Source organism: Streptomyces sp. NPDC034049 (genome assembly GCF_055575575.1).
The window spans coordinates 1-229,400 of the sequence record NZ_JBVISJ010000012.1; the positions used below are offsets into that span (position 1 = coordinate 1).

Below are 229,400 nucleotides of genomic sequence, written 5' to 3' on the forward strand. Positions count from 1 at the left end.
AACTGCGGCGGATAGTTCTTCATGACCACGAGATGTCCGTTCTCAGATCCTCAGGATCCAGTGTCTCGCGTGTCCAGGATCAAGGGTCAAGGCCCGTTGTCGGAGACGACGAGAATGTTGTAACGCGCTTCAGACACCGATTCCCCCGTATTCCTCAGTCATCCGTCCAGTCAGAAGCCGTATGTCTCTCTGAGTTCCCGGCCGATTCCCTGGGCGATGAAGTCCGTCAGGTCGTAGGACGAGAGGTGCATGACGCCGCATTGCGCACCCGGGTGGATCCTCGCCGCGTATTCGTCCAGAAGCTCCGCCAGGATCCCCGCACGGACGGCGGAGATGGCGACGTTCTCCGGGTTGCCCTTCTCCCGGAAGATGCGGCGCTCGTTCGCGTGCGGAGCCCTCGGCTTCCGCCCCAGCGTCGCGCTGCGCACGAAGTCCTCGGCCTCGGTCGCGATCGAGTCGGGGACCGGCTGCCCTTCGGGCCAGTCCACCCCCAGCAGCGTGTGCACCCGCGGATCGATCGTCTCGTGCCGCTCCCGCCAGTACAGCCCCGACCGGCCGGCCAGCAGGTTCTGCAGATCGTCGGCCGCGATCGTCGTCGCCGGATTCACCGAGAAGTCCCCGTGGTCCCGCATGTCCTTCAGGGACGGCAGGTTCTCCGACGCCCGCCAGGCCGCCCGGGACATGGTCTCGTACCGCGTCCGCAGGTCGTCCACGTCGGACGGCCGGTGGAACACCCGCGCCACGTCGACCGTGCCGACCGGGTGCGGGGTCGGTGTGGGCGTACCGATCGCGGCCCGCAGCTCGTCGGCCGCCTCGTGCAGAAGACGGCTCAACTCCGCTGTGTCCGCGCCGATGGTCACCGCGGGACGTCCCGCCGCCAGCCGGTGGACCAGCTCGTCGAGCGGGCGGGTCAGCACCATCATGTGGCCCTCGGGGATCACCACGGCCCGGCCCGGCACCAAGTACTCGTCCCGATAGGGCTGTTCCCGCAGCTCGTGGGGGCCGGGATCCTCTGCCAGCCGGGCCGTCCACTCGGCGACCGCCTCGGCGAAGGTGATCGGCCGGTCGACGGGACCCGCCGCCCGACGGGAAATCAGATGACGTACGGGATCGGACGGTTCACCGGGCTGCGGCGCAGGTGCCTCGGAGGCGCTGAGGGCCGCCTCCAGTTCCCGCCAGGCCTGCCGGCGCTCCTCCGGCCAACCGCCACCCGGGCTGTCCGAGCGCCACACACGGGTCTCTTCCACCCACATCATCCGTGCCGCCGCCGAGTACACGAGGTCGTAGGCGTCGGCAAGCTGCATCTGGCCGCTCATCCCGGCTCTCCTTCACGACTGATCAAGTAACTCACATTCTCACACTGCGCTTCAGCGAACCCGTGAAGGCCGAATCGGTACGAGCGGGGGCCTGTTGAACGTCCTCGGCCGCTGAACCGTTTGCCGTGGGGTGGCGTCTCACCAGGCGAAACGCGTAAGTAGCCGGTTGGGGAGGCACTCATGGCCATGGTCGGACTGTTCTGGATCGCCGAGGACGGTGGCGTGTACGTCGGGGCGCAGCCGGAGGGGTTCGGGCCCGGGGTGCGGCTGACGCGGGACTGGGTGGAAGGGCTGGGGACCGGGCAGAGCGCGGTGTGGGGCTGGTCGGAGATCCGGTCGGCCACCGTGCGGTACGTACGGATCCGGTCCAGCGCCCGGCTGCTCGCCACCACGGCCGTCGACCTCGTGACCAACGCCGTCGCGGGCGGCGGGGAGGCCGCGGCCGCGTTCGAGGTGCACCTGGAGACCGCCGACCGGACCGTCGAGCTCGACACGCGGTCGGCCGCGGCCCTCGGCGGTTACGTGCAGTCCGAGTACGACCTCTCCGTCGCCCTGCTGGACCGCCTCGTGGCGGGCACGGCGGACGTCGAGACCCTCGCGCGCTGGGGCCGCGCCCACGCCGCCGAGGGCACCCCACGACGTGAGCAGCGGGAGGCGCTGCTGCGGGAGTGGGCGGCCGGTGGCTGAGCCGCCGGCCGCGCTCCACCGTTCCACGGGCCTCGCTTCGCCCGTCCCGCCCGCCGCTTCCGACTTCCCGGGAACCCCGTTCCCCCCGCCCGCCGTCCCCCGCAACGACAGCTGGACACCGGGACACCGGAGGGACACATGACCGCACGGGAGACACCGTCAACCACCCCGCAGGGCGCTCCACGAGACACCGCACACGGCACCGCGCGGAGCAGCGGTGTCTCGGTCACCCACGACCTCGAACCGCACGACTGGTCGAACGAGGAGACCGCGGCGTACGAGGCGGCGATCGAGGCCGTGAACGGCGCGGTCGGCGCCTACAGCGCGACGATCGCGGCGGAGGAGGCCAAGGACGCCCCCGACCCCGCCGTCATCGAGGCCGCGCGCGCCGCGCAGGCACGGCTGGCGCGGGAGCGCGAGGAGCTGCGGTCGGCCGACCGGGAGCAGATCGCCGAGGCCCGCTCGCACTACGCCCGGCTGGCCCGCGAGGTCATGGCGGGCCTCACGTGACCGTCCCGGCCGAACACCAGCGGCACCGGCTGCCCGACGCCGAGAACCGGCGGATCGTCCCCGACCTCCTCGCGGGCCGCGTCGGGCAGGAGACGCCCCCGTGGTCTGCCTGGTCGGCCGGCCCGGCGCCCGCAGGAGCCGGTCACCGAGATGGTCGCCGGCGCCCTGAACCGGCACGGCGGTTTCGCGGACGTCGACAACGACACCCCTTCGACACCGGCGACGCCGTCACGGCCCAGGGCCGTAAGCACCGTAAGCACCTCCACCACCGAGCCCGCTGAGGCCGACTCCCCTCGGGAATCCGCGATGGCCGCAGAGATGAGCAGCCCAGGGCATCCGCGATGGCCGCAGAGATGAGCAGCCCAGGGAATCCGCGATGGCCGCAGAGATGAGCAGCCCAGGTCATGGACGGTCCTCACCTCGTGCGGCCACCTGGGGGTCAGCGCTGGTTCGGTTTGGGTCCTCGTTGCTCGTCTCCGCCGCGACGCAGATGTCCGGCCTGCTCCCCCTTGCCGGGGAACGACGGTCTCGTCGGCTTCCCGGCCGCGGTCGATCGGCTCCGTGCCGCGGCCGCGGACGTCCGTGGGGCATTGGCCCGATCATCGGCGATGACGATCCTGGAGGTCGGCGTGCGCCAGGCCATGGGGTTCTGAGGACTGTGGATGACCCAGTCGCTTTCGCGGAAATGGGAGGACAGGGTGCGCCCGATCCGGGTCGCGTCGAACGGACCGCTGGATTCGAAGACTCCGAGTGACAAAGGTCTGCCCAGGTCGCGTTCCCACCTGCTCGCCCACTGAGCCAGAGAGGGGAGGGCGCCCGTCACGGCCTGCTTGTCGAGATATCCGTGGCCGCCCATGAAATCGCCCGAGTAGCGGTCGGAATGGTTGGCTCTCCAATGCGCGCGTGCGGCCCGGACCATGGCAGTGCTGTTGAAGTCGAGGTCGACATCACTGGGCAGAGGGTCCAGACCGAGGCGCCACATGGAGTCGTACGGACGTCGCAGGGGTCGATCCTGGCTGTCGCCGAACCACTCCCGCAGGCGCCGTGCCGCCTCCGGATGGGCGGCCAGATCCTCCTCGCGCGGCAGCGTCTTGTGGATTCCGGCGAAGAATTCGGCGCCGGTCCCTTTGAGACGTACGTCGACCTGAGTCCATTCGATGCCGTCCTGCCCCAGCGCCTCGACCATTTCCGTACCGAACCGCTGGTAGAGCTCCGGGGTCATGCCCATGGGGGCCTCTCCGGTGAGCATCCACTTGATTTGGATCGGGTCGATGCCGAGAAAGTCCAAGTCGCGTCCGGTGACGGCGTAACCGGAGTCGTCGCGCGGCCACCAATTCGGGAGTTCCTCCTCGCCGGCGAGGATCCTGCGGATGCGGCTGTCCAGCGGATCGGCGGCATCGAACGAGGAAGTGATCGTGAGAGGGAGCCAGAGGTTGCCGCCTTCCTGGGATGCGGGCAGCCCGGCCGAGGGCGTTTCTTCCTGAGCTGTGACCGGCACGGCACCCTGAGGCGATGCGCCAGTGCTCGTCGACACCGCCGCTGTGGCGTCGGCGCCCTCCGCTCGACTCGGCTCGGTACCGAGGTCAGGGGCTCCCAAGGAGACGCTGCTCGCCGCAGTCTGTTCCAGCCCGGCTGTCGAACCTCTGCCGGTGTAGACGCCGTCCAGCGTCACCAGCCGGTCGCCCGGCAGCGTCACCCACTCCCGCTGAGCGAAGAAGCCCATGCCGGTCGTGGGCATGGACAGGATGTCCTGAGCGGGTTTGCGGTCGACCAGGATCACGGCGTCACCGCCTCGCTGTTCCAGCCAGTCGGCGACGATCCGGCGATCCGCCGCCCAACTCGCCAGAGGCCTGTGACGAGCCTCGAAGGCATCACCCACGTTCAGGCCGACCCAATCGGGCTGAGCCGCTTCCTCGTGCCAGGTGAGCGCTCGGTAGGCGATCACTTCGGTCACACCACGTGCGGCGAGAGTCTCCTGGGTGAGCGTGTACTGGGTGCGCAGAAAGTCACGCAGCGCGTCCCTGTTGTAGTCGAGTTCCAGGTCCACAGCGCCGCGTGTCCGGGCATCCATCCGCCACTCCAGCACTCCGGTGAGTCCGAACTCCTCCTTGGTTGCTTCCTGGAGTGCCAATACACGCACGTTGTTGTTGGAGCCGTACGCCCACGCTCCCATGACCTCGCTGACGGCGATCTGGCGGACGACGGCCTCGGCGCGCGGATCGTCCATGCGCAGTACTTTCCCCGGGGCGTGCCGGGGGTTGTCAGGCACGAGTTCGTCGACACGGAGGATGTCGGCGCCCATCGAGGGGTATTTCTCGTTGTGCGGTACGAGGACGTAGCGGTCGTCTCCCAGATGCTGAGCCATGTCCGTGCCGACGACCAGGCCGAACGCCGCCAGGGCGATCTCGGGTGTCGAGGACCTCATCCGGTTGGCGAGGGCCTCGATGGCGATGGTCTTGGCCTGGCTGGTGTCGGTGATCCGGCCGTCGTCCGTCAGCAACGCCTCGCTGATGCGCTGCTGGTCGGCCCGCTCCTGTGAGCCCGGTGGCGGGGGCAGGGGGTGGTGACGCGCGGGTGTCTGCTCGGGCAGTGCGATCTGGGCGCCAGGCGGTTGGGGCAGTAGCGGGGCGGTACCGCGCGCGTGGTCTGCCACCTGGTCGAATCGCTCCATGACGACGTGGTGCAGGTCCGTACGGGCGAGCCGCTCGAAGAGGGGGAGGAGCCCGTCGAGTTGCCGCCGCATGATCGCGATGTCGCCGGGGGGAATCGGGTTGTCCACCCAGGAGAAGACATGTGGCTCGGTCTGCCGGTAGAAGGTGTGTACGAACGGGTTCGCGGCGTCCGGGAGAGGGCCATGGGTCGGGGCACCGTCGCCGACCACGATCAGGCTCTGTCGTTCACCGAGGACGAGGTGGTGCGCGGTGACGTCGTGGGCGGCGGTCAGCGCGTGGTGCAGACCGAGGAGGACACCGTCGCGGGTCGTGGGCAGTCCCTGGTCCGCCAGTGCGTCCAGGCCCCCGCCTAGGCCGGAGGCCGGTTCGCCCGGCATGTGGTCGGTGTAGACCTCGTGCAGTCCCACCGGGTGCGACAACGGGACGCGGGCGCCCACCGCCCGGCCGACATAGCCGTCGAGCACCTTCGTGGTGACATCCCCCGGACGTGCGTACTTCTCGTACACGGCTCGGGTCCCGTCGGCGAAGGTGGTCAGTTCCCGGTTCGTGATGCCCTCACCGTGTTCGAGCGGCTCCCGAGCTATCACACGGCTGCCGGTGACGGGGTGCGGAGGCAACGGCAGCGCGCTGGTGGGGGGTGTGGGAGTGACGATCACGGTGGACGGCCCGCCGTTCAGCACGGCGTCGAGTTCGGCCCGTACGACCGGCCAGCTCGCGGCGAAACCGGGATGCAGGTTCAGGCCTTCCACCTCGGCCAGGGGAATCCAGGCCAGTGCGGCGGACTCGCTCCCGACGGGCCGGACCTCTGTCGCCCGGTCCACCGAAGCGAGCACGGTGTCGTACGACCAGCCACCGTGGTCGTCCCGGACGACCCGCTCGATACGGAGGTGGCTGGGATCGAGGGTGCTCTCCTCGACAGCCTCGCGAACGGCGGCCCGTGCCGCGGACTCGTGGCTCTCGCGCGCGCCGCCGAGCAGCGCCCACGTCCCGCCTTGGTCGGTGTCCGCTCCCCGTTGTTGCATGAGTACGTACGTCCGGCCGTCATCGGCGCGGTGGACGGGCAACAGCCCGGCCCCGCCGAACCGTCCCCAGTGCGCGTGGCCCTGGGAGCAGTTCGCCCAGCCGTCCCCCGTCATCGCCGGCAGCTCGGGTGCGTCAGGACGCCGGGCACGGCGGTCCGGCATGGCCTGGATCGCGGCGACCAGGGAATCGGCCGCACCCACCCAGGTGGTGTTGGCCTCGCTCAGATGTCGCTGCAGGGCGAGGGCGTTCGCCCGCGCCGTGGGGATGTCGAGCACGATGTTCCGCAGCTTGTCGGTCCAGCGCCCGACGTCCACCTCGTCCTCGAAGCCCTGCTCGACCAGGCTGTTCCGGGTGATCTCGGAGGGGAACCGGTTCGGGTCGCCGAAGAAGGCTCCTACGCCACTGGTGCGGGGCAGCAGCACGGGGAGTCCCGCGCCCGCCGCCTCCAGCCCCACCAGTCCGAAGCCTTCCGCCCGCGAGGGCATCACCAGGACGTCGGCCTGCCGTATGTCGGCCAGGATCTCCTCGCGGTCGATGGAGAACGGCTTCACCACGACTTCCCGGCCGACGATGTTCGACAGCCGCTCCCGAACCTCTTCCACGGTCTCCGGGGCCGCACCGCGGACGGTGAGCCGGACGTCGATGCCTTCCTCGTTCAGCCGGCGGACCATGAGGGCGGCGTGCTGAGCCCCCTTCTGCGGGGCGTCGGCGCGGCCGACGAGCAGGACGTGGCGGGTCCGCTCTCCGTCCCAGGGCAACAGCTGTTGCTGCTCGAACGGCACTCCGGGAATGATCTGGTGGACGGCGGGACTGTGATCGCCCGGATTGGTGGCGGCGAGCCGCCGGGCCTCGTCCGCCAGCACCGGGCCGACGCCCGCGACCATGTCGGCGGCGGCGACCATGCGGCGTTCAGTGCCCTCGAACTCCACTTCCAGATCAGGTCGGTTCGCCACCCGGGCCAGCGCTCCGGTCACCATATGGATGACCTGGACATAGGGCGTGTCCTGATACAGCTGGTCACGTACCTGGAGTGCTTCCGGGCCGGAGTAGCGGCTGTGCCCGATGACGGCGTCCACGTTCTGCGGCAGGTCCTCGCCGCCGTAGACGAGTTGTTCCTGCTCGCCACGCGTCGGGTCGAACTGGCGGGGCCCGATGAGCCGGATGCGTTCGCCGGGAGGCTCCGGCGGGACCTCGTGACCGACGCGGACGAAGACTTCGTGGCCGGCGGCCGCAAGTCCCTCGACGAGGTTCCGGTTGACGGCCACGATGCCGCCCTTGTGGGGGTCCCACTCGGTGCAGTACGCGAGGATGCGCATGCTGAACCGGCTGGCGTCGTGCCGCCGGGACAGTTCCGCCCACTGTGCGACGAACTCCTGGTGCGCCTCCTCTCGCCCGGCCGGCGGTGTCACCGCCAGCCGCCGCTGGTGGTCCCGGAGCAGCCGCTCGCGTTCCTCTGTGTACGCGGCGCGCAGTTCCTCGAGCCCGGCATCCGTGTACTGCCTGCGCAGGGCTTCGCCGGCACGGTGGGTCGAGCCGGGGGCGACAGCGACGCCGGGGCGGACGGGTGTCTCGCGGAACCGGCCTGCCCGTCCGTCGCCGAACTGCCATTGGCCGGGGCCGCCCTCGGCGACTCGGAAGATCCACTCATCGTGCTGAGAGGCGCCACTCGCCGGAGTGTCCGCCCACGGCGGCGGCGACGGGGTGTGTCCCCGGGCCACGATGTCCCGAGCCGTTCCGGCCAACTCGGTTTCCCATCGGGACTGTTCGCCACTGTCGCCGGCCTCTTCCCATTTGCGCGACAGCCACGCGTACTCGCGGGTTCGGGCGGGAACACAGTGGTCGCCGCCGGCCCGCCGCTCCGGAGCGAGTGGCTCCCGCGCGACGCCGTTTCGTGCGGCTTCCTGCGCCTCGGCTAGCTCCCGTACGGTGTCCGTGATCTCGTGGAGCCAGGTTCGCGCGAGCATGTCGGTGGGAGCGAGCCGAACCAGATGCGGGTCCGTGTCCGTGCCCGAGCGCACGTCTGTCTGGCCCATGAGCCCGGACGCCGGGGGCGCCTCCACGGGGTGGAAGTGTTGCGGCCCGAACGCCCGTGTCTCCACTCGCAACACTGTCCCGCCCGACACCCAGGCGAAGCCGTTCACCTCCGGGCCGAGGTCGGATATCCGGAGATCGTCGGTGCCGGCTCGGGCGGCCGACAGAGGTACGGGCCGGGAATCGGTGACGACGTACGCGGTGCCGGCGATCTCCGGCGAGGTGACGATCACTCCTGGCCCGGCGCCCCAGGACAACAGGTCCTGAAGACGGGTCTCGTCTCTGTCGTGCTCGGCCGCGAACAGCACGGGCTTCCTCCCTGAATGGTGGTGCTGGCCGGTCCCGGGTGAGGAAGATGCCAGGAGCATCAACGGGGTTCTGACTGTTGCGGCATCATACGCAGAAAGATCGTTTGAATTCGGGGTTATCCGACCCCGCCTTGCGGTGAACTTCTTGTTTCCGTCGCCCTGTTGGAGACAACGAGAACGGGGACCAGGAGGTCGCTTGCGCAGGGATACCGATGGCGAGCCAGGGAATCAGGGAGCATTTGTGCACGATGACGTGGTCCAGGCCGAGTACGCGCAGTTGCGGAGCGCCGCGATCGAAGTGCTCGACGCGATGCCGGAGGCGGCGGACTCGTCGCCGCAATTCGATGACGCGCTCAAGAGTCTGCGTGCGGCATTGCAGGGCGAGACGCCGCGGCGGTCCCTCCCCACGCGTAGTTCGCTTGATCCGTTCGAGCACTCGCTGGTGGCGAGGAGCTATGTGGGGCAGCGGGCCGAACCGATTTCTCTCGCGGAACGGGCGGTGGAGCTGCGACGGCGACTGGAAGGGGATCGCGACCTGGAGGACCGACTACCCGGTGAGCCGTCTCGCAATGTCGCCATCACAGAACTGCGCGCGATGATCGTCGCGGGCCTGCTGGAAGAACTGGCGGCCAGGCTCTCACCGGGAGCGGCCTTCGGGCCGGGACGCGGTGGCGAGGAACTGGCACGCCTCGCCAAGGACTTGGCCGACGAACTCCTGGCCCAGACGTTCGTCGGCGAGTAGCGGCGGGAGCCCGAATCTTCCTCGCTCTCAGACGCCGCGCAGGAAGTCGTCGGCTTGGCGGCGGAGGGACAGGGGGGCTGCGGACCACGCCGGAGTGCGCATGACCTCACGCAGCTTGATCTCCTTCACCTCGCGGGGGGCGTCCTTGCGCAGACCGATGTGGGGCCACATGTGGTCCAAGTCGTCGTAGGGCAGATCCCAGGTCACTCCGACGCCGGTCTCGGAAGCACCGGGGTGCGGGGGTGGGACATGGACCTCGTCGGCGGTCGCGGCGGGGGTGATCTCGACGAGGGTGAGGCCGACCTGTTCGATCGCGTCGCGGAGCAGCACCCGGTGGCCTTCCACGGTGTCGGCGGAAGGCGGTTCCCCGTCGAAGAACAGAGCGAGCACCCAGCCGGACTCGCCGGAGCGGGCGAGGTCCAGGACGAGAACGGTGCCCGTGTCGTCGGTGAAGGAGCGGTGTGCGAGGCTCTTCGCCGCTCCAGGGCCTTCGGGGCGGGGGATCTCTTCGAGCCGGAGCCTGCTGAGCAACCCCTGTAGCTGATCGGGTGTCAGTTCTCCCTGGGAGAGCACCCGGAGAGCGGGCCAGAGCATGAGGAGTTCCCTTCTTCGACTTACATCGGGCTGGGGGCGGGCGAAGTGTGTGTGCCTGAGCCGCTTTCCCCCATGGCACGGTAGTCGATCATTCGCGAGACCCCTGTGGTATCGGTGCATCGGCGACCGGCCGGACATCGCCGGCCAGGGAACGGTGAGGGTGTTGTCCCTGACTCGGGACGTGAAGTGATCAGGTTCTCTCGCGTCGCTCTTGCGGGACGGGCGTTTCCCCGGACTGTACGGGGTGAGCTCCGCCACCTGCCGGAGTTCCGGCTGTCGGGTGGAATGGGATACCCGGGTGTCGTTCTGGAGGAGTAACCTGGCTTTTCGCCCGGCCTCTCTCCGGCCGGGCCGGCCGGCCATTTCGGCAGCTGACGCGTAAACCCATGGGCGATGTGCGGGGCCGCGAGGGCGCGGGGATCGATTGATCACCGACGGCGTTCATAGGGTGACCCACGCATTCGGACACCCTCCTGCTTCAGCCGTGGCCTCGGTCACGTGAAGGCCGCGCGGCGACACCGGGGGCCCTTTGCTTTACCCTCTTCACACCGAGACCACACAAGGCTGTTGTCATCTCGTTAAGTGATTGGTCCTTGACGCTGAGGTGATCACCGCGTTGGCTTTCAGCCACCTGGGTCGCAGTGCTGCGCGCCCACGCCCGGAAGGCCCTTGATGTGAACGCCCGTACCACCAGCACCACCCCCAGCACCCGTATACGTCGTCGCACCACTGTTCTGCGCCGTACCGCCACCGCCCTCGTCGCCTCGGCGGCGGCCGTCTCCCTCGCCTCCTGCGGGGTCGCGGACATCGGCGACAGCGCGGAGGCGAGTCCCACCAAGGGCGACGACATCACGGTGGGTGTGCTGTTCCCCGACAAGGACACCAAGCGGTACGAGCAGTTCGACTACCCCAACATCAAGAAGAAGATCGCCGAGCTGACCGACAACAGGGGCGTGACCAAGTACGCCAACGCGGAGAAGGACCCGGAGACCCAGAACAGCCAGATCGAGCAGATGGTCGCGGACAAGGTCGACATCCTCATCGTCGACGCCGTGGACTCCAAGGCCGTCGCGCCCGCCGTGCAGACGGCGCACGACGCGGGCATCCCGGTGATCGCGTACGACCGGCTGGCCGAGGGCCCGATCGACGGCTATGTCTCCTTCGACAACGAGCTCGTCGGGCAGGTGCAGGGACGCTCGCTGGTCGAGAACCTCGGTGACAGCGCCGCCAACAAGATCGTCATGATGAACGGGTCGCCCTCGGACCCGAACGCCGCCATGTTCAAGGAGGGCGCGCTCTCCGAGCTCCAGGACAAGGTGACGATCTCCGAGACGTTCGACACCAAGGACTGGGACCCCAAGGTCGCCAAGGTCAACATGGAGCAGGCGGTCGCCAAGCTCGGTGTCGACAACATCGACGCGGTCTACGCGGCCAACGACGGCATCGCCGGCGCCGTGATCGACGTGCTGAAGACCGCGGGCGTCTCCAAGGTGCCGCCGGTCACCGGGCAGGACGCCGACCTGGACGCGGTGCAGCGGATCCTCTCGGGCGACCAGTACATGACCGTGTACAAGTCGTTCCCGACACAGGCGAGCGCCGCCGCCGAGATGGCCGTCGCCAAGGTCCAGGGCCGCTCCATCGAGTTCGACGCCCTCGCCAAGGACAGCGTCGACTCCCCGACCACCAAGAAGATCCCGGCCCAGCTGGTGCCCCCGGTCGCCCTCACCAAGAACAACATCGCGGACACGGTCATCGCCGACGGCATCTACACCGTCAAGCAGATCTGCACCGCCGAGTTCAAGTCCGACTGCGACGCGGTCAACCTGAAGTGACCTCCGAGCCCTCCGGGGCTCCCCTCCGTTCCCGCCTCCCGCCTCCCGCCTCCCGCATCCGCTCCCCTCACGCCACCCGCGTGAACTCGATCGTCACCTCCGGGGGGCCTCCCGCCACGCCTCGGTAGATGCCCTTGTGGGGGGTCACGTCGTCGTAGTCGCGGCCCCGGCCGACGATCACGTGGGACTCGTCGGCGGGGACGCGGTTGGTGGGGTCGTAGCCGGTCCAGTCGCCCGCCCAGTACTCGACCCAGGCGTGGCTCTGGCCGGCGACGGGGCGGTGGAGTTCGGCCTCGCGTTCCGGGTGGAGGTAGCCGGAGACATAGCGGGCGGGCAGGCCGAGGGCGCGGAGCATGCCGAGGGTGAGGTGGGCGATGTCCTGGCAGACGCCGGCCCCCTGCTCCCACGCCTCGGCCGCGCTGGTGTGCACACCGGTCGCGCCCGGCACGTACGCGACACGGTCGGCGACCAGGGCCGAGACCGCGACCGCCGTCCCGTGCGCGGAGAGCCCCTCCGACGCCTCCCGGGCCCGGTCCACCAGGTCCTGCGGCAGCGTCGTACGGCCCGTCGCCGTCAGGTACTCCAGGAGGCGGGAGTCGGCGCTCGCCCGGCGGATCTCCGCCCGGTCCGGCGCGTCCGGCAGCGGCTCGGGCGGGCTCGTCTCCACCAGGCTCGTCGCGGTGATCGTCAGATCGGAGTGCGGCTCGATGAGGTCGAAACCGGTGACCTGGGTGCCCCAGTAGTCCCAGTACGACCAGGTGGGCGTGGAGGGGTTGACCAGGACCCGGGCGTCCAGCGTGGTCTGGCCGGGCAGCGTCAGCGGCGTCATGCGGACCTCGTTGTGCGAGGAGGCCGCGGGCTGGGCGTACGCGACGCGGGTCGTGTGCCGGATGCGCAGACGCCGGGTCGCCCGAGGAGCCGTTACGGCCGTTGCGGGCAGGTTCATCGTGCTCACGCGCCTTCCTGGGCCCATTCGACGGGCCCCTGGTACGGGAAGAACTTCTCGGCGACCGCCTCCGCCGAGGCCATGCACGCCTGCTGGAGGTCGCGCAGCAGCGCCGGCAGCCCGGCCTCCAGCGCCTCGGAGTCGAGGTATTCGAGGTGGGTGCGCAGGGCGCCGATCGGACGCCGGGCCGGGTCCTGGCGGGGGCGGCCGAGCGCCGCCAGGCACTCCTCCGCCGTGGTGAGGGCGTGCAGCGCCGAGCGCGGGAAGTCGCGGTCCAGGAGCAGGAACTCCGCCACCTTGGGGCTGTCGCCGAAGCCGCCGTGCACCCGCGCGTACGCCTCGTCGGCGCCGCTCGCGCTCAGCAGCGTCGGCCAGTCCGGCGCGTGCGCCGCGTCCAGCACCCGTACCGACAGCAGCCGCACCGTCATGTCCACCCGCTCCAGGCTGCGGCCCAGCACCACGAAACGCCAGCTGTCGTCCCGGCTCATCGTGGAGTCCGCGAGCCCGAAGAAGAGCGCCGCGCGACGCCGTACCAGCTCCAGGTACGCGTACGGGCCGCCCGTGCGGCGCGCGGCCGTGCGCTGGTCGGCGAGCGCGTGCCAGGTGGAGTTCAGGCACTCCCACATCTCCGACGACACCGCCTCGCGGGCGCTGCGGGCGTTCAGCCGGGCCGCCCCGAGCGCGCCCTCGATCGACCCCGTCGAGCGGGCGTCGAAGGCCAGCCGGTCCAGCACCTGCTGCATGTCGCAGTGCCGGTCGGGCGCGTCGACGCCGAGGATCGCGTAGAGCGAGCGGCAGGCCGCGTCCTCGTCGCGCCAGGGGTCCTCCAGGAGGCGGTGGAGGTAGGCGTCGAGGATACGGCCGGTCGCGTCGGCCCGTTCCACGTACCGTCCCGTCCAGGTCAGGGCCTCGGCTATCCGGGAGAGGATCACGTCGTTCACTGCTGCTGCGCTCCTTCCTGGACGACCGCGCGCGTGCCGTCGGGGCCGAGCTGGCGCGGCGCCTTCTGCGGCAGCGGGCCGCCGGGCTCCTCGGGGCGCTGCTCGGCGGGGCCCTCGGCGAGCACCCAGGTGTCCTTGGAGCCGCCGCCCTGGCTGGAGTTGACGATGAGGTTGCCCTCCTGGAGGGCGACGCGGGTCAGCCCGCCGGGCAGGACCCAGACATCGCTGCCGTCGTTCACGGCGAAGGGCCGCAGGTCGATGTGACGCGGGGCCATCCGCTCACCGGCGAGGGTGGGAGAGGTGGACAGGGCGACCGGCCGCTGCGCGATCCAGCCGCGCGGGTCGGCCGCCACGGCCTGCCGGGTGCGCTCCAGCGTCTCCCGGTCCGCCTTCGGCCCGATGACGATGCCCTGCCCGCCGGCCCCGTCGACCGGCTTGATCACCAGCTGGTCGAGCTGGTCGAGGACCGCCTCCAGCTGTCCGGGCTCGTCCGGCCGGAAGGACTCCACGTTCGGCAGAATCGGTTCCTCGGAGAGGTAGTAGCGGATGAGGTCGGGGACGTAGGTGTAGAGGAGCTTGTCGTCCGCGATGCCGTTGCCGACCGCGTTCGCCAGCGTCACGTTGCCCGCCATCGCGGCGCTCATGATGCCGGGGCAGCCGATCACCGAGTCGGGCCGGAAGTGGAGGGGATCGAGGAAGTCGTCGTCGAGCCGCCGGTATACGACATGGACCGGCATCTCCCCGCGCGTCGTCCGCATCCACACCCGGTTGGCCCGGCAGACGAGGTCGTGTCCCTCCACCAGCTGCACGCCCATCAGCCGGGCCAGCAGGGCGTGTTCGAAGTAGGCGGCGTTGCTGGGGCCGGGGGTGAGGACGACGACGCGCGGATCGCCGATCCCGCCGGGCGCGGCGGCCCGCAGCGCGGCGAGCAGCCGCTGCGCGTACCCGTCCACCGGCACCACGTGCTGCTCGGCGAAGAGGGACGGGAACACCCGGGTCATCGCGCGCCGGTTCTCGATGACGTACGACACCCCCGACGGCACCCGGACGTTGTCCTCCAGCACCCGGAAGTCACCCGCCTCGTCCCGTACGAGGTCGATGCCGGCGACATGGATACGGACCCCTCCCGGGGGCTCCACCCCGTGCGCGGCCCGGTGGAAATGGGCGGAGTTGAGAAGCAGCCGCCAGGGCACCACCCCGTCCTCGAAGGCCCGGCAGGGCCCGTACGCGTCGGCGAGGTACGCCTCCAGCGCACGGACGCGCTGGGCCACTCCGCGCTGGATCAGGTCCCACTCCAGGGCGTCCAGGATGCGTGGCACCAGGTCCAGCGGCCAGGGTCTCTCCTCCCCCGCGAAGGCGTAGGTCACGCCCCGGTCCGTGAACGCGCGGGCCATCTGGTCCGCCCTGAACCGCAGTTCGGCCGGCTCGATCGGCTGGAGCGCCGCGAGCACCGGCTCATAGGCGGCCCTGACCTCACCCGGCCGCTCGAACATCTCGTCCCACGCGTCGGCCAACGCGTACGCGTCAAATATGTCCGCCATGGCCCGACGGTAAGCGCGCTCCGTAACGCCCTGATCACCGGTGCGTTTCCGCCATCTTGCGGGGATGGCCACGACCTGCGGAAACGGAGGGTTTGAAGTACGGCTGGGTGGGGGAGACGGGGTGCGGCCGCGCGCGGGGAACAGTCACCGGGATCTCCGTCCGACGACCTGCCGTTCGCGCGGGCGTGCGGGGGCGCAACAGGCCCGACGCAGCGAGGGCGCAACGGACCCGGCGCAACGCGGGCGCAACGGACCCGGCGCAACGCGGGCGTGCCGGACCGAGGCGTGCGCGGGGCGCTTCCGTCGTTGACTTCAGCGAGATTCACGCGAGGAACCCCAGCGTTTACGCCTGGGAGGAATCGCAGCGTGTGGTGGCGACGCGGAGGATCGCAGTGTCCGGGAGTTCAGGTGCGGAGCGCCCGCAGGGCTGCGGCGAAGCCGGGGCAATGCCGAACGTATGGCTGGTGGGTCGCTGGATGGTGGGACAGGTGTGCGGAAGTGGTCTGTGTGTGCGGGTGGCTGTGTAGGTTCGGGTGTCATGAAGCTGGTGGTGCAGGTCAAGCTGTTGCCGACGCCCGTACAGGCGGCGGCGCTTGAGGCGACCCTGCACGCCTGCAACGAGGCGGCGTCCTGGGTGTCCGGGGTGGCCTTCGCCCAGGATGTGAAGCGGAACTTCGCGCTGCGCGAGCACACCTACCGCGAGATCAAGCAGCGGTGGGGCCTGGGGGCGCAGGCTGCCCAGCACGTCATCAAGAAGACCTGCGACGCCTACCGCACGCTGGCGGCGAATGCGAAGGCCGGGAACCTGGGCAAGCCGTGGTCCGAGCGGTACCGGCGGGCCACCGAGAAACCGATCACGTTCCGGCCCGAGGGTGCGCAGCCCTATGACGACCGGATGCTGTCCTGGCAGATCACCGACCGGACCGTCTCCCTCTGGACCCTGTCCGGACGGGTGAAGGGGGTGGCGTTCATCGCCTCCCCGGAGCAGCTGGCCCGTCTGGCCCTGTATCGCAAGGGCGAGTCCGACCTGCTGTACCGGGACGGCATGTGGTTTTTGAACGCGACCTGCGAGATCCCCGAAGCCGAACCGAACGCGGATCCGGACGGCTTTCTCGGTATCGACCTGGGGATCGTGAACATCGCCACCACCTCGGACGGTCAGATCGTGGCCGGGCGCGAACTCAACCGGGACGGCTGCGCGAACGCACCCTGCGGACCAAGCTGCAGAAGAAGAACACCCCGTCCGCCGAACGCCGGCTGAAGAAGCGGCGGCGCAAGGAGGCCCGGCGGGCCAGGGACATCAACCACAAGATCGCGAAGCATGTGGTGGCCGAGGCAGAACGCACCGGTCGCGGAATCGCCCTGGAGGACTTGGGCGGTATTCGTGAGCGGGTACGGCTTCGCAAGCCCCAACGGGCCACCCACTCCAGCTGGTCCTTTGCTCAGCTGGGGGCGTTCATCGCGTACAAGGCCAAGAAGGCCGGGGTGCCGGTGGTGTACGTCGATCCGGCGTACACCTCCCGCACCTGCGCCGAGTGCGGCCACATCGACAGAGCGAACCGGGTCTCCCAGGCCTGGTTCGCGTGCCGGTCCTGCGGATTCGTTGATCACGCGGATCGATGGGGGCACCTCCCGCTCGAGCGAAGCCGAGAGTGGGGGAGGCTCCCGCAACATCCGTGCTCGCGCGGAAGAGTTGTGGCGACGCGGGGCGCAGTCCACCGCCCCAGACCCACCCCCGACATCCGGGAGCGGGACAGGACGCAAGCGCAGCACCACAGCCAGTGGCGCCCGGTGTGCAGGCCCGGGCTCTAGTCCCGGGTCGTTGACCTTGTTGCAGAGCGCACTGCCTGAGGGGTGGAGAAACGCAAACACAACCCCTCCTATGGGGGCATAACCATGGCGCAGTCGTGTTGCGGAGCCGGTGCGGGCCGCGCATAGTGGCGCTGCGAGGGGGCTGGAACCGGGGGTGAAGTGGGCGATGGCCGGGCACGCGACCGAGGAGCATCCGCACGGTGCCGACCGGCTCTGCGCCGCCGGGGACCGCGTGTACTCCCGAGCCGTACGACGGGGCCGTGTCCCGCGCGCGGACGCCGACGCCGTGCCCTGTCTGCTCGAACTCGCCCTGCTGCACCCCGACCCCGACGACATGGGCTGGCTGGTGCCCACCTCGCCGCAGGAGGTCATGACCCGGCTGCTGCGCAGTGTCCACGCCGAGGTCAGCGCCAGCCAGGCCAGGATGGGCGCGGCGGTGGACGCCGTCGAGTGGTACGCGGGCCTCGGCGGCTCGCGGGCCCGGCAGGCGGCGGAGAGCACGGCGATCCGGGTGCTTGACGGGCTGTCCCGGATCCGGGCTGCGATCGACGAGGCCACCGAGCGCTGTACGACCGAGGTGCTGACCGTGCAGCCCGGCGGCATCCGGCGCGAGGACGAGCTGCGCGAGGGGCTGCACCGGGCGCTGGCGATGTGCCGACGGGGTGTGCGGATGCGGGACCTGTACACGCATGTGGCCCGGCACGGGCAGGGCCTGCACAACTACATGGAGCTGATGGGGGAGTCGGCGGAGGCCCGCACCCTGGACGAGGTGGTGGAACGCCTCATCGTCTTCGACCGCACGGTCGCCTTCATCCCCGCGAACTCCGACCGCACCATGGCCCTGGAGATCCGCCACCCCGCGCTGGTGGAGTACCTGGTCACCGTCTTCGAACGCCTCTGGCGCCTCGGCGTCCCGCTGGCCGAGTCCCTCCCCTCGACCGGCGTCGCGGGCATCACCCACCGGGAACGGTCCATCGCGGCGCTGCTGGCGGAGGGTCACCAGGACGCGGTGGTCGCGGAGCGGCTCGGCATCAGCGTGCGCACCTGCCGGGCCCACATCGCCCGCCTCTCCGAACGCCTCGGCGCGGCCAGCCGCACGCAACTGGGCGTCCGCATCGCGGAGGCGGGCCTGGACGGCCCGCCCCGTTCCTCCCCGGCCGATCTCCCCGCCGCCCTGCCGACCCCGGCTCCCGCGACTCCTACGGCCTCCACAGCCCCAACTGCCCCTACGGCTCCTGCTCCAGGATCCCCGACCGTCCGATGAGATAGCCGAGCTGAGCCCGGCTCTCACTGCCGAGCTGGGCGGCGAGCTTGGCGATGTGGAGGCGGGCGGTGCGGACGTTGAGGCCGAGCCGGTCGGCGATGGACGTGTCGGTGTGGCCCTGCACCAAGAGGCGGGCGATGGCGCGTTGGCGCGGGGTGATGCCGTCGATCACGGGCAGCTGGACGGTCTCGGGGTACATGGGTGTGGCCAGGTGCCAGAGGCGGTCGAAGGTGGTGGCGAGGAAGGAGATCAGGGCGGGATGCCGGATCTCCAGGGCCATGGTCAGGTCGCTGCTGGCGGGGATGAAGGCCACCGAGCGATCGATGAGAATGAGGCGGTCGGTGACCTCGTCGAGCGTGCGGGCCTCGACGTCGCCCCGTAATTGTTCGTAGCGGGCCATGGCCATGGGGGCGTGGCGGAGCGTGTGCGGGTAGAGGGTGCGGATACGGGCACCCCGGTCCAGCAGGGACTGGTCACGCTCGAAGGCGACGACGTGCGGGGCGTGTTGCCCGTGGTAGTTGGTGTGCGGCTGGATGCAGAGGAGTTCCTGCGAGGCTCCTGCCATGGCCTCGGTGATGGCGGTGTTGATCCGTTCCTTGCTGCTGAGCACGGTGATCGCAGGGGGGCTGCCACCCGCCGGGGCGGTCTGGCGCTCCGCGATCCGCAGCAGCGGCTCGAAGGCTGCCGCCAACCGCTCCTCACGGCGCCGTTCCTCGGCAACCCTGTCCTCGATGTCGCGCACCAGTCTGTGCAGGGCCCTCGCCGGGGCCGCCGGCTCCAGCCAGGACGGGTCCTCTGTCGCCGGGTGCAGCAGTCCGGCCCGGACCAGACAGGGCGCTGCTGTCGCTTCCTCGCCTCGCACCCGCCCGTCCCGCAGCGCTCGCGCGTACAACTCAAGGCCGGCTGCGCACAGTTCGTCGACCCGATGCCCGTGGACCTCGCTGGTCACCTGTACTCGCCTCCCTCGCCCGTCAGTGGCTCTGCCCCTGCTCCAGGATCCCCGACTGCGCGATCAGATAGCCGAGTTGGGCCCTGCTGCCGCTGCCCAACGCCGTCGCCAGTTTGGCTATGTGGGCGCGGCAGGTGCGGACGTTCATGCCCAGGCGGCGGGCTATGGCCTCGTCCACGTGGCCTTCGACGAGGAGCTTGGCGATGGAGTGCTGGATGTCGGTGATGCCGTCTGGGGCCGTCTCGTAGGGGGCGCCGGCGGTCAGGGGGACGGCGCGGCCCCACATGAACTCGAAGACCTTGACCAGGTAGCGCACGAGGCCCGGATGTCTGAGTTCCAGGGCGACCTGCTGGTCGTCGCGGGTGGGGATGAAGGCCACGGTGTCGTCGCAGATGATGAGGCGCTCGACCAACTCGTCGATGGTGCGGTATTCCACCTTGCCGTCGGACAGCCGCGCCACGTAGGCCAGCTTCTCCGGGTTGTGCCGGGCCGTGTGTTGATACAGGGTGCGGATCCGCACACCACGTTCGATCAACGGTCTGTCACGTTCCAGCCCCTGGAGCAGGTTGCGCTCCGATATGCGGTTGCTCGGCTGGACCGTCAGCACCTCGATCTGGCACTCGGCGGTGGCCAGGTTCAGAGCCGTCTGGATCTGCTCGCCGCCTTCCAGCACTCTGATCGCGTGCGTCGGGGCCGACACCTGGGCGCTGAGCGCCATGAAGGGTTCGAAGGCGTCGCTGAGCTCGATCGACCGGCGCCGCTGTTCGGCGATCTCGCGCTCTATCGGGTTGAGTCGCTGGGCCAGTGCGACCGAAGGGGGAACGGGACGAAGCCAGTTCGCGTCATCAGGGTCGGGATGGAGCAGGGGGAACTCCATGAGGCAGGGGGCGGACTCCGCCTCCTCGCGTGCGATGCGTCCCGTCCGCAGTGCGTGTGCGTAGAGACGTGCTCCCTCGTCGCACAGATCAGCCACCGTGTGGGGATGTATCGCTTCAACCCGATTTTCCACCAAATCTCCACCCCCCAGGGTCCTGAACATGCAGGAACATGATGCATCGATTATGTGGCCATGACGTGCCCGAATGAGCCATCGTCGTACTCGACGGGGGAAGAGGGACCTTCAAGTGAGGACGAAGCCGACTATGCGCAAGAGAATGCTTCGCTCGGTGCTTGTCGCCGCCTTCTCCACCGTTGTCGTTTTCGGAGCGTTGAGCGGTCTCTCCGATACGAAGGGTGACTATCGCGCGGACACCAGTTGGCCAGCGGTGGTGGAGTCGACGACACTGGCGCGGGCCGCGGACACGAGTTGGCCGGTGCCCCCGGCTGACGACGGAGCAGGGAGCTGATGTGACGACTCCTCCCGACGACCGTTCCTTCCGGCGCGAGATGGCCACCGCCTATCGCTCCGGCTGGCACTTCATCGACCTGGCCACCGCCATCCCCCACAGCGGTGACTCGTTGATGGTGACCGTGTTCGGCGAACCGGTGGTGGTGACCCGGGACGAGGACGAGGACATCCGGGCGTACCGGTGTCTGCGGCGACCGCGCGGCGCGCCGCAGCCAGTACGGTGTGCCGTTCGGTACGGGATGGTCTTCGTCAATCTCGACCAGCGCGACCACCGGCTCGCCGAGCCGGAGACCCAGGCCTCCACGGCCGTCTCAGCCACCCCCCGCAGTGCCTGAAGCGATTCCCCCGTCGTTTCAAATCGCTCAGGCGCTTCCCCCCAGCAGCGGCGTCACCGTGACCTGAACACGGTGACGCCGCTGCAGGTTTACGGCGACATTTCGGGATGTACCCAGGTATCGGAACCACCCCACCCGCCCGCCCATCTGTCCGAAAAAAGGTCAACCGGAAGCGGGCGGTCACCATCCGCGTCCAGGTCCAGGTCCAGGCCCCGGCCGCACCCCCGCGTCAGCCCCGCCCCAGCGCTCCGGTCAGTTCGATCTCGATCACCACGCGCTGCGGGTTCGGCCGGGGCTCCCTGCCGTACCGCTCGGCGTAGCGCCGCTCGGCGTCCGTGATCCGCTCCCGGTCCGTACGGACGAACGCGCGCCCCTCCAGCGTCGCCCAACGCTTGCCCTCCATCTGGCAGACGGCGACCCGGGCGCCCTCCTCCCCGGCCAGGCGTACGTGCCGCGCCTTCGCACTCGTCGAACTGGTGATCACCCGAGCGAGACGTGCCTCGGGTTCGTATGTCACTCCGACCGGCACCACATGGGGGCTGCCGTCGGCGCGGAGGGTGGTCAGGGTGCAGATATGGCGCTCCCGCCAGAAGGCGAGGTACGCGGCGTCCGGGGCACCCGGATCCACTCGGTAGGTACTCACGGTCCTGGAATCTAGCGGTCTCGGCTCCCGGTCCGTCGGCGGTATCGCTCCCGACTCCACCTTGAGTGGAATAGACTCAACTTTATGCACGTTGCCCAAGTCACTGCGGCCGACGGCTGACGCAAGGAGGGAAACGCGAACGTGGACGCCGAGCTGACCAACAGGAGCCGGGACGCGATCAACGCGGCCAGCAACCGGGCCGTGTCCGAGGGACACCCCGACTTCACCCCCGCCCACCTGCTGCTGGCTCTGCTCCAGGGCCAGGACAACGAGAACATCACCGACCTGCTCGCCGCCGTCGACGCCGATCAGGCGGCCGTGCGCGCGGGCGCCGAGAAGATCCTCGCCGGTCTGCCCAGCGTGACCGGCTCCACCGTCTCGCCGCCCCAGCCCAACCGCGAGCTGCTGAGCGTCGTCGCCGAGGCCCAGGCCAAGGCGAAGGAACTCGGCGACGAGTACGTCTCCACCGAGCACCTCCTGATCGGGATCGCGGAGAAGGGCGGCCAGGCCGGGGACGTACTCTCCCGGCAGGGGGCGAACGCCAGGAAGTTGCAGGAGGCGTTCCAGAAGGCAAGGGGAGGACGCCGCGTGACCACCGCCGATCCGGAGGGCCAGTACAAGGCCCTGGAGAAGTTCGGGACCGACTTCACCGCCGCCGCGCGGGAGGGCAAGCTCGATCCCGTCATCGGCCGGGACCAGGAGATCCGACGGGTCGTGCAGGTGCTCAGCCGCCGTACGAAGAACAACCCCGTCCTCATCGGTGAGCCGGGCGTCGGCAAGACCGCCGTCGTCGAGGGGCTCGCCCAGCGGATCGTCAAGGGCGACGTGCCCGAGTCGCTGAAGAACAAGCGGCTGGTCGCGCTCGACCTGGGCGCCATGGTCGCCGGAGCGAAGTACCGGGGCGAGTTCGAGGAGCGGCTGAAGACCGTGCTCGCGGAGATCAAGGACTCCGACGGGCAGATCATCACCTTCATCGACGAGCTGCACACCGTCGTCGGCGCGGGCGCCGGCGGGGACTCCGCCATGGACGCCGGCAACATGCTGAAGCCGATGCTGGCCCGTGGTGAGCTGCGCATGGTCGGCGCCACCACCCTCGACGAGTACCGGGAGCGGATCGAGAAGGACCCCGCCCTGGAGCGCCGCTTCCAGCAGGTGCTGGTCGCCGAGCCGACCGTCGAGGACACCATCGCGATCCTGCGCGGACTCAAGGGCCGCTACGAGGCCCACCACAAGGTGGTCATCGCGGACGCGGCGCTCGTCGCCGCCGCCACCCTCTCCGACCGCTACATCACCTCCCGCTTCCTGCCCGACAAGGCCATCGACCTCGTCGACGAGTCCGCCTCCCGGCTCCGGATGGAGATCGACTCCTCGCCCGTCGAGATCGACGAGCTCCAGCGGTCCGTGGACCGGCTGCGCATGGAGGAGATGGCCCTCGACAAGGAGACCGACGCCGCCTCCCGCGATCGCCTGGAGCGGCTGCGCCGTGACCTCGCCGACAAGGAGGAGGAGCTGCGCGGCCTCACCGCCCGCTGGGAGAAGGAGAAGCAGTCCCTCAACGCCGTCGGTGAACTGAAGGAGAAACTGGACGAGTTGCGCGGCCAGGCCGAACGCGCCCAGCGCGACGGCGACTTCGACACCGCCTCCAAGCTCCTCTACGGCGAGATCCCCACGCTGGAGCGGGCGTTGGAGGAGGCCTCCGAGGCCGAGGAGGAGGCCGCCGCCTCCAAGAACACCATGGTCAAGGACGAGGTCGGCTCCGACGACATCGCCGACGTCGTCGCCTCCTGGACCGGCATCCCGGCCGGCCGGCTGCTGGAGGGCGAGACCCAGAAGCTGCTGCGCATGGAGGACGAGCTGGGCCGCCGTCTCATCGGCCAGACCGAGGCCGTACGGGCGGTGTCCGACGCCGTACGCCGCAGCCGGGCCGGTATCGCCGACCCGGACCGCCCGACCGGCTCCTTCCTCTTCCTGGGCCCCACGGGCGTCGGCAAGACGGAACTCGCCAAGGCCCTCGCCGACTTCCTCTTCGACGACGAGCGGGCCATGATCCGCATCGACATGTCGGAGTACAGCGAGAAGCACAGCGTGGCCCGGCTGGTCGGCGCGCCCCCCGGCTACATCGGCTACGAGGAGGGCGGCCAGCTGACCGAGGCCGTCCGCAGGCGCCCGTACTCCGTGGTCCTGCTCGACGAGGTGGAGAAGGCCCACCCGGAGGTCTTCGACATCCTCCTCCAGGTGCTGGACGACGGCCGCCTCACCGACGGACAGGGCCGCACAGTCGACTTCCGCAACACGATCCTGATCCTGACCTCGAACCTGGGCAGCCAGTACCTGGTCGACCCGCTCACCACCGAGGTGGTGAAGAAGCAGCAGGTCATGGACGTGGTGCGGGCCTCCTTCAAGCCGGAGTTCCTCAACCGCCTCGACGACCTGGTCGTCTTCTCCGCGCTGGACAAAGCGGAGCTGGAGCGCATCGCCAAGCTCCAGATCGACCGGCTCGCCAAGCGGCTCGCCGAACGCCGCCTCACCCTGGAGATCACCCCCGAGGCCCTGACCTGGCTCGCCGACGAGGGCAACGATCCGGCCTACGGCGCCCGCCCCCTGCGCCGCCTCGTCCAGACCGCCATCGGCGACCGTCTCGCGAAGGAGATCCTCGCCGGCGAGGTCAAGGACGGCGACACGGTCCGGGTGGACGCGTTCGGGGAGGGAGAGGGCCTGATCGTGGGGCCGGTCCCGGCGGAGACTCCGGGCAAGACGCTGTAGCCGCCCGCGCCGAAGCAGGCCCGTCACCCTCGTGGGCGGCGGGCCTGTCTCCGTTCGCGAAGGGGGACTAGCATGGAAACACAGGGCCTATCGCGCGAATCACTTGTTCACAAGCGCGGAAGTGAGGTGTACCCGCCGTGCTGCTCAGTTTCCGGGTGGCCAATCACGGCTCACTGCGCGAGCCGCAGGAGCTGAATCTCGTACCCGTCTACGAGGACGAGCGGCCCGCGCTGACGGTGGCGGCGATCTACGGGGCGAACGCGTCGGGGAAGTCGACGGTGCTGGACGCCTACCGGTTCTTTCTGGCCGCCGTGGAAAAATCGCAGGCCCAGTGGCTCCCCGATGCTCCCGTCGAGCGGCGGCCCTTCCTCCTGGACCACGACAGCAGGCGCGAACCCTCCATGTACGCCGTGGATGTGCTGGTGGACCAGGTCCGCTACGTGTACGGGTTCGCGGTCTCGGACCGAGCCGTCGAGGAGGAGTGGCTCTACTCCTATCCCCGGGGACGCAAACGCGTCCTCTTCGAGCGCCGGGCGATGGACGTGACCTTCGGGACGACGCTGTCCGGTGAGCGGGTCGCCGCCGAGCGCGTGATGCGACCGAACAGCCTGTACCTCTCCGCCGCCGCGCAGAACGCGCACGTGGAGCTGAGCAGGGTCTGGCAGGCCATCAAGGGTGCCTCGGTCATCTCGGACGACATGCGGCACGCGATCACTCAGGGGGGCGCCTTCCTCACCAGGGTTCTCACGTTCTTCGAGAGTGTGGGACTCGCGCGGGGGGCCGACGTGCTCACGGCGGCCGACCTGGGGGTGCAGGGGGTCCGCGAGAGCACCGACGAGGACCCGGGCAGCAAGATCTTCCAGCGCCATCAGGGCTGGGGGGAGCTGCCCACCGACATCAGGGCGGCCCTCGGCAAGAAGATGGAGTTCGTGCACAAGGTGGGGGACGAGGAGTTCCTGCTCCCGGCGAAGGACGAGTCGGCGGGCACCAAGACGTGGTTGAACTTGATGAGCTGGGCGTTGATGGCGGTCTACAAAGGCCAGCCTCTGTGGATCGACGAGGTGGACGTCAGCCTGCATCCCCTCCTCACCGCCAAGCTCCTGAAGCTCTTCCAGAACCCGGAACTCAACCCCCGCGGCGCACAACTGATCTTCACCACGCACAGCGCCACACTCCTCGGCACCATGCTCGGCGAGGAGGTCATGCGCCGGGACCAGATCTGGTTCGTCGAGAAGAGCGCGGAGAGCGGCGCGTCCGAGCTGTATCCGCTCAGCGACTTCAAGCCCCGCAAGGGCGAGAACTTCGAGCGCCGGTATCTGGCAGGCAGCTACGGCGCGGTGCCCGTCCTGCCGGACACGGCGCTGGAGGACGTGGTCAGGGCGTACTGGGGGGCTCATGGCAAGGTCGTTTCCGCGTGAGGGGTCGGGCCGCAGGCGTGGCCCCACCCGCAGGTCCGCGCGGACGATGCTCGTCGTCTGCGGCAGCAAGGAGACCGAGCGGCAGTACCTCCAGGGGCTGAGGGAACACCTCCGCAACCCCGCCGTCTCCGTCGTCGTCCGCGGCAAGGCCTGCTCACCGACCCAGCTCGTCGACTACGCCAAGAAGCAGCGCGGCCTCAGCAAGGGCAGCTTCGACGAGGTGTGGTGCGTCTTCGACGTGGATCAGTTCGTGGACGTCGCAGAGGCGGCCGTGGCCGCGCGCAAGGCGGGCATCATGGTGGCGGTCTCCAACCCGTGCTTCGAATTGTGGCTGCTGCTGCACTTCGCATCGCAGACGGCACACGTGGCGACGTACAAGAAGCTGTTGCCGCTGCTCCAGAAACACGTGCCGGGATACGACAAGACACGCGTCGACTTCGCGGTCTACCGCGACGGTCGCGCCCATGCGGTGGAGCAGGCGCGGAAGCTCGATCCGACCGGTGAAGCACACCTGCGGAACCCGTCGACGGGCGTATGGCGGCTGGTGGCGCGTATGGAGGAAGGCTGACCGCGCCACACCCGCCGATTCTCCTCATGCGGGGCAGAAAGCAATGGACCGGGGGTACCCGAAAGGTTCCCGGCCACGCTCGTAGCTGAATCCCCTCCCGGATCCGGCCAAGGGCGACGAACCACGCGGGGCGGGGGTTGCCACTCCCGCCCCCGCATGGGGGAGGATGGCGGAATCCGTACGAAGGGAAAATCACGGTGAGCATCGACCCGTCCTCGATTCCGAACTTCGGGGGCCAGCCCGAGCCGCAGCCCGGCCCGCCGCCCGGCCCCGTGGTCCCGGATCAGGACCTCGTGAAGCAGCTCCTGGACCAGATGGAGCTGAAGTACGTCGTCGACGACGAGGGTGACCTCGCGGCGCCGTGGGAGGAATTCCGTACGTACTTCATGTTCCGTGGCGAGGGTGACCAGCAGGTCTTCTCGGTGCGCACGTTCTACGACCGCCCGCACCAGATCGACGAGAAGCCGGCCCTGCTGGAGAGCATCGACGACTGGAACCGCCGCACCCTGTGGCCCAAGGTGTACAGCCACACCCATGACGACGGCACGGTCCGTCTCATCGGTGAGGCCCAGCTCCTGATCGGCACCGGCGTCAGCCTGGAGCACTTCGTCTCGTCGACGGTGAGCTGGGTGCGCGCGGCCATCGAGTTCGACAAGTGGCTCGTCGAGCAGCTCGGCTTGGCCGAGGACGTCGACGAGGCCGAGAAGCCCAAGGGCGACGAGGGCGACCAGGGCGACGAGTAGCCGCCCCGCACCTCTCCGCGGCCACCGGCGGCCGGCGATCATCGGCCCCCGGCGGTGAGGGGAGGCCTGGCCCACGACGGCCGGAACCGCCTCGCGGACAGACCGCGGACAGACCGCGGACAGACCTACAAGAGCCCGGCCGAAGCGCCCGCCACCACGGCGACGCACTCCGGCCGGGCTCTCGTCGTCCGGGACCGCGAGGACGCCGCGACGCAGGGTGGCGCGGGAACCGGGCCCCGGCCGCCGTCCGTCCTCCGGGCTCACCGGGCCCTTGTCCACGAGGGTCCGGCGGGCCGCTGACCTCCTGAAAGAACCGGGGGAAAGAACTACCCGCCCACCCACCCTCCCCGGCCGCGAGGGGCGCGTCACCCGTCCGGGTGACCGGCTTGCAGGCGTGGGATGCGGGCGGTTACGTTCGCCGCGACAACCGCACACAGACATCGGCCCCCGGCCGGGACGGCAATCCCGAACGAGGGCCTGACCAACCAGGAAGACAACACCTTCCCGATGGCTGATTCGCAGTCTAACGCGCCCCTGCGCGCCGACGCCGGAGCTGCTCCGACCTCCGGCGTGATCCACGTCCGCACCCGCCTCACGGCCGACTTCACCGTGATCTCCAACGCCCTCGCCCAGCGGCGCGGCAGCGCGGTCACGGTCGGCGTCGCGGCATACATCTCCTCACTTCCCTCAGGCACATGCGTGAGCATCGCCGCCCTGTGCGCCCACTTCGACGAGGGCGAGATCCTCGTCTCGCGAGCGCTGAGGGAACTGGAAGCGGCCGGATACCTGGAACGCCGCCGCGAACGGACGCCCACCGGCCAGGTCCGCACCCGGACGTACTTCTACGACGTACCCGGCGGCGAACCGGGCCCGGCGCCGGACGGACCTCCCAGGCCGCCCGGACCTCGTCGCCCCCGTCAGCAGACCACTGCTGCCGTACCCGCGACCGGGGCCGGGCGGGACACGACGGAGACGCCCTCACCGCCGGAGGGGAAGACGGAGGCGACAGCCGAGCCGGAACCGGAACCGGCATCGGAGGCCGAGGCCGTGGCCGTGGCCGAGGTACCGGTTGCGCTCGCCCACTCCGACCCCCGAGCCATCGGCCTGCTCGCCGGGCTCCGCCGGGTCGATCCCCGCCTCGTCCTGTCCGAGCGGGAAGCCGCCCGCCTCGCCCCGGCCGTCACCCGATGGCTCGGCGCCGGCCTGCTGCCCACCCAGATCACCGACCACCTCACCGCACGTCTCCCGGCGGACCTCCTCGTCCGCCCGGTCGGCATCCTCGCCTACCGGCTCAAGGAGACCCCACTGACCGCACCGGAGACCGGCGGCCCCGAGACCCCGGAGCGCCCGGCGATCCTGAGAATGCGGAACTGCGACGGCTGCGACCGTGGCTTCCGCTCCGCGGGACACAGCCACTGCCGGGACTGCCGAACCCGGGACCAACTCCCCGCTACCGGCTGAGCAGGTCGCGCGTGGCCGGCATGTCCGCACAGAGCCCGTCCGCCGTATCCTGACCGCACGAGGGAAGGAGCCGTCCATGAGCGTCGACGCGATCGTGCACACCGAGTTCCCCAAGGGGTACACGGTCCTGTTCGGGGCCGACGGAAAGGTGATCATGACCCCGCAGAGCGAGGAGCACTCCAGCACCATCCGGTCGATGCAGATCGACTCCGCTCACGCCCTCGGCCGTCACGCGAAGGTCACCTCCGATGTCTATATCGACTTCCCCGCAGACGAGAACTCCGCCCCCGACCTGGCGATCCTGCGCGAGGACGCACGCAAGGAAGGCATGCGGTACAGCTTCGAGGACGTCCTGCTGATCTCCGAGGTCGTCTCGACCCCCTCCGCGCGCAAGGACTACGACGACTGCGCGGCCAAGTACGGCCGCTACGGCATCCCGGTCTACCTGGTCGTGGACCCTTACGCCCAGGAAGTCGTCCTCCACACCCAGCCGACCGCCATGGGTTACATCGCGGCACACACTCACAAGTACGGCACGGGCAAGCTCCCCATCCCCTTGGCTGACGGCCGCACCTTCACCCTCGACCTCGACGAGCTCCCGCGCCCGGAGTGATCGGCGACCGGAGGAGCCGAACGACGGTGGTCAGCGCGCGAATGCCGAGCTGAGCCGTTTCGCGGCCTCCCCCAGCACATCCGTGCGCTTGCAGAACGCGAAGCGGACGTAGGGTGCCCCCGTCTCCTTGTGGTCGTAGAAGACCGCGTTCGGGATGGCCACCACTCCCGCCCGCTCGGGCAGGGCGCGGCAGAAGGCGAAGCCGTCGGTCTCGCCGAGGGGGCGGATGTCGGTGGTGATGAAGTACGTGCCCGCCGTGCGGAAGACCCCGAAGCCGGCGTCCTTCAGGCCCGTCGCCAGCAGGTCCCGCTTGGCCAGCATGTCCGCGCGGAACGCCTCGAAGTAGCTGTCCGGCAGCGCGAGGGCCTCGGCGACGGCGTACTGGAACGGCCCAGAGGCCACATAGGTGAGGTACTGCTTCGCCGAGCGCACCGCCGTCACCAGCGCGGGCGCGGCCGTCACCCAGCCCACCTTCCACCCGGTGAACGAGAACGTCTTGCCCGCCGAACTGATGGTGACCGTCCGCTCCCGCATCCCCGGGAACGACGCCAGCGGCAGATGCTCGGCGTCGTCGAAGACCAGGTGCTCGTAGACCTCGTCCGTCACCACCAGCAGGTCCCGCTCCACCGCCAGCTCGGCGATCGCCGTCAGCTCCTCGCGGGTGAGGACCGTGCCGGTCGGGTTGTGCGGCGTGTTGATCAGCAGCAGCCGCGTCCGGTCGGTGACCGCGTCCCGCAGCTCGTCCAGGTCCAGCCGGAACCGCCGGTCCCCGCCCGCGTCGCCCGAACCCTCGGACGGCTCCTCCGACGGCCGCAGCGTCACCGGTACGCGCGTGCCGCCCGCCATCGCGATGCAGGCCGCGTACGAGTCGTAGTACGGCTCCAGGGCCACCACCTCGTCGCCCGGCTCCAGCAGCCCCAGCAGGGCGGCCGCGATGGCCTCCGTGGCACCGGCGGTGACCAGCACCTCGGTGTCCGGGTCGAACTCCAGTCCGTACCGTCGCCGCTGGTGCTCGACGATCGCGGCACGCAGCTCGGGCACGCCGGGCCCCGGCGGGTACTGGTTGCCCCGGCCGTCCCGCAGCGCCCGTACGGCCGCCTCGCGGATCTCCTCGGGGCCGTCCGTGTCCGGGAAGCCCTGTCCGAGGTTGATCGATCCGGTCTGCAGGGCGAGCGCCGACATCTCGGCGAAGATCGTCGTCCCGAACTCGGCGAGCCGCCGGTTGAGCGGAGGACGAGGGGTACGGGCGGGGCTTGAGCTGGAGGTCATGGGCGTCATCCTGCGCCGAAGCTCCGGAGTTCCTCAACCCGCGTTCGGAGTGTGGCGGCCGAGGCGCCGCCCCACGCGCCGCCCGGCCGGGAAACCCCGGCCGGGCGGCGTGCTCCCCGACGTCAGGCGGGCGGACCGTCGAAGGAGGACCACTCGGACCAGGCGTCGTCGGGGTGGGTGCTCACCTTCCACGAGGACACCGAACCGTTGTCGGTGCCGACCACGATCTGCGGGCGGCCGTCCGTCAGGGTCGCCACACCCACACTGCGCGCCGATCCCGGCAGGCCGTTGAACTTCGTCCAGTCGGCCCAGGCGGCGCTGGCGTCGGTGGTCACCTTCCAGGTGCTCCACAGCTCGCCGCCTTCGGACACGGCGAAGATCTGCGGCCGTTCGTCCGTGAGCGGGGCCGCGGCGAGCGACACCACGCGGCCGTGGTCGAAGTCGAACTGTTGCCAGTCGGTCCAGCCGGCGTCCGGGTGCTCGCTGACCTTCCATCGGGTGAACAACCCGTGGTCGCTCCCCGCGAACACCTGCGGGCGACCGTCCGTGAGCCGCGCCGATGCCATGCTTCGAACAGACATATGATCCGTCTCCTTCTTCAACGCCCACGCAGGCGTTCACGTCCCTCCCCTCGGCTCCAGCGTTCGTGCGGCCCCACGGAACCGCAAGTCGGGTGTGGGTTTCGAGCGGCCGTCGACCTGAATATCCGCGCAGGTCAGAAGGTGTTGACCGCAGAGAACCCTCTGAAGTTGCTCAACTCCGCTTTGACCCGCGAGAGGCGAGGGCATCCCCCCGTCACGCACGGCCCACGGGGGGTCTGCACGGGGGAACGAAAGGCGGGTGTCGTAATGGACGTCCTCTTCATCTGCTTCATGGGCGCGGTAGCCCTGTTCGGTGTGGTGTCGTCGCTCGGCCGAGGTGCGCGGCGCAGCCGCCGGCGCAGCTGGTGGGCGGACGACGGGTCGTCCCACAGGTCGTCCCACGGGGGCGGCGGTTGGTTCTCCTGCGGTGGTGGCTCGTCGTGCGGCGGCGGGTCCTCCTGCGGTGGGGGAGGCGGCGGTGGCGGCGGTTGCGGTGGCGGCAGCTGAGCAGGTCCGCCCGCGGACGAAGCTCTGGACTTGCTCAACTCGGCTTTGAGCGGTCGTCGGCGGGGGCATCCCCGCCACACGCAGGTGAGCGAGGCGCCCACGGGGGGTCGCTTCGGGGGACACATGCAGGGGAGAGGGGAGGGTGGCCATGGCGGAAGTCGGTTCCATCCTGTTGGTCAGCGCCATCGGTCTGGCCATCGTCATCGGGGTCGTCAGGAACTCCAGGCGACGCGCCCGCCGCGGCAGCTGGTGGGCGGGCGGGGGCTCGTCCGGAGGCTCGTCCGGGGGTTCGTCGTGCGGCGGCGGCTCGTCGTGCGGAGGCGGGTCCTCCTGCGGCGGTGGGGGTGGCTGCGGCGGCGGCAGCTGACCGCGCCATACAGACCTGCTCGACCCGGTTCGAGCGGTCACCCGCGGGGGGCACCCCCGCGACAGGCACATGAACGAGGCACCCACGGGGGGTCGCTTCGGGGGACCAAGAACAAGAGGGGAGGGGTGACGCCATGAACGCGATCGCGGTGATCGGCATCATTCTGGCGGTGGTCTTCGTGGGGACGGTGGCCGTTGTCGCCGCCAACAACCGCCGGAGGAGGCACGCGGCGCGGCGCCGTCCGTCGGCGGCCCGGGGCGGCAGCGCGTACCGCGGCAGCCGGAGCGACAGCGGTTCCCACAGCAGCAGCTCGGACAACAGCTGGTGGGTGCTCGGGGCGGCGACCGTCGGCGACTCGGGATCGTCGCACTCCTCGTCGCACGACGACCGCGGTTCGTCGTCCGGCGGCGGTGGCTCGTCCTGCGGCAGCAGCGGGTCCTCGTGCGGCAGCAGCAGTGGATCCTCGTGCGGCAGCAGTAGTGGCTCGTCCTGCGGTGGCGGGTCCTCCTGCGGTGGCGGGGGCGGATGCGGTGGAGGCAGCTGACACGGGGCAGCCGAGCTCCACGACACGAGCGCCCGCCGGGACGAACCTCCCGGCGGGCGCTCGCGTGTGTAGTTCCGTCAGAACGGGGCAGGCGCACCGGTGTGGTGTCACTTCACGCCTGAGTACGCCGGGTGGGCCCGGTTGTCCGGCAGGCGCTCCCGGGAGTTCGCGCGCCCGGCTCGGTGGGCGCGCGGGGAGCGTGTCGATCGATGGGGCGCACGCCCGGTTGAACAGTTGAGCTGGGCAGCCCTCGGGGGGATGGAAAGCACGTCAAGTTGGGTAAAAACGCTGTGGTTACACCACAGTTCATGATTCCCTATAAATCGCCAACGCAGCCCCCGGACGTCCCTCCCGGCAGGCCTGACCTGGCTGACCGGACCGACCGGGACGTCGTCCTCACCCGACCTGTCTGACCGGGCCACAGCTCCCGGCGCCGACCGGGTGCGCCGGACCCACCCCTCTTCTCTTTCTCTTTGCGTCGCTGCGGAGCCGATCCATGCTCACGACCCTGAACACCGCCTACACCGACACGCGCGCGGCAGACCTCGCCTGGGCGCTGGGACGCGAGCCGCTGCCCGCGCTCGCCACGCTCGACCTGGAACTCACCGGTGCGAAGCTGCAGTTGAGACTGCTCGGCGCGTCCCACCAGGTACTCCTGGAGGAGGAGCGGGGGAGCCACTGTTCGGAGACGGTCGCGTGCATCCCGGGATCCAGCACACCGCTACCGCTCGGTGTGGCCAAACGTGTGGGCGACTGGGAGTACGAATTCGCCGCCCGGGTCGAGGTCCTGTCGCCGGGGTCCTTCGCGGGGCGCGCGCAGGAACTGCTGGCGCTCGTCTCCGATCATCCGCACGGGCTGGCCGGTGTCTTCCCCGGCAGCCCGCACGCCTTCACGGCGATGCTCGCGCAGCGGTACGAGGGGCAAGTGCACTGGCGTACCTGGCACGCGTATCCCCAGGACGGGCAACTGGTGGCCACGAGAACGAGGGTGGGGGTGCGGGTGTCGGTGCCCGCCGCGCTGTGACGGGTGCCTGAGAGCTCGGGGGTTCGGGTGGTTGGGCGGCTCCGGGTGCGTGGAGCGTCTCGCGCAGTTCCCCGCGCCCCTGAAAAGCAGGGGCTGCGCCCCATGCTTTTCAGGCCCGCAGGGCCTGGCTTCTAGGGGCGCGGGGAACTGCGCGAGAAGCCCCACCGGAGCCGCACCCGCCCCACCCACCCGAACTCCCGAGCGATTACGCACCCGGCCAAGCGTCGCAGACCACCCGTGTGGGTGACACAGCGCAGCGTGACCGTGACGGTAGCGTGCCAGGAGTGATCGAGCCGCACGCCCCCGCACCCCCCGGCGCCCCTCCCCCCTGGCGCGGTCCCGGCGGTCCCGGCGGCCATGGCGGCCCCGGCGCCCACGCGTTGCTCCCGGTCCGCCCGGGCATCGGCCGGTTCCTCGTCCTCGCCGGCGTGTTCGTCTGTGCCGCCTGCGGACTCGTGTACGAACTCGAACTCGTCGCCCTCGCCTCGTACTTGATCGGCGACTCCGTCACCCAGGCCTCCGTGGTCCTCTCGGTCATGGTCTTCGCCATGGGCATCGGCTCCCTCGCCGCCAAACGCCTCCGCCCCCGCGCGGCCCTCGGTTTCGGCGCCATCGAGGCCGCCCTCGCCCTCGTCGGCGGCTGCAGCGCCCTCGCGCTGTACGCGGCGTTCGCCTGGACCGGCGACTGGGGCGGCATGTGGGCCGGCGGCTCCCGCTATCTCCTCGTCGCCTTCTCCCTGGCCATCGGCCTGCTCATCGGCGCCGAGGTCCCGCTGCTGATGGAGCTGATCCAGCGCATCCGCCGCCAGGACGCGGGCGGCGCGGTCGCCGACCTCTTCGCGGCCGACTACGTGGGCGCGCTCGTCGGCGGCCTCGCCTTCCCCTTCCTCCTGCTGCCCTGGCTCGGCCAGCTGACCGGCGCCCTGCTCACCGGCACGGTCAACGCCCTGGTCGGCGGCGCGCTCGTGCTCGGCCTGTTCCACCGGGACCTCACCCGCCGCGCCCGCTGGCTCCTGCTCGTCACCAACCTCGCCGTCCTCGGTCTCCTCGCCACCGCCGCCGTACACGTCGACGACTTCGAGCGCGCCGCCCGGCGCGCGGTGTACGGCAAGGACGTACGGGTCGCGCTGCAGACCGGCCGGCAGGAGGTCGTCCTCACCGGCGGCCGGGACGGCCGCCCACTCTCCCTCTACCTCGACGGCCGGCTCCGGATCAGCGGCACCGACGAGCGGCGCTACCACCGGGCCCTCGTCCACCCCGCCATGGCCGCCGGACCGCACGCCCGCGTCCTCGTCCTCGGCGGGGGCGACGGCCTCGCCGCCCGCGAAGTGCTCCGCCACGACGGCGTACGCCACGTGGACATCGTCGAGATCGACCCGGCCGTGGTGCGCCTGGCCCGCACGGACCCGGCCCTCTCCGCGCTCAACCAGCACGCCTACGCCGACGACCGGGTCCGCGTCCACACGGAGGACTCCTTCGCCTGGCTGCGCGGCGCCCGGCCGACCGAGCGGTACGACGTCGTCGTCTCGGACCTCCCCGATCCCGGGATCACCGCCAGCACCAAGCTGTACTCGCAGGAGTTCTACGGGCTGGCCCGCGAGGTCCTGGCGGCCGACGGGCGCATGGTGGTGCACGCCGGGCCGGTGGCCTCCCGGCAGCAGGTGTTCTGGACGGTCGACGCGACCGTCCGCGCCGCCGGGCTGCGCACCACGCCCTACGGTGTCGCCGCCGCCGACCCCGGTTTCGTCACCGGCCCCGACCGTACGGCCCACACCTTCCGCACGCCCCACGACTGGGGCTTCGTCCTGGCGACCAGCCTCGACGACGGCCGGCGCCCACGCCTCGCCCTCGGCACCGGCATCACCCGGCTCGCCGCCGCCGACGGGGTGCGGGACCTGCCCCCGTCGACGCTGGTGCACCCGAGGTACGCGGGCTAGCGGTGGCCGGACGTGTTTCGCTTCGCGTAGGTGGCGAGGTGGGGCGTGTGGGGCCGCGTGGGCGGAACACGAGCAATAACGCGTATGTACGGGTGCGGTGCGGGGCCTCGTGGGTAGGCTCGACTGCCATGGAGCATGAGGTGTTCGTTCCGGTTCCCGTCGGCCGCCTCCGGGAGGCGCTGTCCGACCCCGAGCGGGTGGCCCGAGCGGTCCCCGGGCTCCAGCAGGACGCGGGCACGCCGCCGGTCGCGGGGCGCCTGAAGGTACGGGTCGCGGGGCACACCATCACCTATCGCGGCACCCTGCGCGTGAACCCCCAGGACGACGGCTCCTACGTCGTGGAGGGGGACGCGGCCGAGGTCCGGGGCTCCGGCACGGTGAAACTCACGCTCACCCTCCGCCTGGTCCCGACCGCCGAGGGCACCACCCTGACCTGCTCCGCGAGCGCCGACGCCACCGGCCGCATCACCGACCTCCCACCCGACGCGGTGACCTCGGCGGCCACCCGCCTGCTGGAGAGGTTCACGGAGAACCTGACGACCCGCCCGGAACCCGAGCCACACGAGGCCACCGCCGACGAGGACAAACGGGCCAAGCCCCCGGCTTCGGCCGAGGAGGAGCCCAAGGTCTCTGTCGAGGGCGAGTCCGGGACTGCCGCCGACGAGGATCCCTCGGCTGCCGCCGACGAGGAACCCTTGGCTGCCGCCGAGGACGAGTCGTCCGCCTCCGTCTTCGAGACCGACGTCCCGCCGCCGGCACCGGACCCCTTCGGGGAGGGCGGCTTCGTCGCCGGGGACGAACCACCGGCCGAGGCCGCGCACGCCCGCCGGACGATGATCGGCCGCAGCGCGGAGGAGGTCGACCACGCCCCACCACGCGGCCGGTACGCCCCGGTCCCGGCCCCCGAAACGGTCTCCGCGAGCGCGACACTCCGCTGGGCGGCCCCGGCGGCGGCCCTGGCCGTGGCCTCGGCCATCATCGTGAGCCGAGCCCTGCGCAAACGCCGCTGAGCGCCCGGGCCGACGACCACGCTGAGCACCGCGCTCTGCCGAGCACCGCGCTCTCGCCGTTGGCCCCGCCTCAGGCTCCGGCGCCGGGGAAGCCGCCGCGAGCGCCGTACTCCGCAGTTCCCCCCCGTCGGCTCCCCCGACCCACCCCCGTCCCCTAACTCCCCCGTCCTGTCGACCAGTAGGGTCGAGGGGTGAGTAGTGAAGAGATCACGTTGGCCGCGGGTGACGCGGAGGTCGTGCTGGTGCCGGGGAACGGTGGCCGGGTGGCGGGGCTGCGGGTCGGTGGGGTCGAGCTGCTGCGGCAGGGCGAGCGGTTCGGCTGCTTCCCGATGGTGCCGTGGTGCGGACGGATCCGGGAGGGACGTTTCCTCAGCGGTGGCAGCGTGCGGCAGATGCCCCTCAACGCCCCGCCCCACGCCATCCACGGCACCACCCGCGAGGGTGCCTGGCGCGTCGCCCGCCACGACGCCGGCGAAGCCGTCCTCACGTACGACCTGGTCGACCCCTGGCCCTACCCCGGCCGCGTCACCCAGATGTTCACCCTCACCCCGGACACCCTCACCCTCGCCATGTCCGTGGAGACGTACGACTCCTCCTTCCCGGCGCAGATCGGCTGGCACCCCTGGTTCAACCGGAGTCTGGCCGACGGCGGCGAGGACGTGCGGATCGACTTCCGGCCCGCCTGGCAGGAGGAGCGCGGTGCGGACCACCTGCCCACCGGCAACCGCGTCGACCCCCGCCCCGGCCCCTGGGACGACTGCTTCGGCATGCCCGACGGCGTCGACGTCACCCTCACCTGGCCGGACCGGCTGGAGCTGAAGGTGGCCTCGCGCGAGGAGTGGGTCGTGGTCTACGACGAGCAGGCGGAGGCCGTGTGCGTCGAACCCCAGACCGGCCCGCCCAACGGCCTCAACACGCACCCCCGTCTGGTCACCCCCATCGACCCGCTGGAGGCCACCACGACCTGGACCTGGCGTCGCCTGTAAGCGGACACGCCTGTAAGCGGACATAAGGGCCCCCTTAAGCTGACTGCCATGACTGACGTGGACGTACGTGGATCTCTGCTGCGGCAGATCAAGGACAAGGCCGTGGTGCACGGCAAGGTGACCCTGTCGTCGGGTCTGGAGGCGGACTACTACGTCGACCTGCGCCGCGTCACCCTCGACGGCGAGGCCGCCCCGCTGGTCGGACAGGTGCTCCTCGACCTGACCGCCGACCTCGACTTCGACGCGGTCGGCGGTCTCACCATGGGCGCCGACCCGGTCGCCGGCGCGATGCTGCACGCGGCCGCCGCGCGCGGCCGCAGGCTGGACGCGTTCGTCGTGCGGAAGGCGGCCAAGGCGCACGGGATGCAGCGCCGGGTGGAGGGGCCGGACATCAGCGGCCGTCGGGTCCTCGTCGTCGAGGACACCTCCACCACCGGCGGCTCCCCGCTCACCGCCGTCGAGGCCGTCCGCGAGGCCGGCGCCGAGGTCGTCGCCGTCGCCACCATCGTCGACCGCGCCACCGGTGCCGCCGAGAAGATCGAGGCGGGCGCCGGCGTCCCGTACCGGTTCGCGTTCTCGAAGGACGAGTTGGGCCTCGACTGAGGTCCCGGCCGACGTTCGTACGACTGTCGGCACGGTCGAGAACACCAAGGTCAGCGGTTACCGACCAGTTCCGGACACCCTGGCCGGAGCATCGGGTCCCGTCTGGAAGGATGGGGCCGACGATGACGTCGCAACCCTAGGTCAGGGACCGTAAGCACAACGCCACCCGCACATACAAGGAGCGGACCATGCCCATCGCAACCCCCGAGGTCTACAACGAGATGCTCGACCGGGCGAAGGCAGGCAAGTTCGCCTACCCGGCCATCAACGTGACCTCGACCCAGACGCTGCACGCCGCGCTGCGGGGCTTCGCGGAGGCGGAGAGCGACGGCATCGTCCAGATCTCGACCGGCGGAGCCGAGTTCCTGGGCGGTCAGTACAGCAAGGACATGGTGACGGGTTCCGTCGCCCTCGCCGAGTTCGCGCACATCGTGGCCGAGAAGTACCCCGTCACGGTCGCCCTGCACACCGACCACTGCCCGAAGGACAAGCTCGACGGCTACGTACGTCCGCTGCTGGCCGTGTCGGAGGAGCGGGTCAAGGCCGGCCGCAACCCGCTGTTCCAGTCCCACATGTGGGACGGCTCGGCGGAGACCCTCGCCGACAACCTCTCCATCGCCCAGGAACTCCTCGCCCGCGCCGCCGCCGCGAAGATCATCCTGGAGGTCGAGATCACCCCGACCGGTGGCGAGGAGGACGGCGTCTCCCACGAGATCAACGACTCCCTCTACACCACGGTCGACGACGCGATCCGCACCGCCGAGGCGCTGGGTCTCGGCGAGAAGGGCCGCTACCTGCTGGCCGCGTCCTTCGGCAACGTCCACGGCGTCTACAAGCCGGGCAACGTCGTGCTGCGCCCCGACCTCCTCAAGGAGCTGAACGAGGGCGTGGCCTCCCGCTTCGGCAAGGAGTCCCCGTTCGACTTCGTCTTCCACGGCGGCTCGGGCTCGACGGAGGACGAGATCCGCACGGCCCTGGAGAACGGCGTCGTCAAGATGAACATCGACACCGACACCCAGTACGCCTTCACGCGTCCGGTGGCGGCCCACATGTTCCAGAACTACGACGGCGTCCTGAAGGTCGACGGCGAGGTCGGCGACAAGAAGACCTACGACCCCCGCACCTGGGGCAAGCTGGCCGAGGCGAGCATGGCCGCGCGTGTCGTCGAGGCCACGCAGAACCTGCGCTCGGCGGGCCAGAAGATCAAGTAGCCCCCCCCGCGTACGTCACTGTCGTACGACGAGCCCGGTGCCACCACGGCGCCGGGCTCGCCGTGGGTGCGAGGGCCGCTGTATACCTGACCCATGCCCGACATCCGGCTCGCCTCGCCCCAGGGCAAGTGGATCCTGTTCACCACGATCCTCGGCTCCAGCATGGCGCTGCTGGACTCCACGGTCGTCAACGTCGCCCTGCCCCGGATGGGCGAGGACCTCGACGCCGATCTCGCGGCCCTCCAGTGGACCGTCAACGCGTACATGCTCACCCTCGCCGGGCTGATCCTGCTGGGCGGCGCACTCGGCGACCGCTTCGGCCGGCGCAAGGTGTTCGTGATCGGGGTGGTGTGGTTCGCCGTGGCGTCCCTGCTGTGCGGTCTCGCCCCGAACGTCGGCGTCCTGATCGCGGCCCGCGCGTTGCAGGGCGTGGGCGGGGCGCTGCTCACCCCGGGCTCGCTGGCCCTCATCCAGGCCTCGTTCCACCCCGACGACCGCGCGCGGGCCGTCGGCCTGTGGTCCGGCTTCGGCGGCATCGGCGCGGCCGTCGGCCCGTTCCTCGGCGGGTGGCTGGTGGACGGGCCCGGCTGGCGCTGGGTCTTCCTGCTGAACGTCCCGCTGGCGCTCGTCTGCGTGCCCGTGGCCACCCGGCACGTCCCCGAGTCGGGCGACGGCCGGGCCCACGAGAACCGCTTCGACGTGCTCGGCGCGTTCCTCGGCGCGTCGTCGCTGGCGCTGGTGACGTACGCCCTGATCGAGGCGGCGGAGGGCTCGGTGGTGGTGACCGTCTCGGCCGTCGCCGGTGTCGCGGCGGGCGTCGCCTTCGTGTACGTCGAACGAGCTCGCCCGGACCCGATGATGCCGCCGGAGATCTTCGCCTCCCGCCAGTTCACGACGGTCAACCTGGTCACGCTGTGCGTGTACGCGGCCTTCGGCGGCTTCTTCTTCCTCGCCGCGCTCCAGCTCCAGGTGGTGTCGGGATACTCCGCACTGGGCGCGGGCACGGCCCTGCTCCCCATCACGGTCCTGATGCTCCTGCTCTCCTCCCGCGCGGGCGCGCTCGGCGAACGGATCGGCCCCCGGATCCCGCTCACCGTCGGCCCGCTGCTGTGCGCGGCGGGCATGCTGCTGGCCCTGCGGGTGGGTCCGGACGCGTCGTACGTCCTCGACGTCCTGCCCGCGCTGCTCGTGCTCGGCCTGGGCATGGTCACCCTGGTCGCGCCCCTGACCGCGACGGTCCTGGCCTCCGTGGACACCGAGCACGCGGGCCTGGCGAGCGGCATCAACAACGCGGCGGCCCGCGCGGCCGGTCTGGTAGCCGTGGCCGCGTTGCCGCTGATCGCGGGGATGGGCCCGGAGTCGTACCGGTCGGCGACCCAGTTCGACGAGGCGTTCGGCACGGCGATGATCGTCTGCGCCGCGACGCTGGTGGTGGGCGCGGTGCTGTCGTACACCACGGTCCGCCGCCCGCAGCCGGACTGCCGTCATCCCGAGTGCCGGACCCACTGCGGGGTGGTGTCGCCGCCGCTGGAGGCGGGGGAGAGAGGGGCGGGCGACAGGGGATCGGGCGGCCTCGGACCGGGTGACTGAACCGTCCCCGGCCCGTGCCACCGGCCGCGCCCGTATGAGCCAGACTGGAACCCATGACGATTCACGAGAACCTCCTCGGGGGCCCGCCCCCGACGCACCTCCCCGACGACCCGGAGCCCCGCGAGCTGCTCGCGAACGGCACGCCCCCGGCCGACGTCGCCGCCAAGTACCCCACCTCCTCCCTCGCCTGGGCCCAGCTCGCCGACGAGGCCTACGAGCGGGGCAGTGTCGTGGAGTCGTACGCCTATGCCCGTACGGGCTACCACCGCGGCCTGGACGCCCTGCGCCGCAACGGCTGGAAGGGCCACGGCCCCGTCCCGTGGGAGCACGAGCCGAACCGCGGCTTCCTGCGCGCCCTGCACGCCCTGGCCCGTGCCGCCGGGGACATCGGCGAGCAGGAGGAGTACGAGCGCTGCTCCCAGTTCCTGAAGGACTCCTCCCCGACGGCGGCGCAGACGCTCGGCTGACGGCAGGGTCGTTCGTGCAGGTCCGCCTGGTGTGACCAGGCGGACCTTGCGGTGCGGGGGTGGTATCGCCGACCATGCCGGTGGGGACCGGGGCCCCCGTGTCGGAATCGGCAGGGGCGGACCGCTACCCGGAGTACACAACAGGAGACAGCGATGTCCCTTCAGGCTCAGCCCCATGAGGCTTCGGAGCCCGAGACCCCGCATCTCGACTTCCAGGGCACGACCCCGTACGAGGACTACGTCCAGGCGGACGTCCTCACCCATCTCCAGCACCCTCGCTCCGACGACCCCGGCGAGATGGTCTTCCTGGTGACGACCCAGGTCATGGAGTTGTGGTTCACCGTCATCGTCCACGAGTGGGAGACCGCGACCGCCGCGCTCCGGGGCGACGACGTGGCACGGGCCAAGGACGCGCTGAAGCGTTCCGTGCGCGAGCTGGAGGCCCTGAACGCCTCCTGGCGCCCGCTCGCCCAGCTCACCCCCGCCCAGTTCAACTCCTACCGCGCCGCCCTCGGCGAGGGCTCCGGCTTCCAGTCGGCGATGTACCGGCGGATGGAGTTCCTGCTCGGCGAGAAGTCCGCCTCCATGCTCGTCCCGCACCGGGGTGCCCCGCGCGTCCACGCCGAGCTGGAGAAGGCGCTGCACGAGCCGAGCCTCTACGACGAGGTGCTGCGGCTGCTGGCCCGGCGCGGCCACGCGATCCCCGAGTCCGTCGTACGCCGTGACGTCTCCCAGCGCTACGAGCCGTCCCCCGAGGTCGAGGAGGTGTGGACCGCGCTGTACTCCGGCGACCCGGACCACGAACTCGCCCGCCTCGGCGAGGCGTTGACCGATGTCGCCGAATTGGTGTGGCGCTGGCGCAACGACCACCTCGTCGCCACACGCCGCGCGATGGGTTCCAAGGCCGGCACGGGTGGCTCCGCCGGTGTGGCCTGGCTGGAGAAGCGTGCCCGCAAGAACGTCTTCCCCGAGCTGTGGACGGCGCGCTCCCATGTCTGAACTCATAGCGGAAGCACGGGAGTCGGACGCGGCGGACGAACTGTCCGGGCTGCGCACCCGCTTCGTCCTGGACGACGCGGTGTACCTCGACGGCAACTCGCTCGGCGCGCTGCCGGTGTCGGTCCCCGGCCGGCTCGCGGACGTCGTGTACCGCGAGTGGGGCGAGCTGCGCATCCGGTCCTGGGACGAGAGCGGCTGGTGGACCGCGCCCGAGCGGATCGGCGACCGTATCGCCCCGCTGGTGGGCGCGGCGCCCGGCCAGATCGTGGTCGGCGACTCCACCAGCGTCAACGTCTTCAAGGCGGTCGTGGCGGCGGTGCGGATGGCCGAGGAGGACGGCTCGGGGCGGCGCGACGAGATCCTGGTCGACGCGACGACGTTCCCCACGGACGGCTACCTGGCCGAGTCCGCGGCCCGGATGACTGGCCGTACGCTCCGCCCGGTGACCCCGGCGGAGGTCCCGGCCGCCCTGAGCGACCGCACGGCCGCCGTCCTGCTCAACCACGTCGACTACCGCACGGGCCGTCTGCACGACCTCCCCGGTCTGACGGCGGCTGTCCACGAGGCCGGTGCCTACGCCGTCTGGGACCTCTGCCACAGCGCGGGCGCGCTGCCCGTCGGCCTCGACGCCCACGGGGTGGACCTGGCGGTCGGCTGCACCTACAAGTACCTCAACGGCGGCCCCGGCTCCCCGGCGTACCTGTACGTCCGCCGGGATCTCCAGCCCCGCTTCGACTCGCCGCTCCCCGGCTGGACGTCCCACACCGCCCCGTTCGCCATGCGCCCGACGTACGAGCCCGCGCCGGGCGCGGTACGGGGCCGGGTCGGCACGCCGGACATCCTGTCGATGCTGGCCCTGGAGGCGGCGCTCGACGTCTGGTACGGCTGGGGCGGCGGGGGCGAGGCGGGTCCGGCCGGTGAGGCCGCGGCGATGATCGAGTCGGTCCGCGCGAAGTCCCTCGCCCTGACGGACTTCTTCCTGCGCTGCGTGGCGGCGTACGTCCCCGAGGGCCGCGTCGAGTCCCTCACGCCGACCGCCCATGCGGAACGCGGCAGCCAGGTCGCCCTCCGCTGCGACGACGCGGGCGACATCATGAAGCGCCTCATCGCCCAGGGCGTCATAGGCGACTTCCGCCACCCCGACGTCCTCCGCTTCGGTTTCACCCCGCTCTACGTCAGCTTCAAGGACGTGGAACGCGCGGCGCGGGTGCTGGCGGAGACGCTTCAGGGGTCGGGTTAGGCCGGGGGAGGAGCCGGGGGGCGGTAGCCGAGCCAGTCGTGCGGCCCGGGGGAGCGCGGTCCCCTTGGCCGTACTCGGTCGCGGACCCTGACCCCCCGTCACATCCCCGTGTCCGCGCACGTCATCGGCCTGATACCGTCCCCGCCAACGGAGCAGGCGCCCCTTCCCCGGCACCCGCCCGCCCAAACCCTTCCAAATCCGTTTCACCCGAGAGGTTGGCGCATGCCGGACGACGACGCCGCAGCCCGCGATGCCGCCGAAGAGGCATCCGCCTTCTCGCACCCCCCGGTCACCCCGGACGCCACCGCCCCCTACGGCGACCACCCCGACCAGGTGATCGACTTCTACGCCCCCCGCACGCCCACCGACCCCGGCGGCGCGGCCACGGCCACCGCCCCCCTCGTCGTGGTCCTGCACGGCGGCGCGTGGCGGGCCCCGTACGACCGCCGGCACATCACGCCCTTCGCGGACTTCCTCGCCCGCCACGGCTTCGCGGTGGCCAACGTCGAGTACCGCAGGGGCAGTTCACTCCCCGCCCAGACCGGTCCCACCGGCACCCCCGGCCCGGTCGCGGGCCGCTGGCCGGAGACGTTCGACGACATCGCCGCCGCCCTCGACGCGCTCCCGGACCTCGTGCGCGCGGTCCTGCCCCGGGCCGACCCCCGCCGCACGGTCCTCACCGGCCACTCCGCGGGCGGCCACCTCGCCCTGTGGGCCGCCGGCCGCCACGTACTGCCGCCCGGCACCCCCTGGCGCACCGACCGCCCCGCCCCCCTGCGCGGCGTCGTCGCCCTCGCCCCCATCGCCGACTTCGCGATGGCCGAGAAGCTCGACGTCTGCGGCGGCGCGGCCGTCCAACTCCTCGGCGGACAGGACAAGTTCACGGACCGACGCCCTTGCGCCGACCCCGCCCTCCTCCTTCCGACGGGCATCGCCACCGCCCTCGTACAGGGCCGCTCCGACATCGTCGTCCCCCAGGCCGTCGCCGAGGCGTACGCCGACGCCGCGGCCAAGGCGGGCGAGGTCGTGGGCCTGACCCTGCTGGAGGACGTGGGCCACTTCCCCCTCATCGACCCGGCGGCGGACGCCTGCGCGGTCGTGGTGGAGGAGATCGCGCAGCTGGCCTGGTGAGAGCCGCCCCGACGGGTCCGGCGGGGCCCCGCACCCGCCCGTAGTACCTGAGACGGACCCGGACAGACCCTCCTCACTGGTGACGACGGCGCTCCCGCCCTCCGCCTACCGTTTTCCACGTGACCGAGACGACCCAGACGCAGACGATGCCCTCGCGCGGCGGGGGCAGGCAGAGCAGCCCGGAGTTCCGGGTGGCGATGGACGCGTGGCAGAGGCTGCGACACGACCTGATCCACGATGCCTCCGCCTACCGGCCGATGCCGCCCATGAAGATGGACGGCCTGTTCACCAGCAGGCTCTCCGGCCGCCTCCGTGACTACGTGTCCTGGGCCCCGCACGCGGCGGTGGTGTCGGCGGGCCTGCTCTCGATGACCATCGCCGCTGCCGCCATCGACGGCGACGGCCTCACCGCCATGATCGCGGCCGCCTTCGCCCTGATCCCGATCCTGCTGACCATGATCCGGCCCGTGGCCGCCTTCTGGGCATCCATGATCGCCATCCCGCTGACCTCGGTCTTCAGCGACGCGTGGGACGACTGGCCGTGGACGGCCGGCAGCTTCGCCACCCACCTCGTGGTGATGACGGTGGTGGCCCTGCGCAGTCGGCCGCGCATAGCCGCCTGGATGTGGGGCCTGACCGCGGCCTACGGGATGGTGGTGGAAAGCACCCTCGGCGGCGGTCACTACGCGTCCAACACGGGCCCCCTGCTCGTCGTCTCCGCGATGTCCCTGCTGGCCGTCTCCGCCCTGACCATCCGCCGTACGGCCCAGCGGGAGGTGACCGCCCAGCAGACGGTGACGGCCCACGAGCGTTCCCGGCGCACCCTCCTGGAGGAGCGCACCACGATCGCCCGGGAGCTGCACGACGTGGTGGCCCACCACATGTCGGTGGTCGCCATCCAGGCCGAGGCCGCGCCCTACCGTGTGGAGAACCCGCCGCCGGAGCTGGAGCAGGCCTTCGCCACCATCCGGGAGAACGCGGTGGCCGCGCTCACCGAGCTGCGCCGCGTCCTCGGGGTGGTCCGCGCCGAGGACTACGAGGCCCCGGACGCCCCCCAGCCCACCCTCGCCGACCTCGACCACCTGCTCGCCAATGTGCGGGAGGCCGGTCTCACGGTCGACAAGGCGGTCACCGGAGCGGTCCGTGAGCTTCCGCAGGGCGTGGAGCTGTCGGCGTACCGCATCGTGCAGGAGGCCCTCAGCAACACCCTGCGGCACGCGCCGGGCGCGACGGCCCGCGTGGAGATCGGCTATGTCCTGGGCGGCCTGGGCCTGCGCGTGGTCAACGGCCCGTCCCCCGAGGTGACCCTGGTGAAGTCCACCCATGGCACGGGCCACGGCCTCACCGGCATGCGGGAGCGCGTCACCATGCTGAACGGCGAGATGACGACGGGCGAGACGGAGGACGGAGGCTACGAGGTGACGGTGTTCCTGCCGGTGGCAGGCGTGAGCGAGGCCGGCGTATGACGATCCGCGTGCTGATCGCCGACGACCAGATGATGGTCCGCGAGGGCTTCTCCGTGCTGCTCGGCGCGATGCCGGACATCGAGGTGGTCGGCGAGGCGGTGAACGGCCGGGACGCGGTCGACCGGGTCCGGGAGCTGTCGCCGGACGTCGTCCTGATGGACATCCGGATGCCCGAACTGAACGGCATCGAGGCCACCCGGGAGATCGTCGCGTCGGACGGCGGGGCGAGGGTGCTGGTGCTGACCACGTTCGACCTGGACGAGTACGTGTACCAGGCGCTGCGCGCGGGCGCCTCCGGCTTCCTCCTCAAGGACGCCTCGGCCCGCCAACTGGCCGACGGGGTACGGGTGGTGGCCGCCGGTGAGGCCCTGCTCGCGCCGTCCGTCACCAGGCGGCTGATCACGGAGTTCTCCAAGCTGGCCCAGGCTCCCCGTCCCTCGGCGGCCACCCAGCTGGCGTACGGCGAACTCACCGACCGCGAGACCGAGGTCCTGGTCCTGATCGCCCAGGGTCTGTCGAACGCGGAGATCGCGGAGCGCCTGGTGGTCGCCGAGTCCACGATCAAGACCCATGTGAGCCGGGTCCTGGTCAAGCTGGGCCTGCGCGACCGGACGCAGGCGGCGGTGTTCGCGTACGAGGCCCGGCTGGTCACGCCGGGCTGAGCGGCCCCTGGCCGGCAGGACACCCCTGGTCAGAACGGGGGAACCGGGCTAGCGTCGCTCCATGGCAGCTGCTCTTGACCTCCTCTTCGACCCGTGGGACCCCGAATTCCTGGCCGACCCGTACCCGGCGTACGCGGAGCTGCGGGCCCTCGGCAGGGTGCGGTACTACGAGCCCACGAACCAGTGGATCGTCCCGCACCACGCGGACGTCTCGGCGCTGCTGCGGGACCGGCGGCTCGGGCGGACGTACCAGCACAGGTTCACGCACGAGGACTTCGGCCGCACCGCCCCGCCGGCGGAGCACGAGCCGTTCCACACCCTGAACGACCACGGGATGCTCGACCTGGAGCCCCCGGACCACACCCGCATCCGGCGGCTGGTCTCGAAGGCGTTCACCCCGCGCACGGTGGAGCAGCTGAAGCCGTACGTGCGGGACCTGGCCGGCGAGCTGGTGGCCGGACTGGTGGAGGCCGGCGGGGGTGACCTGCTGGCGGATGTCGCCGAGCCGCTGCCGGTGGCGGTGATCGCCGAGATGCTGGGCATCCCCGAGTCGGACCGGGCGCAGCTGCGGCCCTGGTCGGCGGACATCTGCGGGATGTACGAGCTGAGCCCGTCGGAGGAGACGGCGAAGCGGGCGGTACGGGCGTCGGTGGAGTTCTCGGAGTATCTGCGGGAGCTGATCGCGCACCGCAGGGCGGAGCCGGGCGAGGACCTGATCTCGGGCCTGATCGCCGCGTACGACGAGGGCGACCGGCTCACCGAGCAGGAGATGATCTCGACCTGTGTGCTGCTGCTGAACGCGGGCCACGAGGCGACGGTGAACGCCACGGTGAACGGCTGGTGGGCGCTGTTCCGGCACCCGGAGCAGCTGGCGGCCCTGCGCGCGGACCGCTCGCTGGTGCCGACGGCGGTGGAGGAGCTGATGCGCTACGACACCCCGTTGCAGCTGTTCGAGCGCTGGGTGCTGGACGACATCGAGATCGACGGGACGACGGTCCCCCGGGGCGCGGAGATCGCGATGCTGTTCGGCTCGGCCAACCACGACCCGGCCGTGTTCGCCGATCCGGAGAAGCTGGACCTCACCCGCCGGGAGAACCCGCACATCTCGTTCAGCGCGGGTATCCACTACTGCATCGGCGCGCCGCTCGCCCGTATCGAACTGGCGGCCTCGATGACGGCCCTCCTGGAGAAGGCCCCGACCCTCGCCCTCGCCACCGAGCCGACCCGCAAGCCGAACTTCGTGATCCGGGGCCTGGACGCCCTAGCCGTCGAGATCTGAGGCCGCCCCGGCGCCGGACTCCGGCCTCGCCCCGGACTCCGGTTCCGGCCCGGGCCTCGTTTGCGAGCCGGCCTTCGGTTGCGACCCTTGCCCCGTCCCGGCCCCAGATCCCCGTCGTCGTCGGGCCGCCAGGAGGGCGATCACCAGGCAGACGGCGGCGGGGAGGGCGGCGCCGGCCAGGGCGACGAAGGGGAGTTCGGTGGCGAGGACGGTGTAGTCCATGCCCTCGCCCTCGAAACCGCCCCGCAGATGCCGCCGCGTCCGGTCCGAGGTACCCCAGGCGAGGGTCGCGGCCACCGCCCCCACCGCCGACACCGCGCACCCGCCACACCCGAAAACACTCTGCCGATCCAACCTCTGGCCCCCTCGGCTGACACGTCCCGGGCCCCGGTCCCGGCTCCGGCCCGGGTCCCGGCTCCGGCCCGGGTCCCGGCTCCGGCCCGGGGCCCGGTCCCGGCCCCGGTCGCGGCTGGGGCGCTGGCTCTGGCTCCGGCCTCGGCTGGGGCACCGGCACTGGCTCCGGCCAAGGCAACGGCTCCGGCTCCGGCACCTGGCTCCGGCACCCGACCGCTCCGGTCGACCTCTGCCCCGCAGGACGCGTTCCGCTCCGCGACGGTTCTGTCGGGCCGGAGCCACGCGCGGCGGCAACGGCACCCCGGCACCCTCATCGGCGCGGTCCGCCTCCGACACGCGGGCCCGGCCCGCCCCGCCGCCCGGCCCCTCAGCCGCCGCTCGCGCCGCCCCCTCAGCCGCTCACGTCCCGCCGCCGCAGCCCCGCCAGGCCCCCCGCGACCAGCGCCACCGCGAGGCCGGTCAAGGTCAGTACCGGTGTCCAGTCCATCGCGCCGCCCGGCAGCTTCGGGAGATGGCCGAAGGGCGAGAGGTCGAGGAGGGCGGCGGGGGCGTTGAGGGCGGGGCCGATCCAGCCGATGAGCAGGACGGCACCGGCGAGGCCCCAGGCCCCCGTCGCCGCCCGGGGAGTGAGCCCGAGGAGCAGGACGGCGGCGCCGCCGACGACCCAGACCCCGGCGACCTGGACGAGGCAGGCGCCCAGGATCGGACCGGCCTCCTTGCCATAGCCGAGGGTGAAGCCGAGACCGGCGAGGAGCATGATCCAGACGGTGCCGCCGAAGGCCACGGCCAGATGCCCGGCGGCCCAGCGGAGCCGGCTCACCGGGGTCGCGAGGAGCGGCTCGGCGCGCCCGGAGGTCTCCTCGCCGTGCAGGCGGAGCACCGCGCCGACGATGTACAGCGCGGCGATCAGACCGAGCATGCCGATCATCGACGCGAGGAAGGCGTTGGTCAGGCCGGACTGCCCACCCATGCGTTCGAAGATCTCGCGGGCGCCCTTGTTGTCGCCGACGAAGTCGGCCGTGCCCTCGGTCAGCCCGCCGTAGACGACTCCGGCGAGGAAGAAACCGATGCTCCAGCCGAGGACGCTGCCGCGCTGGAGCCGCCAGGCGAGCGCTCCGGCCGTGCCCAGTCGGCCGTTCGCCGGTCCCGGCCGGGTCGGCAGGAAGCTCATGCCGACGTCGCGGCGCCCGGCGAGCCCGTACGCCACCGCGCCCTGGACGACCGTCGCCGCGACGAACAGCAGCAGCACCCACCAGCGCTCGTCCGCGAACGAACGCTCGTTTTCCAGCCAGCCCAGCGGCGAAACCCACGTCAAGAAAGACGAACCTTCGTTCTCGGAAGCGTCGCCCGCCGCCCGCAGCACGAACGCCGCGCCCAGCACACCCGCCGTCAGCCCCCGAGCCAGTCGCGCGCTCTCCGTCAGCTGCGCCACGACCGCCGCCATCGTCGCGAACACCATCCCGACGCCCGCGATCCCCAGCCCGAAGGCCAGCGCGCCCGCCGCGCCCTGCCCGGCCAGCCCGAGCACGACGAGCAGCGCGAGCCCGCCGTTGGCGACGGCCGCCGTGAGCAGGGCGGCGGTCAGCGAGGCGCGCCGGCCGACCGTGCCGGACGCGATCAGCTCCTGGCGGCCGCTCTCCTCCTCGTCGCGCGTGTGGCGGATGACGACGAGGAGGCTCATGACGGCGGCGAGGAGACCGGCGTAGACGCCGACGCGCCAGGCGGTCAGGGCGCCGAGGGAGTCGTCGAAGACCGGGCCGACCAGGGCGCGCAGTGAGGAGTTGGTGGTCAACTGGCGCATGAGGTCGGCGCGTTCGGCGACGGTGCCGTACAGGGCGGCCAGGCTGTTCGGCATGGAGAGGACCATCAGCCCCGTCACCGCGACCCAGACCGGCACCATCACCCGGTCGCGACGCACGGCGAACCTCAACAGGGTCCCCGTACCGGCGAGTTGACGGCCACTGCGGGACGGTACGGCGAGCGGCCCGGCGAGAGCGGTGTCGGCGCCGCCCGCGCTGTCGGCGGTCGTGGTCATCGCGCGGCCACCTCCTCCGCCTGGTAGTGCCGCAGGAACAGCTCCTCCAGCGTCGGCGGTGTCGAGGTCAGGGACCGTACGCCGGACGCGGTCAGGGAGCGGAGGACGGTGTTGAGTTCGGCGGTGTCGACCTGGAGGCGGACGCGGTTGCCCTGGACGTCGAGGCCGTGGACGCCGGGGAGACGGGCCAGGCCGTCGGGCGGGCCCGCCAGTTCGGCGGTGACGGTGGTCCGGGTCAGATGGCGCAGCTCGGCGAGGGAGCCGCTCTCGACGGTGACGCCCTTGCGGATGATGCTCACCCGGTCGCACAACTCCTCGACCTCGCTGAGGATGTGGGACGACAGCAGGACCGTACGGCCCCGGTCGCGCTCCTCCCGTACACAGCGCTGGAAGACCTCCTCCATCAGGGGGTCCAGGCCCGACGTCGGCTCGTCCAGGATGAGGAGGTCGACGTCGGAGGCGAAGGCGGCGACGAGGGCGACCTTCTGCCGGTTGCCCTTGGAGTACGTGCGCCCCTTCTTCGTGGGGTCGAGTTCGAACCGTTCGACGAGGTCGGCGCGGCGGCGGGCGTCCAGTCCGCCCCGGAGCCGCCCGTAGAGGTCGATGACCTCGCCGCCGGACAGGTTGCGCCAGAGGGTCACGTCACCCGGCACGTACGCGATCCGGCGGTGCACCTCCACCGCGTCCGCCCACGGGTCGCGGCCCAGCACGCGTGCGATGCCCGAGTCCGCGCGCAGCAGGCCGAGCAGGACGCGGATGGTGGTGGACTTTCCGGCGCCGTTGGGGCCGAGGAAGCCGTGGACCTCGCCGGTCGCGACGGTCAGGTCGAGGCCGGCCAGGGCGTGGGTGCGCCCGAAGGACTTGTGCAGTCCGGAGACCTCCAAGGCGGGAACGGCGGGGTTGGCGGGGTCGGCGGAGTTGGCCTTCGTCATGCTTCAGAACGTACGCTTACTTCAGAAATTTGTGAAGTTAAGGAAGCGTATGAAGCGCCGGTAGGCTGGGAGCAGTGTCCGACCAGGGGAGATGATCCAGGGATGGTGGAGCCGAAGGCCGAGGTGGATGTGCCGGAGCGGGATCCGGAGTCGGTCTCCCGCTTCGTCGAACACTTCGCGGCGCAGCTCGTCGAGGCGGGGATGCAGCGTATGCCGGCCCGGGTCTTCGCCGCGCTCCTGGCCTCCGACACCGGCGCGCTGACCTCGGTCGAGCTGGGCGAACAGCTGCGGATCAGCCCCGCCGCCGTCTCCGGCGCGGTCCGCTATCTCGCCCAGGTGCACCTGGTCTCACGCGAACGCGAGCCTGGTTCGCGCCGGGAGCGCTACCGCGTCCACAGCGAGCAGTGGTACGAGGCCCTCACCAACCGCGAGGCCATCATCAAGCGGTGGGAGGAGGCGTTGCGCGAAGGTGTCGCCAGCCTGGGGGCCGACAGCCCGGCGGGCCGCCGGCTCGCCGAGACCCTCGCGTTCTTCGAGTTCATCGAGACCGAGGTCGAGGCGATGATGGGCCGCTGGCGCACCCACCGCGACGAACTCTTCGGCCGGGACTGACCGCCGAGCCCTTCTGCTCCTCCTGGCTGATCAATTGCAGGGGATGCGTGCGGAGGGTGCGGGGTGGGCGGCCGAAGCCACCGTGAGACGGGTGAGACGGGTGAGACGGGCAGGTGGCAGGTTGCCGGCCCTGGTCGCTGAAGTGGCAGCGGGCGGTCAGGCGTCAGGGTCGACTTCGGGGTGCGTGAACCGCACGGGCTTGCCCAGCGACCGGGCGTAGGAGATTTCGGCTCGGGTGCTGTGTCCGATGTAGTCGCCGACCACGAGCACCTCATCGGCGAGCCGGATCTTCGCCCGGTGCAGATCGTCGAGTCGATCCTTCAGCGCCTCGGCCTCGACAGGATCGGACCAGAGATCGTGCGGCGCCTTCATGTCGCAGCCCGGTTTGACGACGATCTTTCCGGCTGTGGTCTCGCGTAGATCGGCCTCGTTCATCTCGGCCATGAAACGGGTGGAGCCGCAGATCGCGACGATAGGCGGGAGGCTCAACACCCTCTTCGCATCGACGAGTTGCTCCTCGGGGGTGAGCGGATGCGGGGATGGCACTGATTCCTCCTGAAGGGCATCCGCCGGGGCGGGCGCCCCCTCGTCATCGCGACTTGAGCAGCCTGCTGCGATGTTCCGCGTGGTCACACACTCATGCTGTAGCCCAGTTCCTCAGCTCCGGTGTGCCAGAAGGAGTTCTCGTCGGCGACGGCAGCGGCGTCAAGCATCTCGAACCGTTCCAGCAACGCTTCGGTGAGCGCGTCGGCGGCCTCCTCGGCCAGGTCCACGGCCTCGTCCTCGCTCAGACCGTCACCGGGCCCCTCGTACGCGGCGGCCCCGGCGGCGGCCTCCTCGTAGGCGCGGTTGAAGGCGACGAACGCCTCGACGCTGGAGTTCACCAGTTGAGGAACGCCGCCCTCCGGCAGACACCACAGGGAGCCGTCATCACGCCGTACGGTGAGCGCGCTCAGCCCCGGATCGACCGCGACCAGGGCGTGCCGCGCACCGCCGACCGTGCGTTCCGCGAAAGGGGAGTCCTGCCACACCCCGGGGTACGGGCAGCGAGCGCATCCGGCCAGGAGCGCGGCGACTTCGGCGTCGTTCATGCCGGCAACATAGCCCGCCTCTCCGACGCTTCACCAGGTCGGTGAACCCATGCGCGGGGACAGGCCCTAGGGGTCCATCCTCTCCGTACGGCTCGCCAGGCGTTCGTAGCGCTGCCGTGCCGCCTGGGGGGTCTGGAGGCCCAGTCCGAAGGCGATCTCGGGCCAGGTCATGCCCCTGCCCCGGGCCATCTCCAGCAGGCCGACCTCCAGTTCGTCCATCTCCCCACGGGCGAGGGGGATCAGGCTGAGCGCGGCGGTGATGTCCGCGCGGTCGACCTCCTCCTCCCCGTCGTCGAGGAGCGCGGCGCCGCTGAGCAGGAACGACACCAGCCGGATCGCCTCGTGGGGTCCCAGCACATGCGGATGGGTCTGGCGCCGGCGCTGCGCGTCCGTCGCCGCGTGTCGCTCGGCGATACGGAACAGGGAGGTGGGGACCCGCCGCGCCCGCGCCTCGTCCGCGCTCGGCGGCGTGAACGGGTCGGCGGTGTCGGCGGGTTGAGGAGTGCTCGACGAGGTCATACGGCCAGCGTCGAGGGTGAACAACTTGTTGTCAACGTTTTATTGTCTGACACGACCTCCGGTGCCTCGAAATAAAACACATGCGCGAATGTCGGATCGTTGATCTGATGGCTTGCGCGACCAACAAGGCTCAACCACGGGGGAATTACATGCGTACACGTACGGCGGCGGCTTCCGCCGCCCTCGCCGGTCTGCTCGCGCTCGGCGCGACGGTCCCGGCGCACGCCGACGACAGCGGCTCGGCGGAGTCCGCCCACACCTACAGCCACGAGGCCACTCGCACGGCCGCCGCGGGCGTGGGCGCCTTCCAGACGGGCGGCGACAACGTCCACTTCTCGCACACGGTGCCCGGGGCGGTCAACGCGCACGGCTGGTGGAAGCGGATCAGCGGCCCGGCGACCAAGGCCAAGGTCACCGTGGACATCCAGGTGAAGTCCGGAACCGGCTGGCGCACGCTGAACACGGGCACCAAGACGGTGTACTCCGGCGGCGGCAGCGCCAAGCGGGCGTCGGCCGCCTGGAAGTGCACGAATCTGATCCAGCGGAACTCCTTCCGCAGCGTCGTCGACGTCGATCTGGTCGGCTACCCGGACGACTCGAACAAGAAGATCACCGCCACACAGACGCTGTACTGTGGCACGTGATGAAGAGCTGACAGCGGCGCCGGAGGAGAAATCCTCCGGCGCCGCGTGTTTCTGGGAGCGCTCGTGATGTCCCCGACCGAGATCCCGCCGACCGTCGTCATCGGTCTGCACGGCATCCTCCAGCGGCACCCATGGCTGGACCGCGTGGTGGAGCGGGATCCCGAGAGTTCCGTCGAGGAGGACGTCCTCGGACTCGTGATCGACCGGGCGGGTGCCTACGGCTGGCAGACCGTGAGCAGCTGGCTGAGCCAGAACGGCCAGGTCACGGCCCACCATGAGCCCACCGCGTGGGCCCATGAGGAGGTCGGCGGCAACTGGACCGACGACGGCCGGGTTCACCAACTGGGCTGGGTGCAGGCCGGAGTTCTCGACGACTCCGTCCTTCCGGGGCTCCCGGTCCGGCCGATCGCCCTGGTCCTGTCCGAGACGCTGGCCCGGGTGGGCAAGGTGACGTTCACCGGCCTGCACGCCTTGGTGCCGCTGCGGGCCGGCGAGCGGAACACCGCCTTCCATCAGACCGAGTTGACACCGTGGTTCGGCCTGGCCGATCCGGACGCCCGGCACGAGGTGGTGGTGACCGTCTCCGGCCTCCCCTCCGCGTGCGCGCTGGACGAGGACGGCAGTGTGGCCGTGTGCGACGCGGTGCGGGACATGGCGCAGGACACCGTGACGGACTTCGCCGCGTCCGTGGCGGAGGCCGGCCTGCCGCCGGGACTGGAACTTGATCTCGATCGTGTCCTGCACACACAGGGGATGCGCGAGGTGGCCCGGTTCGGTTGCCGTACCCGTGAATGGTCACCGGACGTCGCCGTCTGGCTGCTGGAGATGGTCGCCGACGGGCTGCGCGGGGCGGGCCTGTCGACCCAGCTCGTGATCACGGTTTCCCTGGCGACCCCCTCCCCGGCGCCCTCGTCCCCGACCTCTCCGATGGCGTAGCTCCGGATCCGGCGCGCGGAGCCACTCCGGAGCCACGCCCGGCTCCGGCTCAGTCCGAGCTGTTCCGCCGCGCCGCTCCCGCCGCCTTCCTCGCCGCGCGGTGCCGTTTGGCCAGCCGCATCGAGTGCAGGCACGAGACACCGTCCCTCCGGCACGCGTCCACGCAGGCCACGGCATGGTCCAGCCAGTCGCTGAACGTGGCCAGGACAGGGTCGGAGGGCGGGGCGGCGCCCCCTGCTCGTTTCGTCGTTCCGTCGGTCATGCCGTACGCCCCTCAGTCAGGTACGCCGTGACATACGCCCGCACGAGGCCTCCCTCGTCTTCTTCGCCCGCATATGGACCACCCATGAGTACGGCGCGCACGGGCGCCGCTCTCATCAGTCTTCGGTTTTGTGCGTCCTACCTCACCAGGCGGGTGATCGGATGGCGCGCCTTTGTCGGCGTCGTCTCCGGAACGGTCGTGTCGCGCTGACTAACATGGCGAAGGTCATCCCGTAGGGATACCCCCGTGCCGGAACCCCGGCTCGATTACGGCGAGCCGGGGCTTCCGATACTGGGTATTCCGGGGTGAGCGCTTGCCCTCTCGGTTATCACGAGTGGTGGCCGTTTCCGAAGACGCGGAAGCTGCCGATGATGAGGTTGCCCGCCTGGTCCCCTTCGATCGCGCTGCTGGAGCTGTGCGGGCCGACCGTGGCGATGGGCGCCCCGTTGTCGCAGGTGATCCCGTTGAAGAATTCGACGGTCTTGTCGCTGTCGTTGCGGATGTTGAAGGTGTCGGCGCCCGACGGCGTGGCGCGCACGTTGACCACGGCGATGCAGGACCCCGGCTCGGCTCCGTACACGCGTTCGTTGACCTGGATCTGACCCTCGTCGTCCCGGCGGTGGTCACCGCGGCCCTCGCCGCGCCCTTCGCCCCGGCCCTCGGTGCGGCCTTCGTTGCCCTTCCGGGGACCGTTGAGGTTGTCCGCCGCACCCGCGTCGGCCGGCGCGGTGGCCGCGTTCGAGCCGGTGTTGGTGCCCGTGCCGTTGCCGCCGCGGGGCGCCGGGGCGGCGTCGGTGACGGCCGAGGCGGTCTTGGGGGCCGACTCCAGGGCGGAGCTGGCGTAGGTGACACCGGTGGCGGCCGCGACGGCCACGCCGACGGAGGCGGCGATCACTGTGATCTTACGAGTGCGCAATGCACTTCCCCTTCTCTTCGTTCTCGTCGACAGGACCTGCCGACGAGAACGAACGTAATGACGGCCATTTCGGCTGTCATGTCGAGGAGGGTCGGGGGGAGGCCCAAAAAGAGGCTGAACGGCCGCATGGATTGTCGCTCTGACGGGTGACGATCGGCGTGCCTGACGCACCATCAAAATATGGCAATGAGCTGGTATTTCGAATCCGGGTGCGATCTACACCCATGTGCGCTGACGCATCGTCACCCTCTTGGAGGCCCCGTTATGCACCTCGCTCTCTGATTTCACGTCAGGAAAGCCCGTGGCTCGTACCTGACGGCTTCTCAAAAGCGCCTTGTCGCAGGGCGAAAGGTGGTGCGCCCTGCCGTGTGAAAATCGGCGCCGAGAATTGATCGCGGCGGCGTGTCGCGTGCTCGCACGGGCCTCACGGCGCATATCGTCGTCCGCCCTCCGGCGAGAGGCGTGACGTCGGCAACTCGCGCCCCCGTGCGCTCGCCGGTACGGGTGGGAACGGGCATATCGGTGTGCGCGGTGGGCAGGTCGCCGTGTCAGCTGTGGCTGGCCCCTGTCGACCGAACGACCGTTTCCGGAAAACCCCTCCCATGCGCCGACCCGGCATCCCCCTCGCCATTCGCGTCCCCGCCGCGCCCCTCGCCGCGCTCCTCGTCTGTGGGCTGCTCCTCACCTCAGGTACCGCCTGTACGACCACCCCGGCGCCCGCCCCGCCCCCGCTCTCCCCGGACGACGTCATCAGGGCCGCGACCCAGCGGCTGACCGACGACTGCCTGACCCGGCACGGGCTCACCCCGCCGCGCCCGGGGCGGAGCGAACCGGCCGGCGCCCAGCGGACGCGGGTCGCCGAGGCGATGTTCGGCGCGGGGCGCACGGAGCTGTCGTTGCGGCTGCCCACCGGGCACGTCGTCCGCGCCCACACCGACGGTTGTCTGGCCGAGGCCCAGCGGCGGCTCTACGGCGACCAGCGCCGCTGGTTCCGTACGTCGACCATCGTCAACAACCTCGCGCCCGAGGCCGCCCACACCGACCGCACCCTCGCCCAGGTCCGCGCGGACCGCCGTACGGAACTCGCCGAGTGGCGGCGGCTGCGGTCCCGCGCCCTCACCGAAGCCACCTCTCTGATCGGCAGTACCAACCCCCCACCCCCGAAGGGAAACACAGCACAATGAAGCGCTTCACCGCCCTGTTCTCCGCCCTGCTCTTCTCCGCCGGACTGGTTCTCGTGTCGTCGGGCCCCGCTCAGGCCGCCGCCTGCGGCAGCGGCAACTTCTGCGTCTGGACGGACGCCAATTTCGGCGGCATGAAGGTCGAGTGGCCCGGCGACGACCGCTGGTGGGAGAGCAACATCGCCGACGAGGACTCGTCCTGGGCCAACCACGGCGTCTCCGGCCCCGGCGTCAAGGACCACGTCAAGGTGTACTCCCGCGCCCAGCTCGGCGGTCACATGACCATCTGCCTCGCCCCCGGCCAGGAGGTCGGCTACAACAGCGCCGCCAACGACAACGGCGACTCCCACACCTGGGCGATGAGCTGCTGACCCGCTGACGGGGGGCGCCCGGCACCCACCGGGCGCCCCTCCAGGACCTCAACCCGGCAGCGTCAGCCCCCACGCCGCCTCCCGGACCGTCCACGTCCGTGTCCGTACCGGGCCCGCCACCAGGGAGTCCGCCCGGTACCGGAAGTCCGCGCCGGACACGGTCACCCGGTGGCCGACAACGTGCAGCGGGGCCGCCTCGGCGCCCACCGACACCGGCCGGATCTCGATGTCGGCGCCACCCTGGGCGTTCGGCGTGATGGACACGGCCTCCACCGGCTGGTCCAGGTCGACGAGGATCACCCCGTCCACCTCCACCCGCAGCCGCGACGGCCCGGCTCCGCCCCCGGCGGCGACCCGTATGCGCGAGGGCCGCAGCGGACGGGGCATCCGGGCGGGTATCGCAGGCCGCGTCGACAACGTACGGGCGAGGGACTGCGGCCAGGCGCGCAGCCAGGAGTGATGGCCGGACGGCTGCGACGTACAGCCGTCGGCCGACGCGTCCTCGGCCCGTGACACCCCGGCCGGCCCCGTGCCGCTGTCCGCCTCCCGACCCGTCTCCGCATCCGTCCCCGAGCCGGTCCCTGTCCTGGAGGCCGCCCCGGCCGCCCCCGTCGCCGCGTCCCGGTCGGGCCCCGGGGCCGTTCCCCTGGCAGGTCCCGGCGGGGACGGACGCACGGCCGGGCCGCCCACCGCCGGCGGCTCCCGTGGCGGAACGCCCGGCAGGGCCGGGATGCGCAGGGTGCCCAGGACCACGCCGTCGCTGTCGTCGACGAGCAGATCCAGCCGCCGCTCGACACCGTCGAGGGCGGCGCGGGCCGCCGCGACCGCGCCGGCGGGCACGCCCAGGGAGTGGGCGAGACCCAGGGCGGAGCCCACGGGAATCAGGGCGAGGGCGCACGCCGCCAGCTCCCGCTGGCGATGCAGATGAGCCACCGTCCGCAGCAGCGCGCGGTCGTCGCCGACCACCACCGGGCGCCGGGAACCGCGTCGCGAGAGCGCTCGCGTGAATTCCTCGGGCCCCTCCGGAAGGCACACCTTCGTGCTCGCCGCACCCGCGCTGAGCACGTCTTTCGCGATCCGTACGGCCTCGCCGTCCGTGCGACGGGCGAGAGGGTCGATGACCACGAGGAGCTGGTCGTCAGTCGCCACCTCGGTCATGCCTCGCTTCCTCGGGTAGCATCTTTGTGCAAGAGCCCCTTGCGCTATTGCGCCAGGGGCTTCGTCTATTCCGGGGCATCCGGGTCCACAGTGTGCGGCCAACGACGGTCGCGGCGCACGCGACGGTAATGAGCCATCGCGTACGCCCCCGACCTTGGACATGCCCCGCCCGGAAGGGGTGTACGCGCGTGCCCGCACTTGTGCTGCTCGGTGCTCAGTGGGGTGACGAAGGCAAGGGAAAGGCGACGGACCTGCTAGGCGGATCCGTCGACTATGTGGTGCGCTATCAGGGCGGCAACAACGCCGGCCACACGGTAGTCGTGGGTGACCAGAAGTACGCCCTCCACCTTCTCCCTTCCGGGATTCTCTCCCCCGGCTGTACGCCGGTCATCGGCAACGGAGTCGTCGTCGACCCGTCGGTCCTGCTCTCCGAGCTGAGCGGTCTGAACGAGCGCGGCGTCGACACGTCCAAGCTCCTGATCAGCGGCAACGCTCACATCATCACGCCGTACAACGTGACGGTGGACAAGGTCACGGAACGTTTCCTCGGTAAGCGCAAGATCGGCACGACGGGCCGGGGCATCGGCCCGACCTACGCCGACAAGATCAACCGCGTGGGCATCCGGGTCCAGGACCTGTACGACGAGTCGATCCTGACGCAGAAGGTCGAGGCGGCCCTCGACGTCAAGAACCAGCTCCTCACCAAGCTCTACAACCGCCGCGCGATCGCCGTGGACCAGGTCGTCGAGGAACTGCTGGTCTACGCCGACAAGCTCGCGCCCTACGTCGCCGACACGGTCCTGGTCCTGAACCAGGCCCTGGAGGAGGACAAGGTCGTCCTGTTCGAGGGCGGCCAGGGCACGCTCCTCGACATCGACCACGGCACGTACCCCTTCGTGACCTCGTCGAACCCGACCGCCGGCGGCGCCTGCACGGGCGCGGGCGTGGGTCCGACGAAGATCAGCCGGGTCATCGGCATCCTCAAGGCGTACACCACGCGGGTCGGCGCCGGTCCGTTCCCCACCGAGCTGTTCGACGAGGACGGCGAGGCGCTGCGCCGCATCGGCCACGAGCGGGGTGTGACCACCGGCCGTGACCGCCGCTGCGGCTGGTTCGACGCGGTCATCGCCCGCTACGCGACCCGCGTGAACGGCCTCACGGACTTCTTCCTCACCAAGCTCGACGTCCTCACGGGCTGGGAGCAGATCCCGGTCTGCGTCGCCTACGAGATCGACGGCAAGCGCGTCGAGGAACTCCCGTACTCGCAGTCCGACTTCCACCACGCGAAGCCGATCTACGAGACCCTGCCGGGGTGGTCCGAGGACATCACCTCGGCCAAGTCCTTCTCCGACCTGCCCAAGAACGCCCAGGCGTACGTCAAGGCACTGGAGGAGATGTCCGGCGCCCCGATCTCCGCGATCGGCGTCGGCCCGGGCCGCGACGAGACGATCGAGATCAACTCGTTCATCTAGCCGCACCCGTCCTCGCACAGGGGCGCCTCACACCGGCCGGGCACGCGCAGGCGTGTCCGGCCGGGCCTATTCTGGAAAGGTGCGCAACTTACGCATATCGGGCGACCGGAGGAAGTGAGTGCCATGCGCGTCATGCTCAAGGCCCGTTTCGACACCGAGAAGTCGAACGAGGCCATCCGGAGCGGCACCCTGGGGAAGCTCATGCAGGCCTCCTTGGAGCAGATCAAGCCGGAGGCGGCCTACTTCACCACCGACAACGGGCACCGCACCTGTTACATGGTCTTCGACATGCAGGACAGTTCGCAGATGCCCGCGATCGCCGAGCCGTTCTTCCTGGAACTGGGCGCGGACATCACCTACACCCCGGTCATGAACCCCGAGGACATGCAGAAGGGCCTCGCGGCACTGGGACGCTGAGCGCGAAGACCCTCAGCTGAAGACGATCATCGAACCCTGCGCCAGGCTGCGGGTCGTCGCCGCGTGCAGGCCCAGCCAGACGTGCCGTTCGCGGGCGAACGGGCTCGGGTCGTAGGGCGCCGGCACGGCCGGTTCCTCCAACTCCGTGGGCGCGAGCGGCGCCTCGGGCGGCGCCGGAGGGTTCGCCGGGTCGATGCCGATGGCCGGGGCGACGAACTCCAGTTCCCTCAGCAGCCCTTGGGACGAGCCCAGGGGGCCGCCCCCGGCGAGCAGTTCGTCGCTGGCGAGGGGCTGCGGGAAGTCGACCGGCACATAGGCGCCCGCGTGGTCGTAGTGCCAGACCAGGTGCGACCGCTGGGCCGTGCCCTCGAACATCTCCAGGAGCTGCTCGTAGTCGCCCCCCAGCGCGTCCACCGGCGTCACCGCGAGCCCGCACGTCTGGAGCAGATAGGCGCGGCGCAGGAAATGCAGCGCGTCGTAGTCGAAACCCGCGACGGGGGCGACCTCCCCGGTCAGCCCCGGCATGTACTGGTACACCGGAACCGGTGGCAGCCCGGCCTCGCCCAGCAGCTTGTTGTAGAGCGCGAGTTCCTCGGCGAAGGGGTTGTCGGGCGTGTGGCACAGCACGTCGACCAGCGGGACCAGCCAGAGGTCACAGGCCAAAAGAGAACTCCTCGGTCATCCGGCACGCACACGCACGGTAGGGAAACGTTCGCGTACGGCACACAGTGGTCAGGGAAGCGTAGTCGCTGGACGCGTCTTCAGTCCCCTGCGTGCAGGTCCCATACCCACACTCCGGCCACCCACCTCCCGGGTCGGCCGACGAGCTTGTCGACCGCCTCCCGCAACTGCTCGTCGTACGGCTGCGGGCGCAGGACCAGCGCGCCCGCGTGCCAGTACGCGAAGTCCCTGCGGGCCTGCGCGCGCCAGTTCTCCCCGATCACCGGGACCTTGCCGCTGTAGCGGACGTCGCGCAGCAGATTGGAGGTGTGGCGGGGGGCGGCGCCGTAGATGCCGACGCGGTCCTCGCCGAACGGGCCGTTGAAGTAGCCGCCGGGCATCCGGAACCCGAAGTCCGCCGTGGTCTGCCAGCGCAGCGCCTCCGCGTTGCCCGGGTCCGGCAGCGGCACGGGCACCAGGGTCTCGCCGGCGTCGGTGTCGACGTACGACGCCCATGTGCCGTGCGCGAAGAACGCCGGGACCTCGGCGCGTTCCACGGACTTCAGCGGGGCCGGGACGATCGGCAGCAGGGCGAGGGTCACCGCCAGGAAGCCGACGTAACGCGTGCCGAGGGCGGGGGTCGCCGCGAGCTGTTCGCAGGCGATCGCCAGCAGCATGCCCAGCACCGGGGCGCAGATCATCGCCACCCGGCCCTCGATGACCGACTCGAACAGCGGCCTCTCGGCGAGCAGCGCCCACGGGCCGGGCAGGACGAGGTCGGTCTGCGGGAGGCGGAACTCGGGGCCGAGGGAGAGGACGGCCGCGGCGACCGCCGTGAACGCCAGCGCCTTCACCAGCGCGTGCTCCCACAGCCGTACGACGATGCCGAGGGCCAGCAGGACCAGGGGCCAGCCGTAGAAGGCGTTCTGCTCGGTGATGTTGAGGGAGAGCGCGTCCGCGCGGTCGCGGTCGCCCGCGAGGAGAGAGCGTTCGGCGAAGGAGAGGAGCGCGAGCGGGCTGTTGCCGGACTCGGCGCCGTGCGCGATGTTCCCGTAGCTCTGCGGGCCGAAGAACTGCCAGGAGAGCGGGAAGGTGACGAGCGGGAGGGCCACGACGAGCGCGACGCCGAGGCCCTTCAGCAGCGGGCGCCAGGAGTCGCGGGCCACGTCCCGGCGGGCGAGGCCGTACCCGACGGCGAACAGCAGCATGCCCATGGCGGCGAGGAGGAGGGGCTCCTCGCCGAGGAATATCTGGTAGGCCGCCATCAGGCCGAGGACGATCCCGTCCCGCCGGGTCGCCGCGCCCGTGCACAGGCGCAGCGCCCGGTCGACGATCAGCGGGATCATGAACAGGACGACGAAGTTGGGGTGCGCGTTGGCGTGGCTGACCATCGGCGGCGCGAACGCGGCGAGCGCCGCTCCGGCGAAGGCCGCGCCCCGGTGCCGCACGACCCGTCTGACGATCAGCCAGTACCAGGCGACGGCCGTGGCGGCGAGGCCCAGGGTCATGACCAGCGCGAGCGAGACCGCCGGGCCGAGGAGGAGCGTGACGGGCGCGAAGGGGGCCGACAGGCCGAGCATGACCGTGTTGGCCATCAGGTTCACGCCGTCGGGGAAGCCCTGGAAGGTGGTGAAGAGCGGGTTGCGGAGGTGGACGAGGTTGTCGGCGGTGACCGCGAAGAACCACTCCCACTGGTTCTGGTCCTGGAGCGAGTCGGGGAGGTAGCGGCCGTTCGGGTCGAGCCAGCGGCCGCTGTGGAGGGCCACCGCCATCAGCAGGAAGCCCAGGACCGCGAGGACGTCGGCCCGGCGGACGGAACGGGCCCGCAGGACGGCGAGTTCGCCGAGGACGCGGGCGTAGTCGCTCGGGCGGATCTTCGAACCGGGCTGGTGGGACCAGCGGACGGGCACCTCGGCGACGGGCCAGCCGCTGCGGTGGAAGTACCGCAGGATCTCCACGTCGATCCCGAACCCGTCGAGCCGGGATGCGGCGAACGCCTCGCGGGCACGGTCGCCGTCGAACAGCTTGAAGCCGCACTGGGTGTCGCGGATGCCGGGCACCGCGACGCCGCGTATCAGGAAGTTGCCGGCCCGGCCGAGCGTCTCGCGCAGCCGGTGCTGATGGCGCTCGATGCTGGCGCCGGGTGCCTCGCGCGAGCCGATCGCCGCCGTGTGGCCGTCGGAGAGCGCCTTGTCCAGCCGCTCCAACTCGTCGATGGGCGCGGAGAGATCGGCGTCCGTGAGCAGGACCCGGCGGCCGTGCGAGGCGAGGACACCGAGCCGCAGGGCGTGGCCCTTGCCCCGGTTGCGGTCCCCGCCGGAGACCAGCTGCACCCGGGCGTCGCGGGCGGTGACGGCGGCCACGACCTCGGCCGTCCCGTCCGTCGACCCGTCGTCGACGACGATGACCTCCCAGCGGGCGGCCGCCTCGGTGACCGAGAGATGGGCGATGATCGCGTCGAGCGTGGGGGCGAGGCGGTCCTGCTCGTTGTAGGCGGGGACGACCACGGAGAGGTCGACGCTCAGCTGCCCGCCGCCCGTCCTCGGGGTGGTGGTCATCCGTCCGCCAGGCGTTCCACAAGCATCAGGGACTGCTCGTCGTAACCGGCGATGATCTCCTGCGCGGTCTGCGCGTCCCGGCGGGTGAGGGCGTCGACGAGATCGGTGTGGTCGGCCCACAGCCGGCCCTTGAGGTCGTCCGCCCCGTGGCTCGCCTGACGCAGGTACTGGACCGCGCACACCCAGGACTGCACGCGCAGCCGGTGCAGGAAGTCGGTGAGGTACGGGTTGCCGAACAGGGCGCTCAGCTCGCGCCAGAAGCGGAGGTCGTAGCCGATGAGGATGTCCAGGTCCCCGGCGGTCGCGGCCCGGCGTGCCTCCTCGCCGCGCCGTCGCACCCCGGCGAGCGCGGCGGCCGTACGGGGGTCGACCTCGCGGTCGCCGAGCCGCCGGAACATGCCGGCGGTGACCAGGATGCGGGCCTCGACCATGTTCCGGTAGTCGGCGACCGAGTACGCGTGGACCTCGAAACCCCGGTGCTGCACGGCGTCCAGCAGCCCCTGCGCGGACAGGTCGACCAGCGCCTCGCGCACGGGCGTCGCCGAGACGCCGTACTGCTCGGCGATCTCCTTGACCGTGAACTCCTGCCCCGGCTTGAGTCTGCCGCCCAGCACCTCGTCACGGAGCGCGTCCGCGAGCTGCTGCCGCAGGGTGCTGCGGGTCACGGCGCCATTGCCGCCGCCGGTGCCGGTGCCGGGCATCGTGGTCTGGGTCCCCCATCCGCGTACGCGTACGCATCCTGTGCGTGCTCTCCACGTTCTCTTACGAGCACGTCACCTTACGCGTTCGGGTTCGGGGGACAGGTTTTCGCCCTTTCTGCTCGGCACCGGCGGCTTCCCGCGGTCTCACACGGTGTGCTCGTCCGCCACGGACAGGGCCGCGTCCAGGGCGGCGAGCCCCTCCTTGGCCTCGGCCTCGGTGATGTTGCACGGGGGCACCACGTGGGTGCGGTTCATGTTCACGAAGGGCCACAGGCCGTTCGCCTTCGCGGCGGCGGCGAAGGCCAGCATGGGGGCGTTCGCCTCGCCGGTCGCGTTGTAGGGGACGAGCGGTTCGCGGGTCTCCTTGTTCCGCACCAGCTCCAGCGCCCAGAACATGCCGGTGCCGCGCACCTCGCCCACCGAGGGGTGCCGGTCGGCCAGTTCGCGCAGCGCCGGGCCGACGACGGAGGCGCCGAGGGTGGCCGCGTGGGTCACGACCCCCTCCTCCTCCATCACCTCGATCGTCGCGACGGCGGCGGCGCAGGCCAGCGGGTGGCCGGAGTACGTGAGGCCACCGGGGTAGGGGCGGCGGGCGAACGTGTCGGCGATCGCGGGGGAGAGGGCGACGCCGCCGAGGGGGACGTACCCGGAGTTCACGCCCTTGGCGAAGGTCATCAGGTCCGGTACGACGTCGAAGAGGTCCGCCGCGAACCAGGTGCCGGTCCGCCCGAAGCCGGCCATGACCTCGTCGAGGACGAACACGATGCCGTACTTGTCGCACAGCTCCCTGACCCCGGCCAGATAGCCCGGCGGCGGGACCATGATCCCGGCCGTGCCCGGCACGGTCTCCAGGATGATCGCGGCGATCGTCGACGGCCCCTCGAAGGTGATCGTCGTCTCCAGGTGCTCCAGCGCGCGGGCGCACTCCTGCTCCTCCGTCTCCGCGTGGAAACGGGTGCGGTAGAGGAACGGCGCCCAGAAGTGCACCACGCCCGCCGTGCCGGTGTCGGAGGCCCAGCGGCGGGGGTCGCCCGTGAGGTTCACGGCCTGCTGGGTGCCGCCGTGGTACGAGCGGTACGCGGCGAGGACCTTGGGGCGGCCGGTGTGCAGACGGGCCATGCGGACGGCGTGCTCGACCGCGTCGGCGCCGCCGTTGGTGAAGAAGATCTTGTCCAGGTCGCCGGGGGTGCGTTCCGCGATGAGCCGGGCGGCCTCCGAGCGGGCCTCGATCGCGAACGCCGGGGCGAAGGTGGTCATCGTGGCGGCCTGTTGCTGGATGGCCGCGACGACCTTCGGGTGCTGGTAGCCGATGTTCGTGTAGACGAGGCCGCTGGTGAAGTCGAGGTAGCGGTTGCCGTCGTAGTCCCAGAAGAAGGATCCCTCCGCGCCGGCGACGGCGAGGGGGTCGATGAGTTCCTGTGCGGACCAGGAGTGGAAGACGTGCGCGCGGTCCGCGGCCTTCACCTGGGCGCCGGTCTGGGGGTCGGGGCGAGGGGTCATGGGGTGAGGCTAGGGGCGTCGCGTGGGCGGGGGACATCGGCTTTGTGTCTGTGCGGGGCGGGTCCGGCCCGACAGTGTGTCGCCCCCACCGGGCGGACGGCCGAAAGTCAGCCCGGGACAGGACACGGGCGACGCACGCGCGCCGTTCGCGGCGGCGCCGGACGCTGTTACGGAACCGTAGACACCGCCCCATCCGCCTCCCCGTACGGCCGCACTACGATCGGTTCGTTGCGCACGTACGCGACGTAGACGACGTTGATGAGGTTGCCGACGTAGGCGACGTACCCGTACGTACGTGTACACGGGGGCGTCGGGGGCGGCACGGGGAATCAGGGGGACGGTGGCCATGGAGAAGCTCGGGCCCGGGGATCCACAGCGGATCGGGGCGTACCGGCTGCTCGCGCGGCTGGGCGCCGGCGGCATGGGGAACGTGTACCTGGCCCGGTCCGAGCGCGGCCGTACCGTCGCCGTCAAGCTGGTCCGGCAGGAGCTGGCGGAGCAGGAGGAGTTCCGGGCGCGGTTCCGGCAGGAGGTGCGGGCCGCGCGGCAGGTGGGCGGGTACTGGACCGCGCCGGTGCTGGACGCGGACACCGAGGCGGGCATCCCGTGGGTCGCCACCGGGTACGTCGCCGGGCCCTCCCTCCAGGCCGTCGTCGGCCGCGACCACGGGGCGCTGCCCGAGCGGTCGGTACGGATCCTCGCGGCGGGGCTCGCGCACGCGCTGGAGGACATCCACGCGGCCGGACTCATCCACCGGGACCTCAAGCCGTCCAACGTGCTGGTGACCATCGACGGGCCGCGCGTCATCGACTTCGGGATCGCGCGGGCGCTGGAGACCGTCACGGACGGCGGGCTGACGCGCACCGGCGCGCTCGTCGGGTCACCGGGTTTCATGGCGCCCGAGCAGGTGCGCGGCGACCGCATCACCCCCGCCTGCGACGTCTTCTGCCTCGGCTCCGTCCTCTCCTACGCGGCCACCGGCAACCTGCCGTTCGGCGCCGCCAACTCCGGTGTCCACGCCCTGATGTTCCGCATCGCCCAGGAGGAACCGGACCTGGAGGGGCTGCCGGAGGGCCTGTACGACATCGTCCGCGACTGTCTGCGCAAGGACCCGGCGGCCCGCCCCACCCTGGCCCAGATCCTCCAGCGCACCGGCGCCGAGGACACGGTCTTCGCCGGCCGCTCCCGCGACCCGTGGCTCCCGAGCGCCCTGGTGGCCCAACTGGGGCGGCACGCGGTGCGGTTGCTGGAGACCGAAAATCCGGAGGAGTCGGGGGCTGCGGGGTCGGCGGGGGAGACGGGGGACTCCCGGCAGCCGGGTGGGTCGGGCAGTGGGCCCGAGGTGCCGGGAGGTCCGCAGGGCGGCGGTCGGCCGACGGCTTCCCCGGGCCCGGCGGGACCCGACGCGGGGCCCCGCCCGGGCCCGGCGGGCCAGCCCACGCCTCCGCCGCCGACACCGCCCTCGTCTGTGCCCTCGCCTCCCTCCGCACCTCCGTCCACATCCCCGTCCGCGTCCCCGGCAGGGGGCCCGTCGGGAGCCGCCGCCGCGAATCTGGCGGCCGGTGCCGGTGCCCAGGGCTCGCAGGCGGCCGGGGTCGCGGGGCCGCCGCCGTCGGCTCCGCCCGTGTATCCGCTGGGCGATCCCCACTCTCCGTACGGCGGCTCCGGCGGCTCCGGTGCGTCCGGGGCCCAGGACGCCGGCGGGCAGCCCGGGCCGGGAACGCCTCCCGGTGCCCCCGGCTCTCCGGCCGAGCACCCCTCCGCCCAGCCCGAGGGGGCCGTACCGCCTCCGCCAGGGGCGCCGGGCGGGGAGCCGCTGGACCGGATGCCGACGCGGATCGTGGGGACGGAGGGCACACAGCCCCCGCCGCCGACCGCCCCGCCCGGACCCGCCGGGTACGGCTTCCCGCCGCCGTACACCCAGCAGCCCGCCGGCGGGTACGGGCAGCACTCCGCCCCCGGCTACGGACAGCAACCCGGCACGGCTCCCGCCCCCGGCGCCGGTTACGGATACCCGCAGAGCGGATCGCAGGCGCCGTACGGGGCGCATGGGGCGTACGGGCAAGGGCCGTATGCCGGCGGTCAGGGGCTCCAGGGCGCCGGCGGGGCGGGGCTGGGCGCGACCCCGCCGTACGGACCGGACCCCCTCTACGGGCCCGGCGCCGGGGCGGCCCCCGGCGGCCGTCCCGAACCCGAGCGCGGGAACCGGCGTTCCTCCGTGCTGCTCGTCGCCGTCGCGCTGGTCGTCGCCCTCGGGGCGGGCGGCTCGGTGTACGCGCTGATGAAGAAGGGCGGCGACGGCGGTGAGAAGGACGACGCGAAGGGCGGCACGAAGTCGAGCGCGCCCGAGACGCCAGGGCCGGCGACCGACGAGCCCACGGACCCCGGGACCTCGCCGGACCCGACCACCGAGTCGCCCGACGCCGGCACGGTCCCCGAGGGCTTCCTCGGCACCTGGAACGCCACGCTCGACGGCTCCGGCGGCTCGGACACCCGCCAACTCGTCATCCAGCAGGGCGAGGTCGGCGACACGGTGCTCTCGCTCACGGCGGACGGTCCGCTAGAAGGCGGCGGCACGTACCACTGTGTGTTCGAGGCGGCCCTGACGGACGAACCGGCCGACGCCGGTCCGCTCGAGATCGGCCCCTCCACCGTCGCCACCGGCGAACCAGCCGAGTCCTGCTCGCCCGGCGCCGCCACCACGGTCACCCTCCTGCCGGACGGCCGCCTCCGCCGCGTCGACACGGCCGGCAAGGCGGTGACGTACGAGAAGTCCGGCTGAAGCCGTTGGAGGAGGCCGGGGCGCAGCCCCGCCTTCTCAGGGGCGCGGGGAACTGCGCGAGAAGCCCCACCGGACCCGCACGTGAGGTCACCGCGCCTCCGGCGGCCGCTGGCGCGGCATGTTCGGCCGGGCGCCCGGAGGGAGCGGCACCCGGCCGTTCGCCGAGCCCTCCGGCCGGGGAACGGCACCCCCCGCCCGTACCCCCAACGGCGCCGCACCCGTGCGGAACTCCAGCATCCAGTCGGCCGTCTCGGCCCGGACCAGCTCCGTGATGTCCTCGGAGAACCGCCGCAGCACCCCGAGACACCGCTCGGCGGCCTCCCCGGCCGTCCCCTCGGCCGGTCCCAGCACCTCGCGCGCGCTCTCGGACGCCCAGTCGAACCGCAGCACCTGGAGCCGCCGCTGCACCGCCTGGGCCGTGGCGACGTCCCTCATCCACCCGGAGGTGACGCCGAAGAACCGATCCACCGCCACACACGCCGCACAGGACAGCAGCGCGAGATAGCCCCAGGGGGCGACCCCGCCCACCACGCCCGTGAGGTCGAGCAACGGCAGCGCCGCCCCGACGAGCGCCCCCGCCGCCGCCCCGATCCGCAGCAGCCGGGCCGCGAGCCGTTTCCACACCCGGTCCGCGAGATACCACGACGCGGTCTCCAGCGCCGCCCGCTCGACCCAGTGGTACAGCTCCTCCAGCCGCTCCGCCGGAGCCCCCCAGTCGCCCTGTGGGAACGGCCGCCCGGCCGGCTCCCCCACCCACGGTCCGGTCGCCGCCGTCCACGGCTCCGCCCACAGTCCGGATCCCTCACCCCGCCCGTCCTGGGGTCCCCCCTCGGGCTGCATCTCCGGCTGGCTCACCCGGCACTCCCTACGTACGTACGGCGCTCACGCACCACCCTGACGCGGCCGGACCCTTCCTACCGCCCAATGGGTGGCGAAGGTGGTGTTTTCACCGCTTATCCCCTGGAAGATGCCCTTGATCGGATATACGAATCCCCGGCCGACTCACTCGAAAGAGTGGCGCGGCAGAGGCCGTGCCGACCACGTAGGCTCGTTGCGACCGCAAGAACGTCCACGGGGGCGTCCGTAGAACCGTCCCCGCGGACCTCCGCAAGTACTCGTGCGAGGGAGCTGAACGTGATCCCCGGTGGTGGCCAGCCCAACATGCAGCAGCTGCTCCAGCAGGCCCAGAAGATGCAGCAGGACCTGGCGAGGGCACAGGAGGAGCTCGCGCGCACGGAGGTCGACGGTCAGGCGGGCGGCGGTCTGGTGAGGGCCACCGTCAACGGCTCCGGCGAACTGCGCGCCCTGAAGATCGACCCCAAGGCGGTGGACCCGGAGGACACCGAGACCCTCGCCGACCTGGTCGTCGCGGCCGTCCAGGCGGCCAACGAGAACGCCCAGGCCCTCCAGCAGCAGAAACTGGGCCCCCTCGCCCAGGGCCTCGGCGGCGGTGGCACGGGCATTCCCGGCCTGCCCTTCTGACCCCGCCCCTCGGCCCGCCCCCACCCGCTCTTCCCGCGCCCCCGGCGCGCCCTCCCCTCCGAACTCCTCCGCAGTCCCCCCGCGAGCCCATCCGAGGCCGGTACCGCCTTCCTCGGAGCGGCGGCGGCCGACTACGGTACGTACTGAAAGACACCAGGAAGGACGGCAGTCCGTGTACGAAGGCGTGGTCCAGGACCTCATCGACGAGCTGGGGCGACTGCCCGGCGTCGGTCCCAAGAGCGCGCAGCGGATCGCCTTCCACATCCTGCAGGCGGAGCCGACGGACGTACGGCGGCTCGCGCAGGCCCTCCTCGAAGTGAAGGCGAAGGTCCGTTTCTGCGCGACCTGCGGCAACGTGGCGCAGGAGGAGCTGTGCAACATCTGCCGCGACCCGCGCCGCGACCTGTCCGTCATCTGTGTCGTCGAGGAGCCGAAGGACGTCGTCGCGATCGAGCGCACCCGCGAGTTCCGGGGCAAGTACCACGTCCTCGGCGGCGCGATCAGCCCGATCGAGGGCGTCGGCCCCGACGATCTGCGCATACGGGAGCTGCTGGCCCGCCTGGCCGACGGCACGGTCACCGAGCTGATCCTGGCCACCGACCCGAACCTGGAGGGCGAGGCCACCGCCACGTATCTCGCCCGCATGATCAAACCCATGGGCCTCAAGGTCACCCGCCTGGCCAGCGGCCTCCCGGTGGGTGGCGACCTGGAATACGCGGACGAGGTGACCCTCGGCCGCGCCTTCGAGGGGAGACGATTGCTGGATGTCTGACGCCACACTGCACGCGACGAACCTGAACCCGGACGACTTCGCGGTCCAGATCGCGGACCAGATCGAGAGCTTCCTGGTCGCCGTCACCGAGGTGGCCAAGGGCGACGAGCCGGACTCGGCCGTCCCCTTCCTGCTGCTGGAGGTCTCCCAGCTGCTGCTGGCCGGCGGTCGCCTCGGCGCGCACGAGGACATCGTGCCGGACGAGCGTTACGAGCCCGACCCGGGTTTCGAGCCGGACGTGGACGAGCTGCGCGAACGCCTCGCCGTGATGCTCGACCCGGTCGACGTCTACTCCGAGGTCTTCGACCCCTACGAGCCCCGCAAGGCGCCGGTCCCGGCCCGGATCTCCGACGACCTCGCCGACGTCATCGCCGACCTGCGCCACGGCATGGTCCACTACCGCGCGGGCCGCACCACCGAGGCCCTGTGGTGGTGGCAGTTCTCCTACTTCTCCAACTGGGGTTCCACCGCGTCGGCGACCCTGCGGGCCCTGCAGTCCCTCGTGGCGCACGTCCGGCTGAACCAGCCGCTCGCCGAGCTGGACGGCCTCGACACCGACCAGGAACTGATGGGCGACGAGACCCTGGAGTTCGAGGCGGGCCAGGTCATGGCGGAGGAGATCGCGGGCCCGCTGGGGCTGGGCAAGGCGAAGTAGCCACACCGCCCCCGGGCGCCCCGCGACGGTGCGGGGGCTTGCGCGGGGGTGCTGCGCGTGCGAGGACCGGCGGTAGCGTAGGCACCGTCGGCGTACGACTGTGTCGTCGTACGGCGGCCCGTGTGCCTTCCGCACCTGCTCGTACCCCGCACCTGCTCGTACCCCGCCCCACCCCCCGACAGGAACCGGACCCAGTGACGTGACCGTTCTCCTGCTCCTCCTCGTCGCCGTGGCTCTGACCGCCGCCGTGCTGGGCCCCCGTGCCCTGGTGAAGGCCGTGTGGCCCGAGCGGGAACCCGTGGTCGCGCTGTGGGCGTGGCAGTGTCTGGTGGCGGCGGCCCTGCTGAGCTGTCTCGCCGCGCTGGTGCTCGGGGCGGCGGCGGTGTTCGAGACGGTGCGCACGCATGCCTTCGCGCCCGCGCCCCCGGCGGTGACCGCCGCGTACGACCTCACGGCCGCGCCGCCCTGGACGGCCGTACTGACGCTGGCGCTGGCCCTCGGGGCGGCGTGGAGCGGCGCGATGCTGGCGCGGGAGCTGGTCGATGCCCGGCGCCGGCGGCAGCTGCGCCGCGCGCACCTGCGGGAGCGGGCCCCCGACCTCCCGGCCGGGCTGCCGCAGGCGAACGGGCCGCTGCTGGTCCTGGAGGACGAGTACCCGGACGCGTGGCTCATGCCGGGCACCCCGCCCCAACTGGTCGTCACCACAGGTGCGTTGGGCAAGCTCAGTGACCGTCAGCTGGACGCCGTGCTCGCTCATGAGCTCGGCCACGCCCGCGCCCGCCACGACTGGCTGCTCCACCTCTCCACCGCCCTCGCCACGGGCTTCCCGCGCCTCCCCCTCTTCGCCCACTTCGCCGACCAGACCCACCGTCTGGTCGAACTCGCCGCCGACGACACGGCTTCCCGTCGCTGCGGCCACCTCACCACCGCGCTGGCCCTGATCGAACTGAACCAGCACCGGGGCGTGTTGAGCTGCTCCAACACCCGCCGCCTGCTGGGCGACCGGGTGGAGCGCCTGCTGGAGCCGCCGCCCCGCCTGGACCGCGCCCGCCGCGCGGCCACCACGACCGCCGCCGCGCTCCTCGCCCTCCTCCCGCTCCTCATCGCGTTCGCGCCGGCGCTGGGGACGCTCTAACCGGCCGACCGAACCGTCAACCGTTCCCCCGAGTGGTCCCGGAGGAAATCCATCAGTACGGCGGTGAGTTCGGCGGGGGCGTCCTCCTGGACCAGGTGCCCCGCACCGGAGATCGGCTCGAATCGGGCCCCCGGGATGCGGGCCGCCAGTTCCCGCCCCTTGGCCAGGGGGATCCAGCTGTCCTCCTCGCCCCAGCACACCAGCGTCGGAACGCCGATCTCCCCGTAGAGCCCCTGGACCTCATCCGTGTGGGCCTGGTTCGCCTGCGCGATCTGCCGGTAGAAGGCGGGCTGTCCGTGCTCGCCGAGCCACGGCTCGACGAGCCGGTCGAGGACGGTGGGGTGCAGTCCCGGCCCGCTGGCGGAGCTGACGTACTCCCGTACGAGGGCCCGGTGCAGGGAGGGCGGCAGCTGTTCGAAGACCTCGGCGTGCCTGCCGAGCAGCCGGAAGGAGGGCGATCCCCAGGGGGCGAGGGCCACGGGGTCGACGAGGGCGAGCGCGCGGTAGCGGGCGCCGTGCAGGAGATGGGCCCGCAGGGACACGGCTCCGCCGAAGTCATGGGCCACCACCAGTGGTTCCTCCAACCCCCACTGCCTCAACAGCTCGGCGAAGACCCACCCCTGAGCGGCCAGGGAGACATCCTGACCGGCGTGCATGTCCGACTCCCCGTACCCGGGCATGTCCCACACGAACACCTGGTAGCGACCGGTGTCGGCCAGTGCCTGGGCCATGCCGCGCCAGACGTAGGAGGAGAAGGGCGTGCCGTGACAGAGCACGACCGGAGCCTGCCCGTCCTCCCCGATCCGGCCCCACCGCACGGCCCCCGACGCACTGGGAAAAGTCTGAGTCAGCAGCACTTCGCTCATGGAGGTCTGTTACCCCACGGAACGCCTCGGTCACTGCCTTGGCCGACAACTCTGGTTCCCCGTACGGGGTTCCGGCGTCGGCTGTTCGCGGCATCTGACCACATAGATCGGCCCCGGCCGGTGCGCCAACACCAGTGCCAGGGCCTAGACCTACGGATCGACGGAGACTCGATCGTGGCTTACGCCCAGCCTAGTGCTGCCCTGCCTTCCCCGTCCCACCCGATGGCCAAGACGGGTTACGGAAAACGCTCCGTGGGTGACGAAGACCCGCACGCGGACCCGAACTTCGCACACCTGAGCCCCCGCGACGCCGAGATCGCCGTCTTCATCGACCACCTTGAGGACGGCCACGCGATGGGCCACAAGGTGATCGCGGCGGAACATCCCCGCTACGGCCAGCAAGCCGTGCGCACGTCGTCGGGGCGGCTCGTCCACGCCGGCCATCTGCGCTGGATCAGGGAGCACCTCACGATCGAGGACAACTCGATGCGATGGGTGACGCGGACCTACTGGTCGCGAACGCCCAGGTCGGTGGAGTGGTGGGCGGACTTCGTGCGGGAGCGCGACGGCAGGGACGTGACGGAGCACTACCGGTCCGGACTGGCCCGGGTCGAGGAGAGCGACCCCGCGGAGCCGCCGACCGAGTGCGTCGAGTCCGCTGAGCCCGCCGAGCAGCTTGCCGACCCTGCCGCGCCCGACAGGGCGGACGCTCCGGCCCCGGAGCCCAGCACCGCCTACCGGACCCTCGCCGAAGTCCGCTCCGCGGATCCCCGTATGCCGCTGTCCCACGCCGACTGCCATTCCCTCGAATCCCTGGTCACGGAGTGGCTGTCGCGTGGCGCGACGCCGCACGACGTCACCAGGGCGTTGACGGACGGACTGCCGCCGGACGTGACCAACCCGGGCGGATTCGCCCGCAAGCGATTGGAGAACAAGATGCCCCCGATGAAGCCCAAGAAGGCGAAGATCCGGCAGAAGGCCGCCCGCAGGGCGCGCGTCGATCGCGTGGTCATGCTCTGCGGCATGTGCCAGGCGGACGAGCGCACCGTCCAGCTCGTGAACGGGCTGTGCCGTGAGTGCCTGGCGCTGTGCGAGGCGGAGGGGCCGATGCCGGTGTACGGCCTCGTCCCGGACACGTTCCTTCCCGGCCCGCGTGATGCCGACGGTGGCCTGCGGGGCGCCGACGAGGTCGTGGACGTCACGGCGTGGGCCGAGGAACTGCGCAGGGCCGGCCGCCTGGGGCGCTGGAAGTGACCTCACCCAGGGCGCAGGGCGGGTCCGCGATCGGCGACCCGTCGGACGGGAGGGACGTATGAGCGTCCAGGACGTGCCGGTCAGGGCACCATGGAGTCAAGGAGGCGACGACATGACCCCCAGGACCGAGCACCGGCCGCAGATGTCCGTCGAGGAGTTCGAGGAACTGGAACGCCATGCACCCGAGATGGTGCGGCTGGAGTTCATCAACGGGAAGGTCCAGGTCAAGCCGGGGACCGACGGCAGCCACGACCAGATCATCGCCTGGTTGCAGCGGCTGTGCATGCAGCACCGTCCCGAGCTGTGGCTCTACGGGGACCGTGGCGTGAAGGTCGAGGAACACCGGAAGGGGCGGGCACGCCCGGACGGCTTGCTCGCGCCGTTCGGATTCCCGGCTACGCCGCCGCAGGCATCCCTGTCCACCTCCTCATCGACCGCGACGACGGCTCGGTCGTCGTGTTCAACCAGCCGGAGGGTGGACGCTACCGGCACGAGGAGAAGTTCGCCTTCGGGGCCACGCTCGAGCTGCCCGACCCGGTGAGCATCAGCCTCGACACCGAGCACCTCAAGGGGTACGTGGACTGACCCGTCGCCAAGTCACTGACCCGTCACCCTCCGTGCTTTGGGGGAGCCCTGTCCGCCCCCTGTACGTCTCCTGCACAGCCCCTAACCGGCGTCACGCGAATCTTGAGTCACTTCCACCGCACAGAAAGCGGAGGCAGTAACACCTCAACCTCGCACGGGAGATCGCGATGACCCGCAAGAACCGGATACGCGCCGCCATCGTCACCGCCACCGCTCTGGTCACCGCCGGCACGGTCACCGCCGGTGTCAGCATGGCCGGGGCCGAGGCCGCGCCGAAGAAGCCCTCCAAGAAGGAGATCGCGGCGCTCTTCGACGGCTGGAACAAGGCGCTGCAGACCGGCAACTCCAAGAAGGTCGCGGACCGTTACGCGAAGGACGCGGTGCTCCTGCCGACCGTCTCCAACAAGATCCGCACGGACCGCGCGGGCCTCATCGACTACTTCGACCACTTCCTGAAGAACAAGCCGGTCGGCACGAAGACCAAGACGATCATCAACGTCCTGGACGCCAACTCGGCCATCGACACCGGCTCGTACTACTTCGTCCTCACCGACCCGAAGACCGGCGAGAAGAGGCGCGTCGACGCCCGCTACACCTACGAGTACGAGAAGCGGAACGGCGTGTGGAAGATCGTGAACCACCACTCGTCGGCGATGCCCGAGGGCTGATCGTCAGCCCCCCAGTCGTGGCTGAGCCACACCCCCCGGCTCAGCCACTCCCCTGCCGCGCCGCGCGCAGCGTGAGCGCGACGCACAGGCCGCCCCCGGGCGCGTCTTTGAGGGCCACGGTCCCGTTGTCGTCAGTGACGAGTTGCTTGACGACGGCGAGGCCGAGGCCCGACCCGGACTTCCCGGTGAGGCCCTGACCGCGCCAGAAGCGGTCGAAGGCGCGGGACTTCTCGGCGTCCGACATACCGGGCCCCTCGTCCAGCACCGACAGCACCACCTCGTCGCCCCGGGTCTCCACCGAGACCGTGATCGTCGCACCGTCCGGCGAGACCTCCAGGGCGTTCGAAAGCACGTTGTCCAGGACCTGGTCCAGATGACCGGGACTGGCCAGCACAAGCGGCCGGCCGTCGGCACTCCCCCTGAGCGTGATGGTGACTCCGCGCTCGTCGGCGGCCGGTCTCCACATATCCAGGCGCTCCTGGATGACGTCCCGCAGGGACAGCGGTTCCGCCGCCGTCACCTTCGCCTCGGCCCGCGCCAGCACCAGCAGACCGTTGACCAGCCGGCTCATCCGGACCACCTCGGCGGTCGCCTGCTCCACGTCCTCCCGTACGAACTCGTCGTCCACCCCGTCCGCGATGTTGTCCAGCGACAGCCGCAACGCGGTGAGAGGGGTGCGGAGTTGGTGGGAGGCGTCGGCGACGAAGATGCGCTGCGACGCGATCAGCGTGTCCAGGCGCTCGCCCGCCTGGTTCAGCGTGCGGGCGAGGGTCTGGGTCTCCTGGGGACCGGTGACAGGGGAGCGGGCCGTGAGATCGCCGTCGCTCATCTTGCTCGCCATCTCGTTGAGCTGGCGGAGGGGGGCGGTCAGGCGCCGGGCGGCGAACACGCCGATGACGGCGGCGGCCAGCAGGACGACGACGGCCAGCGCCGCCCTGAAGCCCCAGATGGTCCACAGGCGGTAGGTCAGATGGTCGGTCGAGAACATGATCCGGACGGCACCGACGACCTCGTCCGTCTGCGTCCGCCCGTCCGGTGAGCGCTCGAAGGCGGGGACGGTGACCACCAGGTGCTCGCCCCAGATGAAGTCGGAGCCCCAGTCGACGGTGATCTCACCGCGCTCCAGGGCCCTGGCGAGCGCCGCGTCCGCCGTCGGCTCCCCCAGCCGCTCCGGCGCACACCTGTCGGTCGCGGTGACCTCGACCTTCTCCTCCGACGGGTACGCCCCGGCCAGCTGCGCCAACGCCTCGCAGGAGGCGGTGTCGCCCACGCCCAGCAGCCTGGCCATCGTCTTCGCCTCGCGCTGGACGGCCTCGCTGGTGTCGTCCCGCAGCTGATCCGTGAGCGTGAACGCCACGGGCACGGTGAACAGGGTGATCGCCACAGCCACGAGGAGCACGTAGCTGCGGATGAGCTGACGGATCATGACGTGCCGTCGCCCTCACGGGTGCCGCCGGTCGGCGCGGTCTCTGCGTTCACCATCAGCCGGAACCCCACGCCCCGCACCGCCTCGATCGTGATCGCCCCGGCGAGCTTGCGGCGCAGCGCGGCCACATGGACGTCGAGCGTCTTCGTCGGCCCGAACCAGTTCGCGTCCCAGACCGCCTCCATGATCTGCTCGCGCGACATCAGTGCGCCCGGCTCCTCGGTGAGGAAGGCGAGCAGGTCGTACTCCTTGGGCGCGAGCGCCACCTCCGTACCGTCGAGGTGGACGCGCGCGGCCTTGCGGTCGACGGTGAGGCGCGGGCCGTAGCGGTCGGGGCCCGCGGCGGGCGCGTCGACGGCGCGCGGCTGCACCCGGCGCATCACCGCCCTTATCCGGGCGATCACCTCGCGCACCCCGAACGGCTTGGAGACGTAGTCGTCGGCGCCGAGCTCCAGCCCGACCACGCGGTCCGTCTCGTCGCTGCGGGCGCTGATCACGATGATCGGCACCTGGCTGCGGTCCCGCAGCGTCTTGCAGACGTCGAGGCCGTCGGTGTCGGGCAGCCCGAGGTCGAGGAGGACGACGTCGTACGGGCCGTCGTACGACAGCGCCGCCCCGCCCGTGTTGACCCACTGCACCTCGAAGCCGTATCGCAGGAGTCCCCGGCGCAGGGACTCGGCGACCGGCTCGTCGTCTTCCACCAGAAGTACGCGCACGGCCATGACCCTAGTGCTTGAAAGTTGCGGTTCCGCCGTCGCGGGGCCCCGGGGTGTGACTCCAGGCACTTTTCCCCGTCCGCGCCGACTGTTCGGCGACCACTTGGGCAGGGACGTTCCCGGAGCGGTCGAGGGTCCGGGGCGAGAAGCCGGGTGAAACCGGTGGAAGGCCCGGAGAAAACCCAGGTGATCAAAGGGTGAGCGGGACATCTCACCATGCGGTACCAGGGAAGGGATATTCGACCGCTCGATAGACTGAGCCGACCGCCGCAGCACGTGTGAGCGCGTGTGTATGTGCGGATAAGGGACTGAAACGGAGCGAGGAGCGCACGTGGGCCTTGTCGTGCAGAAGTACGGAGGCTCCTCCGTAGCCGATGCCGAGGGCATCAAGCGCGTCGCCAAGCGGATCGTGGAAGCGAAGAAGAACGGCCACCAGGTGGTCGTCGTCGTTTCCGCGATGGGCGACACGACGGACGAGCTGATCGATCTCGCCGAGCAGGTGTCACCGATGCCTGCCGGGCGTGAGTTCGACATGCTGCTGACCGCCGGAGAGCGTATCTCCATGGCGCTGCTGGCCATGGCGATCAAAAACCTGGGCCACGAGGCCCAGTCGTTCACCGGCAGCCAGGCAGGCGTCATCACCGACTCGGTCCACAACAAAGCCCGGATCATCGACGTCACGCCGGGGCGCATCCGGACCGCGCTGGACGAGGGCAACATCGCCATCGTCGCCGGTTTCCAGGGTGTCAGCGCGGACAAGAAGGACATCACCACCCTCGGCCGCGGCGGGTCGGACACGACCGCCGTCGCGCTGGCCGCCGCGCTGGACGCCGAGGTCTGCGAGATCTACACCGACGTCGACGGCGTCTTCACCGCCGACCCGCGGGTCGTGAAGAAGGCCCGGAAGATCGACTGGATCTCCTCCGAGGACATGCTCGAACTGGCCTCGTCCGGTTCGAAGGTGCTGCTCCACCGCTGTGTCGAGTACGCCCGCCGCTACAACATCCCGATCCACGTCCGCTCGTCCTTCTCCGGACTGCCGGGCACCTGGGTCAGCAACGAGAAGCCAGAGTCGCAAGGGGACCACAAGGTGGAGCACGCCATCATCTCCGGAGTCGCCCACGACGTCTCCGAGGCCAAGGTCACGGTCGTCGGCGTCCCGGACAAGCCGGGCGAGGCCGCAGCGATCTTCCGTGCCATCGCGGACGCCGAGGTCAACATCGACATGGTGGTGCAGAACGTCTCCGCCGTGACGACCGGGCTGACGGACATCTCCTTCACCCTCCCCAAGACCGAGGGCCGCAAGGCCATCGACGCGCTGGAGAAGAACAAGGCCGGCATCGGCTTCGACTCGCTGCGCTACGACGACCAGATCGGCAAGATCTCCCTGGTCGGCGCCGGGATGAAGACCAACCCGGGCGTCACCGCCTCCTTCTTCGAGGCGCTGTCCGACGCCGGTGTGAACATCGAGCTGATCTCGACCTCCGAGATCCGTATCTCGGTCGTCACCCGCGCCGACGACGTGCCGGAGGCCGTGCGCGCCGTGCACACCGCCTTCGGGCTCGACTCCGACAGCGACGAGGCCGTCGTCTACGGAGGCACCGGACGATGACGGTCCGTTCGTACCGCGCGTACGACGGCGGCAGCGGTTCGTACCGCGCGTACGACGGCAGCGGTCACGGCGCACGCCGCTGATGGCCGTGGACGCCGGGCGAACCGGCAGGCCGACCCTCGCGGTCGTGGGCGCGACCGGCGCCGTCGGCACCGTCATGCTCCAGCTCCTGTCCCACCGCGCGGACATCTGGGGCGAGATCCGTCTGTTCGCCTCCCCGCGCTCGGCCGGCCGCAAGCTGGCCGTGCGCGGGGAGCAGGTCGAGGTGACGGCCCTGACCGAGGGCGCCGAGGAGGCCTTCGACGGGGTCGACATCGCCTTGTTCGACGTACCCGACGAGGTCGCGGAGCGCTGGGCGCCGATCGCGGCGGCCAAGGGCGCGGTCGTCGTCGACACCTCGGGCGCCTTCCGGATGGACCCGGAGGTGCCCCTCGTCGTCCCCGAGGTCAACCCCCACGCCGCCCGGAACCGGCCGCGCGGGATCGTCGCCAACCCCCACTGCACGACCCTCTCCATGATCGTGGCGCTCGGCGCGCTGCACGCCGAGTTCGGGCTGCGCGCGCTGGTGGCCTCCTCGTACCAGGCGGTCAGCGGCGCGGGGCGGTCCGGCGTGGACACCCTGCGCCGGCAGATCTCCCTGGTCGCCGGCACGGAGCTGGGGACCACCCCCGGTGACGTACGGCGGGCCGTGGGCGACGACACCGGGCCGTTCCCGGAGCCGGTGGCGCTCAACGTGGTGCCGTGGGCCGGGGACCTGCGCGCCGACGGCTGGTCCTCGGAGGAGATGAAGGTACGGGACGAGTCCCGCAAGATCCTCGGGCTGCCGAAGCTGCCCGTGGCCGTGACCTGCGTACGGGTGCCGGTGGTCACCGCGCACTCCCTCACGCTGCACGCCCGCTTCGAGGGTGAGGTCACCGTCGCCAAGGCGCGGGAGATCCTTGCCACCGCGCCCGGGGTCGTCCTCTACGACGATCCGGACGCCGGGGAGTTCCCCACGCCGGCCGACGTGGTCGGCACGGACCCCACGTGGGTGGGGCGCGTCCGACGGGCCCTCGACGACCCGACGGCTCTGGAGCTCTTCGTCTGCGGCGACAACCTGCGGAAGGGCTCCGCCCTGAACGCGGTGCAGGTGGCCGAGTTGGTGGTGAAGGGGGCGTAGGGGTGTGGGGCTGGCCGACGGTGCCTGAGGGGTGGGGGTTCGGGGGCGTGGGCGGCTGCGGCTGCGGGTGCGGGTGCGGCTGCGGGTGCGGGTGCGTGGGGCTTCTCGCGCAGTTCCCCGCGCCCCTGAAAAGCCGGGGCTGCGCCCCACGCTTTTCAGCCTGCGGCACCGGTGCTTTTGAGGCCTGTGGGGCCGTGGCTGTTCAGGCCCGCGGGGCCGAGGTCCTTCAGGCCCGTAGCCCCGTGGTTTTTCGGGCCCGAGGGGTCGTGGTCCTTCAGGCCCGCGAGGCTGTGGTTTCTGGCCTGTGGGGCCGTGGTCCTTCAGGCCCGCGAGGTTGTGGTTTTTTGGGCCTGCGGGGCTGTGGCCTTCGGGCCTGCGGGGCCGTGGCCCTTCGAGTCGGTGGGGCTGTGGTCTTCGGGGTCGCCGGGTTGTGGTCTTTGGGCTCGCCCGGCCGTGGTCCTTTGGGGCCGTGGGGGTTGTCTTTCGGGTCTGTGGGGGCTGTCTGTTCGGGCCCGTCGGGCCTGGTTTTCTGGGGGCGAGGGGAACCGCGCGAGAAGCCCCACTCACCCGCGCCCGCCGACGCGACCCGCACCCCCCGCCCCGCCGCGTCGGCCCTTGTCGGTGGTGCCGTGTAAGTTCTTCGAGTCGGCGGTACCCACGGGCGGAGGATTTCCGGCCGTACCGTCGCCGGATCTCCGGGTTGATTCAGGCCTCCCGGTGATCGAGGATTTTTTCTCCCCGTCCGCCGCAACCGCGCGGCGGGCGGGGAGCGTCTTTACCGGGCGCCCTTCGGCGGGGCTGGGCGCCAACACTTGGGGCATAGGGGAAGAGCTGGTACGCATGAGGGCGTTCGACGCGCTGTCCGGTGTTCGGTGGGTCGTACCGATGGCTGCGCGCTGCGTGCCGACGGACACGGCCGCCATACCGACCGGCGCACGTTCCCTACGGAGACGTGTGCGGTCCGACGCAAAAGTGATGCCTGTCTCGTACAACCCCGACGGGGGTACGAGGGTCCAACAGGCGTGGCAGAGGTACTCGATTTCACCGCGGTACAGACGAGGGGCACCGCCCTTCGTCCACCCCGCCGTCCCCGCGCGCCCGGTTCGGCCGGCGGCATGCCGGTGATCGCGCCGATGCCCGCGGCGCGGCCGACCCGCATACCCAGCCAGCGCGACGGCGCGGACGACACGTCGACGGTGCCGGCCTCCGGTACGACGGTCGACCATCTCACCGAGACCTACCGCGCTCACTACCGCTCGCTTCTCGGCCTCGCGGCGCTCCTCCTCGACGACACCGCCTCCTGCGAGGACGTCGTCCAGGAGGCGTTCATCCGCGTGCACTCCGCGCGCAAGCGCGTCCGTGACCCGGAGAAGACGCTCGCCTATCTGCGCCAGACGGTCGTGAACCTCTCGCGCTCCGCCCTGCGCCGCCGCATCCTCGGTCTGAAGCTGCTGTCGAAGCCGATGCCCGACATGGCGAGCGCGGAGGAGGGCGCGTACGACCAGCTGGAGCGCGACTCCCTGATCAAGGCGATGAAGGGACTCCAGCGGCGCCAGCGCGAGGTCCTCGTGCTGCGCTACTTCGCCGACATGACCGAGGCCCAGGTCGCGGAGACGCTCGGTATATCGCTGGGCTCGGTGAAGGCGTACGGCTCCCGGGGCATCGCGGCACTGCGCGTCGCCATGGAGGCGCCCGCATGAGCACGCACGGCAGGGACGACGGCCCCGACAGGCAGGACGGTCGGGACGAGCTCGGCGCCCGGAGGCGTGCCTCCTGGGGGCGCCGGGACGAGGACGACCGCGCCGAGGAGCGCGGGAACGAACGCGCGGAACAGCGCGGGCGGGACGGGCGCGTCGGGGGGCGCGGGCTCGAGGAGCACGAAGAAACGCAATCGCACGCTGGGAACGGAACTGTGAATCACGGCCCCGACGAACAAGGCCCCAGCCCCGAGGGCCAGGATCTCGAAGGCCACGCTCCGCACGACGCGCATGAGGACGACGCGCATGAGGACGACGCGCGTGCGAACGACGCGGGTGAGGACGACTCGCGGTCTGCCGACCTGAATTCGGCTGACCCGGGTACGGACCACGCGGCGGCCGACCATGCGGCGGCGGACGACCCGCTCGCGAGCCTCTCGGCGTCCAAGGGCGCCGGGCTGCACGCGTTGGCGCTCAGCGGTGCCGGGCTGAAGGGCACTGGGCTGACGAGCGCCGGGCTGAACGGCTCCGCGGCGAAGGGCATCGGCGGGTTCGACTCCGACGAGCTGATGCTGCGCAATCTGCTGCACCACGCGGTCTCGGAGATCGAGCCCAGGGACGGCACCCTGGAGCATCTGCGGCGAGCGGTACCGGCGCGGCGGACCCGCAAGCGCCAGGCCGTCGTCGGCATGGCCGCCGCCGCGCTCCTCATCGGCACGGCGATCCCGGCCCTCATGCACGTCTCCAACTCCAACGGCGCCGACGTCAACCCCTCGATCATGGGCAACGGCTCGAACCAGCAGCAGACCGAGGGCCAGTCCAAGGGGCAGACCGGCGGGAACGGTTCGTCGGGGGGTTCCTCCGGCGGGACCAAGGAGTCCGGCAAGAACACGGACAAGCACAAGGGCGACAAGGGCAAGGGCGAGAGCAACGGCCCCACGGGCGGTACCCAGGCGTCGCCGACGGCCGCCGCCTCCACGCTGTGCACGTCGGCCCAGCTCGGCGGTGGCGGGAGCGTGGGCGCACCGGACTCCGGCGGCGCCGTCTACGGCTCGTTCCGCGTGTCCAACATCTCCGGTACGGCCTGCACGGTCACCGGCGGGGGCGCGGTGAGCACCATCCCGCAGGGTGCCGCGGACGGGTCGAAGATCACCGTGCTGCCCCATGCCGCCGGTGACGCGGCGGCCGGACTGCCCGACCCGTCGCTGTCCCTGACCCAGCTGGTGCTGGAGCCGGGAGCCGCCTACGAGGTGCGGTTCGCCTGGGTGCCGTCCGAGCCCTGCCCGACCACGGGCGGGACGACCGGCGGGGGCACCGGCGGCACGGATCCGTCCCCGGACCCGACGCCCACGGAGGAGGAGACCCCCGGCACCACCACCGACGGCGCCAACTCCGTGTCGACCCAGCTGGTCACCGAGGACGGCGTCGTCGACGGCAGCGTCCTGATCTCCCACACCACCGAGGGCGGCATCGCCAGCTTCACGACGTCCGTCACCAACGCCTGCGCGGGTGTGGTCTACCGCACGGGCCTGCTGGCGGGCGCCTGACGGGAACCGTGGCCGAGGAGCCTCGGCCAGCCGTTCTCCCACCATCGCGTCCGCAGTCGTGGGCGCAGTCGCAGTCGCATCGCGTCCGCAGTAGGTCCGCAGTCGTTGGTCGCCTCCGCGCGCGAGCCCGCCGGTCCTACGGGGCCGGCTCGGTTTCGCGGGAGCGGTCCCCGGGGGCACGGTCACCGTCCGGTTCGACCGTGTCGGGCACCAGCCCCAGTTCCGCGTCGCGGATGAACTCGACCTCGCGGCGGACCAGGCGGAACCACATGAAGACGACGAAGCCGGCGAAGACGAACCACTCGCCGGTGTAGCCGAGGTTCTGGAAGGCCTTGAGGTCGAGCCCGGTGTCCTGCGGCGCGGTCGCGGGCACGGCCTTCATCCCCGAGTCGCCCTTCTCGAGCGTGATCCAGGCGTCGTACAGGTCGTCCGGCACGAGGTTCACCAGCGTCGCCGCGCTGATCGCCGAGGTCTGCCCGGCCGGCAGCCCGCCCTGGACGGGCACGCCGTTCGACCCGGGCGTCTCGGACGCCTGCAGCGAACCGGTGACGGTGACCTCCCCGGACGGCGCCGCCGGCGCCCGGTCGGCGTCCGCGGCGCCGGGCAGCCAGCCCCGTACGACCGGCAGGGCCTTGCCCTCGGCGGTGCGCAGCAGCGTCAGCACATAGAACCCGGTCCTGCCGTCCACCTGGCGGTTGGGCACGAGGAGCTGCTCGCCGTACCGCCCGCTCACGGTGGCCAGTTCGCCCGAGGTCTCCTTGTCCACCGGCAGCAGCTCGGCCAGCGGGCGCGCCGGGGCCCGGTCCGCCGAGTCGATCCGCTCGGTCGCCGCGCGGTGGTCCTGCATCCGGTCCTCGAACCGGCTCAGCTGCCACGAACCCATGAACACGCAGAACGGGATGGCGAGCAGCACGAAGACGTTGATCCCCCACCATCGGGGCGTCAGCAGGAACCGGTACACGCCTTCCACCGTACGGTGCCCGCGCGGGGCCCCCGGCTGCGGGGTCGGCCCCTCAGTACCGCTCGACGAGGTGCTCACGCCCGGCCGGCGGCTCGTACGGCTCGGGCCAGAAGTCCGTTATCGCGACGAGCCGGCCGTCCTCGTCCCCCGTGAAGAAGGAGATCGCGTGCATCTCCTCCAGCCCCACGGTGACATGCGTCCAGCTCACCACCTGCCCGGGTCGCCTTGGCTGTTCGGGCTCCCCGACGATTCGTACGATCCGGGCGTGCCAGTCACCGGGGTACTCCCGGTTGAACTCCACGTACCGCTCACGGCCGCGGATCCGCTCCCGCGTCTGCGGCAGCTCGTACACGACGTCCTCGGCCAGCGTCTCGGCGAACGCGGCCCAGTCCCGCCCCTCGGCGGTGGCCCAGAATCGCTCGACGGTCCGGCGGAGGTCGGTGCTCGGATGCCCCGCGGTCGCCCCTGCGGGGGCCACGGGAGTCGTTGTTTCTGTCGGTGGCCCTGGTGTCGTCCTCGATGTCGTTGAGGTCATGCGGCGAGTCTGCACCCGGCCACTGACAATCGGCCCGGCCCGACCCCGTGAAGGGGGAAGTTATCCACAGGCTGAGGGCCTCGTCGGCGCAATGTCGTGCGGGCGGGGCAATATGGGGCCATGACTGAGAGCAACGGGGCCACCCCGCAGCAGCAGAGCGGGTCCATGCCCGACTGGGAGAAGAGGTTCCGGGCACCGAGGGTGTCCCTGCCGGACTGGGCGGAGGACGCGCCGCACCGCTCGCTGTTCGTCTCCAACGCCACGGGCACCTACGAGCTGTACGCGTGGGACCGCGCCACCGGCGAGCAGCGCCAGGTCACGAACCGGGCCAACGGTACGACGGACGGTGTGCTCTCACCGGACGGCGAGTGGATCTGGTGGTTCGACGACAAGGACGGGGACGAGTTCGGCGTCTGGCGGCGCCAGCCCTTCCACGGCGGCCCGGACGAGGAGGGCGCCCCCGGCCTGGAGCCGTCGTACCCGGCGGGCCTGGCCATCGGCCGTGACGGCCGTACGGCGGTCGTCGGCCGCTCCACCGACGAGGACGGCTCCACGATCCACCTGTCCCGGCAGGGCGAGGCCCCGGTCGAGATCTACCGCCACCGCGAGTCGGCCGGCGTCGGCGACCTCTCGCACGACGGCTCGCTGATCGCGATCGAGCACACCGAGCACGGCGACGCGATGCACTCGGCGCTGCGCGTGGTCCGCCCGGACGGCACGGCGGTCGCCGAGCTCGACGACACCAAGGGCGGCACGATCGAGCTGGGCCTGGAGGTGCTGGGCTTCGCGCCCGTCGTCGGTGACACCCGGCTGCTCATCGGCCATCAGCGGGGCGGCCGTTGGGAGCCGCTCGTCTGGGACGTGGTCTCCGGCGAGGAGACCGACCTCGGACTCGCCGACCGGCTGGAGGGCGACCTCAGCGCCGAGTGGTATCCGGACGGCTCCGCGCTTCTGGTCGCCCACAGCTTCGAGGCCCGCAGCGAGCTGTTCCGCTACGACCTGGCGTCCCGCGCCCTGGAGCGGGTGGACACCCCGCGAGGGACCGTCTCCGGGGCCACGGTCCGCCCCGACGGCAGCGTGGAGTACCTGTGGTCCTCGGCCGCCGAACCGCCGGTCGTCCGCTCCACGACCGGCGAGGTGGTCCTCGATCCGCCGGGGCTGAAGTCGCCCGGCTCGGTGCCGGTGGAGGACGTCTGGGTGGACACCCCCGGGGGCCGCGTCCACGCCCTCGTCCAGCGCCCGCCGGGTGCCGCCGGCCCGTACCCCACGGTCTTCGACATCCACGGCGGCCCGACCTGGCACGACAGCGACGCCTTCGCCGCGGGCCCGGCCGCCTGGCTCGACCACGGGTACGCGGTGATCCGCATCAACTACCGCGGCTCCACCGGGTACGGCCGCGCCTGGACCGACGCCCTCAAGCACCGGGTCGGCCTGATCGAGCTGGAGGACGTCGCGGCCGTGCGGGAGTGGGCCGTCGGCTCCGGCTTCGCTGACCCCGACCGGCTCGTCCTCACCGGCGGTTCCTGGGGCGGGTACCTCACCCTCCTGGGCCTCGGCACCCAGCCGGAGGCCTGGACGCTCGGCATCGCCGCGGTCCCCGTCGCGGACTACGTCACCGCGTACCACGACGAGATGGAGGCACTCAAGGCGATGGACCGCACGCTCCTCGGCGGCACGCCCGAGGAGGTCCCCGAGCGCTTCGAGGCCTCGTCCCCGCTGACCTACGTCGACGCGGTGAAGGCCCCGGTCTACATCTCCGCCGGTGTCAACGACCCCCGCTGCCCCATCCGCCAGATCGACAACTACGTCGACCGGCTCGCCGCCCGCTCCGCCGTCCACGAGGTCTACCGCTACGACGCCGGCCACGGCTCCCTGGTCGTCGACGAACGCATCAAACAGCTCCGCCTGGAACTGGACTTCGCGGAACGGCATCTGGGGGGACGCCCCTGAGACCGCAGGCACCCCCGCGCCCCCCAAGGGGCGCGGGGAACTGCGCGAGAACCCCCACCGGACCCGCTGCCGACCGACGACCGAGCGGGGTCGAGGGGGCGCAGCCCCTGGATGGGGGCACCTCCCGCTCGGGCGAAGCCGAGAGTGGGGGAGGGACGGGCAGGGGCGGCGGGGGCGGGAACCAGCGACGCACCCACCTCAGGCCGCCACCGACACGCCCTCCTCACGCGCCCCCTCCGCCGCCGCCAGCAGTCGTACGAGCGTGGCCCGCGCCCGTGCCACACGCGACCGCACCGTCCCGACGGGGCGCCCGGTCAGCTCGGCCGCGTCCTCGTAGGAGAGCCCCAGCATCTGCGTGAGGACGAACGCCTCACGCCGTTCCTCGGGCAGCGCGCCCAGCAGATCGGCGAGCGCGACGCCGTCGTCGAAGCCGGGCAGTCCGCGCGGCTGGGCGTGTTCGACGGCCAGCCGCCAGTCGGGTACGTCGGACAGCCGGGGCCGGGCCGCCGCGTACCGGAAGCTGTCGGTCACCGCCCGGCGGGCGATGGACAGCAGCCACGTACGGGCGGAGCAGCGGCCCTCGAAGCGGTGGAGGCTGCCGAGCGCCCGCAGGAAGGTGTCCTGGGCGAGGTCGTCCACCGCCTGTGGATCCGCGCAGAGGTGGGCGACGAACCGCTGGACGTCACGGTGGAGCGCGCCGACGAACCGTGCGACGGCCTCCGGGTCCCCACCGCGCGCGGCGAGGGCCCAGGCGGTTATGGACTCGTCGGTCGTCGACCGGGAGGCACGCGGGACCGACGCGGGCGGGGGAGTAAGGGTGATCACCTGGTGTCCTTCTCGGGTCGTCCGGGACCCGGACCATCCATCGACCGACACGGGCACGTGAGAGCCGCAGGGCCGTACGGGCGCTGTACGGGCGCCGTACGTGCGCGGACGTGCGCGACACAGGGGAACGCGTCCGGTGGTCCGTTGGTCCGGTGGTCCGGAGGGGAGGGGAGCCGGCCGTACGGCACGCGGGGTGCGGCGTACGGCCGTAGCCCGGGGAGCGAGCCGTGGTGGCTGCCCCGGGGCACCGGCTGTCGTCAGCTGACAGCGGTCCCGGCGGGCGGACCCCGAGAGGTGATCGCATGGACGAGAAGGAGCCGACGCGGCGAGCGGTCCGTACGGCCGCGTCGTACCCGGGGGCGCGGCCGCTCCGCCGCGACGGGCAGCGCGAGCGCCAGCCGCAGCGGCGCGGCCAGCCAGCCGGCCACGGCGCGCAGCAGCGCGAAGGCGGAGCGCTCGCCGTGCGCCAGCCACAGACCGCACAGCAGCGCGGCCAGCAGATGCGCGGCGAACATGCCGGACGAGGACGCGTTCGCGCCGTCCAGGATGTAACCGGAAGGGTCCACAAGGTCCATGTGGCCGGGCGGGCCCATGTGGGCGGTGTGATGCATATGGGCGGAGCCCATGTCCATGGCGCCGTCCGCGGAACTCGCCCCCGCGGAACTCGCCCCCGCGGAACTCGCCCCCGCGGAACTCGCCCCCGCGGAACTCGTGCCCGCGGAACTCGTGCCCGCAGAGCCCGCGCCCATGGGGCCCGTCGGCTGCGCCAGTTCGAAGCTCCAGTGGAGGGCCGTCTGCGCGGCGACCACCACGGAGGTGATGAGCGGCAGGCCGCGCTCACGCCCGGCCAGACACCAGCCGACCGCGCCGGTCGCGGCGGCCCCGACGGCCAGGGCCCACCAGGGGACATGGCCACCGGACATCAGCACGTGGCCCAGGGCGGCGAGCAGCACACAGACGGCCGCGAACATCGCGGCGCGTGTCGTGCGCGTACCCCACCCTGCGGTCATGGCGCCCCATCCTCGCATCCGGACACCGCCGTCGTTCCGTCCCTCTTGAGTACGGATTTCCACCCGCCGTCGCACTCACACCGGCAACTGTGATCCGGATCACTGAGGAACCGGCCGTGTCCATGGGGCAGTCTTCTGCCTCGTGGGGAGCCCTTCGCAGCACAACAGCCGTATCGGTCCGGGCCGGCAGCCGGGTCCGCCCGACCCGGGCGCGCACATGGTCGTCTGCGGGGACGACGGGCTGGCGCACCGGCTCGCCGCCGAACTGCGGACCGTGTACCGGGAGCAGGTGACCCTCGTCGTGCCGCCCACCGCGCGGATCGCGCAGCGGCCGGTCGTCGGGCGCGCCCGCACCGCCGCCGCGTTCCTGGACCGGGTGACGGCGGCCGTCAACAGGGCGGCCGGCAACGGCGATCCGACCACCGGTGACCGGACCGGCGACAGGGCCGGTGACCGAACCGGAGATCGAGTCGATCGAGGTGACCGGGGCGGCGACAGGAACAACCCCTGGGACGGCGGGGAGCGGGTCCTGGAGGCAGGGGAGGCCACCGAGGCGGTGCTCGCCGAGGCCGGGGTGGAGCGGGCCGCCGCGCTGGCCCTGGTCTATGACGACGACGAGACCAACATCCGCGCCGCGCTCACCGCCCGCCGCCTCAACCCGCGCCTGCGGCTCGTCCTGCGGCTCTACAACCGCCGGTTGGGCCAGCACATCGAGGAACTCCTCGACCAGGCCTCGGCGTTGGCGACGGGCGGAACCGCGGCCGACGGGGTCGACGGATTCGGCGCCTCGACGACCGTCCTGTCCGACGCCGACACGGCCGCGCCCGCGCTGGCGGCGACCGCCGTGGCCGGGACCAGCAAGGTCGTCCAGACGGACGGACTGATGCTCCGGGCGGTGGAACGCCCGCCGGGCCGGGCGGACCAGGGCACGGGAGGCCAGGGCCCGGCAGGGCTGTGCACTCTCGCGCTGCTGTCGGCGACCACCAACGACCCCGCCGGAACCGAGGGTTCGGAGGGGAGCGGGGAACGCGGCCCCCAACTCCTGCCCGACGAGAGGGCGGTGGCGGAGGCCACCGGGCGCGGCACCGTCGTCCTGGACACCGTGCGCTACGCGGGGCCCGCTCTGCCGCCCGGCCGGTCCGGCGGCGGTCCGCTCGGGGCTTTCGGGTCGCTGCTCTCGCGGCGCCTGCGGTGGTCCCTCGCGGGGATGATCGGGTGCGTGTTCGCCCTCGCCGTCGCCCAGATGGTGATCACCGGGGAGCATCCGCTCCAGGCGACGTACGCGACCCTCCTCGACCTCTTCGGGATCGCCGACCCCGCGACCGACCAGAGCGACTCGCGCCAGATCCTCCAACTCCTCTCCGGCCTCATGGGCTTACTCCTGCTGCCCGTGCTGCTCGCCGCCGTCCTGGAAGCGCTCGGCACGTTCCGCAGCGGCACCGCGCTGCGCAAGCCGCCGCGCGGTCTCTCCGGACACGTCGTGCTCCTCGGCCTCGGCAAGATCGGCACCCGGGTGCTCGCCCGCCTGCGTGACCTGCACATCCCGGTCGTCTGCGTCGAAGAGGACCCCGAGGCACGCGGTCTCGCCGAGGCCCGGCGGCTACGGGTGCCGGTCATCCTCGGCGACGTGACCCAGGAGGGCGTCCTGGAGGCCGCCAAGATCCACCGGGCCCACGCCCTCCTCGCCGTCACCAGCTCCGACACGACGAACCTGGAAGCCGGCCTGTACGCCCGTTCCGTACGCCCCGACCTGCGCGTGGTCCTGCGCCTGTACGACGACGACTTCGCCACCGCCGTCTACCGCACCCTCCGCGCCGCCCACCCGGGCGCCCTGACGCGCAGCCGCAGCGTCACCCACCTCTCCGCGCCCGCGTTCGCCGGCGCGATGATGGGGCGCCAGATCCTGGGCGCGATCCCCGTCGAGCGCCGTGTGCTCCTCTTCGCCGCCGTGGAGGTCCGCGGACACCGGCGTCTGGAGGGCCGTACCGTCGCGGAGGCGTTCCGGGCGGGGGCGTGGCGGGTGCTGGCCCTCGACACGGCGGCGCCCGGAGAGCCGGGTCCGGAGCGGGCGCCCGGGCCGGTGCCGGGTTCGGGACTGATCTGGGACCTGCCCCCCACGTACGTCCTGCGGGCCGAGGACCGTGTGGTGCTGGCGGCGACGCGGCGGGGGCTGGCGGAGTTGTTGGGGAGACGGGCGGGGGAGTAGGTCTGGGGCGGGGTCGGTCGGCGGCCGACCGGTGGGGCTTCTCGCGCAGTTCCCCGCGCCCCCTGAAAGGCCGACGGCCTTTCGGGCCGAAAAGCACGGGGCTCAGCCCCTGCTTTTCAGGGGCGCGGGGAACTGCGCGACCAGCCCCCACTCACCCGCAGCCGACCTCACCCGCAGCCGACCTCACCCGCAGCCGACCTCACCCGCAGCCGACCTCACCCGCAGACAACCCCGTGCACATCCCACGCCGGGAACGGATCATCGAGGGCCCCGGAACCCACCTCGTCCCCGGTCACCAGACACCCGGCGAGAGCCGCCCGCAGGGCATCCCCCCGCAACCCCGTCCCGATGAAGACCAACTCCTGCGCGAACGGGGCCTCCTCGTCCTGCGCGGCGGTCGGTTCGAAGCGGGCCACCGACCCCGCCTGGGACCACAGCCCGATGACCCCCGGCCGCCCGGCGAGCGTGAAGAACCCCTTGGACCGCAGCACCTGCCCGAACGCACCGCTGTCGAGCCCCTCGGTCACGAACTCCCACAACCGCCCGGGATGGAAGGGCCGTTCGGCGCGGAACACCGTCGAGGAGATGCCGTACTCCTCGGTCTCCGGCACATGCTCACCGTTCAGCTCCCGTACCCACCCCGGCGCCTGCTGGGCCCGTTCGAGATCGAACGCCCCCGTGCCGAGCACGTCCTGGACCCGGATCCGCCCATGGCTGACCGGCACGATCCGCGCCGCCGGGTTGAGCCGCGCCAGGGTCGCCGCGAGCCGCTCGGCGGTCGCCGTGTCGACGAGGTCGAGCTTGTTCAGCACGATCACGTCGGCGAACTCCACCTGGTCCATCAGCAGATCGCTCACGGTGCGCTCGTCGTCCTCGTACTGGTCGAGCCCCCGCGCCACCAGCTCGTCCCCGCCCGCGAGCTCCGGCAGGAAGTTCACCGCGTCGACGACCGTGACCATCGTGTCGAGCCGGGCGAGATCCCCGAGCGTGGCCCCGTCGTCGCGCGCGAAGGCGAAGGTCGCGGCGACGGGCATCGGCTCCGAGATGCCGGAGCTCTCGATCAGCAGATAGTCGAAGCGTCCTTCCCGCGCCAGCCGGTCCACCTCCTCCAGCAGATCGTCGCGCAGGGTGCAGCAGATGCACCCGTTGGTCATCTCGACGAGCCGCTCCTCGGTGCGGGACAGCGCCGCCTCGCCCCCGCGCACGAGCGCGGCGTCGATGTTGACCTCGCTCATGTCGTTGACGATGACCGCGACGCGCAGCCCCTCGCGGTTGCCGAGGACGTGGTTGAGCAGGGTGGTCTTGCCCGCGCCGAGGAACCCGGACAGGACGGTGACGGGCAGCCGCTCCCGGAGCGTGGTCACCGCCTCAGCCCTCGGGGTGGATCAGCCCGCGCTCGTACGCCTTCAGCAGTCGCTGCGGTACGAGGTGCGTGGTGCCGTCGACCGTGAACGGCACCAGCTGGGGCGTGCTCGCCTTCCACTGGGCGCGACGGTGCCGGGTGTTGCTGCGGGACATCTTCCGCTTGGGTACGGCCATGGGGTCCTCCTCCTCAGGGTGATGGACCGGAACGCTACATGAAAATGGATCCCATTACTAAAAATGGGATCCGGTGGTCGTGAGCAACCCCGGGCCGGGCGCCGTATGGGAGGAAAGGGTCGAACAGGCCCGCTCAGCGCAGCCGTTCCCTACGGAGGTACCGTCCCCCGTGGCCACAACCAAGGAAGAAGCCCCGCACCGCGGCCGGCATCTCGACCCACCCCTCCTGCTCACCATGCTGCTGGTCCTCGCGGTGGTGGCGCAGGCCCCGCTGCGGGGCCTGCTGTCCGCGCCCGTGACCCAGAGCTGGATGACCGTGTTCGTCGCGGTGGTCGTGCAGGCCCTGCCGTTCCTGGTCATCGGGGTGCTGCTGTCGGCGGCCATCGCGGTGTTCGTGCCCGCGTCGTTCTTCGTCCGCGCGCTGCCGAAGCGGCCCGCCCTGGCGGTACCGGCGGCGGGCGTGGCCGGCGTGGTGCTGCCGGGCTGCGAGTGCGCCTCGGTGCCGGTCGCGGGCGCCCTCGTACGCCGGGGCGTGACGCCCGCGGCGGCGCTCGCCTTCCTCCTCTCCGCCCCCGCGATCAACCCGATCGTGCTGACCGCGACCGCCGTGGCCTTCCCGGGGAACCCCGAGATGGTGCTGGCCAGGCTGGTGGCGAGCCTGCTGGTGGCCTGTGCGATGGGCTGGCTGTGGCTACGGCTGGGCCGCGGCGAGTGGATGCGCCCGCCGGAGCGGCCGTCCTACGAGGGCCAGGGCAGGGGCGCGGCGTTCTGGGGCTCGGTGCGGCACGACGTGATGCACGCGGGCGGCTTCCTGGTCGTCGGCGCGATGGCGGCGGCCACGCTCAAGGCGGTCGTCCCGGCGAGCTGGCTGAACGCAGCCGCCGACCACCCGGTGATCGCGATCCTCGCCCTCGCCGTCCTGGCCGTGCTGCTGTCGATCTGCTCGGAGGCGGACGCGTTCGTGGCGGCCTCGTTGACCCAGTTCTCCCTGACCTCCCGGCTGGCCTTCCTGGTCGTCGGCCCGATGATCGACCTGAAGCTCTTCGCCATGCAGACCGCCACCTTCGGCCGCGCCTTCGCGCTCCGCTTCGCCCCCGCCACCTTCGCTCTCGCGATCCTGGTGTCGGCCCTCGTCGGGGCGGTGCTGCTGTGAACCGCCAGGCCCAGACCGTCATCCTCTTCCTCACCGGCGGGGCCCTGCTGCACGCCGGCTTCACCGACCTCTACCTCCGCTACGTCAAGGCCGGCCTGCGCCCCCTCCTCATCGGCGCGGGCATCGTCCTCATAGCCGCCGCGGTCGCCACCCTCTGGTACGAACGCCGGGCACGACAGCAGGAGCGACAGGCCGAGCCGCACATCCATGCCGACGACTCGCCCGCCCCTGCCGACGCTCCGCACGCCCCTGCCGACGAGCCGCACCCCCACCGCGAACCCCGGGTCTCCTGGCTGCTCGTCCTCCCGCTGCTCGCCCTCGTCCTGGTCGCCCCGCCCGCCGCCGGTTCGTACACCGCGATGCGCACCGGTGCGGCCCTCCAGGAGCAGCCCTGGGGCTATCCGGACCTCCCCGCCGACGGCACGCTGCGTCTGAGCGTCGCCGACTACGCGGGCCGCGCGGTCTACGACAAGGGGCGCGCCCTCGCGGGCCGCCCGCTCAAGGTCACGGGCTTCCTCGCGTTCGACGACTCCGGAACGCCGTATCTGGTCCGCATGGCCCTCAACTGCTGTGCCGCGGACGCCCAGCCCGTCAAGATCGCCCTCACCGGCGAACTCCCCGCCGTGCTCCAGCCCGACACCTGGATCGAGGTCACCGGCACCTACACGCCGAAGCGGACCGAGGACCCCCTCAACGGCACCGCCGTCCCCTACCTCCGGGTCACCACGACGAAGCCGGTGAAGGCTCCGCAGGACCCGTACGACGAGGCCTGGAACGGCTGAGACGGGGGGAGGCGGCGGGCGAAGGCCCGGAGGGCATGAAAGGGCCCGGTCGCTGGCGACGGGGGATGCACCAGCGACCGGGCTATGGCCAAGGCTAACAAGGCTGTTCGCGGGACGGGAGCCGACTGGTCGATAGCGTTGACAAGTTGTGATCGGGATCACGCGGGCCCACAGGTCCGTCCACCTCGCCCCCGGCCCCGTCCCGATGGCCGGAACGGATCGGGTGGCGGTCGCGAACGCGCTGCTCAGCGGCCTGTCAGCCTCCCTCGCACGGCGGCTCGTACGACAGCCGAGGCAAGTACTCGTCCCACTTCTCCCGCGTGAGCACCCCGCGCGTCGACGAGCAGATGTGCCGTACGGCGTCGTCGACGTCGAGATTCCACAGCCGTACGGTGTCGGCGCCGCTGGACACCCCGAGCACATCGCTGACCGGGCTGAACGACAGGAACTGGCCGGTCTTGGCGTTGGGGCTCATCGCCTGGCCGATGGGGGAGGCCTCGGCGGGACGGGAGACGTCCCAGAGGTGGACGGTGCTGTCGTTGCCGCCGCTGGCCAGGGTCCGTCCGTCCGGGCTGAAGGTCAGTGAGACGACCGCCTCGGTGTGGCCGACGAGCGGGGCGCCCAGGCGGGTCGCCTCGCTCGGGTCGGAGACGTCCCAGAGCCGGACGGTGTCGTCGCCACCGCCGCTGGCCAGCGTCTCGCCGTCCGGGCTGTAGACGAGGTCGCTGACCGCGCCGCGGTGGGCGGTGAGGGGCCCGTCGAGCCGCGCGGACCGGGCCGGGTCCGCCACGTCCCACAGCCGGATCGTGCCGTCCGCGCTGCCGCTGGCGAGCGTCCGGCCGTCCGGGCTGAAGACCAAGGCCAGGATGTAGCCCTTGTGCCCGGTGAGGGGCTTGCCGAGCGGGACGACGCGGGAGGGGTCACTGACGTCCCACAACCGCACGTCGTGGTCGCCGTAGGAGGTGGCCAGGACCCGCCCGTCGGGGCTGTACGCCTGCGCGTCCGTGTACCGGATCCGCAGCGGCAGCGGCGACCCCCGCAGCACCGGGCGGGCCGGGTCGGCGACGTCCCACAGATACAGCGCCCGGTTGCCGGCCACGATCGACAGGGTGCGGCCGTCGGGGGAGAACGACAGGGAGCGGTTGCCGCTGTCCTTGAGCGTGAACGCCTTGCCCAGCAGTACGGGACGGCCGGGCTCGGCCACGTTCCACAGCCGGATCCGGCCGTCGCGCCCGGCGGTGGCCAGCACCCGCCCGTCCGGCCGGAACGCGCCGTTCCGGCCGACCATGTCCGAGGTCGGCACCGACCACAGCCGGACCTTGCTGTCACCGCTGCCGGTGGCGAGGGTCCGGCCGTCCGGGCTGAACCCCAGCGCGAACATCTCCCCGCTCGCCCCGGCCAGCGGCTCGCCGACCTGCGACGGGTACGCCGGGTCCGCGACGTTCCACAGGCTCGCCGTGCTGTCCGCGCTGGCGGCGGCGAGCGTGCTGCCGTCCGGGCTGAAGGCCACGGACCAGATGGGGCCGGTGTGCCCGGTGAGCGGCGCGCCCAGCGCACGCGCCCGGCGCGGCTCGGCCACGTCCCAGAGCCGGACGGTGTTGTCCGAGCTGCCGCTGGCCAGCGTCCGCCCGTCGGGACCGAAGGCCAGCGAGTGCACCAGACTCGTATGGCCCTTGAGCACGGGGCCCACCGCGCGGGGCGCCCGCGGATCGGCCACGTCCCACAGCCGGATCGTGTTGTCGTCGCCGCCGGTCGCCAGCGTCTTCCCGTCCGGACCGAACGCGACGGCGCGCACGGGAGCGCTGTGCCCGGTGAGGGGCGCGCCGAGCTCCGTCGCGTGCGCCGGGTCGCTCACGTCCCACAGTCGTACGGTGCGGTCCTCGCCCACGGACGCCAGCGTCTTCCCGTCCGGGCTGAAGGCGATGAGGAAGATCGTGCCGTCGTGCCCGGTCAGCGGTGCGCCCAGCGCGCGCGGCGCACGCGGATCGCGCACGTCCCACATACGGATCGTGCCGTCGTCGCCGGCGCTGGCGAGCGTACGGCCGTCCGGCGCGAAGACCGCGCTGCTCACCCAGCTGGTGTGCCCGGTGAGGGGCTTGCCGAGGGCCTTGGGCCGGGACGGGTCCGCCACGTCCCACAGCCGTACGGAACGGTCGTAGCTGGCGGTGGCCAGGTACTTCCCGTCGGGGCTGAAGGAGGTGAGATAGACGGCGCCGCCGTGGCCGAGGACCGGGGTGGCCAGGGGCGCGTTGACGATCGAGACGAGCCGGTTGCCGGTGCCCTCGTCGTCGGGCCGCAGCCCGTGCGCCACCAGGTCGAGCTGGGCCGACAGCGACGGATCCGAGTACTGGACCCGGTCGGCCTGGGCGACCACCTGCTCGAACACCGCGTCGTTGCGCTGCTGCCAGGCGACCACCGCCGAGCCGACGGCCACCAGGGCGAACGCCACCAGCGCCGCCACGGCACTCCGCCGGATCCGGACGGTACGGCGGCGCAGCCGGACGGAGGCGGCCAGGAACTCCACGGCGCTCCGGGTCAGGAAGACGCCGGTGGTGTCCGCGGGGTCGCCGGGGTCGCCGGTGCCGGTCTTTCCATCCGCGCCGCCCTTGCCGCGGGCAGCCTTGGTGGCTGCCTTGCCCTCGGCGGCTCTGGTGCCCCGGATGCCTCGGTTGCCCCCGTCGCCCCCGGCACCCCCGGTGGACTTGGCCCACGTGTGCGCCTGTTCGAGCCGCGAACCCCGGTAGAGCAGCGAGGAATCGCGCCCGGAGTCCTCCCAGGCGCGGCCGTCCTCCTCCAGCCGCTGCCGCAGCAGATGGTCGTTGCGGCCCTCGTCGATCCACCCCCGCAGGCGCGGCCAGGCGTGCAGCAGTGCCTCATGGGTGATCTCCACGGTCTCCGCGTCCAGCGTCAGCAGCCGGGCGCGGGCCATCGCCTCCAGCGACTCCTCGGTCTTCGCCGGGTCCGCGGAGCCGTCCGCGAGCTGCCGCCGGGTGCCTCGGCGCCGGGTGGCCTGGGTGTCCTCGCCCAGCCGGACCAGCCGCAGCAACAGCAGCCGCGCCGCGGAACGCGCCGCCGGGTCCAGCCCCGACCAGGCCCGCTCGGCGGTGGCGGCCACCGCGCCCTGGATACCGCCGGCCGCCCGATAGCCGGCCAGCGTCAGCCGGCCCGCCTTGCGCCGCTGCCATGTCACGAGGAGGGCGTGCGAGAGCAACGGCAGTACGCCCGCGTCGTGCGCCCCGCGTGGCCCGTCCGCGCTCACCTCGCGCACGATCAGCTCCGCCAGCCCGGGTTCCAGCTCCAGCCCGACGGCCTTGGCCGGGCCGGTCACCGCCTCGCGCAGCTCGGCCGTGGTCAGCGGCCCCAGCACCATGTGCCGGTGCTGCAGGGCGTCCGCCAGTTCCGGATGGCCGAGGCACTGCTCGTAGAAGTCGGCCCGCACGCCCAGCACCACGACCATGGGCGCGGCCTCGCCCTCCGCGCCGGGCGTGCACGCCGCACTGAGCAACTGCACGAACGTCCGCCGGTCAGCCTCGTCGGAGGAGAGCGTGAAGGCCTCTTCGAACTGGTCGACGATGAGGACGGGGCGGAGGGGGGTGCGGGTGGGGAGGGGGCCAGGGGAGAGGGCGGGGCCGTTGCCGTTGCCGTTGCCGTTGCCGTTGCCGTCCCGGGACCCGGACCCCGACCCGCGCCGTCGTGCCCACGCCGCGACGGCCTCTCGTACCGCCTCGGCGAACATCGGAGTACCGGGCTCGTAGGTCGCGGAGACGACCTGCGCCAGCTCCGGTATGTGACGGGTCAGCTCGCCGACCGGATCGGCACCCGGCACGAACTGGAGCACCTCGCCGCCCCGGCGCCCACCGGCGGGGCCCGCGCTGCCGGCGTCCAGGGCGCCGTCGCGGAGAGCGGGGACGACCCCGGCGTTGAGGAGGGAGGACTTCCCGGCGCCCGAGGCGCCCACGAGCATGACCAGACCGCCGGTGCGCCCCGCCGCGCGCAACAGCTCGACGAGCGCGTCCGTGCTCCGCTCGCGCCCGAAGAACCAGCGGGCGTCCTGCTGCCGGTACGAGGCCAGTCCCCGGTAGGGGCAGACGCCACCGGGAAGGGGCGAGCCCTCGCCGTGAACCTGCTCGTCCAGGACGGCGCCGGACGGGGCCGCCGCGGTGCCGGACGCGGAGTCCCCCGGGCGCTCCCCGGCGGGGTCGGCCAGGGCGCGCTCCCACAGCTTCTGCCACTGGGCCATCTCGTACAGCCCCTTGGTCACAGGAACGGGCCGCGCACGCCGGGCCTCGGGGATCAGTACCTGAAGGACGGAGGCGAGGGCGGCGAACTGCGCGGGCACGTTCCGGGCCCGCCGCCAGTCACTGATCCGCTGGGCCGAGACCCGCACGGGACGCCCGCGCTCGTCGACCCGCTGGAGCCGGACGACCGACTCGGAGACGCTCTTGAGGGGAGGATTGCCCGCTTCCTTGTACAGCAGCGCGAGACGTTCCGCGAATGCCGTGCGTGCCTCTGAGTCGTGACTCAAGGCATCTACCCCTTACCTTCCCCCGCTACGTGTACATCCGGACCGGAAAACTCACCTTGCTGGTCTGACCTGCGGATATTCCGTCACCGGAGACCGGAGCCCTCCTCTCCCGCCAGCCCCGAATGGCAGGATCTGGCCCAAGCCGCACACGCCGGTGCACGGCCCGCAGAGGCCACCGGCGTAGCGCCCGCAAATCCGATCCATCATGCCGCACGCATCCGGCCACCCTCAGCGACGCCCCCCAGCCACCACCTCCTCGATCCGCGTCCCCAAGCGTGGATCGACACCCCCGCGCCGTCCGGCACCGGTCCCCACGAGGGGAGGGACCGGTGCCGGACGAAGCGGTCGTATGGCGCCGTCGCGGAATCGGGCACATCCCAGCGGAAATCGGAAAAGGCCAAGCCTGGACGGGTCACCCCCAGCTTGGACGGGCCTCAGAGCGCAAAAAGGTCGAAGCGGCCCATGACCCGAAGCTGGCTCCGAGGTGGCCGGGCCCACCCCCGCGGAACCCGGCCACCTGGCCACCCGGGCACCTGGCCGGGAGGTCTCTCAAGGCCCGCGCCGCAGACAGCCGATCGGGCCCATGGAACACTCTGGTGTGAGCGATCCCTCGTAGAACGTACACCGTAGTTGTGGTCGATCGTCAACTAAAGTTGATCAAAAGCCACCGCGGTCCGCGCTCGCACGCACCAGAGTGGACACAGCGGCGATCAGGACAAGGACGTACCGGACGTGACAGACGACGAGCCACGCACCTTCGCGCAGTTGCTGGACCACCTCTTCCAGGAGGTCCACCCCGCGGGTCGCGGCCCCTACACGTACGCCGAGGTCGCCGAGGGGATCCGAGAGGCTTCGGGGGGCGAGGGCAAGGGGCTCACCGCGAGCGCGATCCAGCAACTGCGCACTGGTGCCAAGAAGAACCCCACGAGGCACACCATCAAGGCCTTGGCCGACTTCTTCGGCGTTCCCGCCGGATACTTCGTCGACGAGCAGGCCGCCCAGCGCACCCGAGCGGAGATCGCCGTCCTGGCCGCCATGCGAGACCAGAACGTCCGCACCGTGGCCCTCCGCGCCAACGGCCTGAGCGCGGAAACCCTCCAGATGGTGACAGCGGTGATCGAACAGGCCCGCATCCTGGAGGGTCTCCCGGGCGAAACCCCGTCGAACAACCTCGACCTGGACAATTAAGGCCGCCCGCCCCCGTCGGCGTTCACCAGTCACGCGTCACCGGCGACCGCCAGCCGGCGACCGCCAGCCGGCGACCGCCGACTGGCGAAGCCACCGACGGCCGACCACCGACCGCTGAGCCAGCCACCGACCACCGACCACCAACCGATGAACGGTGAACGGGGAACAGCGACCGGTGAACGTCGAAATCGCGAGATCCGGCCATTCAGCCACAGCTCCCCGATTCCCTTGGACGCGCCCACGTGTTCGCCTAAGCTTTCGAGCGATTCGGTGCCGGGGACCCCGGATCGCACTCCGGCCTTACGGGGTCACGCCGTCAGCGGCCAGACCCGAGCAACGTCAGGACCGGACATGGACCTTGAGCGGTTACGCCGTGCATGCGAAGAACGCGTGGACGCGCTCCGCCTCCCGCACCGCTTCAACACAAGAGACCTCTGTGACGCCGTGGCGGAGCAACGCGGCCGTCCGATCATCCTCCGCCCCCTGAGCACCCTCGGCGCGATCGACGCCCCCTGCGGGATCCGCCTGGAGACACCCGACGCGGACCTCCTCTTCTACGAGGAGGGAACCTCCGCCCTGCACCAGAACCACATCCTCGCGCACGAGGTCAGCCACATCATCTGCGACCACCCCGGCACGCTGGAACTGGACGCCGACGCCTGCCACGCCCTCGGCTTCAACCCCACCCTCGTCCAGCGCATGAACGGACGGACGAGCTACTCCACGGACGACGAGCGCGAGGCCGAGACGATGGCCACCGTCATCCGGCAGCACATCTACCGCGGACGCGAGTTGCCTCCCCGCGAGCCCGAGAAGGGCGCCGAACGCTGGGAGGCCCTGTTCGCCGAACCCACCAGGAAGGGCCGTCGCCGCCGATGATCGACCTCTTGTTCGCAGGCGTGGCCCTCGTGCTGCTGCTCGCCGCCGGCTACTGGCTCCGCGGCCGGGGCGGCCACCGGCCGACCGGCACCTGGCCCATGGCGGCACTCCTCGTCTCCTTCGCCTGCGCCTTCGGCTCGTACGTCTCCGTCGTGGAGAACGCGGTCGAAAGCGTCGTCCCCGACGGCGGACGACTGCTGAGCAACTCGTTCACGCTGGCCGCCGCGACCTCCGTCCTGGCGTTCATGCTGCAACTCGACCTGGAACCCGAAGAGGCCCGGCGGAGCATCCGACGGCGCGTGCTGTTCCTCGGTATCTCCGTCACCGGCATGACGGTGCTGTTCACCGCCAGCCAGGTGAACGACGACTCGCCCCAGCTGTACGCGCTCTACGTGCTGATCTACATCACGTACCTCAGCGTCACCGCGAAGGACTTCGGCAAGCAGACCTGGAAACAGGCCGGCCAGTCACGCCGCAGGAGCCAGCGCGCGGGACTGCGCATCACCGCCGTCGGCTGCGCCTTCGCGCTGCTGTACGCCGCGTACAAGGTCTTCGGCCTGATCTCCATCGGGCTGGAGCTGAACCTCCTGCCGCACGGCGTCCGGTGCTCGACTCCCGTCAGCCCCGTCCGCTGCGTGTTCAGCGTGACGGCGCCGGCGCTCGCGGTACTCCTCATCACCCTGGGCCTCACCCTCCCGGCGGTCGCCTGGCCGTTCAGCCAGTTCCTGCGCCGCCGCTGGGAGTCGAGGTCGTTCGCCGCGCTGGCCGTCCTGTGGAAGGACATCACCGACACGACCCCCGAAGTCGTCCTGGCCTCGACGGGTTCGCGGCACAGGGACGACTCCGACTTCCACCTCCACCGCCGGGTGATCGAGATCAACGACGGCGTACTGGCCCTCCGCCCCCACCGCTCGCCCCGCGCCCAGCAGAGCGCCGAACGAGCGGTCGCCGCACGCGGCTTGACGGGAACCCCGGAAGGGGACGCGATCGTGGAGGCAGCCGTCCTGCGCGCGGCGATCCACACGAAGAAGGCGGGAACCGAAACAGGAACCGCAAGCAAACCGGAATCCGAACCCACCCCACCGCCCCCCAAACACCCCTCCCGACCGGGCAACCTCAGAGCCGAAACACAATGGCTGCTCCTGGTGGCCAGGGCGTACACCCGAACCGCCCCCGCAACCACCCAGGACGACGGGTCGCCCACCCCCGAACCCTTGACACCGTCCGGAACGGACCCCCGAACGTGACCAACCCGCCGCACGACCCGCTGCAGGACCCCAGCTTCTTCACCGACCCCTACCCGACCTACGCCCGCCTGCGGGAAACCGCACCGGTGAGCAAGGTGGCCACCGGCTCAGGAGGCCGCCACAGCTACGTGGTCACGGGCTACGCCGAGGCCCGCAAGGCGTTCACGGACCCCCGGCTCTCGAAGGACACGGCAAGGTTCTTCGCGGGCCGCCCGTCGCAGCGCGATCTCCATCCGGCCGTCTCCCGGAACATGCTCGCCACCGACCCACCGGAGCACGCCCGGCTACGGGCGCTGGTGGCGAAGGCGTTCACCACGGGGGCGGTGGCGAGGCTGCGCCCTTACATCTCCGGCGTGGTCGACGAGTTGCTCGACGCCTGGCCGGACCACGGCACGGTGGACCTCGTCGCCGACCTGGCGGTCCCGCTGCCCGTCACGATCATCTGCGAGCTGCTGGGGGTCCCCGAGCCCGACCGCGCATCCGTACGGACGTGGTCGAGCGACCTGTTCGCAGCCGGAGACCCCCAGCGGATCGACGCCGCCTCCCACGCCATCGGCGACTACATGACGGCCCTGGTCGCCACCAAGCGCGCCGCACCCGGCAACAGCCTGCTCGACGACCTCATCGCCGTACGCGACGGCCAGGACCGCCTGTCGGAGGAAGAACTCGTCTCGCTCGCCGTACTCCTGCTGGTGGCCGGCCACGAGACCACGACCAACTTCATCGGCAACGCGGCCCTGGCCCTCCTACGGCACCCGGAGTCGCTCGCGCGACTGAGGGCCGAGCCGCAGCTCATCGGCGACGCGCTGGACGAGTTGCTGCGCTTCGACTCGCCCGTCGGGATCGCCACGTTCCGCTACACCACCGAGGCGCTCACCCTGGGCGGCACCGAGATCCCCGCAGGCGCCCCGGTCCTCATCGCACCCGGCGCCGCCAACCGCGACCCCGACCGTTTCCCCGATCCCGACCGCCTCGATCTCACCCGCGCCGCCACCGGCCACCTCGCGTTCGGCCACGGCATCCACCGATGCCTGGGAGCCCCCTTGGCCCGAGCCGAAGCCGAACTGGCCCTCCACGCCATCATCACCCGCCACCCCCAGGCCAGCCTGGCGACCCCCACCGCCCCCCTCCCCTGGCGCCACACCCGCCTGACCCGAGGCCTGAGCCACCTCCCTCTCACCCTCTGACAACGCACCCCAACCCTCGGAACCGCGGACGAAGCAACGGCAGTCATGTCATGTCGTGCACACAGCAGACCAGAGATCCGCCTCCTGCCTGCCCTGGGCGGGCTCCGCATTGCTCGGAGCCACGATGGGCGCCGCCGCCTGGTCCCTGACCGTCTGGGCGCGCGCGTACTGCGACGCGGGTTACGACGCAGGCGGCCGCTTCGAACTCAACTTCCTGCTCCCCCTGACCCTGGCAGCCGAGGCGCTGGTCGCCCTGCTCGCACATGCCATCGCCCGCCGCCTGGCACTCCACGCGCCGAAAGCACTCCGCGCCACGCTGCCGCTGATCCTGGTGCTGCTCACCACAGCCGCGCTGGCCTGGTACCTCTTCGCCACCCGAGGCACCCTGGCCGACTACCCAGGCGACTCAGGCCTCTGCCCCCCAACCAACATCCCACCCCAATGGCCCACCTGGCTCCCCGCCTGACCAACACCCCCGGCTCTATTCATCTGCCTTGGGACGGTGGGCCTCTTGGACACTCAGTCGGTGCGGCTCTTCCCGGCTCGTGTGTCCGAAACGGACAGCAAAGCGTCCAGAGCCGCTCGGGCCCCGGCAATTCGGCGGCGCCACTCCTCGCCTCGCAGGGCCGCGGTGTCCCACTCGACCACCGGCTCGGCGCCGGTCGCGCAGTAACCGTAGACCTGGTGGGCCACCTGGTCGGTGAGGAGTTCGTCGTAGTGGAACGTCCCCTCGAAAGCTGCCCAGGCCACTGCCGGCGTGTCTGCGCAGACACGCCGAAGTACTGCTCGCGTGTATTCGCGTAGATCGAGTGAGACGTCATCGAAGTCGATGTCGTACGACACGCAACCGAGCCGCTCGATGGCTTCGGGTTGCCCCAGCAGAGGGAACGGCAGGAAGGCGTCAGGAACCATCCCTGCGACGTGAAAGGCATTCTTCGGCAAGGGGGTGTTGCCGGAGCCGATGACGAACACGTTCACCGAGATCGGACCTCGCCAGCACAGCAAGTCACGTATCTCATCCGCCATCGTCCTTCCTCCTCCCTCTGACCGCCTCCGCGATGTGCACCGCCGCCGTACCACGCCGGTCACCAGCGGCGTTGCCCGGCCTCGTAGCCATCATGACCAGCGCGCCCACTGCCGGCCACCGCTTTGGGAACGAGGGCTGGTGTCATGTGCAGCCCCGTAAATGACCTCCGCATCGCGAGGGGGGATTCCGTTGGCAGGTAATAGCATGTAAGGGGCGAAGGGGGATGATCTATGGCTGATCCATTCAACGTTCCCGTGTACGACGGGGAAGGCGGGGGCTGCCTTGCGGGGCTGGGCTGCCTAGCCGTACTGGGTGGGCTGTTCTTGCTGGGCGCCCTGCTTCTCAGCAGGTAGGTCGTCGGCGGAGCCTTAATGGCCGGTCCTGCCTCCGTGACGCTGCTGAGCAACGGGGCAACCCAACTCACCAAGCTGCCGAAAGTCAACGCCGACGAGCGGACGCCTCGGGAGCTCCGGCACCGCTTCGTGTCCCTGCTCTCCGACCAGGAGGTCTACCGCAAGCAGATCCGGCCCGTGATCCAGACTGGCGCTGTCGTCATGGACAGCATCTCCGGAGCCGCCCCGCAGCAGCCGTAGTCACTCAGCAGCACGCAAGAACAGCTCAAGAACAACAGTCACGCGGTGAGACACGCAGCAACGCCAGAGGGCCCTTACCGACTCGGTAAGGGCCCTCTGACCTGCTACTTAGCTGTCGGGGTGGCGGGATTTGAACCCACGACCTCTTCGTCCCGAACGAAGCGCGCTGCCAAGCTGCGCTACACCCCGATTGTCGCTGCTTGTCGCGGCGACGTCGTTTACTTTAGCCCACCGGTGGCCGGAGACGAAATCCGGTTTTCGGGGTGGCGGTCCGGGCGGTCGGGGCGCCCCCGGCGAGGGTGTACCGGGTCGGGGCGGAGGTGGTCGATGACGACGAGGAGGAGGGCGACGGCGCAGAAGGCGAGGCCCAGGAGGAGGGCGTTGCCGAGGACCGCCCTGTAGCCGTGGCGGTCGACGTCCAGGAACGGGTAGAGGTACGGGGCCGGCCAGTCCGTGGTCACCAGGGCGGCGCGGCCGAGCGTGGACGCCAGGTACACCAGCGGGTAGAGCAGCCAGGCCGCCGCCTGGATCAGGCGGGGTGGGGACGGGCGCGTCAGCAGCAGCCAGTCCGCCACCACCGCCAGGGGGATCACCGTGTGGAAGGCGAGATTGGTCAGGGCGAGCCAGCCGGTGGGGGCGACCGGGGCACCCGCCGGCGTCATCGTCATGGAGAAGGTCGCCGGGTCGTCCGTGAGGAGCAGGTGATACACCGACGCCGTGATCACGGCGTAGAGGACCGTGCCGCCGGTCACGGCGGACGGCAGGGGGCGGCGGGCCGACCAGGCGCGGCGGGCCGAGACGGCGAAGACCAGTGCCACGAGGGCCGTGCTCTGGACCGAGAAGTGGCTGAACGCGCGCAGCGGGCTGCCCAGCACCATCTCGGTCACCACGGCCGCTGCCGCAGCCAGCGCGACCAGGGCGCGGTACGTCCCCGCGAGGGGGCGTCGGGTCGGTGTCACCACCGCCGCCGCGGGCACGACGGACGTCACCGGAGCGGGGATGCCCGAGATCGCGGGCAGGTCGGGGATGTCCCTGGGTATCGGTGCGGTCATGCGCTCACGCTAAGCCGACCGGACGAAACGGGCTATCCAGGATGATCCGTACGGGTGGGTGGGTGGGTGGGTGGGTGGATGGGGGTTCATGTGTGTGTGGGCGGAGGATTTCTGCGCGTCAGAACACCGCCCAGGGGGCCCGCCGCGGGGCGGGCGCAGGCCCCCGGGTCTATCCCTCCCGTGCCACCAACGTCAGTAGCGAAGCCTCCGGTGGGCACGCGAAGCGCACCGGGGTGTAGCGGTTCGTGCCGCAGCCGGCGGAGACGTGCATGTAGGCGGTGTGGCCGTCGGCCGTGTGGGTGGAGAGGCCCTTGACGCGGTCCGTGTCGAGATCGCAGTTGGTGACGAGGGCGCCGTAGAAGGGGATGCAGAGCTGTCCGCCGTGGGTGTGCCCGGCGAGGATGAGCGGGTATCCGTCGGCGGTGAAAGCGTCCAGGCTACGGAGGTAGGGGGCGTGGACGACGCCCAGGGAGAGGTCGGCGGAGTCCGACGGCCCCCCGGCCACCCGCGCGTACCGGTCCCGCTTGATGTGCGGGTCGTCCAGGCCGGTCAGCTCGACCGACATGCCCTCGATCTTCAGCGTGCCGCGGGTGTTGGTGAGGTTGAGCCAGCCCGCCCCGTCGAAGCCGTCCCGCAGGTCCTCCCACGGGTTGTGGACGGCGCCCACCACCGGCTTGTTGCCGTTCAGGCCGTGTCGGCCCTGGACCTTCTCCAGGAGGTAGCGCGCGGGGTTGCGCAGCTTCGGGCCGTAGTAGTCGTTGGAGCCGAAGACGTAGGCGCCGGGGAACTCCATCAGCGGGCCCAGTGCGTCCAGCACCTCGGGGACGCCCTCGGGGTCCGAGAGGTTGTCCCCGGTGTTGATCACGAAGTCGGGGCGCAGCCCGGCCAGGGACCGCAGCCAGCGCTGCTTCTTACGCTGCCCGCTCACCATGTGGATGTCGGACACCTGGAGTATGCGCAGCGGCCGCATGCCCGGCGGCAGCACCGGCACCGTCACCCGCCGCAGTCGGAAGGAGCGGGCCTCGAAACCCGCCGCGTACACCACACCGGCGGCACCGACCGCCGCGATCCCCAGAGGTACTCCGTATCGCGCTCGCATGTGTCCATCGTGTCAGACCCCGCGGAGCCCGAGCGCCCGCCTGTGGACAACTCTCGTCCACCACCGTCGATCGTCACCGATCGTCAACTCGCCCTGTGGACAACGCACTCCGGCCCTTACGCCCGATCCGCACAGACCAGCGAAATCAAGGCGCGCTTCTCGCGCCGCACCTGCGACAATCGACGCCATGACCACGCTCAAGTCGAAGCTGCAGGAAGACCTCAACGCCGCCATCAAGGAGCGCGACGAGCTCCGCTCCTCGACGCTCCGGCTGACCCTCACCGCGATCACGAAGGAAGAGGTCGCGGGCAAGGAGAAGCGTGAGCTCTCCGACGACGAGGTGCTCAAGGTGATCACCAAGGAGGCGAAGAAGCGCCGTGAGGCCGCGGAGGCGTTCGCCCAGGGCGGTCGTACCGAGTCGGCCGAGCGGGAGAAGGCGGAGGGCGAGCTGCTCGCCGAGTACCTGCCCAAGCAGCTGTCCGACGAGGAGCTGCGGGAGATCGTCGTCCAGGCCGTCGAGGAGGTGCGGGCCGCCGGTGCCGAGGGGCCGCGCGCGATGGGCCAGGTCATGAAGATCGTCAACCCGAAGGTGGCCGGGCTCGCCGAGGGCGGCCGCGTCGCCGCCATCGTCAAGCAGCAGCTCGCGGGCGGCTGAGCACCTCACCGGCTCGCGCGGGCCTGCCGGCCGACTGCACCGCCCGACCTCCGGTCGCCCGCCGAGCCCACCCGCTCCGCCCCACCGACCCCTTGTCCTCCAGCCCACCCGAACGAACGGCGGTGGAGGCGCCCCTTCTCCAGGGACGCCTCCACCGCCGTATCCGTATCCGTATCCATGGCTCCACCGCCATGGCCGTCAGCTGACCGCCGCCCCACCCACGACCGTCAGCCGACCACCGCCGAGACCGCGCCTCTGACCGCAGCCCCGCCGCGACCGTGCCAAGGACCCGAAGCGCCGACGGTGACCGCGCCAAGCACCCGAGGCACCGTCACTCGGCACCCGTCACTCGGACACCGTCACCCGAACCCCCCACCATTGCCGTTCCCCCTGTTCCCGCCGTTCGTCTGGCCCTGGATCCAGTCCTCCGGGATGGTGAAGTCCGGGGTCGGGAAGGTGGTCCCGCCGTTGGTGCCGCCGATCAAGCCGCCGTTGTCGTCGTCACCGTTGCCGTTGTCGTCGTCGTTCCCGCGGCCGTTCCCGTTCCCGTTGTCGTCGTCGTCCCCGCGGTCGCGGTCCGGTCGCTCGTCGGGGATGTAGACGCGGTTGAAGTCGGGGTTCGGCCTGCCCTCCAGCGCGCCGGACATCATGTCCCGCCAGATCGGACCGGGGACCCGGCCACCGAAGACCTTGTCGTGCCGTTCGCCGCCGATGACGATGTTGACCATGCGGCGCTTGTGCGCGGGGTCGCCGACCCAGACGGCACCGGCCATGTTCGGGGTGTAGCCCACGAACCAGGCCGCGTAACGGAAGTCCGTCGTACCGGTCTTACCGGCGCTGGGCCGACTGCCGCCGAGGCCGGCCTCCCGGCCCGTACCGTCCTCGACCACGCCCTCGAGCAGTGTGTTGATCGTGTCGGCGGTCTTCTCGGACATGGCACGCGAACACGTCGACTTCGGAACCTTCAGCGACTTCGACTTGTCCCCGATCCGCTGAGTGATCGAATCGATGGCGACCGGCGTGCAGTACATGCCGCGCGCGGCGAAGGTGGCGTACGCGTTCGCCATGGTCAGCGGGGACATCTCCTGCGTGCCGAGCGCGATCGACGGGGCCTGGTCGATCTTGCGGCCGTCGGCCCGCTCGACGCCCATCTTCCCGGCCATCTTCGTCACGGGGCAGATGCCGATGTCCGCGATCATCTGCACGAAGTAGGTGTTGACCGACAGCGCGGTCGCCTTCTCCATCGAGTACGGGCCGACCTCGCTCGGGCTCTCGTTCTCGAGCTTCGCGGCGTTGGTGCCGGTTCCGTTGCGCCAACTGCCGCCACCGCAGGTGGAGATCGGGCTCGGGTAGGCCATCTGGTACGGCGCGGAGTAGATCTTCCCCGGGGACATGCCGTCCTCGATGGCCGCCGCGGCGACGATCGGCTTGAACGTCGAACCGGGCTGGTAGCCCGCTCCGCCACCCATGGACTCGTCCACCGAGAGGTTTATCGACGTCTCGTTCTTCTTGATGTCGAGGCCGTACGGCCTCGACTGCCCCATGGCGAGGATCTTGCCGGTGCCCGGCTCCACAATGGTGGCGGCGGTGGCCACCTCGTCCTTCTGCCGGACGTGCGCCTTGACGGAGGCCTGGACCGACTTCTGGGCCTGCGGGTCCATCGTCGTCCGGATGGTCAGACCGCCCTGGTTCCAGATCTTGGCCCGGTCTTCCTTCGTCTTGCCGAAGATCGGGTCGTTGAGGAACACCTCGCGGACGTAGGCGCAGAAGAAACCGGCACCCTTGACGGCGGTGATGCAGCCGTTCTTCGGCTTGCTGATGTCGAGGCCGAGCGGCTTCTTCATGGCTTTGTCGGCGTCTGCCCGCGAGATGTCGCCGACATCGGCCATGCGCTGCAGCACGGTGTTGCGCCGCTTGGTGGCCTCCTGCGGGTCGTTCACCGGGTCGTACCGGCTGGGCGACTGCACGATGCCGGCGAGGAGTGCGGCCTCCTCGACGTCCAGGTCCTTGGCGGACTTGGAGAAGTAGCGCTGGGAGGCGGCCTCGACGCCATAGGCCTGCTGTCCGAAGAACGTGATGTTCAGGTAGTTCTCGAGGATCTTCTTCTTGCCGAGTTCCTCTTCGAGCTGGATCGCCTTCTTCAGCTCGTTGATCTTCCGGCCGAGGGTCTGCTGGGTGGCCTGGGCGACCAGCGTCGGGTCGTCACCGGCCTCCTCCACCGCCACGTTCTTCACCAGCTGCTGCGTCAGTGTGGACGCGCCCTGGGCGACACCGCCTTCCCGCGCGTTCCGGTTCAGCGCGCGCAGGACGCCCTTCAGGTCGATCGCGCCGTGCTGGTAGAACCGGGCGTCCTCGATGGCGATGATCGCCTGCTGCATGTACGGCGAGATCTCCTTGAGATCGACCACCGTACGGTCGCGGCTGTAGATCGTGGCGATCGAGTCGCCCTTGCTGTCGAGGATCGTCGTGCGCTGGCTCAGCGGTGGCTGCTTGAGGTTGGCGGGGAGTTCGTCGAACCCTTCGACCGAACCCTTGGCCGCCAGCCCCAGGGCGCCGACCGCGGGCAGGGCGATGCCCGCCATGACGGCGCCGGCGAGCACGCTGACACCTAGGAACTTGGCGGCCTGCTGTGTGGGGGACAGACCACCACCCGAGCGCTTGTTTGGCATGGAGGCAGCCTAATCCGTACCGATGACCGTTCCGAAGGAGCAGGTGGGTCCGGAGGGGTACGGGTGCCGGATCGTGACATGCGTCGCCGAGGGCACGGCGGCGCCGGGGCGTGAAGAGAACGTGAACGGTTGTCTACGTTCTCATTCGCCGGACACGCGCGCAGGCGTTGGCCTAAGCTGCTGTCAACTGTCACAGCCGTAGGCCCTTGTATCAAGTACGTCGGGCGAGCCCGAATCGTTCTGACGTTCTTCCGATTTTTTTCCGGTGTCGTGTCCGAATTCACCTCGCGTGTCATTCGGTGTCCGTTGTGACGTATGTCAACTATCCCGTTCTGACGGGATAGTCACGTATGTCCTCAGGTCACTCCCGCGGGTGATCTGCCGCTTACGCATAGTCCGTTCGGGCCATTCAAGATTGGGCCCGAAGGGGGTGTTGCGCTGTGCCCACCTTCCGTAACGTCCTCAACTGGCGGCGGTGAATATGCCGCTGCCGCCGTGGGGGAGCCTCGATTCGGGAGAGGACGGCGCCGGTATGGGCTGGGTTACCGACTGGAGTGCGCAGGCTGCCTGCCGCACTACCGATCCGGATGAACTGTTCGTTCAAGGAGCAGCGCAGAACAGGGCCAAGGCGGTGTGCACCGGATGCCCGGTGCGGACGGAGTGCCTGGCGGACGCGTTGGACAACCGCGTCGAGTTCGGCGTGTGGGGAGGAATGACGGAGCGTGAGCGCCGCGCACTGCTGCGCAGGCGACCGACCGTCACGTCGTGGCGCAGGCTGCTGGAGACCGCGCGCACGGAGTACGAGCGTGGCGCGGGCATTCTGCCGCTCGACGATGACGAGATGTACGAGAACTACGCGGCGGTGAGCTGAGGGCGAGGCCCCTTCCGGGTCACGTCGCGGGCCACGTCGGTCGAGGGCGCCCTTGAGGTGTCGGCGCGTCGGGCAGGTGTGCCGGCTCTCGGGTGCCCCGAGGCGTGGATCGGCTTTCGGGCCAGGACGGTTCCTCGTCAGTGAGTCGCGGCCGTCGGTCGGTGAGTCACGGCCGGTCGATCGGTCAGCCGTCGGAGGTGGGTAGCTCCGGCCTTATGGCCGCGAGCCGGTCCCCGATGTCCCGCAGACCCGCCAGGTCATGGACATCGCCGGGCAGTGCGGCCACTTCGGCCACGGCCACCTCGGGATGAAGCGCGGTGAAGCGGTCGCGCGTGCGCTGCTCGCGGGAGAGCAGACGCATCCGCTCGGCGTGCAACCTGAGCAGGCTGGCCGTGAGGTGTTCCACCGTCAGATCCGGGACGGGGGAGCCGTCCTCGGCACCGGTCGTTACGGGAGATTCCGAACTGGCCTGGCTGCCAGAACTGACGGCACTAGCCGGGCTGTCGGAACTGACTGGGCTGCCTGGACTGACTGAACTGACTGAACTGTCGTACGTGTCGGGAGAGTTACGAACTGCTTTCCCGTCCATCTGATCCACAATGCGGGGCTCGTCAAGATTTTCCGCGGCGGCGAGCGCGCGCTCGGCGGACAGCTGGGCCGCGCCGCTGCCATGGACGCGGTTCAGCACCAGCCCTGCCAGCGGCATGTCCTCGGCCGCCAGCCGCTCCACGAAGTACGCCGCCTCACGCAGCGCGTCCCGCTCCGGCGCGGCCACCACCAGGAAGGCGGTGCCGGGGGCTTGGAGCAGCTTGTACGTGGCGTCCGCGCGCGTACGGAAGCCGCCGAACATGGAGTCCATGGCGGCCACGAACGTCTGGACGTCCTTGAGCAGTTGACCGCCGAGCAGCTTGCCCAGGACGCCCGTCATCATCGACATGCCGACGTTCAGGAACTTCATCCCGGCCCGTCCGCCGACCTTCGCGGGCGCCAGCAACACCCGGATCAGCTTGCCGTCGAGGAAGGAACCCAGTCGCTTCGGCGCGTCCAGGAAGTCCAGCGCCGAACGGGACGGCGGAGTGTCGACGACGATCAGGTCCCACTCGTCACGGGCCCGGAGCTGGCCCAGCTTCTCCATCGCCATGTACTCCTGCGTGCCCGCGAAGCCCGCCGAGAGCGACTGGTAGAAGGGGTTGTTCAGGATCGCGGACGCCCGGTCGGGGTCCGCGTGCGCCTCGACGATCTCGTCGAAGGTGCGCTTCATGTCGAGCATCATGGCGTGCAGTTCGCCGTCCCCGTCGACGCCCTTCACCCGGCGCGGGGTGTTGTCCAGCGAGTCGATCCCCATCGACTGGGCGAGCCGCCGGGCCGGGTCGATGGTGAGCACGACCACCTTGCGGCCGCGCTCGGCGGCCCGCAGCCCGAGCGCCGCCGCCGTGGTCGTCTTGCCCACGCCGCCCGCGCCGCAGCACACCACGATGCGGGTCCGCGGGTCGTCCAGCAGGGGATCGACGGCCAGGGGCCGGGTCGAGTCGAGCACGCGATGTCCGTCGGGTGCCTGGGAGGAGGCGTGGGCGGGGTCCGAGTCGTGGTCGTGCGCCGCGTCGCGCGAGGCGGCCGGGTCCGGAGTCATGAGATCCCTTGCTGACGCAGTTCCGTGGCGAGTTCGTACAGGCCCGCGAGGTCCATGCCCTCGGCGAGCAGCGGCAGTTCGTGCAGCGGCAGACCCAGCTCGGCCAGGACGCCCCGCTGTTCGTGCTCCAGGGTGTAGCGCTCGGCGTACTCCTCGGCCTGCGCGAGCAGCGGCTCCACCAGCCGCTCGGCGTTGCCGCCGCGCCGCGCGCCGCCCAGGCCGGCCGTGGACAGGGACTTGGCGACGGCCGTACGCGGCACCGCGCGCGCGAACTCCAGCTCGTCGGCGTCCAGCACCTCGGGCCGCACCATGTTGACGATGATCCGTCCCACCGGCAGCTTCGCCGCCCGCAGCTCGGCGATGCCGTCCGCCGTCTCCTGGACGGGCATCTCCTCCAGCAGGGTCACCAGATGCACGGCCGTCTCGGGCGACTTCAGGACGCGCATCACCGCCTGTGCCTGATTGTGTATGGGGCCGATCTTCGCGAGGCCCGCCACCTCGTCGTTGACGTTCAGGAAGCGGGTGATGCGTCCGGTGGGCGGTGCGTCCATCACCACGTAGTCGTACGTGAACCGCCCGCTCTTCTCCTTGCGGCGCACCGCCTCGCAGGCCTTGCCCGTCAGCAGTACGTCCCGGAGGCCGGGCGCGACGGTGGTCGCGAAGTCGATGGCACCGAGCTTCTTCAGGGCCCTTCCGGCCCCGCCCAGCTTGTAGAACATCTGGAGGTAGTCCAACAGGGCCAGTTCGGGGTCGATGGCCAGCGCGTACACCTCCCCGCCCCCGGGGGCCACCGCGATCTTCCGCTCCTCGTACGGCAGTGCCTCTGCCTCGAAGAGCTGTGCGATGCCCTGTCTGCCCTCGACCTCGACCAGGAGGGTGCGCTTCCCCTCGGTCGCGAGGGCGAGCGCGAGTGCGGCGGCGACCGTGGTCTTTCCGGTCCCGCCCTTGCCGCTGACGACCTGGAGCCTGCTCACGTATTCGAGCCTAACCAGTCCGCCCGCGGCATACGCGGGAGGCTGTGGACAACTTGTGCCGCCCTCGCCTGTCGGCGTGCGTCCTCCGTGCCGTTCGGCGTGTGTCCTCCCCGCCTGTCGGCTCACCCGCCGGCCCGCCTGCCCGCGCGGTCGTGCCCGCCCGTCCTGGCCGTCGTGCCCGCCGGGGCGGCGGCGGAACCCGTGCCGGACGGCGGCCCGGCAGCGGATAAAGTCGGCCACATGACCAAGTGGGAATACGCAACCGTGCCGCTGCTCGTCCATGCCACGAAGCAGATTCTGGACACCTGGGGCGAGGACGGCTGGGAGCTCGTCCAGGTCGTGCCCGGGCCGAACAACCCCGAGCAGCTGGTGGCCTACCTGAAGCGGCCCAAGCCGTGAGCGCCGTCGAAGCGAAGCTCGCGGAACTCGGGCTGAGGCTGCCCGAGGTCGTCCCGCCGCTCGCCGCATACCAGCCGGCCGTGCGGAGCGGGGTGTACGTGTACACCGCCGGGCAGCTGCCCATGGTGGACGGCAAGCTGCCCGTCACCGGCAAGGTCGGCGCCGAGGTCACCCCCGAGGAAGCCAAGGAGCTCGCCCGCACCTGCGCGCTGAACGCGCTCGCCGCCGTCAAGTCCGTGGCCGGCGACCTGGACCGGGTCGCGCGCGTGGTGAAGGTCGTCGGCTTCGTGGCCTCGGCCTCCGACTTCACCGGCCAGCCCGCCGTACTGAACGGCGCGAGCGAACTCCTGGGCGCCGTGTTCGGCGACAAGGGCGTCCACGCGCGCAGCGCGGTCGGTGTGGCGGTCCTGCCGCTGGACGCGCCGGTCGAGGTGGAGCTCCAGGTGGAGCTCGTCGAGGCCTAGGGGGTGTGATCGCGGAGGCTCACTCGAACATCAGCCCGTGACGAGTTAGCCTCCGCCCATGGCAAACGGGCAGTGGTACCCCGCCGAATGGCCGGACCGCATCCGCGCACTCGCGGCGGGCACGCTGACACCGGTGACCCCCAGGCGGGCCGCCACCGTCATGCTGCTCAAGGACACGGCCGACATCCCGGTCGTGCACATGCTGCGCAGACGCGCCTCCATGGCCTTCGCCGGGGGCGCGTACGCGTATCCGGGCGGCGGGGTCGACCCCCGCGACGACGACCGGCAGATCCGCTGGGCGGGCCCCACGCGCGCGTGGTGGGCCGCCCGGCTCGGCGTCGAGGAGTCCGACGCCCAGGCGATCGTCTGCGCGGCCGTACGGGAGACGTACGAGGAGGCGGGCGTCCTGCTCGCCGGGCCGAGCCCCGACACCGTGATCGGCGACACCACGGGCGACGACTGGGAGGCCGACCGCGCGGCGGTGGCCGCCAGGGAGCTGTCCTTCGCCGAGTTCCTGGAGCGACGGGGACTGGTCCTGCGCTCCGACCTCCTCGGCGCCTGGGCGCGCTGGATCACCCCGGAGTTCGAGGCCCGCCGCTACGACACGTGGTTCTTCGTCGCCGTTCTCCCGCAGGGCCAGCGCACCCGCAACGCCTCCACGGAGGCCGACCGCACGGTGTGGATCCGGCCCCGGGACGCGGCGGACGGTTACGACAAGGGCGAGCTGATGATGATGCCGCCCACCATCGCGACCCTGCGGTCGCTCGCGGAGCACGGCTCGGCCGCCGCCGCGCTCGCCGCCGCACCCGCCCGAGACCTGACACCCGTCCTCGCCCGGGCCCGCCTGGAGAACGACGACGTGGTCCTCTCCTGGCCGGGCCACGACGAGTTCACCAAGCGCGTCCCGGCCGCCGGGGACCCCACATGACCGCCGCGACAGCCCTCGTAAACCGGCCAGCGTTTCCTGGCGGGGCGGCCTTCCTCGGCGGGTCGGCTGTCCCGGGCTGGTCGGCCCTCCCTGGCGGGTCAGCGTTCCTCGGCGGGGCGGCCTGTTCTAGCGGGTCGGCCTTCCCGGGCCGGTCGGCTCTCTCGGCCGGGGCGGTTCTCCCGGGCCGCTCGGGCGACCGGCCCGTGCCTGTCCGCGCGTCCCTCGTCCCGCCGCGTGGGTGCCGGGACGTCGTACGGGTCCGCGACCGCCACCGCGGCACCCCTCCCCTCCCGCTGGAAGGCACCTCCGTATGACCGACGCAGCAGCTCTTCCCGGCCAGCCCAGGGGCGGTGTCCTCTCCGGCCCCGCCACCGCGCGTGCCGTCAACGTGCTCGCGCCGAACCCCTCCGTGATGACGCTGGACGGCACCAACACCTGGCTCGTCTCCGAACCGGACTCCGACCTCGCCGTCGTGATCGACCCGGGCCCACAGGACGACGCCCACCTGCGCAACGTCGTCGACACGGCGGAGAAGGCCGGAAAACGGGTCGCGCTGACCCTGCTCACGCACGGCCACCCCGACCACGCGGAGGGCGCCGCCCGCTTCGCCGAGCTGACCGGGACGAACGTACGGGCCCTGGACCCGGCGCTGCGGCTCGGCGACGAAGGGCTGGGCGCGGGCGACGTCGTCTCGCTCGGCGGCCTGGAACTCCGGGTCGTCCCGACCCCCGGCCACACCGCCGACTCGCTCTGCTTCCACCTGCCGGCCGACCGGGCCGTCCTGACCGGTGACACGGTTCTCGGGCGCGGTACGACGGTCGTGGCCCATCCCGACGGCCGTCTCGGCGACTATCTCGACTCCCTGCGCCGCCTGAGGTCCCTCGCGGTCGACGACGGCGTCCACACGGTGCTCCCCGGCCACGGCCCCGTCCTGGAGGACGCCCAGGGCGCCGTCGAGTTCTATCTCGCCCACCGCGCCCACCGACTCGCCCAGGTCGAGACGGCCGTCGAGAACGGTCACCGCACCCCCGGCGAAGTGGTCGCCCACGTCTACGCGGACGTCGACCGTTCCCTCTGGCCGGCCGCGGAACTCTCGGTGCGGGCGCAGATGGAGTACCTCAGCGAACACGGCCTGATCTGATCGCTGCCGGGCCTGAGCGCCCGTCTCCGGGCTTCACGGACGTCCGGGGCGTCACACGGGACCTCAGAACCCTCCCAGGCCCCAGAGGCCCCTCCCAGGCGCGCCCAGGGGGTCCCGGAGCGCACCCGTGGCGCCCTGGACACGACAACTCCCTGGACGTGACTGCTCCTGGACGTGGCGACTCCCCGGACGCGACGACTCCCCGGGCATGACAACGGGGTCCGCCCCGAGAAACGAGACGAACCCCATCGGCGTACGGCCGGCCCAGCTGTCAGCGGGACCGCTTGGCCAGTCGCTCCACGTCCAGCAGGATCACCGCGCGGGCCTCCAGGCGCAGCCACCCGCGCTGCGCGAAGTCCGCCAGTGCCTTGTTCACGGTCTCCCGGGAGGCGCCGACGAGCTGCGCCAGCTCCTCCTGCGTGAGGTCGTGCACCACGTGGATGCCTTCCTCCGACTGCACGCCGAAGCGGCGGGAGAGGTCCAGGAGGGCACGGGCGACCCGCCCGGGCACGTCCGAGAAGACCAGGTCGGACATCTGGTCGTTGGTCTTGCGCAGTCGCCGAGCGACCGCGCGCAGCAGCGCCGCGGCCACCTCGGGCCGCGCGTTCAGCCAGGGCTGGAGGTCGCCGTGGCCGAGGCCCAGCAGCTTGACCTCGGTCAGCGCGGTGGCCGTGGCGGTCCGCGGGCCCGGGTCGAACAGCGACAGCTCGCCGATCAGCTCACCGGGGCCGAGCACGGCCAGCATGTTCTCGCGGCCGTCGGGCGAGGCGCGGTGCAGCTTCACCTTGCCCTCGGTGACCACATACAGGCGGTCACCCGGGTCGCCCTCGTGGAAGAGAGCGTCGCCGCGCGCGAGGGTCACCTCACTCATGGAGGCGCGGAGCTCCGCGGCCTGCTCGTCATCGAGCGCCGCGAAGAGCGGGGCGCGCCGCAGAACGTCGTCCACGAGTTCTCTCCTTGTCGACCTGCTCAGGGGATCTTGCTCCCCGTACTACCAGGGGACCGTGTTCCCCATCTTGCCGGACGGACCAAACAGTGTGATCTGTCACAAGGATGCCGCACACATGTCCCGGGGTAAGCGTCAGGGGTCCAATTGGGGGCCGATCTTCTGGGCCCGGGGCGGATGTCGGTGCCGGGCTTTAGGCTGGCCGGGTGTCCAAATCGCCGGTGAGAGCACAGGCCTAGGGGGCTGCGCGGGTGGTTGTACGGCGTGATTCCGCTGTGGGCGAACAGGGCCCCACGGGAGCGAACAAAACGGCAAAGGCGACGAAGGTGTCCGATCCATCAGCGGCGGAGAACCCCGCCCGGAAGACCACGGCTCCGGCCAAGGCGGCTCCGGCCAAGGCGGCCCCGGTGAAGAAGGCGGTCGCGACGCGCGGGGCCGCCCCGGCCCGGAGAGCGGCCCCGGCGGCCAAGCCCGAGTCCCGTACGGCCCTCGTCCGCCGGGCCCGTCGTATCAACCGCGAACTCGCCGAGGTGTACCCGTACGCCCACCCGGAGCTGGACTTCGAGAACTCCTTCCAGCTGATCGTGGCGACGGTCCTGTCCGCGCAGACGACCGACCTGCGGGTCAACCAGACGACACCGGCGCTGTTCGCGAAGTACCCCACCCCCGAGGACCTGGCCGCGGCCGACCCGCAGGAGGTCGAGGAGATCCTGCGGCCCTGCGGGTTCTTCCGGGCGAAGACGAAGTCGGTGATGGGACTGTCGAAGGCCCTGGTGGAGAACCACGGCGGTGAGGTCCCCGGCCGTCTGGAGGACCTCGTCAAGCTGCCCGGTGTCGGCCGCAAGACCGCCTTCGTCGTGCTGGGCAACGCCTTCGGCCGCCCCGGCATCACCGTGGACACCCACTTCCAGCGGCTCGTACGGCGCTGGCGGTGGACCGAGGCGACCGACCCGGACAAGATCGAGGCGGCCGTCGGCGCGCTCTTCCCCAAGAGCGAGTGGACGATGCTGTCGCACCACGTGATCTTCCACGGCCGCCGCATCTGCCACGCCCGCAAGCCGGCCTGCGGCGCCTGCCCCATCGCCCCGCTCTGCCCGGCGTTCGGCGAGGGGGAGACGGACCCGGAGAAGGCCAGGAAGCTCCTGAAGTACGAGAAGGGCGGCTTCCCCGGTCAACGCCTCAAGCCTCCGCAGTCCTACCTGGACGCGGGCGGCATCCCGGCCCCGCCCCTCGGAGCCGCCGGATGACGGCCCGCACCGGGCACCCGGACCGGCGTACCGCCGCCGCACCCGTACGCTCCGGTCCACGCCCTGTCCGCCCCTCTCCACGCCCTCTACGCCCCGGCTTCCACCCACAAGGGGGACACGGGGCCCAAGTGGAACGAACAGCGGTCCTCCGGGCGTTGGGATCGGAAGAACGACGGGGGTGGCTATGACACGCGCGAGCCGGACGGACGGCGGCACGGACACCGACAACGGGCACCAGGCGGGGCGGCGCCACGCAGGGGACGACGGCGTCGGTCTGGACAAGGAGGGCCTGCCCGCCTGGCTGGACCCGGTGGTGCACGCCGTCGAGACGGTCGAGCCGCTGCAGCTCAGCCGCTTCCTGCCGCCGGAGAACGGCTCGGGGCGGCAGTCGGCGGTCCTGATCCTGTTCGGCGACGGACCGAGCGGGCCCGAGCTGCTGCTCATGGAGCGCGCCGGTTCGCTGAGATCGCACGCGGGCCAGCCGTCCTTCCCGGGCGGCGCCCTCGACCCCGAGGACGGCGACCCGCAGACCGACGGCCCGCTGCGCGCCGCCCTGCGCGAGGCCGAGGAGGAGACCGGCCTCGACCCGGCCGGCGTCCAGCTCTTCGGTGTGCTGCCCAAGCTCTACATCCCGGTCAGCGGCTTCGTCGTGACGCCCGTCCTGGGCTGGTGGCGCCGCCCCACCCCGGTCCGGGTCGTCGATCCGAACGAGACGGCCCGCGTCTTCACCGTTCCCGTGGCGGATCTCACGGATCCCGCCAACAGAGCCACCGCCGTGCACCCCCGCGGGTACGCAGGTCCGGCATTTCTGGTCGAATCAGCCCTGGTGTGGGGTTTCACGGCCGGAGTGATCGACCGTCTGCTGCACTACTCGGGCTGGGAGCGCCCCTGGGACCGCGAGAAGCAGGTCCCGCTCGACTGGCGCTCATGACAGGGTGTCTGCCGTGCTGCGTCTTCTGGGGCCTGTCGCGTCCCCCTGTCGCCGCGCGGCGGACCGGTCCCCCGGTCGGCCTGTAGTGATCGCGTAGTGACGAGGCGAGGCTTGAAGCGGTGAACGTGCTGGACATCCTGTTGCTGGTCGCCGCTGTCTGGTTCGCGATCGTGGGCTACCGACAGGGCTTCGTCGTCGGCATCCTCTCGGTGATCGGCTTCCTCGGTGGCGGACTCGTCGCGGTCTACGCCCTGCCCGTCATCTGGGACTGGATGACCGACCACTCCGAGGTCAGCACCGCCGCCGCGGTCGTCGCCGTGGTCATCGTGATCGTCTGCGCCTCCGTCGGCCAGGCCCTGACCACCCACCTCGGCAACAAACTGCGCCGCTACATCACCTGGTCCCCGGCCCGCGCCCTGGACGCCACCGGCGGCGCCCTCGTCAACGTCGTCGCGATGCTCCTGGTCGCCTGGCTGATCGGTTCCGCGCTCGCGGGGACGACCCTGCCGACGCTCGGCAAGGAGGTCCGCAACTCCAAGGTGCTCCAGGGCGTGGCCGGTGCCCTGCCCCACCAGGCGGACACCTGGTTCGCGGACTTCTCCTCGGTCCTCACACAGAACGGCTTCCCGCAGGTCTTCAGCCCCTTCTCGAACGAGCCGATCACCGAGGTCCAGCCCCCCGACCCGGCGCTCGCCAGGAGCCCGATCGCCCAGCGCGCCAAGCGATCCATCGTCAAGGTCATGGGCACCGCCCAGAGTTGCGGCAAGGTCCTCGAAGGCACCGGCTTCGTCTTCGGCGAGCGCCGGGTGATGACCAACGCGCACGTGGTCGGCGGAGTCGACGAACCCACCGTCCAGATCGGCGGCGAGGGCCGCAAGTACGACGCCAAGGTCGTCCTCTACGACTGGGAGCGCGACATCGCCGTACTGGACGTGCCCAGTCTCAAGGCGCCCGCGCTGAAGTTCACCACCAAGGACGCCGTCAGCAGCGACGACGCGATCGTCGCGGGCTTCCCGGAGAACGGCGCGTACGACATCCGGCCCGCACGCGTGCGCGGTCGCATCACGGCCAACGGCGCCGACATCTACAAGCGCGGCACCGTCCACCGTGACGTCTACTCGCTGTACGCGACGGTCCGTCAGGGCAACTCCGGCGGCCCGCTGCTCACGCCCGAAGGCAAGGTCTACGGCGTGGTCTTCGCGAAGTCCCTCGACGACCCGGAGACGGGCTACGCCCTCACCGCGGACGAGGTCGAGGAGGACATCGCCAAGGGCCGTACGGCCAACCAGCAGGTGGACAGCGACAGCTGCGCGCTCTGAGGCCCGGCGGAGCCGGTGGTGAAAGGACCTGTGCGGGTCGCCCCGCAGGGGTCAGGGGCGAGGATGGCGCAGCCGGGCCGAGACCCAGCGGGCCCGGCGGCGCAGGATGCGCGGAATGCCCAGCCGGGGATCGGTGCCCTGCAGTTGCGGGCCGCCCCTCTGGTGGGAGCTCAGGCCCGAGGCCGAGCGGCGGTTGCGTGCTGCGTCACTGTAGTCGTGCGTCCAGCCCATACCCCGACGTGTGCCCCCGCCCCAAGGTCGATAACCGCCCCCACGCCCCCCAATTGGCCTATGCGCCGGGCAAGTGGCTGTTCGTGGAACAGGTGTTCACGTTCGGATAGCGGGCGGCCCGGCCGACTCACCGGTCGGGCTCGGGATCCTTCAGCCAGTTGATGAGTTCGGTGGAGAACGCCACCGGGTCCTCCTCGTGCGGGAAGTGCCCCAGACCGTCGAACAGCCGCCAACGGTACGGCGCTTCGACGTACTCCCCGGATCCGGCCGCGCTGCGGGTGCGCATCACCGGGTCGAGCGACCCGTGCAGATGGAGGGTGGGCACCCGGACCGGCCGCTTCATCCGGCGGTTGAACTGGATGCCGTCCGGGCGGGCCATGGACCGCACCATCCACCGGTACGGCTCGATCGAGCAGTGCGCGGTCGACGGGATGCACATCGCCCGCTGGTACGCCTCCACGGCCTCGTCGTCGGGCAGCCGCGGGCCCGACCAGTCCCTGATCAGCCGGCCGACCAGCGCGCCGTCGTCGGCGGTGAGCTGCCGCTCGGGGATCCAGGGCCGCTGGAATCCCCAGATGTAGGAGCCCGCGGAGGTCTGCTTGACGTCGGAGAGCATCGCGGAGCGCCAGCGCCGCGGGTGCGGCATGGAGGAGACGGCGAGCCGCCGGACGAGCTTGGGGCGCATCACGGCCGCCGTCCACGCCAGATAACCGCCCAGATCATGACCGACCAGCGCGGCGTCGGGCTCGCCGAGGGACCGTACGACGCCGGTGATGTCGAGGGCGAGGTTCGCCGGGTCGTAGCCCCGGGGCGTGCGGTCGCTGCCGCCGACCCCGCGCAGGTCCATGGCCACGGCCCTGAAGCCCGCCTCGGCGAGGGCGACCAGCTGGTGCCGCCAGGTCCACCAGAACTGCGGGAAGCCGTGCAGCAGCAGCACCAGCGGTCCGTCGCCCACCTCGGCGATGTGGAAGCGCGCGCCGTTGGCGGCCACGTCCCGGTGGATCAGCTCCTTGGCGCCGGGCACGTCGAGCCGTACGGGAGACGCGGGCTGATTCGAGGGGGCGGCCGGGGCGGTCGCGGGGTCGGTCATGACGTCGAGCGTGCCACAGCCTCGACCGCGCTGTCGGCCGGGGCGGGCCGACGGGGGTGCGGCTTGGCGTTCTGCAGCACGCCCGCCGTCTCCTTCATGGACGCGGCGACCTTCTGCGGGCCCTGCCCCTTCTTGGCCTTCTTGGAGAAGACGACGCCGACGACCGTCAGGACGACGGCGACCAGCACGTTCGCCGCGAACGACAGCAGGAAGCAGATCGCCAGGTTCCAGTCGCTCCAGGTGCGGATGCCGTACGCCAGGGCGAAGCTCAGCATCGGCAGGGAGAAGATCAGCACCGCCCCGGCGGCCGTGAACGCGCCACCGCCGACCATGCCGCGCTTGACGTCCTGCCTGAGCTGGGCCTTGGCCAGCGCGATCTCGTCGTGCACCAGCGCGGACATCTCGGCCGTCGCCGAGGCGAACAACTGGCCGACGCTGCGTTCGGCTCCGACCGGGCTGCCGTCGGGTGCGCTCATCGGGGTCTCCCTCATATGCGTTTGTACGGTCCTGTCTACGGTCCTGTCAGATCATGCCGGACCGTCGTCGCCGACGCCTGCCCCGCCCGCCACTTCGGCAAGCCTGCGATGTTCGGCGGCCTTGCGTTCATAGATCTCCGCCATCCGCAGGTGGTACGCCGGGTCGTCCTGTTCGTAGATGTCGGGGATGCCGTCGAGGTCGTCGTCGCGCTCCTCGGCGGCCCACAGCGCCTGGTACTTGGCGTTCCTCAGCTTCAGCAGAATGCTCGCCAGGACCGCCGCGACGAGCGAACCGGTGAGGACTGCGGCCTTGACGCCGTCGGTGAGCACCTGGTCGCCCTCGAAGGCCAGTTCACCGATGAGCAGCGACACGGTGAAGCCGATCCCGGCGAGGGAGGAGACGGCGAAGACGTCCGGCCAGGACAGGTCCTCGGAGAGCGAGGCCCGGGTGAAGCGGGCGGTCAGCCAGGTCCCGCCGAAGATCCCGACCGCCTTGCCGATCACCAGGCCGAGCACCACCCCGAGCGTCTCCGGCTCGGTGAACACCTTCGCGAGCGCGCTGCCCGACACCGCGACCCCGGCGCTGAACAGGGCGAACAGCGGCACCGCCAGACCTGCCGACAGGGGGCGCACGAGGTGCTCGATGTGCTCACCGGGGGAGTGCTCCTCGCCCTCGCGCCGGGTGCAGCGCAGCATCAGCCCCATCGCGACCCCGGCGATGGTGGCGTGCACGCCGCTGTTGTACATCAGCGCCCAGACGACGAGCGCGAGCGGAACGTACACGTACCAGCCGCGCACGCCCTTCCTCAGCAGCAGCCAGAACACGGCGAGGCCGCCGAACGCGCCGCCGAGCGCGGCGAAGTTCAGGTCGTCGGTGAAGAACACCGCGATGATCAGGATCGCGCACAGGTCGTCGACGACGGCGAGGGTGAGCAGGAAGGCCCGCAGCGCGTTCGGCAGGGAGGTGCCGATGACGGCGAGCACGGCCAGCGCGAAGGCGATGTCGGTGGCCGTGGGCACCGCCCAGCCGGCCAGGGAGCCGCCGCCGGTGACGGTGGTGAGCGTGTAGACGAGCGCCGGTACGGCCATGCCGCACAGCGCGGCGACCACGGGCAGCGCGGCCGTTCTGGGGTCCTTGAGGTCACCGGCGACCAGCTCGCGCTTGAGCTCGATGCCGGCGACGAAGAAGAAGACCGCGAGGAGCCCGTCGGCCGCCCAGTGCGCCACGGACAGGTTCAGGCCGAGCGCCTCGGGGCCGAAGTGGAAGTCGCTGACACTCTCGTAGCTGTCGTGCAGCGCGGGGACGTTGACCCAGACCAGCGCGGTGACGGCGGCCAGGAGCAGCAGACAGCCGCCGACGGTCTCCGTGCGCAGCGCGTCCGCCACGAAGGTCCGCTCGGGCAGAGAGAGCCGGTCGAGGACCTTGCGGGTGGGGGTGGTGCGGGACGCGGCCACGATGGGGACCTCCGGTCGGTGGGCAGCACGGAACACTCGCCGACCAGACTTCCCGGCACACCTGTTCTTTAGCTTAGCTAAGGGGCACCCGGCGTGCCTGTCGCCGGGTGCCCCTCGAGGCCGTACGGAGGCGTCAGTCCTCGCTGGGCGCGGCCGGCAGCTTGGCCTGGATGAGGTCCATGACCGTGGAGTCGGTCAGCGTCGTGACGTCACCGAGCTGACGGTTCTCCGCCACGTCACGCAGCAGGCGCCGCATGATCTTGCCGGAGCGGGTCTTCGGCAGTTCCTGCACCGGCAGGATCCGCTTCGGCTTGGCGATCGGGCCGAGGGTGGCGCCGACGTGGTTGCGGAGGTCGGCGACGAGGTTCTCGTCCTCGGCGTTCGCCGTGCCGCGCAGGATCACGAACGCCACGATCGCCTGACCGGTGGTCTCGTCGGCTGCGCCGACGACGGCCGCCTCGGCCACGGACGGGTGCGAGACGAGCGCGGACTCCACCTCGGTCGTCGAGATGTTGTGACCGGACACGAGCATCACGTCGTCGACGCGGCCGAGGAGCCAGATGTCCCCGTCGTCGTCCTTCTTCGCCCCGTCACCGGCGAAGTACTTGCCCTCGAACCGCGACCAGTACGTGTCGAGGAACCGCTGGTCGTCGCCCCAGATGGTGCGCAGCATCGACGGCCACGGCTCGGTGAGGACGAGATAGCCACCGCCGCCGTCCGGCACCTCGTTCGCCTCGTCGTCGACGACCGTCGCCGAGATGCCCGGCAGCGGCGTCTGCGCGGAGCCCGGCTTGGTCGACGTCACGCCCGGCAGCGGCGAGATCATCATCGCGCCGGTCTCGGTCTGCCACCAGGTGTCCACGATCGGCGTCGCGTCGGCACCGATGTGCTTGCGGTACCAGATCCAGGCCTCGGGGTTGATGGGCTCACCGACCGAGCCCAGTACGCGCAGGCTGCTGAGGTCGAACTTCGCGGGGATGTCGTCGCCCCACTTCATGAACGTACGGATGGCCGTGGGCGCCGTGTAGAGGATCGACACCCCGTACTTCTGCACGATCTCCCAGAACCGCCCCTGGTGCGGGGTGTCCGGGGTGCCCTCGTACATGACCTGCGTCGCGCCGTTCGCCAGCGGTCCGTAGACGATGTACGAGTGGCCGGTGACCCAGCCGACGTCGGCCGTGCACCAGTACACGTCCGTCTCCGGCTTGAGGTCGAAGACGGCGTGGTGGGTGTACGACGTCTGCGTCAGGTAGCCGCCGGAGGTGTGCAGGATGCCCTTGGGCTTACCCGTCGTGCCGGACGTGTACAGGATGAACAGCGGGTGCTCGGCCCCGAACGGCTGCGGGGTGTGCTCGCTGCTCTGCCGGTCGACGATCTCGTGCCACCACACGTCACGGGAGTCGTTCCACGCGACGTCCTGGCCCGTGCGGCGGACGACGAGGACGTGCTCGACATTGCCGGCGCGGTCGGCCGCGTCGTCCACGGCGGGCTTGAGCGCGGAGGGCTTGCCGCGCCGGTAGCCGCCGTCCGCGGTGATGACCACGCGTGCGTCCGCGTCCTGGATCCGGGTCGCGAGCGCGTCCGCGGAGAAGCCGCCGAACACGACGGAGTGCGCGGCGCCGATCCGGGCGCAGGCGAGCATCGCCACGGCCGTCTCCGGGATCATCGGCATGTAGACCGCGACCCGGTCGCCCGCCTGGACGCCCAGCTCCAGCAGGGCGTTGGCGGCCTTGCTCACCTCGTCCTTGAGTTCGGCGTAGGTGACGGACCGGCTGTCTCCGGGTTCACCCTCGAAGTGGATGGCGACCCGGTCGCCGTTGCCGGCCTCGACATGGCGGTCGACGCAGTTGTACGCGACGTTGAGCTCGCCGTCCTCGAACCACTTGGCGAACGGCGGGTTCGACCAGTTCAGCGTCTCGGTCGGCTCCTTGGCCCAGGTCAGCCGCCGGGCCTGAGCCGCCCAGAAACCGAGCCTGTCAGCCCTGGCCTGCTCGTACGCCTCGGCCGTGACGTTGGCGTTCTCGGCCAGGTCAGCGGGCGGCGCGAAGCGTCGCTCCTCCTTCAAGAGGTTGGCCAGGCTTTCGTTGCTCACGTCATCTCCCTCGCGGTGCTTTGCCGGGGCGACCGTTGTGTCCCAAGCCACAGCTCATCAGACCCGGACCCTCGATGACAAGGGCCTTCGTCGGATTGGTTTAGACCTGTGGGCGGGTGGCACCAGGGCCAGGACGCCACCCGTTCCCACGGATCCGGACGGAAATCGGTTCACGCGCGCGTGTCGTACAGGACCGGCCCGGCGGGGTCGGCCGGGTCGGTCGCGCCGGAGACCCGATCGAAGACCGCGCTCTCGGGCGCCGCCTCCATGAGCAGATAGGCCTGTGCCTCGCCCACATGGAAGTACATGCCGTGCAGTTCGAGCGCCCCCTCGCGCAGGGCGCGGGCGACGGAGTCATGGGCCCTCAGGTGTTCCAGCTGCTGGATGATGTTGGTCAGGCACAGCTGTTCGATGGCGTCGGCGGGTTCGCGGCCCGCGAGACGGGCCCAGGGGCGGTTCTTGTCGGTCGCGCGCTCCAGGCTGGGCCGGCCGTGTCGCAGCCAGCGCTTGAGAGGCGTCTGGGCGCCGTGCGGATCGGTCTTGAGCAGGGCCTGCATCGCGCCGCACCCGGAGTGCCCGCAGACCGTGATGGAGCGCACCTTCAGCACGTCCACCGCGTACTCGATCGCCGCGGCCACCGAGTCGTCGCCGCTCTCCTCGCCGGGCAGCGGCACGAGATTGCCGACGTTGCGGACGACGAAGAGGTCGCCGGGGCCGCTGGAGGTGATCATCGAGGTGACGAGCCGGGAGTCGGCGCAGGTCAGGAAGAGCTGCGAGGGCTGCTGCCCCTCGCGTGCCAGCCGGGCCAGCTCCCTGCGGACCAGCGGGGCCGTGTTGCGCTGGAACGCGCTGATGCCGCGCGCCAGTTGATGGCCGCTCGGACTGTCGGCCGTCTCCTCCTGCGGTGCGCCCGCGGCCGGGGTGGCGGGGGCCTCGCACTGGTGGTTGCGCCAGGGTGTCCAGGGCCGGCAGCGGCAGCCCGCCGCCGAGACGCTCGCGGGCTCGGCGATCCGGGTGCCCGCGCGGCCGGTGATCTCCACGGTGCCGCCCCGCGCGTGGTGCGCGTGCTGCCAGTCCTGCAGCGACTCGTACGCCGCGTGGTCCATGAACGACCCGTCCAGCTCCACCACGGTGGCGGCCCCCGCGGGGACCTGGTGCAGGGCACGGCTGAGGCGGGGCACCGCCAGGAACGTCAACTGGCCGCGCACATGGACGTGATGGACTCCGTCCCGCTGGTCGTGGGTGATACGGGTGCGGGTGAGGCGGTGCAGGGCGACGCTCACGGCCACGGCGATGCCGAGCGCGACGCCCTCCAGGACACCGAAGACGATGACGCCGAGGGTGGTGACGGCGTAGACCGCGACCTCGCGGTGACGGGTGACCGTACGGATGTGGTGCAGGGACACCATCTGGACCCCGACGGCCATCACCAGGGCGGCGAGCGCGGCGAGAGGGATCAGCTCCAGTACGGGCACCAGGAACAGGGTGGCCGCCACCACCCAGACGCCGTGCAGCATCGTGGAGTTCCGGCTGGTGGCGCCGGCCCGGACGTTGGCCGTGCTGCGGACGGCGACGCCGGCGATCGGCAGCCCGCCGAGGAGGCCGGAGGCGACGTTGGCCGCGCCCTGACCGCGCAACTCGCGGTCGAGGTCGGAGCGCCGCACGTCGGTCCGGCCCGCCGCCAGCTTGTCCATGGCGACGGCTCCGAGCAGCGACTGCACGCTGCACACCAGCGTGGTGGTGAGGACGGCCGCGACCAGGCCGAGCACCGGTCCGTCGGGCACACCGGCCAGGGCGTGGCTCCGCCAGGACGGCAGATCGACCTTGGGCAGGCTCAACGCGGCGAGCGCGGCAGCCGCCGTGGCGCCGGCGACGGCGACCAGGGCCGCCGGGATCGTGCGCAGCTGCCGGCCGACGGGGCCGGGGAGCCGGGGCCAGGCGAGCAGCAGGACGAGGGTGAGGACGCTCACGGAGAGCGCGGCGGGGTGCACGTGCGCCAACTGGGCGGGCAGGGCTCCGAGATTGGCGCTGACGGAACTCTGCGGGGTGCCGCCGAGCACGATGTGGAGCTGGGCGACGGCGATGGTGACGCCGATGCCGGCGAGCATGCCGTGCACGATCGCGGGGCTGACGGCGAGTGCCGAGCGGGCCACGCGCAGGTGGGCCAGGCCCAGTTGCGCCAGTCCCGCGAAGACGGTGATGGCGCAGGTGGTGCGCCAGCCGTACTGGTGGATGAGGTCGGCGGTGACGACGGTGAGGCCGGCCGCGGGGCCGCTGACCTGGAGGGGGGATCCGCCGAGGCGTCCGGCCACCAGTCCGCCGACGGCGGCGGCCACGAGGCCGGCCTGGAGCGGTGCGTCGGTGGCGAGGGCGATGCCCAGGGACAGGGGGAGGGCGATCAGGAAGACCGCGATGGAGGCGGACAGGTCGGCGGCCGAGACGGGGAACCGGCGACGCGGTCCCTTCGGCGGGCTGTGTGGTCGGTGATCACGCTCCGTCCGGTTCGAGTCCGGGTCGGTGGTGGGGGTGGGGACGCAGGCGGACATGTTCTCCCGTCTCCTCCGGGGCTGCGCGGACGCGTCGGTCGCGGCCGTGGGGCACGACGTTCAGTGGCGGGATTTCTCAACGCTCAGTAAACGAATCGTAATGCAGGGTAAAGGACATGCAAGAACATTAGCCGCAAATGGGTCATTAGATCACTCGTGGGGGTGAATGAAGCCTTTCATCGGCTTGTCGTATTAATCATGATCGGAACTCTGTGTGACCTTGTCGGCTCTGCCCCTGAGCGAAGGAAGGTGGGCGGGACATGGCCGTCACCCAGAGGATCGCCGCCGCAGTCACGCTCGCCGCGACCTGCGCCGCGGCGCTCGCCGGATGCGGGATCGCCGAGCCGCCGACGACAACCGGCTCACCCGGTGCGAAGAAGAGCACGGAGCGGGAGGGCCGGCAGGGAGGGCCCGAGGAGGGGGGTGCCCCGGCGCCGCCCAAGACCGCGGTCCGGCTGATCGGCGACGGATCCACCGCCTACACCGGTGTGCAGCCGCACCTGCCCAGGCCGCAACGGCTGAAGCCCGGACAGCGGCCCCCGCAGTTCGTGGTCTTCTCCTGGGACGGCGCGGGGGAGGACGGCCAACGGCTCTTCTCGCACTTCCGCGAGGTCGCCCGGGCCAACGACGCGACCATGACGTACTTCCTGAGCGGCGTCTACATGCTGCCGGAGGAGAAGCGGGACCTGTACCGGCCGCCCCAGCACTCGCCGGGCCGCTCCGACATCGGCTTCAACGACGTCCGCGGAATCAAGGACACCGTGGACCAGCTGCGCGGCGCGTGGCTGGAGGGCAACGAGATCGGCACCCACTTCAACGGCCACTTCTGCGGCCCCGGCGGCGGGGTCGGCGAGTGGTCGGTCGAGGAGTGGAAGAGCGAGATCGCCCAGGCCAAGTCGTTCGTGAAGGCGTGGCGGACCAACACCGGCACGAAGGAGGCCGAACCGCTGCCCTTCGATTACGACAAGGAGCTGATCGGCGCCCGCACGCCCTGCCTGGAGGGGCGGACGAACTTCACGCGGGCCGCCCGGGAGCTGGGTTTCCGCTACGACACCAGCGGTGTCAGGAACCAGGTCTGGCCCGCGAAGAAGGATGGTCTGTGGGACCTGTCGATGCAGTTGGTCCCCGTACCGGGGCGCGACTTCGAGACCCTGACCATGGACTACAACTTCTACGTGAACCAGTCCGGCGCCCGTGCGGGTGCGCCCGGCCGGCGGGAGGAGTGGGGCGACCAGTTCCGTGACGGGCTCCTCGCGGGCTTCGAGCGCGCCTACGAGGGCAACCGCGCGCCCCTGATCATCGGCAACCACTTCGAGTCCTGGAACGGCGGCGTCTACATGCGCGCCGTCGAGGAGACCATCGAGACGGTCTGCGGCAAGGCCGAGGTGCGCTGCGTCTCCTTCCGGCAGCTCGCCGACTGGCTCGACGCCCAGGACCCGGAGGTCCTGGACAGGCTGCGCGGCCTGGGTGTCGGCCAGTCCCCGAAGAAGGGCTGGAAGGCCTTCCTGTCCGCCGGGCCAGCACCGGCCCCGAAGGGGGTCCCGGGGGCACCCGCGGCCAAGCCGTAGCCGCGGTCACACCGCTGCGGCGACCTCTTCGCCGAGCACGAACTCGGGGTCGATCTGCGAGGCCAGATCGGCCCCGGTCCGCTCGTTGCCCCAGCTGGTGGCGTTCTTCAGGTGGAAGTGCGCCATCTGACGGGTGTAGCGCTCCCAGTCGCGCAGCTCGTACGTGGCGTCGGCCGCCTCGTGCAGGGCGCGCAGGGAACGGCGGTTGGCCTCCTCCAGATGCTCGAAACGGGGCGGGCGACCCTTCTCCAGGGCGCGCACCCACTCCGAGTGCCCGAGGGTCACCAGCAGGTCGTCCCCGACCTCGGCGCGAAGGAAGTCGAGGTCGTCCTGGCCGTGCACCTTGTTCCCGACGACCTTGAGGGCGACCCCGAAGTCCGCGGCGTACTCCTTGTACTGGCGGTAGACGGAGACCCCCCTCCGGGTCGGTTCGGCCACCAGGAACGTCATGTCGAAACGGGTGAACATGCCGGACGCGAAGGAGTCGGAACCGGCCGTCATGTCGACCACCACGTATTCGTCGCGGCCGTCCACCAGGTGGTTCAGGAACAGCTCCACCGCCCCCGTCTTGGAGTGGTAGCAGGCGACCCCCAGGTCGGCGTCGGTGAAGGGGCCGGTGACCATCAGACGGACGGCCCCGCCGTCGAGTTCCACCGGGCGGGCACAGGCGTCGTAGATCGCGTTGGGCTCGCAGATCCGCACCAGACGGGAGCCGTCGCCCGGCGGGGTGGTCTTGATCATCGTCTCGGCGGAGGTGATCCGTGGGTTGGAGCCCCGCAGATGGTTCTTGATCAGCCTCAGCCGCTCGCCCATCGCGGGCAGCTCGGCGGCCTCCGACTCGTCGAGGCCGAGGGCGGCGCCCAGGTGCTGGTTGATGTCCGCGTCGACGGCGACGACAGGGGCCCCGGAGGCGGCGAGGTGGCGGATGAACAGGGCGGACAGCGTGGTCTTGCCACTCCCGCCCTTCCCGACGAAAGCAATTTTCATGTTCACTAACGGTAGTGGCGTGGGCCCCCAGGGTGTCCGTGCGGCAGGGAAGACCACTCCTTCGAGGGGTCGGCCGCCGGTGAGCGTAGGGTCGCACTCATGAGTACGACAGGTGCGGCCGCCGATCCGCTCGCGGCCCTGGGAGAGCTTCCCGGTGTGGCCGAATCCGTGGAGTCCGTGCGCAAGTCCGTGGACCGGGTCTACGGCCACCGTGTCATGCGCCGTCGCAGCAACGCGGTCACCTCCGAGGCGGCCCTGCGGGGCGCGCGCGGCTCGGCGGCGCTGTCCGGTGCCGACTGGGCCCTCGAAGAGGTGCGCCGCCGCTCGGACTTCAGCGGCCAGGACGGGGACGACGAGGCCCGCGCCATGGGTGCCGCGCTGCGGCTCACCGCCGAGGCGGGCCAGCTGTTGTCGATCTGGCGGCAGACGCCCCTGCGGGTGCTGGCCCGCCTGCACCTGGTCGCGGCGGGGAGCGACGACGCGCGCGTGGGGCGTCCCCGACAGGACGGCGAGAGCGTCGACGAGCCCCTCGTCGAGCTGCCGCTGCCGAATGCGGCGGAGGTCGCCGGCCGGCTCGACGGCCTCTCCGAACTGATCATCAAGGGCAGTTCGGCCCCGGCCCTGGTGACCGCCGCCGTCGTCCACGGCGAACTGCTCGCCCTGCGGCCCTTCGGTTTCCACAACGGCCTCGTCGCGCGCGCGGCCGAGCGGATCGTCCTGATCGGCAGCGGCCTCGACCCCAAGTCGGTCTGCCCGGCGGAGGTCGGCCACGCGGAACTGGGCCGCGCCGCCTATCTGGCCGCTCTCGACGGCTACGTCTCCGGCACCCCGGAGGGCATGGCCGCCTGGATCACCCACTGCGGCAGGGCGATCGAACTGGGTGCGCGCGAATCGACGGCCGTGTGCGAGGCGCTGCAGCGCGGAGCGGCCTAGAAACCCGCGAGGCGGGCGGCGGAAAACTCCCGGGAAAGGGTTGCGGCGGTACGAGAATTCGTACCGCCGCTGGCATGTCCACCTGGTTACCAAGCGTCCTCGATATATGCCCATCAGGCCGGGAACTTGGCCCGTGACCTGGTGCGGCTGGCCCGTAATCGACGGGTCGACGTCGCGTGGGTGCCTGGTGTTCATGCTGGGTCCGTGGGGCCAAATGAGTTGTTTAAAGGTGATCCTCTCGGATGTCCTTTGGTCTCGCGGGCCTGGAATCCTTTCTACTCCACGACCTGGGCAAGCGGAACCCCTCGATGCGCTTCTTTACTTTTAGGTTCAAAGAGGGTGATTCGGCGGCCTGGGTGCGGCCGCGGGTCAGGCGGTCGCCACGCGGCGCCGGCTCGCGTACCAGACGAGCCCGGCGGTGGCCGCCGCGGCCCCTATGGCGGCCGCCGCGAGGACGGCGGGACGCGGCCGTACGGCCAGACGCTGCTTGAGGCGCACCGGGCGGTGGAAGTCGAGGATGGGCCACCCGCGCGCGAGGGCCTCCTTGCGCAGCGTCCGGTCCGGGTTCACCGCGTGCGGGTGGCCCACGGCCTCCAGCATCGGCAGATCGGTCGCCGAGTCGCTGTACGCGTAGCAGTGCGCGAGGTCGTACTCCTCGGACTCCGCCAGCTCCCGGATCGCCTCCGCCTTCGTCGGACCGTAGGCGTAGTACTCCACCTCGCCGGTGAAGCAGCCGTCGTCGCCGACGACCATCCGGGTCGCCACCACCCGGTCGGCGCCGAGGAGCTCGCCGATCGGCTCGACGACCTCGGCGCCCGAGGTGGAGACGATGACGACGTCCCGCCCCGCGATGTGGTGCTCCTCGATGAGGGAGGCGGCCTCGTCGTAGATGATCGGGTCGATCAGGTCGTGCAGGGTCTCGGCGACGATGTCCTTCACCTGCTGGACGTTCCAGCCCCGGCACAGCGCGGACAGATACTTCCGCATCCGTTCCATCTGGTCGTGGTCGGCGCCGCCCGCGAGGAACACGAACTGGGTGTACGCCGTTCGCAGGGCGGCTCTGCGGTTGATCAGGCCGCCTTGGTAGAACGACTTGCTGAACGTGAGCGTGCTCGACTTCGCAATGACCGTCTTGTCCAGGTCAAAGAAGGCCGCTGTGCGGGGCAAGGAGTGGTTTTCCACGGGGCCGAGCATATGCGCCCGCCATTCGGGCTAGTGTGGGGCGCGTGGGTTTGCCTGAGAGGCCTCTCGGGTACACCATGGAAGTCACGGATCGTTCGCGACCGTGCTAACGCGGTCCGGCTCCTCCCCCCCCGAGTCGGCCGTGAAGACGACCCCCACTCTCCCCCCCGGTGGGGGTCGTCGCATGTCCGGACGCGTTTTCCCTCTTCTCCCCGGCCCGCGAGGCGCTCTCGTGCCCTCGTGGGCTTTCCTCTGCCCTGGCACAGGATCCGTCACCGTCCGTAGCCGTGAGGCTGCGCTGTGGAAGTCGTACGCGAGTCGCCTGTTCGGGTGATGGCGATATTCACAAGGGCCGAGTTGTCCACAGTTATCGACCAAGATCCACACGATTTCGAAGACCGCTGCACCGTGATTCCGGCGCGTCCCGACGGCGGCCGGTTCACGGCCGGTTCCGATTCGCGGATGCGTAGGGCCGGATTCCGCCGACCGCCTCCGCGGCGGCCGATCTCCGGTGCTTCACACAGGAGTTGAACACGGTGTCCGGACCATCGGGCGACCGCGTTCACGCAGCGAAAGGGGCTGGGGATCGTGGCGGGAGCCATCACCGACGACCTGCCGTCCGCCGCCGAGGGGCGGCAGGGCAGGCCGTTGATCGTCACCGAGGACATGGAACTGCTGGACGACCTGCTGCGCCTGTGCGCGGCCGCGGGCGCCCGGCCGGAGGTCCACCACGGAGTGCCGGAAGGCCGGGGCCGGTGGGAGACGGCGCCGCTCGTGCTCGTCGGGAACGATGCGGCGCGGCGGCTGCGGGGGGCCGTGCGCAGACGAGGAGTGGTGCTCGTCGGCAAGGACCAGGACGACTCCGGGGTCTGGCAGCGGGCCGTGGAGATCGGCGCCGACCACGTCCTGATGCTGCCGGACGGCGAGCAGTGGCTCGTCGACCGCATCGCCGACGTGGCGGAGGGCGTCGGCAGGCCGGCGCTCACCGTCGGCGTCGTCGGCGGCCGGGGCGGTGCCGGTGCGTCCACGCTTGCCTGCGCCCTGGCCGTCACCTCCGCGCGACAGGGCACGCGCACCCTCCTCGTGGACGCCGATCCGCTCGGCGGGGGCCTGGACGTGCTCCTCGGCGGCGAGAGCGCCGACGGGCTGCGCTGGCCGGCCTTCGCCGCCTCGCGGGGCCGGGTGGGCGGTGGCGCGCTTGAGGAGTCGCTGCCCGAGGTGCACGCCCTGCGGGTCCTCAGCTGGGACCGGGGCGACGCCGTGGCCATCCCGCCCCAGGCAGTCCGCGCGGTGCTCGCGGCCGGGCGGCGGCGCGGCGGGGCGGTCGTCGTCGACCTGCCGCGCCGCATCGACGAAGGCGTCGCCGAGGCCCTCGCCCAACTGGACATGGGTCTCCTGGTCGTCCCGGCCGAACTGCGCGCGGTCGCGGCCGCGTCACGTGTCGCCTCCGCCTTCGGCATGGTCCTGCGCGACCTCCGCGTCGCGGTCCGCGGCCCGTACGCCCCCGGCCTCGACGACCAGGAGGTGGCTCGCCTCCTCGGGCTGCCGCTCGCCGGTGAGGTACCGACCGAGGCAGGTCTCTCCGACGGCGGCAAACCACCCGGAGGCATCCCACGCGGCCCGCTCGCGCGCTTCTGCGCCGGGTTCTGGGAGCGCACGGCGGTCCGAGGGGAGGCGGCGTGAACCGGGTGCCGGGCGGCGGCGGGCCATGGGAAGCGAAGCCCCGGAAGCGGCATGCGATCGGAGGCGGGGCCCGATGAACGGGATGCCCGACGACGGTCTGCTGGACGGCGTACGGCAGTGGCTCGTCGAGAGCGGGGCCGAGCCGACACCCGCGCGCGTGGCGCAGGCCCTGCGGGAGCGGGGGCGCGTGCTCGGCGACGCCGAAGTGCTCGGGGCGGCCGAGCGGTTGCGGTCGGAGCTGGTGGGGAGCGGGCCCTTGGAGCCGCTGCTCACCGATCCCTCGGTCACCGATGTGCTGGTCTCGGCGCCGGACCGGGTGTGGGTGGACCGGGGCGGCGGCCTGGAGCTGACCGAGGTCTCCTTCCCGGACGCGGCGGCCGTACGGCGGCTCGCGCAGCGCCTGGCGGCCGTCGCCGGACGCCGGCTGGACGACGCCCGGCCGTGGGTGGACGCCCGGCTCCCGGACGGCACCCGGCTCCACGCGGTGCTCCCGCCGGTGGCGGTCGGCTCCACCTGTCTGTCCCTGCGGGTCGTCCGGCCCCGCGCCTTCACCCTCGCCGAACTGGTGACGGCGGGCACGGTGCCGCCCGGCGGCGACCGCGTCCTGCGGGCACTGATCCGCTCCCGGCTGTCGTACGTCATCAGCGGCGGCACGGGGACGGGGAAGACCACGTTGCTGAGCGCGCTGCTCGGTCTGGTCGACCCCGGCGAGCGGATCGTGCTGGCCGAGGACTCGGCGGAGCTGCGGCCCGACCATCCGCACGTGGTGCGGCTGGAGGGCAGACCGGCGAACCAGGAGGGCGTGGGCCTCGTCGAGCTGCAGGACCTGGTGCGGCAGGCGCTGCGCATGCGGCCGGACCGGCTGGTGGTCGGCGAGGTGCGCGGACCTGAGGTGGTGTCCTTGCTGGCCGCCCTGAACACGGGTCACGAGGGCGGCTGCGGCACGCTCCACGCCAATGCCGCGGGGCAGGTGCCGGCCCGTCTGGAGGCCCTCGGCACGGCCGCGGGGCTGGACCGGGCCGCGCTGCACAGCCAGTTGGCGGCCGCGTTGTCGGTGGTCCTGCACCTCGTACGGGACCGGGACGGTCGACGCCGGATCGCCGAGGTGCACGTGCTGGAACGGGACGGTTCCGGGCTGGTGGTGACCGTACCGGCCCTGCGCTGGGGCGAGGCGGCGTTCGTGTACGAGCGGGGCTGGGAGCGACTGCGGGGGCTGCTTCTGGGCGGGGCACGCGGCGGGGGCGGCGGGGCGTCGGACGGCGCGCGCCGTCGGGACGACCGGGCCTCGGGCGGGGTGCGCCGTCGGGACGGCGGATCGCCGGGCGGGGCGGGCCGGGTCGGTGGCCCTCTGGAAGGGAGTGAGCGGCGGTGACGGGGGTCGGGGAGATCTCGGGGGTGGTGGCCGTGATGTGTGCCGGGGCCGCGGCCTGGATGTCGGACGAGGGGCGGGGCGCCGGGGTGCGGCGGGCGCGGGCGCTGCTGCCGGGTGGCGGAGCGGTGGGGCCGCCGCGCTGGAAGCGGGTCGTCGGCCGGGCACGGACGCTGGGCGCCGAGTGGTGGGCGCCGGTGGCCGGGCTGGTGGTCGCGGTGCTCGGGGCGTCGGTGTTGCCGCTCGTCGTGGGAGCGGCCGGGGTGCCGTTGCTGAGGCGGGTGCGGCGGGCGGCACGGGAGCGTCGGCTCCGGGAGCGGCGGGGCGATGCCGTGGTCGCGCTGTGCGCGTCGCTCGCGGGGGAGGTGCGGGCCGGGCGGCAGCCGGGCGAGGCGCTGACGCGGGCCGCGCGGGACTCCGACGGGCTGGGCGAGACCCGGGCCGTGGTGCTGGCGGCGGCCCGCTTCGGCGGTGACGTGCCCGGCGCCCTCGCGGACGCGGCGCGGCAGCCGGGCGCGGAGGGGCTGCTGGGGCTCGCCGCGTGCTGGCGGGTGGCCGTCGACCGGGGAGCGGGCCTCGCGGCCGGGCTGGACCGGCTGGAGGGGGCCCTGCGCGCCGAGCGGGACCAGCGGGCCGACCTGCGCGCCCAGTTGGCGGGCGCACGGTCGACGGCCGTGATGCTGGCCGGGCTTCCGGTCCTGGGCCTCCTGCTGGGCACCGCGCTCGGCGCCGACCCCCTGCACGTGGTGCTGCACAGCACGGCGGGGATGGCCTGTCTGCTCGTCGGCGCCGTGCTGGAGGGCGCGGGCCTGTGGTGGGCGCTGCGGATCGTCCGGGGAGCCGAGGCGACGTGAGCGGGGAGGTTGTCCACAGGCTGGGGGTGACCCTCGCCGTGATGGTGGCACTGTGGTGGCTGGTCCGGTCGTGCGACACCGCGCGGCGTGGACGAAGGCTGCGCGCCCGGCTGACCACGGTGCTCGCCCTCACCGCCGAGCCGTCCCGGCGACGTCTCCTGCCGCAGGGGGCGGTCCGGCGATGGCTGCCGGTCGCCGGGGCGGTCTGCGCCGGGTGGGTGTTCGTCGGCGGGTACGCGGGGCTGCTGGTGGGGCCGGTCGCCGGCGTCGGGGCCTGGCTGTGGCTGAGGAGGGCCCGGCGGGCGGGCAAGGACCTGGGCGAGGTGTACGACGCCGCCGAGGCCGCACGCCAACTGCCGCTCGCGGCCGACCTGCTGGCCGCCTGCATCACGGCCGGGGCGAGCCCGGTGGTGGCCGCACAGGCCGTGGGCGAGGCCCTCGGCGGTCCGGTGGGCGAGCGGCTGGCCAGAGGGGCCGCCGAGGCGAGGCTCGGGGGCGAACCGGCCGAGGCGTGGCGCTCGTTGGCGGCGCTTCCCGGCGCCGGAGCCCTGGCGCGGCTCCTGGAGCGCGCCGACGAGTCCGGTGTGCCGGCCGCCTCACCGGTCGCCCGCCTGGCCGCCGAGGCCCGTGCCGAATGGGGCCGTTCGGCGACGGAGCGGGCCCGGCGGGCCGCCGTGATGGTCACCGCGCCGGTGGGGCTGTGCTTCCTGCCCGCCTTCATCGCGGTGGGCGTCCTGCCGGTGGTCATCGGCCTGGCGGACGGGCTGTTGGGAGGAGGAGCGCGGTGACGGGGTGGACGTCGGCGCGTGGCGCGCGGGCGCCGCCGGGCGGCCGAAGCGGTCGACGGAGCGGAGCAGTGGTCAGCGGACACATCAGCGGTCAACGGAACAGAGCCTCACGGGGGTTGAGATGCACAAGGCAGTACAGGCGGTGCGGGCAGTGGAAGCCATGCGGGAAGCGGTGCGGGTTCGGGTGGTGCGGGCCGTGCTGTGCCGGGTGCGGGCGGCGCGGAGGGACGCGGGGATGGTGACCTCGGAGTACGCGGTGGGGATCATCGCGGCCGTGGCCTTCGCCGCGGTTCTGTACAAGGTGGTGACCAGCGGGCAGGTCCAGGCGGAGCTGCAGCAGATCGTCGGGCGGGCCCTCAATGGCGGGGCGTGAGCCGCGCCGGCTGCGGGGGGCGCTGGGCCGCGACGACGGGTTCGTGACGGCGGAGGCGGCCATGGCCCTGCCGGTGATGCTGCTGCTCGCGACGGCACTGGTGTGGGCTCTGCTCGCCGCCTGCGCGCAGATCCAGGTCGTGGACGCCGCTCGGGCCGGTGCCCGGGCGGCGGCCCGGCAGGACCCGCAGGGGGCGGTCGTGGCGGCAGCGCGGAGGACGGCGCCCGACGGGGCGGAGGTGAGCGTGGGCCGGCAGGGCGACTTCGTACGGGTCGTGGTCTCGGCCCGCGCGCCGGGGCCGGACGGACTGGGCCTCGACCTCAGCCACACCGCTGTGGCGCTGGCGGAGGAGACGGTGGGGGAGGTGGGCGGGTGAGCGCGTTCTCGTGGTGCGGCCGGTGGCTCGGGGGCGTTTGCTCGGTCCTGGGGCGTGGGCGTGAGACGGACAGAGGGTCCGCGACCGTCTGGGCGGTCGGTGCGATCGCGGTGCTGTGTGCGGTGTTCGGTGCCGTACTCGCCTTCGGGCAGGCCGTCGTGATCCGGCATCAGGCGGAGGCGGCGGCCGATCTCGCCGCCCTCGCGGCCGCCGACCACTGGATGAAGGGTGCCGAGGAGGCCTGCGCGACGGCGGAACGGGTGGTTCGGGCCCAGGGCGGCCGACTGGTGCGCTGCGCGGTGGAGGGCGAGATCTCGGACGTCACGGCCGCCTCGGGAACGGTCCCGTTCACCGCCGAGTCCAGGGCACGCGCGGGACCGCCGGGCCGGGCAGCCGACCGGGAAGCGCCGAGGGGCGCCCCTTGAGGGGCGCGGGGAACTGCGCGATCAGCCACACACGGCCGGCGATCGCCGCATCTGGGAGGCCCCCGAGCTCTGAGGCGGCCCGAACCCCCGGGTTCTGAGTCACCCCCGAGCCCTACGGCACCCGTCCCTCGGGCGGAGCCTCCGGCGCGGTGCGCAGCAGTTCGGTCAGGAGGCGTACGGCGCCCCGTTTGTGCAGCGGGTCGTTGCCGTTGCCGCACTTGGGGGACTGGATGCAGGAGGGGCAGCCGGCGTCGCACTCGCAGGAGGCGATGGCCTGGCGGGTGGCGGTGAGCCAGGCACGGGCCGTGTGGAAGGCGCGCTCGGCGAATCCCGCGCCGCCCGGGTGGCCGTCGTAGACGAAGACCGTCGGGAGCAGGGTGTCCGGGTGGAGCGGGACCGAGACGCCGCCGATGTCCCAGCGGTCGCAGGTCGCGAAGAGGGGCAGCATGCCGATCGAGGCGTGTTCGGCGGCGTGCAGGGCGCCGCCGAGGATCTCGGGGTTGATCCGGGCCGCGTCCAACTGGTCCTCGGTGACGGTCCACCAGACGGCACGGGTGCGCAGCGTACGGGGAGGGAGATCGAGTTTGGACTCGCCGAGCACCTCGCCGGTGATGAGGCGGCGACGGAGGAAGGAGACGACCTGGTTGGTGACTTCGACGGAGCCGTAGCACAAGCGGCCGTCGCCCCAGGGGACTTCGGTGTCGGTCTCCAGGACGGAGATGGAGGTGGTGTCGCGGGCGACGGTCGAATAGGGCGGGTCGGCCTGCTCGACGAGGGCGACGGAGTCCTCCAGGTCCAGGTCGCGCACCAGGTACGTACGGCCCTGGTGCAGGTGGACCGCGCCCTCGTGGACGGTGGTGTGGGCGGCGCCCGCGTCGACCGTGCCGAGGAGCCGGCCGGTGCCGGTCTCGACGACCTGGACGGGGCGGCCGCCCTGGCCCCGGATGTCGGCCAGGTCGGCGGCGCGTTCGCGGCGGGTCCAGTGCCAGGCCTTGGCCCGGCGGCGAAGCAGTTTCGCGGCCTCCAGCTGCGGCAGCAGGTCCTCGCAGGCGGGGCCGAAGAGGTCGAGGTCCTCGTCGGTGAGGGGCAGTTCCGCGGCGGCGGCGCAGAGGTGGGGGGCGAGGACGTACGGGTTGTCGGGGTCGAGCACGGTCGATTCCACCGGCCGGTCGAACAGGGCTTCGGGGTGGTGGACCAGGAAGGTGTCCAGCGGGTCGTCGCGGGCGATCAGGACGGCGAGGGCGCCCTGGCCGGCGCGTCCGGCGCGGCCGGCCTGCTGCCACAGGGAGGCGCGGGTGCCGGGGTATCCGGCGATGAGGACGGCGTCGAGGCCGGAGACGTCGACGCCGAGTTCGAGGGCGGTGGTGGCGGCGAGGCCGAGGAGCTCGCCGGAGTGGAGGGCGCGTTCGAGTGCGCGGCGTTCCTCGGGGAGGTAGCCGCCGCGGTAGGCGGCGACGCGGCGGACGAGGGAGCGGTCCACCTCGGCGAGGCGTTCCTGGGCGATCACCGAGATCAGCTCGGCGCCGCGCCGGGAGCGGACGAAGGCGACCGAGCGGACGCCCTGGACGGTGAGGTCGGTGAGCAGGTCGGCGGTCTCGGCGGTGGCGGTGCGGCGTACCGGCGCGCCCTTCTCGCCGTGCAGCTCGGTGAGCGGGGGCTCCCAGAGGGCGAACACCAGTTCGCCGCGGGGTGAGGCGTCGTCCGCGACCTCGGTGACCGGGACGCCGGTGAGGCGACGGGCCGCGACCGAGGGCTCGGCGGCGGTGGCGGAGGCGAGGAGGAAGACGGGTTCGGCGCCGTAGCGGGCGCACAGGCGGCGCAGGCGCCGGAGCACCTGGGCGACGTGCGAGCCGAAGACGCCGCGGTAGGTGTGGCACTCGTCGATGACGACGTACTTCAGGGCGCGCAGGAAGGAGGACCAGCGGGGGTGGGAGGGGAGGATGCCCCGGTGCAGCATGTCGGGGTTGGTGAGCACGTAGTTGGCGTACTGGCGGACCCACTCGCGTTCCTCGACGGGGGTGTCGCCGTCGTACACGGCCGGGCGCACGGCGTTTCCGAGAGGTTGTGAAAGTTCCTTCACGGCCCGGCACTGATCCGCCGCGAGGGCCTTGGTGGGGGCCAGGTAGAGGGTGGTCGCGCCGCGGCCGTTGGGGGCCTCGGAGCCGTCCAGGAGGCGGGAGAGGACCGGGACGAGGTACGCCAGCGACTTGCCGGAGGCGGTGCCGGTGGAGACGACGACCGATTCGCCGTCCAGCGCGTGCTCGGCGACGCGTGCCTGGTGGGCCCAGGGATGTTCGATTCCCGCGGTCTGTACGGCGGCGACCACTTCCGGCCGGATCCGGTCGGGCCAGACGGCATGGCGACCCGCACGTGGGGGCACATGCTCCGTATGAGTGATGCGCGAAGCCCGGCTCGGCCCCGAGGCGAGCCGGTCCAGGACCGTGCTCGGCGAGGGGCTGGAGGCGGTGTCCGTCGGGGTTCGATCGGATCGGTGATTCTTGGCCATCGGCATCGAGTGTGTCACCGGCGTGACGGACAATGGAGCCAAGGCGTCGTGCACGCCTGCCGGTAAGTGATTGAATGCCATCGCGGCTGGCGAACCGTCCCGGGGGCTTTCAAGCCGAGGTGTCCCGAGGGGCGAACGCTCGATAGCAAGGTGCTGGAGGATCCGTGGACCTGTCCCTGTCGACCCGTACCGTCGGCGATCGTACGGTCGTCGAGGTCGGTGGCGAAATCGACGTTTATACCGCGCCCAAGCTGCGTGAGCAGCTGGTCGAGCTGGTCAACGACGGGAGTTTCCACCTCGTCGTCGACATGGAGGGCGTCGACTTCCTCGACTCCACCGGGCTCGGCGTACTGGTGGGCGGCCTGAAGCGAGTACGGGCCCATGAGGGCTCGCTGCGCCTGGTGTGCAACCAGGAGCGGATTTTGAAGATCTTCCGCATCACCGGTCTGACCAAGGTGTTCCCCATTCACACCTCGGTCGACGAAGCGGTGGCGGCCACTGACTGATCACGTCCGTCCGGGCCCCGTGCCCGGACGGCCACAGACGAGTGAGGAGGACCGGGTCCGCGCGGCCCGGCCTTCCGACAGCACGCCCGTAGTTCCGAGGGGGATGCATGGCCACCGTTGAACTCCGCTTCAGCGCGCTGCCCGAGCACGTCAGGACCGCCCGACTGGTGGCGGCAGCGGTGGCGCGCAGGGCCGGAGTGGACGAGGCCGTCCTCGACGAGGTCAGGTTGGCCGTCGGCGAGGCGTGCACCCGTGCCGTCGGACTGCATCAGAGCAGCGGTATCTCGGCGCCGGTGCGGGTGTCGCTGATCGAGGAGGAGAAGCAGTTCTCCATCGAGGTGGGCGACGAGGCGCCGCACGCCGTGCCCGGTGACCGTTCGTCGGGTGCCGGGGACGCGGACGTCGAGGTCGAGGAGGACGACATGGGCCTCGCGGTCATCAGCGGCCTCGTCGATGACGTGGAGGTCAGCGCCGGCGAGAACGGCGGGCTGATCCGTATGACCTGGCCGACGACACCGTCGGTCGCGGTCGTGCCCTGATCGCCCCTGCTCGTTCATCCTCACAACTTCAAGTAGTACCGCGGAGGGCCCTGCTGAGCAGGGCCCTTCGTGTTTGTTCGGCATTTATTCCGATCACCGTTCATCGGAACACCGGAATTCGTGAAGGAATTCACGATCATTCGCCTGATAATTGATCAAGTGTCAATGCCTTTGAGGCGTTACTTCTTTCGAGTAGCGTGGGCGGGTCCGGATCATTTGCTGAAGAGCATGTGAAGGCCAATTCCGTTTCCCGTGCACTGTTTTGATCAGGTTCACCTCCCTACAATCCGTCCACATCTTGAGCTCAGCCCAAGCGTCAAGGAGGACGAATGGCGGGGCTTTCTACCCCTCAAAGGTTTGACCACACCGCGAACTTCGCAGCCGCGGTGCTCACCGACGACAACCGGATCATCGTCATGGTGATCGGCGTCGTGGCCCTTGCAGCACTCGTCGTCGCCGGGGTCCTGGTGCGCCAGGTGCTCGCGGCGGGCGAGGGCACCGACAGCATGAAGAAGATCGCGACAGCGATCCAGGAAGGCGCGAACGCCTATCTGGCACGGCAGTTGCGCACGCTCGGCGTATTCGCCGTCGTCGTGTTCTTCCTGCTCATGCTGCTGCCCGCGGACGACTGGAATCAGCGCGCCGGACGATCGGTGTTCTTCTTGATCGGCGCGGCGTTCTCGGCGGCCACCGGCTATATCGGCATGTGGCTCGCCGTACGCAGCAATGTGCGCGTCGCCGCGGCGGCCCGGGAAGCGACACCGGCGGAAGGCGAGCCGGAAAAAGATCTCACCGCCGTCTCGCACAAGGCGATGAAGATCGCATTTCGCACCGGCGGCGTCGTCGGCATGTTCACGGTGGGGCTCGGCCTGCTCGGCGCGTCCTGCGTGGTCCTCGTCTACGCGGCCGACGCGCCGAAGGTGCTGGAGGGCTTCGGTCTCGGGGCAGCGCTCATCGCCATGTTCATGAGGGTCGGCGGCGGCATCTTCACCAAGGCCGCCGACGTCGGCGCCGACCTGGTCGGCAAGGTCGAGCAGGGCATTCCGGAGGACGACCCGCGCAATGCCGCGACCATCGCCGACAACGTGGGCGACAACGTCGGCGACTGCGCGGGCATGGCGGCCGACCTCTTCGAGTCGTACGCCGTGACGCTCGTCGCCGCGCTGATCCTCGGCAAGGCGGCCTTCGGCGACTCCGGCCTGGCGTTCCCGCTGATCGTGCCCGCGATCGGCGTGCTCACCGCGATGATCGGCATCTTCGCGGTGGCACCCCGCCGCACCGACCGCAGCGGCATGTCCGCCATCAACCGCGGGTTCTTCATCTCCGCGGTGATCTCGCTGGTGCTCGTCGCCATCGCCGTCTACGCCTACCTGCCCTCGTCGTACGCCGACCTCGACGGGGTCACGGACACGGCGATCGCCGGTCACGACGGCGATCCGCGGGTCCTCGCGGTCCTCGCGGTCGCCATCGGCATCCTGCTGGCCGCGCTGATCCAGCAACTGACCGGCTACTTCACCGAGACCAGCCGACGTCCCGTGAAGGACATCGGCAAGAGCTCGCTCACCGGCGCGGCCACCGTCGTCCTCGCCGGTATCTCCATCGGTCTCGAATCGGCCGTCTACACCGCCCTGTTGATCGGCCTCGGCGTCTACGGGGCGTTCCTGCTCGGCGGTACGTCGATCATGCTCGCGCTGTTCGCGGTGGCGCTGGCCGGGACCGGCCTGCTCACCACGGTCGGCGTCATCGTCGCCATGGACACCTTCGGGCCGGTCTCCGACAACGCGCAGGGCATCGCCGAGATGTCCGGCGACGTGGAGGGCGCGGGCGCGCAGGTGCTCACCGACCTGGACGCCGTCGGCAACACCACCAAGGCCATCACCAAGGGCATCGCCATCGCCACGGCCGTTCTCGCGGCCGCCGCGCTCTTCGGCTCGTACCGCGACGCGATCCTGACGGCCGCGAACGACGTCGGCGAGAAGGTCTCCGGCGAAGGCGCGCCGATGAACCTGATGATGGACATCTCGCAGCCCAACAACCTCGTCGGACTCATTGCGGGCGCCGCGGTCGTCTTCCTCTTCTCGGGGCTGGCGATCAACGCGGTCTCGCGGTCGGCGGGCGCGGTGGTCTACGAGGTGCGGCGGCAGTTCCGCGAGCACCCCGGGATCATGGACTACAGCGAGAAGCCCGAGTACGGCCGGGTCGTCGACATCTGCACCAAGGACGCCCTGCGGGAGCTGGCCACGCCCGGTCTGCTCGCCGTCATGGCGCCCATCGCGATCGGGTTCACGCTCGGGGTCGGCGCGCTCGGCGCGTATCTCGCCGGCGCGATCGGGACGGGGACGCTGATGGCGGTGTTCCTCGCCAACTCCGGTGGCGCGTGGGACAACGCCAAGAAACTCGTCGAGGACGGTCATCACGGCGGCAAGGGCAGCGAGGCCCATGCCGCGACCGTCATCGGCGACACGGTCGGCGACCCGTTCAAGGACACCGCCGGACCGGCGATCAACCCGCTGCTGAAGGTGATGAACCTCGTCGCGCTGCTCATCGCGCCCGCGGTCGTCCAGTTCAGCTACGGCGAGGACAAGAGCGTCGCGTTGCGGGTCGCCATCGCGGTGGCCTCGATCGCCGTCATCGTCGGCGCGGTGTACGTGTCCAAGCGGCGCGGTATCGCCGTGGGTGACGAAGGCAACTCCGAGCGGGTGGCCAAGTCGGCGGATCCCGCGGTGGTTTCGTAGACGGTCTGCTGAACGGCTCTGCCAGGGGCCAGCTCAAGGGGCGGGCGGACGGCGCGTGTTGACGCGTTGGCCGTCCGCCCCTTGGCTGTGCCGGGGGCTCCCGTGAGCCTTCTCTCGCTGGTGCAAACGGTTACAAAAGGGTGCACCGGGGGTGCTCGGCACACAGGTGCCGCCCATCCGGCGTGTATGTTCCGGGGCCGAGAGCCATGGAAGGGACCAATCCGGTGAACAAGAAGCTCGCGGCCGCACTGTCCGGCGGTGCGGTACTGGTACTGGCGCTGTCCGGTTGCAGCGGCGACGACGAGACGAACGACAAGCTGAACTCCTGGGCCAAGGAGGTCTGCGACTCCGTGCAGCCGCAGATCAAGAAGATCGCGGCGGCCAACGCCTCGATCCAGAAGGAGACCTCGGACGACAGCGCACCGGCGGACGTGCAGAAGGCCGACTCCCAGGGCTTCCAGGACATCTCCGACGCGTACAAGGCGATGGCGACGGCGATCCAGAAGGCCGGGGCGCCGGATGTCGAGGACGGCGCGAAGAAGCAGAAGGCCGCGGTCGCCGAGCTGAACCAGCTGTCCACGGCGTACGGGGAGCTGAAGAAGAAGTCGGACGCGCTGAACACCAAGGACCAGGCGAAGTTCGCGGACGGGCTCGAAGGCGTCGCGACGGAGCTGGAGAAGCTCAGCAAGACCGGGAGCGACGCGTTGAAGGAGCTGGAGAAGGGGGAGGTCGGGCAGGCGATGGCGGAGCAGCAGAGCTGCAAGTCCGCGAACACCTCCGGTGCGGCTTCGGCGCCGGCTGTGCCCACGAAGAGCTGACGGGGGCTCTTCTTCGGCGCTGGCCGGGTGCCGCCTGCGCCACCCGTGCTGCTCCAGCGGCACGACTGGCCCACAGCTAGGTGTGGCGGGCGGGAGTGCCCGCGCCACGTACGGCGGCACGGTACGGCGGCGCGACCGCCCGCAGCTGAGACGGCTGCGACGGCCACGCACGGGGTGCCTGGAGCCGGGTCGGGCCGTGGTGCGCGGCTACGCTGAGCTTCGTGAGTAACTCCAAACTGTCGTCCCTGCCCTCCACCGACCGGACCGATGTCGCCGTGCGGCTTCGGGAGGCGTTGCTCGGTGCCGAGTTCACCGCCGACGGGCTGCTCGAGCTGCTCGGTGCCTCCGCCTACGCCGCCCTCGCGCGGAGCGAGGTCGTGCCGGCGCTCAGGGCGACACGGGGGGACACGGCGCTGGAGGCGCTGGTGCGGCTGTTCCTGTTGCAGGAACCGGTCGTACGCGCGCGCGTGGACGGCGTGCTGCCTGTCGACGCGTGCGTCGAGAGCGGATGGCTCGTTCGCGTCGGTGACGACGGGGACGAGGTCGCCGCCACCGTCGACGTGCGGCCGTACGGCGGCCCCGGCGGCGAGGACTGGTTCATCGTGTCCGACCTGGGGTGCGCGGTCGGTGGGGCCGGAGGGATCGGCAGCCGGGACGAGGGCGTCGTGCTGGGGGTCGGCGGGGCGTCCACGACGCTGGCCGGCATCACCGTACGGACGCCCGTCGCCGCCGCCCTCGATCTCGGGACCGGCTCCGGCATCCAGGCGCTGCACGCCGCACAGCACGCCACGCGCGTGACGGCGACCGATCTCAACCCGCGCGCGCTGCACATCACGGCGCTCACGCTGGCGCTCTCCGGAGCACCGGCCGCCGAGCTGCGGGAGGGTTCGCTCTTCGAGCCGGTCGGGGCGGACGAGACGTACGACCTCATCGTGTCAAACCCGCCGTTCGTGATCTCGCCCGGCGCCCGGCTCACGTACCGCGACGGAGGGATGGGCGGCGACGATCTGTGCAGGACGCTCGTCTCGCAGGCGGGGGAGCGGCTGAACGAGGGCGGGTACGCGCAGTTCCTCGCCAACTGGCAGCACGTGGAGGGCGAGGACTGGCAGGAGCGGCTCAGGTCGTGGGTGCCGCGCGGCTGCGACGCGTGGATCGTGCAGCGCGAGGTCCAGGACGTCGCGCAGTACGCCGAGTTGTGGCTGCGGGACGCGGGCGACCACCGCGGTGACGTGGCCGAGTACCAGGCGCGGTACGACGCGTGGCTCGACGAGTTCGAGGCGCGCAAGGTGAAGGGCGTCGGCTTCGGGTGGATCACGCTGCGGAAGTCGGCCGCCGCGGAGTCCGAGCCCTCGATCACCCTGGAGGAGTGGCCGCATCCGGTCGAACAGCCGCTCGGGGAGGCGGTGCGGCAGCACTTCGCGCGCGTCGACTACCTGCGCGCGCACGACGACGCGGCCCTCCTCGCGGCGCACTTCCGGCTCACCTCCGAGGTCGTCCAGGAGCAGGTCGGACTGCCCGGCGCCGAGGACCCCGAGCATGTGGTCCTCCGTCAGAACCGCGGCATGCGCCGGGCCACGAAGGTGGACACGGTGGGCGCCGGATTCGCCGGTGTGTGCGACGGCACGCTCAGCGCCGGACGGATTCTGGACGCCATCGCCCAGCTCGTCGGCGAGGACCCGGTGGCCCTGCGCGACCGGACCCCCGTCCAGATCCGCCTCCTCGTCGAACAGGGGTTCCTCGAACCGGCCGGGTGACCCGCCCGCACGGCGACGGGGCCCGTTCGGGCCCCGCGCCCGGTGACGATTTCCATACCGTCCGGTGACCGTACCGGTACCCCGCCCGACGCCCCTTCCCGTGTCGCACGGGGCGTATTCGCACCACCGGGACGCATGTGTCCCTTCTGGCTGGATTGGTCGGCAAAAGGGCTCCTGTCAGTGGTGGGTGCGAAGCTATTTTCAAGAGACGGATTCGACGTGTCCTCGGGGGAGGCACGCGCTGTCTCGAGGATCGGGGGATCGCGATGGCGGGGGATACGCCGGAGCAGGGCCAGGGAAGGATCATCAACGGCCGGTACCGACTGCTGCGCACCCTGGGCGCGGGCGGCATGGGCCGGGTCTGGCTCGCGTACGACGGGGAGTTGGCCTGCGAGGTCTCCATGAAGGAGATCTCCCTGCCCGATGTCCCGCTGGACGCGACGGAGCCCGCCCAGCGCATCGCCCGGGCCCGCAGCGAGGCCAGGCACGCCGCCCGGCTGCGCGGCCATCCCCATGTGGCCACCGTTCACGACGTGGTGCTCCACGAGGGCCTGCCGTGGATCGTCATGGAGTACGTGCCGGACGCCGTGGACCTCCAGGCGGTCGTACGGCAGCGGGGGCCGCTCGCGCCCGAGCAGGTCGCCCGGATCGGGCTCGCCGTCCTCGACGCGCTCACGGCCGGCCACCGGATCGGCATACTCCACCGGGACGTCAAACCGGCCAACATCCTGCTCGCGGCCGACGCCTCGGGCGACCCCTACGCGCGCGTGCTGCTCACCGACTACGGCATCGCGCTCCAGCCGGAGTCGCGCGAGCCCCGGCTCACCGCCACCGCCGGCATCCTCGGAACGCCCGGCTATCTGGCGCCCGAGCGGGCGCGGGGCGAGCCGCCGACCCCGGCCGCCGACCTGTTCTCGCTCGGCGCCACGCTGTACGCGGCGGTCGAGGGCCGCGGCCCCTTCGACCGGCACGGCGAGTACGCGACGCTCACGGCCCTCCTCGGCGAGGAGCCGACACCGCCCGCCCGCGCCGGTGAACTGGCCCCCGTCCTGCACGGCTTGCTCATCAAGGACCCCGTGCGCCGGCTCTCGCCGGAGGCCGTGGCACGCGGCCTGGAGCGGGTGGCAGCCCAGGGCGGCGCGTCGACCCCGCAGGGCTGGGGAGCCACCCCGGCATCGGCCCCCGGCGCCTTCGGACCGACCCCCGGCACACCCGGAACGCCCGGGGCTCCCGCCGCACCCGGCACGCCCGGTGCGCCTCCGGGGTACGTGGCGAGCGCACCACCCGGGTACGTGGCCGCGGGGCAGCACGGCCTCGGGGGCACCCCGAACACGCCCGGTCCGCCCCACACGCCGTACACCCCGGGGGCCCCGCACACGCCCGGCGCACCCTCCGGCGCGCCGAACACCCCGAACACCCCCGCCGGCAACCCGCCCACACCGGGAGCGACGCCGGGCGGCCCCTCGCCGTACGACCCGTGGCAGCAGGGCCGGCAGCCGCGCGGGCCCTACGACAACCCGAACCCGTACGGGGGCGGTCCCTCCACGCCCTACGGGAGTCCGGCGTACGGCGGAGGCGCTCAGCCCCCCGGCTACGGCGGCACCATGGGCAACCAGTCGCTGCCGTACACGGCCGACGCGTCGACACCGTACGGCGGTGGCGGCGCCCCACCGCCGGGGAACGCGGGGTACCCGACCCTCACGGCCGGGAGCCCGCCGCCGCCCGGCGGGCCGAGGCGGAAGACGCCCGCGGCGGCGATCGTCGCGATCGTGGTCGCCGTGCTGCTCGTGGCCGGCGGCGGGACCTGGGCCGCGGTGAACCTGACGGGCGGGGCGGACCCCAAGCCCTCCGGTACCCCGGACACGCTCGCGTCGCCTCCGAGGTCGGAGTACCCCTACGGCAAGCAGGCGGCCCTCAAGAAGGCGCTGGAGGTGGGGGACTGCGTCAAGGCGGTCTGGACCGGGACCGCGTTCGCATCGGTGCCCGACCTCGGCGTGGTCGACTGCGACGAGGACTGGCCGGACGGCCAGGTCGTGGCGATGGCGACGGCGTCCGACCCCGCCGACGCCAAGGCCAGCGGCGCGCAGCGCTGCGCCGGCCAGGCCGACCCGGTGGCCGAGGCCCTGCCCGACGCGGACGTCTACGCCCTCGTACCGACGAAGGAGGGCTTCACCGCCGCCAAGGGCGGTACGGCCTGTCTCGTCCTCGGCAAGCACGTCCCGATAGGCGGCGAGGTGGGCCGGCTCCGTGACGTGGGCATGCACCTGTGGCCCACGCAGATGGCCGTCGGTGACTGCTGGGACTACACCACCAGGGAGGACGAGGGGTACGACGCCCCGCTGACCGACTGTGCCGAAGCGCACACCGACCAGGTCGTCGGATCGGTGCAGGCGCCCGACAACATGACCTTCGCCGGCGCCCTCGCCGAGGGCGGAAAGCTGTGCACCAACAGGTTCGAGTCGAGTTGGGCGCCCGGCGCCGACCTGATCGTGTCGGGATGGGTCTCCGACGAAGAGGAGTGGAAGAAGGGCTTCAACAAGGTGGTGTGCACGGTGCGCAACGCCGACGTGTCGCAGACGACCGGGAAGATACCCACGCCCGGCTCGGTCTGAGGGTCCGGACGCCTCGCGTTCACCTCGGGTTCGCGCGCCCGCTTCCCGTCCGTGCCAGCCTCCCGTCCCGGGGCAGTCGAGGGGTGGGAGGACGGGTCATGGAGAGCGGTCCGGCGATCTTCGTGGGAGTGGTGTTCGCCCTGTTCGGGGGCGCGCTGCTGCTGTGGACCGCGCGGCGGCTGCGGCTGGGCGAGCCGGTCGCGCAGGGGGTGCGTCCCGTGATGTCGGCGACCCTCGCGAGCGTCACCGCGGTCACCGCCCTGGCGCTCGCCGCGTGGTGCCTCACCCGCGTCTGAGGAGGCGCGGGGAGACGGGGCCGACAGGTCGGCGGAGTAACCGGGATGTGACCCTCCGCATAGGCCCCGAACGGATCGCTGAAGACGCCGGGCGGCAGGAATGGCGGTAGTCGGGTTACCGTTCGAGTGGCCGTTGCGGGCTTTTCCCGTTTGACACGGGGGCGGGATGTACCGTCACACTCCGCAGCGTCAGCATGACCCGACCCCCGGGCCGACGCCGAGCCCGTGCGCGGCACCGGCCGCAGGGGGCGCCCCGCCCCCGGGACGCAAGCCTGGGGAGACCCAGCGTCGACCGGAGAGAAGAGCGAAGTTGTCCCCGACCAGCGAGACCGCGAAGGGCGGCCGCCGACTCGTCATCGTCGAGTCGCCTGCCAAGGCGAAGACGATCAAGGGCTATCTCGGCCCCGGCTACATCGTCGAGGCGAGCGTGGGGCACATCCGCGACCTTCCCAACGGCGCCGCGGAGGTGCCCGAGCAGTACACCGGCGAGGTGCGCCGCCTCGGCGTGGACGTCGAGCATGACTTCGCGCCCATCTATGTGGTCAACGCGGACAAGAAGGCCCAGGTCAGGAAGCTCAAGGACCTGCTGAAGGAGTCCGACGAACTCTTCCTCGCCACCGATGAGGACCGCGAGGGCGAGGCCATCGCCTGGCATCTCCAGGAGGTGCTCAAGCCCAAGGTCCCGGTCAAGCGGATGGTCTTCCACGAGATCACCAAGGCCGCGATCCAGGCCGCCGTCGCCAACCCGCGCGAGCTGAACCAGCGCCTCGTCGACGCCCAGGAGACCCGCCGCATCCTCGACCGCCTCTACGGCTACGAGGTCTCGCCGGTCCTGTGGAAGAAGGTCATGCCGCGCCTGTCGGCGGGCCGCGTCCAGTCCGTCGCGACCCGGCTCGTCGTGGAGCGCGAGCGCGAGCGGATCGCCTTCCGCTCCGCCGAGTACTGGGACCTGACCGGCACCTTCGCCACCGGCCGCGCCGGTGACGCCTCCGACCCGTCGTCGCTGGTGGCCCGCCTGCAGTCGGTGGACGGCCGCCGCGTCGCCCAGGGCCGCGACTTCGACTCGCTCGGCCAGATCAAGGGCGCCAACGTCCTCCACCTCGACGAGGCGAACGCCCGTGCGCTCGCCGCCGCCCTGGAGAACACCCGCTTCTCGGTGCGCTCCGTCGAGTCCAAGCCGTACCGCCGCTCGCCGTACGCACCCTTCCGTACGACGACGCTCCAGCAGGAGGCCTCGCGCAAGCTCGGCTTCGGGGCGAAGGCGACCATGCAGGTGGCGCAGAAGCTGTACGAGAACGGCTTCATCACCTATATGCGTACGGACTCCACGACGCTCAGCGAGACCGCAGTGGCCGCCGCCCGTGCCCAGGTCACCCAGCTGTACGGCGCCGACTACCTGCCGGCGCAGCCGCGTACGTACGCCGGGAAGGTCAAGAACGCGCAGGAGGCGCACGAGGCGATCCGGCCCTCGGGTGATCGTTTCCGCACGCCCGCCGAGACCGGGCTGACCGGCGACCAGTTCAAGCTGTACGAGCTGATCTGGAAGCGGACCGTCGCCTCCCAGATGAAGGACGCCACGGGCAACAGCGTCACCGTCAAGATCGGTGGCACCGCCTCCGACGGCCGTGACGCCGAGTTCAGCGCCTCCGGCAAGACGATCACCTTCCACGGGTTCCTCAAGGCCTACGTCGAGGGCGCCGACGACCCGAACGCCGAGCTCGACGACCGCGAGCGCAGGCTGCCGCAGGTCAGCCAGGGCGACGCGCTCTCCGCCGAGGAGATCACGGTCGACGGGCACGCCACCAAGCCCCCGGCCCGCTACACCGAGGCCTCGCTGGTCAAGGAGCTCGAAGAGCGCGAGATCGGCCGTCCGTCGACGTACGCGTCGATCATCGGGACGATCCTCGACCGGGGCTATGTGTTCAAGAAGGGCACGGCACTCGTGCCGTCCTTCCTGAGCTTCGCCGTGGTCAACCTCCTGGAGAAGCACTTCGGGCGGCTCGTCGACTACGACTTCACCGCCAAGATGGAGGACGACCTCGACCGCATCGCGCGCGGCGAGGCCCAGGCGGTGCCGTGGCTGAAGCGGTTCTACTTCGGCGAGGGCACGGACGCGAGCGACACGACGGCGGCCGCGGCCGGCAACGGCGACGGGGACCACCTCGGCGGCCTCAAGGAGCTGGTGACCGACCTGGGCGCGATCGACGCGCGCGAGGTCTCGTCCTTCCCCGTCGGCAACGACATCGTGCTGCGCGTCGGCCGCTACGGCCCGTACATCGAGCGGGGCGAGAAGGACGCCGAGGGCCACCAGCGCGCCGACATCCCCGAGGAGCTGGCGCCGGACGAGCTGAGCGTCGAGCTGGCGGAGGAACTGCTCGCCAAGCCGAGCGGCGACTTCGAGCTGGGCGCGGACCCCGCGACCGGTCACCAGATCGTCGCCAAGGACGGGCGCTACGGGCCGTACGTCACGGAGATCCTCCCCGAGGGCACGCCGAAGACGGGCAAGAACGCGGTCAAGCCGCGCACGGCCTCGCTGTTCAAGTCCATGTCCCTGGACACGGTGACCCTCGACGACGCCCTGAAGCTGATGTCGCTGCCGCGGATCGTCGGCGCCGACGCCGAGGGCCAGGAGATCACCGCGCAGAACGGGCGGTACGGGCCGTATCTGAAGAAGGGCACGGACTCGCGGTCGCTGCAGACCGAGGAGCAGCTCTTCACGATCACCCTCGAAGAGGCGCTGGCGATCTACGCCCAGCCCAAGCAGCGCGGGCGGGCCGCCGCCAAGCCGCCGCTGAAGGAACTGGGTGAGGACCCGGTCAGCGCGAAGCCGGTCGTGGTGAAGGACGGCCGCTTCGGGCCGTACGTCACCGACGGCGAGACCAACGCGACGCTGCGGTCCGGGGACAGCGTGGAGACGATCACGCCCGAGCGCGGGTTCGAACTGCTGGCGGAGAAGCGGGCCAAGGCTCCCGCCAAGAAGACGGCCAAGAAGGCGCCGGCGAAGAAGACGGCGACCAAGACCGCAGCGAAGAAGGCCGCGCCGGCGAAGAAGACCGCCGCCACGAAGAAGACGGCCGCTTCGAAGACTGCCGCGGCCAAGAAGGCGGCGCCGGCGAAGAAGGTGGCCGCGAAGAAGGCGACTGCCGCTGGGGACGGCGCCTAGTAGCTCGGGGGGCGTGGGTTGTTCGGCGACCGCGGATTCGTCGTGGTCGATCGGGCAGTTTCCCGCGCCCCCGACGGGGCGCCTTCGCTTCGCTGAATGTGTGTGTTCTGTGTGACTTGGTCATGCGCCGTGCGTGCGTTCGGGCGCTGCTTCTGGGTGTCGGTGCGTGCCGATAGGCTGAAAGCATGATGCGAGCCGAGCAGCCGACGGCCCACAACCCGGCCCCCGATGACGCCCTGGCAGCCGATTCCAGGGAGCGCGCCGTCCGGGCGCTGCTGCGCCGACCGCAGCTGAAACGGTTGTGGAGCGCGCAGCTCGTGGGCGGCGTGGGCGATGTGCTCGCGCTGTTCGTGCTGGTGCTCCTCGCCTTCCAGGCGGCGATCGCCGAGGGCGCCTTCGGCGGCGGATACCGGGGTGTCGCCCTGACGGTCGCGACCGTCTTCGGGACGCGCGCCCTCGCGACCCTGCTCTTCGGCGCCGTCCTCCTCGGCCCACTCACCTCGCTGACCTCGCAGGACGGCCCGCTCGACCGCCGCTGGACCATGGTCGGCGCGGACGGGCTGCGGGTCCTGCTGCTGATCGTCGCCCCCCTGTGGATCGACTGGACGCCGGACAACGCGCTCGCGGTGCTGCTGATCACCGCGTTCGTCGCCGGTGTCGCCGAGCGGTTCTGGACGGTCTGCCGCGAGAGCGCTGCCCCCGCGCTGCTGCCCGCGCCGCCGCTGGAGGGCGCGACCGTACGGCCCCTGCCGGACCACATGGACGCGCTGCGGCGTCTGGCCCTGCGGACCGGATTCGTGGCGGTGCCCCTCGCGGCCGCCGTGCTCGTCGTCGCCTCGCTGCTCAACAACCTGCTGGGCGCGGGCCTCGACTGGTTCGCGCAGCACCAGGCCGCGCTCGCCTCGTACGTCGCCGCCGGGCTCTTCGCCGCCTCGCTGTCGGTCGTGACCTTCCTCGACCTGCCCCAGACGCGCACCCCGCGCGCGCGGTCGCCGCTGGAGGGGCTGCGCCGGCCCAAGACCGGCACCGGTGTGGACAAGGGCCGCACGGGCGCGATCCCGCTGCTGGTGCCGGCCTGCGGGGCCGTCGCGGGCGCGGTCGCCGCCGCGGTCGCCGTCGCCGTGCTGCACGCCAAGGACATGGGCGGCGGGCCGGTGATGTACGGGCTGTTCGTCACCGCGCTGACCGGTGGCGTGGTCGTCGGGATCCGCCGGGCGCCGTCCGTGCTGCCCTCGCTGTCCCGGCGCCGGCTGCTCGCTCTCGCGATCGCCTTCACGGGCATCGCGCTGCTCGCCGCCGGCCTGACGCCGGACGTCACGAGCGTCGTGCTCATCCTGGGGCTCGCCGGGGCCGGGGCGGGGATCGCCGCCAACACCGGGCACACGCTGCTCGACCAGGAGGCCGAGGACTTCCGGCGGGCCCGCACCACCGAGCATCTGCACGCGGTCGTACGGGTGTTCGTGGCGCTGGCGGTGCTCGTCGCTCCGCTGGTCGCCGCCGTCATCGGGCCGCACCGGCTGGAGAGCGGCAAGTTCGTCTTCGCGCACGGCGGCGCGGCGTTCACGTTGATGCTGGTGGGGGCGTTGCTGCTGCCGGTCGCCGCGTGGGTGCTGGCCAAGGTCGACGACCGGTCCGGGGTGCCGCTGCGGAAGGACCTGCGGGACGCGATGCTGAAGGGCGACGACCCCGTTCAGGCGCCCGCGGCCTCGGGGTTCTTCATCGCCCTGGAAGGCGGTGACGGCGCCGGGAAGTCCACTCAGGTCGAGGCGCTCGCCGAGTGGATCCGGGCCAAGGGGCACGAGGTCGTGGTGACGCGCGAGCCGGGGGCGACCCCGGTGGGCAAGCGCCTGCGGTCGATCCTGCTGGACGTGTCGAGCACCGGACTGTCGCACCGGGCCGAGGCCCTGCTGTACGCGGCTGATCGTGCCGAGCACGTGGACACCGTGGTGCGGCCCGCGCTGGAGCGCGGCGCGGTCGTCATCTCGGACCGGTACATCGATTCGTCCGTGGCCTACCAGGGCGCCGGGCGGGACCTCTCGCCCACCGAGATCGCCCGGATCTCGCGCTGGGCGACCGACGGCCTCGTGCCGCATCTGACGGTTCTGCTGGACGTGTCCCCGGAGGCCGCGCGCGAGCGGTTCACCGAGGCGCCGGACCGGTTGGAGTCGGAGCCGGCCGAGTTCCACGAGCGGGTGCGCGCGGGATTCCTGACGCTGGCCGCCGCGGACGCCGCGCGGTACCTGGTCGTGGACGCCGCGCAGGACCCGGAGGCCGTGACGACCGTGGTACGGGCTCGGCTCGACGTGATGCTGCCGCTGTCCGAGGCCGAGGTGAAGGCGCAGGAGGAAGCCCGCCGCAAGGCCGAGGAGGAGGCCCGTCGCAAGGCCGAGGAAGAAGCCGCGCGCAAGGCCGAGGAGGAGCGGCTGGAGCGCGAGCGGCAGGAGGAGCTGGCGCGGCTGCGGGCCGAGGAGGAGGAGCGAAAGCGGCGCGAGCTGGAGGAGGCTCAGCGGCGCGAGGCGGAGCGGCAGGCGGAGGAGGCCCGTCAGCGGGCCGAGGAAGCGCGCCGCCGCGCCGAGGAGGAGCAGGCGCGGCTCCTCGCGGAGGAGAAGGCGCGCGCCGAGGCCGAGGAACGGCGGCGGGTCGAGGAGGAACGGCGTCGTCAGCAGGCCGCGGAGGAGCAGCGGCTGCGGGCCGAGGCGGAGGCGCGGCGCCTGGAGAAGCAGCGGAAGGCCGAGGAGGCGTTGCTGCGGGCCGAGGAGGCGCGGCGGGTGGCCGCCGCCGCGGAGGCCGACCGGGCCGCGGCGGTCGCCGCCGAGGCGGAGCGCGCCGCGGCGGAGCGGGCCGAGGCCGACCGGAAGGCCGAGGCGGAGCGGGTCGCGGCCGCGGCGGAGGCTGCGCGGGTCGCGGCTGAGCGTGGGGCTGGGGCTGGGGCCTCTGCCGGGGCTGAGGCGGGTGCCGGTGAGGATGCCGGGGGGCGGGGCGATGATGCCGTCACCGTGGCTACGCCGTTGGTGACGCCGACCAATGCGTCGGGTGGGCCGGTGGACGAGACGGCGGTGTTGCCGCCGGTGCGGGGGGATGGGCCGGGGGGTGACTCCGAGACGACGGCGAAGCTGCCGAAGCCGTCGGTGTCGGATTCCGGGGCTGCGTCTGCGGCTGCCGAGGATGAGACCACGGTGTTGCCGCAGGTGCCGTCGGAGGCCGCCGACGAGACGGCTGTGCTGCCGCCGGTGCGCGACGATCTGGCGCCGCCGGGATACTTCCGGGACGAGCGGCCCGCGGCGGGCGGGGCCGATGGTCCGCACAGGGCGGACGGGACCGATCGGACGCGGGAGCTTCCGCAGGTCGACGAGCAGGGGGTGCCGCGGCGGCGGCCTCGGTCGGACTGGGCCGAGGAGACGCCGCTGGACGATCTGCCCACGCTGGCGGACGAGTTGTTGGGGCCGCACGGCGAGGACGACGCCGATGGGAAGCGGGGCTGGGGGCGGCGCCGCCGCTGAGGTGAGCTGAGCCGGGCCGGGCCGTGCTGGTTGTCGGTGGCCGGAACGCGTACCGCCGGTGGGTGGATCGGGGCCGTGCCGGTGCGTCAGCCCGTCGCTGGGTGCCCTGCCGCCCGGGGGTGGATCGGCGGGACTTCTCCGGGCCGCTGTGTGCGACGGGCTCGACGCACCGGCACGGCCCCTCCCGTGCCTGGGCGGCCGACCGTGCGTCGTGGTCCTCTCCGTGCACGACGGCCCGGTGCCGTGGTCAGAGGTGTGTGCGGTGTGATGTCAGTGGGGTCGCGCACAATGGGGCGCGGTGAGGGTTTCGTGTGACGGAGGCGGTGGGGCATGGCTGTGTGGGACGACCTGGTGGGGCAGGAGCGGCTGAGTGCGCAGCTGGACGCGGCCGCCCGGGACGCGGACAGGATCGTCACGGCGGCGGAGCAGCGGATCGCGCCTCCGGAGGCGTCGAAGATGACGCACGCATGGCTGTTCACGGGGCCGCCGGGATCGGGGCGGGTGACGGCGGCGCGGGCGTTCGCCGCGGCGTTGCAGTGTGTGAGTCCGGACCGGGCGCTCGGCGGGAGCCCGGGCTGCGGGTTCTGCGACGGATGTCATACGGCGCTGGTGGGGACGCACGCGGATGTGAGCACCGTGGCGGCGGTGGGCACACAGATCCTGGCCGACGACATGCGGGACACGGTGCGCAAGTCGTTCACGTCGCCGGCGAACGGGCGCTGGCAGGTGATCCTGGTCGAGGACGCCGAGCGGCTCAACGAGAAGTCGGCGAACGCCGTGCTGAAGGCCGTGGAGGAGCCCGCCCCGCGGACGGTGTGGATGCTGTGCGCGCCGTCCCTGGAGGACGTGCTGCCGACGATCCGGTCGCGGTGCCGGCACGTCGCGCTGCTCACCCCGTCGGTGGACGCGGTGGCGGACATGCTCGTACGGCGCGAGGGCATCGAGCCGGAGGCCGCCGCGACGGCCGCGCGGGCGACCCAGGGGCACATCGAGCGGGCCCGGCGGCTGGCCACCGATCCGCGGGCCCGGGAGCGGCGGGCGGCGGTGCTGAAGCTGCCGTTGCGGGTCGAGGACATCGGTGGGTGTCTGAAGGCGGCGCAGGAGTTGGTGGACGCGGCTTCGGAGGAGTCGAAGCAGCTGGCCGAAGAGGTCGACACCAAGGAGACCGAGGAGCTGAAGGCGGCGCTGGGCGCGGTGCAGGGCGGGCGTATGCCGCGCGGCACGGCGGGCGTGATGAAGGACCTGGAGGACAAGCAGAAGCGGCGGCGCACGCGGGCGCAGCGGGACAGCCTGGACCTGGCGCTGACCGAACTCACCGGGTTCTACCGCGATGTGCTGGCTCTGCAGCTCGGCTCCCGGGTGGCGCTCGCCAATGTCGAGGTGCGGGACAGCCTGGAGCGGCTCGCGCGGAGCGGCACGCCCGAGGCGACCCTGCGGCGCATCGACGCGATCGCGGCGTGCAGAGAGGCGTTGGACCGCAATGTGGCGCCTCTGCTGGCCGTGGAGGCGATGACGATGTCCCTGCGCGCCGGGTGAGGTGATGGGGGAAGGGGCGTGCCGGGTCGGACTTCGGGGGCACGAGCGCGGGCTCCGGGGCGCGTTCGGTTGACCGGGTCACTCGTACGAGGAGCGTTCGTCGCTGTTCGTGATGAATTGAGTGGTTCTGGTTAGGCTCGCGAGATGCACACCAGGCGTACTTCCCGGCCGAACAGGTCCCTGCGGGCCGGCGGCGCGTTGCTCGCGGCCGCCGCGCTGCTCGTCGCGGGCTGCTCCTCCGGTCACTCCAGTGCGGCGGCCACGACGGTCGACGGGGGCCCCGCTCTCGGCCCGCTGCCCCGTGCGACTCCGTCGGCGCTGGCCCCGTACTACGAGCAGAAGCTGAGCTGGCGCACCTGCGAGACCCCCGGTTTCCAGTGCGCCACGATGAGGGCGCCGCTCGACTACGCGAAGCCGGGCGAGGGCGACATCGAGCTGGCCGTCTCGCGGCGGAAGGCGACCGGCCCGGGAGAGCGGCTCGGTTCGCTGCTGGTCAATCCGGGCGGGCCCGGCGGCTCGGCGGTCGGCTATGTGCAGCGGTACGCGGGCATCGGCTACCCGGCCAAGGTGCGGGCGCGGTACGACATGGTGGCCGTCGACCCGAGGGGCGTAGCGGGCAGCGAGCCGGTCGAATGCCTCACCGGGCGCCAGATGGACACGTACACGCAGACGGATCTCACCCCGGACGACACGGCGGAGACGGGCCGGCTGGTCGCCGCGTACAAGCGGTTCGCGGAGGGGTGCGGGGAGCGGGCGCCGAAGCTGCTGCGGCATGTCTCCACGGTCGAGGCGGCCCGGGACATGGACATCCTGAGGGCCCTGCTGGGCGACGAGAAGCTGACGTACGTCGGTGCCTCGTACGGGACGTTCCTCGGGGCGACGTACGCGGGGCTGTTCCCGGAGCGGGTGGGCCGGCTGGTGCTGGACGGCGCGCTGGACCCGTCGCTGCCGGCCCGTCGGCTCAACCAGGAGCAGACGGCGGGCTTCGAGACGGCGTTTCAGGCGTTCGCCAGGGACTGCGTGCGGCGGAAGGACTGCGTGCTGGGGCGTACGCCTGCGCAGGTCGCCGAGAACCTGAGCGGGCTCTTCGAGCGGCTGGACGCTCGGCCGCTGGCGACCGGTGACGCCGGCGGGCGGCGGCTCGGCGAGTCCCTCGCGACGACGGGCGTGATCGCCGCGATGTACGACGAGGGGGCCTGGCCGCAGCTGCGGCAGGCGCTGACCGAGGCGGTCGAGAAGGACGACGGCGCGGGTCTGCTCGCCCTCTCCGACAGCTACTTCGAACGGGCCCCCGACGGCACCTACTCCAACCTGATGTACGCCAACGCCGCCGTGAACTGCCTCGACCTCCCGGCCGCCTACGACAGCCCCGAGGCGGTGGAACGGGCGCTGCCCGAGTTCGAGAAGGCGTCCCCCGTCTTCGGCAGGGCCCTGGCGTGGGCCTCCCTGAACTGCGCGTACTGGCCCGTGGGGCCGACGGGTGGGCCGCACCGCATCGAGGCGAAGGGAGCCGCGCCGATCGTCGTCGTCGGCACGACGCGCGACCCGGCCACGCCGTACCGCTGGGCCCGGTCCCTCGCCTCCCAGTTCTCCTCGGCCCGCCTCCTCACGTACGACGGGGACGGACACACCGCCTACGGGCGCGGCAGCGCCTGCATCGACTCCGCGATCAACACGTACCTGCTCCGCGGCACACCCCCGACCGACGGAAAGCGCTGCTCAGCGCCCTGATCGTCGACAGTTGCGACGGCCGGGGCGGGCCCTTCGCCGGGTGCTCCGGCCCATGGTTCGGAGCACCTCGGAAACTGTGTAGACTTACCGACGTTGCTGATCGCACCATAGTGCGGACAGCGCGCCGCCTTAGCTCAGATGGCCAGAGCAACGCACTCGTAATGCGTAGGTCTCGGGTTCGAATCCCGAAGGCGGCTCTTTTGAAGCCCAGCCCAGACACTATCTGAGCTGGGCTTTTACGTTCAGCGGGTGCGGGTGCGGGTGCGGGTGCGGGTGCGGCGGCGGTGTCGGCAACGGGCCGCGCGGCGGTCCACGGTCTCAGTTGTGGTCTCAGACGCGGGTTCCGGTGCAGGTGGTGAGCCCGGACGGGCCCTTGAGACGATGATGGTCGCGATGTCCACGCCCCACTCGTTCAGGATCGTGCCGGCGGTGTGACGGCTTCCGTCGTACAGACGGCGGTCGTCGATGCCCGCCTCGGTGAGTAGATCTTTGCACTCCTCCCAGTCGGCCCCGGGGGGGGGCGAGCGGGGGGGAACTGCTGATGGGTGAGGACGTCCGCTTTCCGGAAGAACTCGTCGCAGCCGTACCCGAGTTCGGTGAGTTCTACGAGATCCACGTGGAGAACCAGGGCGAGCCACTGCCTCACGTCTTCTTCGGGCTGGACGTGACGCCGGCCGTCGTCGACTCCTACCTCGGCAGGGATCCCGAGGCGCCTGACTGGCGGGCGACCCTGAAGTTCCTGGAGCGGCAGCTGGGACGAGGAATCCCCGGAGTCACTGAAGTGATCGTGACATCATTCCTGGACCAACTGCCCTACCGGGACGAGCCGGGACACGAGGTCGTCGAACCCCTCGGTCCGCTCCTGTCCGCGAAGTACCGTGAGCTGCGTCCATCGGGCTGAGGCGAAGCGTGCCGTAGTGAAGGCCCCCGGCGGGAGATCGAGGACTCCGATGCTGTTGGCTGGTCTGGAGCATGGCGTGACGTCGGTCTTCGAGACCCGGCGGAGACGGTGTGGGTGACCGCTCAGGGTCTGATGGCGGCTCTGATGTGCCCCGGTCTGACCAAAGTCGAAGCCGATGGCAGCCAGCTCCCCGGTGTGATTTTAGATGCGGCTGCGGAGAACATGCGCCTGAAGGCGGAGAACGCCGAACTGCGTGGCCGAACGGGATGTTCAAGACCTGATCGAGGTGGGGGCGAAGTGGGTAGGAGCGTTGGCCGCGTAGTTGCCAGTGCAGTTGTGTTGGGGCTGTTGGGGGTTGGCTGCGGAGGCGGTGAGAACGGGGCGATGGCTCCCTCGTCCGAGCCGACACGAGCGAAGGCGTCGCCCTCCTCGTCCTCCGAGACTGCGGAGAAGACCCGGGCTCAAGTGGTGAGGGATCTTCGGTATGCCTTCGGAGGCGTAGGTGAGGGTTTCGTTGTCGCGAAGGACCCTCTTGGGCGCGACTGCGTGGTGAATGGAACGGCACTCAGCCGAAAGATTCCGGGCAAAGAGGAGTTGCTGCGGGGTGTCCGTCTTTTGGAGGAACAGGGTTGGCGCCTGGATGGCGATCTGATGGAGATGAGTCCCGCGTTCGCCGCCTTCCTCGATCTGGGGGAGTGGTCTGTCACGGCCGGTGTGGCGCCCGTGCCGGACGAGGTCGAAGAGCAGGCGGCTCCGAACGCAGGGGCGTTGACCGTCTCGGCAACAGGGGCATGCAAGCCCTCGTCTTAGCTACGCCACCAGCGCCCTGGCCGAGGCCTTCGAGACGGCGGAGCGGTCGGGATCATCGGGGGGTCGTGATCTCGGTGGGGGACGCCTTCCTCGAACTGGGCCGGGTGAGGCCGCGGCTGGTCCCGGCATCGGTGGGTTGAGCCGCCGCGGGGCATGAGCGCGTCCGCGCGCGCAGGGCGGAGTCCCGCGCGTGCGCGTGTGACGTCGTCGGCCTGCATCGGCCGATGACGTCACACCGGTACTCGCGGGACTCCGCCCGTGCGGGGCGTCCGGCCGTTCGTCAGGAGGCGGCCGCTTCGTCAGGAGGTGGCCGTTTCCGATTGGTGGACCCTTGTCGGTGGGGCCTCGGGCTTCTTGGCTCGTGCGGGGAGCAGGAAGGCGAGGGCGAAGCCGATCAGCATCACGCATCCGCCTGCCAGGAAGACCGCGCTCATCGCCTCGGCGATGCCGTCCACCACCGGGGCCGTGAGCCGCCGGTCTGCGGTGAGCAGGAACGAGGTGTCGTCGAGGTTGATGCCCCCGGTCCCCTTCACGGTCTCGACGACGGGCAGGTTGGCCGGGTCGGCCAGTACCGCCGGGTCGTTGAGCGCCGACTGGAACTCCGCGTTCCGGCTGACCTTCGCGACCGCCTCGGAGATCCGGCTGTCGGCCAGAAAGAACATCATCGACAGGAACAGTGCCGTACCGGCCGCGCCACCGATGCCGCGGAAGAAGGAGTAGGCGGCGCTGGAGACGCCCATGTCCTCCTTGGCGGAGTTGTTCTGCAGGGCCAGCAGCGTGACCGGGAAGCAGATACCGACACCGGCGCCGAGCAGATAGATCAGCGTGCCCACCAGCCACAGCGGTGAGTTCTGGTCCAGCGACGCGAAGGCGAAGAGGGTGCCGGCGACCGTGCCCATGCCGAGGAGCAGGAAGGCCCGGTACCGTCCGGAGCGGTTGATGACCTTGCTCAGGCCCCGGCTGGTGGTCAGCACACCGACCGTCTGCAGGATCAGCATCACCCCGGCCTCACCGGGGCTCTGGCCCTTGACCAGCTGGAGGTAGAGCGGCAGGAAGATCAGCGAGCCGAACACCCCGATGCCCACGATGACGTTGGCGCCGTTGATGACCGTGAACATCCGGTTCCGGAACAGCCTGAGCGGGATCACCGCGGCGTCGGCCATCCGCCGCTCGGTGGCCAGGAAGAGCACGAGGCCGACCAGTCCGATCCCCAGCAGGGACAAGGTCGGCGGCGATCCCCAGCCCCAGTGCCGGCCCTGCTCGGAGACGACCAGCCAGGGCCCCAGGCAGACGATCAGCCAGGCCGCGCCGCCGTAGTCGATCCGCTGCTCACGCCGTTTGCCGGGCATGGTGAACTTGAAGTGCACCACGGCCAGCGCCGCGATCCCGATCGGGAGGTTGATCAGGAACGCCCAGCGCCATCCGTCGACGCCCAGCATGGTGTCCATGCCGGCGAACAGTCCGCCGATCGGCGCGCCCGCCACACCGGCGACGGCCGAGACCGCGGAGAACCAGACCTGGTAACGGGCTCGTAGCTCCGGCGTCAGGATGTCGCCCATGATGGCGAAGGCGAGCGCCGTGAGCCCGCCGCCGCCGATGCCCTGCAGCGCGCGGTAGGCCGCGAGCTGGTACATGGACCCGGCCATGCCGCAGAGCAGCGACCCCACCAGGAAGACGCCGATCGCGACCATGTACAGCTTCTTGCGCCCGTACAGGTCGGACAGCTTGCCGAACAGCGGGGTCGCGATCGTCGCGGTGACCATGTAGGCCGTGGTCGCCCAGGCCTGGACGGTCTGGCCGTGCAGCTGGTCGGCGATCGTGCGCATGGCGGCCGCGACGATGACGAAGTCGAGCGACGACAGCATCAGGCCCAGCATCAGCCCGATGACGACCATGCGGACAGCACGGAACTCCGGTGTGCCCGGGATCTCCGCCGCTCCTCGCTCCTCTGCCATGTCTCAGCCCTCGTACGGCCGGGCGGCCCGGCCCTCGCGCAGGGTCAGACCCCACCAGGTGAGCCGGTCAAGCAGGACGGCGGAGGCCTTGGTGGCGCCGACGACGTCGTGGGGCCGGCCGTCCTCGTCGAACTTCTCCCACGCCATGTGGAAGCTCACGGTGTCGCGCAGGGTGACGGCGTGCAGCTCGGCGAAGACCTGGCGCAGCTGTTCCACGGCACGGTGGCCGCCGGCCATGCCGCCGTAGGAGACGAATCCGACCGGCTTGGCCCGCCACTCGCTGTAGACGTAGTCGATGGCCAGTTTCAGGGAAGCCGGGTAGCCGTGGTTGTACTCGGGCGTGATGACGACGAAGCCGTCCATGCCGCCGATGCGCTGGGCCAGGGAGGGGACGCCGTCCGGGGCGCCCGACGGATCGAGGGTGAGCTTGAGCTCGTCCACGAGAGCGGGCTCGGACAGGTCGATGACATGGATCTCCATGTTCTCGCGCTTGCCGATCTCGGAGATGAACCACTGCGAGATCTTGTCGGCGAACCGGCCGGTGCGCACGCTGCCGATGAGGACGCCGATCTTGAGCGGGGGCTGGGACATATGGGGTTCCTCGCTTGTGTGATGAACAGACAGGACAGGTTGCTGCGGCGGGCGGAGGTCCCGGGCAGGTGTGGTGAAGCGGCGGTACGGCGTTTCCCTGTGAGCCCCCGGCCCACCGCGGCGGCTCGCGGCGGCTCGCGGCGGCTCAGTCGGTCAGCAGGACGATCTTTCCGCGGCCGTGGCCGGTCTCCAGCTCCCGGTGCGCGTCCGCGGCCCGGGCGAGCGGGAAGGTCTTGCGGACGTGGACCTTGAGCTTGCCGTCGGCGACCAGCGCGGCCAGCTCGCCGAGTCGCTGGGCGGAGCGCCGGCTGCCGATCCACCGCACGCCCAGCTCCTCGTAGACCTCGTGGGCGAAGATCGTGCCGACCCGGTCCTTGTCCTTGACCAGTTCGGCCGCGACCCGCAGGCCGTCGGCGCTCGCGGTGTCCAGGGCCGCGTCCACCCCCTCGGGGGCGGCCTCGCGCACCCGGCCGATCAGGCCCGCGCCGTAGGGGACCGGGATCGCACCCAGTTCGCGCAGGTAGGCGTGGTTGTCCTCGCGGGCGGTGGCGATCACCTTGGCGCCGCGCAGGACCGCGAGCTGCACGGCGATGGTGCCGACCCCACCCGCGGCGCCGTTGACGAGCACGGTCTCGCCCGCGGAGACGCCGAGGATCTCGATCGCGGTGTGCGCGGTCTGCCCGGAGGCGGAGAGGCTGCCGGCGACCTCCCAGGGCAGCGCGGCGGGCTTGGCCACGATCTGGTCGGCGGGGGCGACCACGTACTCGGCGTAGGTGAGCTGGGTGCGGTAGCCCAGCACCTCGTCACCCGGGGCGAAGCCGGTGACGCCCTCGCCCACCGCGTCCACCACGCCGGCGAAGTCGCCGCCCGTGATGTGCGGGAAGGTCATGGTGAAGCCCGGCGGGTTCCATCCCCCGCGCACCGCGCAGTCGGTCGGCTGGGAGCCCGCGGCCTTCATCCGCACTCGTAACTCACCCGGCCCCGCCTCGGGAGTCGGGACCTCCATCAGCTCCAGAACCTCGGGACCCCCGAACGCGTGGAACGCGGCGGCCTTCATGGTCAACACCCCTTTGCGGCAACGGTTTCGCGGTCCGCAGACCCTCGTGGGGGCTGCATGAGAAACGTAAAATCTCAAGTTTGGTTGAGGTCAAGCGGTGATCGAGGGAGTGGCCGGAAAGGCTGTGCCGTCACGGCGCAGGGTGCGGTCGGCGACCCGTCGGCGACCGGCGTCTCGGACCACTCGGTCGTGGCGCGCCCGCGACCGGGCCCCGAGCGCCCGGCGGCCGACGAGGGCCTCCTGAGGGCGGCTCGCGTGGAACTGGGGATCACCGGTCTGCGGTTACCGAACGGTGGTGCTGGACGACTGCACCGGCGTGGCCGAATTCGGGTAGCACTGCACCGGGGTGAAGTTGTTGACCGTGGCGGCCAGTCGCTTCAGGGAGGCCGCTCGTAGGAGGCGCGTGTGACGGATCGGTTGGGGACGGGCTCTGAGCGGCTGTCGGGCCTTCCGGTGGAGGGCGGCCGGTGGTCGGCGACCGCAGCGGACGTTCGGCGGGTCAGGGAGGTCTGGGAGGAGCTGGGGATCCACTGCTCGCCTGCCGCGCTGCGGTTCGTCGAGGAGTTCGAGGGGAGCGGCTTCACGTACCCGCGTCATCCCCTGGATCCGGGGACGCACCGCTGCGCACTGGACGCCGAGCGCGCCAGTCGTATCGTCCACGGCGACAGACTGCGCGCCTACGAGCAGCGGGCCGGGCGGAGACTGACGCCGGTGGGCACGGCGGCGTGCGGCCCCCTCGTGCTCCTCGTCGCCGAGGGAGGGCGGACGTACGGCGCCTACGACGCGTTCCTGGCCCTCTACGGCGAGAGCCCGGAGGAGGCGTTGGCGCATCTCCTCAGGGTTCGCCCCGTGCGACTGGAGTGAGCGGAGAGTGCAGGGGGCTGTGCGGTGGGGGCCGGGGGGGCTTAGCGGCCCACCTCGTGGTGGTGGCCCGTCGGGCCCGGCAGGGGTTTGAGGTCCACCTGGATGCGGTGGGTGGAGTCGTGGCTGACCGTGCCGCCCAGACGGGCCTCGACGACGCCGAGGCGGAGGCCCGCGCCGCCCTCGCCCGAGCGGTGGAACTGGACCGCGAACTCCAGGCTGACCTGCTCCACGCTGAACCGCCAGTCGCTCGCCGCACCCTCGGCCTGGGCCCGGGCCAGTTCCGCGCGGACCGTGCCGATGGCCTCCGCCAGGCCGACCGGTTCGGTATCGCTCATGCCAACACCCCGTCGGATTCGGTTGATTGCCCGGATCGATCGACCGAGCCAAGTTGGTTCACAAGTCTAGGGACGCGGCATGCTTCGCGCGTAGTGTGAGGCAGCATGGGGGAATTGCGTGCGGACTGGAGACTCCGGCTGCGGCGCGGGAGTGCGCGGGGCCCCATCTGCGGCGCCGGGGTGCTCGTCGATCAGAACACGGCGTTGACGTGCGCCCATGTGGTGCGGGATCCGGGCGCCGTGATGTGGGTGGAGTTCGCGGAGAACAGTGACATCGAGGCGGTGTCCGCGCGGGTGCCGCCCGGTGGTTGGCTGCCCGGCGGTCGCCTGTCGGGGAGCGACGGCGGTGGGGCGCGCGTCGGTGAAGGGCGCGTCGGTGAAGGGCTCGTCGGCGCGGCGGTCGGTGAGGACGTCGCCGTACTGCGGCTGGACCAGCCCCGGCCCCAGGCCCGGCCCGCGCGGCTGGAGACCGGGCTGTGGGGCGGGATGGAGGTGTCCGCCACCGGGTACGCGGAGGGCTTCGACGACGGGATGAGCCTGTGGGGGCGTGTCGGTGGGGTCAGCGGTGAGCGGGTGCAGCTCGACGCCGTGACCAAGGCCGAGGTGGTGCGACGGGGGTTCAGCGGGGCCGCCGTGTGCACCCGGCCGGAGGAAGGGCGGCCCGCGCGGGTCGTCGGGCTCGTCGTCAGCTGGCGCGGGGACATGGGCGAACTGCTGCCCGAGAACAACCGGCTCGCCTTCTCGTATCTGATCCCCGTCGCACGCATCGCCGAACTGTCGCTCGTGATCGCCGAGTTGTGCGACCCCTACGCCTGGGACGACGACTTCGAGGAGCGGCTGACCCGCTGGTTCGCCGACGAGGACGCCGACGAGGAGCCGGTCAAGGTCACCGTGGTGCCCCCGGGGACCGGGAAGGACCGGTCGTTGCGGCATCTCGTGCACCGGGCCGATCTCGTCCACCGGGGCGGCGGGTCCGGCCGGCCCGACCTCGCCGATCACGCGCTGGGGCACATCGCCTTTCCGCCCGGGCAGTATCTGGCGTACTGGGACTGGCTGCTCGGGAGCCGGCCGCAGCCCGGGCGGGCGCCCGCGCTCGTGGGCGGGCGGCGGCCCACCGTCGTGGTCGACGGGCTCGACGAGGAACCCGAGCCGGCGGCGCTGATCGCGCTCCTCGGCCGATTACGGTCGCTCGGCTTCCGGCTGCTGCTGGTCTTCCGGCACGAGGGCGGCACCGGCTGGACCGCCGCCCGCGACGAACTCCTCGCGCCCGCGCTCCTCGACCACGCGGACACGCTCCTCGCCCGGCTGGAGCGGGCCGAGTTCAGCCGCGCGGTCCGGCACGGCGTCGTCGACAGCGCCTCCCTCGGCGCCCTCACGGAGACGGCCGAACGACGCCGGAGCGAACGCCGGTCGATCGACGCGGGCGGGGGGAGCGGTGTCGCCGGCGCGGGCGCCGACCCGCAGCAACGGCTCGCCCGGCTGAGGGAGTTGGTCCGCACCCTGCGCGCGGATCTGCGGCGTATGGGGGAACGGGCGGGAGGGGGGCCGCCGCCTGGGGAGCGGGCGGGTGGAGGACGGCCGCCCGGTGAGCGGGCCGACGGAGCGTGGCCTCCCGGCGACCGGGCGGGTGGAGGGTGGCCCACCGGGGAGCGGCCGGGTGGGGGGTGGCCCACCGGAGACTGGCCCTCCGGGGACCGCGCGCCCGGAGGTCGGCCTTCCGGAGGCCGTGCGTCCGGAGACCGGCCTTCCGGAGGCCGCGCGCCCGGAGACTGGCCTTCCGGGGACCGCGCGCCCGGCGGCCGGCCTTCCGAAGGTCGCTCGTCCGGAGACCGGCCTTCCGGGGACGGCGGCCCCGGAGACCGGCTCTCCGGAGGCCGTGCGCCCGGAGGTTGGTCTTCCGGAGATCGCGTGCCCGGAGACTGGCCCACCGGAGACCGGCCTTCCGAAGGTCGCGCGCCCGGAGACCGGCCTTCCGAAGGTCGCGCGCCCGGAGACCGGCCTTCCGGAGACCGGCCTTCCGGAGGCCGGCCGGGTGGAGACTGGCCTTCTGGGGGCCGTGCGCCCGGAGACCGTCCCTCCGAAGGCCGCGCGCCCGGAGACTGGCCCCCCGGAGACCGTCCCTCCGGGGACCGCCCGCCCGAAGACCGTCCCTCCGAAGGCCGCGCGCCCGGAGACCGGCCCTCCGGAGGCACGGTATGAGGTTTGCCGCTCGTATCCGGATGGGGGCGGGGGCCCCGGAGGCGGCGGCCCCGGCCACCCGTGGCTCAGCGGGCCCGGGGGCGGGTGCACCCGGGGCGCCCGGGGCAGGTGGGCCGGGCGGGGCAGGTGGTTCTGGGAATTCTGGGGGCTGGCGTTCGGGCCGATCCGGTGGTCAGGGGGCGGGGGCGCGTGCGTGTCCGCATCGGCGGTTCACCGGTGCTCCGTGTGGTGGGAGTCTGTTGCCCACCGGGTACTGCGCCGTGTGCGGGCGGGCGGAGGACGGACCCCGGCTGCCCGCACTGCCGGAGGAGCCACGGAAGTTCGGGCCCGCCGAGCTGCTCGCGCTGCCCGAGCGGGCCTCGCGGCCCGCGCAGGAGCGGCTCGTCCATCCCGAGGCGCCGCTGCGCGTCCGCATGGTCTGCTCGTCCGCCGAGTGCGGCATCACCTTCGCTCCGCCCTACACCGTCGGCCCCGTGCCGGTCGAGGGGTACTGCCCGGCCTGCGGCGAGCGCTACTCGTACCGGCCCGAACTCGCCGAGGGCGACGTGCTGCGCGATCAGTACCGGATCATGGGGCCCATCGCGCACGGCGGCCAGGGCTGGGTGTACCTCGCCGAGGACACCCACCTCGGCGACGTGGTCGCCGTGAAAGGGCTGCTCAACCGGTACGAGCAGGACGGGGCCAGGCTCGCCGACCTCGAACGCCGCAACCTCGTCGCCATCCGCCACCCCCGTATCGTCCAGATCCGCGACTTCGTCGCCCGGCGCGACGCCTCCGGGCGGATCACCGGCGGCTACATCGTCATGGACGACGTCGGCGACGGCACCCTCGACAAGGTGGTCAAGGAGACCCGGCGCGGGGAGTCCGTCCTCGACATCGAGCACGTGGCCGCGTACGGCTGCCAGATCCTCGAAGCGTTCGTGCATCTGCACGCCGGTGGTGAGAAGGGCTTCGTGTACGGGGACATGAAGCCCTCGAACGTCGTGCACCACGGCGACGGCGTCAAGGTCATCGACCTCGGCGGCATGCGCGAACAGGGCCAGGAGCAGCCGCCCGCCCATGTCACCCCCGACTACATGGCGCCCGAGACGGCGTCCTCGCCCATGCCCACCACCGCCCACGACCTGCACACCGTCGGCGTCACCCTGCGGGAACTCGCCGGCTGGGCCGTCGACGAGGTGCCCGGCCTCGGCACCGCCTCCTTCCGGGAGGTCGTCGACCGCGCCACCCGCACCGATCCGGGTCTGCGCTTCGCCGACGCCCGCGAGATGGCCGGTCAACTGCGCGGTGCCCTGCGGGAGATCCGCGCCCTGCGCGGCAAGAGCGATCCGCCCGAACCCTCCGACTACTTCTGGCCGTCCCCGCAACTGCTCGGCGCCCGGCTCGGCACGGTGCCCGGCATCGAGCACTGGCTCGACCGCCCCCGGCGCGACCGGTACGACCCGCCCCTCGCCCCCGCCCTCGACCTCGGCGCGCCCACCCTCACCGAGATCGCCCGCCGGCTGCCGGTGCCCAGACGCTACCCGGGCGACCCGCAGACGGCGCGGTTCGAGGTCAGCAGCGGCTACGACCCCGGCCGGCTCCTCGACCAGGAGGAGGGCAAGCCGCCCTCGGTCGAGATCCGCCTGCACAACGTACGGGTCCTGCTCGGCCGGAACACGCGGGACGACCTGGAGCGGGCCCAGGAGGAACTGGATACCGCCGACTCCATCCCCGGGCCGTCCGCCGTGCGCCGGTGGCGGCTGGAGTGGCACCGCGCGCTGGTCGCGCTGCGGCGCGCCGACCTCGACGACGCCCCGCGCCGGGTCGCCGAGGCCAGGCGCCACTTCACCGCGGTCCGCCTCGAACTGCCCGGCGAGTACGCGCCCAAGCTGGCCCTCGCCTACTGCGGGGAACGGCTCGGCGACGACACGGCCGGGCCCACCGCCAAGGAGCTGTACGAGGCCGTGTTCGCCCGCAACCCGGCGCACGGGGGCGCGGCCCTGGGGCTCGCCCGGCTCGCACTCCGCGCCGGTGACCGCCGGGCCGCCCTCGACGTCCTCGGCCGGGTCCGTCCCGGCACCCTCGACCACACCGTCACCCGGATCGCCTCCCTGCGCATCCGCGCGGCCCGGCTGCCCCGAGACGTCGATCCGCTTCCCGCTCCCAGCGAGGTCGACGCGGCGCTGGCCGAACTGAGCGACCTCGTCCGCCGCGAACCGGGCGCCGGCGGGCCGAGCCTGTCCGAGGACGAGGCACTGCGGCTCAGCACCGAACTGCACGAATGGAAGCTGGACGCGCTCCACAGCCGCGGCGACCGGCCCGGCCCCGGGGGAGCGGGGGGCGGCCGGCTCGATCCCGGCGGCCTGCGGCGGCTGAGCGCGCAGGAGCGGGAGCTGCGCGCGCGCATCGAGTCGCACTACCGCCAACTCGCCGCCCGGCACGGCGAGTCGAGCGCCGCGCACGAGCATCTCGTGGATCTGATGCAGGCGGTACGGCCGCAGACGGTGGTCTGACTGAGGAGACCGGTGTGCCGCCTCCATGTGGTCCGTACGGCTACGAACGGGGAAGGAACGGTGACGCACGACATGAGCGGGCGCGTGAGCGGGCACATGAGCCGGGGCGTGAGCGGGCACATGGGTCGGGGCGACGTGAGCGGGCAGACGGGCTTCGGGCGTGGGGGCGGGCGTATGGAGCGTCGTACGGGCGGGCAGGGCGACGGGCGCGCGGGCGGGCGTGCGCGTGATCGGGCGGAGACGCCGGACGGCGGACGCACGGGCGGCCACGCGCGGTCGGCACGGCCGGAGATCCAGGTGCGGGTCGACCTCGACGGCGACGTACGGCCGCATCGCAGCGCGAAGATCGAGGCGTCCGTGCGGGTCGACGTGACCGCCGGGGGCGCTCCCGCCGAGCTGCCCGCGATCGAGCTCGCCGTGGTCGTCGCGGTCGATGTCGCCGAACCGCTCCGGGCGGTCGTCCGGCACGCCTTGCAGGCCGCGTTGCGGGGCCTGCCCGACGGCATCTCGTTCACCGTGCTCGGCGCCGGCCCCGAGCCGGTCCCGTGCCATCCGGGCGGTGACGTCGAGTGGGCCGTCGCCGACCAGCGCGAGAGGCGCCGGGCCGCCTTCGCGGCGGGGGCGATCCCGCTGCACCGGGACGGCCCGCGCCCCGCCGGATACGCCGTCTGGGTGGCCAGGGCACGCGCCCTGCTCGCGGCTCGTCCGCTCTCCGTACGCCATCTGCTGCTGATCACCGACGGCAGCAGCGGCCCGGGCGAGACCCGGCTGGAGGAGGAACTGGACGCCTGCGCCGGGCAGTTCACCTGCGATGTGCTCGCCGTGGGCGCGGACTGGGCGCCCGACCCGTTGCTGACGCTCGCCGAACGGCTGCACGGCACCGCCGAGTTCGTGGACGACGGGCTGGGGCGGGCGATCACCGCCGCCGTTCGGCGGTTGCGCCGGGTGCACGCCCCGCAGTTGCCGATCGAGGTGACCGTACGGCCCACGGTGCGGCAGGTCGCACTGCACGAGAAGGCGCCCCGGCCGCACCGTCTCGGAGGACTGCCGCAGCCTGGCCGGCCGCATCGCTGGAGCTTTCCGACGTACCAGTGGGAGCAGGGCGGGCGGGACTATCTGCTCACGCTCGTCGCCGACGCGGACGGCGATCCGCTGGAGACGTGGCTGCAGTTCGCGATGGTCTCCGTCGGGGACGTCCACGCGTCCGTCACCGCGCGCTGGCACCGGCCCGAGCAGCCGCCGCCCGAGGCCGCGGCCAGGGGCGGCAGCGTGCGCGACCAGAAGTCGACCACCGTGATGCGGGACGCGTTGCGCCGCGGGCTCGTCGCGCTCAAGGAAGGCCGCCGGGAGGCCGCCGAGGGGCATCTGGGGCTGGCGGCGCGGCTGGCGGCGCGGTTCGGCACGGACTGGGTGCTGGACGAGATCGGCGCGGTCGCCGACATCGAGGACGCCTCGGCGGGGCGGGTCCGGCTGCGACCGGCCGAGGCCGTCGACGACTCCACGCTCGGCCCGATGATCCTGCGCGCCGGATCCCGGCCCGTGTCCCTGCCCGTCCCGGCCGCCCCCCAGCCGGGCGCGCGCTGCGCCCGCTGCACCGCCCCGGCCGCCAGCGAGGCCCGCTACTGCATGACCTGCGGGGAGCAACTGCTGTGAGGGCCGAAGGAGCGGGGGCTCCGGGGGGCGGGCGCCCGAAGTGGGCCATGGACGGCGGGCGTTGGGGGTGGGCCGTGGGTGGCGGGCGTCCGGCGCCGGCTTCGCCGGAGGGGGCCGCATCTGCCGTACGTCGGGGTGGGGGCGCGTCCTTCGGCCTGGCCGGGGCCGCGCGGCGGGGGCCGGCCGCGGTCTTCCGTTCCCGGCGTGCCCCCGCCCGGCGTGCTGCCGCCCGGCCGGGGCGGGTGTCGTACTCCCTCGGTCGTTTCTGGCGGGGTCGGCTGGGGCGGTGGCGGACGCGGCGGTTGCTGGAGGCGCATCTGGTGGTGCTGGCGGTGTGCGCGCTCGTGGCGGCCGGGGCCCTGTTCGCGTCCTGCCGGCAGATCCAGAACGGTGCCGGCGCCGTCGCGGGCGAGGAGGCGCCGGCCGTGCAGGGGCTCGCCGCCACCCGGCTCGCGGTGCTGCGCGCCCACCGCGAGGCCGGTGACCTGGGCGAGGGGGAGTTCGTCGACGTGGCGGGCCGCGGCGAGGCCTACCGGGCCCAGCTCGCCGCCGCCGACCAGGGACTGTCCAGGATCGCGGACCGCACGGACCAGGACCTCGGCACCGTCAACGGGCTGCTCGCCACCTACAGCAACTCCCTCACCCTCGGCATCGTCATGTACCGGGACCAGCCGCTCATGCGGCACCAGAAGCTCACCGAGGCACGCTCGCTGCTCACCCGCCGGGGCGTGGGACTCGTACCCCGTCTGGACGACATGCAGCAGGCCCAGATGAAGCACGCCGAGGCCACCGTCGCCGAGGGGTGGCTTCAGCGTGGCGGCTGGTGGATCGCCGAACTCGCCCTGGCGGCACTGGCGTCGACCCTCCTCTCCGCGCTGTTCGTGCTGCGCGACCGCTGCGGCCGGGACTGGAACCCGTATCTGCTCGCGGCCTTCGCCCTCACCGTGCTGCTCGCCGTCGTCCCGCTGCTCACGATGGAGTCCGCCCAGGACGACCTCGACAGTGTGGTCGGGGATCTGGGGGTGATCACCCAGGAGTCCAGGGATGCCTGCTGCGGCAGCGCCCTGGAGCGCGCGCAGCGGACCGTCACGGCGAAGTCCGAGGACGTGCGGAGCGTCCTGGCCGACGACACCTGGACCGTCCGGGTGTACCAGGGCACCCTGACCGGCGGTCTGCTGATCGTCGTGCTGCCCGTGCTCGGTCTCGGTCTCCGGCTCGACAGCGACTACTGGAGGCGACGGTGACCCGGCGGTTCAAGGTGCTGGTGCTGCTCGCGGCGCTGCTGCTGGTGTGCGCCGGCGGCATGGTGGCGGTCTGGTCGGAGCGGGACGACGAGCCGGTGACCATCCTCGGGCCGTGGACCGACAAGCAGGGCGAGCAGTTCGAGGACGTGCTGCGGAGCTTCGGCATCCCCTTCGAGTACCAGGGCACCGCCGCCCAGCGTGAGGTGCTGCTGTCGAAGGTGCAGTCGGGGGAACCCCCGGACATCGCGATCATGCCGGGCGTCGGCGAACTCGCCGAGTACGCCGACCAGGACCTCCTGAAGCCGCTGAACGACCTCTACGCCGTGGAGGAGTACGGCGCCCCCTGGAATCCGGTGAGCAAACCCGGGGAGGACGCGTACTGGGTGCCGGTCAAGGCCGACCTGAAGAGCATCGTCTGGTACCGCAAGGGCGAGCGCCCCGCGAACTCGCCCGCCCCGCTGCCGCGTTGGTGCATCGGCATGGGCGACGACGGAGCGTCCGGCTGGCCCGGCAGCGACTGGATCGAGGACCTCGTGCTGCAACGGGAGGGCCCGGAGATCTACGGCAAGTGGGCGCTGGGCGACGCCGCGGTGCCCTGGACCGGGGACCCGGTGCGCGAGGCGTGGGAGGCGTGGGCCGGTCTGCTCCAGCAGGACGAGGCGGCGGCCGGGCGTGCCCTGCGCACCGATCACCGCGGTGAACCCGGCGCGTACGGGTTGCTGTTCGAGGGGGAGGAAGGGTGCGCCCTGGAGCACCAGGGCTCCTTCGCCCGCTCCTTCTACGGCGACAAGGGGCGGCGAGCGGGTCTGATGGACTCCGCGCCCCTGCTGCCGGGCGGCTACGAGGTCAGGGCCCACGAGGTGACCGGTGACTTCGCGGCGCTGTTCAGCGACCGCCCCCGGGCCGGGGACCTGATCGAGCGGCTGGCCTCGCGGGAGGGCCAGCGGAAGTGGGCCGAGGCCGCGGACGTCTTCTCGGCGAACCGCCGGGTGCGGTCGGAGGGCGGCCCGGTCGAGGAGCAGATCGCCCAACGCCTCACCGGCCTCGGCCCCCGCTGCCTCGACGCCTCCGATGTCATGCCCCCCGCCGTCCGAGACGCCTTCTACGAGGCCGTCCTCCTGACGATCGCCCGCGCCGCCGCCGGTGAGGACCTCGACGTGCCGGGGCTGCTGGCCGACGTGGAGGACGTGGCGACGACGCCGCCCGGTCGGCGGACGCCGTTGAAGACGGTGTGCAGTACGTAGGGGGCGGGGCGTGCGGGGCGCCCGGCGCCGGGCGTGCGTGCGGGAGCGTGCGTGCGGGGGAGTGTGTGCGGGAGGCGTCGTGCCGTGCCGTACGCCGTCAGTGGGTGCCGGGCTGGGAGGCGTGGAACGTGCGGCGGTAGGCGTCCGGGGGCACGCCTAGCGTGCGGTTGAAGTGGCGGCGCAGGGTGGTGGCGGTCCCCATGCCCGTGGCCGTCGCGATGGTGTCGACGCTGTCGGAGGTGGTCTCCAGAAGTTCCTGGGCGCGGCGGATGCGCTGGGTGAGGAGCCACTGGAGGGGGGTGGTCCCGGTGGCCGCGCGGAAGTGCCGGGTCAGGGTCCGGGAGCTCATGCGCGCGCGGCGGGCCAGGTCCTCGACGCCCAGGGGCTGGTCGAGGCGTGCCACGGCCCAGGGGAACAGCTCGGTCAGCGGGTGGTCGCTCCGGGTGGGGACCGGCGCGGGGACGAACTGGGCCTGGCCGCCCGACCGGTGCGGGGGTACGACCAGCCGGCGGGCCACCGCGTTGGCGGCCGCCGAGCCGTGGTCGAGGCGGACCAGGTGCAGACAGAGGTCCATCGCCGCGGCCTTGCCCGCCGAGGTGAGCACGCTGCCGTTGTCGACGTAGAGGACGTCCGGGTCCACCTCCACCTCGGGGAAGCGGGCGGCCAGGATGTCCGTGTGCGCCCAGTGCGTGGTCGCCCGGCGCCCGTCCAGCAGGCCCGCGGCGGCCAGTACGAACGCGCCGGTGCACAGCGAGGCGATCCGCGCGCCGGCGTCGTGCGCCGCGCGGACCGCGTCGACCAGGGCGGCGGGCGGGGCCACGTCCACGTCGGCCCAGCCGGGAACGATCACCGTGCCGGCGTGCGGCAGCCGGTCCAGGCCGTGGTCGGGCTCCAGGCGGAAGCGGCCGACGGAGACGGGGCCCGGGCCGCAGAGGGCGAACTCGTACCAGGGGGCCACCAGGTGTGCGAGGTCGGAGCCGAACACCTCGTGGGCCAGGGCCAGTTCGAAGTGCAGCATGCCGTCGGTGACGGCCAGCGCGACGGTGTTCCGGTCCGGTGCGGGCATGTCGGAAATTGTACGGGGCTCGTCGTTCCGGACACTCGTGGTGGGCGGCCGCGCTCGGCAGGATGGTCACGAGACGGGGTGATCGACACCCTGTCGACGGCGACGGTCGCGTCGGGTGACAGCCGTGTCGAGTGACAACCGTGTCGAGTGACAACCGTGTCGATTGACGGTGGCGTCGGCTGACGGTGGCGTCGGTGAGGGTGGGGAGTGCTGATGGGTGCAGGGCGTACGGTCGCGGTGTTCGGGGCGTCCGGGCACACCGGGCGGTTCGTGGTGGCGGAGCTGCGGGCGCGGGGGTACGTGCCGCTGCTGGTCGGACGGAACGAGGAGAAGCTGCGGGCGCTGGTGCCGGGGCGGCCGGAGGCAGGGCCGGGGCCCGGGGCGCAGGGGTGGGTGCGGGTCGCCTCCGTCGAGGACCCGGCCTCGCTGGACCGCGCGTTCGCCGGGGCGGACGCCGTGGTGAACTGCGCCGGACCCTTCGCGGAGACGGCCGGCCCGGTCATCGAGGCGGCGTTGCGCGCCGGGATCCCCTATGTGGACGTGGCGGCCGAGATCGAGGCCAACCTCGACACGTTCGCGGAGTTCGGTGAGAGGGCGCGGGCGGCGGGGGTCGTCGTGGTGCCCGCCATGGCCTTCTTCGGCGGACTCGGCGATCTGCTGGTCACCGCCGCGACCGAGTCGGCCGGCTGGACGGCGGCGGACGAGGCGCACATCGCGTACGGGCTGAGCGGCTGGCACCCCACGGCGGGGACCCGGGACGCGGGCGCGGTCTCGCGGCGCCGCAGGGGCGGCCGCCGGGTCCGGTACGCCGGCGGGCGGCTGGAGTACCGGGACGACGCGGCGCCGGCCACGAAGTGGGACTTCCCCGAGCCGCTGGGGACCCGGGCCGTGATCGGGGAGTTCAGCATGGCCGACATCGTCACCGTGCCCAGCCATCTGGCCGTCCCCGAGGTGCGGACCTATATGACGGCCGAGGCCGCGAGCGACCTGGCCGCGCCGGACACGCCCGCGCCGGCCGCCGTCGACGAGCAGGGGCGGTCCGCGCAGACCTTCGTCGTCGACGTCGTCGTCCGCTCCGGGGGCGTGGAGCGGCGGGCCACGGCGCACGGCCAGGACATCTACGCCGTCAGCGCGCCGCTCGCGGTGGAGGCGGTCCGGCGGGTGATCGAGGGGCGGGTGAAGGGGACCGGGGTGCGCTCAGCCGGGGCGGCGTTCGACGCGGCGGACTTCCTCCGGGCGCTGTCGGGGCACGTCTCGGTGGAGTGGTAGTCGGGGAGTAGTGGGCGGGGGCGGGGCTACTCCTCGCCGGTCGGCGCCCCGCCTGCCGCGCCCGGCACGATCAGGCCCGTCTCGTACGCCACCACCACGGCCTGGGCACGGTCGCGGAGGCGGAGTTTGGCGAGGATGCGGGCGACATGGGTCTTCACGGTGGCCTCGCTGAGGCGGAAGTGGGCGGCCAGTTCGGCGTTGCTGAGGCCGGTGGCGAGGGATCGGAGGACCTGTAGTTCGCGGGGGGTGAGGGGGGCGAGGTCGCGGTGGAGGGCGGGGGTCTCGGGGGTCGGGGAGACGAAGCGTTCGATCAGGCGGCGGGTGATGGCGGGGGAGAGGAGCGCGTCGCCGGTGCGGGCCAGGCGGACGGCGGCGACGAGGTGTTCGGGGGTGACGTCCTTGAGCAGGAAGCCGCTGGCGCCGGCGGTGAGGGCGGCGTAGACGTACCGGTCCAGGTCGAAGGTGGTCAGCATCAGGACGCGGGGCGGCTCGGGGAGTGCGCCGGAGAGGATGCGCCGGGTCGCCTCCAGGCCGTCCGTGCCGGGCATGCGGATGTCCATCAGGACGAGATCGGGGCGGGTGCGGTGGACCGCCTCGACGGCCTGCTCGCCGTCGGCCGCCTCGGCGACCACGTCGATCCCGTCGGCGGAGAGGATCATGCCGAAGCCGGTGCGGACCAGGGCCTGGTCGTCGGCGATCACCACGCGGGGCCGGTCGGGCTCCGCCGGGGACATGGCAGGGGGGTGCCCGGCCGTCACGGGCGCTCCTCGGGGGGTGGGGTGACCGTGGGTGGGGTGCTTCGGGGTGCCTCTTCCCCGGGTGGGCCGGGCGGGGTGAGCGGTATGACCGCCTGGACGCGGTAACCGCCGGTCGGGCGGGGGCCGGTGTGGAGGGTGCCGCCGTGGACGGAGAGGCGCTCCCGCAGGCCCAGGTGGCCGCGTCCCGTGCCGGAGGCCGCCGCGGGGGTGGGGGTGCCGCCGGTGTCCGCGACCTCCAGGCGTAGGGCGGTGGGCGTGTGGTCGACGGTGATCCGCACCCGGGCGCCCGCGGCGTGCTTGACGGTGTTCGTCAGGGCCTCCTGGACGACGCGGTACGCGGCCAGGTCGGCGCCCGGCGGCAGCGGGGCCGGGGTGCCGGTGACGATCAACTCCACGGGGACCCCGGAGGCACGGACGCGCGAGGCGAGCGCCGGGAGCTGTTCGAGCCCCGGCTGCGGAGCCAACTCGGCGTCGCCGGCGGGCCCTTTCCAGGTGCCGGGTCCGGAGCCGCCGGGGGCCCGGGCGAGGCCGGACCCGGAACCTGCCCCGGAACCAGATCTCGCCCTGGTAGCGAAGCCCGCCCCGGAAGCGGAGCCCGAGCCAGTGCCGATCCCGGAGCCCGTGCCCGTGCCGGAGTCCGAGCCCCTGCCTGCGCCTGTGCCGGAGCCCGTTCCCATGCCGGGGCCGGGGCCGGGGCCGGGGCCGAAGCCGGAGCCCGAGCCCGTGCCCATACCGGGGCCGAGGCCGGAGCCAGAACCGGAGCCCGTGCCCGTGCCCGTGCGGGAGTCCGTGTCGGTCGGGATGCTCCACCCGTCCGTCCGGCCCGTCTCGGCGGCGGTCGGTGGCCGGTCCTCGTCGGACATCGTCAACAGGCCCATCACATGGCGCAGTTCGGTCATCGCCGTACGACCGCCCGACTCGACGGCGAGCAGGGCCTCACGCGCACGGTCGGGGGCGGCGTCCATCACCTTGCGGGCCGCGCCCGCCTGGATCACCATCACGCTCACATGATGGGTGACGACGTCGTGCAACTCCCGCGCGATACGCGCGCGTTCGCGCTCGACCGCCAGACGCGTGGCTGTCTCCTGCTGTGTCTGGAGAGCGTGCACGCGCTGTTTCCAGGTGTGGATCGCGTTGGCGCCGAGGCCCACCCCGAACAGGACGAGGAACGGGATCACGCCCGGCGTGACGTACGGGAAGTTCTCCTCGGCGAACGCCGCGACCAGGGCGGCGCCCGCCACCAGACTGCCGAGCGCGCGCAGCCGGTACGGGCTGTGGACGGCCGCACTGTGCGCGGCGACCACACAGGTCAGGAACGTGTACGCGGTCGCCTCGGCCGCACCCGATCGCTGGTTGAACACCATCGTCGTGACGATCACCGCCCAGAACGCGGTCAGCGGGTAGCGGCGCCGGACCAGCAGCGGCAGCGCGGTCAGGGCGGCGAGGAGCAACTGCCAGGTGTGGGGCGCGCCGAGGTCCTGCGTCAGGTACGGGGGCGTCGGCAGGGGCGGGGCCTCGGGCGGCACCGGCCCTGCCGACGCCCCCGGGACCGGCGTCAGCCCCCGGCCCGGCAGCCTCGGGTGCGCGCTCACGTCCTGTGCTGTCGTGGCCACCACCGTGCAGGCGGCGAGGAGGAGCGCGAGGCACGCGTCGGCGGTCCAGGCCCAGCGGGACGGTCGGGGCGGCGGGAGTGTGGCACGGAGCAGGGAGGGCAGACCGTCCCACCACCGCCGCGCTCGTCCCGCTCGCGCTCCCGGCCCGTCTCTCCGCGTCTTCCCGCCGCCCATGCGATCAGTGTGGCAAGCGGGCGTGGGCGTCACATCCGTCGTGGTGGGGACGGAGGGTACATCGTCCGCGTACATCTCGGGGATGACGTGCGCGCGGGGTCCGTCCGGCACGGCAGAGGGCTTCGCCGTCGTGGGGGACGACCGGGCGCGGGGCCGTCCCTAGCGTCGGTGCCACACACCGACCACCCTCCCGAGGAGGCCCCATGACCATGCCCCCGGCCCCGCCCCCGCCATCACCCCCGCCCACCGTCACCGGCGACCACGGCACGCCCGTCATCGACATCCGTGACGTGCGCAGGGCGTACGGCGGTGAGGGGCCGCCCGCCCTCGACGGGGTCTCGCTGCGCGTGCGGGCCGGGGAGGCGGTGAGCGTCATCGGCCCGTCGGGGAGCGGCAAGTCGACGTTGCTCAACCTGATCGCGGGTCTGGACCGGCCGAGTTCGGGGAGTGTCACGGTCGACGGCGTACGGGTGGACCGGCTGGGCGAGGCCGGTTCGGCGCGGTACCGGAGGGCCAAGGTCGGCATGGTCTTCCAGTTCTTCAACCTGCTGGACGACCTGACCGTCGTCGACAACGTGCTGCTGCCCGCCCAGTTGGCCGGCCTGGGCAGGGCCGAGGCGCGCCGACGGGCGGCGGGCCTGCTGGAGTATCTCCGTATCGACCGGCACACCCACGCGTACCCAGGCCGGTTGTCCGGGGGCGAACGGCAACGGGTCGCCGTGGCCCGCGCGTTGATGAACCGGCCCGCCCTCCTGCTCGCCGACGAACCCACCGGCGCGCTCGACTCCGCGTCCGGCGACGACGTCCGCGCGCTCCTCACCGACCTCAACGCGGACGGCCAGACGATCGTCCTCGTCACCCACGATCCGCGCCTCGCCCGGGCCTGCGCGCACCGGACGGTCGAACTCGTCGACGGCCGCATCGTGCGCGACGCGCCGCACGACGACCAACAAGAGAACGTCGGCGGTCCGGGCGTGGCGGCGGTGGATCGATGAGCGCGCTCGGGCGGGTGGTGCGGGCCGGCGTCGGGCGTCGGCGGGTGCGGACCGTCGTGATGGTGCTGACGACGCTGATGGCCGTGACCGCGTCCGTGCTCGCGGTCGGGCTCCTCGTCGCCGCACGGGCCCCCTTCGAGCGGGCCTTCGCGGAGCAGCGTGGCGCGCATCTGACGGGGCAGTTCGACGGGACGAAGGTGACGGCGGCGCGGCTCGCGGCGACCGCCGACGCGCCCGGTGTGACCGCCGCGGCCGGCCCCTTCCCGATCGTCTCGGTACGCCCTCGTACCGTCACGGGGTCGGACTTCCTGCCGGCCGGGGTGGACCTGCCGCCGATGACCGTCGTCGGCCGGGCGGAGGCGGGCGGACCCGTCGATGTGATCGACCTGGTCGAGGGCGAGTGGGCCACCCGGCCGGGGCAGATCGTCGTGGCCGCCGACGCCGGGCCCTTCCGGCCGGGCGACCGACTGGCCTTCCCCGGGACGCCGGGCGGCCCGACGCTGACCGTGGCCGGCCTCGCCCGCTCGGTGACGGGCACGGGCGAGGCCTGGGTGACGCCCGCCCAGGCCGAGTCGCTGGCGGGGTCGGCGCGCGACACGGGAGGCGCCGGAGACGTCGGAGGCACGGCCGCGAGCGGCAACTCGTCGCGTCCCGGAGGTGCGGCGGAGAGCGGCAACTCGTCGGGGCCCGGGGGCGGTTCGGCCGCGTACGAGATGCTGTACCGCTTCCGGCAGGCCGCGACCGAGGCCGACCTGACCGCCGCGCGCGCCGCGATCGTCGCGGACGTACCGGAGGGGGCGATGAGCGGGGCGCGGTCGTATCTGACCGTGCGGCAGGACGAGACGGCGAACGCGATGGCGTTCGTGCCGTTCCTGGCGGCGTTCGGGGTGCTCGGGCTGTGTCTGTCGGTGCTGGTGATCGGGATCGTGGTCGGTGGGGCCGTGGGGGCGGCCACCCGGCGGATCGGTGTGCTCAAGGCGCTCGGGTTCACGCCCGCGCAGGTCGTACGGGCGTATGTGGCACAGGCCCTGGTCCCGGCGGCGCTCGGCTGTGTCCTCGGGGTGGTGCTCGGCAACGCGCTGGCCCTGCCGGTGCTGAACGAGGTGGGGGAGGCGTTCGGCGCACCGGCCGGCGGGCTCCCGGTCTGGGTGGACGTCGCGGTGCCCGGCGCCGCGCTCCTGCTGGTCGCTGTCGCCGCCGTGGTCCCCGCACTGCGCGCCGGACGCCTGCGGACGGTGGAGGCGATCGCGGTCGGGGGAGGGGCCGGACGGGCCGGAGGGGCTGGACGCGGTGGGTCCGAGCGCAGGCGCGCGGCCCGCGCCGGGCGCGCTGGATCCGAGCGCAGGCGGGTGGCACGGCTGTTCGCAGCCCGGCCGCTGTCGCTGGTGCCGCCGACGGTCCGGCTCGGCCTGGCGCAGCCCTTCGCCCGGCCCGCCCGGTCGGCGACGGTGGCCGCGGCGGTCGTCTTCGGCGCCCTGTCCGTCACCTTCGCGGTCGGCCTCGCGCTGACGCTGGGCAAGGTCCAGGAGGGCCGCATGCTCGACTCGGCCGGCTCGGTCGTGGTGGAGGCGGGCGGCGGTCAGGGGCCGCCCGGCGCCCAGGTGGTGCCCGCGGAAGGGGCGGGCAGCCCGGGCGGCGAGCGGGAGAAGGCCGATCCGGCGGCCGTCGCCACCGTGCTCCGCGCCCAGGAGGGCACCCGGCGCTTCTACGGCACCGCCCAGGCGGAGGTCGCCGTCTCCGGGGTCACCGGGGCGACGACCGTGGTCGCCTACGAGGGAGACTCGGCGTGGGGCGCGCCGGAGATGGTCTCGGGGCACTGGCTCGACGGGCCCGGCCAGGCGGTGGTGACCGAACGGTTCCTCACGGCCGCAGGGATCGGGGTCGGGGACACGGTGACGCTCCACGACAAGGGCCGACGGACCACCGTACGGATCGTCGGCGAGGCCTTCTTCACCCAGGACGGGGGCATGACCCTCCTCACCTCGACCGCCACCCTCACCGAACTCGGGCTCGGGGAGCAGGCGTTGCCCGGCCGGTTCCATGTGCGGACCGGGTCGGGCACCGATCCGGGGCAGTACCTGGACACGCTGAACCGTGCGCTCGACGGCGCGGGTCTCGCCGCGTTCGCCCACGCCGACAGCGGCAACTCCTCCAGTGTGATCGTGGCCATGGACGCGCTGATCGGGACGCTCACGCTCATGCTCGTCGTGGTCGCCGGGCTCGGAGTCCTCCACACGGTCGTCCTCGACACCCGCGAACGGGTCCGCGACCTAGGAGTCCTCAAGGCGCTCGGGATGACACCCCGCCAGACCGTGGCCATGGTCGTCGTCTCCGTCGCCGGGGTCGGCCTGCTCGCGGGGCTGGTCGCGGTCCCCGCCGGGATCGTCCTGCACGGGGTCGTCACGCCGTTCATGGGCGACGCCGTCGGCATGACCCTGCCCGGCACCGTCCTCGCCGTGTACGACGGACCCGTCCTCGCCTGCCTCGCGCTGGGAGGGCTGGTCATCGCGGTGGCGGGCGCGCTGCTGCCGGCGGGGTGGGCGGCGGGGACGGGGACGGCGAGGGCACTGCGCACGGAGTAGACGGCGACGGCACACACATGCGGACAGGGGGGACCTGTTCCGGGGTGGGGCGGGGGCACGCACCCAATGTTGTACGCGCTCTTACCCTGCCTGGCTCTCCCCTGTCCCTCGCTTGTCCCCGCCCTCTCCGACCGGATCGGACAGTGGTGTCCGGCACCCGTCGTCCGGCCGGCGGAGCCGCTGAACGACCGTGAGGCCGGTGTCGTGGAGGACCGGCCTCACGGTCGCGGGATGCCGGGGCCGGGTGCGCGTGGCGGAGTCCGCGTACCCGGCCCGGGTCCCGCGGGGCGTCCCGCACACCCACAAGGTGTGCGGGACGCCGGTGGTTCCGCCGCCCGGCGGCCTTGAAATCGCGTGCCCCGCAGGGGCGTTGACCCGCGTCGCGCGCACCAGCAGAATGAGCCCCCATCCGCTTGAGAGCGCTCTCAGGACGCGGTACGGAGCGTGCCTCACCCCGCACCAGAACTCCAGAACTCCAGACCTCGCACCCGTCACCCCACCCCTCGCACCCACACCCCCAGGGAGACCCATGACCGGCAGCACCGGCAGCAGCGGCCGTACCGGGACTGGAACCGGCACCGGAACCGGCACCGGCGGCCGAGCCCACCCGTTCAGCCGCCGCAGGCTCATCGGCACCGGACTCGGCGCGGCGGCGGCCCTCACCGTCGTCGGCCCGGGCACGGGCGCGGCCCACGCCACACCCGCGGCGTCCGGCGCCTCCGCCGCGCGGCGCGGCCACGCCTTCCTCGCCGCCGCCATGGACGCCTACCCCGACCACGGCGACCTCCGGCTGACCCAGAGCTACACCGACCAGGCGGGCCTGTTCAGCACGGCGTTCACCTACGACAACGCCCTCGCGATCCTCGCCCACCTCGCCGTGCGCACCGAGGACGGACGGGCCAGAGCGGTGGCGCTCGGGGACGCGCTGATCTACGCCCAGGAGCACGACCCGGCGTACGACGACGGCCGACTGCGCCAGGCGTACAACGTCGGGCCGTACGTCTACTACGACGGCGTACCGCAGCCGGACGGGTTCGTCCGGGCGGACGGCACGGCCAACGTCGGCACCCAGTTCGGCTTCACGGGGACGGCCGTGGGGGACATGGCCTGGGCGGGGATCGCGCTGAGCGCGCTGGCCCGGCGGACCGGGGCCCGGCGGTTCCTGGCCGCCGCCGTGCGGATCGGGGAGTGGATCGAGCGGACGGGCCGTACCGACGAGCCCCTCGGCGGCTACAAGTTCGGCGTGAACGGGGCGAACGAGAAGCTGCCGTTCACCTCGACCGAGCACAACACCGACCTGGTCTGCCTGTTCGGACGGCTCGCGCGGCTCACCGGCGACCGGGTGTGGTGGCAGCGGCGGGCACGGGCCGAGGCCTTCGTGAAGGGCATGTGGGAGCCGGGCCGGGGCGCGTCCGGCGGCTTCTTCTACACCGGCACGAACGACGGCGTGACCGTCAACAGGTCCCCGATCCCCGAGGACACCCAGACCTGGACCCACCTCGCCCTCGACTCCGACCGGTACGCGCGCTCCCTCGACTGGGCGGCGCGGGAACTCGCCGTCCAGGACCACGCCGAGCGCCGCAACAGCACGGTCCCCGCCGGACAGTCGTACGAGGGCGTGACCTTCAGCTCGGCCAGTCTCCTCGCGAACGAGGACGCGCCCATCGCCGAGTTCCAGCCCAAGCCCAACCGCAACGGGGTCTGGTTCGAGGGCACCGCCCATCTCGCGCTCGCCCTGCGCGACCGGGGCGCGCGCGGCGACGAGAAGCGCGCCCGGCGCCTGCTCGCCTCCCTCGAACGCGCCCAGGACCTCCTCGGCACCGCCCAGACCGTCGGCGGCCGCGCCCTGCCCGACCGCTCCGGCGTCGTCTCGGCCAGCAGCCCCCTCGACACGGGCTTCGGTTTCGGCTACTACCCGTACCGGCACACGGGCGCCACGGCCTGGTACCTGATGGCCGCGGTCCGCTCGAACCCGCTGCGGGCCTGACACCTGCGACCGCACCGGGGTCTGGAGCATCGACTCCCGCTCCAGACCCGGGAGTCGCCGCTCCGCGTCACGGAGGGAGATCGCGCGTGACGCCGGCGGTCAGCCCTCTCCGCGCCCCGCCGCGCGCCCCCGGTGCCCCGCCCGGTCGGGCCGCCCCGCGTATGCCGGCGGCTGCGCCACCACGCCGAACCACAGCTCGGGCGCCCATTGGCGCAGGGCCTTCTCGTAGGGCTTGTAGGCATGGGGGAGGCGGATGCGGTAGCGCAGGCGGGGCAGTCCGGGCCGCAGCGGTTCCGTGTCCCGGACGAACTGCCCCAACAGCGGGTCGTCGCGGTCGATCCCGTCCCGGGGACACAGTTCGACGGTGAAGATCGGGTGCGTCCAGTGGATACCCACTCCGGCGAGCGAGTCCCAGCGGATCAAGGCGATCTCCTTGCCCCGGACCCACCAGAATCCCGTCGCGTCGAAGGCCATCACCCATCGGCGGGTCCGCCAGGTGGAGACGACCGGAACGGCGAACAGCAGCGCCATCAGGATGAACAACACGGGGCCCCACACGGCGAAGAGGCCGTCGCCGCGGCCGTACACCGCCTCGACCACGCCGACCCCACCGGAGACGAGGGTCACCGGAACGAACAACAGGCTCCAGAGGAAACGCCGCAGGCCGTACCGCACGATCGTCGCGTCGGCGGCCGGCGCTCCCCCAGGGATCATGGGCGGACCCTAGCCGGTGGACGACGCCCCCACCAGAGCCGCGACCGCCCCGGTCCGCCCGTGCCTCTCCGCCGGAGTCGTCCGCTGCCGCCGTCACCTCGGCAGGCATGGTCCAGCCGCCGCCTCGGCCGGGCGTGGTCCAGCCGTCACCTCAGCCGGGACTGGTCCAGCCGTCGGCGAAGTCGCAGAGGCGGGTCATGGCGGTGAGTTCCTGGTCGGGGGCGTACGAGGGGCGGTCGGTCTCGTGGACGACGGCGTCCACCCACCGCTGATAGGGGCCGCCGGGCGCGGTGAACGGCGCCGCGTGGGCCGTGCCCAGCCGGCAGTCGACGTACAGGAGGGCCCCCATGGCCAGGGGCTGGTCGTAGCGGAGGTCGGTGCGGGGCAGATAGCGGTCCAGGTAGGCGGCGAGGATCTCCGCGTCCTCGGGGGTGGAGAACCGGGCCAGCGCGAAGCAGTAGCCCAGGCCCGCGTACACCGTCTCGCTGGCCAGCAGCAGTTCACCGAGGCGGGGGCGGTAGGAGGTCCGCCGGGATATGCCGATCAGCCACGCGGCGGTGAGACGGGGCCGCCAGCCCTCGAAGAGCAGGGCCTCCAGCTCGGCGTCCGTGATCGACGAGGCGTCGGCGAGCAGAGGGTGCAGGAACCGCCTCCGGGTGGCCCCCTCGAACCGCAGGAACCGGCCGCCGAGCAGTTCCCCGTACCGGCCGATGCTCCGCCGGTCGGCGCGCGGCTGGACGTACCGCTTGACGGCGTTCCACCGGACCGCCTCCTCCGGCGTCATGACCGGCACGTGCCCCGCCCGCGACCCACGCAGCTGTCTCCGCCATCTCCGCTCCACCATGCCGGAAGCGTAGATCCAGGCGGTCCGCCCCGCAGGGCGGAAACGGCCGGAGCGGAGGAGAGGTCTGATGCGTGATCAAGTGTGCGGCGCAGGGCCCGAGTCGGTGTGGCGGCGGGGTCGACGCGTGGGGTCGGCTGAGGGCCTGAACGGCGAAGCCGAGGAGTCGATGCGAAGTCTCCGTCGTGAACGACTAGCATCCCGGCCGTAAACAGTCGGTGGAGGCTGGGAAGCGGGTCGGCGGTCGCCGTCGGGTCGCGCCGGGGCGGCCGTCGATGGCCGTGCCGGTCGTCGTCGCCCCGCCGGTCGTCGTCGGCGGTCCGTGGACGGAATGGGGTTGGTGTCGTGGTGGAGGCCGGGCCTCGGGTCGCTGTCGCCGTGGTGACGATGGGCAATCGGCCCGCGGAGGTGGACGCGCTGCTCGCCTCCGTGGCCAAGCAGGACGTCGCGCCCGAGCGGATCGTGATCGTGGGGAACGGCTGCCCCCTCCCTGAGTTCGCCGAACGGCTGGGCCTGCCCGGCGAGGTCACCCTCATCGAGGTGGACGAGAACCTCGGCTGCCCCGGCGGCCGGAACGTCGCCCTGGAGCGGCTCCGCGCCTTCGGCGATGTCGACGTCGTCGTGGAACTGGACGACGACGGGCTGCTCGTCGACGCCGATGTGCTGCGCCGCGTACGGGATCTGTACGCCGCCGACCCGCGCCTCGGCATCGTCGGGTTCCGGATCGCCGACGAGCACGGCGAGACCCAGCGGCGGCACGTGCCGAGGGTGGGCGCGAAGGACCCGATGCGCGGCGGCCCGGTCACCGGGTTCCTCGGTGGCGGGCACGCCCTCTCCATGGCCATGCTCGGCGAGACGGGCGACTGGGCCGCGGAGTTCTTCTTCGCGCACGAGGAGACGGACCTGGCGTGGCGGGCGCTCGACGCCGGCTGGACGGTGCTGTACGCCCCCGAGTTGCTCCTCCAGCACCCGAAGACCTCACCGGCCCGGCACGCCATCTACTACCGCGTCAACGCCCGCAACCGCGTCTGGCTCGCCCGCCGCCGCCTCCCGCTGCCGCTCGTCCCCGTCCACCTGGGGGTGTGGGTCCTCATCACCCTGCTGCGGATGCGCTCGGCGGCCGGTCTGAAGGCCTGGTTCGGCGGCTTCGTGGAGGGCTGGCGCGAGTCGGGCGGCGAGCGCCGGCCCATGAGCTGGCGAACGGTCTGGCACCTGACAAGGCTGGGCCGCCCGCCGATCCTGTAGAACCGTGCCTGCCGATCCTGTTGAACCGGCCTACCCGCCGGACCTGTAGAACCGGCGTGCCCGCCGATCTCGTTCCCGTTTCCGCACACACGAGTGCCCCGGTCGTTCACCCCCACCGACCGGGGCACAGCGCTCTGTGCGGTTCCCGGATCCGGCGGCGGCGGCGGCACTCCCCCGAGCTACGCGTCTCACGCGTGCGCCGTCGTCGCCGGATCCGATGAAGTGATCACATCAGGTCTCGCCAACGGATCGCTAACATGAGCCCAACGGTTCCACGGGGAGCCGTACGGGAGGCGGCGGCAGGTCGCCGCGGGGCGGGCCCGGAACGTCGGTGCGGAAAGGCAGCGGACGGGTTCTATGCGGGACGGGCTGCGGTTCGGACTGCTCGGTCCGCCGGTTCTGTACGGGGCCGGGGACGCGGATGACACCGAAGCCACCGGGAGCTCGAAGGGTCCCGGCGGCGTACGGTCCGTCGGCAGCGGCAAGATGCGCGCCCTGTTCGTCGCGCTGCTGCTCGAACCCGGGCGGGTCGTCTCCGTCGACACCCTGAAGGACGTGCTGTGGGACGCGGCGCCACCGCCCTCCGCGCAGGCCTCCCTACAGAACCATGTGACGCGGCTGCGCAGGCTGTTGGACGACCCCGAGCGGCTGCGCGCGATCCCGCCCGGCTATCTGCTGCGGGTCGACGAGGGCGAGCTGGACGTCCGCGTCTTCGAGACCCACGCCCGCGCCGCCCGTACCGCCCACGCCGAGCGCGACTGGGCCCGGACCGTGCGCGAGGCCACGGCCGCGCTCGCCCTCTGGCGGGGGACACCGCTCGGCGGTCTGCCGGTCGAGGAGTTCCGCGCCCAGGCCTTCGTCCAACGCCTGGAGGAGGCACGGCTGTTGCTCCTGGAGCGACGGTACGACGCCGAACTCCACCTCCACCTCGCGACCGGCGGGTCGCCACACGGAGGGTCGGGCGGGGTGGCACAGGGCGGGGCGGCACACGGCGGGGCGGAGGCCGAACCCGCCGGGGCGCACGCGCTCGGCGCACTCGCGCCCGAACTCGCCGCCCTCGTCGCCGAACACCCGTTGCGCGAGGCCTTCCACCGGCTCCTCATGCTCGTCCTGCACCGCACGGGCCGCCAGGCCGAGGCCCTCGCCGTCCACCGCGACCTCCGCGCCCGCCTCCTCGACGAACTCGGCGTGGAGCCGGGCCCGGCCGTACGCGAGGCCCACATGGAGATCCTGCGGGAACCCGACGCACACGCACAGGGGCCCGCACCGGAGGCCACCTCCACCGACCCGCCACCCCGCCCGGCCCAACTCCCGCCGCCACCAGCCCATTTCACCGGCCGACGGGAGGCGTTGGCGGAGCTGCGGAGGACTCTGGATACGGGTCCGTATGAAGCGACCCGCGCCCCTACCCCCCTGGGAGCGCGGGGAACTGCGCGACAAGCCACGACGAATCCGCACCCGCCGACCCACGGTTCCCCCCGAGTCAGTAGGCGCCCCGCTTCGCCGACGGCCGTCATCAGCGGCATGGCCGGTGTGGGCAAGAGCGCCCTCGCCCTCCACCTCGCCCACGAACTCGCCGAACACTTCCCCGACGGCCAGCTGTACATCAACCTCCACGGCGCCACCCCGGGCATGACCCCCCTCACCCCCGCCCAGGCCCTCGCCGCGCTCCTGCGGGACCTCGGCACCGCGCCCCGCCGTATCCCCGAACACCCGGACGCGGCCGCCGCGTTGCTCCGTTCGACCCTCGCCCCCACCCGGACCCTGATGGTCCTGGACGACGCCGCGACCGCCGCCCAGGTGCGCCCCCTGCTCCCCGCGGGCCCCGGCTGCGCGGTCATCGTGACGAGCCGTTCGCCGCTCACCGCGCTGGACGGCGCCCACCGCATCCCGCTCGCCCCGCTGTCGGACGACGAGAGCGCGGCCCTGCTGCGGGCGGCCTCGGGCCGCGCGGCGGGCCTGGACGCCGCGCACCCCCTCGTCGAACTCACCGGCCGCCTCCCGCTCGCCCTCCGCGTCGTCGCGGCCCGCCTCGCCGCCCGGCGCGCCCTCACCCCGGACGCGCTGGCCGGTCAACTGGCGGCCACGGAAGGCAGGTTGCGGCATCTCGAATACGACGACCTGAGCGTCCGCCGCTCCCTCGCCGTCGCCCACGAGGCCTTGCGCGCCTCCGACCGCGAGGCCGACCGCGACGCCGCCCACGCCCTCCGCCGCATCGGCGCCCTCGACCTGCCCGCCTACGGCGCGCCCCTCCTCGCCCGCCTCACCGGCACCGACGAGTTCCGCGCCGAGGCCGCCCTCGACCGCCTCGTCGACGTGGCCCTCCTGGAGGAGACGACGTACGGCCGGTACGTCCCCCACGACCTCGTACGCCACTTCGCCCGCGAACTCGCCGGCTCGACCACCGCCGCCGAGACCGCCGCCGCCGTGGAGCAGGCCCTGCGTTGGTACACCGGACGCGCCCGGCAGAGCCTGCTGGTGATGCTCCCTCCGGGGTACGAGCGCGACGAACGCCTGCGCACGGGGTCGGCGTCGTCCGAGGCGCCGGACGCGGCCGGGACAGCGCGACCCCCGGAGGAACCCCCGCCCACAGAACCCCCGGAGGAACCCCCGCCCACGGAACCGCCCTTCGCCTCCGCCGAGGAGGCCTTCGCCTGGGGCGACCGCGAACTCCCCACCGTCGTCGCCCTGGTGGAACGCTGCGCCCGCGACCACGGCGCCGTCGGCACGACGGACTCGGGCGCGGCGGCGGCCCTCGTCCCCACCCTGGTCCGCCACCTCTTCCCCTATCTGCACCGAGGCGGCCGACTCGCCGAGTTGGACGTCCTCGGACGGCACGCGCTGAACCTGGCGAGGTCCCTCGGGGACGACGAGGCCGAGGCGTTCGCGCTCACCGACCGCGCCGGGCTGCACTTCATGTCCGGCCGGGCCTCGGAGGCGCTCGCGCTCAACGACGAGGGCCTGAAGCTGTGGCGCCGCCTCGGCGTGGTCTCGTGCGTACGGCGCTGTCTGAACAACCGGGGGCTCGTCCTGGAGAGCCTCGGCCGGTACGAGGAGAGCGAGGAGACGCTCCGCCAGAGCCTGGAACTCTCCCGCAGGCTCGGCGACCCCTACGGCGAGGCGGTGACCTTCAGCCACCTCGGCAACCTCTACAAACACACCGACGCGCGCGCCGCCATCGCCCATCACGAACGGAGCCTGGCGCTGGGCGAGATCGCCGACAGCCTCGTCGTACGGCACACCGCGCACTGCAACATCGGCTACGCCCACCTCCGCCTCGGCGAGCCGGCCGCCGCCGTACGCCACTTCGAGCAGAGCCTGCGCATCCTCGGCGACGACGAGGACTGGCAGGGCGAGTCGAAGTCCCGGCTCGGCCTGGTACGGGCCCTGCGCGAGCTGGGCCGTCCGGACCGCGCGGCCCAGGAGTGCGCCGTCCTGCTCGACCTCGCCGAATGCCGCGCCGATCAGTACGCCGTCGGTCTGGCCCGGCACCAGCGGGGGCTGCTGCTCCGCGCCGACGGCCACGAGGAGGAGGCCTACCACGAGTGGGAGCAGGCCCAGGAGATCCTGGACGACACGGACTCGACGGTGGCGACAGACCTGAGAGAACTACTGAAGAACCGCGCGCCGTAAGCTTCGCGCCCTTGAATGGCGGCGCAGCCGCCTTCCAGGGGCGCGGGGAACTGCGCGACCGGCCACGACGATCCCGCAGCCGCCGGCCGACAGACCCTCCCATCCCGGAAGGCGCCCCCCTCAAACCCCGGAGGGCCCCGTTCCCCGAAAGGCGCCCCCTCACTTCGCGTCCGCATAACACTCGACCACCGCCGTAGTGAACGGAAACCGCACCGGCGTCTCCCCGAACGCCAGCCGCCCCGACAGCTCCGACGCCTCCCGGATCGCCGCCACCACGGCCTCCGCCTCCCGCTCCGGACAGTGCACTATCACCTCGTCGTGCTGGAAGAAGACCAGCTCGGCCGCCATGCCGTCGAGGGCGCGGCGGAGGGCCGCGAGGAGGAGCAGGGTCCAGTCGGCGGCGCTGCCCTGGACGACGAAGTTGCGCGCGAAGCGGCCCCGGGCACGGGAGTTGGTGGAGGCGTACCCCGGGACCCACTCGTCGCCCTGGCCGCGCTCGCGGGTGTCCGGGTCGCCGTCGTCCTGAGGGAGGCCCGCCTCCTCGCCGGCCGCGTCGGAGGCGCCGGCCGCCGGTGGGCACGTACGCCCGAGCCAGGTCCGTACGAGCCGGCCCTCCTCGCCCGCGCGGGCCGCGTCGTCGACGTATTGCACGGCGCGCGGGAACCGGCGGCGCAGCGCGGCGAGATTCTTGAGCCCGTCCCCGGAGGTCTGCCCGTACACCGCGCCGAGCACGGCGAGTTTGGCGTGCTCGCGGTTTCCGGAGAAGGCACGGTCGGAGACGGCCTGGTAGAGATCGGTGGGGCGGCCCGCGACCTCCATGAGCCCGGGGTCCCGGGAGATGGCGGCGAGCACCCGGGGTTCCATCTGGTCGGCGTCGGCGACGACGAGCCGCCAGCCCGGGTCGGCGACACAGGCGCGGCGGATCACCTTGGGGATCTGCAGGGCGCCCCCGCCGTTGGTGACCCACCGCCCGGTGACGGTGCCGTGGGCGAGGAACTCGGGCCGGAAGCGGCCGCCGCGGACCCAGTCCTGGAGCCAGGACCACCCGTGGGCGACCCAGATGCGGTACAGCCGCTTGTACTCCAGGAGGGGCTTCACGGCCGGATGGTCGAGGCTCTCGATCTCCCAGCGCCGGGTGGACCGGATCCGGATGCCTGCCTGGGCGAAGGCCTTGACGACGTCCGCGGGCAGATCGGGCCGCACCCGCCGGCCGAACGCGTGCGAGACCTCCTCGGCGAGTTCGGCGAGGCGACGCGGCTCGCCCCCGCCCGCGTACCGCTCGCCGAGCATCTCGTGCAGTACGTCGCGATGGACGTCGGCCCGCCACGGCATGCCCGCCCGGTTCATCTCGGCGGCGACGAGCATCCCGGCCGATTCGGCGGCGGTCAGCAGCCGCATCCGGTCGGGGTGGGCGGTGGCGTCGTGCCGTCGCTGCTGGTCCGCGTACACCTCGACGAGGTCGGTGAGGGGGACGTGGACGGGGCGGGGCTCGAACAGGGACGGCTGGGCGCCGGGGTCGGCCGAGCGCGCGGGCGGGTCCGGCGGCACGGGCGCGTGGCGGAGCCGGGCGAGGGCGGCGGCAGCGGATCGGGGCTCACCGAGCCGGCCCTCGTGCCCGAGCAGCAGGGCCTCGGCGTCCTCGATGTCGTAGCACCGCTCCACTCGCACCCCCGTCGCGAGCAGCCGCGGATACACCTCCCCGGTGGCCCGCCACACCCACCGCCCGACCTGCGGCCCCCGCCGCCGCACCGCCTCCGCGAGATCGGGCTCCCGCACCACCGCCCCCGCGAGCAGCCCGTCGGCCCCGAGCGGGGCGACCTCCACACCCCCGTCCTCGGCCGTCGCGAGCACCCACCGGTCGGTCATGGGTGCGAGTGTGACAGGGGGGTCTGACAACGCCCGCGCGACGCGGGATCCGGACCGCGCGACGCGGGAGCCGGGCGGACGGGCGACGCGGGAGCCGGGCGGACGGGCGGCCGGGAGCCGGGAACCGACAGCCGCTGCCCTGCCCCTGCCCCTATCCCTGTCCTTCTCCCTGCCCCTGCACGATCGTCTGGAGGGCCTGGGCCACGTCCGCCTCGGTGGCCTCCTTGGTGACGCCGAGGCCGCTGAGCACTCCCTTCCCGTTCTCGAACTCCAGGAGGGCGAGGAGGATGTGCTCGGTGCCGATGTAGTTGTGGCCGAGGCGGAGGGCCTCGCGGAAGGTGAGTTCGAGGACCTTCTTGGCGTCGGGGCCGTAGGGGATGAGCTCGGGCACCTCGGGAGCAGCCGGCGGCAGGACGGCGGTGGCGGCTTCCCGTACGGCCTCGGGGGAGAGGCCCTGGGCGACGAGCGCCTTGGCCGCGAGCCCCTCCGGTTCGGCGAGGAGCCCGAGGACCAGGTGGGCCGGAAGCCCCTCGACGGCGCCGGCGGCCTTGCCCTCGTTGTGCGCGGCCGCGACCACGTTCCGGGCGCGGGGGGTGAAGCGGCTGAAGCCCTGGCTGGCGTCGAGGTCGTTCTCGGCCTTCGGCACGAACCGCTTCTGCGCGGCCTGGCGGGTGACGCCCATGCTCCGGCCGATGTCCGTCCAGGAGGCGCCCGATCGCCGGGCCTGGTCCACGAAGTGGCCGATCAGATGGTCCGCCACGTCGCCGAGGTGGTCCGCGGCGATGACCGCGTCCTGGAGCTGGTCGAGCGGTTCCGGGTGCACCTTCTTGATGGCTTCGATGAGTTCGTCGAGACGGATGGAGGCGGTGGGCCGCGGATTCGTCGTCATGTGTCAACCATAGGTTGACAGTCATGAGGTGTCAACCCGAAGTTGACACCTCACCTCACTTACCCAGTTGCCCCACCCAACCCACCCCGGCCCCGTCAGGGGCGCGGGGAACTGCGCGCTCAGCCCCCACCGGCCCGCACACGCCCCCCGACCACACCCCCACCCCCTCAGGCGCCCGACCCCGGCCCCCTACCTCCCCCCTCCTGCCCCAGCCCCCACCCCCACCCCGGCCACCGCCACCACCCCGCCCACCGCGACACACGCCCCCGCGCACGCCCCGAGCACCTCCCACGGCACCGTCACCCCCACCGGCGCCGACAACACCCCCAGCGCCCCCGCCATCCCGGCGAGATTCACCGCGGTGACCGCGATCCCCAGCAACACGCCCGCCACCACCGCGACCAGCGCCTCACCCGCCACGACCACCCGCACCTGCCCCCGCGTCGCCCCGGCCAGCCGCAGGGACCGCAGCTCCGCACCCCGCGCCGACGTGGCCATCAACAGCGTCCCGGCCAGCGAGATCCCCGCGTACACGAGCGCGATCCCCAGCACCACGAGGAAGCCGAGCCGGGTGTGCGCCTTGGTGCCGGGCCGATTCGCCGCGAGCCACTCCCCGGCCGTCCGCACCGTCCAGCCGGCCCGCTCCGAGCGCGCCCCTTCGAGCGCCGCCGCCACCTCCGCCCGCTCCACCCCGCTCCCGCGCGGAACGACCCGCACGTCGACCCGGTCCACCACGGCCCCGCCCGCGTTCGCGGCCGTGACGTACGCCCCGTTGTCCCCGGTCCCCTCCGCGAGCACCGCCGCGATCCGCAGCCGTACCGGACGCCCGTCCCCGAGCCACACCCGCACGCTCTGCCCGACCTCGTGCCGCTCCCACTCCTCGTTCACGACGATGGACCGGTCGTCGAGATCCCGCACGTCCCCGGCGACCACGGGCAGCCGCGACACCTCCGCGAGGCCCGGCGCGTCCGTCACCGCCCGCGCCTCGGACCGCACCAGCGCGGTCCCCTCCTCCACGACGTACACGGCGGTGGCGGCGGACCCGACCACCGTCGCCGCGCCCCCGACAGCCCCCCGCACCGCCTCCTCACGCAGCCCCGTGCCGTCCTCGGCGGTGACCACGAAGTCCGCCCCGGTCCGCGCCGCCGCCTCCGCGCCCTTCGCCCCGGCCACGGTCCCGGCGGACCCCAGCAGCGACCCGGCCAGCGCGACGGTCACCAGCACCGGCGCGGCGACGGCCGCGGTGCGGCGTACGGACGTGGCCGCGTTCTCCCTGATCAGCAGCCCGGCGGCCCCGGGCAGCAGCGCGCCCACCAGCCGTACGACCGGCCGCACGAGCAGCGGTGCCAGCGCGGCCACCGCCGTGATCAGCAGCATCGGCTGGGTGGTGTACGTCTTGCGCTTCAACAGTTCGGCGGGGTCCGTCCCCAGCTTCCAGGCCGCCAACCCCACTGCGCCCACCAGCAGCAGCGAACCGATCACCCGCCGGGACAGCGGCAGCACGCCCGTGTCCACGGACGCCTCGCGCAACGCCTCCACGGGCCCGATCCGCCCGGCCCGCCGCGCCGCCGCCCACGCCCCCGCGACGGCCACCGCCACACCAGTCCAGAAGGCCACGTGATACGGCCACACCACCGCGTCCGACACCGCGAACCACGTCGGCGCGACCCCGCCGTCCGCCAACTCCCGTACCAGCAGCGGCGCTCCCCACGCGCCCAGCGCACACCCGGCGCCCGACGCCACGAGCCCCACCGCCACGGCCTCGCCGAGCAGCATCCGCCGCACCTGACCCGGGGTCGCGCCGGCCATCCGCAGCAGCCCGAACTCCCGCCTGCGCAGCGCCACCACGAACGCGAACGTGGACGCCGTCACGAACACCGACACGAACGCGGCGACCCCGCCGGCCGTCCCCAGCAGCGAGTTCACGGCGACCAGCGCCTCCGCGTCCCGCTCGTACGACGGATCCACCTGCCGCCGGGCGTCCCCGGTCAGCACCCGCGCCCGCTCCCCGACGACCGCCCGCACCTCGGCCACGGCCGCGTCCACCCCGACCGCGTCCACGTCGGCCGAGTCCAGCCCGGCCGCGCCCGCACCGCCGCTCGTGCCCGTCGTCACCGGCCCCAGCTTCCGCAGCTCCGCCAGCAACTCTCCGTCCACAGGGTGTGGACGGGCCAGCCGCTGCGAGACCCGGGCCGTACCCGGCCCCCGCCGCACCTCCACCGTGAGCCGGTCCAGGCCCGCCACCACGACGGGGGAGGAGCCGAAACGCTCCGGCGCACGCGCGGGCGGGTCGAGTGACGCCGCGAGCCCCAGACCCATGGCGGTCATCACCCCGACCCCCACCATCACGGCGACGAACGACCCGAGCAACGCGGCCCACCGCGTACGCAACGACGACAGCGTCAGCACGTCACACCTCCGTCGGCGCCGACGGAGGCGCCGTGGCCCGCCGCCCGCTCCAGCCCCGCCATACGCGCCGCCACCGCCTCGACCGACGGCCCGACCAACTCCCCGCTCACCCGGCCGTCGACCAGGAACACCACCCGGTCCGCGTACGAGGCGGCCACCGGATCATGGGTCACCATCACCGTGGTCTGCCCCTCCCGGTCCACCAACTCCCGCAACAGGCGCAGCACTTCACGGCTGGTCGTGGTGTCCAGCGCCCCGGTGGGCTCGTCCCCGAAGAGCACGGCGGGGCGGGTGATCAACGCGCGGGCCAGGGCGACCCGCTGCTGCTGTCCCCCGGACAACTGCGTGGGCCGGTGCCCGGCCCGCTCGGCCAGCCCCACCCGGCCCAGGGCCTCGCGCACCGCACCCCGCGAGGGGCGCCGCCCGGCGAGCCGCAGCGGCAGGGCGACGTTCTGCGCGGCGGTCAGGGAGGGGAGGAGGTTGAAGGCCTGGAAGACGAAGCCGATCCGCTCCCGGCGCAGCAGCGTCAGCCGCCGCTCGCTCAGCCCGGCCAGCTCCACGCCGTCGACCCGCACGGTCCCGCCCGACGGCCGGTCGAGCCCCGCCGCACACTGCAACAGCGTCGACTTCCCCGACCCCGAGGGCCCCATCACCGCCGTGAAGGTCCCGACCTCGAAGTCCAGGTCCACCCCGTCGAGCGCGGCGACCTCCCCGTACGTCCGGCGCAGCCCCCGTACGCGTACAGCGGCACCCGCCGTCTCCCCGTCCCCCGCCGACACCTTGCCCGCCTCCGCGGCGGCCCTGTCTCTCTCTACCGTGGTCATGCCCCAAGCGAACCGTCCCCGCCCGGCCCGCACACGACCCCTGAGGGGCGTCCTGGGGGTAGGGCCAGCCCTACCTCCCGAGCCCGCTCCCCGCCCCGGACCGGAACCCCCACCCCGACACCCATGACACGATCGAACACGTGAGTACGACCAGCACGGTGGACCGCGCCTTCGAGGCGGCGCTCTACGCCGACACCGACGCCGCCCTCGACACCGGCGCCTCCCTGCTCGCCGCCGACCAGGCGGCCGACGCCGAACTCGCCCGGCGCGGAAGGGAGTTCGTCGCCGGGGCCTGGCGGCGTGGCTGGCAGCCCGCCGATGTCGTCCGGTACGCGCGACGCGAGCTGGCGGACGAGCACGTACGGCTCCTCGCACGGCTCGTCGTCGCGGAGCACGAGGAGGCGCGCGCGGGCGCCCGCCCCCAGCCGCCCGGTCCCCGCTGGTCCGCCCAGCTCGACGAGATCGGCGAACTCGCCGCCCACCCCACCCGCGCGGACCGCTTCTCGCACGCCACCGTGTCCCTGGAGCTGTACCGCCTCCTCCTGCGCCTGCCCACCCTCGACCCCCTGGACCGCCATCGGGAGGCCGGCGCCGCCAAGAACTCGCCCCACCCCGAGTCCCGCATGCTCAGCCGGATCCGCGCGCTCCTCGCCAAGGCGGAGGCGACCGGATTCCCGGAGGAGGCGGAGGCGCTCAGCGCGAAGGCGCAGGAGCTGATGGCGCGGCACAGCATCGACGAGGCGCTGCTCGCGGCCCGCGCGCACAGCAAGGACGCGCCCGGCGCGTGCCGGATAGGCGTCGACCCGCCGTACGAGACGGCCAAGGCGGTCCTCCTCGACGCGGTCGCCCGGGCCAACCGCTGCGAGGCCGTGTGGAACGAGGCCCTCGGGTTCTCCACGGTGGTCGGGTTCGAGGCCGACCTGGAGGTGGTCGAGCTGCTGCACACCTCGCTCCTCGTGCAGGCCACCACCGCCATGACCAAGGCGGAGGCGGCCCAGCGCAAGGGCGGCCGCAAGCGGACCAAGACCTTCCGGCAGTCGTTCCTGGCCGCCTACGCCCATCGCATCGGTGACCGGCTGGCGGCGGTCGCCGAGGCCCAGGTCGCCGAGGCGCGGGCCGCCGCGGCGGAGGCCGGGGGCGCGGGCGGGGCGGGCGCCCCGGAACAGGACCTGCTGCCCGTCCTCGCCGCCCGTGACGTCGCCGTCCACGACGAGTTCAGCCGGATGTTCCCGGACACGGTCACCACCCGCGTCCGGGGCGTCAGCGACCTCGCCGGCTGGCAGCAGGGCGCGGAAGCGGCGGACCGCGCCCAGGTCAGGGCACGCCCCCGGCTCCCCTCATGACGAGAAGACCGCCCCGGCCCCGGCGGCTCGGCAGCCCACCGGCTCAGTCGCCCACCGGCAGGAACGGCCCCACCGTCGCCTCCAACACGCTCTCGGACTTCACCGCGACCTCGGGGTCCGGCCACTTGAAGCTGCTGACCTTGCTGTCTCCGGGCAGGGTCAGCTTCAGCTGGTCCACGGCGGCACTCTTCTCCGCGTCACCGGCGACCCCGCGCACGTAGGAGACGGAGAAGCTCATCGACTGACCGCCCTGGAGCGTCACCTCGGTCTCCTCGGACGCGCCCTCCTGCGGCTGGAGCGCCCAGGACCTGTCGCCGGCGACGAGGTCGACCCCGGCGAGCCCCTTCAGCGTGCAGGCGGCATCGCCCTTGTTGGTGACGGTGACCGGGACGGCCCCCTCGTCCCCGGCGGCCGGGGCCGCGCTGCTGGGACCGACCTCGAAGCCGACCCGCGCGGCCGTGCACGCGCCCTTCCGCGCGCTCTCGGTGGTGGCGGCCCCGGTCTTGCCGTCGTTCCCGCCGTCACCGCCATCACCTCCGTCACTCCCGCTACAGGCGGTCAGCGTGAGGGCCGCGAGAAGGGCGGCGGCGATGGCGGTGGGAGCGGTGCGCATGGGGGTTCCCGGTGGAGTTCGTGGCTGTCACAGCACAGCCGGTGGCGGTGTGAACGTGCGAACGGGCCACGAAACCCGGAGGTTCCGCGGCCCGTCCGACACATGATCTCCGACCCGAGCGCCGCGCGAGGCACGATTCCACCGGCCCACGGCCGGAAGACCCCGCCCTCCGCTGCCCGGAGAGAGAGGGCTACGACCCCGCGCTCGCCGTGGGCAGATCCGTCGGCAGCCCGGACGGCATCGACCCCTCCGCCTTCCGGAACGTCTCCTCGCCGACGCCGCCCTCCCAGGTGATCGTGAGGGACTTGGCGCCGACCTCGTCCACCATGCCCTCGGTGCGGTCGTCGCTGCCGTCCTGGCACTTGAGGCTGATCATCCGCATGTTCGCCGCGTCGGAGACCTTGCCGCTGCACACCGAGGTGCCGACGAACAGGGCGGCCTCGTCGCCGTTGACGAACAGGGCGACCGGCTTGCCGCCGGTCGTGGCCAGCCAGTTGCCCTGGAGCTCGGTCTCGGCCCCGGAGGAGTCCCCGGAGCCGCCGCTGTCGGCCCCCTTCGTCGCCGAGGGGGCGGCCGAGGACTCCTTGTCCGCGGAGTCCCCGTCACCGCCGCCACTGCACGCCGTCAGCACGAGCGCGGCCGCGAGCCCGACCAGCCCGGCCACGACACGCGGCCCCCGACGGCCGGAGAAGGCCCCGGAACCCCGGCAAACCCCAGCAGCCCCGCTCACCGGCTCAGTCGCCGTCGCCCCCGTCGCCGTGGTCGTCCCGCTAGCCCTGGTCGCCGTAGTCACTGGAGTTCTCCCGAGAGTGTGGCCGGATCCGGTCGCCGCGGCGACAGCGGCAAGCTACCAGCAGCGCCTCGGCGACAGCAGGCCGGGAACTGTGAGAATCCCGAGGACGACAGAACACCCCGGCGCCCGCACCGAGACCCGCGCCCGGCGCCCGCCCCCGTCGCCCGCGCCCGCCCCCGGCATCCGCGCCCTACCAGGACGACTTGCGCACCCCCGGCAGATACCCCGCGTGCGCCTGCTCCCGCAGACTCACCCGGGACAGCCCGAACGTCCGGAGGTACCCCCGGGGCCGCCCGTCCACCTGGTCCCGGTTGCGGACGCGGGTGGCGCTGGCGTCGCGCGGCTGAGCGCGCAGCTCCCGCTCGGCGGCGGCACGCTCCGCCTCCGTCGAGGACGGCCGCCGCAGGATCTCCTTCAGCTCGGCCCGCCGCTCGGCGTACCGCGCGACGATCTCCCGGCGCCTGTCGTTCTTCGCGATCTTGCTCTTCTTCGCCATCAGACCCGCACCCCCCGGGCGCGGATCCGGGCGACCGCGGCCTCGACGCCGATGACGTCCACGGTCTTGATCCCCTTCGTGCTCAGCCGGAGCCGCACATGGCGGTTCTCGCTGGGCAGCCAGTACCGCTTCGACTGGATGTTGGGGTCGAAGCGGCGGGACGTACGCCGGTGGGAGTGCGAGATGCGGTTGCCGAAGCCGGGCTGGGCGCCGGTCAGCATGCAGTGGGCGGACAAGGTGATGCACCTCTCTCGATCAGGTGATGTAAATGGAATTCATTTTCAGTAAGGTAGCACCATGGCACGCAACGAACTCCGCCCGGTCATCAAACTCCGGTCCACGGCCGGCACCGGCTACACCTACGTCACCCGCAAGAACCGCCGGAACGACCCGGACCGGCTGACGCTGCGCAAGTTCGACCCGATGGCGGGCCGTCACGTCGACTTCCGAGAGGAGCGCTGAGGCGCCGATGAAGAAGGACATCCACCCGTCGTACGGGCCCGTCGTCTTCCGGGACCGTGCCGCGAACCACACCTTCCTCACCCGCTCGACGATGACGAGCGAGAAGACGATCGAGTGGGAGGACGGCAACACCTACCCGGTGGTCGACGTCGAGATCTCGAACGTCAGCCACCCCTTCTACACGGGCACCGCGCGTGTGCTGGACACGGCTGGCCGCGTGGAGAAGTTCGAGAAGCGGTACGGCGCCGGTAAGAAGCGAGGCTGACCGACGTGACCCAGCTGTCTGTCGCGATCGTCGGCGGTCTGCACGCCGACGCCCGGCGGGCCGCCGTCGAGGCGCTGCTCGCCGGGGTCCCGGGCAGCGTCGCGCTGCACCACGACCTCTCCACCGCCACCGACGGTCCGGACGCCAAGGTCGTCCGGACCGTCCGGGACGCGGCGGGCCTCATCTCCACCGGTGAGACCCCGCTCGTCAACGACTGCGCCTGCTGCGCGCTGCGCGAGGACCTCGTCCCCGAACTGGAGCGCTTCGCCGACGCGGGCCTCACCCGCCTCGCGATCGTCGAACTGTGGGACTCGGTCGAGCCGAAGGCCATGGCCGAGGTGGTCGCGGCCAGCGGCCTCCGCCTCACCTCGGTGATCACGGCCGTCGACCCCGCCCTCCTGCTGCCCTACCTCGGCAACGGCGACGACCTCGCCGACCGGGGCCTCGCCGCCGCCACCACCGACCAGCGCACGGTCGCCGACACCTTCGCCCGCCAACTGGAGTACGCCCCGATCCTGGCCGTACTCGACTCGGCGGACGCTGACGACGAGGACAGGGCCCTCCTGGCCCAACTGCACCCGACAGCGCAGAGGGCGCCCATCGAGAGCCAGGGGGCGCCCCCTGCTTTTGAGGGGCGCGGGGAACTGCGCGACCAGCCACGACGCACCCGCACTCCGCAACGCACCGTCACCCCCATGGCGCCCCCCGGTTCCCTGCTCGCCGCGGCATTCGCCGGCTTCGACGTGGACGCCGCCGCAGCCGCCCAGCACCCCGCGAGCGCCCTCCTCCCCACCGACGCCGACGAGCACGGCGTCACCACCCTCGTCTGGCACCGCCACCGCCCCTTCCACCCGGAGCGGCTGTACGAGGCACTGGAGGACCTCTGCTGCGCGGCGGCCCGCAGCCGCGGCAGGTTCTGGCTGGCCGAGCGCCCCGACACCCTGCTCCACTGGGACGCGGCCGGCGGCGCCCTCTGCGTGGAGTCGGTCGGCCCCTGGCTCGCCTCGCTCCCGGACGCCGCCTGGGACATGGTGCCCCCGGTCCGCCGGGCCGCCGCCGCCCTCGACTGGCACCCGGAGCACGGTGACCGCTGCCAGCACCTCGTCTTCACCTCCCCGGGCCTGGACCGCGACGGACTCGAACGGCTGCTGGAGTCCTGCCTGCTCACCGACGCCGAGTACGCCGCGGGCCGCGACGCCTGGGAACGGCTGCCGCGCCCCTTCGACACCTTCCTGGAGGTCTGAACCGCCATGCCCCGCAAGCCGGAGCGCAAGCCCGCCAAGTCCCGCCCCAACCCGCTGGACCAGGCGAAGATCACGTACATCGACTACAAGGACACGGACCTCCTGCGCCGCTTCATCTCCGACCGGGGCAAGATCCGCAGCCGTCGCGTGACCCGCGTCACCGCACAGCAGCAGCGCCGGCTCGCGCGGGCCATCAAGAACGCCCGCGAGATGGCCCTCCTGCCGTACGCCACCCGCTGAAGCGAACCGTCAGAAGCCAACGCCTGACGCGAACCACCCCCCACCCGGCCCCGGGGAGGCTCCACGACCTCCCCGGGGCCGTCCTTTTTCCGCCATTCCGCGGAAGTCGCTCGCTCCGCCCTGAACCGCCCGGATCCCCACCCCGTAGGGAGAGATGTGGGCCCCGGATGGAACAGGATCGCCACGTCTTACGTCTCTCTGGTGCCGTAACCGTGGGAACACCCCGCGTGCACGTGCATCCGCTCATGCATCGGCACGTGAACAAAGCTATGATCCGGGGCAGTTGACCACTGCATCACTGGCAACACAGACACCACCGGCAACACCGGCCACCAGAGCCAACGCGCATCCAGCGCACTACTGCACCACCCCGGGGAGCGACCTGTGGACCACGACGTGTACGGCGTGGATGACGTGTACAACGGCATGGCCGCGACGGAGCTGACCGAGCTCCACGCGGTGGCCTGGCAGAAGAGCCGGCACAGCAACTCGCAGGGCAACTGCGTGGAGTTCGCCCGGCTGCCCGGCGGTGAGGTGGCGGTTCGCAACTCGCGCTTCCCCGACGGCCCGGCGCTCGTCTACACCCGCGCCGAGATCGAGGCGATGCTCCTGGGCATCAAGGACGGGGAGTTCGACCACCTGGTCGGATGAGGCCCGCCGCCGGGCGACCGGCGGGACCCGACGGTGTGACACGCGTAGAACCGCGGCGCCGAAAAGCGCCGCGGTTCACCTGCGGACGGACGGGTGGCCCGGCGCCGGCTCCACCCGGAACAGCGCCCACACCACCTTGCCGCTGAGCGCGCCGCCCAGCGGATGCCAGCCCCAGCTGTCCGCGAACGAGTCGACCAGGAACAGCCCCCGCCCCGACTCCGCCGAGAAGTCCTCGGAGTCGCCCGCGACCGGGCTGTCGTGACTGGGGTCGCGCACCGCGCACACCAGCCGCTCGGTCCAGCGCATCAAGTGCAGCCGCACGGGCGGGTCCTGGACGAGACATGCCCCGTTGCCGACGGGCAGACCGTGCCGCAGGGCGTTGGTGACGAGTTCCGAGACCACGAGGCAGACATCGTCGAAGCGCTCGCCGAGCCGCCACTGGTCGAGCGTGCCCCGGGTGAACTGCCGTGCCTCGCGCACCGCTTCGTAGCGGGGCGGCAGCGCGCAGGACGCGGCGTCGGACACGGTCGCGGGATCAAGTGGCGGAAGTCCCTGCCGTAAGGGTTCGAGCATGGTCGATCCATTCGTCCCCATGCGAGGCACTCCCGGGTGTCTGCGGTCGTTGCGATGCAGCGGTGGCGCGGGACCATGGTTTCTGATGCGTACGGCAGATGCAAGGGCAGATGCACGTGCACGCGCCCGAATTGGACCTTCACATACCGCTTGCTGAACATTTCTTCTGCCCCCTCGATCGCTCCCGACGGGCTCCGGCTGACGATTTCCTGGCGACTTTCTGGCGATCTCCTGTGTCCGCGGGGGTGTTCTTCGTGTCGCGTCTCGGCCACACTCCCTTCTCTCCTCCCTCGTCCCATCCGTCTCAGCAGTTGAAGACTTTCCATTTCTGTAACCGGGCGAGTGCGGATCGGAGTGGTTTAGTGGCAGACTGCGGCCCTTGAAGAAGTTGGGGAGGCTGGACGAACGTGGGCGCCGGTGAATCGAGCGGGTCGGTGGTGAGGCGGATGCTGCTGGGCTCGCATCTCAGGCGGCTGCGCGAGTCGCAGGGGATCACCCGGGAGAAGGCCGGGTACTCGATCCGCTCCTCCGAGTCGAAGATCAGCCGGATGGAACTCGGCCGGGTCAGCTTCAAGACCCGTGACGTGGAGGACCTGTTGACCCTCTACGGCGTCACCGACGAGACCGAGCGCACCTCACTGCTCTCCCTGGCGAAGGAAGCCAACGTCGCCGGCTGGTGGCACAGTTACTCGGACGTCCTGCCCAGTTGGTTCCCCACCTACGTCGGCCTCGAAGCGGCGGCCCACCTCATCCGCAGCTACGAAGTCCAGTTCGTGCACGGCCTGTTGCAGACCGAGGCGTACGCCCACGCGGTCGTCGCCCGGGGCATGCGGGGCGCGAGCGAGGCGGAGATCGACAAGCGGGTCGCCCTGCGCATGGAGCGCCAGAAGTACCTGGTGGCCGAGAGTGCCCCGGAGTTCCACTGCGTCCTCGACGAGGCCGCGCTGCGCCGGCCGTACGGCGACCGGGACGTGATGCGGGGGCAGCTCCAGCATCTGATCGAGATCTCGGAGCGCCCGAACGTCACCGTCCAGGTCATGCCGTTCAGCTTCGGCGGCCACTCCGGCGAGAGCGGCGCCTTCACCGTGCTGAGCTTCCCCGAGTCCGACCTCACCGACGTCGTCTATCTCGAACAGCTCACCAGCGCCCTCTACCTGGACAAGGCCGAGGACATCGCCCAGTATGAGCGGGCGATCAAGCGGCTCCAGGACGACAGCCCGTCCCCGGCCGCGAGCAGGGACCTGCTGCGGGGCCTGCTCCAGCTCTCCTGAGCCGCCCCGCGAGTCTTCACGGAGTCTCCCGAGTAGCTCTCCAACTCCCTTTACTCACAAGTACGATGACGAGTGATCAATCTTGATCGATGCCGACTGATTGAGGATCACATGTCGTCCTACTTCACCGACCTGGCCCAGCAGTACATCGGCGGCGAGTGGCGCCCGGGCTCCGGCTCCTGGGACATCATCGACTTCAACCCGTACGACGACGCGAAGCTCGCGTCGATCACCATCGCCACGGTCGACGAGGTGGACGAGGCCTACCGGGCCGCCCAGACCGCCCAGAAGGAATGGGCCCAGGTCAACGCCTATGCGCGTCGCGCGGTCTTCGAGAAGGCCCTGAAGGTCATCGAGGAGCGCGAGCCGGAGATCACCGAGGTGATCATCGCCGAGCTCGGCGGTACGCATCTCAAGGCCGGGTTCGAACTGCACCTCGCCAAGGAGTTCCTGCGCGAATCGATTCAGCTCGCGCTGCGCCCCGAGGGCCGGATCCTCCCGTCGCCGATCGACGGCAAGGAGAACCGCCTCTACCGCGTACCGGTCGGCGTCGTGGGCGTCATCAGCCCCTTCAACTTCCCCTTCCTGCTCTCCCTGAAGTCGGTCGCCCCCGCCCTCGCCCTCGGCAACGGCGTGGTGCTGAAGCCGCACCAGAACACCCCCATCGCCGGTGGCACCCTGGTCGCGAAGATCTTCGAGGAGGCCGGCCTGCCCGGCGGGCTGCTCAACGTCGTCGTCACCGACATCGCCGAGATAGGCGACGCCTTCATCGAGCATCCCGTCCCCAAGCTGATCTCCTTCACCGGTTCCGACAAGGTCGGCCGCCACGTCGCCACCGTCGCCGCCCAGAACTTCAAGCGCACCGTCCTCGAACTGGGCGGCAACAGCGCCCTGGTGGTCCTGGACGACGCGGACATCGACTACGCCGTCGACGCGGCCGTCTTCTCGCGCTACGTCCACCAGGGCCAGGTCTGCATGGCCGCCAACCGCGTCCTGGTCGACAACTCGGTACGGGCCGAGTTCACCGAGAAGTTCGTGGCCAAGGTGAAGTCCCTGAAGGTCGGCGACCCGAGCGACCCGAGCACGGTCATCGGCCCGGTGATCAACTCCTCGCAGGCGGACTCGCTGAAGTCCGTCGTCGAACAGGCCCTCGCCGAGGGCGCCACCGCGCTCGTCCACGGCTCCACGACCGCCAACCTGGTCGAGCCGTCCGTCCTCACCGACGTCCCCGCCGGCTCCGCCCTCCTCCAGCAGGAGGTCTTCGGTCCGGTCGTCTTCCTCATCCCCTTCGACGGGGAGGAGGAGGCCGTCCGCATCGTCAACGACACCCCCTACGGCCTCAGCGGCGCCGTCCACACCGGCGACATCGAGCGGGGCGTCGCGTTCGCCAAGCAGATCGACACCGGCATGTTCCACGTCAACGACGGCACCGTCCACGACGAGCCGCTCGTCCCGTTCGGCGGGGAGAAGCACTCCGGCATCGGACGCCTCAACGGCGAGACCACGGTGGACGCGTTCACCACCCAGAAGTGGATCTCGGTCCAGCACAAGCGGAGCTTCTTCCCCTTCTGAGGACGGCCGCTTCCGGGGGCCGAGGATCACGCCCAGGCAGACATGCACCCGTCCGTACCGGAGGTGCATGTCTGCGAGCGGCGTCCGGTGGGCCGGGGGTCCGAGGCGCCGGGCGTGAGCCGGGGCGGCGCCCCCTGGTTCTAGGCTGGGCCCATGTCAGCGATCCGTCTTCTCGTGCTCGGCGCCGTACGCCAGCACGGGCGGGCCCACGGCTACCAGGTGCGCAACGACCTGGAGTTCTGGGGCGCGCACGAGTGGTCCAACGCCAAGCCCGGCTCGATCTACCACGCCCTGAAGCAGATGGCGAAGCAGGGACTGCTGGTCGAACACGAGATCGCCCCCTCCACGGTCGGCGGGCCGCCCCGCACCGAGTACACGATCACGGACGCCGGCACCGAGGAGTTCTTCGCGCTGCTGCGGGAGTCCCTCGCCACCTACCACCAGAAACCGGACATGCTCTCGGCCGGGCTCGGCTTCATGGTCGACCTCGGTCGCGCGGAGGTGCTCGGCCTCCTGGAGGAGCGGGTGAAGGCCATCGCCGCCTGGCGCGAGGGCATCACCGCGTACTACACGCCCGAGAAGGGCCCGGAGCAGTTCGGGCACATCGGCGAGATCATGAACTTCTGGCTCCACTCCGCCGACGGCGGCGCCGAGTGGACCCGCGGCCTCGTCGAACGCATCCGCGCCGGTGCGTACACCTTCGCGGGGGAGGGCGAGCCGTTCGTCGGCGTCCTCGCGGAGGGCCAGGACAACCCGTACGCGACGGGGGAGCGGCACCCGGAGGACGACCGCTGACACCAAGTGCGCCCACCGAAGCCCCGCCCTAGTGGTGGAACCCGGTGGCCGCCCCCTTGTCCCGCACCGCCGGCCCGGACTGCCGCCGAAGTTCGGGCAGCAGCCGCCCCAGATCCTCCAGGAACATCCCCGCGAGGTCGGTCGTGAACCCGTTGCGGCACACCACCCGCAGCACGGACAGGTCCTCCCGGTTCTCCGGGAAGGTGTACGCGGGCACCAGCCAGCCCCTCTCCCGCATCCGCCGGGCCACGTCGAAGACGTCGTACGCGGTGACCCCCTCCTCCGTGGTGAAGGCGAACACCGGCAACTCGTCGCCCCGGGTCAGCAGCCGGAAGTCCCCGAGCTTCGCCACCTCGTCCGCGAGTGACATGGCCACGTCCCGCGTCGACCGCTGCACGGCCCGGAACCCCTCCCGCCCGAGCCGCAGGAACGTGTAGTACTGCGCCACGACCTGCGCACCCGGCCGGGAGAAGTTCAGCGCGAACGTGGGCATGTCCCCGCCCAGGTAGTTCACCCGGAACACCAGCTCCTCCGGCAGCTCGGCGGCGGACCGCCACAGCGCCCAGCCCACCCCCGGATACACCAGCCCGTACTTGTGCCCGGAGGTGTTGATGGACGACACCCGCGGCAGCCGGAAGTCCCAGACCAGATCCTCGTCGAGGAACGGCGCGACCATCGCCCCGGAGGCTCCGTCGACATGCACGGGCACATCCAGCCCCGTGCGTTCCTGGAGGTCGTCGAGTGTCTCGCACAGCTCGGCGATCGGCTCGTACGACCCGTCGAAGGTGGAGCCGAGGACGCCCACCACCCCGATCGTGTTCTCGTCGCAGAGGGCCGCGGCCGCCGCCGGATCGAGGTGGTACCGGTCGCCCTCCATGGGCACCAGCCGGGCCTCCACCTCCCAGAAGTTGCAGAACTTCTCCCAGCAGACCTGGACGTTGACCCCCATGACCAGGTTGGGCCGGGCGCCCGCAGACGGGTAGCGGTCCGCGTTCCGGTTCGCCCACCGCCGCTTGAGGGCCATCCCGGCGAGCATGCAGGCCTCGCTGGACCCGGTGGTCGAGCAGCCGACGGCGGCGCCCGGATCCGGCGCGTTCCACAGATCGGCGAGTATCGACACACATCGCCGTTCCAGCTCGGCCGTGCGCGGGTACTCGTCCTTGTCGATCATGTTCTTGTCCCGGCACTCACCCATCAGCACGCCCGCCTCGGGCTCCATCCAGGTGGTGACGAAGGTGGCGAGGTTCAGCCGGGAGTTGCCGTCCAGCATGAGTTCGTCATGGACGAGCTGGTACGCCGTCGAGGGGGCCAGCGGCGCCTCGGGCAGCCGGTGCTTGGGCGGGGCCTCGGCCATCCCGCCCACCGGGTTGGCCTGGCCGTAGAAGGGGTTCACGGCGATCCGGTGCCCGTCGTTCCGGTTGCGCCCGGGGTCCTGCGGGGCGTCGCTGTCCCATCGGTGCAGTGGCATGTCTTCGACGGTAGGTCCGCCGCCGGGGACGCGCACCTCGCGGGCGTGCGGACGGGGTGCGGGTGACCTGTGAGGACGAAGCGTCGGTCATATGATCCGTCCACTACGCCGCCGAATGCGCATGACGGAGGACAAGAGCGAACACAGCAGGTGGAGTTGAGCGTTCCGCGGACCCACGTGCGTGACCGGGGAGAGCAGCTGCGGCTGAGGTTCCTCCAGCCCGGCCAGGCCTCCCGCCACGGGGCGACCCGGGGCGCCGAGGTCGTCGTACGGCCGCTGCGCGAGGGCGCCGCGCATGCTCGGCGCCCTCTCCGCGACACCCCCGAGCCCTTCGAGAACGGGACGCTGTTCCTGGTCACCTTGGACACCCCCGGGCCGACCCCGGCCCACGTCCGGGCGCTCGACCACCTGATCCCCCTCCTGGACCGGCGCAAGGCGGCCGGCCTGGTGATCGGCACCCCCTGGCACGACCTGCGCACCCTCCCAGACGCCACCCTCGCCGCCGCGAACCGCCTGGAACCGCCCCTGCTCGCGACCTCCGCCGAGACCACCGCCTGGGACCACGTCAACGAGGAGCTGCGGCTGCGGCGGGCCCAGTTCGCGGAGCGCCAGGTCGCCCACCTGGACGGCCTCCTCAACCGGCTTCCGGCCCGCCTCGCCGACCCCACGGCGACACGGCGCATGGCCGACTGGCTCTCGGTGGCCCTGGACGCCGAGGCCCGTCAGCTCGGCCCGGCGCGGCGACCTCGCGGCGGCGCCCGACAGCGCGCCCGCCGGCCTGGCCCACGCCGTCATCACCGGAGCGCACAGCGCGCACGGCGCGTGCTCAGCGGCGCCATGCGCACCCGGATCGTCGGCCCTGCCCCAGGGCCCGTACCGCCCCACGGGGCCCGCGGACCCACCGTAGGAAAACCGCCGGGAGCGGGCCATTGCACAGGTGCACGGTCCGCGCGCCCGGGCTTCGCGTTGTGCACAGTGGGGCGTGTGTGACCCGTCGCCAGTGCGTTTCACCAGCCGCCCGCCTTGCGGAAGTGCACAGTCCGCTACGGCCCGGCACCCGCCGCGCGGCCCGGCACCCGCGGCCCGGCACGAAGGACTTGCACCTCACGTCACGTGAGGACCCAGCCTGGAGCACGTACCGAGAAGGGAGCGGAAGTCATGAGCCACACCGTGGGACACGTCGCGGGCTTCGCCGGTGTCACGGTGCGCACGCTGCACCACTACGAGGAGATCGGCCTCCTCGTGGCGAGCGAGCGCACCCACGCGGGTCACCGCCGCTACAGCGACGGCGACCTCGACCGGCTCCAGCAGATCCTGTTCTACCGGGAGCTCGGCTTCCCCCTCGACGAGGTCGCGACCCTGCTCGACGACCCGGACGCGGACCCGCAGGCGCACCTGCGCCGCCAGCACGACCTGCTGACCGCCCGGATCGAGAGACTGCGCAAGATGGCCGCGGCCGTGGAGCACGCGATGGAGGCACGCAAGATGGGCATCACCCTCACCCCCGAGGAGCGGTTCGAGGTCTTCGGCGACAAGGACCCCGAGCAGTACGCCGAGGAGGCGGAACAGCGCTGGGGCGGCACGGAGGCGTACGCCGAGTCGCAGCGCCGCACAGCCACGTACACCAAGGAGGACTGGAAGCGCATGCAGGACGAGGTGGCCGACTGGGGCGCGCGCTACGACGCCCTGATGGCCGCCGGTGAGGAGCCGACCGGCGAGGCGGCCATGAGCATGGCCGAGGAACACCGGCAGCACATCGGCACCTGGTTCTACGACTGCCCCTACGAGATGCACCAGTGTCTCGGCGAGATGTACGTCTCCGACGAGCGCTTCAAGGCCTTCTACGACTCCACCCGCCCCGGCCTCGCCGAGCACCTGCGGGACGCGATCAACGCCAACGCGGCCCGGCGGCGCCCCTGATCCCCCTTCCGACCGCACCCCTGACCACACAGCTTGGTCTCCGTGCGGCCACAGGGCACTCTGGAGGAACCGGTGGAACCTAGGGGGGTGACCGTGCGTTGATAGCTTTGGTCACCCCTATGGGTCCCACCCCTGTGCGACCCGCCCTCGTGGGTTCCCACCCGCGGGCGTTCACTCTTCCTCACCCCCCAGGAGCCCGGAACCGTGCAGACGATCGCCCTCGGACCGAGCTGGCTGGATCCGGACTACCTGCTCAACTCGTTCGGCATCTGGGGCCTGCTCCTGATCGTGTTCGCCGAGTCCGGCCTGTTCTTCGGGTTCTTCCTGCCCGGTGACTCGCTGCTGTTCACGGCCGGCATGCTGATCACCTCGAACACGCTGGACTTCCCGCTGTGGCTGGCGATCGTGCTGATCTGCGTCGCGGCCATCCTGGGCGACCAGGTGGGGTACATGTTCGGCAAGAAGGTCGGCCCCGCGCTCTTCAGCCGCCCCGACTCCCGCTTCTTCAAGCAGGAGAACGTCACCAAGGCCCACGAGTTCTTCGAGAAGCACGGCCCGAAGTCCCTGATCCTGGCCCGCTTCGTGCCCATCGTGCGCACGTTCACGCCGATCATCGCGGGCGTCAGCGGCATGCGGTACCGCACGTTCCTCGTCTTCAACGTCGTCGGCGCCGTCCTCTGGGGAGCGGGCGTCACCCTCCTCGGCTCCTGGCTCGGCCAGATCGAGTTCGTGCACAAGAACATCGAGGCGATGCTCATCCTCATCGTCCTCATCTCGGTGCTCCCGATCATCTTCGAGCTCCTCAAGGCGCGGAAGGCGAAGAAGAACCAGCCCCAGCAGCCCGAGCAGCAGCACCCCGCCGCCACCCCGGTCATGGACGACGCCACGACCCAGCTCCGCCGCATCCCGCCGACCGACCAGCCCCAGCAGCAGTCGTACGACCAGAACCAGGGCTACGGCAACCAGGGCTATGGTCAGCAGGGTTACGACAACCAGGGCTACGACAACCAGGGTTATCAGCAGCAGGGCTACCAGCAGCAGGGCTACCAGGAGGGCTACGGCCACCAGCAGCCCCCGCAGCAGCCCTACGCCCAGCAGTACCCCCAGGGCGGCCAGTACCCCCAGAACCAGAACCAGCAGGGATACCAGGGCCAGGACCACCCGCGGTACTGACCACCACGGTCCCGCGCCCCGCTCTCAAGGGGCGCGGGGAACCGCGCGATCAGCCACAACCGACCCGCAGCCGCCAACACTCAGCAGCCCCGAGCTATCAGGCACCCCCTAGAACCCTCGCGTCCGCTTCGCGGCCTTGCGCCCCGCCCGCGCGGCCCCCGGCAGGAACAGCCGGAACAGCTCGGACCCCAGGTTCACCCCGATCGCGATGGCCATCGCCAGCGCCGCCGCCTTCGTCAGCGACACCAGCCCCGCATCCACGTCGTTCTGCGCGAGCCCCAACAATCCGAAGTAGGTCGCCGATCCCGGCAGCAGCGGCCCGATCGCCGCGGTCGTGTAGGGCAGCGCGGAGGCGAACCGGTATCGCGACAGCAACTGCCCGAACAGGCCCACCAGCCCGGCCGCCACCGCCGTGGACGCCACCGGCGAGATCCCGCCCGCGTCGTGCATCGCCCCGTACACCGCCCAGGCCACACCGCCGTTGAGGGTCACCGCCAGCACGGTGGATCGTTCCTGCTGGAGCAGCAGCGCGAACGTCAACGACAGCAGCATCGACGCCCCGAGCTGCAACAGCGGCCGGTCCGCGCTGCCGAGCGCCGCGTCCGGATGCAGCTCGGCGCCCAGCTTCACACCGAAGTACAGGACGAGCAGCACCCCCACCACGATGCCCACGAAGAGGTACATGACCTCCAGGAGCCGCGCGGAGGCGGTGATGTAGAAGCCGGTCAGGCCGTCCTGCACACCCGCCACCAGCGCCCGCCCGGGCAGCAGTGCGAACAGTCCACCGGTGATGACGGCGGACGCCTCCACGTCCACGTGCGCCACGGTCAGCGTCACCCCGATCGCCGCCGGGGGCATCGCCGCCACCAGGAACTGGTAGAACTCCGGCAGCCCCCGCCCCGAGCACAGCCACGCCAGCCGGTCACCGAGCATCGCGCCGAGCGCCGCCGCGACGAACACGACCACGCCACCGCCGACCAGCACGGACGCGGCCCCCGCCAGCAGCCCGCTGGCCAGCGTCAGCGTCCAGCCGGGATAGGGGTGCCGGTTGCGCCGTATCTCCGCGAGCCGCCGGTACGCCTCCTCCAGCGAGATCGCGCTCTCCGGGTCGCTGAGGTCGTCCACCAGCCGGAAGACCGCCGCGAGCCGGGTGTAGTCGGTGGCCCGGCGCCGGACGATCCGGGACGCCGTGACCGGGTCGTCCACCAGCGACGGCTGGTGGGTGACCGACAACTGGGTGAAGGTCACCGTCGGCTCGCAGCGGTCGAGGCCGTAGGACCGGCACACGGCGAACATCGCCGCCTCCACGTCCTCCGCGCCCTCGCCGCCCGCCAGCAGCAGTTCACCGATCCTCAGGGTGAGGTCGAGCACACGCGGGACGGCGGGACCCGTGTCGCCCTCCACACGCGCCGGCGGCTCCGGCGCGGGCCGCTCCGCCACCGGCATCCGCAGCATCGTGCGCATCCGGTCCTGCCAGGGCACGTCCTTGGTCAGACTGACGGCCGGGATCCCACCGGCCGGCGTGAACGCGACCGGCGCGTGCCGAGCGCTGTAGGTCCGCGGCACGCTGAACGCCGACCCCTCGTGCTCGTCCGGGACCCCCTCCGGCGGCGCCAGCCCGTCCGGCAGGGCGAACTCGGAGGTCGTCTGCGCCTCGGCCTCCGCCCCCGCGGCCGGTACGTCCAGCCCCGCCGGGATCGCGAACTCCGAGGTCACCGACGCGTCACCGTCGATCCCCAGAGCGAATCCCACCGGCGCGAAGGCACTGCCCGACTCGTCCGACACCGGCTTGCGGTCCTCCAGCGGCCCGCTGTTCCCGGGCTTCGTCACTCCCACTCCGCCGCGCTCCCTGTACGACACCTCACGTACGCCTCAGTATGCGCACCGATACACACGGACACGCGAACGGGCCACGCGCCCCTCCTGGGGACACGCGGCCCGTTCGCGGAATCGATCGGCAAGGCAGCCGAAGAACTCAGGCGGGGTCAGTGACCGCCCTGCTCCTTGAAGCGCTTGTACGACTTCTCGACCTCGGCCTCGGCCTCGGCGCGGCCGACCCAGTCGGCGCCCTCGACGGACTTGCCGGGCTCCAGGTCCTTGTAGACCTCGAAGAAGTGCTGGATCTCCAGGCGGTCGAACTCCGAGACGTGGTGGATGTCACGCAGGTGCTCCACACGCGGGTCGGTCGCCGGGACGCACAGCAGCTTGTCGTCGCCGCCGGCCTCGTCCGTCATCCGGAACATGCCGATCGCGCGGCACTTGATGAGGCAGCCCGGGAAGGTCGGCTCGTCAAGAATGACCAGCGCGTCCAGCGGGTCGCCGTCCTCGCCGAGGGTGTTCTCGACGAAGCCGTAGTCGGTCGGGTAGGCGGTCGAGGTGAAGAGTCGACGGTCCAGGCGGATCCGACCGGTCTCGTGGTCCACCTCGTACTTGTTCCGCGAACCCTTCGGAATCTCGATCGTGACGTCGAACTCCACCGGTGGCTCCTCCATGATCAACACATAGTTCTGGTGGTTAAGTGTCCCTCACGCAGGTGTGTGATCGCGAAAGGGGCTGGTGGTCGTGCGGGAGCCGAAGGTCTGGCGGGCCGCGAGACCGCGCGTGGTGCGGGTGGTGCACGGCGTGAAACCGGGGTTCGTGCGCGTCACACGCGCCGTGAAGCCCGGTGCCGCGCGCGTCGCACAGGTGGTGAAACCCGGCGTCGTACGCGTCACGAGCGCCGTCACGGCACGCTCTTCGCAGCTCACAGGGAGAGCGAAGAAGCTCACGACCCTCCAGTTCACCGCCGGCGCGGCCACCCTGGGGCTGGTGTTCTCGGCCGGGGCGGTGGCCGCCGCCGGACCCTGGGACTCCTCCGGTCAGCGTACGGCCGAGCGCGACTGGGCGGCATCGCCCGAAGGCCAGGGTGGCGCAGATCACGGACGTGATTCCGGTACGTCGTCCGGTAGCGCGGCGGGGGCGCCCAAGCCCGCGCCGAGCGCCCCCTCCGTCCTGGCCGGCCTCGGCGGAGTCTCGGGCACCGGCTCCGTGCCCGATTCCGCCGCTCTCGCGGCCCGCCTGGACCCGCTGCTGACATCCTCCGTCCTGGGCCCCCGCCGCGCGGCCTCCGTCGTCGACGTCGAGACCGGCGAGCAGCTGTACGCCCAGAACGCGGACGACGCCCTGACCCCCGCCTCCACCACCAAGATCGCCACGGCCGCCGCCGTCCTCTCGGCGGTCGGCCCCGACCACCGCATCGAGACCCGCACGGTGCTCGCCCCCGACTCCGCCGAGGTCGTCCTCGTCGGCGGCGGCGACCCCACCGTCACCGCCCACGAGGACACGGACGGCTACGCGAGCCTGCGCACCCTCGCCGACGAGACGGCCGCCGCCCTCGACCGGCGTCACCTGAACGAGATCACCCTCGCTCACGACACCTCCCTCTACGAGGGCCCCGAGCAGCACACCATCGGCCCGAACCCCAACCTCGCCCTGGTCGTCCCGCTGATGGTCGACGAGGCCCGCCTCGACGACTCCTCCAGCGGCCAGGCGGCCCGCGACCCGGACCCGGCGGGGGACGCGACCGCCGAGTTCGCGGACCTCCTGGAGGACCGGGGCGTCAAGGTGAGGACCGGGGGCTCCGCCAAGGCCCCGAAGAACGCGAAGGAACTCGCCTCGGTCTCCTCGCCGCCCCTCTCCACCCTGGTCGAGCGCATGCTCACCAACAGCGACAACGACATCGCCGAGGCCCTCGCCCGCCAGGTCGCGCTCGCGACGGGCGAGCAGCCGAGCTTCGAAGGCGGCGCGGCGGCCATCAAGAAGGAACTGAAGAATCTCGAAGTGCCCCTGGAGGGCGTCGAGTTCGCGGACGGCAGCGGCCTCAGCCGGGACAACGCCCTGACCCCCGCCCTCCTGACCGCCCTCCTCGCCAGGTCCGCGGCCCCCGACCACCCCGGACTCCGCCCCGTCCTCACCGGCCTCCCCGTCGCCGGCTTCACCGGCACCCTGCGCAACCGCTACCCCAGCGACGCCGGCGGCACCGGCGTCGTCCGCGCCAAGACCGGCACCCTCAGCAACGTGAACACCCTCGCCGGCACCGTCGTCGACGCCGACGGCCGCCTCCTCGCCTTCGCCTTCCTCGCCACGGAGACCCCCCTGGAGAACACCGACCCGGCCAAGAAGGCCCTGACCGACGCGACCTCGGCCCTGGCGACCTGCGGCTGCCGCTGAGGGGGAAGGCAGGGCGCAGCCCATGCCTTCAGGGGCGCGGGGAACCGCGCGAGAACCCCCACCCACCGGCACCCAGGTCACAACCGCACCCACCCCCACCCCACGGCCTGCCCCAAGCGGCAGCGCTCACGTACGGTTGACAACATGACTCGTATCGGTGGTGCCGAGATGGTCGACTGGAATCTCGCGGTGGCGACCGCGACCCGGCTCGTACGGCCGGGCCCCGAGGTGAGCCGCGACGAGGCCAGGGCCATCGTCGCCGAGCTTCGCCGGCACGCGAAGGCCTCGGAGGAACACGTCCGGGCCTTCACCCGGATGCTCCCCGACACGGGCGACGACACCCCCGTGCTCGTCGTCGACCGGCCCGGCTGGGTCCGGGCCAACGTCGCCGGCTTCCGGGAACTGCTGAAGCCCCTCCTCGACAAGATGCAGGAACGTCGCGGCAACACCCCCGGCGGAGCCGTCCTCGGCGCGGTCGGCGGCAAGGTGACCGGCGTGGAGCTGGGCATGCTCCTGTCCTTCCTGGCCTCCCGGGTCCTCGGCCAGTACGAGACCTTCGCCCCCGCGAGCCGCGAACTGCCCGCCGGCGAGAACGGCGGCGGCCGACTCCTGCTCGTCGCCCCGAACATCGTGCACGTGGAGCGCGAACTCGACGTACAGCCCCACGACTTCCGCCTCTGGGTCTGTCTGCACGAGGAGACCCACCGCACGCAGTTCACGGCCGTCCCCTGGCTGCGGGACCACCTCGAGGGTGAAATCCAGTCGTTCCTCGGGGAGACCGAGGTCGACCCCTCGACCTTCCTGGAGCGCGTCAGGGAGGCCGCCCAGTCACTCGCGGGGGGCCGCCCCGAGGGCGAGGTCGGCGACGACGGTCACTCGATCGTGGAGTTGGTGCAGACCCCCGCCCAGCGGGAGATCCTCGGCCGGCTCACCGCCGTCATGTCCCTGCTGGAGGGCCACGCCGACTTCGTGATGGACGGCGTCGGCCCGGCCGTCGTGCCCTCGGTCGCCGAGATCCGCGAGAAGTTCCAGCAGCGCCGCGCCAAGGGGGCCTCCCGCCTCGACCAGGCCCTGCGCAAGCTGCTGGGTCTCGACGCCAAACTCCGGCAGTACCGGGACGGCGAGCGGTTCGTACGGGCGGTCGTCGAACAGGTCGGTATGGACGGTTTCAACCGGGTGTGGACCTCGCCGAACACCCTGCCGACCAAGGCGGAGATCGCCAAACCGGCGGACTGGGTCGCGCGGGTGCATCGCAAGGCGGAGTCGTGAGCCGCGCGTGAGCGTGGTGAACGAATCCGGCCGACGGCAGGCGAACGCCCCTCCAATCACCCGTCCGAGGGACCGTGAGCGAGGGGTAGGCGTGCAATGCTCGGGGAACGGCCCGGTTCTGTCACCATCTACACACTCTGAGTGACCGAACTCGGGCTCACCCCCCGACAATTTCATGAAGGGAACCGGACATGGGTCCCCACCCCGCGGTCGCGGCGATACGCCTGGCGGTCCGCCGCGTACTCCACGACCTCCTCACCGAACACCACACGAACACCACCCTCCACGCGCCCGCCCACGCGCTCCCGGGCGCGCCCTCGGACCCCGGCGCACCACCGGTGCCCACGCCCCCCGCGGCCGTACCTCCCGGGGCCGTGCCCGTCGAGGTCAGGCGTGGCAGTCCCGCGCGCCCGGGTGCCGCACGCGCGGGCTCCGAGGCGCACGAGCAGCCGCTCGTGCTCGTGGCGTGCTCCGGTGGCGCCGACTCCATGGCCCTCGCCTCCGCCCTCGCCTTCGAGGCCCCCAAGCTCGGCGTCCGCGCCGGCGGCATCACCGTCGACCACGGTCTACAGCCCGGCTCCGACCTGCGCGCCGAGGAAGTCGCCCTGCGCCTGCGGGAACTCGGCCTCGACCCGGTCGAGTCCGTCGCCGTCACCGTCGGCCGCGACGGCGGGCCCGAGGCCGCCGCCCGCGACGCCCGCTACGCCGCCCTGGACGCCGCGGTGGAGCGCCATGGCGCAACCGCCGTCCTCCTCGGCCACACCCGCGACGACCAGGCCGAGACCGTCCTCCTCGGGCTCGCCCGCGGCTCCGGCATCCGCTCCCTGTCCGGCATGGCCGCGGTCTCGGGGGCCGACGGCCGTTACCGGCGCCCCTTCCTCCAGCTCGACCGGCAGACCGCCCGCAAGGCCTGCATGGTCCAGTCGCTGCCCGTCTGGGACGACCCGCACAACACCGACCCCGCCTACACCCGCTCCCGGCTCCGCCACGAGGGCCTGCCCGCCCTGGAGAAGGCGCTCGGCAAGGGCGTCGTCGAGGCCCTCGCCCGCACGGCCCGGCTCTCCCGGGACGACGCCGACGCCCTCGACAGCTGGGCCCGCCAGGCCGAGCCCGCCGTCCGTGACGCCGCGGGCCTGCTGGAGTGCGCCAAGCTCTACGCCCTGCCGCCCGCGGTGCGCCGCCGGATCCTGCGCCGGGCCGCCATCGAGGCCGGTGCCCCGGCGGGTTCCCTCTTCGCCCGGCACATCGAGGAGATCGACCGTCTGATCACCGGCTGGCGCGGTCAGGGGGCCATCAATCTCCCCGGCCGGGTCGTCGCCCGGCGGCAGGGTGGCAGACTGGTGATTCGGCAAGGCTGAAACCGGACGCCGACGGGGCCCGCGCGACGGGCCCCGAACCCCCCGCAAGGGACGCGGGCGTCCGGGAGCGGCCCGGGACGACCGAAAGTGATGCGGGTGGACGCGAAAGACATGGGCACCGACCTCAAAGAGGTGCTCATCACCAAGGAAGAGATCGACGCGAAGCTGGTTGAGCTGGCCGCGAAGATCGACACGGAGTACGCGGGCAAGGACCTGCTGATCGTCGGTGTCCTCAAGGGCGCGGTGATGGTCATGGCGGACCTCGCCCGGGCGCTGTCCACCCCGGTCACCATGGACTGGATGGCCGTGTCCTCCTACGGCGCGGGCACCCAGTCCTCGGGCGTGGTGCGGATCCTCAAGGACCTCGACACCGACATCAAGGGCAAGCACGTCCTGATCGTCGAGGACATCATCGACTCCGGGCTGACGCTGTCCTGGCTGATCTCCAACCTCGGCTCCCGCGAGCCCGAGTCCCTGAAGATCTGCACGCTGCTGCGCAAGCCCGACGCCGCGAAGGTCTCCATCGACGTGGAGTGGGTCGGCTTCGACATCCCCAACGAGTTCGTCGTGGGCTACGGCCTCGACTACGCCGAGAAGTACCGCAACCTCCCGTTCGTCGGTACGCTCGCGCCCCACGTCTACGGCGGCTGAACCAACCCCCGTAAGACGCTCGGGAACCCCAGCGGGTTTCGCGCCGTTGGAGCATGCGAGGACGGTATTGACAGCGGTCCGCTGCGGCTTCGTGTGACAAAGCTGGGGTACCGTCCGAAGAACAGTCTTTTATCAAACTCACTATGGCAGGAGGGACGGGGCGGCACCGCTCCGTATGGATGGACGTGAAGCGATACTTCCGTGGGCCAGTCATGTGGATCGTGCTGGCCGTCCTTGCCGTGGTCGTGTTGATGCAGGTCGTCGGCTCGTCCGGCGGCTACAAGACGGTGGACACCGGCCAGGTGGTCCAGGCGATCAATGACAACAAGGTCAAAGAAGCCAAGCTGACCACCGGCGAAGAGTCGACCATCAAGGTTCAGCTCAAGGACGGCCAGAAGATCGAGGGCAGCTCGAAGATCCAGGCGAGCTACATCGGCGACCAGGGCGTCACCCTCGCCAACACCTTGCAGGACAAGTTCCAGAACAAGCAGATCCCCGAGGGCTACACGGTCTCCCCGACCAAGCAGAACGCTTTCGTCGGCATCCTGCTGTCTCTGCTCCCCTTCGTCCTGATCGTGGTCGTCTTCCTGTTCCTGATGAACCAGATGCAGGGCGGCGGCTCCCGAGTCATGAACTTCGGGAAGTCCAAGGCCAAGCTCATCACCAAGGACACCCCGAAGACGACGTTCTCCGACGTCGCCGGCGCGGACGAGGCCGTCGAGGAGCTCCACGAGATCAAGGAGTTCCTCCAGGAGCCGGCCAAGTTCCAGGCCGTCGGCGCCAAGATCCCCAAGGGCGTGCTGCTGTACGGCCCGCCCGGTACGGGCAAGACGCTCCTCGCGCGCGCCGTCGCCGGCGAGGCGGGCGTCCCCTTCTACTCGATCTCCGGTTCCGACTTCGTCGAGATGTTCGTCGGTGTCGGTGCCTCCCGGGTCCGTGACCTGTTCGAGCAGGCCAAGGCGAACGCCCCGGCGATCGTCTTCGTCGACGAGATCGACGCGGTCGGCCGCCACCGCGGCGCCGGCCTCGGCGGCGGTCACGACGAGCGCGAGCAGACGCTCAACCAGCTGCTCGTCGAGATGGACGGCTTCGACGTGAAGGGCGGCGTCATCCTGATCGCCGCCACCAACCGCCCGGACATCCTCGACCCGGCGCTGCTGCGCCCCGGCCGCTTCGACCGCCAGATCGCGGTCGACCGTCCGGACATGCAGGGCCGTCTGGAGATCCTCAAGGTCCACCAGAAGGGCAAGCCGGTCGCGCCCGACGTCGATCTCGGCGCCGTCGCCCGCCGCACCCCCGGTATGACGGGTGCCGATCTCTCCAACGTCCTGAACGAGGCCGCGCTCCTCACGGCCCGCAGCGACAAGAAGCTGATCGACAACCACATGCTGGACGAGGCGATCGACCGTGTGGTCGCGGGCCCGCAGAAGCGGACCCGGATCATGTCGGACAAGGAGAAGAAGATCACCGCGTACCACGAGGGCGGACACGCCCTGGTCGCGGCGGCCTCACCGAACTCCGACCCGGTCCACAAGATCACGATCCTGTCGAGAGGCCGGGCCCTCGGCTACACGATGGTCCTGCCGGACGAGGACAAGTACTCGACCACCCGCAACGAGATGCTCGACCAGCTCGGGTACATGATGGGTGGCCGGGCAGCCGAGGAACTGGTCTTCCACGACCCGACCACGGGTGCCGCGAACGACATCGAGAAGGCCACCAACCTGGCCCGCGCGATGGTCACGCAGTACGGCATGACCGAGCGGCTCGGCGCCATCAAGTTCGGCGGCGACAACACGGAGCCGTTCCTCGGACGTGAGATGGCTCACCAGCGCGACTACTCGGAAGAGGTCGCCGCGCTGGTGGACGAGGAAGTCAAGAAGCTCATCGAGAACGCGCACAACGAGGCCTGGGAGATCCTGGTCGAGAACCGCGACGTCCTCGACAACCTGGTGCTCCAGCTGCTGGAGAAGGAGACGCTGGGCAAGGAGCAGATCGCCGAGATCTTCGCCCCCATCGTCAAGCGCCCGCCCCGGCCCGCCTGGACCGGCTCCTCCCGCCGCACCCCGTCCACCCGTCCGCCGGTGCTCTCCCCGAAGGAGCTCGCACTGACGAACGGCGCCAACGGCGCGGCTCCGGCGATCACCACCAAGGCGCCCGCCGAGGCGACCCCGGAGGAGAGCCCGGAGAGCTGACGCCGAACAGATGAGAACCGGCCACCGGGAGCCTGTCGGCTCCCGGCCGGTCCGCCTCGTCAGGCCCGGAATGATTGCCGCGTCCCCCTGGTTCTAGCCTGGGGGGCGCGGCATTTTCGTATGGCCGAAAGAGGGCCGCAAGAAGGCCGAGGACGAGACGCGTCATCCGTACGTGTCACAGGCTCAGGAGCGAGGCACGACATGACCGACCCCGTGACGCTGGACGGCGAGGGCACCATCGGCGAGTTCGACGAGAAGCGTGCCGAGAACGCCGTACGAGAACTTCTGATCGCCGTCGGCGAGGATCCCGACCGGGAGGGGCTGCGGGAGACGCCGGGGCGGGTGGCGCGGGCGTACAAGGAGATCTTCGCGGGGCTGTGGCAGCAGCCGGAGGATGTGCTGACCACCACGTTCGACCTCGGGCACGACGAGATGGTGCTGGTGAAGGACATCGAGGTGTACAGCACCTGCGAGCATCACCTGGTCCCGTTCCGGGGTGTCGCCCACGTCGGGTACATCCCCTCCACCAGCGGCAAGATCACCGGGCTGTCGAAGCTGGCGCGGCTCGTGGACGTCTACGCGAGGCGCCCGCAGGTGCAGGAGCGGATGACGACGCAGATCGCCGACTCGCTGATGGAGATCCTGGAGCCGCGCGGGGTGATCGTGGTCGTGGAGTGCGAGCACATGTGCATGTCGATGCGGGGCATCCGCAAGCCGGGCGCGAAGACCATAACGTCGGCGGTGCGCGGCCAGCTCAGGGACGCGGCGACCCGCAACGAGGCGATGAGCCTCATCATGGCCCACTGACCTCCCTCAGTCCCGGGAGCGGAGGACCGCGGCTGCTGCCGGGGGCCTAGGCTTGACGCATGAGCAAGCTGAACCGGCGTGGGTGGGTGGCCGGATTGCCCCGGTGGGACCGTTGTGCGGTCATGGGTGTCGTCAATGTCACCCCGGACTCCTTCTCCGACGGCGGCCGCTTCTTCGACACCACGGCGGCGGTCAAGCACGGCCTGGACATGGTCGGCGAGGGCGCGGACCTGGTGGACGTCGGCGGTGAGTCGACCCGCCCCGGCGCGGCCCGCGTCGACGAGGCGGAGGAACTGCGCAGGGTCGTCCCGGTCGTCCGTGGGCTGGCCTCCGAGGGCGTCACCGTCTCCGTGGACACCATGCGCGCGTCCGTCGCCGAGCAGGCCCTCGCCGCCGGCGCGGCCCTCGTCAACGACGTCAGCGGCGGACTGGCCGACCCCGCGATGATCCCGGTGGTCGCCGACGCGGGCGCCCCCTTCGTGGTGATGCACTGGCGCGGCTTCCTGGAGGGCGGCAACGTCAAGGGCGTCTACGCGGACGTCGTCACCGAGGTGCTGGACGAGCTGCACGCGCGCGTGGAGGCCGTGCTGGAGGGCGGCATCGAGGCGGACCGGGTCGTCGTCGACCCGGGGCTGGGCTTCTCCAAGGACGCCGAGCACGACCTCGCCCTCCTCGCGCACCTGGAGCGGCTGCACGGTCTCGGCCACCCCCTGCTGGTCGCCGCCTCCCGCAAGCGGTTCCTCGGGCGGGTGCTGGCGGGCTCCGAGGGCGCCCCGCCGCCCGCGCGGGAACGGGACGCGGCCACGGCCGCCGTGTCGGCCCTGGCCGCGCAGCAGGGCGCCTGGGCGGTCCGCGTGCACGAGGTCCGCGCCACCGCCGACGCGGTCCGGGTGTCCCGCGCCATCGAAGGGGCCCGGGAGCGGTGAGCGCTCCCCACACCGACGTCGAACAGGTCGAACTCGCCAACCGGGCCTTCTACGAGGCACTGGAACAGGGCGACTTCGAGACCCTCTCCGCGCTCTGGCTGGCCCCGGCCGACGTGGGCGTGGACGAGGAGTGGCACGACCCGGCCGAGACCGGCGTGATCTCCTGCGTGCACCCCGGCTGGCCGGTCCTCACCGGACGCGGCGAGGTGTTGCGCTCGTACGCGCTGATCATGGCGAACACGGAGTACATCCAGTTCTTCCTCACCGACGTGCATGTGTCGGTCACCGGGGACACCGCGCTCGTCACCTGCACCGAGAACATCCTCAGCGGGGGCCCGGCGCCGGACGACAGCGACGAGCTGGGGCCGCTCGTGGGGCAGCTGGTGGTCGCCACGAATGTGTTCCGTCGCACATCCGACGGCTGGAAGCTGTGGTCGCACCACGGGTCCCCGGTCCTGGCGGAGTCCGAGGACGACGACGCCGAGGAGTCACCCTCCTGAGTGGGCGGGTGGTCCGTGGGGCCCAAGGGGTGATTGGGAACAGGGGTGCGCGGGTAGGGGCGGCTTCCGACCCGTGAGCCGCCGCGTTCCCTCGGGGAAACGCTCGATGAACCCTGTCCGTACGGGAGTGGAATCGGGCCTTCCGCGGGTGAGCGCTGTCAGTGCCCGCAGGTAGATTCGAAGGTGGCCGGTGCGCCGACCGTGCTCGGACGAGGCGGAGGACACCGGCCGTTCCCGACGACTGCAGGAGTGATTCGCGTGGATCGTGTCGCGCTGCGCGGCCTCAGGGCCCGTGGGTACCACGGGGTGTTCCCGGGCGAACGCGAGGAGGGCCAGACCTTCGTCGTGGACCTCACGCTCGGCCTGGACACCCGGCCGGCCGCGGCCGACGACGACCTGGCGAAGACCGTGCACTACGGGATCGTGGCGGAGGAGGTCGTCGCCCTCGTGGAGGGCGAGCCGGTGAATCTCATCGAGACCCTCGCCGAGCGCATCGCCCAGGCGTGCCTGCGGCACGAGGGAGTTCAGGAGGCCGAGGTCAGCGTGCACAAACCGAACGCGCCGATCACGGTCCCGTTCGACGACGTGACCGTCACCATCACCCGGAGCCGAGTATGACCGCGTTCTTCACCGAGGGTCAGAGCGACCCGACCGTACAGCCGGTGCCGGCCTCCGTCGTGCAGAAGGTGGACGAGGCCGACACGACCCTGCACAACCCCCGCCGGGCCGTGATCTCCATCGGCTCGAACCTGGGCAACCGGCTGGAGAACCTCCAGGGCGCCGTCGACGCGCTGGAGGACACCCCGGGCGTCCGCATCAAGGCCGTGTCGCCGGTGTACGAGACCGAGCCGTGGGGGGTGGCGCCGGGCAGCCAGCCCTCGTACTTCAACGCCGTGGTGGTCCTGAAGACCACCCTGCCGCCCTCCTCGCTGCTGGAGCGGGCCCAGGCGGTGGAGGAGGCCTTCCACCGGGTGCGGGACGAGCGCTGGGGCCCGCGCACGCTGGACGTCGACATCGTGGCGTACGCGGACGTCGTCTCCGACGACCCGGCACTGACCCTGCCGCACCCGCGGGCGCACGAGCGGGCCTTCGTGCTCGCGCCGTGGCACGACGTGGAGCCGGAGGCCCAGCTCGCCGGCCGCGGCCCGGTCGCCCAGCTGCTCGACGACGTCACCCGCGAGGGTGTGTCGCCCCGCGCCGACCTGGAACTCCAGCTGCCCGAGTAGTCGTTAAGGTCTACCGGGTCGGGATCATCCCCGACACCGTCGGGACCACCGGCCGGGCCGACCACCCGGCGCCCGTGGGGCCCGGCGTCCGTGGACCATCGGGCTCGTCGAAGGGGCATCGTGAAAGAGCTGCGCATCAGGACGCTGGCCGCGGTGTTCGTGCTGGCGGGGGTGCTGTCCTGGGCCGGGGCCCGGCTGTGGAACTCGGTGGACACCCTGCCGAGCGTCCCGCTGGCCGCCCCCATCGTGCTCGCTCTGATCGCCGTCGTCCTGACGGCCACCGCGCTGTCGCTGCGCAGCCGGCTCAAGGCCCAGCGGGAGCGCCGGCCGGAGGCCAAGGGCGTCGATCCCCTGATGGCCGCCCGCGCGGTCGTCTTCGGCCAGGCCAGCGCTCTCGTCGCCGCCCTCGTCGCCGGGATGTACGGCGGCGTCGGGGTCTTCCTGCTGGAGTCCCTGGAGGTCCCGGCCCGCCGCGACCAGGCCATCTACGCCGGTTTCTCCGT

192 protein-coding genes, 2 tRNA genes and 5 pseudogenes (1 of these 199 running past the window's edge) are annotated in these 229,400 nt (G+C 71.8%); 125 read left to right on the top strand and 74 right to left on the bottom strand.

The window, feature by feature from the left end; translation table 11 throughout:
* Positions 1-170: 170 nt before the first annotated feature.
* A complete protein-coding gene (locus ACZ52C_RS29570; protein WP_469077613.1) occupies positions 171-1,316 on the bottom strand; it encodes a hypothetical protein in 1,146 nt (381 codons plus the stop codon).
* A 180-nt stretch (positions 1,317-1,496) separates the two neighbouring features.
* On the opposite strand from ACZ52C_RS29570, the gene ACZ52C_RS29575 reads away from it, so the two are divergent.
* The gene (locus ACZ52C_RS29575; RefSeq protein WP_469077614.1) at positions 1,497-2,003 is read left to right on the top strand and encodes a hypothetical protein; all 507 of its coding nucleotides are present in this window, start codon (positions 1,497-1,499) and stop codon (positions 2,001-2,003) included.
* Positions 2,004-2,141: 138 nt separating this feature from the next.
* Positions 2,142-2,513 (top strand): hypothetical protein, encoded by a 372-nt coding sequence (locus ACZ52C_RS29580; RefSeq protein WP_469077615.1) that lies wholly within the window; start codon positions 2,142-2,144, stop codon positions 2,511-2,513.
* 439 nt (positions 2,514-2,952) lie between these two features.
* On the opposite strand, the gene ACZ52C_RS29585 is transcribed toward ACZ52C_RS29580, so the two are convergent.
* Positions 2,953-8,547, bottom strand: a complete 5,595-nt coding sequence (locus tag ACZ52C_RS29585) for a glycosyltransferase (protein WP_469077616.1) — start codon at positions 8,545-8,547, stop codon at positions 2,953-2,955.
* A 241-nt stretch (positions 8,548-8,788) separates the two neighbouring features.
* Between ACZ52C_RS29585 and ACZ52C_RS29590 the strand changes: the two genes are divergently transcribed.
* Complete coding sequence (locus tag ACZ52C_RS29590) at positions 8,789-9,289, top strand: hypothetical protein (protein WP_469077617.1); 501 nt, start codon at positions 8,789-8,791, stop codon at positions 9,287-9,289.
* A gap of 27 nt (positions 9,290-9,316) precedes the next feature.
* Here the strand turns inward: ACZ52C_RS29590 and ACZ52C_RS29595 are convergent, their stop codons facing one another.
* Positions 9,317-9,883, bottom strand: a complete 567-nt coding sequence (locus tag ACZ52C_RS29595) for a hypothetical protein (RefSeq protein ID WP_469077618.1) — start codon at positions 9,881-9,883, stop codon at positions 9,317-9,319.
* 674 nt (positions 9,884-10,557) lie between these two features.
* Between ACZ52C_RS29595 and ACZ52C_RS29600 the strand changes: the two genes are divergently transcribed.
* Complete coding sequence (locus tag ACZ52C_RS29600; RefSeq protein WP_469077619.1) at positions 10,558-11,715, top strand: sugar ABC transporter substrate-binding protein; 1,158 nt, start codon at positions 10,558-10,560, stop codon at positions 11,713-11,715.
* 67 nt (positions 11,716-11,782) lie between these two features.
* On the opposite strand, the gene ACZ52C_RS29605 is transcribed toward ACZ52C_RS29600, so the two are convergent.
* The 3 genes from ACZ52C_RS29605 to ACZ52C_RS29615 are packed head-to-tail and all read right to left on the bottom strand — an operon-like array spanning position 11,783 to position 15,143.
* Positions 11,783-12,661, bottom strand: coding sequence for a transglutaminase family protein (locus ACZ52C_RS29605; RefSeq protein WP_469077807.1), 879 nt, complete (start codon positions 12,659-12,661; stop codon positions 11,783-11,785).
* 5 nt (positions 12,662-12,666) lie between these two features.
* On the bottom strand, positions 12,667-13,602 hold the full coding sequence (locus ACZ52C_RS29610; protein WP_469077620.1) for an alpha-E domain-containing protein: 936 nt from the start codon (positions 13,600-13,602) through the stop codon (positions 12,667-12,669).
* On the bottom strand, positions 13,599-15,143 hold the full coding sequence (locus tag ACZ52C_RS29615) for a circularly permuted type 2 ATP-grasp protein (protein WP_469077621.1): 1,545 nt from the start codon (positions 15,141-15,143) through the stop codon (positions 13,599-13,601). The genes ACZ52C_RS29610 and ACZ52C_RS29615 overlap by 4 nt, the downstream gene beginning before the upstream one ends.
* A gap of 538 nt (positions 15,144-15,681) precedes the next feature.
* Here ACZ52C_RS29615 and ACZ52C_RS29620 point away from each other — a divergent pair.
* Together ACZ52C_RS29620 and ACZ52C_RS29625 are read left to right on the top strand one after the other, a co-directional pair.
* Positions 15,682-17,037, top strand: a pseudogene (locus ACZ52C_RS29620) (RNA-guided endonuclease InsQ/TnpB family protein).
* Positions 17,038-17,121: 84 nt separating this feature from the next.
* Entirely contained in the window at positions 17,122-18,219 is a 1,098-nt protein-coding gene (locus tag ACZ52C_RS29625; protein ID WP_469077622.1) for a helix-turn-helix transcriptional regulator, read from the top strand.
* Here the strand turns inward: ACZ52C_RS29625 and ACZ52C_RS29630 are convergent.
* Together ACZ52C_RS29630 and ACZ52C_RS29635 are read right to left on the bottom strand one after the other, a co-directional pair.
* Complete coding sequence (locus tag ACZ52C_RS29630) at positions 18,182-19,168, bottom strand: helix-turn-helix transcriptional regulator (protein WP_469077623.1); 987 nt, start codon at positions 19,166-19,168, stop codon at positions 18,182-18,184. The two genes, ACZ52C_RS29625 and ACZ52C_RS29630, sit on opposite strands and share 38 nt — an antisense overlap.
* A 22-nt stretch (positions 19,169-19,190) precedes the next feature.
* Positions 19,191-20,207 (bottom strand): helix-turn-helix transcriptional regulator, encoded by a 1,017-nt coding sequence (locus ACZ52C_RS29635; protein WP_469077624.1) that lies wholly within the window; start codon positions 20,205-20,207, stop codon positions 19,191-19,193.
* A 308-nt stretch (positions 20,208-20,515) separates the two neighbouring features.
* Here ACZ52C_RS29635 and ACZ52C_RS29640 point away from each other — a divergent pair, with 308 nt between their 5' ends.
* Positions 20,516-20,851, top strand: a complete 336-nt coding sequence (locus tag ACZ52C_RS29640) for a Rieske (2Fe-2S) protein (RefSeq protein WP_033524521.1) — start codon at positions 20,516-20,518, stop codon at positions 20,849-20,851.
* A 229-nt stretch (positions 20,852-21,080) separates the two neighbouring features.
* Here the strand turns inward: ACZ52C_RS29640 and ACZ52C_RS29645 are convergent, their stop codons facing one another.
* Positions 21,081-21,494, bottom strand: a complete 414-nt coding sequence (locus ACZ52C_RS29645) for a pyridoxamine 5'-phosphate oxidase family protein (protein WP_469077625.1) — start codon at positions 21,492-21,494, stop codon at positions 21,081-21,083.
* A gap of 141 nt (positions 21,495-21,635) precedes the next feature.
* On the opposite strand from ACZ52C_RS29645, the gene clpB reads away from it, so the two are divergent.
* The 6 genes from clpB (at position 21,636) to ACZ52C_RS29675 (ending at position 29,060) form a co-directional block, all read left to right on the top strand.
* Positions 21,636-24,257: an ATP-dependent chaperone ClpB gene (gene clpB, locus ACZ52C_RS29650; RefSeq protein ID WP_469077626.1), complete on the top strand. Its 2,622-nt coding sequence runs from the start codon at positions 21,636-21,638 to the stop codon at positions 24,255-24,257.
* A gap of 137 nt (positions 24,258-24,394) precedes the next feature.
* Complete coding sequence (locus ACZ52C_RS29655; protein WP_469077627.1) at positions 24,395-25,675, top strand: AAA family ATPase; 1,281 nt, start codon at positions 24,395-24,397, stop codon at positions 25,673-25,675.
* Positions 25,653-26,243 (top strand): RloB family protein, encoded by a 591-nt coding sequence (locus ACZ52C_RS29660; protein WP_469077628.1) that lies wholly within the window; start codon positions 25,653-25,655, stop codon positions 26,241-26,243. Before ACZ52C_RS29655 ends, ACZ52C_RS29660 begins: the two co-directional genes overlap by 23 nt.
* 197 nt (positions 26,244-26,440) lie before the next feature.
* Positions 26,441-26,986, top strand: coding sequence for a YbjN domain-containing protein (locus tag ACZ52C_RS29665; RefSeq protein WP_469077629.1), 546 nt, complete (start codon positions 26,441-26,443; stop codon positions 26,984-26,986).
* 507 nt (positions 26,987-27,493) lie between these two features.
* Positions 27,494-28,447 (top strand): hypothetical protein, encoded by a 954-nt coding sequence (locus ACZ52C_RS29670; protein ID WP_469077630.1) that lies wholly within the window; start codon positions 27,494-27,496, stop codon positions 28,445-28,447.
* Between the two features lie 76 nt (positions 28,448-28,523).
* Positions 28,524-29,060: a Uma2 family endonuclease gene (locus ACZ52C_RS29675; protein WP_469077631.1), complete on the top strand. Its 537-nt coding sequence runs from the start codon at positions 28,524-28,526 to the stop codon at positions 29,058-29,060.
* A 30-nt stretch (positions 29,061-29,090) separates the two neighbouring features.
* Here ACZ52C_RS29675 and ACZ52C_RS29680 read toward each other — a convergent pair whose 3' ends face one another.
* Positions 29,091-30,338: a pyridoxal phosphate-dependent aminotransferase gene (locus ACZ52C_RS29680; RefSeq protein WP_469077632.1), complete on the bottom strand. Its 1,248-nt coding sequence runs from the start codon at positions 30,336-30,338 to the stop codon at positions 29,091-29,093.
* Between the two features lie 113 nt (positions 30,339-30,451).
* Positions 30,452-30,910 carry a DUF8189 domain-containing protein gene (locus ACZ52C_RS29685; protein ID WP_469077633.1) on the bottom strand — a complete coding sequence of 153 codons (459 nt, stop codon included), beginning with the start codon at positions 30,908-30,910 and terminating at the stop codon, positions 30,452-30,454.
* 655 nt (positions 30,911-31,565) lie between these two features.
* Here ACZ52C_RS29685 and ACZ52C_RS29690 point away from each other — a divergent pair.
* The 16 genes from ACZ52C_RS29690 to ACZ52C_RS29765 all read left to right on the top strand — a co-directional run bounded on the left by ACZ52C_RS29690 (position 31,566) and on the right by ACZ52C_RS29765 (position 47,933).
* Positions 31,566-31,784, top strand: coding sequence for a hypothetical protein (locus ACZ52C_RS29690; protein ID WP_469077634.1), 219 nt, complete (start codon positions 31,566-31,568; stop codon positions 31,782-31,784).
* 133 nt (positions 31,785-31,917) lie between these two features.
* On the top strand, positions 31,918-32,328 hold the full coding sequence (locus ACZ52C_RS29695; RefSeq protein WP_469077635.1) for a hypothetical protein: 411 nt from the start codon (positions 31,918-31,920) through the stop codon (positions 32,326-32,328).
* Positions 32,329-32,824: 496 nt separating this feature from the next.
* Positions 32,825-33,352 (top strand): DUF2617 family protein, encoded by a 528-nt coding sequence (locus tag ACZ52C_RS29700; RefSeq protein WP_469077636.1) that lies wholly within the window; start codon positions 32,825-32,827, stop codon positions 33,350-33,352.
* Positions 33,353-33,636: 284 nt separating this feature from the next.
* Positions 33,637-35,289: a polyamine aminopropyltransferase gene (locus ACZ52C_RS29705; RefSeq protein ID WP_469077637.1), complete on the top strand. Its 1,653-nt coding sequence runs from the start codon at positions 33,637-33,639 to the stop codon at positions 35,287-35,289.
* A gap of 128 nt (positions 35,290-35,417) precedes the next feature.
* Complete coding sequence (locus ACZ52C_RS29710) at positions 35,418-36,299, top strand: SRPBCC family protein (protein ID WP_469077638.1); 882 nt, start codon at positions 35,418-35,420, stop codon at positions 36,297-36,299.
* Positions 36,300-36,490: 191 nt separating this feature from the next.
* Positions 36,491-37,285 carry an aldose epimerase family protein gene (locus tag ACZ52C_RS29715; RefSeq protein ID WP_469077639.1) on the top strand — a complete coding sequence of 265 codons (795 nt, stop codon included), beginning with the start codon at positions 36,491-36,493 and terminating at the stop codon, positions 37,283-37,285.
* A gap of 48 nt (positions 37,286-37,333) precedes the next feature.
* Positions 37,334-37,888 carry an orotate phosphoribosyltransferase gene (gene pyrE, locus ACZ52C_RS29720; protein ID WP_086803604.1) on the top strand — a complete coding sequence of 185 codons (555 nt, stop codon included), beginning with the start codon at positions 37,334-37,336 and terminating at the stop codon, positions 37,886-37,888.
* A gap of 188 nt (positions 37,889-38,076) precedes the next feature.
* Entirely contained in the window at positions 38,077-39,099 is a 1,023-nt protein-coding gene (gene fbaA, locus ACZ52C_RS29725; protein ID WP_469077640.1) for a class II fructose-bisphosphate aldolase, read from the top strand.
* A gap of 93 nt (positions 39,100-39,192) precedes the next feature.
* Positions 39,193-40,689 (top strand): MFS transporter, encoded by a 1,497-nt coding sequence (locus tag ACZ52C_RS29730; RefSeq protein WP_469077641.1) that lies wholly within the window; start codon positions 39,193-39,195, stop codon positions 40,687-40,689.
* Positions 40,690-40,742: 53 nt separating this feature from the next.
* Positions 40,743-41,156: a DUF3151 domain-containing protein gene (locus ACZ52C_RS29735; RefSeq protein ID WP_319106853.1), complete on the top strand. Its 414-nt coding sequence runs from the start codon at positions 40,743-40,745 to the stop codon at positions 41,154-41,156.
* A 153-nt stretch (positions 41,157-41,309) separates the two neighbouring features.
* Positions 41,310-42,155, top strand: coding sequence for a tryptophan 2,3-dioxygenase family protein (locus ACZ52C_RS29740; RefSeq protein WP_469077642.1), 846 nt, complete (start codon positions 41,310-41,312; stop codon positions 42,153-42,155).
* The gene (gene kynU, locus ACZ52C_RS29745; protein WP_469077643.1) at positions 42,148-43,395 is read left to right on the top strand and encodes a kynureninase; all 1,248 of its coding nucleotides are present in this window, start codon (positions 42,148-42,150) and stop codon (positions 43,393-43,395) included. The genes ACZ52C_RS29740 and kynU overlap by 8 nt, the downstream gene beginning before the upstream one ends.
* Before the next feature lie 222 nt (positions 43,396-43,617).
* Positions 43,618-44,526: an alpha/beta hydrolase gene (locus ACZ52C_RS29750; RefSeq protein ID WP_469077644.1), complete on the top strand. Its 909-nt coding sequence runs from the start codon at positions 43,618-43,620 to the stop codon at positions 44,524-44,526.
* A 119-nt stretch (positions 44,527-44,645) separates the two neighbouring features.
* Positions 44,646-45,992 carry a sensor histidine kinase gene (locus ACZ52C_RS29755; protein WP_469077645.1) on the top strand — a complete coding sequence of 449 codons (1,347 nt, stop codon included), beginning with the start codon at positions 44,646-44,648 and terminating at the stop codon, positions 45,990-45,992.
* Positions 45,989-46,654, top strand: a complete 666-nt coding sequence (locus ACZ52C_RS29760) for a response regulator (protein ID WP_469077646.1) — start codon at positions 45,989-45,991, stop codon at positions 46,652-46,654. Before ACZ52C_RS29755 ends, ACZ52C_RS29760 begins: the two co-directional genes overlap by 4 nt.
* A gap of 61 nt (positions 46,655-46,715) precedes the next feature.
* Positions 46,716-47,933, top strand: a complete 1,218-nt coding sequence (locus tag ACZ52C_RS29765) for a cytochrome P450 (RefSeq protein ID WP_469077647.1) — start codon at positions 46,716-46,718, stop codon at positions 47,931-47,933.
* Here ACZ52C_RS29765 and ACZ52C_RS29770 read toward each other — a convergent pair.
* The 3 genes from ACZ52C_RS29770 to ACZ52C_RS29780 form a co-directional block, all read right to left on the bottom strand.
* Positions 47,916-48,230, bottom strand: coding sequence for a hypothetical protein (locus ACZ52C_RS29770; RefSeq protein WP_469077648.1), 315 nt, complete (start codon positions 48,228-48,230; stop codon positions 47,916-47,918). The two genes, ACZ52C_RS29765 and ACZ52C_RS29770, sit on opposite strands and share 18 nt — an antisense overlap.
* Before the next feature lie 448 nt (positions 48,231-48,678).
* The gene (locus ACZ52C_RS29775; RefSeq protein WP_469077649.1) at positions 48,679-50,322 is read right to left on the bottom strand and encodes an ABC transporter permease; all 1,644 of its coding nucleotides are present in this window, start codon (positions 50,320-50,322) and stop codon (positions 48,679-48,681) included.
* Entirely contained in the window at positions 50,319-51,254 is a 936-nt protein-coding gene (locus tag ACZ52C_RS29780) for an ABC transporter ATP-binding protein (protein WP_469077650.1), read from the bottom strand. Before ACZ52C_RS29780 ends, ACZ52C_RS29775 begins: the two co-directional genes overlap by 4 nt.
* Positions 51,255-51,356: 102 nt before the next feature.
* Here ACZ52C_RS29780 and ACZ52C_RS29785 point away from each other — a divergent pair, with 102 nt between their 5' ends.
* On the top strand, positions 51,357-51,866 hold the full coding sequence (locus ACZ52C_RS29785; protein WP_469077651.1) for a GbsR/MarR family transcriptional regulator: 510 nt from the start codon (positions 51,357-51,359) through the stop codon (positions 51,864-51,866).
* 156 nt (positions 51,867-52,022) lie between these two features.
* On the opposite strand, the gene ACZ52C_RS29790 is transcribed toward ACZ52C_RS29785, so the two are convergent.
* From ACZ52C_RS29790 to ACZ52C_RS29800, 3 genes are all read right to left on the bottom strand, one after another.
* Positions 52,023-52,412 (bottom strand): hypothetical protein, encoded by a 390-nt coding sequence (locus tag ACZ52C_RS29790; RefSeq protein ID WP_469077808.1) that lies wholly within the window; start codon positions 52,410-52,412, stop codon positions 52,023-52,025.
* A gap of 83 nt (positions 52,413-52,495) precedes the next feature.
* Positions 52,496-52,957, bottom strand: coding sequence for an SUKH-4 family immunity protein (locus ACZ52C_RS29795; RefSeq protein ID WP_469077652.1), 462 nt, complete (start codon positions 52,955-52,957; stop codon positions 52,496-52,498).
* A 66-nt stretch (positions 52,958-53,023) separates the two neighbouring features.
* Entirely contained in the window at positions 53,024-53,476 is a 453-nt protein-coding gene (locus ACZ52C_RS29800) for a DNA-binding protein (protein ID WP_469077653.1), read from the bottom strand.
* A gap of 149 nt (positions 53,477-53,625) precedes the next feature.
* On the opposite strand from ACZ52C_RS29800, the gene ACZ52C_RS29805 reads away from it, so the two are divergent.
* Both ACZ52C_RS29805 and ACZ52C_RS29810 read left to right on the top strand, forming a co-directional pair.
* The gene (locus tag ACZ52C_RS29805; protein WP_469077654.1) at positions 53,626-54,120 is read left to right on the top strand and encodes a hypothetical protein; all 495 of its coding nucleotides are present in this window, start codon (positions 53,626-53,628) and stop codon (positions 54,118-54,120) included.
* Positions 54,121-54,186: 66 nt separating this feature from the next.
* Positions 54,187-55,056: a hypothetical protein gene (locus tag ACZ52C_RS29810; RefSeq protein ID WP_469077655.1), complete on the top strand. Its 870-nt coding sequence runs from the start codon at positions 54,187-54,189 to the stop codon at positions 55,054-55,056.
* Positions 55,057-55,105: 49 nt separating this feature from the next.
* Here ACZ52C_RS29810 and ACZ52C_RS29815 read toward each other — a convergent pair whose 3' ends face one another.
* A complete protein-coding gene (locus ACZ52C_RS29815; RefSeq protein ID WP_319106830.1) occupies positions 55,106-55,318 on the bottom strand; it encodes a hypothetical protein in 213 nt (70 codons plus the stop codon).
* 328 nt (positions 55,319-55,646) lie between these two features.
* Entirely contained in the window at positions 55,647-56,234 is a 588-nt protein-coding gene (locus ACZ52C_RS29820; protein WP_469077656.1) for a hypothetical protein, read from the bottom strand.
* Between the two features lie 602 nt (positions 56,235-56,836).
* On the opposite strand from ACZ52C_RS29820, the gene ACZ52C_RS29825 reads away from it, so the two are divergent.
* Positions 56,837-57,418, top strand: coding sequence for a hypothetical protein (locus ACZ52C_RS29825; protein ID WP_469077657.1), 582 nt, complete (start codon positions 56,837-56,839; stop codon positions 57,416-57,418).
* On the top strand, positions 57,415-57,786 hold the full coding sequence (locus ACZ52C_RS29830) for a peptidase inhibitor family I36 protein (protein ID WP_469077658.1): 372 nt from the start codon (positions 57,415-57,417) through the stop codon (positions 57,784-57,786). The genes ACZ52C_RS29825 and ACZ52C_RS29830 overlap by 4 nt, the downstream gene beginning before the upstream one ends.
* 48 nt (positions 57,787-57,834) lie before the next feature.
* Here ACZ52C_RS29830 and ACZ52C_RS29835 read toward each other — a convergent pair whose 3' ends face one another.
* Positions 57,835-58,944 (bottom strand): diacylglycerol kinase family protein, encoded by a 1,110-nt coding sequence (locus ACZ52C_RS29835; protein WP_469077659.1) that lies wholly within the window; start codon positions 58,942-58,944, stop codon positions 57,835-57,837.
* Positions 58,945-59,132: 188 nt separating this feature from the next.
* On the opposite strand from ACZ52C_RS29835, the gene ACZ52C_RS29840 reads away from it, so the two are divergent.
* Entirely contained in the window at positions 59,133-60,416 is a 1,284-nt protein-coding gene (locus ACZ52C_RS29840) for an adenylosuccinate synthase (protein WP_319106820.1), read from the top strand.
* Between the two features lie 123 nt (positions 60,417-60,539).
* Positions 60,540-60,833 carry a DUF3303 family protein gene (locus ACZ52C_RS29845; protein WP_469077660.1) on the top strand — a complete coding sequence of 98 codons (294 nt, stop codon included), beginning with the start codon at positions 60,540-60,542 and terminating at the stop codon, positions 60,831-60,833.
* Between the two features lie 12 nt (positions 60,834-60,845).
* On the opposite strand, the gene ACZ52C_RS29850 is transcribed toward ACZ52C_RS29845, so the two are convergent.
* The 4 genes from ACZ52C_RS29850 to ACZ52C_RS29865 form a co-directional block, all read right to left on the bottom strand.
* A complete protein-coding gene (locus ACZ52C_RS29850; RefSeq protein WP_469077661.1) occupies positions 60,846-61,496 on the bottom strand; it encodes a hypothetical protein in 651 nt (216 codons plus the stop codon).
* 98 nt (positions 61,497-61,594) lie between these two features.
* Positions 61,595-64,051 (bottom strand): dolichyl-phosphate beta-glucosyltransferase, encoded by a 2,457-nt coding sequence (locus ACZ52C_RS29855; protein WP_469077662.1) that lies wholly within the window; start codon positions 64,049-64,051, stop codon positions 61,595-61,597.
* The gene (locus ACZ52C_RS29860; protein WP_060883867.1) at positions 64,048-64,752 is read right to left on the bottom strand and encodes a GntR family transcriptional regulator; all 705 of its coding nucleotides are present in this window, start codon (positions 64,750-64,752) and stop codon (positions 64,048-64,050) included. The genes ACZ52C_RS29855 and ACZ52C_RS29860 overlap by 4 nt, the downstream gene beginning before the upstream one ends.
* Positions 64,753-64,896: 144 nt before the next feature.
* A complete protein-coding gene (locus ACZ52C_RS29865; protein WP_469077663.1) occupies positions 64,897-66,252 on the bottom strand; it encodes an aminotransferase class III-fold pyridoxal phosphate-dependent enzyme in 1,356 nt (451 codons plus the stop codon).
* 346 nt (positions 66,253-66,598) lie between these two features.
* Here ACZ52C_RS29865 and ACZ52C_RS29870 point away from each other — a divergent pair, with 346 nt between their 5' ends.
* Positions 66,599-69,034, top strand: coding sequence for a serine/threonine-protein kinase (locus tag ACZ52C_RS29870; RefSeq protein WP_469077664.1), 2,436 nt, complete (start codon positions 66,599-66,601; stop codon positions 69,032-69,034).
* A gap of 87 nt (positions 69,035-69,121) precedes the next feature.
* On the opposite strand, the gene ACZ52C_RS29875 is transcribed toward ACZ52C_RS29870, so the two are convergent.
* Positions 69,122-69,889, bottom strand: coding sequence for an SLATT domain-containing protein (locus tag ACZ52C_RS29875; protein WP_469077665.1), 768 nt, complete (start codon positions 69,887-69,889; stop codon positions 69,122-69,124).
* A 279-nt stretch (positions 69,890-70,168) separates the two neighbouring features.
* On the opposite strand from ACZ52C_RS29875, the gene ACZ52C_RS29880 reads away from it, so the two are divergent.
* The 4 genes from ACZ52C_RS29880 to ACZ52C_RS29895 all read left to right on the top strand — a co-directional run bounded on the left by ACZ52C_RS29880 (position 70,169) and on the right by ACZ52C_RS29895 (position 73,078).
* Positions 70,169-70,516, top strand: a complete 348-nt coding sequence (locus tag ACZ52C_RS29880; protein ID WP_469077666.1) for a YbaB/EbfC family nucleoid-associated protein — start codon at positions 70,169-70,171, stop codon at positions 70,514-70,516.
* 172 nt (positions 70,517-70,688) lie between these two features.
* Entirely contained in the window at positions 70,689-71,288 is a 600-nt protein-coding gene (recR, locus tag ACZ52C_RS29885; protein WP_086804188.1) for a recombination mediator RecR, read from the top strand.
* Positions 71,281-71,943, top strand: a complete 663-nt coding sequence (locus ACZ52C_RS29890) for a DUF5063 domain-containing protein (RefSeq protein WP_469077667.1) — start codon at positions 71,281-71,283, stop codon at positions 71,941-71,943. Before recR ends, ACZ52C_RS29890 begins: the two co-directional genes overlap by 8 nt.
* A gap of 199 nt (positions 71,944-72,142) precedes the next feature.
* Positions 72,143-73,078 carry a M56 family metallopeptidase gene (locus tag ACZ52C_RS29895; protein WP_469077668.1) on the top strand — a complete coding sequence of 312 codons (936 nt, stop codon included), beginning with the start codon at positions 72,143-72,145 and terminating at the stop codon, positions 73,076-73,078.
* Here the strand turns inward: ACZ52C_RS29895 and ACZ52C_RS29900 are convergent.
* Positions 73,075-73,944: an alpha/beta fold hydrolase gene (locus ACZ52C_RS29900; protein ID WP_469077669.1), complete on the bottom strand. Its 870-nt coding sequence runs from the start codon at positions 73,942-73,944 to the stop codon at positions 73,075-73,077. The genes ACZ52C_RS29895 and ACZ52C_RS29900 overlap by 4 nt on opposite strands.
* A gap of 222 nt (positions 73,945-74,166) precedes the next feature.
* Between ACZ52C_RS29900 and ACZ52C_RS29905 the strand changes: the two genes are divergently transcribed.
* The 3 genes and pseudogenes from ACZ52C_RS29905 to ACZ52C_RS29915 all read left to right on the top strand — a co-directional run bounded on the left by ACZ52C_RS29905 (position 74,167) and on the right by ACZ52C_RS29915 (position 76,451).
* Positions 74,167-75,198: a hypothetical protein gene (locus ACZ52C_RS29905; RefSeq protein WP_469077670.1), complete on the top strand. Its 1,032-nt coding sequence runs from the start codon at positions 74,167-74,169 to the stop codon at positions 75,196-75,198.
* A gap of 112 nt (positions 75,199-75,310) precedes the next feature.
* Positions 75,311-75,783, top strand: a pseudogene (locus tag ACZ52C_RS29910) (Uma2 family endonuclease).
* A 167-nt stretch (positions 75,784-75,950) separates the two neighbouring features.
* Positions 75,951-76,451, top strand: coding sequence for an SgcJ/EcaC family oxidoreductase (locus ACZ52C_RS29915; RefSeq protein ID WP_469077671.1), 501 nt, complete (start codon positions 75,951-75,953; stop codon positions 76,449-76,451).
* 40 nt (positions 76,452-76,491) lie between these two features.
* On the opposite strand, the gene ACZ52C_RS29920 is transcribed toward ACZ52C_RS29915, so the two are convergent.
* Together ACZ52C_RS29920 and ACZ52C_RS29925 are read right to left on the bottom strand one after the other, a co-directional pair.
* Complete coding sequence (locus ACZ52C_RS29920; RefSeq protein ID WP_469077672.1) at positions 76,492-77,877, bottom strand: HAMP domain-containing sensor histidine kinase; 1,386 nt, start codon at positions 77,875-77,877, stop codon at positions 76,492-76,494.
* Positions 77,874-78,593, bottom strand: a complete 720-nt coding sequence (locus ACZ52C_RS29925; protein ID WP_469077673.1) for a response regulator transcription factor — start codon at positions 78,591-78,593, stop codon at positions 77,874-77,876. Before ACZ52C_RS29925 ends, ACZ52C_RS29920 begins: the two co-directional genes overlap by 4 nt.
* A gap of 331 nt (positions 78,594-78,924) precedes the next feature.
* On the opposite strand from ACZ52C_RS29925, the gene ACZ52C_RS29930 reads away from it, so the two are divergent.
* The 4 genes from ACZ52C_RS29930 (at position 78,925) to ACZ52C_RS29945 (ending at position 84,608) form a co-directional block, all read left to right on the top strand.
* Entirely contained in the window at positions 78,925-80,205 is a 1,281-nt protein-coding gene (locus ACZ52C_RS29930; RefSeq protein WP_045558122.1) for an aspartate kinase, read from the top strand.
* A gap of 82 nt (positions 80,206-80,287) precedes the next feature.
* A complete protein-coding gene (locus tag ACZ52C_RS29935) occupies positions 80,288-81,364 on the top strand; it encodes an aspartate-semialdehyde dehydrogenase (protein WP_469077674.1) in 1,077 nt (358 codons plus the stop codon).
* Positions 81,365-82,386: 1,022 nt separating this feature from the next.
* Entirely contained in the window at positions 82,387-83,064 is a 678-nt protein-coding gene (locus ACZ52C_RS29940; RefSeq protein ID WP_469077675.1) for a SigE family RNA polymerase sigma factor, read from the top strand.
* 212 nt (positions 83,065-83,276) lie between these two features.
* On the top strand, positions 83,277-84,608 hold the full coding sequence (locus ACZ52C_RS29945) for a hypothetical protein (RefSeq protein ID WP_469077676.1): 1,332 nt from the start codon (positions 83,277-83,279) through the stop codon (positions 84,606-84,608).
* 136 nt (positions 84,609-84,744) lie between these two features.
* Here ACZ52C_RS29945 and ACZ52C_RS29950 read toward each other — a convergent pair whose 3' ends face one another.
* Both ACZ52C_RS29950 and ACZ52C_RS29955 read right to left on the bottom strand, forming a co-directional pair.
* Positions 84,745-85,569, bottom strand: a complete 825-nt coding sequence (locus ACZ52C_RS29950) for an SURF1 family protein (RefSeq protein WP_469077677.1) — start codon at positions 85,567-85,569, stop codon at positions 84,745-84,747.
* 52 nt (positions 85,570-85,621) lie between these two features.
* The gene (locus tag ACZ52C_RS29955; RefSeq protein WP_469077678.1) at positions 85,622-86,047 is read right to left on the bottom strand and encodes a nuclear transport factor 2 family protein; all 426 of its coding nucleotides are present in this window, start codon (positions 86,045-86,047) and stop codon (positions 85,622-85,624) included.
* A 177-nt stretch (positions 86,048-86,224) separates the two neighbouring features.
* On the opposite strand from ACZ52C_RS29955, the gene ACZ52C_RS29960 reads away from it, so the two are divergent.
* Positions 86,225-88,054, top strand: a complete 1,830-nt coding sequence (locus ACZ52C_RS29960; RefSeq protein WP_469077679.1) for a S9 family peptidase — start codon at positions 86,225-86,227, stop codon at positions 88,052-88,054.
* Positions 88,055-88,252: 198 nt separating this feature from the next.
* Here the strand turns inward: ACZ52C_RS29960 and ACZ52C_RS29965 are convergent, their stop codons facing one another.
* Together ACZ52C_RS29965 and ACZ52C_RS29970 are read right to left on the bottom strand one after the other, a co-directional pair.
* Positions 88,253-88,879 carry a sigma-70 family RNA polymerase sigma factor gene (locus ACZ52C_RS29965; RefSeq protein ID WP_469077680.1) on the bottom strand — a complete coding sequence of 209 codons (627 nt, stop codon included), beginning with the start codon at positions 88,877-88,879 and terminating at the stop codon, positions 88,253-88,255.
* A 257-nt stretch (positions 88,880-89,136) separates the two neighbouring features.
* Complete coding sequence (locus tag ACZ52C_RS29970) at positions 89,137-89,889, bottom strand: hypothetical protein (protein WP_469077681.1); 753 nt, start codon at positions 89,887-89,889, stop codon at positions 89,137-89,139.
* Between the two features lie 217 nt (positions 89,890-90,106).
* Here ACZ52C_RS29970 and ACZ52C_RS29975 point away from each other — a divergent pair, with 217 nt between their 5' ends.
* On the top strand, positions 90,107-92,095 hold the full coding sequence (locus ACZ52C_RS29975; protein ID WP_469077809.1) for an NAD-binding protein: 1,989 nt from the start codon (positions 90,107-90,109) through the stop codon (positions 92,093-92,095).
* 215 nt (positions 92,096-92,310) lie between these two features.
* Here the strand turns inward: ACZ52C_RS29975 and ACZ52C_RS29980 are convergent, their stop codons facing one another.
* Both ACZ52C_RS29980 and rpmF read right to left on the bottom strand, forming a co-directional pair.
* Positions 92,311-93,459 (bottom strand): GTP-binding protein, encoded by a 1,149-nt coding sequence (locus ACZ52C_RS29980; RefSeq protein WP_469077682.1) that lies wholly within the window; start codon positions 93,457-93,459, stop codon positions 92,311-92,313.
* Positions 93,460-93,463: 4 nt separating this feature from the next.
* Entirely contained in the window at positions 93,464-93,634 is a 171-nt protein-coding gene (gene rpmF / locus ACZ52C_RS29985; RefSeq protein WP_033524576.1) for a 50S ribosomal protein L32, read from the bottom strand.
* 169 nt (positions 93,635-93,803) lie between these two features.
* Here rpmF and ACZ52C_RS29990 point away from each other — a divergent pair, with 169 nt between their 5' ends.
* Positions 93,804-94,787, top strand: coding sequence for a permease (locus ACZ52C_RS29990; protein ID WP_193379523.1), 984 nt, complete (start codon positions 93,804-93,806; stop codon positions 94,785-94,787).
* The gene (locus ACZ52C_RS29995; protein ID WP_469077683.1) at positions 94,784-95,569 is read left to right on the top strand and encodes a TIGR03943 family putative permease subunit; all 786 of its coding nucleotides are present in this window, start codon (positions 94,784-94,786) and stop codon (positions 95,567-95,569) included. Before ACZ52C_RS29990 ends, ACZ52C_RS29995 begins: the two co-directional genes overlap by 4 nt.
* Before the next feature lie 256 nt (positions 95,570-95,825).
* Here ACZ52C_RS29995 and ACZ52C_RS30000 read toward each other — a convergent pair whose 3' ends face one another.
* Positions 95,826-100,094: a WD40 repeat domain-containing protein gene (locus tag ACZ52C_RS30000; RefSeq protein WP_469077684.1), complete on the bottom strand. Its 4,269-nt coding sequence runs from the start codon at positions 100,092-100,094 to the stop codon at positions 95,826-95,828.
* 732 nt (positions 100,095-100,826) lie between these two features.
* Here ACZ52C_RS30000 and ACZ52C_RS30005 point away from each other — a divergent pair.
* From ACZ52C_RS30005 to ACZ52C_RS30025, 5 genes are all read left to right on the top strand, one after another.
* Positions 100,827-101,282, top strand: coding sequence for a Secondary metabolite protein (locus ACZ52C_RS30005; RefSeq protein WP_469077685.1), 456 nt, complete (start codon positions 100,827-100,829; stop codon positions 101,280-101,282).
* A 390-nt stretch (positions 101,283-101,672) separates the two neighbouring features.
* Positions 101,673-102,161 (top strand): regulator component, encoded by a 489-nt coding sequence (locus ACZ52C_RS30010; protein ID WP_469077686.1) that lies wholly within the window; start codon positions 101,673-101,675, stop codon positions 102,159-102,161.
* Entirely contained in the window at positions 102,158-103,408 is a 1,251-nt protein-coding gene (locus tag ACZ52C_RS30015; protein WP_469077687.1) for an MAB_1171c family putative transporter, read from the top strand. The genes ACZ52C_RS30010 and ACZ52C_RS30015 overlap by 4 nt, the downstream gene beginning before the upstream one ends.
* Positions 103,405-104,595 carry a cytochrome P450 family protein gene (locus ACZ52C_RS30020; protein WP_469077688.1) on the top strand — a complete coding sequence of 397 codons (1,191 nt, stop codon included), beginning with the start codon at positions 103,405-103,407 and terminating at the stop codon, positions 104,593-104,595. The genes ACZ52C_RS30015 and ACZ52C_RS30020 overlap by 4 nt, the downstream gene beginning before the upstream one ends.
* Before the next feature lie 55 nt (positions 104,596-104,650).
* Positions 104,651-105,061 carry a hypothetical protein gene (locus ACZ52C_RS30025; RefSeq protein ID WP_469077689.1) on the top strand — a complete coding sequence of 137 codons (411 nt, stop codon included), beginning with the start codon at positions 104,651-104,653 and terminating at the stop codon, positions 105,059-105,061.
* A 53-nt stretch (positions 105,062-105,114) separates the two neighbouring features.
* Here ACZ52C_RS30025 and ACZ52C_RS30030 read toward each other — a convergent pair whose 3' ends face one another.
* Complete coding sequence (locus ACZ52C_RS30030) at positions 105,115-105,621, bottom strand: hypothetical protein (RefSeq protein ID WP_469077690.1); 507 nt, start codon at positions 105,619-105,621, stop codon at positions 105,115-105,117.
* Between the two features lie 438 nt (positions 105,622-106,059).
* Here ACZ52C_RS30030 and ACZ52C_RS30035 point away from each other — a divergent pair.
* Positions 106,060-106,215 (top strand): annotated as a pseudogene (locus ACZ52C_RS30035) (site-specific integrase); the annotation flags it as partial.
* Positions 106,216-106,330: 115 nt separating this feature from the next.
* On the opposite strand, the gene ACZ52C_RS30040 reads toward ACZ52C_RS30035, so the two are convergent.
* The 3 genes from ACZ52C_RS30040 to ACZ52C_RS30050 form a co-directional block, all read right to left on the bottom strand.
* Positions 106,331-106,404 (bottom strand) — tRNA-Pro (locus ACZ52C_RS30040).
* A gap of 29 nt (positions 106,405-106,433) precedes the next feature.
* Complete coding sequence (locus ACZ52C_RS30045) at positions 106,434-107,267, bottom strand: Pr6Pr family membrane protein (RefSeq protein WP_469077691.1); 834 nt, start codon at positions 107,265-107,267, stop codon at positions 106,434-106,436.
* A 169-nt stretch (positions 107,268-107,436) separates the two neighbouring features.
* Positions 107,437-108,366, bottom strand: coding sequence for a metallophosphoesterase (locus ACZ52C_RS30050; RefSeq protein ID WP_469077692.1), 930 nt, complete (start codon positions 108,364-108,366; stop codon positions 107,437-107,439).
* A gap of 187 nt (positions 108,367-108,553) precedes the next feature.
* Between ACZ52C_RS30050 and ACZ52C_RS30055 the strand changes: the two genes are divergently transcribed.
* On the top strand, positions 108,554-109,021 hold the full coding sequence (locus ACZ52C_RS30055) for a GatB/YqeY domain-containing protein (RefSeq protein ID WP_469077693.1): 468 nt from the start codon (positions 108,554-108,556) through the stop codon (positions 109,019-109,021).
* 359 nt (positions 109,022-109,380) lie between these two features.
* On the opposite strand, the gene ACZ52C_RS30060 is transcribed toward ACZ52C_RS30055, so the two are convergent.
* Positions 109,381-111,690 (bottom strand): transglycosylase domain-containing protein, encoded by a 2,310-nt coding sequence (locus ACZ52C_RS30060; RefSeq protein WP_469077694.1) that lies wholly within the window; start codon positions 111,688-111,690, stop codon positions 109,381-109,383.
* Positions 111,691-112,222: 532 nt separating this feature from the next.
* On the opposite strand from ACZ52C_RS30060, the gene wblA reads away from it, so the two are divergent.
* On the top strand, positions 112,223-112,561 hold the full coding sequence (gene wblA, locus ACZ52C_RS30065; RefSeq protein WP_033524587.1) for a transcriptional regulator WblA: 339 nt from the start codon (positions 112,223-112,225) through the stop codon (positions 112,559-112,561).
* A gap of 184 nt (positions 112,562-112,745) precedes the next feature.
* On the opposite strand, the gene bagB is transcribed toward wblA, so the two are convergent.
* Together bagB and bagA are read right to left on the bottom strand one after the other, a co-directional pair.
* The gene (bagB, locus tag ACZ52C_RS30070) at positions 112,746-114,191 is read right to left on the bottom strand and encodes an ATPase BagB (RefSeq protein WP_469077695.1); all 1,446 of its coding nucleotides are present in this window, start codon (positions 114,189-114,191) and stop codon (positions 112,746-112,748) included.
* Positions 114,188-115,165: an ATPase BagA gene (bagA, locus tag ACZ52C_RS30075; protein ID WP_086785310.1), complete on the bottom strand. Its 978-nt coding sequence runs from the start codon at positions 115,163-115,165 to the stop codon at positions 114,188-114,190. The genes bagB and bagA overlap by 4 nt, the downstream gene beginning before the upstream one ends.
* Positions 115,166-115,405: 240 nt before the next feature.
* On the opposite strand from bagA, the gene ACZ52C_RS30080 reads away from it, so the two are divergent.
* The 4 genes from ACZ52C_RS30080 (at position 115,406) to ACZ52C_RS30095 (ending at position 118,097) form a co-directional block, all read left to right on the top strand.
* A complete protein-coding gene (locus ACZ52C_RS30080; RefSeq protein ID WP_086785308.1) occupies positions 115,406-115,564 on the top strand; it encodes a DUF4177 domain-containing protein in 159 nt (52 codons plus the stop codon).
* Positions 115,561-116,028 (top strand): RidA family protein, encoded by a 468-nt coding sequence (locus tag ACZ52C_RS30085; RefSeq protein ID WP_469077696.1) that lies wholly within the window; start codon positions 115,561-115,563, stop codon positions 116,026-116,028. The genes ACZ52C_RS30080 and ACZ52C_RS30085 overlap by 4 nt, the downstream gene beginning before the upstream one ends.
* Positions 116,029-116,086: 58 nt before the next feature.
* The gene (locus ACZ52C_RS30090; protein ID WP_469077697.1) at positions 116,087-116,956 is read left to right on the top strand and encodes an NUDIX hydrolase; all 870 of its coding nucleotides are present in this window, start codon (positions 116,087-116,089) and stop codon (positions 116,954-116,956) included.
* 310 nt (positions 116,957-117,266) lie between these two features.
* Positions 117,267-118,097, top strand: coding sequence for an MBL fold metallo-hydrolase (locus ACZ52C_RS30095; protein WP_469077698.1), 831 nt, complete (start codon positions 117,267-117,269; stop codon positions 118,095-118,097).
* A gap of 271 nt (positions 118,098-118,368) precedes the next feature.
* Here ACZ52C_RS30095 and ACZ52C_RS30100 read toward each other — a convergent pair whose 3' ends face one another.
* Positions 118,369-119,043, bottom strand: coding sequence for a Crp/Fnr family transcriptional regulator (locus tag ACZ52C_RS30100; RefSeq protein WP_005476003.1), 675 nt, complete (start codon positions 119,041-119,043; stop codon positions 118,369-118,371).
* A 326-nt stretch (positions 119,044-119,369) separates the two neighbouring features.
* Between ACZ52C_RS30100 and nth the strand changes: the two genes are divergently transcribed.
* The 3 genes from nth (at position 119,370) to ACZ52C_RS30115 (ending at position 122,540) form a co-directional block, all read left to right on the top strand.
* Positions 119,370-120,290 carry an endonuclease III gene (gene nth / locus ACZ52C_RS30105; RefSeq protein WP_469077699.1) on the top strand — a complete coding sequence of 307 codons (921 nt, stop codon included), beginning with the start codon at positions 119,370-119,372 and terminating at the stop codon, positions 120,288-120,290.
* Between the two features lie 184 nt (positions 120,291-120,474).
* The gene (locus ACZ52C_RS30110; protein ID WP_469077700.1) at positions 120,475-121,221 is read left to right on the top strand and encodes an NUDIX hydrolase; all 747 of its coding nucleotides are present in this window, start codon (positions 120,475-120,477) and stop codon (positions 121,219-121,221) included.
* Between the two features lie 119 nt (positions 121,222-121,340).
* On the top strand, positions 121,341-122,540 hold the full coding sequence (locus ACZ52C_RS30115; protein WP_469077701.1) for a MarP family serine protease: 1,200 nt from the start codon (positions 121,341-121,343) through the stop codon (positions 122,538-122,540).
* 51 nt (positions 122,541-122,591) lie between these two features.
* On the opposite strand, the gene ACZ52C_RS30120 is transcribed toward ACZ52C_RS30115, so the two are convergent.
* The 6 genes from ACZ52C_RS30120 to ACZ52C_RS30145 all read right to left on the bottom strand — a co-directional run bounded on the left by ACZ52C_RS30120 (position 122,592) and on the right by ACZ52C_RS30145 (position 130,430).
* Positions 122,592-122,771: a hypothetical protein gene (locus ACZ52C_RS30120; RefSeq protein WP_078853953.1), complete on the bottom strand. Its 180-nt coding sequence runs from the start codon at positions 122,769-122,771 to the stop codon at positions 122,592-122,594.
* A 127-nt stretch (positions 122,772-122,898) separates the two neighbouring features.
* On the bottom strand, positions 122,899-123,861 hold the full coding sequence (locus tag ACZ52C_RS30125) for an alpha/beta fold hydrolase (protein WP_045563040.1): 963 nt from the start codon (positions 123,859-123,861) through the stop codon (positions 122,899-122,901).
* Positions 123,858-124,337, bottom strand: a complete 480-nt coding sequence (locus ACZ52C_RS30130; RefSeq protein WP_469077702.1) for a phage holin family protein — start codon at positions 124,335-124,337, stop codon at positions 123,858-123,860. The genes ACZ52C_RS30125 and ACZ52C_RS30130 overlap by 4 nt, the downstream gene beginning before the upstream one ends.
* 51 nt (positions 124,338-124,388) lie before the next feature.
* Complete coding sequence (nhaA, locus tag ACZ52C_RS30135) at positions 124,389-125,792, bottom strand: Na+/H+ antiporter NhaA (protein ID WP_469077703.1); 1,404 nt, start codon at positions 125,790-125,792, stop codon at positions 124,389-124,391.
* Positions 125,793-125,925: 133 nt separating this feature from the next.
* Positions 125,926-127,884, bottom strand: coding sequence for an acetate--CoA ligase (gene acs, locus ACZ52C_RS30140; RefSeq protein WP_469077704.1), 1,959 nt, complete (start codon positions 127,882-127,884; stop codon positions 125,926-125,928).
* A gap of 170 nt (positions 127,885-128,054) precedes the next feature.
* The gene (locus ACZ52C_RS30145) at positions 128,055-130,430 is read right to left on the bottom strand and encodes a SulP family inorganic anion transporter (RefSeq protein WP_469077705.1); all 2,376 of its coding nucleotides are present in this window, start codon (positions 130,428-130,430) and stop codon (positions 128,055-128,057) included.
* 260 nt (positions 130,431-130,690) lie between these two features.
* Between ACZ52C_RS30145 and ACZ52C_RS30150 the strand changes: the two genes are divergently transcribed.
* Positions 130,691-131,998, top strand: a complete 1,308-nt coding sequence (locus ACZ52C_RS30150; protein WP_469077706.1) for a polysaccharide deacetylase family protein — start codon at positions 130,691-130,693, stop codon at positions 131,996-131,998.
* A gap of 6 nt (positions 131,999-132,004) precedes the next feature.
* Here ACZ52C_RS30150 and ACZ52C_RS30155 read toward each other — a convergent pair whose 3' ends face one another.
* On the bottom strand, positions 132,005-132,985 hold the full coding sequence (locus tag ACZ52C_RS30155) for an ATP-binding protein (protein ID WP_469077707.1): 981 nt from the start codon (positions 132,983-132,985) through the stop codon (positions 132,005-132,007).
* 99 nt (positions 132,986-133,084) lie between these two features.
* On the opposite strand from ACZ52C_RS30155, the gene ACZ52C_RS30160 reads away from it, so the two are divergent.
* Positions 133,085-133,918 carry a Fic family protein gene (locus ACZ52C_RS30160; RefSeq protein WP_469077708.1) on the top strand — a complete coding sequence of 278 codons (834 nt, stop codon included), beginning with the start codon at positions 133,085-133,087 and terminating at the stop codon, positions 133,916-133,918.
* A gap of 369 nt (positions 133,919-134,287) precedes the next feature.
* On the opposite strand, the gene ACZ52C_RS30165 is transcribed toward ACZ52C_RS30160, so the two are convergent.
* Positions 134,288-135,112 (bottom strand): HAD family hydrolase, encoded by an 825-nt coding sequence (locus ACZ52C_RS30165; RefSeq protein ID WP_469077709.1) that lies wholly within the window; start codon positions 135,110-135,112, stop codon positions 134,288-134,290.
* Between the two features lie 576 nt (positions 135,113-135,688).
* Here ACZ52C_RS30165 and ssd point away from each other — a divergent pair.
* The 7 genes from ssd to ACZ52C_RS30200 all read left to right on the top strand — a co-directional run bounded on the left by ssd (position 135,689) and on the right by ACZ52C_RS30200 (position 140,968).
* Positions 135,689-136,783, top strand: coding sequence for a septum site-determining protein Ssd (ssd, locus tag ACZ52C_RS30170; RefSeq protein ID WP_469077710.1), 1,095 nt, complete (start codon positions 135,689-135,691; stop codon positions 136,781-136,783).
* Between the two features lie 73 nt (positions 136,784-136,856).
* Positions 136,857-138,155, top strand: coding sequence for a TadA family conjugal transfer-associated ATPase (locus tag ACZ52C_RS30175; protein ID WP_469077711.1), 1,299 nt, complete (start codon positions 136,857-136,859; stop codon positions 138,153-138,155).
* A 35-nt stretch (positions 138,156-138,190) separates the two neighbouring features.
* Complete coding sequence (locus tag ACZ52C_RS30180; protein WP_469077810.1) at positions 138,191-139,006, top strand: type II secretion system F family protein; 816 nt, start codon at positions 138,191-138,193, stop codon at positions 139,004-139,006.
* Positions 139,003-139,794, top strand: coding sequence for a type II secretion system F family protein (locus ACZ52C_RS30185; protein ID WP_469077712.1), 792 nt, complete (start codon positions 139,003-139,005; stop codon positions 139,792-139,794). Before ACZ52C_RS30180 ends, ACZ52C_RS30185 begins: the two co-directional genes overlap by 4 nt.
* Before the next feature lie 160 nt (positions 139,795-139,954).
* Positions 139,955-140,167, top strand: a complete 213-nt coding sequence (locus ACZ52C_RS30190) for a DUF4244 domain-containing protein (RefSeq protein WP_045563067.1) — start codon at positions 139,955-139,957, stop codon at positions 140,165-140,167.
* Entirely contained in the window at positions 140,154-140,543 is a 390-nt protein-coding gene (locus ACZ52C_RS30195; protein ID WP_469077713.1) for a TadE family type IV pilus minor pilin, read from the top strand. Before ACZ52C_RS30190 ends, ACZ52C_RS30195 begins: the two co-directional genes overlap by 14 nt.
* Positions 140,544-140,590: 47 nt before the next feature.
* On the top strand, positions 140,591-140,968 hold the full coding sequence (locus ACZ52C_RS30200; protein ID WP_469077811.1) for an Rv3654c family TadE-like protein: 378 nt from the start codon (positions 140,591-140,593) through the stop codon (positions 140,966-140,968).
* Positions 140,969-141,080: 112 nt separating this feature from the next.
* On the opposite strand, the gene ACZ52C_RS30205 is transcribed toward ACZ52C_RS30200, so the two are convergent.
* Positions 141,081-143,555 carry a DEAD/DEAH box helicase gene (locus tag ACZ52C_RS30205; RefSeq protein ID WP_469077714.1) on the bottom strand — a complete coding sequence of 825 codons (2,475 nt, stop codon included), beginning with the start codon at positions 143,553-143,555 and terminating at the stop codon, positions 141,081-141,083.
* Between the two features lie 83 nt (positions 143,556-143,638).
* Here ACZ52C_RS30205 and bldG point away from each other — a divergent pair, with 83 nt between their 5' ends.
* The 12 genes from bldG to ACZ52C_RS30265 all read left to right on the top strand — a co-directional run bounded on the left by bldG (position 143,639) and on the right by ACZ52C_RS30265 (position 162,861).
* On the top strand, positions 143,639-143,980 hold the full coding sequence (gene bldG / locus ACZ52C_RS30210) for an anti-sigma factor antagonist BldG (protein ID WP_005475923.1): 342 nt from the start codon (positions 143,639-143,641) through the stop codon (positions 143,978-143,980).
* 107 nt (positions 143,981-144,087) lie between these two features.
* A complete protein-coding gene (locus ACZ52C_RS30215; RefSeq protein ID WP_469077715.1) occupies positions 144,088-144,519 on the top strand; it encodes an ATP-binding protein in 432 nt (143 codons plus the stop codon).
* Between the two features lie 329 nt (positions 144,520-144,848).
* A complete protein-coding gene (locus ACZ52C_RS30220; protein ID WP_469077716.1) occupies positions 144,849-147,254 on the top strand; it encodes a sodium-translocating pyrophosphatase in 2,406 nt (801 codons plus the stop codon).
* A 206-nt stretch (positions 147,255-147,460) separates the two neighbouring features.
* Complete coding sequence (locus ACZ52C_RS30225) at positions 147,461-148,072, top strand: small secreted protein (RefSeq protein ID WP_469077717.1); 612 nt, start codon at positions 147,461-147,463, stop codon at positions 148,070-148,072.
* Positions 148,073-148,293: 221 nt separating this feature from the next.
* The gene (locus ACZ52C_RS30230) at positions 148,294-149,826 is read left to right on the top strand and encodes a DUF7059 domain-containing protein (protein WP_469077718.1); all 1,533 of its coding nucleotides are present in this window, start codon (positions 148,294-148,296) and stop codon (positions 149,824-149,826) included.
* A 266-nt stretch (positions 149,827-150,092) separates the two neighbouring features.
* Entirely contained in the window at positions 150,093-152,438 is a 2,346-nt protein-coding gene (locus tag ACZ52C_RS30235) for a protein kinase domain-containing protein (protein ID WP_469077719.1), read from the top strand.
* A 98-nt stretch (positions 152,439-152,536) separates the two neighbouring features.
* Positions 152,537-152,734: a hypothetical protein gene (locus ACZ52C_RS30240; protein ID WP_469077720.1), complete on the top strand. Its 198-nt coding sequence runs from the start codon at positions 152,537-152,539 to the stop codon at positions 152,732-152,734.
* Positions 152,735-153,044: 310 nt separating this feature from the next.
* On the top strand, positions 153,045-155,897 hold the full coding sequence (gene topA, locus ACZ52C_RS30245) for a type I DNA topoisomerase (protein WP_469077721.1): 2,853 nt from the start codon (positions 153,045-153,047) through the stop codon (positions 155,895-155,897).
* Between the two features lie 185 nt (positions 155,898-156,082).
* Positions 156,083-159,397 (top strand): dTMP kinase, encoded by a 3,315-nt coding sequence (gene tmk / locus ACZ52C_RS30250; protein ID WP_469077722.1) that lies wholly within the window; start codon positions 156,083-156,085, stop codon positions 159,395-159,397.
* Between the two features lie 330 nt (positions 159,398-159,727).
* Positions 159,728-160,933, top strand: coding sequence for a DNA polymerase III subunit delta' (locus ACZ52C_RS30255; protein ID WP_469077723.1), 1,206 nt, complete (start codon positions 159,728-159,730; stop codon positions 160,931-160,933).
* A 144-nt stretch (positions 160,934-161,077) separates the two neighbouring features.
* On the top strand, positions 161,078-162,664 hold the full coding sequence (locus ACZ52C_RS30260) for an alpha/beta hydrolase (RefSeq protein WP_469077724.1): 1,587 nt from the start codon (positions 161,078-161,080) through the stop codon (positions 162,662-162,664).
* Between the two features lie 123 nt (positions 162,665-162,787).
* Positions 162,788-162,861: transfer RNA gene (locus ACZ52C_RS30265), tRNA-Thr, on the top strand.
* Positions 162,862-162,906: 45 nt separating this feature from the next.
* Here ACZ52C_RS30265 and ACZ52C_RS30270 read toward each other — a convergent pair.
* A pseudogene (locus ACZ52C_RS30270) lies at positions 162,907-163,179 on the bottom strand (tyrosine-type recombinase/integrase); the annotation flags it as partial.
* Between the two features lie 26 nt (positions 163,180-163,205).
* Here ACZ52C_RS30270 and ACZ52C_RS30275 point away from each other — a divergent pair.
* Complete coding sequence (locus ACZ52C_RS30275) at positions 163,206-163,565, top strand: DUF7674 family protein (protein ID WP_469077725.1); 360 nt, start codon at positions 163,206-163,208, stop codon at positions 163,563-163,565.
* A gap of 114 nt (positions 163,566-163,679) precedes the next feature.
* A complete protein-coding gene (locus ACZ52C_RS30280; protein ID WP_469077726.1) occupies positions 163,680-164,375 on the top strand; it encodes a hypothetical protein in 696 nt (231 codons plus the stop codon).
* Between the two features lie 299 nt (positions 164,376-164,674).
* On the opposite strand, the gene ACZ52C_RS30285 is transcribed toward ACZ52C_RS30280, so the two are convergent.
* The 3 genes from ACZ52C_RS30285 to ACZ52C_RS30295 all read right to left on the bottom strand — a co-directional run bounded on the left by ACZ52C_RS30285 (position 164,675) and on the right by ACZ52C_RS30295 (position 167,978).
* Positions 164,675-166,330, bottom strand: a complete 1,656-nt coding sequence (locus ACZ52C_RS30285; protein ID WP_469077727.1) for an MDR family MFS transporter — start codon at positions 166,328-166,330, stop codon at positions 164,675-164,677.
* A 3-nt stretch (positions 166,331-166,333) separates the two neighbouring features.
* Entirely contained in the window at positions 166,334-166,921 is a 588-nt protein-coding gene (locus ACZ52C_RS30290; protein WP_469077728.1) for an NADPH-dependent FMN reductase, read from the bottom strand.
* A 145-nt stretch (positions 166,922-167,066) separates the two neighbouring features.
* On the bottom strand, positions 167,067-167,978 hold the full coding sequence (locus tag ACZ52C_RS30295) for an NADP-dependent oxidoreductase (RefSeq protein ID WP_469077729.1): 912 nt from the start codon (positions 167,976-167,978) through the stop codon (positions 167,067-167,069).
* A gap of 405 nt (positions 167,979-168,383) precedes the next feature.
* Here ACZ52C_RS30295 and ACZ52C_RS30300 point away from each other — a divergent pair, with 405 nt between their 5' ends.
* Positions 168,384-168,842: an SUKH-3 domain-containing protein gene (locus ACZ52C_RS30300; RefSeq protein ID WP_469077730.1), complete on the top strand. Its 459-nt coding sequence runs from the start codon at positions 168,384-168,386 to the stop codon at positions 168,840-168,842.
* 41 nt (positions 168,843-168,883) lie between these two features.
* On the opposite strand, the gene ACZ52C_RS30305 is transcribed toward ACZ52C_RS30300, so the two are convergent.
* Positions 168,884-169,177, bottom strand: a complete 294-nt coding sequence (locus tag ACZ52C_RS30305) for a trypco2 family protein (RefSeq protein ID WP_045563122.1) — start codon at positions 169,175-169,177, stop codon at positions 168,884-168,886.
* A 105-nt stretch (positions 169,178-169,282) separates the two neighbouring features.
* Here ACZ52C_RS30305 and ACZ52C_RS30310 point away from each other — a divergent pair.
* The 5 genes and pseudogenes from ACZ52C_RS30310 to ACZ52C_RS30330 all read left to right on the top strand — a co-directional run.
* A pseudogene (locus tag ACZ52C_RS30310) lies at positions 169,283-170,710 on the top strand (S1 family peptidase); the annotation flags it as partial.
* A gap of 1,079 nt (positions 170,711-171,789) precedes the next feature.
* Entirely contained in the window at positions 171,790-173,871 is a 2,082-nt protein-coding gene (locus ACZ52C_RS30315) for a tetratricopeptide repeat protein (protein WP_469077812.1), read from the top strand.
* A gap of 174 nt (positions 173,872-174,045) precedes the next feature.
* Positions 174,046-175,524, top strand: a complete 1,479-nt coding sequence (locus tag ACZ52C_RS30320; RefSeq protein ID WP_469077731.1) for a vWA domain-containing protein — start codon at positions 174,046-174,048, stop codon at positions 175,522-175,524.
* 302 nt (positions 175,525-175,826) lie between these two features.
* Positions 175,827-176,768 (top strand): hypothetical protein, encoded by a 942-nt coding sequence (locus ACZ52C_RS30325; protein WP_469077732.1) that lies wholly within the window; start codon positions 175,827-175,829, stop codon positions 176,766-176,768.
* Positions 176,765-178,012 (top strand): extracellular solute-binding protein, encoded by a 1,248-nt coding sequence (locus tag ACZ52C_RS30330; protein WP_469077733.1) that lies wholly within the window; start codon positions 176,765-176,767, stop codon positions 178,010-178,012. The genes ACZ52C_RS30325 and ACZ52C_RS30330 overlap by 4 nt, the downstream gene beginning before the upstream one ends.
* A 97-nt stretch (positions 178,013-178,109) precedes the next feature.
* On the opposite strand, the gene ACZ52C_RS30335 is transcribed toward ACZ52C_RS30330, so the two are convergent.
* Positions 178,110-179,078: a helix-turn-helix domain-containing protein gene (locus tag ACZ52C_RS30335; RefSeq protein WP_469077734.1), complete on the bottom strand. Its 969-nt coding sequence runs from the start codon at positions 179,076-179,078 to the stop codon at positions 178,110-178,112.
* Between the two features lie 213 nt (positions 179,079-179,291).
* On the opposite strand from ACZ52C_RS30335, the gene ACZ52C_RS30340 reads away from it, so the two are divergent.
* Complete coding sequence (locus tag ACZ52C_RS30340; protein WP_469077735.1) at positions 179,292-180,347, top strand: saccharopine dehydrogenase NADP-binding domain-containing protein; 1,056 nt, start codon at positions 179,292-179,294, stop codon at positions 180,345-180,347.
* Positions 180,348-180,373: 26 nt separating this feature from the next.
* On the opposite strand, the gene ACZ52C_RS30345 is transcribed toward ACZ52C_RS30340, so the two are convergent.
* Together ACZ52C_RS30345 and ACZ52C_RS30350 are read right to left on the bottom strand one after the other, a co-directional pair.
* Entirely contained in the window at positions 180,374-181,081 is a 708-nt protein-coding gene (locus ACZ52C_RS30345; RefSeq protein ID WP_469077813.1) for a response regulator, read from the bottom strand.
* 20 nt (positions 181,082-181,101) lie between these two features.
* Positions 181,102-182,892 (bottom strand): sensor histidine kinase, encoded by a 1,791-nt coding sequence (locus ACZ52C_RS30350; protein WP_469077736.1) that lies wholly within the window; start codon positions 182,890-182,892, stop codon positions 181,102-181,104.
* Between the two features lie 209 nt (positions 182,893-183,101).
* Between ACZ52C_RS30350 and ACZ52C_RS30355 the strand changes: the two genes are divergently transcribed.
* From ACZ52C_RS30355 to ACZ52C_RS30365, 3 genes are all read left to right on the top strand, one after another.
* Positions 183,102-183,887: an ABC transporter ATP-binding protein gene (locus ACZ52C_RS30355; protein WP_469077814.1), complete on the top strand. Its 786-nt coding sequence runs from the start codon at positions 183,102-183,104 to the stop codon at positions 183,885-183,887.
* The gene (locus tag ACZ52C_RS30360) at positions 183,884-186,469 is read left to right on the top strand and encodes an ABC transporter permease (RefSeq protein WP_469077737.1); all 2,586 of its coding nucleotides are present in this window, start codon (positions 183,884-183,886) and stop codon (positions 186,467-186,469) included. Before ACZ52C_RS30355 ends, ACZ52C_RS30360 begins: the two co-directional genes overlap by 4 nt.
* Before the next feature lie 529 nt (positions 186,470-186,998).
* Positions 186,999-188,456 carry a Tat pathway signal sequence domain protein gene (locus ACZ52C_RS30365; RefSeq protein WP_469077738.1) on the top strand — a complete coding sequence of 486 codons (1,458 nt, stop codon included), beginning with the start codon at positions 186,999-187,001 and terminating at the stop codon, positions 188,454-188,456.
* Positions 188,457-188,555: 99 nt separating this feature from the next.
* Here ACZ52C_RS30365 and ACZ52C_RS30370 read toward each other — a convergent pair whose 3' ends face one another.
* Positions 188,556-189,170, bottom strand: coding sequence for a hypothetical protein (locus tag ACZ52C_RS30370; protein ID WP_469077739.1), 615 nt, complete (start codon positions 189,168-189,170; stop codon positions 188,556-188,558).
* A gap of 151 nt (positions 189,171-189,321) precedes the next feature.
* Positions 189,322-190,014, bottom strand: a complete 693-nt coding sequence (locus ACZ52C_RS30375) for a DUF6000 family protein (protein ID WP_469077740.1) — start codon at positions 190,012-190,014, stop codon at positions 189,322-189,324.
* Between the two features lie 342 nt (positions 190,015-190,356).
* Here ACZ52C_RS30375 and ACZ52C_RS30380 point away from each other — a divergent pair, with 342 nt between their 5' ends.
* Together ACZ52C_RS30380 and ACZ52C_RS30385 are read left to right on the top strand one after the other, a co-directional pair.
* A complete protein-coding gene (locus tag ACZ52C_RS30380) occupies positions 190,357-191,256 on the top strand; it encodes a glycosyltransferase family 2 protein (protein WP_469077741.1) in 900 nt (299 codons plus the stop codon).
* Positions 191,257-191,613: 357 nt separating this feature from the next.
* Positions 191,614-194,889, top strand: coding sequence for an AfsR/SARP family transcriptional regulator (locus tag ACZ52C_RS30385; RefSeq protein WP_469077742.1), 3,276 nt, complete (start codon positions 191,614-191,616; stop codon positions 194,887-194,889).
* A gap of 159 nt (positions 194,890-195,048) precedes the next feature.
* Here the strand turns inward: ACZ52C_RS30385 and ACZ52C_RS30390 are convergent, their stop codons facing one another.
* From ACZ52C_RS30390 to ACZ52C_RS30405, 4 genes are all read right to left on the bottom strand, one after another.
* Positions 195,049-196,755 carry a bifunctional 3'-5' exonuclease/DNA polymerase gene (locus ACZ52C_RS30390; protein ID WP_469077743.1) on the bottom strand — a complete coding sequence of 569 codons (1,707 nt, stop codon included), beginning with the start codon at positions 196,753-196,755 and terminating at the stop codon, positions 195,049-195,051.
* Between the two features lie 151 nt (positions 196,756-196,906).
* Positions 196,907-197,644 carry a Clp protease N-terminal domain-containing protein gene (locus tag ACZ52C_RS30395; protein ID WP_469077744.1) on the bottom strand — a complete coding sequence of 246 codons (738 nt, stop codon included), beginning with the start codon at positions 197,642-197,644 and terminating at the stop codon, positions 196,907-196,909.
* A 189-nt stretch (positions 197,645-197,833) separates the two neighbouring features.
* Positions 197,834-200,053 (bottom strand): FtsX-like permease family protein, encoded by a 2,220-nt coding sequence (locus tag ACZ52C_RS30400; RefSeq protein WP_469077745.1) that lies wholly within the window; start codon positions 200,051-200,053, stop codon positions 197,834-197,836.
* The gene (locus tag ACZ52C_RS30405; RefSeq protein ID WP_469077746.1) at positions 200,047-200,877 is read right to left on the bottom strand and encodes an ABC transporter ATP-binding protein; all 831 of its coding nucleotides are present in this window, start codon (positions 200,875-200,877) and stop codon (positions 200,047-200,049) included. The genes ACZ52C_RS30400 and ACZ52C_RS30405 overlap by 7 nt, the downstream gene beginning before the upstream one ends.
* Before the next feature lie 140 nt (positions 200,878-201,017).
* On the opposite strand from ACZ52C_RS30405, the gene ACZ52C_RS30410 reads away from it, so the two are divergent.
* Positions 201,018-202,220 carry a DUF2786 domain-containing protein gene (locus ACZ52C_RS30410; RefSeq protein ID WP_469077747.1) on the top strand — a complete coding sequence of 401 codons (1,203 nt, stop codon included), beginning with the start codon at positions 201,018-201,020 and terminating at the stop codon, positions 202,218-202,220.
* A gap of 43 nt (positions 202,221-202,263) precedes the next feature.
* On the opposite strand, the gene ACZ52C_RS30415 is transcribed toward ACZ52C_RS30410, so the two are convergent.
* The 4 genes from ACZ52C_RS30415 to rpmB all read right to left on the bottom strand — a co-directional run bounded on the left by ACZ52C_RS30415 (position 202,264) and on the right by rpmB (position 204,358).
* Positions 202,264-202,833 carry a DUF4232 domain-containing protein gene (locus ACZ52C_RS30415; RefSeq protein WP_469077748.1) on the bottom strand — a complete coding sequence of 190 codons (570 nt, stop codon included), beginning with the start codon at positions 202,831-202,833 and terminating at the stop codon, positions 202,264-202,266.
* Positions 202,834-203,023: 190 nt separating this feature from the next.
* Entirely contained in the window at positions 203,024-203,497 is a 474-nt protein-coding gene (locus ACZ52C_RS30420) for a hypothetical protein (protein ID WP_469077749.1), read from the bottom strand.
* Between the two features lie 319 nt (positions 203,498-203,816).
* Positions 203,817-204,122 (bottom strand): 30S ribosomal protein S14, encoded by a 306-nt coding sequence (rpsN, locus tag ACZ52C_RS30425; RefSeq protein ID WP_469077750.1) that lies wholly within the window; start codon positions 204,120-204,122, stop codon positions 203,817-203,819.
* Complete coding sequence (gene rpmB / locus ACZ52C_RS30430; RefSeq protein WP_037702498.1) at positions 204,122-204,358, bottom strand: 50S ribosomal protein L28; 237 nt, start codon at positions 204,356-204,358, stop codon at positions 204,122-204,124. Before rpmB ends, rpsN begins: the two co-directional genes overlap by 1 nt.
* A 61-nt stretch (positions 204,359-204,419) precedes the next feature.
* On the opposite strand from rpmB, the gene rpmG reads away from it, so the two are divergent.
* The 5 genes from rpmG to ACZ52C_RS30455 all read left to right on the top strand — a co-directional run bounded on the left by rpmG (position 204,420) and on the right by ACZ52C_RS30455 (position 206,984).
* On the top strand, positions 204,420-204,584 hold the full coding sequence (rpmG, locus tag ACZ52C_RS30435) for a 50S ribosomal protein L33 (RefSeq protein ID WP_033524681.1): 165 nt from the start codon (positions 204,420-204,422) through the stop codon (positions 204,582-204,584).
* A 7-nt stretch (positions 204,585-204,591) separates the two neighbouring features.
* The gene (locus tag ACZ52C_RS30440) at positions 204,592-204,849 is read left to right on the top strand and encodes a type B 50S ribosomal protein L31 (protein WP_033524682.1); all 258 of its coding nucleotides are present in this window, start codon (positions 204,592-204,594) and stop codon (positions 204,847-204,849) included.
* A 5-nt stretch (positions 204,850-204,854) separates the two neighbouring features.
* Positions 204,855-206,093, top strand: coding sequence for a CobW family GTP-binding protein (locus ACZ52C_RS30445; protein ID WP_469077751.1), 1,239 nt, complete (start codon positions 204,855-204,857; stop codon positions 206,091-206,093).
* 6 nt (positions 206,094-206,099) lie between these two features.
* The gene (rpsR, locus tag ACZ52C_RS30450; RefSeq protein WP_045562603.1) at positions 206,100-206,333 is read left to right on the top strand and encodes a 30S ribosomal protein S18; all 234 of its coding nucleotides are present in this window, start codon (positions 206,100-206,102) and stop codon (positions 206,331-206,333) included.
* 384 nt (positions 206,334-206,717) lie between these two features.
* Positions 206,718-206,984, top strand: coding sequence for a DUF397 domain-containing protein (locus ACZ52C_RS30455; RefSeq protein WP_033524685.1), 267 nt, complete (start codon positions 206,718-206,720; stop codon positions 206,982-206,984).
* A gap of 75 nt (positions 206,985-207,059) precedes the next feature.
* Here the strand turns inward: ACZ52C_RS30455 and ACZ52C_RS30460 are convergent, their stop codons facing one another.
* On the bottom strand, positions 207,060-207,578 hold the full coding sequence (locus tag ACZ52C_RS30460; RefSeq protein WP_469077752.1) for an ATP-binding protein: 519 nt from the start codon (positions 207,576-207,578) through the stop codon (positions 207,060-207,062).
* 425 nt (positions 207,579-208,003) lie between these two features.
* Between ACZ52C_RS30460 and ACZ52C_RS30465 the strand changes: the two genes are divergently transcribed.
* The 3 genes from ACZ52C_RS30465 (at position 208,004) to ACZ52C_RS30475 (ending at position 211,195) form a co-directional block, all read left to right on the top strand.
* Positions 208,004-208,828 (top strand): helix-turn-helix domain-containing protein, encoded by an 825-nt coding sequence (locus ACZ52C_RS30465; protein ID WP_469077753.1) that lies wholly within the window; start codon positions 208,004-208,006, stop codon positions 208,826-208,828.
* 111 nt (positions 208,829-208,939) lie between these two features.
* A complete protein-coding gene (locus ACZ52C_RS30470) occupies positions 208,940-210,400 on the top strand; it encodes an aldehyde dehydrogenase family protein (RefSeq protein WP_469077754.1) in 1,461 nt (486 codons plus the stop codon).
* A 153-nt stretch (positions 210,401-210,553) separates the two neighbouring features.
* Positions 210,554-211,195, top strand: a complete 642-nt coding sequence (locus ACZ52C_RS30475) for a PadR family transcriptional regulator (RefSeq protein ID WP_469077755.1) — start codon at positions 210,554-210,556, stop codon at positions 211,193-211,195.
* A gap of 28 nt (positions 211,196-211,223) precedes the next feature.
* On the opposite strand, the gene ACZ52C_RS30480 is transcribed toward ACZ52C_RS30475, so the two are convergent.
* The gene (locus tag ACZ52C_RS30480; RefSeq protein ID WP_469077756.1) at positions 211,224-212,663 is read right to left on the bottom strand and encodes a glutamate decarboxylase; all 1,440 of its coding nucleotides are present in this window, start codon (positions 212,661-212,663) and stop codon (positions 211,224-211,226) included.
* A gap of 177 nt (positions 212,664-212,840) precedes the next feature.
* Here ACZ52C_RS30480 and ACZ52C_RS30485 point away from each other — a divergent pair, with 177 nt between their 5' ends.
* From ACZ52C_RS30485 to ACZ52C_RS30495, 3 genes are all read left to right on the top strand, one after another.
* Positions 212,841-213,653 (top strand): hypothetical protein, encoded by an 813-nt coding sequence (locus ACZ52C_RS30485; protein WP_469077757.1) that lies wholly within the window; start codon positions 212,841-212,843, stop codon positions 213,651-213,653.
* A 168-nt stretch (positions 213,654-213,821) separates the two neighbouring features.
* Positions 213,822-214,583 carry a MerR family transcriptional regulator gene (locus ACZ52C_RS30490; protein WP_469077758.1) on the top strand — a complete coding sequence of 254 codons (762 nt, stop codon included), beginning with the start codon at positions 213,822-213,824 and terminating at the stop codon, positions 214,581-214,583.
* A 204-nt stretch (positions 214,584-214,787) separates the two neighbouring features.
* Complete coding sequence (locus ACZ52C_RS30495) at positions 214,788-215,756, top strand: DedA family protein (RefSeq protein WP_469077759.1); 969 nt, start codon at positions 214,788-214,790, stop codon at positions 215,754-215,756.
* Positions 215,757-215,864: 108 nt separating this feature from the next.
* On the opposite strand, the gene ACZ52C_RS30500 is transcribed toward ACZ52C_RS30495, so the two are convergent.
* Both ACZ52C_RS30500 and ACZ52C_RS30505 read right to left on the bottom strand, forming a co-directional pair.
* On the bottom strand, positions 215,865-217,586 hold the full coding sequence (locus tag ACZ52C_RS30500) for a threonine/serine exporter family protein (RefSeq protein WP_469077760.1): 1,722 nt from the start codon (positions 217,584-217,586) through the stop codon (positions 215,865-215,867).
* A 155-nt stretch (positions 217,587-217,741) separates the two neighbouring features.
* Positions 217,742-218,233, bottom strand: coding sequence for an inorganic diphosphatase (locus ACZ52C_RS30505; protein WP_048819635.1), 492 nt, complete (start codon positions 218,231-218,233; stop codon positions 217,742-217,744).
* Between the two features lie 79 nt (positions 218,234-218,312).
* Here ACZ52C_RS30505 and dacB point away from each other — a divergent pair, with 79 nt between their 5' ends.
* The 11 genes from dacB to ACZ52C_RS30560 all read left to right on the top strand — a co-directional run.
* The gene (gene dacB, locus ACZ52C_RS30510; RefSeq protein WP_469077761.1) at positions 218,313-219,965 is read left to right on the top strand and encodes a D-alanyl-D-alanine carboxypeptidase/D-alanyl-D-alanine endopeptidase; all 1,653 of its coding nucleotides are present in this window, start codon (positions 218,313-218,315) and stop codon (positions 219,963-219,965) included.
* A gap of 144 nt (positions 219,966-220,109) precedes the next feature.
* Positions 220,110-221,234 (top strand): zinc-dependent metalloprotease, encoded by a 1,125-nt coding sequence (locus ACZ52C_RS30515; protein WP_469077762.1) that lies wholly within the window; start codon positions 220,110-220,112, stop codon positions 221,232-221,234.
* Between the two features lie 191 nt (positions 221,235-221,425).
* Positions 221,426-222,592, top strand: coding sequence for a tRNA lysidine(34) synthetase TilS (tilS, locus tag ACZ52C_RS30520; RefSeq protein ID WP_469077763.1), 1,167 nt, complete (start codon positions 221,426-221,428; stop codon positions 222,590-222,592).
* Positions 222,593-222,682: 90 nt separating this feature from the next.
* On the top strand, positions 222,683-223,243 hold the full coding sequence (gene hpt, locus ACZ52C_RS30525; RefSeq protein ID WP_469077764.1) for a hypoxanthine phosphoribosyltransferase: 561 nt from the start codon (positions 222,683-222,685) through the stop codon (positions 223,241-223,243).
* 179 nt (positions 223,244-223,422) lie between these two features.
* Positions 223,423-225,438: an ATP-dependent zinc metalloprotease FtsH gene (gene ftsH / locus ACZ52C_RS30530; protein ID WP_469077765.1), complete on the top strand. Its 2,016-nt coding sequence runs from the start codon at positions 223,423-223,425 to the stop codon at positions 225,436-225,438.
* 201 nt (positions 225,439-225,639) lie between these two features.
* Positions 225,640-226,245, top strand: coding sequence for a GTP cyclohydrolase I FolE (folE, locus tag ACZ52C_RS30535; RefSeq protein WP_033524700.1), 606 nt, complete (start codon positions 225,640-225,642; stop codon positions 226,243-226,245).
* Between the two features lie 59 nt (positions 226,246-226,304).
* Entirely contained in the window at positions 226,305-227,171 is an 867-nt protein-coding gene (gene folP, locus ACZ52C_RS30540) for a dihydropteroate synthase (RefSeq protein WP_469077766.1), read from the top strand.
* Positions 227,168-227,671 (top strand): nuclear transport factor 2 family protein, encoded by a 504-nt coding sequence (locus ACZ52C_RS30545; RefSeq protein ID WP_469077767.1) that lies wholly within the window; start codon positions 227,168-227,170, stop codon positions 227,669-227,671. The genes folP and ACZ52C_RS30545 overlap by 4 nt, the downstream gene beginning before the upstream one ends.
* Positions 227,672-227,929: 258 nt before the next feature.
* Entirely contained in the window at positions 227,930-228,289 is a 360-nt protein-coding gene (gene folB / locus ACZ52C_RS30550; protein WP_469077768.1) for a dihydroneopterin aldolase, read from the top strand.
* On the top strand, positions 228,286-228,897 hold the full coding sequence (gene folK, locus ACZ52C_RS30555) for a 2-amino-4-hydroxy-6-hydroxymethyldihydropteridine diphosphokinase (RefSeq protein ID WP_469077769.1): 612 nt from the start codon (positions 228,286-228,288) through the stop codon (positions 228,895-228,897). Before folB ends, folK begins: the two co-directional genes overlap by 4 nt.
* Before the next feature lie 120 nt (positions 228,898-229,017).
* A protein-coding gene (locus ACZ52C_RS30560; protein WP_469077770.1) for a DUF3180 domain-containing protein crosses the window boundary here: on the top strand, positions 229,018-229,400 show its 5' portion. It continues 103 nt past the right edge of the window; 383 of the gene's 486 nt are visible here — the first part of the coding sequence; its start codon is at positions 229,018-229,020; its stop codon lies beyond the right edge, outside the window.

Coding starts and splice junctions, on each gene's coding strand:
- ACZ52C_RS29570 (WP_469077613.1), bottom strand. CDS start 1,316: ATGAGCGGCCAGATGCAGCTTGCCGACGCCTACGACCTCGTGTACTCG.
- ACZ52C_RS29575 (WP_469077614.1), top strand. CDS start 1,497: ATGGCCATGGTCGGACTGTTCTGGATCGCCGAGGACGGTGGCGTGTAC.
- ACZ52C_RS29580 (WP_469077615.1), top strand. CDS start 2,142: ATGACCGCACGGGAGACACCGTCAACCACCCCGCAGGGCGCTCCACGA.
- ACZ52C_RS29595 (WP_469077618.1), bottom strand. CDS start 9,883: ATGCTCTGGCCCGCTCTCCGGGTGCTCTCCCAGGGAGAACTGACACCC.
- ACZ52C_RS29605 (WP_469077807.1), bottom strand. CDS start 12,661: ATGAACCTGCCCGCAACGGCCGTAACGGCTCCTCGGGCGACCCGGCGT.
- ACZ52C_RS29615 (WP_469077621.1), bottom strand. CDS start 15,143: ATGGCGGACATATTTGACGCGTACGCGTTGGCCGACGCGTGGGACGAG.
- ACZ52C_RS29625 (WP_469077622.1), top strand. CDS start 17,122: ATGGCCGGGCACGCGACCGAGGAGCATCCGCACGGTGCCGACCGGCTC.
- ACZ52C_RS29635 (WP_469077624.1), bottom strand. CDS start 20,207: ATGTTCAGGACCCTGGGGGGTGGAGATTTGGTGGAAAATCGGGTTGAA.
- ACZ52C_RS29660 (WP_469077628.1), top strand. CDS start 25,653: ATGGCAAGGTCGTTTCCGCGTGAGGGGTCGGGCCGCAGGCGTGGCCCC.
- ACZ52C_RS29670 (WP_469077630.1), top strand. CDS start 27,494: ATGGCTGATTCGCAGTCTAACGCGCCCCTGCGCGCCGACGCCGGAGCT.
- ACZ52C_RS29675 (WP_469077631.1), top strand. CDS start 28,524: ATGAGCGTCGACGCGATCGTGCACACCGAGTTCCCCAAGGGGTACACG.
- ACZ52C_RS29680 (WP_469077632.1), bottom strand. CDS start 30,338: ATGACGCCCATGACCTCCAGCTCAAGCCCCGCCCGTACCCCTCGTCCT.
- ACZ52C_RS29685 (WP_469077633.1), bottom strand. CDS start 30,910: ATGTCTGTTCGAAGCATGGCATCGGCGCGGCTCACGGACGGTCGCCCG.
- ACZ52C_RS29690 (WP_469077634.1), top strand. CDS start 31,566: ATGGCGGAAGTCGGTTCCATCCTGTTGGTCAGCGCCATCGGTCTGGCC.
- ACZ52C_RS29695 (WP_469077635.1), top strand. CDS start 31,918: ATGAACGCGATCGCGGTGATCGGCATCATTCTGGCGGTGGTCTTCGTG.
- ACZ52C_RS29700 (WP_469077636.1), top strand. CDS start 32,825: ATGCTCACGACCCTGAACACCGCCTACACCGACACGCGCGCGGCAGAC.
- ACZ52C_RS29710 (WP_469077638.1), top strand. CDS start 35,418: ATGGAGCATGAGGTGTTCGTTCCGGTTCCCGTCGGCCGCCTCCGGGAG.
- pyrE (WP_086803604.1), top strand. CDS start 37,334: ATGACTGACGTGGACGTACGTGGATCTCTGCTGCGGCAGATCAAGGAC.
- fbaA (WP_469077640.1), top strand. CDS start 38,077: ATGCCCATCGCAACCCCCGAGGTCTACAACGAGATGCTCGACCGGGCG.
- ACZ52C_RS29730 (WP_469077641.1), top strand. CDS start 39,193: ATGCCCGACATCCGGCTCGCCTCGCCCCAGGGCAAGTGGATCCTGTTC.
- ACZ52C_RS29735 (WP_319106853.1), top strand. CDS start 40,743: ATGACGATTCACGAGAACCTCCTCGGGGGCCCGCCCCCGACGCACCTC.
- ACZ52C_RS29740 (WP_469077642.1), top strand. CDS start 41,310: ATGTCCCTTCAGGCTCAGCCCCATGAGGCTTCGGAGCCCGAGACCCCG.
- kynU (WP_469077643.1), top strand. CDS start 42,148: ATGTCTGAACTCATAGCGGAAGCACGGGAGTCGGACGCGGCGGACGAA.
- ACZ52C_RS29750 (WP_469077644.1), top strand. CDS start 43,618: ATGCCGGACGACGACGCCGCAGCCCGCGATGCCGCCGAAGAGGCATCC.
- ACZ52C_RS29760 (WP_469077646.1), top strand. CDS start 45,989: ATGACGATCCGCGTGCTGATCGCCGACGACCAGATGATGGTCCGCGAG.
- ACZ52C_RS29765 (WP_469077647.1), top strand. CDS start 46,716: ATGGCAGCTGCTCTTGACCTCCTCTTCGACCCGTGGGACCCCGAATTC.
- ACZ52C_RS29775 (WP_469077649.1), bottom strand. CDS start 50,322: ATGACCACGACCGCCGACAGCGCGGGCGGCGCCGACACCGCTCTCGCC.
- ACZ52C_RS29780 (WP_469077650.1), bottom strand. CDS start 51,254: ATGACGAAGGCCAACTCCGCCGACCCCGCCAACCCCGCCGTTCCCGCC.
- ACZ52C_RS29785 (WP_469077651.1), top strand. CDS start 51,357: ATGGTGGAGCCGAAGGCCGAGGTGGATGTGCCGGAGCGGGATCCGGAG.
- ACZ52C_RS29795 (WP_469077652.1), bottom strand. CDS start 52,957: ATGAACGACGCCGAAGTCGCCGCGCTCCTGGCCGGATGCGCTCGCTGC.
- ACZ52C_RS29800 (WP_469077653.1), bottom strand. CDS start 53,476: ATGACCTCGTCGAGCACTCCTCAACCCGCCGACACCGCCGACCCGTTC.
- ACZ52C_RS29805 (WP_469077654.1), top strand. CDS start 53,626: ATGCGTACACGTACGGCGGCGGCTTCCGCCGCCCTCGCCGGTCTGCTC.
- ACZ52C_RS29810 (WP_469077655.1), top strand. CDS start 54,187: ATGTCCCCGACCGAGATCCCGCCGACCGTCGTCATCGGTCTGCACGGC.
- ACZ52C_RS29815 (WP_319106830.1), bottom strand. CDS start 55,318: ATGACCGACGGAACGACGAAACGAGCAGGGGGCGCCGCCCCGCCCTCC.
- ACZ52C_RS29825 (WP_469077657.1), top strand. CDS start 56,837: ATGCGCCGACCCGGCATCCCCCTCGCCATTCGCGTCCCCGCCGCGCCC.
- ACZ52C_RS29830 (WP_469077658.1), top strand. CDS start 57,415: ATGAAGCGCTTCACCGCCCTGTTCTCCGCCCTGCTCTTCTCCGCCGGA.
- ACZ52C_RS29835 (WP_469077659.1), bottom strand. CDS start 58,944: ATGACCGAGGTGGCGACTGACGACCAGCTCCTCGTGGTCATCGACCCT.
- ACZ52C_RS29845 (WP_469077660.1), top strand. CDS start 60,540: ATGCGCGTCATGCTCAAGGCCCGTTTCGACACCGAGAAGTCGAACGAG.
- ACZ52C_RS29855 (WP_469077662.1), bottom strand. CDS start 64,051: ATGACCACCACCCCGAGGACGGGCGGCGGGCAGCTGAGCGTCGACCTC.
- ACZ52C_RS29860 (WP_060883867.1), bottom strand. CDS start 64,752: ATGCCCGGCACCGGCACCGGCGGCGGCAATGGCGCCGTGACCCGCAGC.
- ACZ52C_RS29865 (WP_469077663.1), bottom strand. CDS start 66,252: ATGACCCCTCGCCCCGACCCCCAGACCGGCGCCCAGGTGAAGGCCGCG.
- ACZ52C_RS29870 (WP_469077664.1), top strand. CDS start 66,599: ATGGAGAAGCTCGGGCCCGGGGATCCACAGCGGATCGGGGCGTACCGG.
- ACZ52C_RS29890 (WP_469077667.1), top strand. CDS start 71,281: ATGTCTGACGCCACACTGCACGCGACGAACCTGAACCCGGACGACTTC.
- ACZ52C_RS29900 (WP_469077669.1), bottom strand. CDS start 73,944: ATGAGCGAAGTGCTGCTGACTCAGACTTTTCCCAGTGCGTCGGGGGCC.
- ACZ52C_RS29905 (WP_469077670.1), top strand. CDS start 74,167: ATGGCCAAGACGGGTTACGGAAAACGCTCCGTGGGTGACGAAGACCCG.
- ACZ52C_RS29915 (WP_469077671.1), top strand. CDS start 75,951: ATGACCCGCAAGAACCGGATACGCGCCGCCATCGTCACCGCCACCGCT.
- ACZ52C_RS29920 (WP_469077672.1), bottom strand. CDS start 77,877: ATGATCCGTCAGCTCATCCGCAGCTACGTGCTCCTCGTGGCTGTGGCG.
- ACZ52C_RS29935 (WP_469077674.1), top strand. CDS start 80,288: ATGGCCGTGGACGCCGGGCGAACCGGCAGGCCGACCCTCGCGGTCGTG.
- ACZ52C_RS29960 (WP_469077679.1), top strand. CDS start 86,225: ATGACTGAGAGCAACGGGGCCACCCCGCAGCAGCAGAGCGGGTCCATG.
- ACZ52C_RS29970 (WP_469077681.1), bottom strand. CDS start 89,889: ATGACCGCAGGGTGGGGTACGCGCACGACACGCGCCGCGATGTTCGCG.
- ACZ52C_RS29975 (WP_469077809.1), top strand. CDS start 90,107: ATGGTCGTCTGCGGGGACGACGGGCTGGCGCACCGGCTCGCCGCCGAA.
- rpmF (WP_033524576.1), bottom strand. CDS start 93,634: ATGGCCGTACCCAAGCGGAAGATGTCCCGCAGCAACACCCGGCACCGT.
- ACZ52C_RS30015 (WP_469077687.1), top strand. CDS start 102,158: ATGATCGACCTCTTGTTCGCAGGCGTGGCCCTCGTGCTGCTGCTCGCC.
- ACZ52C_RS30030 (WP_469077690.1), bottom strand. CDS start 105,621: ATGGCGGATGAGATACGTGACTTGCTGTGCTGGCGAGGTCCGATCTCG.
- ACZ52C_RS30045 (WP_469077691.1), bottom strand. CDS start 107,267: ATGACCGCACCGATACCCAGGGACATCCCCGACCTGCCCGCGATCTCG.
- ACZ52C_RS30050 (WP_469077692.1), bottom strand. CDS start 108,366: ATGCGAGCGCGATACGGAGTACCTCTGGGGATCGCGGCGGTCGGTGCC.
- ACZ52C_RS30055 (WP_469077693.1), top strand. CDS start 108,554: ATGACCACGCTCAAGTCGAAGCTGCAGGAAGACCTCAACGCCGCCATC.
- ACZ52C_RS30060 (WP_469077694.1), bottom strand. CDS start 111,690: ATGCCAAACAAGCGCTCGGGTGGTGGTCTGTCCCCCACACAGCAGGCC.
- wblA (WP_033524587.1), top strand. CDS start 112,223: ATGGGCTGGGTTACCGACTGGAGTGCGCAGGCTGCCTGCCGCACTACC.
- bagB (WP_469077695.1), bottom strand. CDS start 114,191: ATGACTCCGGACCCGGCCGCCTCGCGCGACGCGGCGCACGACCACGAC.
- ACZ52C_RS30080 (WP_086785308.1), top strand. CDS start 115,406: ATGACCAAGTGGGAATACGCAACCGTGCCGCTGCTCGTCCATGCCACG.
- ACZ52C_RS30090 (WP_469077697.1), top strand. CDS start 116,087: ATGGCAAACGGGCAGTGGTACCCCGCCGAATGGCCGGACCGCATCCGC.
- ACZ52C_RS30095 (WP_469077698.1), top strand. CDS start 117,267: ATGACCGACGCAGCAGCTCTTCCCGGCCAGCCCAGGGGCGGTGTCCTC.
- ACZ52C_RS30110 (WP_469077700.1), top strand. CDS start 120,475: ATGACACGCGCGAGCCGGACGGACGGCGGCACGGACACCGACAACGGG.
- ACZ52C_RS30120 (WP_078853953.1), bottom strand. CDS start 122,771: ATGGGCTGGACGCACGACTACAGTGACGCAGCACGCAACCGCCGCTCG.
- ACZ52C_RS30125 (WP_045563040.1), bottom strand. CDS start 123,861: ATGACCGACCCCGCGACCGCCCCGGCCGCCCCCTCGAATCAGCCCGCG.
- ACZ52C_RS30130 (WP_469077702.1), bottom strand. CDS start 124,337: ATGAGCGCACCCGACGGCAGCCCGGTCGGAGCCGAACGCAGCGTCGGC.
- ACZ52C_RS30145 (WP_469077705.1), bottom strand. CDS start 130,430: ATGTCCGCCTGCGTCCCCACCCCCACCACCGACCCGGACTCGAACCGG.
- ACZ52C_RS30150 (WP_469077706.1), top strand. CDS start 130,691: ATGGCCGTCACCCAGAGGATCGCCGCCGCAGTCACGCTCGCCGCGACC.
- ACZ52C_RS30155 (WP_469077707.1), bottom strand. CDS start 132,985: ATGAAAATTGCTTTCGTCGGGAAGGGCGGGAGTGGCAAGACCACGCTG.
- ACZ52C_RS30160 (WP_469077708.1), top strand. CDS start 133,085: ATGAGTACGACAGGTGCGGCCGCCGATCCGCTCGCGGCCCTGGGAGAG.
- ACZ52C_RS30165 (WP_469077709.1), bottom strand. CDS start 135,112: ATGCTCGGCCCCGTGGAAAACCACTCCTTGCCCCGCACAGCGGCCTTC.
- ACZ52C_RS30175 (WP_469077711.1), top strand. CDS start 136,857: ATGAACGGGATGCCCGACGACGGTCTGCTGGACGGCGTACGGCAGTGG.
- ACZ52C_RS30180 (WP_469077810.1), top strand. CDS start 138,191: ATGTGTGCCGGGGCCGCGGCCTGGATGTCGGACGAGGGGCGGGGCGCC.
- ACZ52C_RS30190 (WP_045563067.1), top strand. CDS start 139,955: ATGCGGGAAGCGGTGCGGGTTCGGGTGGTGCGGGCCGTGCTGTGCCGG.
- ACZ52C_RS30195 (WP_469077713.1), top strand. CDS start 140,154: ATGGCGGGGCGTGAGCCGCGCCGGCTGCGGGGGGCGCTGGGCCGCGAC.
- ACZ52C_RS30205 (WP_469077714.1), bottom strand. CDS start 143,555: ATGGCATTCAATCACTTACCGGCAGGCGTGCACGACGCCTTGGCTCCA.
- ACZ52C_RS30215 (WP_469077715.1), top strand. CDS start 144,088: ATGGCCACCGTTGAACTCCGCTTCAGCGCGCTGCCCGAGCACGTCAGG.
- ACZ52C_RS30220 (WP_469077716.1), top strand. CDS start 144,849: ATGGCGGGGCTTTCTACCCCTCAAAGGTTTGACCACACCGCGAACTTC.
- ACZ52C_RS30225 (WP_469077717.1), top strand. CDS start 147,461: ATGGAAGGGACCAATCCGGTGAACAAGAAGCTCGCGGCCGCACTGTCC.
- ACZ52C_RS30235 (WP_469077719.1), top strand. CDS start 150,093: ATGGCGGGGGATACGCCGGAGCAGGGCCAGGGAAGGATCATCAACGGC.
- ACZ52C_RS30240 (WP_469077720.1), top strand. CDS start 152,537: ATGGAGAGCGGTCCGGCGATCTTCGTGGGAGTGGTGTTCGCCCTGTTC.
- tmk (WP_469077722.1), top strand. CDS start 156,083: ATGATGCGAGCCGAGCAGCCGACGGCCCACAACCCGGCCCCCGATGAC.
- ACZ52C_RS30255 (WP_469077723.1), top strand. CDS start 159,728: ATGGCTGTGTGGGACGACCTGGTGGGGCAGGAGCGGCTGAGTGCGCAG.
- ACZ52C_RS30260 (WP_469077724.1), top strand. CDS start 161,078: ATGCACACCAGGCGTACTTCCCGGCCGAACAGGTCCCTGCGGGCCGGC.
- ACZ52C_RS30275 (WP_469077725.1), top strand. CDS start 163,206: ATGGGTGAGGACGTCCGCTTTCCGGAAGAACTCGTCGCAGCCGTACCC.
- ACZ52C_RS30285 (WP_469077727.1), bottom strand. CDS start 166,330: ATGGCAGAGGAGCGAGGAGCGGCGGAGATCCCGGGCACACCGGAGTTC.
- ACZ52C_RS30290 (WP_469077728.1), bottom strand. CDS start 166,921: ATGTCCCAGCCCCCGCTCAAGATCGGCGTCCTCATCGGCAGCGTGCGC.
- ACZ52C_RS30295 (WP_469077729.1), bottom strand. CDS start 167,978: ATGAAGGCCGCCGCGTTCCACGCGTTCGGGGGTCCCGAGGTTCTGGAG.
- ACZ52C_RS30305 (WP_045563122.1), bottom strand. CDS start 169,177: ATGAGCGATACCGAACCGGTCGGCCTGGCGGAGGCCATCGGCACGGTC.
- ACZ52C_RS30315 (WP_469077812.1), top strand. CDS start 171,790: ATGGTCTGCTCGTCCGCCGAGTGCGGCATCACCTTCGCTCCGCCCTAC.
- ACZ52C_RS30320 (WP_469077731.1), top strand. CDS start 174,046: ATGGAGCGTCGTACGGGCGGGCAGGGCGACGGGCGCGCGGGCGGGCGT.
- ACZ52C_RS30335 (WP_469077734.1), bottom strand. CDS start 179,078: ATGCCCGCACCGGACCGGAACACCGTCGCGCTGGCCGTCACCGACGGC.
- ACZ52C_RS30340 (WP_469077735.1), top strand. CDS start 179,292: ATGGGTGCAGGGCGTACGGTCGCGGTGTTCGGGGCGTCCGGGCACACC.
- ACZ52C_RS30345 (WP_469077813.1), bottom strand. CDS start 181,081: ATGTCCCCGGCGGAGCCCGACCGGCCCCGCGTGGTGATCGCCGACGAC.
- ACZ52C_RS30350 (WP_469077736.1), bottom strand. CDS start 182,892: ATGGGCGGCGGGAAGACGCGGAGAGACGGGCCGGGAGCGCGAGCGGGA.
- ACZ52C_RS30355 (WP_469077814.1), top strand. CDS start 183,102: ATGCCCCCGGCCCCGCCCCCGCCATCACCCCCGCCCACCGTCACCGGC.
- ACZ52C_RS30360 (WP_469077737.1), top strand. CDS start 183,884: ATGAGCGCGCTCGGGCGGGTGGTGCGGGCCGGCGTCGGGCGTCGGCGG.
- ACZ52C_RS30365 (WP_469077738.1), top strand. CDS start 186,999: ATGACCGGCAGCACCGGCAGCAGCGGCCGTACCGGGACTGGAACCGGC.
- ACZ52C_RS30370 (WP_469077739.1), bottom strand. CDS start 189,170: ATGATCCCTGGGGGAGCGCCGGCCGCCGACGCGACGATCGTGCGGTAC.
- ACZ52C_RS30375 (WP_469077740.1), bottom strand. CDS start 190,014: ATGGTGGAGCGGAGATGGCGGAGACAGCTGCGTGGGTCGCGGGCGGGG.
- ACZ52C_RS30385 (WP_469077742.1), top strand. CDS start 191,614: ATGCGGGACGGGCTGCGGTTCGGACTGCTCGGTCCGCCGGTTCTGTAC.
- ACZ52C_RS30390 (WP_469077743.1), bottom strand. CDS start 196,755: ATGACCGACCGGTGGGTGCTCGCGACGGCCGAGGACGGGGGTGTGGAG.
- ACZ52C_RS30395 (WP_469077744.1), bottom strand. CDS start 197,644: ATGACGACGAATCCGCGGCCCACCGCCTCCATCCGTCTCGACGAACTC.
- ACZ52C_RS30405 (WP_469077746.1), bottom strand. CDS start 200,877: ATGACCACGGTAGAGAGAGACAGGGCCGCCGCGGAGGCGGGCAAGGTG.
- ACZ52C_RS30415 (WP_469077748.1), bottom strand. CDS start 202,833: ATGCGCACCGCTCCCACCGCCATCGCCGCCGCCCTTCTCGCGGCCCTC.
- rpsN (WP_469077750.1), bottom strand. CDS start 204,122: ATGGCGAAGAAGAGCAAGATCGCGAAGAACGACAGGCGCCGGGAGATC.
- rpmG (WP_033524681.1), top strand. CDS start 204,420: ATGGCACGCAACGAACTCCGCCCGGTCATCAAACTCCGGTCCACGGCC.
- ACZ52C_RS30440 (WP_033524682.1), top strand. CDS start 204,592: ATGAAGAAGGACATCCACCCGTCGTACGGGCCCGTCGTCTTCCGGGAC.
- rpsR (WP_045562603.1), top strand. CDS start 206,100: ATGCCCCGCAAGCCGGAGCGCAAGCCCGCCAAGTCCCGCCCCAACCCG.
- ACZ52C_RS30460 (WP_469077752.1), bottom strand. CDS start 207,578: ATGGGGACGAATGGATCGACCATGCTCGAACCCTTACGGCAGGGACTT.
- ACZ52C_RS30465 (WP_469077753.1), top strand. CDS start 208,004: ATGCTGCTGGGCTCGCATCTCAGGCGGCTGCGCGAGTCGCAGGGGATC.
- ACZ52C_RS30470 (WP_469077754.1), top strand. CDS start 208,940: ATGTCGTCCTACTTCACCGACCTGGCCCAGCAGTACATCGGCGGCGAG.
- ACZ52C_RS30475 (WP_469077755.1), top strand. CDS start 210,554: ATGTCAGCGATCCGTCTTCTCGTGCTCGGCGCCGTACGCCAGCACGGG.
- ACZ52C_RS30480 (WP_469077756.1), bottom strand. CDS start 212,663: ATGCCACTGCACCGATGGGACAGCGACGCCCCGCAGGACCCCGGGCGC.
- ACZ52C_RS30490 (WP_469077758.1), top strand. CDS start 213,822: ATGAGCCACACCGTGGGACACGTCGCGGGCTTCGCCGGTGTCACGGTG.
- ACZ52C_RS30515 (WP_469077762.1), top strand. CDS start 220,110: ATGACTCGTATCGGTGGTGCCGAGATGGTCGACTGGAATCTCGCGGTG.
- tilS (WP_469077763.1), top strand. CDS start 221,426: ATGGGTCCCCACCCCGCGGTCGCGGCGATACGCCTGGCGGTCCGCCGC.
- hpt (WP_469077764.1), top strand. CDS start 222,683: ATGCGGGTGGACGCGAAAGACATGGGCACCGACCTCAAAGAGGTGCTC.
- ftsH (WP_469077765.1), top strand. CDS start 223,423: ATGGACGTGAAGCGATACTTCCGTGGGCCAGTCATGTGGATCGTGCTG.
- folE (WP_033524700.1), top strand. CDS start 225,640: ATGACCGACCCCGTGACGCTGGACGGCGAGGGCACCATCGGCGAGTTC.
- folP (WP_469077766.1), top strand. CDS start 226,305: ATGAGCAAGCTGAACCGGCGTGGGTGGGTGGCCGGATTGCCCCGGTGG.
- folK (WP_469077769.1), top strand. CDS start 228,286: ATGACCGCGTTCTTCACCGAGGGTCAGAGCGACCCGACCGTACAGCCG.